The organism is Brenneria sp. hezel4-2-4 (assembly GCF_013155275.1).
Taxonomy (GTDB): Bacteria; Pseudomonadota; Gammaproteobacteria; order Enterobacterales; family Enterobacteriaceae; genus Brenneria.
This window is the reverse complement of record NZ_JABJXS010000002.1, coordinates 1-230686: the sequence shown is the minus strand read 5'-3', so window position 1 is coordinate 230686 and position 230686 is coordinate 1. Positions and strand designations below refer to the sequence as shown.

The window sequence follows — 230686 nt, the reverse complement described above, 5'->3', positions numbered from 1 at the left end:
TAAATCGCCGAAACCGACGCCACCACGACCACATCGCGCCGCTCCAGCATCGCTTTCGTCGCCGAGAGCCGCATCTGTTCGATATGTTCGTTTACCGATGCATCCTTTTCGATAAAGGTATCGGAACTCGGCACGTAGGCTTCCGGCTGATAGTAGTCGTAGTAGGAGACGAAATATTCCACCGCGTTGTCCGGGAAAAAGGCTTTCATTTCGCCATAAAGCTGGGCGGCCAGCGTTTTATTGGGCGCCAGCACCATGGTGGGACGATTCAGATCGGCGATCACATTGGCGATGGTAAACGTTTTTCCCGATCCCGTTACGCCCAACAATGTCTGATGCGCCAATCCATCCTCTAATCCTTCCTTTAAACGACGAATGGCTTCCGGCTGATCGCCCGCCGGTTTAAATTCGGAATTCAGTTTGAATGCTTTACTCATAGTCGAATACGTTTCTCGTGGATGGGGCTACCGGATGGCAAGCAAATGGAACCGGATGGCGATCGTGGACACTCAGGTTATTATGAGAACCAATCACGGACTTTTCCACCGTCATGATACTGGATATAAAAACAGCATCAAGGAAATTATCGCCCGTCAGGATGATTAATCGGCAAATGGGTTAGCTAGCACATCAGGTGCCAATCCACCAGCAAAAATCACGGTTATTTATCCCCAGAATTATGATTTTGGTAACTTACTGGTATGATCAGTGCCGTTAATTTATGCAACGACGCGCAAAGCGTAGTAAAGACACTTGATTTTAAATAACACAATGATTTAAAAGTAATTAATAAAAAAGCAGAGAATAACGCCAACCTGGCGAAAACCCGCGTCAGCTCTCGTCTGGCATGGCTTTTCTATCCCTCATGCACATAGTTATCCACAGAAATAGTGGATAACTCCCACCATCCCGCACCCGCCCTGAGTTGCTGAAATACGCCTGTCATAAAACATCGCTGCCGATATGGATTTTATTCACCCTTTTTCTGCGATTTATTTCATAAGTATTAAACTGAAAAATGCTAAAAACAAAAACGGATAGCCTGATGCGCATTCAAGGCTGACGAGGGCTAAGCGTGGATATCAAGCAGGTTTTTTCTATTAATTAGCAATAAATAATACGCTAACTATTTATATCGAGGATAAAGATAAGTATTGGTTATCAGGGTGGAAGCCTTAATCCAGCAGCGTCAAATCAATATACGGCCCCAAACACCGCCGCCGAGGTTCAGGCAAATGCGGAATTTCACCCAGCATCGGCGCGGGCAAACGTTGCCGTAACGTATCCAGATACGCTTGATGCCGCCTTCCCGGCAATGCAATGTCGTTGGCGATCCAGCCGCATAGCTTCAGCCCGGACTGCGCGACGGCATGGGCGGTCAACAGCGCATGGTTGATGCAGCCCAGCTTAATGCCCACCACCAAAATAACCGGCAGTTGCTCTCGCGCCACCCAATCGGCAAACGTTTCCCGTTCCGACAACGGCGTCAACCAGCCTCCCGCCCCTTCCACCAGCAGCCAGTCAGCCTGCGCCTCCAGCGCTCGCAGTCCGGCGGAAAGCGCCGTCAGCGGGATCGGTCTTTGTTCCGCCGCACTGATAATGTGAGGCGACGTGGGTTCAACAAACGCGAACGGATTGACGGTCTGGTAGTCGAGCGGTACGCTGCTGTTGGCCTGGAGCAGTAATGCATCGCCGTTGCGCGCCCCTTCAGGCGTCATTTCACAACCGGACGCCACCGGCTTATAGCCTGCGGTCCGGTATCCGGCCTGATTCGCCGCTTGCAACAGCGCGCAGCTGGCCACCGTTTTTCCGACCTCGGTGTCCGTGCCGGTGACAAACCAGCGTTTAATCACGATAAATCACTCCATAAACCAGTTGGTAGCTGAGCGGATAGCCATCCTGCCGCCGCGGGTACGCCGCTGACAATGCCGCCAGACGCGCACGGCTGAGCAATCCGGGCGGCCGTTCCTGATGCAGCCGGGTGGCCCCAATGCCTTTCAACGATTTCATCAGCGTCAGCACGTCGGGAAAGCAACAGGTGACGCACTCCTGATGAAGCTGAAAACGATACGGCCGGCAGGCCGCTTCAATCGCCGATACCGGCAGGAAACGGTTGACCCGCTGGCTGCCGTCCAGACGCCGCCAAGCCTGCGCCAGCTCCGTCAGCGACCCGTCCGCCAGCGTGGAAAAGGCTATCGCCCCGCCGGGCCGGGTCACACGATGCCACTCCGCCAACGCGCGGGATAAATCCTCGCACCACTGCACCGCCAGATTGCTATAGCAGAGATCCACGCTGTTATCCGCCAACGGCAGATTTTCGATATCCCCCAGTAAGTAGCAGTCCGCGACCTGTTGCTCGCGGGCATGGGCCAGCATGTCGGCGGACAAATCCAGCGCCGTCACGGTTTTCCCCAGCTGTTGCCAACACCGGCTGAAATAACCGGTGCCGCAGCCCGCATCCAGCACCTGTAAGCCGTGATGAGACGCAATCATACTGAGTAACCGCGTTCCGCTGGCGCGTTGCAGCGCGGCAAAACGATCGTAGTGGTCGGCCGCGCGGCCGAAAGCCCGGGCGATGGCCTGCTTATTATGGGCTTTAGTCAGCATGGAGCAGCACCGTGAGTAAGCGATCGATATCTTCCGGCTGATGCGCCGCCGTCAGCGTAATGCGCAGACGCGCGCTGCCGGGCGGCACCGTGGGCGGACGCATGGCGCTGACCCATAGCCCCTGTGAACGCAGGCGCGCCATCAGCGCCAGCGTTGGCGCATTTTCGCCGACGATCAGCGGCTGGATCGCGCTGCCGGAATTCATCAGTTGAAAAGGGGCTGTCGCCAACCCGGATCGAAACCGGGCGATGTTGCGCTGCAACGCCTCTCGCAGCGCATCCCCCTGCCGGACGCAATTCAGCGCCGCGCTCAACGCGCAGGCCTGGGCGGCGGGCATCGACGTGCTGTAAATCAAATGACGGGCAAACTGGAGCAAATATTCGGCCACCGGCTCGGCGCAGAGTACCGCCGCCCCGCTGACGCCAAAGGCCTTGCCGAAGGTGACGATAAGCAGCTCAGGATGAATGCCCTGCCGCCAGCAGCTTCCCCGCCCTTCATCCCCCAGCACGCCGATGCCGTGGGCATCATCCACCATCAGCCATGCGCCGCGTTCGCGACAGCGCCCATACAACGGTTTCAGCGGCGCGCTATCGCCGTCCATGCTGAATACCCCTTCGGTAACCGCCAGCGTTTGCCCCCCGCCGGGTTTTTCCAGCAGATGCCGTAAGGATGCAGGGTCATTATGGGTGAAACGCCGCAATGTCGCGGGCGAATGAACGGCGGCTTCCAGCAGCGATGCATGGCTCAGCTTATCCGCCAGAATACGATCCCCGTCCTGCATCAGCGCCGCCACCACCGCCTGATTGGCCGCATAGCCGGAAATAAACAGCAGCGCGCGCGGATAGCCCAGCCAGTCGGCCAACTGTTGCTCCAGCGCCGCGTGCGCATCGGTATAACCGGTGACATGGCCGGAGCCGCCGCTGCCGACGCCATACCGCGCCGCGCCCTGCTGCCAGGCATGGATAATCTCCGGATGACGGCTCAACCCCAGATAATCGTTGCTGGAGAAGTTGATGTAACGCTGTCCGTCCTGCGTCAGCCAACGGCTATTGCCTCCCTGATTGGCCTGGCGCGTGCGGTAGGCATCCTCCTGACGACGTTTTTCCAACGCCAGCGCCATGCGCCGTTGCCAGCTCATGTTCCCGTCCGGCTTTTCTTACCCCACCACGACAACGTCCTATACCGCCGCATTGTAGAACTGTTCCGTGTCGGCATGGGTTAACTGCCGGGTCAACCGCTGCTGCTGTTGGTTGTCGCCGTATTCGATCCCGACCTGTTGCGGGTTCAGCCCCAGCTTGCGGAACAACGCCAGATCTTTATCTTCTTTGGGGTTCGGCGTCGTCAGCAGCTTGCAGCCATAGAATATGGAATTGGCGCCGGCCATAAAGCACATCGCCTGCGTCTGCTCGCTCATCTGCTCGCGCCCGGCGGATAACCGCACATAGGAGGAAGGCATCATGATACGGGCGACGGCGATGGTGCGGATAAAATCAAACGGATCGACATCCTCGTTATCGGCCAGCGGCGTCCCCTTTACCTTGACCAGCATATTGATCGGCACGCTTTCCGGCGGCGTTGGCAGATTGGCCAGTTGCACCAGCAACCCGGCGCGGTCGCGCACCGTTTCACCCAGACCGACAATGCCGCCGGAACAGACTTTGATACCCGCGTCACGCACCTTATCCAGCGTATCAAGCCGCTCCTGATAACTACGGGTGGTGATAATGCTGCCGTAAAACTCCGGGGAGGTATCCAGATTATGATTATAAAAATCCAGCCCGGCCGAGGCCAAACGCGCGGCCTGCTCGCCGTTCAGCGTACCCAGCGTCATGCAGGTTTCCATGCCCAGATCTTTGACCCCCTGCACCATCTGCTCCAGATACGGCATGTCGCGCTCATGGGGATTCTTCCAGGCGGCGCCCATGCAGAAGCGGGTCGAACCGGCCGCTTTGGCCTGACGGGCGGATTCCAGCACCTGTTCCACCTGCATCAGCCGTTCGGTTTCGATGCCGGTACGATAGCGGGAACTTTGCGGACAGTATTTGCAATCTTCCGGGCAGGCGCCGGTTTTGATCGACAGCAGCGTACTGACCTGTACCTGACGGGGATCGAAATGCTGACGATGAACCTGTTGCGCCTCGAACATCAGTTCCAGAAAGGGTCTATCGAATAGGTTTTGCGCTTGCTCAAGCGTCCAGTAACGGCGGTCGGCCATATCGGCATCTCCAAAATAAAAACACTTCGTCAGTTTAAATTAACCGCCTATACTGTCAACCAAATAGAAGTTAAATTGGTTTACGTTAACGCATGATGACCCCGGAACAGTTAGCCTTTGATCGACGCCATATCTGGCATCCCTACACCTCAATGACCCAGCCGTTGCCGGTTTATCCGGTGGTATCGGCTTCCGGCGTCGAGCTTCAGCTCAATGACGGCCGCCGTCTGATCGACGGAATGTCTTCCTGGTGGGCGGCGATCCACGGCTATAACCATCCGTATATTAATCAGGCGCTACAGCAGCAGATTTCCCAGATGTCGCATGTGATGTTCGGCGGCATTACGCATCCGGCTGCGGTGTCGCTATGTCGTCGGCTGGTGGATATCACCCCGGCCGGGCTGGAGTGCGTTTTTCTGGCGGACTCCGGCTCGGTCGCCGTCGAGGTGGCGCTAAAAATGGCGCTGCAATACTGGCAGGCGCGCGGCGAACCGCGGCAGCGTTTTCTGACGCTGCGTCACGGCTACCACGGCGACACTTTCGGGGCGATGTCGGTATGCGATCCGCAAAACTCGATGCACAGTCTGTATCAGGGATATCTGCCCGCTCATCTGTTTGTCGACGCGCCGCAGTGCCGATTTGACGACCCGTGGCGGGAGGAGGATATTCTTCCTTTGCGTACCCTGTTGGCCGAGCACGCGAAAGACATCGCCGCCATTATTCTGGAGCCCATCGTGCAGGGCGCCGGCGGCATGCGTTTTTACCATCCGCGTTATCTGCAACGGGTGCGGGCGCTGTGCGATAGCTACGGTATTCTGCTGATTACCGATGAAATCGCCACCGGATTCGGCCGCACCGGCAAACTGTTTGCCTGTGAACATGCCGACATTGCGCCGGACATTATGTGTTTAGGCAAAGCGCTGACCGGCGGTTATCTGACGCTTTCGGCCACGCTCGCCACCCGCCCGGTGGCGGAAACCATCAGCAACGGCGCGGCGGGCTGTTTTATGCACGGCCCGACCTTTATGGGGAATCCGCTGGCCTGCGCGGCGGCCAACGCCAGCCTGACGCTGCTGGCGGAAAACCGCTGGCAGCGGCAGGTTGCCGCCATCGAACAGCAGTTGCGCCAGGCGCTGATGCCGCTTGCCGACGCGCCGGAGGTGGCGGATGTGCGGGTACTGGGGGCCATCGGCGTGGTGGAGACGCGCCGTCCGGTCAATATGGCGCGGCTGCAACGCTTTTTCGTTGAGCGCGGCGTCTGGATCAGGCCGTTTGGTAAACTGATCTACCTTATGCCGCCGTTTATCATTCAGCCCGACGCGTTACGCCAGCTTACCGATGCGGTCGGCAGCGCCGTTTCAGAGAATCATTTGTTCGCTATATAAATACGGCGGCGCAGTAATGCCGCCGTATTTATCCGTTGCCTGCTTGACTATTTTCATCTTATTTTTTGATTGCTTTATCACTATCTAGATTATTATTTCCATGTAAATTATTTAGCCCATAAATTAGTAATATCGCATCCAAAATATGCTGGCGGATGGTTATTTTTTAGCAAAATCCGGCCCCTCCGTTAAGCAACGTCAACCCAACTAATAATAAAAAAGCAGAAAATATAAATATTAACCAGTTCGCATTCTATTTTGCGATTGTTCAGCCGTTTCTCCGCGCAAGGCACCATCGATAAAAATCAATAAAATTCATATGATAATGATTTAATATTGGCGTTTAACCCCTGTATCCATTCACAACATATCAATATAAGTTCCGTAAATACTTATTATTATTCAATATTGTTACATTGATAACAACAATATGATTCCTTATCCTATTTATTATTTACAAATAAACACCAGATTTCACCTAATAATAATTAAATCTAAGTATCTTTTTGTTTAAATAAAATATTATCGTCATAAAAAATTATGGTAAATTATATTTCAGGAATACCCGAGCAGTCGTTTTTATCAAGGAGATAATCTATGTTTATGCTGATTAAAAGCAGCTTTTTATTATTACGCCCGCTGTTGTCCATTCTGATATTTTCAATCTTACTCGCCCCATTGCATGCTTCCGCCGTTACATCGTCAAAAGACGCGGATAAGCTCTATTTTTCGCAAAATAAATATTATTTGTTCAATAATGCGTGGGGCAAAGACAGCGTTAAGGGTTGGAAACAAAGCATCACCTATAACAGCGCTACCAACATGGGTTGGACATGGAACTGGCCGAGCACCACCTCTTCGGTCAAGGGATACCCTTCAATAGTCAGCGGCTGGCACTGGACGGCAGGCTATACCGCCGGCAGCGGCTTTCCGACCAAACTGGCGAGCAATAAAAACATCAATACCAAAGTCACCTATTCAATCAAGGCCAAAGGAACCTATAACGCCGCCTATGACATCTGGTTTCACAACACCGACAAAGCCACCTGGAGTTCCACGCCCACGGACGAATTGATGATCTGGCTGAACAACACCCAGGCCGGCCCGCTGGGAACCTATGTTGAAACGGTCAATATCGGCGGCACCCGTTGGAAAGTCAGTAAAGGCTGGTTGGATGCCGGAAACGGAAAAGGCTGGAACGTATTTTCGTTTGTCCGCACCGCCAACACCAGCAAAGCCTCGCTGAATATCAAAAACTTTACCGACTATCTGGTCAACAACAAAAAATGGATGAACAACGCCAAATACGTGAGCAGCGTTGAGTTCGGCACCGAGATCTACCAAGGCGCCGGTTCTATGACGATTTCAAACTGGAGCGTCAATGTGAAATAACGCGTTAATACGCGGGAAGTTGCCGACAACGTCGCCTGTAGGCCCGAGATCCCCGGGCCTACCTTAATGAACCGGTGATGTACGTTCAAACCATCAAGCCGGCAGCATGCCCTCTTCACTAACCGCCTGAATTTAACCCTGCCACGCCATCCGACGACAAGGAAAACTTGTGATCTATGGCACACCAATTCCATTAGCGTTATGATGATTTCATCCGTTAATCAGGAATGTCTCATGCGTAATACCCTCACTCTTTGCTGGAAATATTTACGCGCTTTCGCATTGATTTACCTCTGCCTGCTGGCAGGCAATGCGATATCCGCGTTACTCCCGCTGGTTATTCCAGGCAGCATCATCGGTATGCTGATCCTCTTCTTCCTTCTCGCTATGCAGATCCTACCGCCGGATTGGGTGAAACCCGGTTGTCACTTGTTTATCCGCCATATGGCGCTGCTGTTTGTGCCGATAGGCGTGGGGGTCATGAACTATTACGACCTGCTTAGCCAACAGTTTGGCCCGATTGTCGTTTCCTGCCTGGTCAGTACTTTCATTGTGATGATCGTCGTCGGTTACAGCACGCAGTTGATGCAACGCGAACAAGCCATTAGCGCGGACAACCCGCTCACTAAGGATAAAGAATAATGCTCGCCTATTTGTGGTGGTCATTGCCACTCACTCTGTTAGTCTTTTTTGCCGCCCGTAAGCTGGCGATAGTGACAAAAATATCGTTGTTGAACCCGTTGCTGATTTCGATGGCAATTATTATTCCCTTGCTGCTGCTGCTGAATATCCCTTACGACCACTACTTTAAGGGAAGCGAGGTGCTTAACGATCTGCTTCAGCCCGCGGTTGTCGCGCTGGCCTTTCCGCTATACGAACAGCTTCACCAGATCCGGGCGCGCTGGAAATCCATCATCAGCGTCTGTTTTATCGGCAGCCTTGCCGCCATTATCTCCGGCACCGCGGTGGCATTGTGGATGGGCGCCTCATCCGAGATTGCGGCCTCCGTGCTGCCGAAGTCCGTTACCACGCCGATTGCCATGGCCGTTGCCAGCTCTATCGGCGGTATTCCCGCCATCAGCGCCGTCTGCGTGATTTTTGTCGGCATTCTGGGCGCCGTGCTAGGGCACAGCCTGTTCGACCGCATTGGCATTAAAACCAAAGCCGCACGCGGTTTATCCATGGGAACGGCCTCACACGCGTTAGGCACCGCGCGCTGCGCCGAAGTCGATTTTCAGGAAGGCGCTTTCAGTTCGCTGGCGTTGGTTATCTGCGGGATCATCACTTCGCTGGTGGCGCCGTTTATTTTCCCCGTACTGGTCGGCCTTTTAGGGTAAATCCGGCTTATTCGCGGATACCGGGTCATGGGTTAAGGGCCTAAGCGCTTAACCCGCTTTTCTGTGCATCGCAGCGATGCAAAAAAAATCGATATACCTCACATATTTGACGGCCATCTTTCAATCCTTTCAAATGTAACGCGATCAAAATCACGTTTTATTGCTAATCTGCTGCTTAACATAACGTTCATTGATTGGTAAAAGAGTAAGCCGATATGCACCCGAGATTTGATGAAGCATTTCAACAACTCCCTGACCGTCTGCGCTTCGCGCTTGCGCCTATTCTCAGCAGGCCGGATTTCGCCGCCATGCTGACCGCGGATGAAGTGAAAACGTTGGGCGATGCCGCCCGGCAGGATACGAATACGCTCGCCTTTACCTTGTTACCGCTGGCTGCCGCCTGTGCGCTGGCGCCGATTTCTCGTTTTCAGGTAGGCGCCATCGCGCAGGGCTCCAGCGGCAATTTTTATTTCGGCGCCAATATGGAGTTTACCGGCGTTCCCCTTCAGCAAACGGTACATGCCGAACAAAGCGCGATCGCCCACGCCTGGTTACGCAATGAACGGGAACTGACGGCCGTCACGGTAAACTACACGCCGTGCGGTCATTGTCGGCAGTTTATGAATGAACTGAACGCCGCCTCTTCTCTGCGTATTCAGTTGCCGGGGCGCCAGCCCGCCGTACTCGGCCATTACCTGCCTGACGCATTCGGCCCCGTCGATCTGAATATCAGCGCCCGATTAATGGACGAGGTAGACCATGCGCATACGCTGGCGAATAAAGACCCGCTTGCCCTTGCCGCGCTGCAAGCGGCCAACCGCAGCTACGCGCCGTACAGCCAGGCGATAAGCGGCGTGGCGCTGGAAACGGTCAATGGAAATGTCTATACCGGCCGTTACGCTGAAAATGCGGCGTTCAATCCCAGCCTTCCGCCGGTGCAGGTTGCGCTTAATCTGATGAACCTGGCGGGCGAGGCGCATACGGCGATACGCAAGGCCGCCGTCGTCGAACGCCGCCACGCCGCCGTTCGTCACTGGGAGAGGGGCGAAACGCTGCTGACCGAACTCGGCTGTAAAAATGTTGCCGTATATTTCGTGGACTAGAGCAATACGTACAGGAAAGGTTGAATCGATACAGCTTTTTTTACGCTCAATTGCAAGTTATCTGTAACTATTTTAATTAACATTTTCTGTACATATTTTATGGGTAATTTAAGATCTGGGGCGACAATAGTCTGATGTTATCCTTTGAATTGACTCCTGTTCCCTCCAAAGAGTAAAAAAAATCATGGAATTAGAATACGAAAGTAAGCGTTCTCTCTATATCCCTTATGCCGGCCCCATACTTCTTGAATTTCCCTTACTGAATAAAGGCAGCGCGTTTACCGAAGAAGAGCGCGCTGATTTTAATTTGCACGGTTTATTGCCGGAAGCGGTTGAAACCATTGAAGAACAGGCCGAACGCGCCTGGCGACAATACCAAGAGTTTAAAAGCGATATTGATAAGCACGTTTACCTGCGCAACATCCAGGATACGAACGAAACGCTGTTCTACCGTTTGCTGGACGCGCACCTCAGCGAAATGATGCCCATTATCTATACGCCGACGGTTGGCGAAGCCTGCGAGCACTTTTCCGATATCTATCGACGGGCGCGCGGTCTGTTTATCGCCTACCCTAACCGCGCCCATATCGACGATATGCTGCAAAACGCCACCAAGCAGAATGTAAAAGTTATCGTGGTGACCGACGGCGAGCGGATTCTGGGGCTGGGCGATCAGGGGATCGGCGGGATGGGCATTCCGATCGGTAAACTGTCTTTGTATACCGCCTGCGGCGGCATCAGCCCGGCGTATACCCTGCCGGTGGTTCTGGATGTCGGCACCAACAACCCGCAGCGGTTGAACGATCCGTTGTATATGGGCTGGCGTCATCCGCGAATAACGGACGACGAATACTATGAATTCGTCGACGAATTTATTCAGGCGGTTAAACGTCGCTGGCCGAACGTGCTGCTACAGTTCGAAGACTTCGCGCAGAAAAACGCCACCCCGCTGCTGAACCGCTACCGTGATGAGATCTGTAGCTTCAACGACGATATACAGGGAACCGCCGCGGTGACGCTGGGCAGTCTGATTGCCGCCAGCCGCGCCGCGGGCAGTCAGCTACGCGACCAGACCGTGGTGTTCCTCGGCGCCGGTTCCGCCGGATGCGGCATCGCCGAACAGATCATCGCGCAGATGAAATCCGAAGGCTTGAGCGAAGAGGAGGCCCGCGCCCGCGTCTTCATGGTCGATCGCTTTGGCCTGTTGACCGACAAATTGCCAAACCTGCTCGATTTCCAAAGCAAGCTGGTGCAGAAAAGCGAACTGCTGACCCACTGGGAAAAGGCCAGCGATGCGATTTCCCTGCTGGAAGTGGTGCGTAACGCCAAACCGACCATCATGATCGGCGTTTCCGGCCAGCCGGGTCTGTTTACGGAAGAGATCATCCGCGAGATGCACCAACACTGCGCCCGTCCCATCGTGATGCCCCTGTCCAACCCGACCTCCCGCGTGGAAGCCCGTCCGGAAGACATTATCCGCTGGACCGACGGCGCCGCGCTGGTGGCGACCGGTAGCCCGTTCAGTCCGGTAATCTATCAGGATAAGGTGTACCCGATCGCCCAGTGCAACAACTCCTTTATCTTCCCGGGTATTGGGTTAGGCGTGCTGGCTGCCGGGGCGAAACGCATTACCGATGGTATGCTGATGGCCGCCAGCCGGGCGCTGGCAGACTGCTCGCCGCTGGCCAATAATGGCGAAGGCGCGTTGCTGCCGGATATTGCGGATATTCAGAGCGTGTCGAAACGCATTGCGCTGGAAGTCGCTAAAGTAGCGCAGTTGCAGGGCGTGGCGATGGTGACCTCCGCCGATGCGCTGGAAAAAGCCATCGCGCAAAACTTTTGGCAGCCGCAGTACCGTAACTACAAACGCACCTCGTTCTAAGCACAGCCCCCGGCTTTCTCAATAGAAAGCCGGGGCATTCGCACTTTTCTCTTCAGCCTTTCAGTTTTGGGTCCAGCGCATCGCGCAAGCCATCTCCCAGCAGATTAAACGCCAATACCGTCAGGAAGATCGCCAGGCTGGGGAAAATCGCCACGTGCGGCGCGATCACCATATCGGAACGCGCCTCGTTGAGCATCGCGCCCCACTCCGGCGTGGGCGGCTGGGCGCCCAGCCCCAGAAACGACAGGCTGGCCGCCGTAATGATCGACATACCGATCCGCATGGAGAAATACACCACGATAGAGGAAACCGTACCGGGCAGGAGATGCCGAAAGACAATCGTCCAGTCAGACGCGCCGATGCTGCGAGCCGATTCAATAAAGGTCTGCTGTTTCAGCACCAGCGTATTCCCTCTGACCAGCCGGGCAAACGCGGGAATACTGAAAATAGCCACCGCCACAATCACGTTCGCCATCCCGCTCCCCATAATCGCCACCACCGCGATCGCCAATAGGATGCCGGGAAAGGCAAACAGCACATCGCAGATACGCATGATAATGCGATCCCACCAACCCTCGTAATAACCGGCCAGCAGCCCCAGCGACGTGCCGATCAGCATCCCCACCAGCACGGAAAAAATACCCGCCGCCAACGAAATTCGCGTGCCCAATAAAATACGGCTGAAAATATCGCGCCCCAACGAATCCACGCCCAACCAATGCATCGCGGACGGCCCTTCATTCAGCCGTTCATAGTCAAAGTAATTTTCCGCGTCATAGGGAATCAAATAAGGCGCCAGTAAGGCAACGATAACCAGCAGCGCCACAAATACGCCAGCCAGCAGGGCGATGCGCTGATGACGGAAACGTCGCCAGAATTCACGCCACGGCGTGCGAATTTGATGCTCGCCAATCGCCGGCAGAGTCGACAATATCGCGTTACGTCGCCAGTTTTTCATACCTCTTCCTTACTTATAACGGATCGCCGGGTTAATCGCGGCATACAACATATCGACGAACAGATTGATAAGAATAAACTCCAGAGAAAACAGCAACACTTCCGCCTGAATCACCGGATAGTCGCGCATCTCCACAGAATCGACCAGCAGCCGGCCCAGTCCCGGCCAGTTAAACACTTTCTCGACCACGATCGAACCGCCCAGCAGAAAACCAAACTGCAATCCCATCATGGTGACGACGGGGATCAGCGCATTGCGTAAGCCGTGTTTCAACACCACCAGCGATTCCCGCACGCCTTTTGCCCGCGCCGTACGCATGTAATCCTCGCGCATTACCTCGACAAACGAGGCGCGGGTAAAGCGGGCCATCACCGCCGCCACCGCCGCTCCCAGCGTAATGGAGGGTAAAATATAGTGCTGCCAGCTGTCTGCGCCGACGGTGGGCAACCACCCCAGCTCAACGGAAAACACCTGCATCAACAACATGCCGAGGGCAAACGCCGGAAAAGAAATACCGGATACCGCCAGCGTCATGCCAATGCGGTCCGGCCAGCCATTGCGCCATACGGCGGAGACGACGCCTATCGCCATGCCGAAGATAACCGCCCACGCCATGCTAGTGACGGTGAGCCAGAATGTGGGCATAAAGCGGCTGGCGATTTCTTCGGTTACCGGCCGTTTGGACACCATCGAGGTCCCCAGATCGCCTTGCAATATATTGGTGAAGAAACGCCAGAACTGCTGCGGCAGCGGTTTGTCCAATCCCAGATCCTGACGAACCAGCTCTATCACCGTGGCGTCCGCTTCCCGTCCGGCGGCCAAGCGCGCCGGATCGCCGGGTAACAGGTGAACGAACAGGAACACCAGCACCATCACAATCAATAAGGTGGGAATCAATCCCAGTAACCGTTTAATAAAATAATTCAGCATGGAAAAGTTTCCACAGACATGCGCTCTGCTCCCCGTTGAGTGGAATTTTGCTGAAATGCGGGACGGCGGCGATCGCCGCCCCGTGCTTGCGGCCGTCCGGCTTATTCTTTCAGATCGGCGTCATCAAAACTGAAAGCCGTATCCGGCATCACATAAAACCCGGTCAGTTTCTTGCTGTTAGCCGAAACCAAACGCTCCGTCGCCAGAAATACCCACGGCGCGTCGGCCCAGATTTTGTCCTGCGCGTCTTTATACAGCTTTTGCTTTTCGGCCCGATCGGTGGTCTTTAACGCGTCCGCCAGATCGGCGTCAACCTGTGGATTGCTGTAAAAAGCCGTGTTAAACAGGGCCGGAGGCCAGGAGGCGGTGGCGAATAACGGCGACAACGCCCAGTCCGCTTCCCCGGTTGAAGCCGACCAGCCGGTGTAGAACATGCGCACGCCGGTTTCGTTCACCCCTTTCCCTTCCACTTCAGCGGCGCGCTGGCCGGCGTCCATGGCGGTGACCTGCACCTTGATGCCGACCTGCGCCAGTTGCTGCTGGGTAAACTGCAACACTTTCTGCGCGGTACTGTGGTTATGCGACGACCACAGCGTGGTGGTGAATCCGTCAGGATAGCCCGCTTCTTTCAATAGCTCGCGGGCTTTAGCCGGATCGTAAGGCCACGGCTGATACTTCACCGCATAATCGATGCTGGCCGGCAGCGGCCCCTCGGCCGGGGTGGCATAGCCGGAAAAAGCGACTTTGATCAAGGCGTCTTTGTTAATGGCGTAATTAATCGCCTGCCGCACCTTGAGGTTGTCAAACGGCTTTTGCGTCACATTCAGACTGATATAACGATGCAGGATCGACGGTGAAGCGACCAGCGCCAGTTGGTCGTTTTTCTCCAGCACTTTGGCCTGTTCAAAGGGGATCGGATACGCAAAGTGCGCTTCCCCGGTTTGCAGCAGCGCCGCGCGGGTGTTGTTGTCCACCACCGGACGCCAGGTAATGCTATCCAGCTTAGGCTGCCCCGATTTCCAGTAGCCGTCAAACTTCTCCACCTTGACGTAATCGGTCTGATTCCAGGTCACAAAGCGGTACGGCCCGGTGCCCACCGGATGGAAACCAATCTCTTTCCCATACTGTTTCAACGCCGCCGGCGAGATGATCACCGCCGCCGGGTGCGCCAGGTTATTGATAAACGCGGAGAACGGTGTTTTCAGGGTGATTTTTACCGTTTGTCCGTCAACCACTTCCGTTTTATCAATCATTTTGAACAGGTTATACCGTTTCAGCCGGTTCTGCGGATCGCTGGCGCGATCCAGATTCGCCTTGACCGCTTCGGCATTAAAGTCCGTGCCATCATGAAACTTCACGCCCGGGTGCAGCTTAACGGTATAAACCAGACCATCCGCGCTGGTTTCATAACTTTCCGCCAGTACGTTGACCAGCCTCATATCCTTGTCGAAACCAAACAGTCCCTGATAGAACGATTTGGCAACGGTCTGTGATAACGAGTCGTTGGCGTCGTAGGGATCCAGCGTCGTGAAGTTGGACGCCACGGCGATAACCGCATCCTTGGCGGCCCAGGCGGGCGCTGCCGCCATCGCGGCGGCGACACCGGCGGCAAGTAACCAGTTACGCTTTAAAGTGATAACATTCATCGTGTTACGTTCTCCTTATGATTCCCTGTCAATAAGCGCCGGCGATCGGGTGATGAGCGACAAAATGACGCTCGCCAACCTGCACCAAGGGCGCGATGGTAGGTTCATCGCCTATTGCCCGAATCGGGCTGGGTATTTCATCAACCAGTAAAACCTGTTCACGATGGCGGCGTGATGGATCGGCAACCGGCACCGCCGCCATCAGCTTACGGGTATAGGGATGCCGGGGATGTTCAAACACCGCGCTACGCGGGCCGATTTCCACGATCTGCCCCATATACATCACCGCCACCCGATGGCTAATCCGCTCCACCACCGCCATATCATGTGAGATAAATAAAAACGCGATGCCGAATTCGCGTTGCAGCTCAAGCATCAGGTTGACGATTTGCGCCTGAATGGACACATCCAGGGCGGAGACCGCCTCATCCGCAATCACCACTTTGGGGTTAAGCGCCAATGCCCTGGCGATGCAAATACGCTGGCGTTGTCCGCCGGAAAACTCATGCGGATAACGCCGGGCGTGTTCCGGCTCCAGCCCAACCCGGGCCAGCAGCCACGCCACCCGCTCTTCCGCCTGCCGACGATTGCCCACGCCGTGCACCAATAAAGGCTCCATAATGGAAAAACCGACCGTCAGACGAGGATCCAACGAAGCATAGGGATCCTGAAAAATAAACTGAATCTCCCGGCGCAAATGTTGTAGCGCCGGGCCGGACAGCCGATCGATCCGCTGTCCGTTGAAAGTAATGGTTCCGCTCTGGCTTGCAACCAGTCTCAGCAACGCGCGTCCGGTGGTCGACTTGCCGCAGCCGGACTCGCCGACCAGCGACAACGTTTCCCCTGGGTAGAGATCAAAACTCACTTTTTCCACCGCGTGCACCTGCCGCGTTATCCTGTTCAGGATGCCGCTGCGGATAGGAAAGCGCGTCACCAGATCGCTAACCTGCAAAATCGGCGCCGTATGGGCCGGTATCGTATTCTGCGGCGCGCTGTCGGCAGCGGGTTGCGCATCCTGATTCAGCAAAGGAAATTTTGCCGGCAGCGGCTGCCCGCGCATCGACCCCAGCTTCGGGACGGCCGCCAGCAGCGCTTTCGTATAGCGATGCCGCGGCGCCCGGAAGATGTCGGTTACGCTGGCCGTCTCAACGTTTTCACCGCGATACATGACCAGCACCCGGTCGGCCACCTCCGCCACCACCCCCATGTCGTGGGTAATGAAGATCACCGCCATCGCCATCTCTCGCTGCAATACCCGGATAAGTTGCAGGATCTGCGCCTGAATGGTGACATCCAATGCGGTGGTCGGCTCGTCGGCGATCAGCAGCGACGGCTTGCAAGAAAGCGCCATCGCAATCATCACCCGCTGACGCATCCCGCCGGAGAGTTGATGGGGATAACGATCCAGTACGTTGCGGGCTTCAGGGATCCTGACCAAATCAAGCATACGCAGCGCTTCACGCCGCGCCGCGCGGTGGTCCATCCCCTGGTGCAAACGGATGGATTCGGCAATCTGCTCGCCGACCGAAAACACCGGATTGAGCGATGTCATCGGTTCCTGAAAAATCATCGCCAGATCGGCGCCGCGCAATTTGCGCATCAGCGACTGGCGGGCCGTGGTTAAATCCAGCACCTGACCATTACGTCGACGAAATACCATATTGCCCTGCGGGATCACGCCGCCATCCTGTTCGATAAGCCGCATTAACGCCAGCGAGGTCACCGATTTCCCCGACCCGGACTCTCCCACTATCGCCAGCGTCTCGCCGCGATCCACCGAAAACGTCAAATCCCGCACGGCATCCGTCCGCTGGCCCTGTTGGTCAAAATAGACGCTCAGATCGCGAACCGCCAGCACCCGGTCATCAGGTAGAAAAATCCCTGGTTCAGGCGTGAGAAGCGGCGCATGAGGATGCCGAGTTTGAGTCATTAACAGTGAATCTCCATATAACAAGGGCCGCGCTGACGGCGGTTCGATCGGGAACCCAGGGTTAACGCCTTCAGGACGCGACGCGTTTTCTCGCGCCTTACAGGCGGAGGCGATAACCTGAAAAATAGCACATGGATGTTAAATACACTTTTTCTGCACAGGAATAATGAATGACGGCATGCAACGGCAAACCGCCCTTTCGTCATCACACTCGTTTTTTGACTATATTTAGCGCAGGGTATGATGTAAAGCAGAAACTTAATCGATAGTTTGATAAAAATTCTTTTTATAACATAACGTTAATATACATAAACAAACAGTCTATATGGCCTTTCCGCAATCAACGCGTTTATTGATTAGGGTCATACACGCCGCGTTCCTTGCGCGGCCACATTCTCCCGCAATGCAATCTCTGACATAATATTGGCATACGATACCTGTTTTCGCCCGCTGACTTGCCCGGCGAAACCAATCATGGAGTGCAGATGGAAAGCGTTACCTCAAGCTTATTGACCCTCGAACAGGCGTTGGAAAAGATGTTTTCCCAGGTAGCGCCGATGGCGGAAGCCGAAAACGTTTCACTGTATGAGGCCGCCGGCCGGATCACCGCCGATACGCTAACCTCCCCAATAAACGTTCCCCCTTTTGCCAATGCCGCGATGGATGGCTATGCCGTTCGCTGCGTGGATCTCCGCGCGTCAGCAGCGCTGCCGGTGGCGGGCAAAGCGTTTGCCGGCGCGCCGTTTGACGGTGAATGGCCTGTCGGAACCTGTATCCGCATCATGACCGGCGCGCCGATCCCTGAAGGCGCCGAGGCGGTTATCATGCAGGAACAGGCGGAAATCAGCGACGCCGGCGTTCGTTTTCCTCATGACGTCAAACCGGGCCAGAATATCCGCCTGCCAGGTGAAGATATTGCTGAAGGCGCGACGGTGCTGCCCGCAGGGAGCAAATTGAGCGTCGCGGAGTTGCCGCTGCTGGCCTCGTTAGGGATCGCCCGACTTAAGGTATATCGCCGTTTGAAAGTGGCGATCTTTTCAACCGGCGATGAGCTTCAGCCGGTAGGCACTCCCCTTCAGGCCGGCCAGATATATGACACCAACCGTTTCGCCGTGCGTTTGATGCTGGAACAGCTTGGCTGTGAGGTGAACGATTTGGGCATTATCGGCGATGATCCGACCGCCCTGCGCGACGCCTTTTATCGGGCGGACAGTAGCGCCGATCTGGTTATCAGCAGCGGCGGCGTTTCCGTGGGCGAAGCGGATTTCACCAAACAGATGCTGGATGAACTGGGCGATATCCGTTTCTGGAAACTGGCGATCAAACCCGGCAAGCCGTTCGCTTTCGGCAAGTTGCAACATGCCTGGTTCTGCGGCCTACCGGGCAACCCGGTTTCCGCGGTGCTGACCTTTTACCAGCTGGTTCAACCGCTGCTGGCCCGCTTATCCGGCCACAGCCGGTGGCATCTGCCTGCGCGTTTGCGGGTAAAAACCACCAGCGCGCTGAAAAAAACCCCCGGCCGCACGGATTTTCAGCGCGGCATCTTCAGCCGTAACGCCGCAGGCGAACTGGAAGTCAGGACTACCGGCCATCAAGGCTCGCATGTCTTCAGTTCCTTTAGCCTCGCTAACTGTTTTATCGTGCTGGAGGCCGAAAGAGGCCGGGTCGCCGCCGGCGAATGGGTCGAAATAGAACCATTCAATTCACTCCTGGGACATTGATCATGCTGCCGGAACTCAGTGATGCCGAAGCACTGCGTTACAATCGTCAGATTGTGCTGCGCGGTTTTGATTTTGACGGACAGGAAAAACTGAAAGCCGCACGCTTGCTGATTGTCGGGCTGGGCGGACTGGGCTGCGCGGCGTCGCAATATCTGGCCGCGGCCGGCGTCGGCCACCTGACGCTGCTGGATTTCGATACGGTTTCGCTGTCCAACCTGCAACGCCAGATATTGCACCGCGACGCGCGTATCGGCATGGCGAAAGTCGAATCAGCGCGGATTGCGCTGGCGGAAATCAATCCGCACCTGTCGCTGGAGACGGTGGACGCCAGTCTGGATGACCGGGCGCTCGGCGCGTTGATGGCAAGCCACGATATCGTGCTGGATTGCACCGACAATGTGACTATCCGCAACAGTCTGAATCGTCTGGGTTTTCAGCTAAAGAAACCGCTGATTTCCGGCGCTGCGATCCGCATGGAAGGCCAGATCGGCGTGTTTACCTATCAGCCGGATGAGCCGTGCTATCACTGCCTCAGCCGGCTGTTCGGCGACAACGCGCTGACCTGTGTGGAAGCAGGGGTAATGGCCCCGCTGGTCGGCACTATCGGCAGCCTGCAAGCCATGGAAGCGATCAAATTGCTGACGGGATACGGCAAGGTCATCACCGGACGCCTGTTGATGTTCGATGCCATGACGCTGCAATTCCGCGACGTCAAACTGCCGAAGAACCCCGCCTGTAGCGTCTGCGGCGGCTGATGCCGACGGCAATCACGGCGAACGGCATTGGTGTCGTTATAGTAAATTCATTCATCATTAGTAAATATAAATATACAAACCAACAGACTATTGTATTGAATACGGCATATATCAGTGCCACAGTATTGAAATAAGCAATCATGTAGAGAGGAACAAGCCATGAGTAATGCTTTTTTGCAATCCATCAATAATCGTCGTTCTATTTATGCCATCGGTAAAACATTGCCGATATCAACCGATCAGGTTGTGTCAATCGTTACCGAAGCCGTTAAGCAAAGCCCCTCCGCCTTTAACTCGCAAAGCTCCCGCGTGGTGATCCTGTTTGGCGAACAGCACGAAAAAGTCTGGGATATCGTTGAGCAGCAGTTGAAAAAGATCGTTCCTGAAGATGCCTTTGCGGCAACGGTCAAAAAACTCGAGTCGTTTGCTGCCGGCGCGGGTACGGTGCTGTTCTTTGAAGACACCAAGGTAATTGAAGAATTACAGCAAAAATTTGCCCTGTACGCGGACAATTTCCCCGTCTGGTCGGAACACTCCACCGGGATTGCCCAGTTTGCCGTGTGGTCTGCTCTGGCGCAGGAAAAAATCGGAGCTTCACTACAGCATTACAATCCGCTGATTGACGATGATGTGAAAAAACAGTGGGCATTGCCGGCAAGCTGGAAATTACGCGCCCAGATGCCGTTTGGGTCTATTGAACAGCCCGCGGGTGAGAAAACCTACATTCCCGATGAAGAGCGTTTTCGTATTTTTAAATGACAGCGATAATCAGGCCGGCCCGATGACTGGCCTGAAGTTTTGACTGCGCTTTATCGACCGAAAATATTCCCGACCTCATCAACCATTCCTATATACTGCGTTTTCAACGCACGTAAACTATAGGCTTTGGTGTAATTCCAATTTTTATCCCAATCATCGCTACTAAAAGTACATACATTCAATTGGCTGAGTTCTTTTCTAATTTCCTCCAGGCTTTCATTGACGCTACGAATAGTGGATAAATTGGTGCTAACCCCTTGTCCAAGCCAGTGCACATTATTTGCCGCCGAAAAGGGAATGGGAGTAAGAATGACATCATCATTTTCCAATATTCGCTTCTCAATATTGGCGTGAAATTTCATTGCCAATTCACCCCCTTTAGTAAAAGTAGACTCATCTTTTTTAACCGTTTTCAAAAACATGGATGATGGACCGAATACATAAATCTCGCCATCGGCGCCTATCATCGGAAGCAGCTTTAGAAATGAACTGAAAGCGCTATAGTTACCATGGCCATAGGAGCAATAACCGTTTTTATAAACGACTTGGCTGTATGGATGAGACTCGACGCGGATCACCTCATCAGAAACAGAATAGTCACCATTGAAAAGTAACCCTAACCCCAATTCCGAACTGCGTAAGAATTTTATCTCATTCCACTTTTTATATATAACTTTGGCTTCATCGCTCAAACGTTCAAATGTTTCTTGTATCACGTTGTCCCGATCAAGATTCTCCTTCAATACGCTCAAACATTGACCAAAAGAGTTTGCAATCTGTAAAGCCGATTTTATTTTGCAAAAGTCAAGATTCATATTACAAGACTCCAGCGCATAATAAAGGTTACTTAACGCCAGCAAGTCTTGCACCATACACTGTTTCTTCAATAATTCCTGAGCCAGGAGGGTGTTTGAAATTTCATTTAGATAACCAGTGGACATCCACGGGAAAATATTTGACCAATTGGCAATCCAAGCCCCTAATACCGTGTAATCATCTTCTATTGACTGGTAAACTTGCTCTCTGAAAGCCGCCGTTTCCGTCTCTGGAATTTGCTCATCCAGGATTGATGTGACAGTGGCTAATACTTTCAGGCGTTGATCGCTCGGGATGAGAACATCAATGTTATTGCTCTTAACCTCGTCTTGTAGCTGTTTCACGTTTTGATCGTCGGCCTTGTTATCCGCTTTTCTTAAAAATTCCTCCAGCGTCAGATCCTTATCCAGCGCTTTCGCTTTGTCATAAGCCGATGCGACAGAAAACATTTTCACATCATCTAATTCATCAATGTCTTTAAGTTTTTCAGTTATCTCTGGCTCACTGGCCGGTTTCTGAAAATCCGGAATTTGAGGCGGGGCTGAGACTGAGCTGATGTTCGGGGCTTTTTCCAGCATCTTGATATCAGCAATTTCATCAAAAGATTTATTGGCAACAATCTCAAACCATTTATCAACCTGCTCGGCCACGCACCCGCCGCTGGACCAGGAAGTACAGCTCACGTTAACGTTAGACTCGCGATCCGATTTACTGCCATCGTAAGAGGCCTGCACAGAAACCGAAGTACCGATTCCGGAATAAGAGAACTCGGCATTACCGCCATATTTCCAATTGTCTTCATATTCCTTGCTGGTCATATTCATCGACACGGTGCCCAAACCGCCCCAAATCACCCCGACCACCACACCATCGCCATACTGTTTCACAAACTCCTGCAAGGCTGTCACCCATTGCTGCAATAATTCATCGGTTTCATCCGGCAAGTCACCTTGTAGATAATCCCTGAGGCTTTTTGCGCCACCCAGTTTATTTCTCACCGCGGTAAATTTATTCAATACGTCTAGCGCAAGCGATTTGGGGCCGAGTTTTAAAGAATTCAACACATCTTCAGCTTTAAGATCGTCAAAATCAATGTATTCCATCCCTGATAGCATGGTGACATTGTAATTAACGTCAATGGATTTACTGCTTGATGCCGTGGAATTGCCAACATAGGTAGATAACGAAGACGTAAGCTTTGAAATGCCGGAAACACCATATGATCCGGACACTCCCGCAGCCCCTTGATTAAGCTGATCGGTATAAACATACTGACTTTTCCCCGTCATAAATTTGACGACCTCTTTCTCGGGGATCATGCGGGTAATATTTGAAATAATAATGGAAGGGCTGAAAACACCATTATTACCCACGATGGTTGACCCTATCCTCACACCAAGCAACGGGTTGTTAAAAGGCTGTCTGCTTTCCACACTCAATTTCCTCAGTTGATAAAAATCACATTAATCAATCATCACCATATGATGTTTTCATACCCACTATGATCTTCTCTATTATTTGACCTTGATGCAGGTAATATAGACATTCCCTATCGCACCCGAATTCAGGCTACCACCTTCAATAGAGGTTTTATAATTAACGCTTGTCGTAGGCGACCAGACTGATTTATTATTTTTAGATCCCCATGGGCAATCCCAATAATATTTACCAACATAATCATTACCGTTATACAATTCGAAGCTTCCTTCCGTCCCTGACGAAGCGTCCGAACGGCCACAGGCACAAATGATCCCCGGGTTATTTGAGGAAATGATCATCCCGTCAATTGAACTCTTTGAGATCTCGTCATCTTTATTACCCTGCCGGTAAAATTTACCCCACTTCAGACTGACATTCCTTACCGTCAGTTTCATATTCTCAGCGTATACCTTTATTTCTACCCATTGTGCATAAGCCATAATTACCTCTTCACATAAAGTTAAAAAAACATTATCCGTTAATATCGCGTACCATTTTCACTAAAAATGCCACCTTACCAATTAAAGCATAAAATGTTTTTTTGTCATTCTGTCATGATAAAAAAAATCAAACACCACCATTATTTTTTAAATTCCATTCAAAAACAAACGCCTATATTTGTAAAAAATCAATTTCCACAATTAAGCTGATAATAAAAAATATAAATAGCAAAATATCTTTCACTCTTATTTATTATAAGTAATAAAATCGTTTATTTAAAATAAATCTCTATTAATTAATACGGTATTATTTATATAACTTCACCGAAAAACGGCCGTACTGACAGCTCCGTTACGATGCGAAATCGCCAACCGGCGATGGAACTCTTGTTGATGTTTTATGCCATCCCTGCTTAACTTCAATAAGAAAATTGACCGGCAGCCATGAGGTTCAACGCCGTTTTTTGTCTGCCACCGCTAGTTGATCACACGGAGAACGCGGCTTTGCTGATAGGCTTGATAACAAACTCACGTTGGCTAAATAAACCGCGGGCAATTATGTTATTTGCAATCATGTTGCTCACGGCATTTCTGGTTATTAGCTGGACCAGCTATGGGGTGGCAAAAAGATCGCTGGAAGCAGAGATAAAAGAAAACACGCTGCCGCTGACCAGCGATAATGTCTACTCTGAAATTCAGCAAGACCTCCTGAAACCTATCTTTATCTCATCGTTGATGGCTCACGATACCTTTGTGCGTGACTGGGTACTCAATAATGAACATGACTCACAGGCCATGATTCGTTATCTGAAAGAGATAGACCGCCGTTTCAATACCTTATTCTCCTTTTTTGCCTCTGATAAAACGAAACGTTTCTACGATCCCCTACGTATTCAGCGGATTATCTCGGAGCAATCGGCTGAAGATCAGTGGTATTTTCAGGCCAAAGATCTGTCGGACGAAACACCCTATTTCGTTGATATCCGCGTCGATCCGGAAGACCGTACCCATATGGATATTTTCATTAATCACAAGGTTATGGATTATGAAGGCAATTTCATTGGCGTGACCGGCATCGGTATTCCCGTCGAGCGGGTAAAACACCTTATCGAAAAATACGAGCAGCGTTATAACCGCACGATTTATTTTGTTGATAAAACCGGCAACGTAACGCTGCATGGCAAGACATACGATCGCCAGCTGAGGATTCAGCAACAGCCCGGACTGTCGGCATTCGCCACCTCAATTCTGACGGTGCCCGGCGGCGCTTATGAATACGACTCACAGGGGAAGCGAATATTTCTTAATACCCGCCTGATCCCCGAATTTGGCTGGTATTTAATGATAGAACAAAGCAATCACCCGCATGAGAGACAGCTTTTCACCATGCTGATAAAAAATCTTGGCGTCAGCATCGTCGTCAGCACGCTGTTTTTGTTGCTGCTGTGGCTGACGATTGGCGGCTATCAGCGTCGTCTGGAGCAAATGGCGACGACCGATAAGCTGACGGGCATAATGAACCGTCAGGCTTTCGACTATTTCTTTATACGCTGGCGCACCAAGCAGTCCGCGCAGCATAACCCTCTATCCGTACTGCTTATTGATATCGACAACTTCAAGCTGGTTAACGATCGCTACGGACATGGCGTGGGGGATTTGGTGTTGCAAAAAATAGCCACGCTGCTACAGCAGGCGACACGCCATAGCGATCAAGTATGCCGCTGGGGCGGCGAAGAATTTGTGGTGTTGCTGGATAACTGCAACCTTGATAATGCGCGCCAACGAGCGGAAACGCTGCGACACGATATTGAAATGGCGGAAGTGATGTATCAGGAGAAGCCTATCCATGTCACCATCAGTTGCGGCGTGGCAGAGTATCAGGCGGATGAAACGCTGGATATGCTGATTAACCGGGCTGATATGGCCCTGTATCAGGCCAAGCAGCAAGGACGTAACCGGGTTGTTCTGGCTGGGAAATAGTTTGGGCAGGAATACAATGTAAAACGGGCAACACCGTGGCGTCGCCCGTTGAGGATATGCATCGCTAAAATGGATATCTGGTTCAGAGCACGACGACTTAGATGCCGTCAGTTTTCGTCTGAACCCAGAACGCATGGATCAATCCCGGGAAATATCCCAGCAGCGTCAAAATAATATTCAGAATAAACGCCCAGCCAAGTCCTTTCCCCAATAACACGCCCAACGGCGGCAGAAGAATAGTAAAAACAATTCGCCAAAATCCCATATCAGCCTCCGTAACGTGATGATTAACTATGAAATTAGTACATAGGGTGCAATCTGACAAATTTACGTCGAAATAAATCATCGGCATAGCGCTATGCCAACGTTCAGATGATAACAAATTTGAAATTTTTCCCGGCGTGGCGATCGTCACAGAAAGAAATGAGTGTAAATGGTTGAATAGTGGCGGAGAGAGAGGGATTTGAACCCTCGGAGGGATTGCTCCCTCAACGGTTTTCGAGACCGTCCCGTTCAGCCGCTCCGGCATCTCTCCATTTAAGCGGTTGCTATGATGCCCGCTTTTGCGGCATTTTAACAGCATTAGCTCTCGCCTTTAAATTCAATTGATGACTTAGCGAGCAATAGCAATGATTAAGTGGCCGTGGAAAACAAATGAACGTCGGGCAGAAGCGCTTGATCGCTGGCAGCCGGCAATGTCTATCCCTCTACTCGCGCCTTTATGCGACGTGGAACAGCAGCAGTTGATTAATATCGCGGGTCAGTTCCTGAAGCTAAAACGCCTGATTCCCCTACAGGGTCTGACGTTGACTGAAATCATGCAGCAGCGTATCGCGCTACTGTTTTCCTTGCCGGTGCTGGAACTGGGTATTGAATGCCTGGATGGCTTCCACGAGGTGCTGATATATCCCGGTCCTTTTATTGTGGATGACGAATGGCAGGATGATTTCGGCCTGGTGCATACCGGTAAGATTGTCCAGTCGGGGCAAAGCTGGGATCAGGGGCCGATTATTCTTAACTGGCAAGAAGTGCAGGATTCATTTGACCTGTCCGGATTTAATCTCGTTATTCATGAAGTCGCTCATAAGCTGGATATCCGCGGCGGCAGCATTGCGACCGGCGTTCCTCTTATTGCTCTGCGCGATATCGCCCTATGGGAACAGCATTTACACGCCGCGATGGAATCGCTACAGGAAGAAATCGACCTGGTGGGTGAAGCCGCAGCCAGCATGGATCCCTATGCCGCCCAGGATCCCGCCGAATGTTTTGCCGTGCTTTCCGAATATTTCTTCAGCGCGCCAGAGCTATTGGTTGAGCGATTCCCGGCGTTATACCAATGTTTTAGCGCCTTCTATCGCCAGGATCCGCTGACCCGCCTCAGAACATGGCAAAACAGCACAAACTATCATACGCCTACTATTTATTGACCGGTGACAAACAGAGAATTGTACACAGCCTAAACAGTCAGCCATAAACCCTGATTTTGCCGTTGACAGTACGGCAGGTGCCGGATATCATGCGCCCCGTTCACACGATTCCTCTGTAGTTCAGTCGGTAGAACGGCGGACTGTTAATCCGTATGTCACTGGTTCGAGTCCAGTCAGAGGAGCCAGATTTTAGTTTCATGACTTCCCTATAAGTCCTGAAGCGTTTAAAAAACAAGAAGTTATCTTTACCCGGTTATCCTGAGAAGGACTACCGGGTTTCTTGACATCCACAGTTTTTGGGGGCTTAATCGGGGGCCTCACGGTTCGTTGAGAAAATGGAGCCCCCCGCTATGGCATTAACCGATACCGCTATCCGCAAGATCAAACCCGCCGATAAATCCTTCAAACTGGCAGACAGTTCAGGACTGTACCTGCTGATCAAACCCAACGGCTCAAAACTCTGGTACATGAAGTACCGCATCTATGGCAAAGAGAAAAAGCTGGCCTTTGGTCCCTACCCGGATGTTTCCCTGTTTAAGGCGCGTCAGCTACGCGATGCCGCACGCGCTAAAGTGCGTGAAGGGGCCGATCCTGCCGCTGATAAGAAGATCGCTCAGCAGAAAAAGAAAAACGGGCAGACATTTCGCCAGATCGCCATGAACTGGCACGCCGATCACAGGCGCTGGTCTGCGCATTACGCAAAAACCATCCAGCGCAGGCTGGAAATGTATGTTTTCCCGGATATCGGGGACAGCCTTATCGATCAGATCACGACGGCGGATTTGTTATTCACGTTACGAAAGGTCGAGAGCAAAGGCTTTCTGGAAATCACTGCACGGCTAAAAAACTACGTAACGGAGATCATGCGCTATGCGGTGAAAAAGCAGCTAATCAAGTCGAACCCGGCGCTGGATTTGGACGGTGAGTTTACGCCGCCGGAAACCAATCATTACCCTGCCCTGCCGCTTGAGAAGCTGCCTGAATTGTTATCCCGGACGGATAGTTACTCCGGCAGGTTGCTGACCCAATATTCCCTTAAGCTGTCGCTGCTGTTTTTCGTGCGCTCCAGCGAACTGCGCTTTGCCCGCTGGCGTGAAATCGACTGGCAGCAGAAATTATGGATAATCCCGGAAATGCGGGAACCGATCGAAAACGTGCGTTTTTCTCATCGTGGCACAAAAATGAAAACGCAGCACATCGTTCCTTTATCCGAACAGGCCATCGAGCTCTTAAAGCAAATTGAACCGCTCTCCGGTCATCTGACGTTTATTTTTCCCGGCGAATACGATCAGGATAAATGCATGAGTGATAATACCGTTAACAAGGCGCTGCGCGTGATGGGCTACAACACCCAAAAAGATGTCTGCGGCCACGGCTTCCGGGCGATGGCATGTGCTGCGCTGAGTGAGTCGGGCTTGTGGACCAAAGAAGCGATTGAAAAGCAAATGAGCCATCAGGAAAGAAACAGCGTCCGCGCTGCCTATATTCATAGGGCTGAGTTTCTGGAAGAGCGGATCAAAATGATGCAGTGGTGGGCGGATTATCTTGATGCGAATCTCGACGGGTATATTTCACCCTATCAGTACGCCGCGCCCCTGAAAAACGCATCGTAATAAAAATAGGGTCCTTTGTTTTCCTGATAATAAATGGGAAACCTGCCCTTTGCCCCTGTATAGGGGCAAAGTTAATTACATGACCCATATCACTGTGGTTTCACAAATACAATTGAGCCGGAATGATTCTTTCTGTACTGGTGATATTGAAGGATCATTGTCGCCAAATCATCATCCACAGCGTAAAAGTAAGCCTCTGGTATATCGAGCACTGCCGCAAATTTACACACTAACCCAAAATCTGGTGCATGAACCTCGTTTTCATAGGAACTGATTCGAGAGCTTGCCGATTCTTCATCAAGACCTGCGCGAACGCCCAATTCTGTTTGAGTCAGACCGGCATTGACTCTGGCAATTTTTAGCCTTTTCCCAATCATGATTGGACACCCGCCGTTTTCCTTAGATATGCGAATTATCGCTCTTATGGGCGAAGGCTATCTTCATGCTTTACCTTAATTAATAATGTAATACTTGAATTTAGTTCTATAAATAATCAATATTAAGGAATTACAGAATTTTTCGCGGTTAAATATGGAGAGAGATATTATGCAACTGAAAGAAAAGGGTCTGGACTGGTACCCGGCAGATATCATCGCCGGATTAAGAAAGAAAGGCACAACGCTTGCCGCTGTTTCCCGTCAGGCGGGGCTGGCGTCATCTACATTGGCAAATGCATTAACAAGACACTGGCCCAAAGGGGAAAAGCTGATTGCCGAAGAGTTGGGCGTTACGCCCGAGCAAATCTGGCCATCCCGTTACCGTAAGCCGGAACATCGCTAAAGCTAAACCGGCTCTCCCGATCTTCCGTCAGCTTTGCTGGCGGAAGATCGGGAGACGACAAGCGAAGCGCGGCAGCGTGATGTTACTTTCTGAGACGTTTTATGCACATATTTAATCCACCCCATCCGGGTGAAGTACTCCGCGATTACCTTGAAGGCGTGAGCATCACACAGGCAGCTTTCGCGCTGCAAATATCACGTTCCCGGTTATCCCGTATCCTCAACGGTCATGCCCCCATTACGGCAGATATGGCGCTGCGTCTGGGCGCGCTGGTGAATACCCGTGTGAAATGTGGGCGGATATGCAGTCTGAATATGCCCTCTGGCAGGCTTTGCAGCAGCCCCGTCCTGCTATCCGTCCACTGCGCCACCGTCGGGATAACATGCAAAGCGAAGAATAGCTGGCTAATGCGGCCGTCTCTCATTCACAAATTCACGATGAATTCAAGGGGAAACTCTTTTTCCAAAAAAACGAGTTTCCCCTTTCTGCGCCATAAATAACGGCGTAATCTCCCTCCTGCAACTTGTTGTCGTAGACAACGCCCAGCTTCACGGTCTGAAAGAAGCGCCTGTTAACAGGATGACCAACCCTTTTACCGGTACGTACCTCTGCAATACCGGGACGCAAAATCCTCTGCGTCTGAGGCTGAAAGATATACACGAGACAAATTCACAGCCACCACCTCACGCCGCCGGCCTTTACTGGCTGATACCTCAACAGTGCCGAAAATATCCGACTAACTCACTCCTGTTGACGATCAGCGCCTTTAACTTTTACGGGCTGCGGCCTGCATTGCCGCCAGGCTTTGCTGCCGCGTGACCGTAAAACTGCGCCAGCGTCGCCGATGCTCCAGAGCACTGTAGCCCGCTGGTGCGTCACTTTCGTCGCGCAAAGCGACAAAGTGACGCACAACCACCACACCGCGCCATGCCCTTATTTTCGCGGCTTCTGCGCCTATTCCCCAATCCGACATGCCTTTTTGGGGCCGCTGTCGGCAAGAAAAAAGGAGAAAAAGATCGATACCGAGGGGGGCATGACGCCCCGGAGAATTCCTGCTTCGGCAGGCAGCCCGTACCGCGTACTGGCTGAAACTCCCTATACCTCAACAAGCCGCCACTCCGGCGTGAAGGTATCGTTCTGGCGCAGCCAAAAAGCATACGCCGGAGACCGTTTGTTTTTTAATCATGGGGGATGTATGAGCAAATTAGGCGGAGAGATGAAGGCATTGGCGAGAAACGGCGGCGGCAGCCACAAAACGGTGAACGATCGCATTCATATCGTGCAGCGTTTCAGCTACCATTTACGGGCGCTAAATATCCAGATCCAGCGGGTGGCGCAGATTAAGGTTCGCCACATTGAAAGCTATATTCATGAAAGGCTGGCGCAAGGGGTCGGCAAACGCACGCTACAGAATGAAATGGCCTCGCTACGCGCCGTGCTGCAACAGGCCGGGCGCAGGCAACTGGCAGAGCATGAGCGGCTAACCAACAACACATTGGGACTGTCCGGCGCATCACGCAACGGCACGCGAGAGGCGATTACCACGGAACACTACCTCCATGTGCTGGAAACTGCCCGAATGAAAGATTCTGGGCTGGCGGCGGTTCTGGAACTGGCGCGAGTAATGGGCCTGCGTTCACAGGAAGCGGTGCAAAGCGTTCAGTCGCTGAAAACGTGGAAACAGGCCGTTGAACGTGGCGACACACGCTTAACCGTAGTTTTCGGCACCAAAGGCGGACGTCCCCGCGACACAGTGATTCTGGATACTGGCGCAGTCAGAAAGGCGCTGGATAATGCATTAGCAGTGGTAGAAAGCCGTAACAACAGGCTGATTGACAAACCGGACCTGAAAAGTGCAATGAACTACTGGCACGGTCAGGCGTCACGAATTGGTTTGACTGGCACATATTCCCCGCATTCTTTGCGGTACGCATGGGCGCAGGATGCCATTCGCCATTATCTGGCGCAGGGGTTTAGCAGGAAAGAGACGCTGGCAATGGTAGCGATGGATCTGGGGCATGGCGACGGGCGCGGGCGGTATGTGGCGCAGGTTTATGGGCTGAAGTGATGCTTTAATGTGTTCTATACTGAGGTACGGTCAAATCTAGCAGTCGACTCAGGGAGCGAAAAACAGACGTTCCTGATATCGTTAGCAAAGGTTATCACATTAACAATGAAGTAATTACCAGCAGCAGATCTTGCTCAACGGGGCTGGATCAATCTCTTTAATAAGTTGCACTGTCAAAGCGAGTGAAGTTTTCCCTGTGTTGAGTTGAGTTGAGTTGAGTAGTAAGGTGACTACGCACACCGGTAATATCTCATTAACGTTCAGTAAACCCGTTGCAATCTGAGCTATGTTGGATTATGTTTCAGCATTTCTGATAACACGCTTGCGCGACGATATAAATAAGCAATATAAACAGGGTAGGTTTCTGCATGTACGCCCAGTACGTCAATAATTTTTTTATTATAATCTCGTTCTTTATCTGTATGACCTGAAATCCTCCAGACGAGTGAACTACTAAGAAAGACCTCAAAAAGCTCATCATATCGACTTTCAATAAGCAATGCTTTCCATAGCAATGCATGACAGCGATTAAAAAGCCCATCTATTCTCTGAATGAAAAGATATTTATAGCACTCGCTAAGATTGATGATGTCTTTAGGAGAGATACGGGTATTTTTAGGATCGGATAGTAAGCCTTCCATCTTTTTCAGAATTGCACGCACACGCGTATAGTCTGATTTTTCAGAACTAAGGACGGTATTTATATACCTATCGGTTGATACTGTGTCCAGAACAGCAAGGTCAAGGGATATATTATTGGCAATGGTGATTTCATCATGGTTTCTGGCTTTTTTCTCAAGCCTGCGCAATTTTTCAACCTTCTCACTTCCGCTGATTTTTTCCACAAGAATACTCTCTGCTAAAAATCTACGATAGCTGTTCTTTTCGGAATTTTTTTTAATTCTTTCTGCCATAATGAAAGCTTTTTCTTGATTGTAGTTTGAATAAGCCAGTAAAAGTGTTGAAGTCATACTTTCATGCACGGACTTATTATAAAATTCATTATTTTCATTGTAATTTTCAAGCGTTTTTTCCAATAATTCAATGGCGTCTTCTTCTCCGTCAAGCATTCGCATGCTTTCTGATAGATATTTAATCATTCTAAAGTAGGATAAATTATTTTCTGTAAACGAAGGAAGTACATCATTTACGAAAGATACTACTTCCTTGTAACGGCACTTACGTTCTAAGAAATATGCATATGAAACAGCAGCGTCACAGTAAACCTTTATTTCCTGCGGGTCAGTGACAGTTTTTAGTGACTCTGAAATTAGCAGATGGGCATTACCCGGCTGGAAATCTATATTGTTAAGAAGAACCCTTGTAGTTCTTGAAACTATAACATGCTTGTTCGACCAGATATCTCCGGAAACCATTCTGATGGCATTCTTCCGGATGGAAGATAGCGTATCTTTGTCAATTTTACTTCTGACGAAATCCTTTATTATCGGGTTGACATGATTTATTTTAAAATCCCTGAGGTCTGCAATTGTAACAGAATGAATAAGTCCATTATTAACGAGTCTCAAGAAATCATCGAGTCTGAATTTATAGTTTCTGAACTGCCTCATGATATTTTCCGGGGTTTCTCCACATTCAATGACGCAGAGAACCTGAAGTAATGCATATACACGTTTATTTTCTTCACTTTCTGCTTTAGAAAGTTCCGTTATTAGATCAACCAGATGTCTGGGGATACTGTCGGTAAGGAGCCCAGATTCACTGTCCATCCCCTGACTTGGTGTGTTTAAAACATGAGATACTGTGGAAACTGAAAAATAATCTTTGAGACTGTCAAGTTTTCCGGGAAGCCCTGACGTTCTGCGTGAAATCCGCTCTAGTTCATCAGTGGTAAGCGTGTAACTAACTTCGCGACGTAGATACTCGTTAATATCGGCAAGGTTAAGGGGGTGAAGTTCAATAGAGTTATTTGAAAGATTGAGCTTACGGTTAGTATAAAATATTCCCTTTAATCCCTTGCCATAGTCTTTCAAAATGCTTATTATCTCATTAAAATAACCCAGCATTTCTGCATTCAGTTCAGTAATGTTATCAAACAGTATCACTGCAATTTTATCAGCCTCATGTGAGGCGACTAGTGCTGTGAAGTCAACACCGATATCAATTAAGAATCTATCCTTTGCCTCTTCCCTGTTATTAATCCTCGAACAGTCCAGTCTGTAAGCTTCGTATTCAGGATAATCATCTCTCAAAAATGAAGATGTGAACTCGAGTTTACCATACCCAAGACCACTGATTATCATCACACTTCCATCAGCCTTTAGGTTTTCGCGTGCACTTTCCTGTTCACTTAGACGGATCATTTCATGTGAAGGCGAAAAAGTAAGGGGGAACGTTTTCAGCTTGATGATGTTAATTTTTTTTGGCGGATTATATATGTCCGCCAAAGTAATTATCTGTGTTCCCTCAACAGAGATGTCTTTCACATTCTGTTCACCCACCATTAAATTAACACCGTGAACTTTTCTATTCACATCTTCAAAAATTCTTCTGCAATCTACATTTTTATACGCATTGAAACGTGAAAGCACCCGAGCGGGTAACAAGCTGTTAAAAAAATCATTGTTTGATTCACAAATCGACTTTTCATCATCAGAATAAAATGCCCAACGAAATTCATACTTCCCTTTTTTTTCGTTTACCATTTCCATAATGGCCTGATTGATGATGTCATCCCATCCGCCGTAGCCTATTATATATAGCTTGTTTTTCGAAAAAATACGTTTCAGACAGGCAATGCTTTCGTCACGATAAGCCGTTAGCTGGTCGGGTGTATGTAATGTATCGCCTTCGTAATAACCGTGAAGATGGATGACATTTATTCGTTCATTATTATGGCTCTTACTACTGTCAAAAGTAAGATCGTCAGTAAGTTCGATTCTGTTGATATCAAATTTACTTTCGCTCAAAGACTCTTCAATTAAAGGATCGAAGTTTGTGGTTAGGATATTTCGTACTCTCAGCGCTTCTGACTCCACCAGGTTTGTAAAGTCCCGTATGGTTTTTGGAATGATCCATTTACCTGCTGTATCCTTGGCACGATCAACAGCTATCTTCATAATTTCCTTAACATCTTCCTGCGTACCTACAGCAAGGAGATATTCAAAAGCAGCCTGATACCTGGACGAACCGCTACAATTTTCAAGGTGTGCTTCCAAGCCATCATCACCGAACTCAGAAAGATAGTTTCTGATGATATCAACCATTTCATCTACAGAAGGCATGCCAATTCCACTGTCGGGAAGGCTAATCGCAGAACCAAATAAAAAGCAAACTTCGTTTCCTTTTCTGATATCCATGCTAAGTGAATTGAGTAGGAGATCATAACTGTGAAGTTTCAATTAATAGGTCCTTATCTCGCGCTTAAAGTATATACTGGCATAAACCGATATAAACTATTGTCATTTTCACATGATGCCACTGTACATTATGTCACTTTCAGAAATCAGATCCAATTCCTAGGCTATATCCCGTAACTGTTTTTTGTACAATTCCTTATCGTTACAGGGGCGCCAAAGCCACTTGGCACGATGAAAGTTGTTCAAAAAACACTCATGATTGAATCCATTTTTGCATGTTATAAGAAATTTTCATTGTTTTCCTAAACATGCAACGAGGTAAAGGACTCGCCCTAAAAACACATCATATTGCGGTTCGATGACATTGTGAATTACACGATATAATGCACTTATTATAACACTTAAGTAGGCTCTGATATCTTTACAGTCTCTTAAATTTTAACCACTAGTCGTCATGTAAGTACCTCGCTCCTGGCCTGTCGTCAGAACTTTCGGCCCAAAACCACCTGTAGCACCTTATTGTCCAGCATGGTTTCGACAAGCAGCTTCTTCAGGCGCGCATTCTCTTCTTTGAGTGACTGAAACCGCTTCACTTCTGGCATTTCTATGCCACCGAACGTCTTACGCCACGTGTAAAGATGATATTAGATATGGTCTACCGGCAAATTTCACGTGCGGAAAAAACGCATCCTCTCAAGGAGAATACCGATAAACCGTTTGTCAGAAAAATGCCTCTTCATGGGAATGCCATTCTGATGTTCATAAAGGCATTACTGACATCGCGGTATGTTAATCAATGGAGACAGGTCGGCATTGCTACCAGTTCTTAATCAGAGATTACTGTCGTGTGAAGACGACAGTTAGTTCACTAGCAATTTTACTCGAAAGTTGACAATTTCAAAAAACAAGAGTTTTATAAAGAGTACTGCACCATTACTGTTTACCCTTAGATTTCCATACATTAGAAAGGAAAATGTGTGTCTACATTACCATATGTCACAGCAACCGGAAATATCGAGCGTGCTTTATCAGGCGTTAAACAAGCCGCAACCCCCATTTCTGTCAGCCAAGACTTCGTGAAAACGATATTAAATATTCCAGGTGGTTCTGGAAATCAAATAACTTCATTCTTGAGGAAAATAGGTTTCGTGGGCCCTGACGGGGCTCCAACAACCATTTACACTCGTTTTCGTAGTACCGATCCAGATACTTCCGGTAAAGCTGCCGCAGAAGCATTAAAAATTGGTTATGCTGCTTTGTATAAACGTAATGAATATATGCATCAGCTATCTGATGATAAACTTAAGGGACTAATAATTGAAGAAACCGGTTTGGGGGGAGATTCTGGAGTCCCTGGGTTAATATTAAGTTGCATTAAGGCAATAAAAAAACATGCAAGTTTTTCTCCAAAACAAGCAGCAGTAAGTGAGAGTTTAGATATAGCTAATTCACACAATGACGAGTCAAATGCCAATGCAAAAAACAGTCTAAGCAGCACTCCTACAGAAAATACTATTTCTCAAGAAAAAAATATCGGGTTAAACTTGTCTTATACTATTAATCTTAATCTTCCTGCCACATCAGATATAGCTGTATTTAATGCAATTTTCAAAAGTTTGAAAGAAAACCTTCTTAAGGGAAATAATGAATAATATTGACGATTTTTTCCGTTCATTTGGTATGTCGGGTTATCTAGCAACCGATGACCTTCGTAATATTGAAAAAAAATTTCACGTCGAACTTGGACATGTTCCTACAATAGAGACACAGACACCTATAGACTATTATCCGCAATTTGAACAAGAGGTCCGTGCTGAGGCGGCAGAAATGGCACGCCATTTTGAAGTTTTTTACTGTTTAGAACGGTCTATAAGAAGTCTAATAACTGAAACTTTCCAAGAGAGCTTAGGAGAAATGTGGTGGGATAGCGGGAAGATACCCCAAGCTATAACTTCTGCTGTTACCGATCGGCAGCGTCGAGAGCTTGATAGTGGTATGACACGTCGTTCAGATCTGGCTATTGATTATACTACTTTTGGTGAGCTATCGGTTATAATTACATCAAATTGGGAGTTGTTTTCTATTGTTCTTAAAAGTACAAAAGCAGTAGAACGTGTCATGAATAATCTTAATATGTTACGAGGTCCTATTGCTCACTGCTGTCCAATAAGTGAGGATGAAGTTCTTCGTCTTCGTATTGCAGTAAAAGACTGGTTTCGGCTTATAGGATAATTTTATATCATACTTATACAAACAATTATTTCATCACACATATACACATGTTCAATATTTAATAAGCATACTACTACAATAGTAAAATCAGAGACTATATTTGTCAGTTATCTATATATTCATCACAAAACGAAACTAGTAAAACTGATTTATGCATCTATGTTTACTGACCAGATGGTAATACTAAAATAATATTACACATTAACACCAATTTTATAAGCAATGTAATATTTATGTATAAAATAATTTTTTGTCCATAAAATAAAAAAGTCTACGTTTATTCAGCTTATCTATATAAAGTCTGATCTGTCCTTGATTTAGCGCCCACCTTGTTTTCAAATCAATCAACGAAAGCGAGGTCACTATGTCAAGACAACAATATACTCCGGAGTTCAAGCGCAGAGCCGTTGCATTGCTGCTCGAAAGCGGCAAGTCTGTTGCCCGTATGGCACAGGTGCTTGATATCAAAGAGAACACGCTCTACAACTGGAAAAAACTCTATCAGGATAAGGCGGGGGCTGCTTTCTCCAACACGCCACAGCTTTCCGAACAGGAACTGGAGATCCGCCGTCTTAAAACCAAAATCACTGAACTGGAAGAGGATAAACTTATTCTGAAAAAAGCGGCGGCGTTCTTTGCGCGGGAAAGCCGCTAAGATACGCCATGGTCACTCAGTTATCGGCTTTCCATGAAGTGAAGCGAATTTGCCTAGCGCCCTCCTCCACTAGAAACGGACACCCATTATGCCGAACGAAACTTCTATCGATAAGCAGTCTTCTGACTATCCTTGGCCTCATCGCTGCTGTCTGGGCAATCGTTCCAGCTGCGACCCGCCTTCGATTCAGGTTGAGCATTACATGGTTCGATTGGCTTATCATAGTCGGCGTATTTCTAACCATTCACTATTTGGTCTTCGTGCCTGCATTACTTTCCATAGGCCTATAGGGCAGGATTATCTACCGTAGCAGGGGCAGATATCAAAGCAGGCCAGGCTTGATGCATTGCCACAAACCGCTGTCTTGCGAAAGCAAACGGTAGAGCATCCGTTTGGGACAATTAAAATGTGGATGGGGTGCGACACTCTTTCTGATGCGACGATTTAAAAATGTCAGCACAGAAATTAGTCTGCATATACTGGGCTATAACCTGAAAAGAATGCTGTCAATCTGGGGTACTGAAGAATTGACTATTAAGTTGCGAGAACAATACGGCTAGCGGTTGCCGCCGCTTTCGCCTTCAATGACAACAAATATTAAGTTATGGCCGGCATTAAAAGCCCTTGAGCCGCCCGAATGAAAATTTATGGGTACTCGGTCAGCTTCTACGACATTCTTACAACGCAGATCAGAAATGTTGCTGAGCGACTTGAAACTATTAGTTTCCACACAGCCTGCGCTCATAGCAGACCTTACAGTCCTTCAACTAGGCCGCTTCATGCCACAAGCCGACTACCTTCATTACAGCCAGTAAACAACATAAAACATGACAAATATCACATTTCAAAACAGCGATTAATGTTTGGGGCTTAAATGAGGGCCTCACTTTAACTTTAAAAATCAAATTTATTTAAATTCAACAAGATAAATGAACTATTGCATCCAGTCAGAGGAGCCATTTTAGAGAAACCAGATGTCTACGGGCGTCTGGTTTTTTGCTTTTTATCAATGGGTTGCCCCCTTCCCAACGTCTACATACATCTGTTAAAAACCACTCGAATCTTAACGGTTCAAATACTGGCAGTTGGGCTATCGCGTTGAAGGCAAACAGAAGGTGTTTTCCATCGGCGTCTATCCTGCCGTTTCTCTGGCTGATGAAGGTGAAACAGTACGCCACTACTATCATGGGTGTTGCTGGGCCAGATCAATGCAGCCCTGACCGGGTGCCCTGGCAAGAGGCGGCATGTGCCACCATGGTGCAACTTTCCCGTTCCCCTACCCCGTAAAACCCGCTTTAGCGCCTTTTCTCCTGTTTTCCCCCGTTTGGCTCGGTTATTGCTTAGGTTTATCCGTGCCCCAAAGATGCGGCCCTCCAATATCCTTTTCTTCTGACAATGGCGTCAGTTGGACTTCAATAATTCCCCTTAATTTATTCCGTCAACCAAGCGATTGGCGGATTTGTCGTGGGGAAAAACCGCCACTTATTTTCCAGGAGTTACTATGGCTATTAGTCGCCGTTCATTTATCACGCATTCCATGTTATCTGCACTCGGCCTGGCTACCGTGGGAATACCCAAATTTCCACTTGCCGCGGAAGGTGGCGAGCCGATTAAAGTCGCTACCATTTTCGATCTTTCCGGCGGACTGGACATTTACGGTAAACCGATGGCGAATGCGATGAACCTTGCCGCAGAAGAGATCAACGCCTCGGGAGGACTGCTTGGCCGCCCTCTACAGATGATTAACTACGATGCGCAATCCAGCATGCAGCTTTACGCGCAATATGCGCAACAGGCGGCGCTGAAGGATAAAGTGGCGGTGGTGCATGCGGGTATTACCTCGGCCTCACGTGAAGTCATCCGCCCGGTGCTGAGCCGTTTCCGTACGCTCTATTTCTACCCGGCTCTGTATGAGGGCGGCGTTTGCGATCGCAACTATTTCTCTTCCGGCTCTACTCCCGCACAAACCGTGGAAAAGATGGTTCCCTATGCGATGAACAAGTGGGGCAAGAAGGTCTACATCCTTGCGGCGGATTACAACTTCGGGCAAATCATTTCCCAGTGGGTGAAGAAATACGTGCGGGATCATGGCGGCGAGAGCGTAGCGGTGGATTTCTTCCCGCTCGACGTTACCGACTTCGGCGCGGCGATTTCCAAGGTACAGTCGGCGAAGCCGGACTTTATTTGGTCGGCGCTGGTAGGCGGGGCCCATCTGTCGTTCTACCGTCAGTGGCATGCGGCAGGGATGACCGGCAAGATCCCGATTGCTTCCACCAATTTCGGCAGCGGCAACGAGCACATCATTCTGTCGCCAGCGGAGAGCAACGGCATTCTAGTCTGCTCCAACTATTTGCAGGAGAGCGCAGAACCCGCCAACGAGGAGTTCATAAAACGCTTTAAGGCCAAATACGGCGCCAATGCTCCCTACATCAGCGATCTGGCGATGGGAGCCTATCAGGGCATGCTGCTGTGGGCGGAAGGGGTGCGTAAAGCCGGGGATATCGATCGCATGAAGGTGATCGAAGCGTTGGAAACCGGTATTACGGTGAACTCACCGAGCGGTAAGGTCACTATCGATCCGGCAACCCACCATTGCACCCTCGATGTACACATTGCCGAAGTGCAGGATCACCGGATGAAAATCCTCGAATCCTTCTCACAGCAGCGTCCGCTCGATACCGCGATGGTGTGCGACCTGAAGAAAAATCCTCGTGATACAAAACAGTATCAAATTCAGCTATAAGGAGACCGCGATGGACTTAATGGTGATTTATGGCATTGAGATTCTCAATGCCATCGCCACGCTGATTGTCATGAGCCTGGGTCTGGCGGTGGTGTTCGGCATGATGAAGATCGTCAATATGGCGCATGGCGAATTCATGATGCTGGGCGGCTACGTGGCGATCCTCGCGACCAACCAGGCCGGTATTCCGATATGGATCTCTATGCTGGTGCTGGCGCCGCTGGCGGTTGGCGTTTTCGGCATCCTGGTGGAGCGCCTGATTATCCGCAACCTGTACGGACGCATGATCGATACCATGCTTGCCACCTGGGGGTTAAGCCTGGCCATGATCGGCACCGCCACCATGGTGTTTGGCAATACGACCCTTGGCATCAGCTCGCCGTTGGGCGGCGTCAGTATCGGGCGTTTTAGTACCAGCGGCTATGCACTATTCACGATCGCTTTCTCGCTGGTACTGATCGCCGCGCTCTGGTGTCTGCTGAAATTCACCGCCATTGGCCTGTGCGCCCGCGCCACCATGCAGAACGCGCGCATGGCGGCGGCGCTTGGCAGCAATCCGGGAAAGATTTATAGCCTGACCTTTGGTCTCGGCGCGGCGCTTTCCGGATTGGGGGGCGCGCTGCTGGCTCCGATCACCGGCGTGATCCCCACCATTGGCATCAGCTTTATCGCCAAAGCGTTCATTACCGTGATTGGCGGCGGTAATGCGATCATTGCCGGAACTCTCAGCGCATCGTCGCTGTTCGGCGCGATCTCTCAGTTGGTCACCTTTCTCTCAACGCCGGTATTCGGCGCGGTGGCGCTGCTGCTATGCGCCATCGTACTGCTGCGCCTGTTGCCGCAGGGCATTACCGGCCGCTTCTTTAGGAGGTCGCTGTAATGAAAAAGTTTGGTGACTTCGCACTGACGCTGGCGGTGGTGATCCCGGCTCTGCTGGCGACCTTCTGGCTTGCCGAAGTCCTGGAGCTCTACGCGCTGCTGTCCGTAACCGTGTTTCTGGTGATGGCGCTCCTCTCGTTGAGCCTCGCTTTTATCTGGGGCTACGGCGGCATTCTCTGCTTCGGTCAGGCGGCATTTTTTGGGCTGGGGGCCTATACCTACGCGGTGTGCGCGATCAACTGGGGCGATTCCACGTGGGCGGTGGCGGCGGCCATCGCACTGCCTACGCTGTTCTCCATGCTACTGGGCTACGTGATTTTTTACGGTGGCGTCAGCGACGTTTATCTGGGGGCGATCACTTTAGCGGTAAGCCTGGTGTTGTTTAACTGGATGAACTCCACCTCCGGCAGCGAATACCACATCGGCGAGGCGCTGCTCGGCGGTTTCAACGGCATGCCTTCGGTGCCGACGCTGAATGTGCCGTTTACCCCGGATGAGATTCTGTCGCCGGAAGCGCTGTTTATGGTGACGGCGGGCTGCCTGATCCTCTGCTACGCCTTGCTGAAACTCGTTCTCGCCAGCCGTTTCGGAAAAACGCTGGTGGCGATCCGTGAGAACGAGCAGCGCGCCGGACTGCTGGGCTACAATGTTCCGGCGCACAAACTTTGGGCATTCGCCATCGGCGGCGCCATTGCCGGAGCCGCGGGCTGTCTGTACGTCAACTGGGGGGCTTTCGTCAGTCCGGGGGTGTTCAGCATCAGCCAGTCGGCGCAGATCATTATTTGGGTGATCGTCGGCGGTCGCGGCACCCTGATGGGGCCGGTGATCAGCTGTATCGCCTTACAGTGGCTGGTGACGCGGCTTGGCGCGCAGCAGACCATCGATACCAATCTGGTGCTCGGCATCATCTTGACGCTGTTCGTACTGCTGCTCCCCGGCGGCCTACTGCCGACGCTGATGCGCCTGTTTAAGCGCCGTCGTTCGTCGGAAGCGAGGAAGGTGACAACGGATGTGCGGGAGGTACGCCAGTGAACGGGAACGTAATTTTGCAAACGCGGAAAATAGGCGTCAGCTTCGGCGGCGTACACGCAGTGAAACAGGTGGATTTTACCCTGCATGAGGGTGAGTTGCGCTGCCTGATTGGACCGAATGGCGCCGGGAAAAGCACCTTCTTCAAGATGCTGAGCGGACAGGTGGCGCCAACGCGCGGTGAATGCCGCTTTCGCGGCCAGGCGATTTCCGGACTGAAGCCATGGCGCATCGCACAGCTTGGCATCGGCATCAAAACCCAGGTGCCAAGCGTATTCGAAGGACTAAGCGTTCGGCGGAATCTGTGGCAGGCGGCGGCGAACCGCATTGAACGCTCACAGATCGAGATAGAAATCACGCGGGTATTGCAGGAGACGGGGCTGGAGGCGCAGGCGGACGATATTCTCTCCGAGCTGTCCCACGGGCAGAGGCAGTGGGTGGAGTTGGGGATGATTCTGATATCCAGACCGCAGCTGGTTCTGCTGGATGAACCGGCCGCAGGAATGACCCACCATGAGGTGCGTAAAACGGCGGAGTTGATCAAAACCATCAACCAGAGCAGCACCGTGGTGGTGGTGGAGCATGATATGGAGTTTATCCGCATGATTGCCCAGCAGGTAACGGTGTTTAACCAGGGCGAAGTGCTGGCAGAAGGCACTTTCGCGGCAGTGACGCAAAATCGGGCGGTGAAAGACGCCTACCTCGGCAATATGGAGATCAAACATGCTTGAGCTGAAAAGCGTGGTTTCCGGCTACGACAAAGTACCGGTGTTGCACCAGGTGGAGCTGTTCGTTGGGGCGAAAGCCTTTACCGGCGTTCTCGGGCGTAACGGTATGGGGAAAACCACCCTGTTGCGTACCATTATGGGGGAACTCCCGGCCTGGCAGGGGCGGCTATTGATGAATGGTATCGATGTCACGCGCTATGAGGCCCATCAGCGCGCGGTGAGCGGCATCGGTTTTGTGCCGCAGGGGCGTCAAATCTTCCCGGCGCTGAGCGTTGAGGAAAATCTGCGCATGGGTTGCGTGAAACATTTTGCTCAATCGGCGCTGATGATTGAACGTATGCTGGAACTGTTCCCGCGCCTGAAGCGCCTGCTGGCGCAGCCGGGCGGCGCGCTGTCGGGCGGGGAGCAGCAATTGCTGGCCCTGGCCCGCTGTTTGTGCGGAGAACCGCAACTGGTGCTGCTCGACGAACCGACGGAAGGGATCCAGCCCAACATCTGCGAGGAGATCATCGAGACGCTGAAAAACCTGCGCCACGAGATGGATATCTCCATTATCCTGGTTGAGCAAGACATTGAGTTTCTCTATGCGCTCTCGGACAGCATCCACGTGATTGAAAAAGGCTGCATCACCAGCGTGATCGACCCCGCTCAAGTCAGTGTGGAGGCGATCGCCGAGGAATACATGGGCTTCCACGTTTGACGCCGTGGCACCGTCCTGTCCCTCCCGACATAACATTCGTCCTTCTTAACACAGCGCCACGCCGGATGGCTGATTACAATTCCTGTGTTCATATCGCCATCGCGCAGGAGGAACCATGGGCCAGTCATTGCTGGGGATGTTTAAGGGTGTCAAGGTGTGCGTGTTGCATCCGGCGTGTCGGGAATATCAGCGGTTGGCGGAGCCGCTGATGCAGATGGGTTGCTGCGTCAGCCGCGTCTGGCCGCTCTCGGAGGAGATCCCAGCCGAAACGGCAGTGGTTGTGGCGCTGGCGGAACCACGCTGGCACTCGACGCTGGAAACCCTTGCCGCACAACTCCATGCTCGGGGCATCATCCTGATGGCGCTGGCGAAAGTGCAGGACGCCACTGTTTTACCACTGTTGCTGAGCCTGCAACCAGCGTCCATCCTATCTTTTCCCCCGCAGCCGGTGGCGCTGGTGGCGCAACTGATGATGGTTCTGCATGCGCACCGCCGGGAGACCGCATTGCGCCATGAGCTTAACAAACTCCAGGCGCGCTTCTTTCTACAGAACAAACTGAACCGGGCCAAGCTGATTCTGATGAACCGGTACGGCCTTAGCGAAAGTGCCGCGCACCGCTTTATACTCAGCGATTCGATGAATCAGCGTTGCAGTCTGGAGCACACCGCCGACAAAGTAATCGGCGGCGGTGTAAACCTGCAATTCATTAGCAGCTAGTTACCCTGTTCTTAGGCAGCAGCGAAGATGGGGAACAGCCGAAAGCTTTACGGAACGCCAGGCTGAAATGAGACATGTCGATAAAACCGTGATCCAGCGCCACTTCGGTAATATTGCGGATGTTGCCCGCTGTTAGCGCCTTGTGACAGGCGATCAATCTTTCATGCCAGAGGGTGTTCATTGGCGTGGTATTGTGAGCGGCAAAGACGCGGGTGACGGTACGTGGTGAGACGTGGTGTGCATTGGCGATCGTAGTAATCGACAGGTCGTGCTTATGCAGATTCTGCTTCAGATATTTAACCATGCGGTTATACAGATCTGGTTTTTGAATCTCGCCGCCTTGTTGCAGGTTGATGCAAACGGTGATGATATCCAACAGCGTACCGGCAAACTGTTCGGTATAAAAACTGTTTTCCTGCTCCTGATTGTACGCGAACGCCTCCTGCATCATCTGTTTCAGGGTGGTGATGCCCGGCCGCACCGGATTGAGGCAGGTGCCGGCCAATGCAGCAATTTTCGGCGTGTTTTTGTCGAACACTGCTCGCGGCAGCCGCACAATATGGATGGCGGCCTTATCCATGGAAAAATTGAACGGATGGGCGGCGTCGTAAATCACCAGTTCGTCCGGGCCCACTTTGGCGGCGTTTCCGTTCTGTTCAAGAGATCCCTTTCCCGATCGAAAATACCCCAGATAGTAATCGTTGCTTGGATGACGGCGAATGCATTCGGTCGTTCGTTGCCACAACAGGGAAGAACTCGACGTGTGGCTGGCAATCCCCACATCCGCCAGCATGCTGTAGGTAAAACTGCCGGAGAATTCGCTGGCGAATGTCTGACGCGCCTGCGCCCTGATGAGGCGGGAACAAACGGCATCACGCCAGGCATCGAACCGATGGCGGTTATCAAGATTATCGGTAGTGAAAATTTCTTTCATACGGCTTCTCGCAACGTCGTCATGGGATAGGTGATCAATGCAAGATAAGGGCCATTTTTCTTGCGTTATCAGAGCGTGGGCATCTTATTAACCAATTGATGTTAAATGTTTTTTTGCCAGCAGTGCGTGAGGTGAAAGCGGAGTGTTCTAAAACAGGGCAAAGAAGCTGTACGGTGGGGCAGAAGGAATGCCACCCTCTGCGGGGTGGCGGCTAAAATGATCGACCGACTTATAGCGCCGGATGCTTACGATGCCAGTCGGTCTTCTGCTGATAAGCCCAGGCGCCCCGAATCGCGCTCGCTTCGTCGAAATGAGCCGCTATCAGTTGGCAGCCGATGGGCGCCCCCGCCGACGTTACGCCGCAGGGCAGCGTGACGGTCGGATGACCGGTGCAATCAAAGGCGCTGGTGTAACGCAGTACGCCCCGGAACAGTTCGGCATCGGTCCCGAATCGCGTCATGGTGTCCCAGGTCAGACCGGCGAAAGCGGTGACCGGTGAAAGGATCAGATCCACCTGTTTGAACAGTGCGCTGACGTTACCGCGCAGTGCGGCGCGACGCAGCCATAGCTTCTGGTACTCCAACGCCGTGACACTGTGCCCCAAATCCAGCAGGCCGGCCAGGCCCGGGCCGTACCGATCGCGCTGCGACGGAAAAGTCTCCTCGTGAGCGACGGCGGTTTCCACCGCACACATGGCGCTCCAATCCTCGGCGGCCTGCTCGGTATCGGGCATGGTGATGGGGACGATCTCCGCGCCCAGCGCCGTCAGTTGTTCAATCACCGAGCGCAGCGCGTGGCGGGTATCCTCATCTACCGGCTCCAGCGCCCAGTCCGCATCGACGCCGATACGCATACCGCTGATGCCGCGGGTCATTAGCGCGAGATAATCCGGCACCGGTTCCGAACTGGAAGTGGGATCTTTTTCATCGCGGCCGGCAATTACCTGCAACATGGCGGCGGCGTCGGCTACAGATCGGGCTATCGGGCCAATATGGTCAAGGGAGGCCGCCAGCTCAAAGGCACCGTGGCGGGTAACGCGGCTCCAGGTCGGCTTGATGCCGGTCAGACCGTTGGCGTTGGAAGGGAAACGGATAGAGCCGCCGGTGTCGGTGCCGATTGCGCCATAGCAGAGGCCCGCGGCGGTGGCGACGCCCGAACCGCTGGAAGATACGCCGGTCCACAAAGCGTTGCCCCAGGGGTTGGACGGCGGAGTGATTTCCGGGTGATGGTCGGCAAAGGCGCTTTCGGTCTGCACCAGCTTACCGATGATCACCGCCCCCGCCGCTTTAAAGCGCGTCACCACCGTAGAGTCCTCCACCGGGTAGTGCCCGCTATAAATACTCATGCCGTGCGTGGTCGGCGCGTCCTTGGTCCAGATCAAATCCTTCAGGGCAATGGGTACGCCGTGCAGCGGACCGCGAAATTCACCGTTGGAGATCTCCTTATCCGCCTGCGCGGCGTCCTTCAGCGCGGTCTCTTTCATCACGTAAATGTAGCCGTGCAACTGTGGATCCAGCGCTGCGATACGGTGCAGGATGGCGGTAGTCACCTCGACGGACGAGATCTCGCGCGACTGAATTCTTCTGCCTATCTCCAGCAGACTTTGGTAGTGCAACTCACTCATGGTTCAGCTTCCTGTTGTCAGTGAATAAGCATCGCCGGCAATCAGTGCCAGCGCATCGACTGCATTCACGCTAAAGGAGTCGCAACCTGGACGCTATGTTCAACAAGCCAGATAGTGTGTCAGAAAGGACGATCTAACCGCCCCGATTCTTGATCACCCCGGCGTACCCATGGCAACGCTTCGACATCTTAGTCTTTGAGGCGCTGAGCAGAGCGATGGATTCCCAGCCGGAGCTGGTGGCGCATTTTCCTATAAGCAACACCGGACTGAAAAAATGGACGGCATTACTTTCGGTTAAGAAAATTATCTTCCGTTTTTGCGCCGCAGCGAAGATGGGAACAACCGAAAACTTTACTGAACCTATGGCTGAAATGAGACATGTCAATAACACCATGGTCCAGCGCAACTTCGGTAATGTTGCGGGCAGGCTCGCTAATAACACGTTGCGCAGACAGTCAGTCTTCCGAGAGTGTTCATTAGCGTGGTATGTGGGCGGCCGGGCGTCTTAATCGGTCACACATCATCAAGCGGAGGAATCCCCACAGGTTAGCGCGAAAAACCTTCCCGATGCGTTTCTAGTTTTCTCTCCGCATCGGGGAAAAATGGTGGTCAGATTTGGGGTCAGGTTATGCTCAATTTTGGGCCTATGTGCCGGCCGCCTCGGGCCGCCGGCACATACTTTCCCCTTAGAGATACACGCGCAAATACTCCGCCATACACAATATCGCCATGGCCTGCCCGTACGGCATCGGCGTCAACGGGATCTGGCGGTAATACTCCAGATCCGGCCCCATTTCCGTACCGAATGAAGACTGCGTCAGTTCGCCTTCATCGCTGATACAGTTAACCACCCCGCGAATAGCCTTCTGCCCGACGTTTGCATAAGATGCATCGATGTAGCGTTTACGTACCGCCTTCAAGATACCATAGGCAAACCCTGCGGTTGCCGAACTCTCCAGATACGAGTCTCTGTCATCCAGCAGCGTATGCCAAAGGCCGCTTTCATCCTGCAACCGCGCCAGTGCGCTGACCTGGCTGTTTAATACTTCCAGTAAAAAACGGCGCGTCGCATCGCGTTCCGGAAGCTCCAGCAGTTCGATAAAATCAGGGATAGCGACAGTTAACCAGCTATTCCCTCTCGCCCAGCGCGCGCGGGAAAAGTTGTGATTGCCTTCAAACGTCCAGCCGTGGAACCACAGGCCGGTTTCCCGATCCATCAGATACTGCACATGGGTAAGGAACTGAAACTTAGCTTCTTCAATGTATTCCTGACGCCCGAGCAGTTTGCCGATCTTAGCCAGCGGCATCACCGTCATCATCAGGGTGTCATCCCAGAGCTGCTGGTTATTTTCTTTGTGGATAACAACATGCTGGATCCCGCCTTTTTCCGTACGCGGCATCTCGTACATCACCCACTCGGCCCAACGTTCAAGCAGCGGCAGCCAGGCGGGATTGCCGGTCTCTTCATAGCGGTAAGCGAGGGTCAGTAACGGGCAGACCGTATTCACATTTTTAGTCGGCGTGCCTTCCGTCAGACGGGCGCTGAACCAGTCGTCGATAACGGTGCGCATAGATTCATCGCCCGTCTGTTGGTAGTACTGGAAAATGCCGTACAGGCCAACGCCGTGGGTCCACTCCCAGCCGGCCGCCCAGCCCTTGGCGTCGATGATGCGCCCATCGTCCAGATGCAGTGCAAATTCGCCCGTTGTGTCTTCAATCGCGACCAGATTACTGGTCACTTTATGGATTAACGTTTTGAGCGCATCGCGGGAGATAAAACGTTCTGGCTGGCGCAATAAGGCGCTGTGTTTTACGGAGTAAATCGTCATAGTGTCATCCTGCGTATTTATCATGTTCAGAAGTGGGTGAAGACATGTGGGCTGCGTTAGCCTTTACGGGGGGCGCTTTCTGGCGATTGAGGTAGCCAATGTTATTGTTACCCCATAGTGATTCGTATTTCAGGCCGGTCAGCATTTCCACCGTCGCCCGAATATCAGGCGAAACGCTTTCCGGCAGCGGGCGATTGGCGCTGCGCATACGCTGATTCTCTTGTTGCAACAACTGATGCGTATGCAAATTAAGTTTAAATTTCAGAGAGATAATAAATCCGACAGCCAGTAAACCCACAGTACCAAAGCTGAGTATTTGTAAGATGGTGTGGCTGACCTGCGGATCCTGCACACTCTTGCCCGACACGAAACCGGACATCTGCAAGATGATCCCCACCAGCATGACCGCCCCTGCCTGCGAGGCTTTTCGCGTCATCGTCATCACTCCGGCAAAAATGCCCTCACGGCGTTGAGCGGTTATCGTCTCATCCACATCTGAAATGTAAGTGTAGATATTCCAGGGAATATAGTTGATCCCGCCGCGGCCCAGACCCGCCACTGCGGAAATAAACAGAAGCAGCGAATAGACATCGCTCATTCCCGCATAGTAAACCAGCGCAAACGAGACGGAGGCCAGGCCGAACAGTATAACCACGACGCGATAGGCGGGCGCTGGCCCAAAGCGGATACAAAGCGGGATCATGCCGACAACCGCAACGAACTGAAGGATTGCCATCACGCCCATTAAGTTTGATGCAGTTTGCGCCGTCTGCATCAGGACAAATACCACGTAATAGGTGAACACGGCATTGAAGACATCCTGCGCGATATAGCCGCCGAGGTATAACCCCAGATGCTGGCGAAAAATCTTGATGCGGAAAGTGGAGGTTAATTCAATGCTCAGGCGTTTGAGACGTTCCCTCAGCGTCAGGTTCTCATCGCCCTGCTCGTGCCGGCGCTCCGCTTCAGATTTCAGCTCCGCAGGCCGTTCCCAGGTAAAGCAATAGACCAGCGTCAGTACAATGGCGCAAATCACCGCAAGAACGAGGCTTGCGTAAAAGAACGACAGCGGATTGTCTTTACCAAAATATGACAGGAAAACGCCCGGCAGAAAGGCCGCCAATATAGCGGAAAGCTGCCCCATGGCGATGCGCGCGCCGGAGAATTTCGACTTGTGTTTAAAGTCATCGGTCATTTCCGGCACCAGTGTTTCGTAAGGCACCAGAATCATGGTGTAGACGATATCGAACAGCAGGTAGGTGAGCAGGTAATACCAAAACGCCATGTCTCCAACCCACATAATGGTGTAACTAAATATGCAAGGAATACCCAGCAAAATAAAGAACTTGCGGCGGCCAAAGCGCCGTCCAAGCCTGGTGCTGCCAAAGTTATCGCTCACATAGCCCATCAGCGGACTTACCACGGCGTCAAGCACGCGTGCGCAGGCGAAGATCAGTGTCGCCTCGATGGGCGTCAGTCCGCAAAAGCTGGTATAGAAATAAAGTAGCCAGGCTGAGGTTAATACTGCCGTGCCGGCTCCAAGGAAATCACCGGAACCGTAGGCCAGATAATGATGTAAACCTATCTTTCGTTGTTTCATTTTTTTGTGCCCCGAAGCATTGTGGATTGGGGTACGGTGCTGGCATGTCATAGGGTTGCCAACACCCGATCGCGGATTTAAAGCGCGTGATTACGCGTGTGGCACCAGCAGCACTTTGATTGCTTTAGCGCTGCCAAACGTCGCGAATGCCATCTCCCAACTGTCGAGCGGGAACTGGTGCGTCACGATGCCTTCTGCCGTCAGCAGCTTGCGGCTAAAGAGATCGATAACCGTCTCATAGCAGCCAGGGCTTAAATGCGCGCCGCGGATATCCAACTCTTTTCTGTCGCCGATGATTGACCAGTCGATGGAGGTCTCGCGACTGAATACGCTGAATTCCACGAAGCGCCCAAGCTTACGGATCATTTGCAGTCCCTGATTGACTGCCGCCGGGTTGCCAGAGGCTTCAATGTAGACATCGCAGCCATAGCCGTCGGTCATCGTTTTCACTTTCGCGATAACGTCTTCCTCAAGCGGATTCATGACCTCATCCGCGCCAAGCTGTTTCGCCAGCGCCAGGCGGTGCGGCATCGTGTCGATAACAATGAGTTTTTTCGGCGTTTTAAGTTTGATGGCTTGCACCATGCCGAGTCCTAAAGTTCCGGCCCCCGCCAGCACCACCACGTCGTTAAACTGAATATCGCCACGATTGACCGCGTGCACCGAACAGGAGAACGGCTCAATCAGCGCGCACTCTTCCAGCGACAGCGACTCAGGGATTTTGTGTACCCGACTGGTGGGCTTAAACAGCATGTATTCGGTCATGCCGCCATCGGCATCTTCTTTCTGGAAACCGTAGATGTCGTGTTTTTCACACATCCAGTACTGCCCGTTGCGACAAAAACGGCACTTATCGCAAGGTACGATCTGTTCCGCAATAACACGGTCGCCCAGCGCGACACCAAAGTGCTCCAGCGCATTCGGGCCTGCCGCATGAACGGTGCCGTAGAACTCATGACCGCTGACTACCGGGGTTTTTACATACGGAGGAAACGTCTCGTTGCCCCAAAACATCGGCGCACCGTGGTAGCAGTGAAAATCAGAGGCGCAGATACCGCAAGCGCCAACTTTCACCAGCAGTTCATTCTCTTTTGGCTCCGGCAGCGGCGCAGAGATCAGGCGATAGTCTTTCGGGCCAAAATTGACCAGTTGTTTGATTACAGTGGGTTTTATGTTCACAGTTGCATTTCCTGTACATATCGAGTGTGAATGCACATTAAAATGTTTTCGTGAACATTTATAACTAGACAGTATGTTTTTGTGATCGCGCTGACAGTTTATTTTTAAAAAATCATAAATATCATACACATATAATTGAAACGTTATTTCACAATAGAATACACCCAACGTGTCATAATTTTATATGTATGATAATATTGCCAAATTATGTTCACATAAACATTGAATACGCGTCAAAACCAGGAGAGTAAAACGGAGTCACAACTAGCGGTAGTTTTTAAGAAAGCCGTTTATTACCGTGCGCTGCTGCCAGGGGCGCTCTTCAATAGCCGCCACCAGATTTTCGGCGACGATGGTCGCCCATTGCTTGTAATCATGAACAACGGAAGGGTAAAAAAATCCAAAATCTTCGGCATTGGGCATGTCGTCTATGGAGAGAAATTCAACTTTATTCAGTGACCATTTTGTCGCGACGCTGCGCGCAGCAAGAGAAATGGCGCCGTTGATCCCAACAATTGCGTCGTAATTCATCACCCCGGAGGAGAAGTGAGCGGTAATTTTCTCTTTCGCTTTGTCATAGCGATAGTCCGCATACAGGCAGGTAACCTGCGTCGTGGCGGGAATGTTTTGACAGATACTGCGCACACGCGCCTGAGTGATACGCGAGTGCTCCTGACCACCAATCACCAGAATATGACGCCAGGCTTTCTCGGTAATGACCGAGGCGATTAGCTCCCCTGCCCGTTCATCGTTAACGAAAACGGCAGGCAGGTTGGTGTCAAACTGACGGTCGAACTGAATAAGCTTCGTCGGCGAATTATGCAGAATTTTAAGGTGGCTTACGTCATAGTCGGGCGTATCGCTGATGACGGACAACACCACACCCGCCGCTTTGTAGCCCACCAGCGTATTGATCGCCTTCACTTCAGACTCGCGGCCGCCGCCGGTGGTAAAAATCATCACCGAATACCCTTTTTCCTCGGCGCGCAGGCATAACTCCTGAATCACGTACGAGTAGCTCTGGTTAAAGGTATCGTCCGTCACAATGCCAATAATGGGGCTTTGGGATGTTTTGATATTCTGTGCAAATACGTTGGGAACGTACTCTACTTCGCTGGCAATCCGCAGGATCTTCTCCCGCGTTTTGGCTTTGACTTTGCCCGGATCGGTAAAGGTTCGGGAAACGGTAATACTGCTGACGCCCGCGAGACGGGCGATATCAGTGATAGTGGGTGATTTATTACCGGACGCTTTCATGTGTTGACAATGACTCAGCCGAAAAAGAGGAAGTATATCATTTCCCCCGTTTCATTCGGAGACATCTTCGCGTCAATACCCTATCGACCGGTTCAAGAAGATAAGCCGTCCTGCGCGAACGTTCTGCTGGTCAATCCGGGCGGTTCACGCCTCTGATATTTCAAATACCGTATCAATGGTAAAGATTGTCTCGGTTCAGGCGCCTGCCTGCATAAAAACAACCCGGGTTTTATGCCCCAAAAAAGCACACAGCGTCTCATTATGGGGCAATTGTTTTCTTTGTCGAACACCCTCTTAATCTTTTTCTCTTATTAATTAACCAATTAATGGTTATTAGCGCAAATAAAATCGCTTGGCATAAAACGTGCATGTTGTACATACAAGACTATACAAGAAAGCCGGTTTGAGCAGTTTGCCAATACGGTTTTATTAATCCATGGATATGGCATTGCCGCAGTTCTGGCGTTGCCCTATCAGCAGATAAGGTCGTGGTGGAATAACAATGATTTCGTTCGATAACGTCACAAAACACTATGAGGATGGAACCCTGGTTGTCGACAGGCTTTCTTTCATCGCCCCAACCGGCAAACTCACCATTCTGGTGGGGCCGTCAGGATGCGGGAAAACCACCTCATTGCGCATGATTAACCGTCTGATCGAGCCGTCCACAGGCAAAATTCTGTTAAACGGTCAGTCCACGGCAGGAATGGACGTGGTCAAGCTACGGCGCAGAATTGGATATGTTATTCAGAACGCAGGGCTTTTTCCCCATAAAACCATCGTCGACAATGTGGCCGTCACCGCCTTGCTCAACGGCGCCACCCGACAAGCGGCACATAAAACCGCGCTTGAACTGCTGGAACGCGTCGGGCTTTCTCCGGCGCTGGCGCAGCGCTATCCCTGGCAATTATCCGGCGGTCAGCAGCAGCGTGTCGGCGTAGCTCGGGCGCTGGCGGCAGATCCTGAATTTATGCTGATGGATGAACCGTTCAGTGCGGTGGATCCGGTGGTGCGCGAGCAGTTACAGGATGAGTTTCTACGCCTACAGCGCGACATCGGCAAAACCATCATTATGGTGACACACGATATTGACGAGGCCATGAAGCTGGGCGATCAGGTAGCGGTGCTGATGCCGGGTGGCCGTCTGGCGCAAATCGCCTCACCGGCGGAACTGCTTACCTCGCCTGACAGCCCCTTTGTCGCTGATTTTATCGGCCGGGATCGGGGCTATCGGCGTTTGGCGTTCAGCGCGCTGCATCCGCAGCTCACGCTACAACCGGAACCCTGCGTCAATGTCGGCGCCAGCGTCGAACAGGCCCGGGCGCAGACTCAGGAACGCTGGATCCTGGTCACCGATCAGCAAAAACCGCTCGGCTGGTTCGATCTGCGCCAGCCCCGGGAAGCCACCGTCACCAACGAAGCCATTAACCTTGGCAGCACATTCGCCCCGTTGTCAGGATCGCTGCGGCAACTTACCGACGCGGTACTCAGTTCTCCCTGTCAGCGGGGGATCGTGGTGGACGATCGGCAATGTCTGTTGGGATCGGTGAATTTCGATAGCGTTCTGTCTGCGCTGCGCGACGGCAATGACCAGGGGGTATCATGAGATTTGACTGGCTATGGCGGCAAAGCGATCAGATTTTGCAGCTCTTTCTCTGGCATGTCTGGCTCTCGGTGGTGCCGGTGCTGCTGGGTCTGGTGCTGGCGATCCCCGTTGGTCAGATGATTCAGAGCCTGCCGCGTCTGAAAAGTCTGATCCTCAACCTGTTCGGTCTGCTGTACACCATTCCTTCCCTGGCGTTGTTTGTGCTGTTACCCGGGATCCTCGGCACCCGCATTCTCGATACCATCAATGTGGTGGCGGCTCTGACCATCTATGCCTTTGCGTTGCTGGTGCGCACCGTGTGTGACGGCCTGGACGCTGTTTCGCCGGATACGCGGCAAGCCGCGCTGGCATTGGGATACAAACCGTTCCAGCAATTTCTCGCCGTGGACTTGCCCATCGCCGTGCCGGTGATTGCCGCCGGACTGCGCGTCGTGGTGGTTTCCAATGTCAGCATCGTCTCAATCGCCGCATTGGTGGGCGCGCCGCAGCTCGGCAGCCTGTTTACCCAAGGTTTCCAGCTCCATTTTCTTACCCCGATTATTGCCGGCATCGTGCTGTGCATCCTGTTGGCATTATTGCTCGATAATCTGTTGCTGCTTCTTACCCGCAGACTGGCAGCCTGGCAACCCAAAAGGAGCTCAACATGATCGATTGGTTTATGGATAGCAGCCGCTGGCTGGGGGATGAAGGGCTGTTGGCGCTGCTTTGCCAGCATCTGTTATACAGCGCCGTCGCTCTGGGCATCGCCATCCTGCTGGCTTTCCCTATTGGGTGCTATGCCGGCCATACCGGCAAAGGGGAACGCCTGTTAATCGGCAGCGCCAACGCATTGCGCGCCCTGCCGTCTTTCGGTCTGATCATTCTGCTGGTGATTGTTTTTGGCCCGGTGTTTGAATCCGATCTGGCTTTTATTGTGCCTTGTCTGATTGTACTCATCATCCTGGCGCTTCCCCCGATCATGCTGGGGGTGTGGTCCGGCATCACCGCCATCGACAGAACCGTTATCGATTCCGCCTGCGGAATGGGCTATTCCCCGTGGCGCCTGCTGTTTTCCGTGGAGCTGCCCTGCGCCCTGCCGCTGATCCTGTCCGGTATCCGCAGCGCCACCCTGCAAATCATCTCCACGGCCACCATCGCCGCCTATGTGTCGATGGGAGGACTGGGACGTTTGATTATCGATGGCCGAGCGCAGAACGACTATCAGCAGATGGTTGCCGGCGCCATTCTGGTGGCGCTGCTGGCGCTAATTATCGATTGTTTGTTCTCATTGTTAACACGCATGATGGTTTCGCCCGGCATTTTGCGGCACGAAGTGCGTCTGAACCCCACCACGAAAACATCCTCTTCACTTGTCAGGAGTCCAGCCAAATGAAACTGAGTCAATTACTCGCTGCATCACTGTTATCCCTTGCTTTGTGTCAGACCGGTCAGGCGGCATCTCAGGATGCGAACGCCAACGATGTGGGCACCATAATTATCGGGTCTGCTGATTTTCCTGAAAGTCAGTTGCTGGCCACCATTTATGCCGGCGCGCTGGCGGCGAACAACATTCGTACGCAGACAAAACTGAATATCGGCAGCCGGGAGGTTTACATGCCGGCCCTGCTCGACGGCTCCATCAATCTGCTCCCCGAATACAGCGGCGCCGCGCTGAGCTATCTGGATGACAAAACCGAGGCGCACAGCCCGGAAGACGTCGCCAAAGCCCTGGCAACCAAACTGCCGCCGCAAATTAAGATGTTGAATATTTCCGAGGCGCAGGACGGCGATATTCTGGCCGTTAGCCAAAAAACCGCCCAGCGTTACAACCTGAAAACCATTGACGATCTGGCGCCGATCGCCAATGGATTAGTGCTGGGCGGCCCGCCGGAGTGGAAAACCCGCCGCGAAGGGGTCATCGGTCTGAAAGAGATTTATGGCCTGGACTTTAAGACATTCAAAGTGTTGGACGTCTCCGGGCCGCTGACTCTGTCCGCGCTGAAAAATAACCAAATACAGGTAGCCAACTTCAACTCCACCACGCCGGCGCTGAAACAGAACCACCTGGTAACGCTACAGGACACCAAGAACCTGTTCCTGGCCCAGAATATCGTTCCGCTGATTGCCGTCGACAAGTCCAACAGCGTGGTGGAAACCACCCTTAATAACGTTTCCGCCAAACTGACCACCGAAGACCTGATAGCCATGAATGAAAAACTGGCGGATTTTGAAAGCCTTGAGAACGTAGCGCGCGAGTGGCTGCTTCAGCACGGCTTACAAAAATAACCCACCGGGATCCAGGACGGTAAGGAAACCGTCCTGAACCTGTCAGGCATTACCCGCTCCGCAACACTCGCGCTTTCAGCGTTCTTCGATCACCACCACGCACTGGCCGGCGCGCACCGCTGAACCGGGCTGCACGCGGATCTCGCGCACAATGCCCTCCAGCGGCGACGCCAGCGGTATCTCCATCTTCATCGACTCCAGCACCACCAGCACGTCGCCTTTGGCGACCGTCGCCCCCAGCGTGGTTTTCACCTGCCAGAGATTACCGGCGATCGGGCTTTCCACCCCCTGCCGCCCCGGCGGCAACGGGGTATCCTCGGCGCTTTCCATCACTGTCTCTTCACTGTCAAAGTGCGCCTGACCGGATGCGATCCAACGCTCGCGTTCGGCATGAAAAGCGGCGCGCTGGCGAGTACGAAAGGCGGCGATGCCCTCGGCCTCGCGGGCAAGAAAGGCCTGATAATCAGCCAGCGCCAATTCGCTTTGCGTGATGCGCAGCGGATAGCGCCCCAGTGGAAAATCGCGCCGGATGCGCAACAGCTCGTCGGCGGATACCGGATAAAAACGGATCTGATCGAAGAAGCGCAGCAGCCAGGGCTTACCGCCAAACGCCGCCACATCGCGGTAGCGATTCCACATCTGCAAGGTTCGGCCGACGAACTGATATCCTCCCGGCCCTTCCATACCGTAGACGCACAGGTAGGCGCCGCCGATACCCACCGAGTTTTCCGCCGTCCAGGTGCGCGCCGGGTTGTATTTGGTGGTGACCAGCCGATGACGCGGATCCAATGGCGTCGCCACCGGCGCGCCGAGATACACATCCCCCAGCCCCATGACCAGATAGCTGGCGTCGAAAACGGTTTTGTAGACCTCGTCAAGATCCGCCACATCGTTGATGCGGCGAATAAACTCCAGATTGCTCGGGCACCAGGGGGCGTCGCGGCGCACGGTGGTCATATATTTCCGAATAGCCAGCTGGCAGGCGGGATCGTCCCAGGAGAGCGGCAGGTGCACAATGCGCGACGGCACCCGGAGATCGCCGCGGGCGCAAACGTCATCCCACAGGCCGCCGATGATTTCCAGCAGTTGCGCCTGCGGCAGCGTTTCAGGCTGATAATGTACCTGTAGCGAGCGGATACCGGGCGTCAGGTCGATGACGCCATCAAGATCGTTGGCCGCCAGCGCCTGCATCAACGCATGTCCGCGAAAACGCAGCACCAGATCCAGCTCGGGATCGCCAATTTCCAGCAACAGATGCGTGTCCCCGGACAGACGAACCACCAGACGCCGATCGCCGCCGCCGATGTCGAGCACCACCGGCGATGTCAGCGGAGCGGGCCGCCAGTGGGTCGTTACCGGCGCAAGCGCGGCGATTTCGGCGCGCCGCGCCTGCGCCAACTCGCGGGCTGTGGCGATATCGACCGGCACGAAACGGACGCGATCGCCGGCCTTGAGCTGGCCTAGCTGATACAGATCGGCGTCGATCACCGTCACCGGACAGACAAAACCGCCCAGACTGGGGCCGTCAGGGCCGAGTATCACCGGCATATCGCCGGTGAAATCCACCGCGCCGATGGCATAGGGATTATCATGGATATTCGACGGATGCAACCCCGCCTCGCCCCCGCTGTCGCGCACCCACTCGGGCTTCGGCCCGATCAGACGCACGCCGGTGCGGCTGGAGTTGAAATGCACCTCCCAGTCGGTGGCGAAAAAAGTGTCCATATAAGCCGGCGTAAAATATTCCGGCGCGCCGTGCGGCCCGTAAATCACTCTCAGTTGCCGTACGGCGGGCAGTTGGGTGCGCAGACCGTCAGGCAGGCTGTCTCCCGCACGGCTGTCGTTGAGAGGGGCAAGATGCAGTACGTCGCCCGCGCGCAAGGCGCGCCCCGCATGGCCGCCAAACTGCCCCAGCGTAAAGGTGCTTTTGCTGCCAAGATAGTCAGGCACCGCGATACCGCCGCGCAGACACAGGTAGCTGCGAACCCCTTGCGCACGCATCGCGCCCAGCCGCAGCGTGGCCCCCGCCGGAATAAAGAAGGCAGTGTCCATCGGCCGGGCTTCGCCATCGATATCGATCGGCAAGGCAGCCCCCGTCACGGCGACCACCGAGTCGGTGTTGAAACGCAGCGTCGGGCCGTTCATGGTGATTTCCAGCGCCGCGTCGCCTTCATCATTCCCCAGCAGTTGATTGCCCAGCCGCAGCGCGCGATCGTCCATCGGGCCGGACGGCGGTACGCCGACCGCCCAATAACCGAGACGTCCGGGGTAATCCTGTACCGTGGTCTGCGTGCCGGCAGCGAGCACCTCGCAGGTCATCGCCTGATAAGTCAGATTATCCAGGCAGCGCGTCCAGGGGGAACCGCTGGAAAATGGCCTGTCCGCCAGGATCTGGCGCAGATAGTTGCGATTGGTTTCAACGCCGTACAGTCGGGTGTCCGCCAGCGCCCGATCCAGCGCCGCGGCGGCCTGTTCGCGGGTCGCCGCGCAGCTAATCAGCTTGGCGATCATCGGGTCGAAAAACGGCGGGATCTCGCACCCCGCCTCTACCCAGGTATCGATCCGTAGCGCCTGACCGTCCGCGTCAGGGAACGAGACATCGGTCAGCAGGCCGGGGGATGGCTGGAAATTGCGGCCCGGATCTTCCGCATACACGCGGGCCTGAATCGCGTGCCCGCGTGGATGCAGATTTGTCGCCAACTCGGCGAGCGGCGGCAGGTCGCCGGCGGCCAGTTCAATCATCCAGCGCACCAGATCGATGCCCCAAACCTGCTCGGTGACGCCGTGCTCAACCTGCAAACGGGTATTCACTTCGAGAAAATAGAATTGCTGTGCGGCGCTGTCATAGACGAACTCCACCGTGCCCGCACTGCGGTAGTTCACCGCGCCGGCAAGCCTGACCGCGGCCTCACATAGCGCCTCCGCCATCCCCGCCGGCAGGTTGGGCGCCGGGGTTTCCTCGATAACCTTTTGATTGCGGCGCTGCACCGAACAATCCCGCACGCCGAGGGCCAACACCTCGCCACGGCCATCGCCAAAAATCTGTACTTCCAGATGCCTGGCCCGCTCGATGTACTTTTCGATAAACACGCCGGCATCGCTGAAGTTATTCTGGCCGAGGCGCTGTACCGTTTCAAACGCCTCGGAAAGCGCCTCCGCGTTGTAACAGACCCGCATACCGATACCGCCGCCGCCCGCCGTGCTCTTGAGCATCACCGGGTAACCGATTTGTGCGCCGGCTTCCAGAGCGGCGTCAAGGTTTTCCAACAGCGCTGTGCCTTCGAGCAACGGCACCGCGTGCTGTTTGGCTAAAGCCCGGGCGGTGTGCTTCAGGCCGAACACCCGCAGTTGTTCAGGCGTCGGGCCGACGAAAGCGATCCCCGCCGCCGCGCACGCCTCGGCAAAGGCGGCGTTCTCCGAGAGAAAACCATATCCCGGATGGATGGCGCGGGCGCCGCTCTGACGGGCGGCGGCAAGTATTTTTTCCACCGCCAGGTAGGTCTGGGCGGCGGGGCCGTCGCCCAGACCTATCGCTTCATCCGCCTGCTGAATATGCAGACTGCTGACATCCGCGTCGGCGTAAACCGCCACGCCCTGTACCCCTAACGTGCGCAGCGTACGAAGAATACGACACGCAATGGCGCCGCGATTGGCAATGAGAAGTTTGTCAAACATTCGCTAGACTCTCACAAGGGCGGGCCGTCCCGCCGGAATCAAGACCGCCTCATGGTCGTCCAGGGCGGTAAATACGGTGGCGGCGGCGCGTTACCGGGCGGTCAGTTCCATACCAATACCTCGGCCGGCGTCGGATCCCAGCCGTTGCAGGGGTTGTTGAGCTGGGGACAGTTGGAAATCAGCACGATGACATCGCATTCCGCCCGCAGCTCGACGTATTTGCCCGGCGCGGAAATACCGTCCTCAAAGGTCAGCCCGCCCTCGGCGGTGACGGGAACATTCATGAAGAAGTTGATGTTGGCGCCGATGTCCCTTTTGTTCAGCCGTCCATCATGCAGGCAGGCGCACAGAAAGTTGTCGCGACAGCTGTGCATATAGCGCCGGTCAAGCGCATAGCGCACCGTGTTGCTCTCCTGCGCGCAGGCGCCGCCCAGCGTGTCATGGCGTCCGCAGGTATCGGCAACGATGGTCAACAGCGGGTTGCCCAGATTGGAATACAGTACGCTGCCCGTCGTCAGATAGACGTTGTTTTGCCGACGCAGCGTACGTTGCGGATCGTAACGTTCACGGGGATTGGCGGCGCGGTAGAACAGCGTGTCGATGGCCTGATTTCCCTCCAGATCGAGCAGACGCAAGATCTGGCCTTGTTTGACCTCGAACAGATAAGGCTCGCCGGCGGGGATCACATGGCGGAAAACCGCATCGTGCGCCGCAAGGTTGCTGGCGGTGAGAGTCATGTTATTTCTCCTTAAAGCTGGAAGCGTTCGGTGTTATGAAAAGCCCGCGCGTTTTCCGGGCGCGATGTGCGACAGCCCACGGTGATGCCGTCGCCGGCGGCCTGGCTCCACGCCAGCCGCACCGGCTGCGGGGCATAACGCGGATTCGGATCCATCGGATGTTGCAACGCGGTCAAGACCACCAGCGTGTCCATCGGGGCGAACAGCTCGATATAATCGCCCGGCCGGGAAGAGTCCGGGTGGAAGCAAAACCGGCCGCTTTCATCGACCGTCACTTTGCTGAACAAATTGACCACCATCAGCAAGTCCTGAAGGTCAAGATTCCACTTGCCCATTTCCACCAGCAGGTTGTCCGTGCCGTTGCGGAAAAAACCGTTGCGCAGTTCCTGATAGCGCCCTGGCCCGTATTTCTGCTGAACTTCGTCCGCATTGAGCACGCCGCCAAAGCTGTCATGCCAGCCGCAGGTATCCGTAATAATCGCCGCCAGCACCCGTCCCATGTCGGAATACAGACAATGGCCCGCCGTCAGTTTGGCGGTATGCTGTCCTTTCAGGGTGTCCGGCAGATTCAGCCGTTCGCTGGGCTGGCGGGCGTTGAGCAGCAATAGGCTAACGTTGGCTCCGCCTTCTATGTCGGTGATGCGCAGCACCTGGCCGCGCTTGAGAATGAACGAGGTATGACCGCCGCCGGGGACGGTTTCTTCATACAGATTGGCGCGTAACGCCAGCGTATCTGTGGTCATAAAAAAGCTCCTTAAAAAGTAACGGGGTCGACGCCGGTGATACGCGGCGGCAAGGCGGTTAGCGCCTCACGGGCGGCGTGACGATTCTGATTGAGCGGAATGTCATAGGTGATGCGCGCGCCGTAAGCGTTAGGGGCCTGCGGATCAATGCGCACCTTGTCGAATACCAGCAGGCGCGTGCCGAGGTTGAACCCTTCCGACAGATCGTGCGTCACCATAAACACCGTCAGCCGGGTTTCATTCCACAGTTCCAGCAGCAGGGTATGCATATCTTTGCGGATACCGGGATCGAGGGCGCCGAACGGTTCGTCGAGCAGCAGAATGCGCGGCTGGACGATAAATGCCTGAGCGATGGCCAGACGCTGTTGCATGCCGCCGGAAAGCTGGCTGGGATAGTGATGCAGCGCCTGTCCGAGACCGACGCGCGCCAGCATGGCCGCCGCTTTTTCTCTGGCCGCGCGTTTACGCCGGCCAAACAGACGCCCGCACCAGGGGGCATGCGGTAACTCCAACCCGATGGTCACGTTTTCCAGCACGCTCAGATGCGGAAAAACCGAGTAACGCTGGAAGACCACACCGCGGCTAACGTCGGGTTCGGCGGGCAATGCGCCGCCCTCCAGCCGGATGCTGCCGCGGCTGGGCTGTTCCTGACCGAGCAGCAGGCGCAGAAACGTCGATTTGCCGCAGCCCGACGCGCCGACCATCGTGCAAAACTCCCCTTCGCCAATATGCAGGTTCAGCCGTTCCAGCACCACATGGTCGCCATACTCCTGCCAGATGTTATCGATTTCGATAAAGCTCATGCTTTTCCTCCCTCTGACCAGGGGAAACAGCGGCGGTTGAGATAACGCAGCGACAGATCCATCAGCCACGCCAGCAGCGTGATCCACGCCACGTAAGGCAGAATCACATCCATCGCCATATAGCGGCGTACCAGAAAGATGCGATACCCCAGCCCGGCGGTGGCCGAAATGGCCTCGGCGGAGATCAGAAACAGCCACGCCGTGCCGAGCAGCAGGCGCAGCGACGTCAACAGGCGCGATAGCAACTGCGGCAGCACCACCCGCAAAACCACGATCCAGCTATTGGCGCCCAGCGTCTGGGCTTTGATCAGGATCTCCGGCGGGATCTCCCGGGCGCGCTGTTCCAGATCGCGCGCCAGCATCGGCGTGATGCCAATGACGATCAGCATGACTTTTGATAGTTCATCCAGTCCGAACACAATAAACAGGATCGGCAGGATGGCGAGCGGCGGGATCATCGACAGTACCGCCATCAATGGCGACAGAGACGCCCGCAACAAAGGAAACACCCCCGCCGCAATGCCGAAGCACAGGCCGAGCAATGAGGCGATCGCCAATCCGCTCGCCAGTCTGCCCAGGCTGACGGCCGTATCCAGCCAAAGCAGGTAATCGCCGCTGCGCCTGTCCGCCGTAAACGCCATACGCTGGATGGCGTCGGCCATCTGCGCGAAACTGGGCAACAGCTTGTCGCTGGGATTGGCCTCCAGCCGCACGGCGGACCCCATCAGATACGCCGCCAACAGCACGACAAAAGGCAACAGTACCAGCAGCATGCGTCCACTCCGTTGCGGGTGGCGATTAATCAGGCGCATGGCATTTTCTCCTGTGAGTCGGGATCAAAGCTGGCCTGCGGCCGCCAGTCGAACGAACTCATCATTGAAGCGCAGCTTCACATTCCCGCTATCGCCCTGGGTGATGCCGCCGGGGAAATTCATGCCGATAAACTCCGCGCTCTGCGCGCCATCCCCCAGCAGCCCTTTGTCAAAAGAGAATTTCGCCACCCGTTGCATGGTGGCGGGCAGTTCCGGGTTGGTGATGAACTGTAGATTGTCCTGCGCGGTGTAAAACAGATGGGTGGTTTTCAACTGTGCCTGATAACCGGCCAGATCGGTGCCGGATGCTTTAGCCATCGACTCAAGCGCCGCCGGGTTGCCCGCCTGCATCAGCGCCATCATTTCGAACCAGGCGCCGGTGAGGGCTTTGCCAAAGTCAGGATTCTCTTGCAGCACGCGGGTATTGACCACCATCATGTCAATCAACTCGCCCGGCACCTGTCCGGAGTGGAAGACCTCGGTGGTGTCCGGGATGGCTTTGATGGCGGAAAGCTGCGGGTTCCAGGCCACGGCGGCCTGTACGCCGCGGGTGGAAAAGGCGGCGACGATATCGGCGTCAGAGGTGTTGACCACCGTTATATCGCGCTCCTGCAACCCGGCGGTTTCCAGCCCGCGCACCAGCAGGTAATGCGATACCGACAGCTCCGGCAAATTGACTCTCATGCCGCGCAGATCGTTGAGCGTTTTGCCCGTGCCTTTCAACACCACGCCATCGTTGCCGTCGGAGAAACTCCCCAACAATAGCGCCGTCGAATCCACGCCGCCCGCCGCCGGGATGGTCAACGCATCCATGTTGGTCATGGTGCAGCCGTCAAACTGTCCGGCGGTATATTGATTGATGGATTCAACATAGTCGTTAAGTTGAGTGACGTTGATTTTGATGCCGTACTTATCGGCCCATTTGTCGATGATGCCTTCGGTGCCGATATACCCCCACGGCATCCATCCCGCGTAGATGGTCCAGCAGACGTTGAACTCTTTTTTGGGCGCGGAGTGAGAAGGAAAGCTTAATACTGCCGAGAGACTGAGGACGCAAACACCCAGTAAGCGAGATAATTTCATGTCAGACCTCCAGTTGGGGTGGGAAAAAAGGGGAGCAGCGCTACACCAGCGGTGTTGCTGTCTCCCGGGCTTTTATCCCGCCGTGTAACCTCAACTGGAGGTCGCCAGCTCTCGGACCAGTCATCCGCATCGCGCGGATCGGAACCCTAGCCAGCTATTCAGGTCATTCAGCACAATGCCGTAGTGCTGCCCCACACAAACCAGAAGCAAAATACATGCCAGCCCTTGGAAGGCCCTGAGCGCCGCATTCCGGCGCCGAAATCGCCCCGCGACGCCCCACGCTGGTGCCACCGGTTGCGTCGCGCTGGTGCATTTTGTCGGCGGCGCTGGCTGAACCCGCCGGGGAAAGAAAATATCAAACTGTGATCGTTATCAATCCCAACCGCTGGATTTTGCCAGCTTTACCCCGCCGGCGTCACTCACCTAAAGGCAGGCCTGTCGTCCGCTCTTTAGAGTCGATGGCTCCGGGGTCGTAGGCCGTCGCCCTGTCCATTCAATAAAAATGAGGGATAGAGAATGAATAACGACATTACTATGGGGATTTTCTGGCACTTGATCGGCGCAGCCAGCGCCGCCTGCTTTTATGCGCCGTTCAAGAAAGTACGACACTGGTCGTGGGAAAGCATGTGGTCGGTGGGCGGCATGGTGTCATGGCTGCTCCTGCCCTGGGCGGTGAGCGCGTTATTGTTGCCGGATTTCTGGGGATATTACGCTTCGTTCAGCGCCGCGACCTTATTACCGGTGTTCCTGTTCGGCGCCATGTGGGGCATAGGCAACATCAATTACGGCCTCACCATGCGCTATCTTGGCATGTCGATGGGTATCGGCATCGCCATTGGCATCACGCTGATAGTCGGCACCCTGATGACGCCGATCCTGAACGGTAAATTCGGCGTGCTGATTGGCACAGCCGGCGGCCGGATGACGCTGCTGGGCGTACTGGTCGCGGTGATTGGCGTGGCGATCGTCACCTATGCCGGCCGGTTAAAAGAACGCCAGATGGGCATTCAGGCCGAAGAGTTCAACCTGAAAAAAGGACTGATGCTGGCCGTCATGTGCGGCATCTTCTCTGCCGGGATGTCCTTTGCGATGGACGCGGCGAAACCGATGCACGAAACCGCGGCGACCCTCGGCGTGGATCCGTTATATGTGGCGCTGCCAAGTTACGTGGTCATTATGGGCGGAGGCGCGCTGATTAACCTGGGCTTCTGTTTCATTCGCCTGGCGACAGTGAAAGATCTGTCGGTCAAAGCGGACTTCTCTGTGGCGAAACCTCTGCTGATCAGTAACCTACTGCTTTCCGCGCTCGGGGGGCTGATGTGGTATCTCCAGTTCTTTTTCTATGCCTGGGGCCACGCCAAAATTCCGCCGCAGTATGACTATATGAGCTGGATGCTGCATATGAGCTTCTATGTGCTGTGCGGCGGCTTGGTCGGTCTGATCCTGAAAGAGTGGACATCGGCCGGCCGCCGGCCGGTCGGCGTATTAAGCGTGGGTTGCGTGGTGATTATTCTGGCGGCCAACATCGTTGGTTTGGGGATGGCCAGCTGATTGCGCTTATACCGCCGCCACATACCGTTGACGCCACAGACGTGGCGTCATTCCGGTCTCTTTGGCGAACACCACCGAAAAATAGTTGCTGTCTTCAAAACCGCAGTGCGCGGCGATATCGCTGATCAGCATTTCACTGTGCCGCAGCAGGTACTGCGCCTGACAGATACGCAGTTGGCGCAAATACTGGTTGATGGTCATCCCGGTTTGCGAACGGAATAGCTGACGCAGCGGACGCTCCGCCACCTGGTGATGACGACAGAAATGCGCTAAATCGAACGGCGACGCCAGGCTGTTTCCCAGGGCGGCGATTAATAAATCAAGCTTTTCTCCTTCGCACACGCCATCGGCGCTCACCGACTGATAGCGATGGCGGCGCAGCGTAATAATGAGCTGTAAAAACAGGCTTTCCGATAAGCAACGGGACAGCGCATCCCCTTTGTGGCTTTCATATTCAAGTTGACCGATAACCTGCCGCGCCTGCGCCATGCCGTGGCTGCTGAGTCGCCAATGCCGATCGTCGCCTGGCGCGTGACCGCTTTGCAACAGCCCCTGCCAGTCGACATTCAGTTGCAGCCGCTCCGGACAATAGATGATGTTATGCAATACCAGATCGTTCACCGCTTCATAGCTATGGCGATCTTCAGCCCGAATATAAAACAGATCGCCGCAGGTAATGCGGTAAGGACGGTCATTAAGCACATGCAGACCGTTACCGCGCCATACCAGCACCAGCTCGCAAAACTCATGGGTATGTTCGGCAAACACATTTTGCGGATAACGATCCGCCACCGCCACCGATTGCGTATCGAAAGCGAAGAAGTCGCTTTTTTTCAGGATTAACCGACCAGACACCGCGCCCTCCGCCTCAACCAGGATAGTCAGAAAGTATTGCGCTTTTTGATCTAAAAAACGGTGACTGATTTCGCGTTACTGCCGTTCCCTGTCCTGCCCGTGGCGAATGGCGCTCGGCGAATACGAAAACTCGCGCTTAAACAGGGTGGAAAAATGGTTGCTGTCGACAAAACCGCAGCGAAAGGCGATATCCGTGACGCTCGCGTCAGTCTGACGCAGTAAATGCCGCGCCTTGAGCAACCGGAAACGATTGAGATAGCGTTGCGGCGTCAACCCCGTTTGCTGTTTTAACTGGCGGTGCAATGTGCGTAATGACAGCATGAACCGCTCCGCCAGCCGTTCCCAACAGATCTCGTCGGCGTAGTGCTCTTCCAGCCAGGCGATTAAATGGTTGAGCCGTCCGTCGGCGTCATTAATGTTATCCGCCAGGCTGCTTTTGCGTAACAGCACTAATAGCTGCATAAACAAAATTTCGCGGTTGGCAATCACGTGCGGGTCAACCTCATCACCCAGCAATTCCAGTTGATCAATCAACTCGCCAATCTGCTTCAACACGCCCTGATTCACGCGCCAGTGCGACAGGTAATTCCCCTCTCGTTCCTGCGGCAATAACCGCTCCAGCCCGCTCAGAAAGCTGAACGCGTCCGGCGCGCGGTACAGTACATTGGTCAGGCACAGGTTTTCCGTATGTTCATACAGATGCCGATCGCGATCGCGGACAAAGCAGATGGAACCGCTGCTCAGCGTATAAGGCTGATCGTTAAAAATATGGGTGCCATTACCCTGCTCGACAATCACAATTTCGAAGAAATCATGGTAATGCTCAGGGAACGCCGACTGGGGGAGACGCGGCTCAATCGTAATCGACGCTTTTCCCGAAGGGAAAAAATCAACGCTCTGTAATAGCATGCTTGTCGTCTCCGCCCTGGTTGAATGTCGCCTTGATGGTAGAGAACTATTCTCAATCGCACCATGAATTTTCAACGCGAAAACGCGTAAATCCTGCACGTTTTTTAAGAAAGCCAGGAAATTACTCGGAAATGCGGCCAACGTCACAGGATGTGACGATGACCGATAAATGACATTTTGTGATGTCGCTCACATTCATCTTTGCCTCTTTGCCACCGCGATCTGCGGGATGTCCGTAATACTAAGGTGAGCAGGCAAGGATCTTTTTAGACTGATGGCAATGATTCATAGACAAGGATCTCCATCATGACTCTCCGCCATTGTGTAGCCGTCGACCTGGGCGCGTCCAACGGCCGCGTTATGTTGGCGCGTTACGACAGCGCCGATAACAAACTGACATTGCGGGAAATTCACCGTTTCATAAACAGCCTGAAACGCGTCGATGACCATGACATCTGGGATGTGGACGCGCTTGAGCGCGAAATCCGTTTCGGGCTGCAAAAAGCCTGCGATGAAGGCGTCGCCCTCGACAGCATCGGCATCGATACCTGGGGCGTCGATTACGTGCTGATCGATAAACAGGGTAACCGCGTCGGCCTGCCGATCTCTTATCGCGACAACCGCACCGATGGCATCATGGCCCGCGCCCAGCAGGAGCTGGGCTGCGACGAGATCTACCGCCGCAGCGGCATTCAGTTTCTGCCCTTTAACACGCTGTATCAGTTGCGGGCGCTGGTCGAGCAGCAGCCGGCGTTGCTGGATAAGGTCGCCCACGCGCTGTTAATGCCGGACTACCTCTATTACCGCTTAACCGGCGCGCTGAACTGGGAATACACCAACGCCACCACCACGCAGTTGGTCAACATCAACACCGACGACTGGGACGACCGGTTGCTCGACTGGGCGGGGGTGCCGCCAGGCTGGTTCGGGAGCCCGACGCATCCGGGCCGGATATTGGGTCAGTGGCGATGCCAGGCAGGCAGGCCGATCGCGGTAATATCGGTCGCCACCCATGATACCGCCAGCGCCGTCATTGCCGCGCCGCTGGCGGACCAGGACGCGGCCTATCTTGTTTCCGGCACCTGGTCGCTGATGGGATTCGAGAGCAAAACGCCTTATACCAGCGAAAAAGCCCTGGCGGCCAATATCACCAACGAAGGCGGCGCGGAAGGCCGTTACCGCGTGCTGAAAAACATTATGGGCCTGTGGTTGTTGCAGCGGATCGCCAAAGAAATGGCGGTAAGCGACCTGCCGGATCTGATCCGGCGCGCCCGGCACCTTCCCGCCTGCCGTTTTGTCATCAATCCGAACGATGCGCGTTTTATCAATCCGCCCAGCATGAGCCGGGAAATTCAGGCCGCCTGCCGCGAAAGCCGGCAGCCGGTTCCGACAACCGACAGCGACGTCGCTCGCTGCATTTTCGACAGTCTGGCGCTGCTCTATGCCGAGGCGCTGAGCGAACTGGCCGAGCTACGCGGCCGTCCGTTCACCGGGTTGCACATTGTCGGCGGCGGCAGCCAGAACCATTTCCTCAACCAGCTTTGCGCCGACGCCTGCGGCATTCCGGTCAGCGTCGGGCCGGTCGAAGCGTCCACCCTCGGCAATATCGGTTGCCAGCTCATGGCGCTGAACGACATCGCCGATGTGGATGCGTTCCGCACGCTGGTCGCTCAAAATAGCGAACTCACGCATTTCCAGCCCGATCCAGAGAGCGATATTGCGCGCTTTGTCGCTCGCCGCCATCAAAATCGTCAAACACGTAAGGAGCTTTGCGCATGACTACTTCTATTCATCAAGCCTGGGAACTGGCAAAACAGCGTTTTGCCGCCGTCGGCGTCAATGCCGAGGAGGCGCTGCGCCAGCTCGATCGTCTGCCCGTTTCCATGCATTGCTGGCAGGGAGACGACGTCGCCGGATTTGAAAACCCGGAAGGCGCCCTGAGCGGCGGTATTCAGGCGACCGGCAACTACCCGGGGAAAGCGCGCAACGCGACCGAACTGCGGGCCGATCTCGATCGGGCCATGAGCCTGATCCCCGGCCCGAAACGCCTGAATCTGCACGCCATCTATCTGGAAGCCGAGCCGCCGGTGGATCGCAACGAAATCAAACCCGAACATTTCAAAAACTGGGTGAGCTGGGCGAAAAGCAACCACATCGGGCTGGACTTTAACCCGACCTGTTTTTCCCATCCGCTGAGCGCCGACGGCTTCACCCTTTCTCACCGCAACGACGAAATCCGTCAGTTCTGGATCGACCACTGTAAAGCCAGCCGTCACGTATCCGCTTACTTCGGCCAACAGCTTGGCACGCCGTCGGTGATGAATATCTGGGTTCCGGACGGCATGAAAGATATCACCGTTGACCGCCTCGCTCCGCGTCAACGCCTGCTGGCCGCGCTGGATGAAATCATCGCCGAAAAACTTGACCCCGCTCATCATATTGATGCGGTTGAAAGCAAACTGTTCGGCATCGGCACGGAAAGCTATACCGTTGGCTCCAATGAGTTCTACTTCGGCTATGCCGCCACCCGCCAGACCGCCCTGTGTCTGGATGCCGGCCACTTCCACCCGACGGAAACCATCGCCGACAAGATCTCCAGCGCCATGCTTTATGTGCCGCGTCTGCTGCTGCACGTCAGCCGGCCGGTACGCTGGGATAGCGACCACGTGGTGCTGCTGGATGACGAAACCCAGGCCATTGCCAGCGAAATTGTGCGTCACGATCTGTTTGAGCGGGTGCACATCGGTCTGGACTTCTTCGACGCCTCCATCAACCGTATCGCCGCATGGGTGATCGGCACCCGCAACATGAAAAAAGCCCTGCTGCGCGCCCTGCTGGAACCGACCGCGCAACTGCGCCAACTGGAGCAGGAAGGCGATTACACCGCCCGCCTGGCCCTGCTGGAAGAACAGAAATCCCTGCCGTGGCAAGCGGTGTGGGAAATGTATTGTCAACGTCACGACACGCCGGTGGATGCCTCCTGGCTCACCACCATCCGTCATTATGAACAACAGATTTTAACCCAGCGTTAAGGAGCACTCATGCAACGTATTCTTTCTTCATGGTTTATTCAGGGCATGGTGAAAGCCACCGGCGATATGTGGCTGAAAGGCTGGGACGAACGCAACGGCGGCAATATCAGTCTGCGTCTGGATGCCGCCGACGTGGAACCGTATCGCGACGAGTTTTACTCCTCGCCTCGCGGCGTGGAACTGAGTCAGCCCGCCGCCGCGCTGGCGGGTTGCTGGTTTCTGGTAACCGGCTCCGGCAAGTTTTTCCGCAACGTCCAGCTTGACCCGGCGGATAATCTGGTACTGCTGCGCGTCACCGATGACGGCATGGCCTACCACATTCACTGGGGGCTGACCCACGGCGGGCTGCCGACCTCCGAGCTGGCGGCGCACTTCCAGTCTCATGCGGTGCGCAAACAGGTTTCCGGGGATAAAGACCGCGTGATCATGCACTGTCACGCCACCAATCTGATCGCCCTGAGCTATGTGCTGGAACTTGATGCCGTCAGCTTTACGCGGAAATTATGGGAAGGCAGCACCGAATGTCTGGTGGTATTCCCGGATGGGATCGGCATTGTGCCGTGGATGGTGCCGGGCACCGACGGCATCGGCTCCGCCACCGCCGAACAGATGCGTTGCCACAGCCTGGTGCTGTGGCCGCACCACGGTATTTTTGGCAGCGGCCCGACGCTGGATGAAACATTTGGCCTGATCGACACCGCTGAAAAATCATCTGAAATTCTGGTGAAAGTGCTGTCGATGGGCGGCATGAAGCAGACCATCACCCGCGAACAACTGATTGCCCTCGGCGAACGTTTCGACGTGACGCCGATGGCGCAAGCGCTTAAGGATTAACACCATGATTGTTATGTTGCCGCAACCCAACGTTAGCCCGCGCCGTAGCGGTGTTGCGCGCGCGGGGGATATCGGGAGGCGTGATGATTCGTAAAGCCTTTGTGATGCAGGTCAATGCCGATGCCCATGAGGAGTATCAACGCCGTCATACGCCGATTTAGCCTGAGCTGGAAACCGTGCTTAAACAGCACGGCGCCCATCACTACGCCATTTATCTCGATGCCGGGCGTAATCTGCTTTTCGCCACGCTGGAGATTGAGTCCGAAGCGCGCTGGAATGCGGTCGCGCAGACCGATGTCTGCCAGCGTTGGTGGAAGCATATGCGCGACATTATGCCCAGCAATCCGGACAACAGCCCGGTCAGTCAGGAACTGAAAAACGTGTTTTATCTGGCGTAAACCCCTGTTTGCGGTGAAGGCCGCCGTCCCGTTGGCAGGGCGGCGGCGCTTGAACGTCGGGCGCGTGCTACGGCATGACTGGCACGGCGCCGCCTACCCCCTCGCTAATCCGATCATAACCACAGCCTGATATGATGATCGCCCTCCACTAAGGCAATGCTTACCTTGCCTTCCTCGATAGAGATCGCCGCCTCATCCAGCACCGCCAGTGAAATACCCCGGCATCGGTGATGTTCATTCACCACGCTAATCTGATAATGACATTCCCCCAGCGTGATTTCCGCGGCGAAATCAGTCCAGTCATCCGGGATACACGGGTTGAGCAACAACCGATCGCCTTCCCGGCGAATCCCCAGAATACCCTCGACGCCCGATCGGTACATCCATCCTGCCGAGCCGGTATACCAGGTCCAGCCGCCGCGTCCGACATGCGGAGCCACCGAATAAACGTCCGCCGCGATAACGTAAGGTTCGACCCGGTAGCGGGCAACCTGCGCCGGCGTCGAGCCATGATTAATCGGGTTGAGCAGCGCAAACAGTTCCGCGGCCTTATTGCCCTCCCCCAACTGGGCAAACGCCAGCACCGACCACATGGCGGCATGCGTATATTGCCCGCCGTTTTCCCGTAGTCCGGGCGGATAGCCCTTGATATAACCGGGATCGTGCGCGGTGCGATCAAACGGCGGGGTAAACAGCAGGGCCAGAGCGTCCTGGCGGCGGATCAAATGCTCCTCCAGAGAAGCCATCGCCGTCGCCGCGCGTTGCGGATCGGCGACGCCGGACAACACCGCCCATGACTGGGCAATCGAATCGATGGCGCACTCATCGTTGTGGCGACTGCCAAGCCAACTGCCGTCATCAAAGGTCGCACGACGATACCAGGCGCCGTCCCATGCCGAATTTTCAATGGCCAGCCGCACCGACTCGGCGTGACGACGCCAGCGCAGGGCGCGTTCCGCATCGCGGGTATCGGCCAGCGGCGCGAAGATGGCGATAGTGCGAATAAGCAGCCAGCCAAGCCAGACGCTCTCCCCTTTTCCGCCTTCCCCGACGCGGTTCATGCCGTCGTTCCAGTCTCCCCCGCCGATAAGCGGCAGCCCGTTGGCGCCCGTCAGCAGCAGGCACTGATCCAGACCGCGGGCACAGTGTTCAAACAACGTCGCCGACTCGGCCGAAGGCATCGGCTGGAAGAAGGCATCGTGTTCACCCGGCGCCACCGGCGGCCCTTCCAGAAAACCGACCTGTTCGGCAAGCACGCCGTGATCCTGACTGACCTGAATATAGGTCGCCGTCGCAAAAGCCAGCCAGACTCGATCGTCGGAGATATGCGTTCTCACCCCGGCGCCGGAATGGGGCAGCCACCAGTGCTGGACATCCCCCTCGGCAAACTGGCGGCCGGCGGCCCGCAGCAGGTGGCTGCGCGTATCCTGAGGGCGGGAAAAGGTTAATGCCATGCCATCCTGTAACTGATCGCGGAAGCCGTACGCTCCGCTGGCCTGATAAAAACCGCAGCGCGCCTGAATACGGCATGACAGGGTCTGATAGAGCAACCATCCATTGAGCATAATATCCATCGCGCGATCCGGCGTTTTCACCTGCACCGCGCCGGTTACCGCTTGCCAATGCGCTTCAACTTCGCTTAAAACCTGCTCCAGGTCGATCTCCCGATATTTCTCAATCAGGTTTCGGGCCGGTTCCACCGCCGCGCTCTGACCGAGAAGCCAGACGATCTCCACCTGCTCGCCGGGGGCGATGCTGATGTGCGTCTGCAAGGCGCTGCAAGGATCGTACCCCGCCGCCGTATTTCCCGACAGCTTGCTTCCGTCGATCAACGCGGCCGGCGCGCGCATGTGCCCGTTACGCCCCAGAAACTCCGTTCTGTCGGCGGTGAACGACGACTGCCAGCCGGATAAATCGGCAAACCCGACGCGCCCGGGGAAAGCGCCGGACCACGGGTTATTGACCAGCATCGCGCCGGTCTGCGGATCCACCTGACTTAACAGATAGGGGGCGCTGCCGCTGCGAGACGATCCCAAAACCCATTCGGCATAGCCGGTGACGGTCAGTTGGCGTGTTTGCATTGAGGTATTATGCAGGCTCAGCCGGGATATTTTTATCGGATCGGCCAGCGGGACGAACTGTAATAACGCCAGCTCGATGCCATTGGCATGGTGAGTAAACCGGCTATAGCCAAAACCGTGTCGGGCAACGTAGCGCCCGCCGTCGTTGATCGGCCATGCCGTCGGCGTCCACAGCACGCCGCTGACATCATCATGCACATACAGCGCCTCGCCGCCGGGATCGATCACCGCATCATTTCCCCAGGGGGTCAGCTGATTTTCACGGCTGTTCTCCGCCCAGGTGTAACCGCTGCCCTGCGCCGACACCTGAAAGCCGAACGTCGGGTTGGCGATAACGTTAATCCACGGCGCCGGCGTGGCGTGTTCCGCGTCCAGCACCGTGACATACTCGCGTCCCTGACGGGCAAACCCGCCCAATCCGTTGAAGAACTCAAGCGCCTCAGGCTGCGGCGTCTTGTCCGGCACGCTGACTTTCGGCGTGTGCGGCGGACGCGGTCTGGGCGGCACATAAGGGATAAGCGCCAGTTGATGAGAGAGCGGTCCCCGACGGGCGATCAACGATACCCGGGCGACCGATAACAGCAGGGCGCGTGATTCCGTCGACATTAAATCGGCCCGTAGCGCAAACACCTCGCCGCGCGTTGACGCGACGCCCAGACGCGGCCCCGACTGGCTGCTGCGGATCGCCGTCTCGATGGCGATCTGCAAATCCTGAATATAGGAGGATGAGCGTTCGTTGACGATGACCAGATCCACATTCAGCAGTTTCAGGCGCCAGTATTCATGCGCCCTCAACAGTTGATGAACCTGCGCCATGTCGTCGATATCATCAATGCGCAGCAGCACGATCGGCAGATCGCCCGAAATGGACATCGACCACAGGCCGGATTGCTCGCCCGCGCCATTGACTATCGATTCGGACGGCGCCCGGAAACGCGGATCGGCATAGAGCACCGGCGCCGCCAGCCGCTGGAAATCCGCGGCCTCTTCGGCTTTGACGCCAAGATGGCGCAACTGCACCTGAGCCTGAGTCCAGGCAAAGGTTTTATCGCGTTCAAAGGCGCTGCGATCGTGATGTTTATCAATCACATCAATCAGTTCATCCCGGGAAGCGGCGACCACGGTCCAAAACGCCAGACGAATGGTTTTCCCCGCCGGGATACGCACCCGCTGTCGCAGTGAAAAGATCGGGTCAAGCACCGTGCCGGTGGTATTGGACAACGCCTGATGACCCAAAATCGCGTCCGCCGTCATCACCGACTTGCCATGACCGATAAAACGGGCCCGATCCGACTCATACTGCATTTTGCTGCCGATAGCCCCTTCCAGCACCACAAAATGCGCCGCCCACACCGGCGGTTCATCCGGCGTGCGCGGTCGGCGGGTGGCGATCAATGCGGAAAATTCGTCCAGATATTCCGTCTGCACAAACATACGGGAAAACGCGGTATGCGCGCTATCGGCGGCCGGCGGCGCCAGCACGATTTCCGCGTAGGAGGTCAGTTCAATATCCCGCCGCCGCCGCCCGCTGTTGGTCAGGGTGATCCGCCGCACTTCGCCATCGCTTTCTCCCGACACCAGGACATCCAGTGTGGTCGTCAGCGTGCGTTCATGGCGGATAAACGAGGCGTGATCTTCTCCGAAAATCACATCGTAGCGATGCGCCGGCGCGCCGATAGCGCTGCTGATGATACCGGACGGCACGGGGAGATTTCCCGCCGATTCGCTTAACTGACGTTGCTCGCCGGCCGACCAGATCCGGCCGCTGCGCATATCGCGCAGCAGAACAAAACTGCCCCAGCTATCCCGGGTGGTGTCTTCCTGCCAGCGCGTCACCGCCAGCTCGCGCCAGCGGCTATAGCCCGATCCGCTGGTCGTCAGCATCACCGCATAGCGGCCGTTGGAGAGTAAATGGGTGATCGGCGCCCCTGTCGGCATGGCGGAAAAACGCCGCAAGGTGGCGGTTTCATTGCGGCTTTCGCCTCCGCTGACCTTGACATCGTCAGGCTGCGGTTCAGCGATAGCCACATGCGCCGGCAGGCTTTCCTGCAACAGTAATTCACATGACTGAATCACCGGCTCGCGGTGGAACCGGCTGCGCATATTGCCGTCATGCAGGGTGTTGGCGATGGCAACCAGCGTCATGCCCTGATGGTGCGCCATAAAGCTGTAAACAATGGCGACCTTTTTATTATCCGGCAGACGCGAAGGGGTAAAGTCGAGCGCTTCATAAAACCCATAACGGCCCGACGCCCCCATTTCGGCTAAACGCGCGTAGTTTTGGCAGGCGGCCAGCGGATCGACCATCGTCGCCAATCCGGTTGCATAAGGCGCCACCACCAGATTGTCCGCCAGCCCGCGCTTCAATCCCAAGCCTGGCACGCCAAAATTGGAATACTGATAGGTAAAATCTATATCACGGGCATTATAGGCCGACTCGGAAATGCCCCAGGGAACCGATAAGGCGCGCCCGTAGGCCTGTTGATGGGCAACGATCAGACGCGTCGTCTGCTCCAGTAAACTCCCCATCGGCGCACGCATCACCAACGACGGCATCAGGTATTCAAACATCGAACCAGACCACGACATCAGCGCCGCCCCCCGACCGGTAAGCACCGCCGCGCGTCCCAGACGGAACCAGTGGCGGGTGCCGACGTCGCCTTTGGCGATGGCGAACAGGCTCGCCAGCCGGGCTTCGGAGGCCAGCAGGTCATAGCAGCTGACATCAAGCTGATTTTCCGTCATTAAATAGCCGATCGACAACAGCTTGCGTTCCGGATCGATAAGAAACGCAAAATCCATCTCCATCGCCATCCGGCGCGAGCGAACGGCCAGATCCTGCAAGCGCGCGGTCAGCGCTTCGCGCTCGACGGCGGAACAGCGATGTTCCATTTCATGCGCCGCCAACATCGACCGGGCGGCGTTTATCCAAAAAAGCGGCTCGGCGATAGGCTCATCAGCCTCTTCATCATCGCCGCGCGGCAACAACGTGTCGGCCCGCTGTAACAGCTGATCCAGTTGCAGAATCGCTTCCGATAACAGACGTTCAGGCGGCAACGAACTGTTCAGCAGCGCGTCAATTTTCCCCAACCGCTGGAGTAACGAGAGTTCCCCCTGCGTTTCCCGGTGCAGAAACAGCGAGTCCCGAATCAACTGGAGGTGGTCGGCTAAGGGCTGACGACAATCCTGCGCCCAATGCGCTTCCTGCCATAACTCGCAGGTATTCGCCAGTACGATCAGGTTGCCCGCCAGATTGCCGCTATCGACGGAAGAGACATAAGCCGGAAGCAGCGTTTGCAAATCCCGGGTGTCGTACCAGTTAAGAAAATGGCCTTTAAAGCGCTGTAAACGATCCAGTGTCGTGAATGTCGCTTCCAGGCGTTCGATCGCCTGGGCAATGCCGATCCAGCCGAAATCTCGCGCCGCCACCGTGGAGAGTAAATACAGGCCGATATTGGTCGGCGACGTTCGGTGAGCGATCACCGGTTTAGGCTGTTCCTGGAAATTATCCGGCGGCAGATGGTGTTCCCGCGCGGTGACAAAGGTTTCAAAAAAACGCCAGGTTCGGCGCGCGATTAAGCGCAGCGATCGCTTGTCGGACTCGCCGATATTTTCCTGCCGCGTAATGGAACGCTCCCGGCTGACCCACAATGCCAATGCCGGCGCCGCGAACCACAACAACGCCAGCGGCAGCCACAGCGGCCAATTCCACGGCGCGACCGCCAGCGATCCCCCGACCACCGCCATGCTCAGCAGCAGGCCGCCGACCATCTGATAATAAAAACCCGCCAGCGTCAGCCGCGGGCGACGCCCCGACTGCGCGGCGGTCGTCCACTCCAGCAGATGCCGTCGGGTGATGGTCAGTCGGATCAGGGTGCGAAACAAGGCATCCAGCGCCCGCCAGCTATGATCGGCAAGAAACGCCAGCGAGAGCAAGACCTGCATAGCCGCCAGTTTCAGATCGCCGAACAGATGCCGAAAAGGATGGCTTTGAGTAAACGACTGCCGTCCGGTCAGCCCCCGCCAGCAGCGGGAAACCACATCCCATATCGCCGGCAGGCAGGCTGGAAACGCCAGCACCAGCAGCACCATGACAAACCCCTTCCATGCCAGCGACAGCGGCAGGACGCCGCAGAAAAATAGCATCAACAACAGGCTGGGCGCCAACAGCGAGCGGCGCAGATTGTCGACCATTTTCCAGCGCCCCAGCGCGGATAACCGCTCCGCCCTGCCGGCGTTCGTCCGCGCCTGTCCCAGGATCCACGGCAGCAGTTGCCAGTCGCCGCGCGTCCAGCGATGTTGCCGTTTCACGATCACGTCGTAACGGGTGGGAAACGCCTCCACCAACTCGACGTCCGACGCCAGTCCCGAGCGGGCGTAAACGCCTTCAAACAGGTCATGGCTCAGCAGGCTGTTTTCAGGAATGCGATCCTGCAATGCCCGTTCAAAGGCATCGACATCGTAGATCCCTTTTCCGGTGTAGGAACCTTCGCCGAACAGATCCTGATAAACATCCGACACCGACGCCTCATAAGGGTTGATGCCGCCCGGGGCGGAGAAAATACGCTGATACAGCGATCCCTCATGTCCGGCAGGCAGAGAGGGCGTAATGCGAGGTTGCAGAATGGCATAGCCGGCGACGATACGTCGCCCGCCGGCATCCCAGCGCGGCTGGTTAAGCGGATGCGCCATTTTGCCAATCAGTTTTAAGGCCGCGTCTCTGGGTAAACGGGTATCCGCGTCCAGCGTAATGACATAGCGGACATCGGCCGGCACGTTAATGGGGAGCGAGTCAACCGGGATAAAACTGGTATCGGCGGCGCCGCGTAACAGGCGGTTAAGCTCATGCAGTTTTCCCCGTTTGCGCTCCCAGCCCATCCAGATCTTTTCACTGGTATTGAACAGTCTTCGGCGATGCAGCAATAAAAAGCGATCGCCGGCCGGCCCGGGGCCATAATGGCGATTCAGTCGCTGTATCGCCTGAGAGGCCTGCGTCAACAGATGCCGATCGCCCGCCACGCGTTCGGTTTCGGCATCCACGCCATCCGTCAGCAAGGCGAAAGTAATATCCCCCAGGCCGCCGGACAAATAGTGGACTTCCAACTGTTCGACCTGTTGCAGAATATCCTGCTCGCTGGTGAGCAAGGTGGGTATCACCACCATCGTCCGGCAGTGCGTCGGCACGCCTTTCAGCAGTTCCAGCCCGGCCAGCGGCGCGGCGCCGAACAGACAGGCCACCAGCCGGTTAACCCAGGCCGTCGCCACTTCGGAAAACGGGATCAGGCAGATCAAGCCGATAAATATCAGCCAGGCGCTCGCCACGGCAGGCGATGACAGCACGAATAACGCCGCGGCGAGCAATAGCGCGGTGAAAAATCCGATGGCCCCGGCGTAGCCCGCCATGCCGACGCGCAGCGTAAAGCGGTTGAAACGCAGTAACAGTTCCGGTCGAAATCCGATGACCGCTTCAAGCTGCGGGCGTCCTTCCGCAATCAGGTAATACCCGGGTTCGCGCTTGCGGTCGTCAAGATCGCCGGCGGACGACGCATCAGGCCCCTGCTGCGCCAGCAACAGCGCTTTTTCGGCGATATCCAGTTCCGTGCACGGGGCTTGCCGCGCCAGTTGTTCGATGGCGCTGCGGTACAGGTTCCGGGTGGTAAAATCCATCTCCGCAAACGCGCTGCCGGCCCGCAAACGCGCATCCACCAGACTGACGCTTTCAAAAAACGTCGCCCAGTCGATATCGGAAATCAATCGCATGCTGGTAATGATGTTGCGCACGGTGACGTTAGACACGCCCAGACGCTGCTGCGCGTTTTGCACTACATCATCCATCGAGCGCCCCTGCTGCCGCAGACGATGTTCCAGCCACCCCAGCGCCGGGGTGGTGCGCGGATCCTGATCGCGTAACCGCTTCACCAGTTGAGCCGCGAACGTCTCGGATAGCGGCTCATCGTTATGACGGGCAATCTCTTTCGCCAGCGCGGCTTGTCCATCCTCGGCGCTCAAAAGATTATTCGCGGCCTGCTCGGCCTCGGCGCGCGCCAGACGCCCTGCCGTCATCTGGTCGGCCAGACGGCGCAGATTTTCTATCAACACGATGCGCAGGGTAATGGCGACAGCCCACAACTCGCCGATCGTCAGCGGCTGCACGCCTTGATAAGCGGTGATGAAACGGCGTAACGCCTCCGGATCGACATGACTGTCGGTATGGGCGATAAACGCCCATACCAGACCAAAGACTCGGGGATATCCCGCAAACGGCCCCTGCGATAATTTAGGCAACTGTTGGTAATAGCGCGGCGGAAGATCCTCGCGGATTTCACGGATCTGCGCGGCCACCAGATGGTAATTATCCAACAGCCACTCCGCCGCCGGCACTACGCTGCCGCCTTTTTCCAGTTCGGCGGCGCTGGCGCGGTAGGCGGCCAATAACACGTTGGCATTGTCATTCAGGCGATGATGTAAAGATAAAACGGCGGGCGGCGAAGAGGTTACCGGTTGAGCGGCGGCAAGCGTGCGTCCGTGCTGTTCCAGACGCTCCATGCCAAACAGCTCGCCTCTCACCGGCCGGATATCATGCCAGGGCGGCGAGGGTTTATGCAGAAAAATAAGCGCTCGGGTGAATATGTTCATAATCGCCTTTTAGCCTGAACGCAAAATCCGCGCAGGCGGTATTGAAGGTAACGTCCAGAAAGCTGGCAGACCGTATTGGCGCAGGAATGTCGGCACTTATATATGTATATGCAATGTGACCCGCTCATGTCAGTCGCGGGCCATAAGAAAGGCAAAGAGAATTAAGTGTAGTCGATAAATGCCATACCGCTGAACATTTATGCCGCGGCAGGATCACTTTCAGATCAGGATTGGCCCGCGCACTGCATCTTTACGCATCGATTAAAGCGGAAAAACCACTGGCTAGAACGGTAAAGATTAAATATATTGCATGACATTCGAATTAATATTTCTATGGTAAGGCTGGATTAGAGTATGGGGAAAATATGGTCTGTGTTCACCCTGTTTTTACTCTTCACCACGCTCGTTTCAGCCAAGGCGGATCCATCCAAACTAAGAGATGAAATGTCGCGGGTATCAGCCGATCAACTCTATCAGACAGTGGCGGGTATTATTAGTTATTCACACTGGCCGACGCAGAATAAGCTTCCTACTCTGTGCATATTTTCTTCCGCCTATTTCCTGTCCACGCTGACAGCGCCGCCACTCTCGCAAAAGAAGCCGACCTTTCATTCCGTCATATTGAATAAAATTCATGATTTCTCTCCATCACGCTGTGATGCTGTCTACTTCGGACAGGAATCCGTTTCAGAACAGATAAAAATAATCAATACAGCTCCGGCGCATCCGTTATTGACGATTACTGAACAGAATCAGGAATGTATTTATGGTAGTGCATTTTGCCTGATATTCTTCAATAAAAAAGTGAGTTTTTCCGTCAATTTAGACTCTCTATCCAGAACCGGCATCAGGGTTAACCCTGAGGTTTTAATCCTCGCACGTCCACAGAATGGATATCATGAATAAACAAGGGATTTTTTCTTCTGATTTAGCAAAAAAAATAACTTTCAGGTCGGCGTTGACCCGTATCAGCACAATAAGTCTAATTATTACGATGACCGCTTCATGGATGTTGATCACTACCGCTTCGCTGATTGCCTTTAAGCAATATTCTGGAAAAAACCTGCAATTGATGGCCTATACGCTCAGTCAAAGCGTCGAAGCCGCGGTGGTATTTCAGGATGGAGTAGCAGCTAAAGAAATATTGACCAGCCTGGGTAAAAAGGAGCAATTTACTACTGCCATCGTAACGGATAAGCAAGGAAAAATATTAACCGAATGGCGGGCCAATGACAGCATTTCAATGGATCATGTCGATAAAATGATTATTCATTGGTTATTTCCGAATTCGGTAATCCAACCCATTTATCACCGGGGCGAATTCGTCGGGAAAATCGAGATTTCAGGCGCGGACGCCACAATTAAACAGTTTGTTTACTTCTCATTAACCGCGCTCACGCTGTGCGTTATATTAGCTTCTATTCTGTCTATTTTTATATCCCGACGTTTGCACCGCGGGCTGATTTTCGCCCTGCACAATATTGCCGACGTGGTGCATGACATCAGGAAAAATCGTAATTTTTCTCGCCGCATACCGGCGGGTAAAATCGTGGAAATCGATCTGTTAAGTAAAGATATTAATAGCTTGCTTAGTGAAATCGAACATTGGCAACACAAACTATTGAAAGAAAACGACTCTCTGCTGAAGCGTTCGCTGAGCGATCCCCTGACGGGATTAGCCAACCGCGCGGCCTTTTGCAGCGCGCTGGAAGGATTGCTCAGTGATAAAGAAAGAAAATCACAACTCGCATTACTGTTTATCGATGGCAATCGATTCAAAGATATTAACGATACCTATGGACATGCCGTCGGGGATGAAGTTTTAATCACCCTGGCCAATCGCCTGTTGTCTTGCGTCGGTAAAGAATCGCTGCCCGCGCGACTGGGCGGCGACGAATTCGCGCTGATCCTGCTTTCTGAATCACAAAACAGGGACAATATTGATCGCGTCATACGGAATATATATAAAAAAACCAGTGAACCAATCTGTTTACCCGGCGGAATTAATATTACAATGACGCTAAGCATCGGTGTGGCAATTGCAGACAATGACTCAACGCTGAAATCAGTGATGGAGCAAGCAGATAAAAACATGTATCTGGAAAAACAAAAGCATCATAATGCTCTAATTACATAGAACATAAAAACAGGAGGTTTTATGAAAACAGGTTTTATATCAACCCTGGCGATAATAACGGCTTTTGGAATAACAGGATGTCAATCACCACCGAATAAAAAATTTACCCCAGAGCAAATTTCCGCACTACAATCCCAGGGCTTCAAAAATACCGCAACCGGCTGGACATTAGGCTTCCCCGAAGCAATATTATTTGCCAATAATAAGTCAACGCTAACGGCGAAAAGTAAAGCGTCCATTCATCATATCGCCGCGGCTTTATGTTCGGTGGGGTTACTGCATGCCAGGATGGATGGTCATGCGGACAGCACCGGCGAGAGCAGTTATAACCTGGCATTGTCGCTCAGACGGGCAAATACCGTTGCGGATGCCTATGCCAAAAGCGGCAATATACCGCGCAGTCATTTAACCACCCGGGGATTTGGCGATAAATATCCTGTCGCCAGCAATAATCATGCTAAAGGACGTGCGGAGAACCGGCGGGTAGCGATTATTATCACCGCACCTCGATGATTTTAATTATTGACGCCGCCGGAAAAAACTATCGCTAATATTAAACAGCTGTTGAGCTGCCTCATAATATTAACCTCTGTTTATTATTAGCAATAGCTGATATAAATAACCGCCGAAATAACCCGTGCGGTTATTTTACCCTGAATAAAGTCATTGCATCATATATAGGACTATGACTCATGATTTACACTCATCGACTCAATACGGACAACGCTCCCCCATTCATCATGCCAGACGCGCTGTATATGGTTACGGTTAAGCGTATGAATATGATTAGTCTGGATAGCAAAACTCTGGGCGACTTCTTCAGAGTTTAACCCGTCGTCTCGGGTACGGCGTTCAATCCGAAATCGGTACTGATTGTATTTTGCCCAGCCAATCAGCAGCAGCGCATTGAAAATACCAATGGCAAAATACAGGGAAAATGTATTCAGCTCGATCGGCAAAACGCGTGACTCCACCCACGGGGAGCGCTGTACTATTTCCAGCACGCCCTCCGTCATTAACCCAATAAATCCGCACCAGCCGCATAACGACATCAAGAAATCGATCAACCTCGGAAACAGACGTTGCTCGGTAAAAATCAACGAAGAATTCATCAATTATCCCTCCTTTTCAATACCGCGATCGGGGCTTTCCCAGCGAGCACGCTGGCGTCGCGCTTTCAACATCACTTTCGGGAAACTCACCAGGCTGGTAAATAAACTCAGCATCCAATAAACCATCGGATACCAGATTATCCAAAAAAGCGAGCGTCCCATGTTTTTCTCGTAACGCCTCTCAATCAGCAGGCTAACCGTAAATTGCAATAAACAGGCGGCGGCAAGCACCATGCCGGTAAAGGCCGGCGGAAACAGATTTTGCACCTGAATTCTGCCCGGCAGGTCAATCATCAGCCCGAGTAAAAACAGCACGATGCTGATTGCATAGGTGAAAGCCCAAATCGTCGAAATGCTGTATTCAAAAAACAGCGGCCAGATGCGGCGATAACGCCAGGACCATAAATTACGCAGGTTCTTCAAAAACACTTCCGCCCCGCCCTGCGCCCAGCGTAAGCGCTGTTTCCACAGCCCCTCCAGCGTTTCCGGCATCAGGATCCAGCACAGCGCCCTCGGCTCAAAAAATATCGACCAGTGACGTAACTGCAATTTCCAACTGATGTCGATATCTTCGGTGATCATATCCGGACTCCAGTAGCCGACGTCAGCCAAAGCCCGGCGACGGAATGCCGCCACCACCCCCGAAACGGTGAAAATCATGCCGTAAATGCGCTGCGTGCGCTTGATCAGGCCGATAATCGATGAAAACTCACCGACCTGAACGCGCCCGATCAGCGTCGATCGGGTACGAACGCGCGGGTTGCCGGTCACGGCGCCCACCCGCGGATTATCAATCAACGGCGCGACCAGATAAGCCACCGCATCGCGATCCAGAAGCGCATCGCCGTCAATGCACACCAGCAAATCGCTTCTGGCCGCGGCGGCCCCCGTCTGCAAAGCCACCGCTTTACCCTGATTATTCGCCAGATGTATGACGCGCAATTTGTCATACTCATTCGCGAGTTGATTCAACACCTCCGCCGTATCGTCTTTCGAACCGTCGTTGATGGCGATCACTTCAATATTCCGATAGCGCTGAAACAACGCCGCCTCAAGGGTTTCTCGTGCATTAGGCCCCTCGTTGTAGCAAGGGATCAAAATAGACACCAGCGGTTCGCCTTTAAGCTCCGGCGGAGCGACATCCTTGCCCCATCGCCAGTGGCGCTCGTAGTGAAACCAGAAATACAGGCCGCCGGACATCCACAGCCCCGACATAAACAGCGGCCAGAGAAAAATGAAGTACAGCAAGACTTCGCCGGTGAAAGTGAAGGTGATCCCCAGCGGGATGCTCAGCACCAGGCATAAGATAAAGAAAGCGACAATACGGTCTATCATGGCTGCGGATACCATCCTGCTGAAAATACCGGGCGAATCATCTTCAGCTCCGGCTTATTGTTTAAGAAATCATCGGGGTAATAGCCATAACTCTGCGCGCCGTTAAGCTGTAGGCACTTCATCCACTGGGCCACCAGCGCGCCGTTTAACCAGTGTTCTTTCCGGGTACGCCAATCTTTGGCCTGAAGCTCGAATACCGTTTTATTCAACGCGCCCGGTCGCTGGGCGACGGCATGCACCAGTTTTTCCAGCCAGGCGTTACTGTTTTTTAACGACACGTTCTCCATCAGCGGCATGGCCATGGGCGCCGTCCAGTCATAAGCCGCCAGAAAATCATCCAGATTTTGCGCAAACCACTCTTCGCTTTCAGGCTCCAGGATCGGCATCGCATAGATATTGCGGGCCGTTTTAATCTGCGGCCCACGGACGGCGCGCACATGCGCCGCCAGCGTCTGGGTGAATTCAATCAATGCGGTACTTTTAAAGCGTGTCCACCGGGATAAAAGCTGCGGATCGTGTTGAATGGCGGCGATGGAATCTGGAAATCCCGCGGCCTGATAGGCTTTTAGCGCATCGGCGCTGGCATCTTCATCTTCGGCGAGTACCGCATCGTCGTGGAAAAGAATGCCGTTAAACGACGCGTGCGATGCCAGATCTTCATAGATATCAATGATTCGCTGTTTATTCTCGCTGTTCCAGGGCGACAGGCGTTTATACTGCTGCGCGTCTATACTGCGTTCGCCGCTCTTGAGATCGATTTTTTCAACCCGCGGCATCGTCTTATCGTTAAAGTCAAACGCCAGCACCGGCATCCAGGCATAGACAGAAACATTGGCGCGCGTGGAGAGTTGCCAGGCGACATGATTAAACAAGTCGGCTCTGACCGGCAACCAGCGATTGGGAAAATAGAGCTCCTGCACATTCCCATCGCCGTTGGGATCGGCAAATGCCTGCAAGAAAACCGTATTGATGCCGAGATCGGCGACGCGTTGCACCAGTTCGTCCAGATTTTGCGTTTGCTGTGCCGGGTCGGGATCGTAAACATAGTCCAGATCGATATGCGCCACCCGCATAATCTCCTGCGCCCGTTCATCAACCACCATCTGCGCAAACTGTTTGATATCCGGGTTATTGGCGACAAGCAGACGCGGCACATTATCCGTCGCTTGTACTGACGACATCCCTTGCTCAAGCGTCAAAGCCATCTGATAGCCGCGCTGCTTGACAATCTTCAGCGCCTCGCCCCCTGCGGCGCCATAAGGCCAGACCCAAACCCGGGGCGCTTTACCGGTTGCCTCGGTAATTCGCCGGGTGATCAGATCGATATCATCGCCGATGCGCCGACGATATTCCGCCAGCGTTTCATACCGATTTTGATGCGGGTAATAGAGGCGGTTAACCGCATGCGGCTCCAGATTGCCCTGCGGATTCGCCACATCCCCCTTATGTTGCGCATAGGTGTGCGCACCGACTTCCACCAGGCCGGATTGCGACATTTCACGCACCTGCCGCCAGAAGAGGAAACGCTCGCGCGGCACCTTTTGTCCGCCGAAATCCACCGGTTGATCCGCCGGGGTATCCAGCCAGTCCCCCACCGGGGCCAGCACCGCCGGCCAGCGATACGCCTGCAACAAGGGATACACGCGGTGATAAAAACTGCTGTAGCCGTCATCAAAGGTAAGCAACACCGCTTTCTCGGGCAGCGGCCGGCCGCCGGCCTGCGCGCGGAGAATATCGTCAACCGATATCGGCTGATAGCCATTTTCCCGCAGCCAGACAAACTGTTCATTCAGCGCGCTGGTTCGCACCGACATAAAGCGCTGATCCGCGGCATCGTCCTCAACATCATGGTAAGCCAGCACAATGTAATGATTGGCGGGCCATACCTGCTCTTTATCCGAAAGGGGGCGCTCAGACGGCGCGACAAATGCCGGACGGTCGGCCTGCGAGCAGGCGGCGATCATCAGCATACCAAGAGTAATCAATAAATAACGTAAACGTATCAAAAGCATCATCAGCCCTTCAAAACCGGTAATTAACATCGAAAGACACCGATAAATTCTTTTCCCGTACACCGTCGTAGGGACGTTTGTCCCAATTCACCATGATGCCGGCATCAAGAACATCGTTCCAAAGCACGCGTTGACCGTATCCCAGCGCGGTAATGGCGCCGCGAGGTTCACTCCGCTGCCAATACCCCCCCGCTCCGGCGACCGCTTCCTGATGCCATTCCGTCTGATAATGACGATAAATCATATGATCGAGCGTCACGGCGGGCAGCACCGCCACGTCGCTGCGCGGACTGTAGTAAGCGACCTCGGATTTGCTGTTATGGCTGCCGCTTATCGACGGAGTGAAATCCACCGTCAGAAAAGGCGCGCTGTAGAGCCGCTCTTTAACATCAAGGGTATATTCAACGTGCCGGTTACCGTCGGAAAACCGCGCCGGCGAGACACTCAGTTGCCATTCCCGCCTCTCGCTCTTCCTCCAGCGAACATAGGCATCCGCGCCATTGGCCGTCACGCGGTTGGTCAGCGCCCGTAACGGCGTGCGGCGCATCAGTCGCTCTGCGCCGGCGCCGATGCGCCAGCTATCGTCAACGTCATGCCAGCCGGAAAGACGGGCGCCTATTTTTTGTCCGTGACCGTAGTTCTGCCCCGAGATTTCCGCTTCCAGCCAGTTATCCCGGTTAGTGAACTCCGCGCCGCCGCGAACATTGCGGTTAATCCCCCGCCCTTCCTCAAAGTTTCCCTCGTCGAACGCAAACCCGGAGAACAATCGCCAGTTGTCGGCGATCGGCGAGCCGTAGAGCGCGGCATCGACGCCGGTATCATGCGAGCCGGCGACAGGACTGTCGGATTTTATGCCCTGGGAACCGCTGATACGCAGCTCAGACAGGTGATGAACCCGCCGCAGGCGATCGAGCCGCTGCGCGCCGCTATTTTCCGGATAACGGGAGATCACATCGTCGGCGAGTTGATCGGCCTGACGCCAGGCTTGCAGATCCAATGCGGTCAACCCTTGTTGCGTCTCCAGTTCTATGTTGCGAGGATCCAATCCTTCGGTTCGCTTCAACTCCGTTTCCGCCCGTCGCGGCCAGCCCCGTACCAGATAAACGTCGGCGAGACCGATGCGCAGCCCCTGGTTTCCCGGCGCGGTATCAGCCAGATGCTCCGCTTTCTGCTGCGCCTGCGGCAGTTCGCCGCGAAACAACATTGACTGAACAAGCAGTTGCTGGACCTCCAGCCAATCATCATTCGGTACCGGCAGAGATAATCCATAGCTATGAAGATAATAGGGGGTACGGCTACTGAGTTGACTGACCTGCTGATGCGCCTGGGTTATGTGTTCATTTTCCGCCAGGCTATAAAAAAGAGAGCTTTGTTCCTCAGGCTCGCGCATTTCCTGTGGCGCGTCGCGCGCCGCCGAAAGATAGAGCTGTTCCGCTTTATCCGGCTGCTGCAAATAAAGATAGGCGGAAGCCGCCCAGAGCCGGGCATAAGTGGGAATATCATCGTTTTCGCGGCGTAAGTCCTCGTATTCCGACGTTACTTCGACCATGCGGGAGCGCGCCAATAACGCCCCCAACCGATCGATGCGGGCGCGGCGGTAGTCCGCCTGCGCATCGGGATCGGCATGCCAGCGGGTCAGCAATGTCTCATAATTCGCCAGCGCGCGATCCGCCACGACAAAACGCTCGCGCTCGGTAACGCTGGGGAGGAAGGCCATACGCACCAACTCAGCGGCAGCCCCGGACTCACGCTGACGCAATTCGGCGGGCGGCAACGTTCCCGGCTTCCCAACCGTTAAGGCCGGTACGCTGATGCGGTTGCTCGCCAGAATGGCGCTATAGTCACGCAACAGATGATTATCCTGCGGCGAGCGCCGCACCGCCTGAGAGATGGACGCCAGCGCCGCCCAATTGAGTCCCGCCGCGCGCTGCACCCATGCCAGCTCCTGCCAGTGCGCCGCCGTAGGCTCACGCTGTACGCGCTGCGTCGCCAGCAGCAATGCCTCTTTCACCTGTCCAGCATCCGTGAGCGTCATAATCAGCCCGCTTAGCGCATCGCTGTTGTTCGGCGAACGCGCCGCAACCGTACGCCACAATTCAAGCGACTGCGGCCATTGATGCAAATTGCGGTAGGCTCTGGCCGCCGCCGTCAGGGCGCGATCGGGTAATAACGTCACATGGCGATAACGCTGCCAGATTTTAATGACCTCATTGTCATTACCTGCCCAACTGGTAATTTGCAGCCAGTCCGCCACTTCATTCGCCGTTAATAGCCGTTGGGATGATTGTCGGGAAAGCCATGTCGCCGCCCCGGCGGTATTTCCCTGCCGGGCTTGAATAATCAATGCATCATAATCCGATACCGCTGCCTGCACATATCCGACGCATCCCAGCGAAGCAAAAGTTATTAACCATTTCTTCCACTGAAGATAAAAATGATGCGGCCATGCACTAAAAATGGGCGTCACAATAGCTCCCGATATTTATAGGATGAATAAAATTTCCAAACCAATGGCTCAGCGAATCACTGAACTCAACGAAAATAGCGTCGCGTTAACCGCGAAAGATGATGATCTTTATGGCGTACAGCGGCCTCTCGTAGACGAAAAAGGGGTTTTAGCGTATAATTATGATACGACTACTTTTTATATCCGTCTAGTATTTATACGCATATGCCTGAACATTCTACCGCAAATTCAGAGCGCCCTCCCAAAGGGCGAAGCTGGGGACTGGAGCGCCGCCTCCAGTTCATCGACTTTCGTCTTCGTTGGGAAGGAAATATCAACCGCACGGATCTGACGACTTTTTTTGGGCTGTCGATTCCACAGGCGTCGCTCGACATTTCCAAATACATGGAAATCGCGCCCGATAATCTGATCTACGACCGCAGCGCCAAAACATACACCGCAACCCCTAATTTCGCGCCGATCTATCCGCAAAGTTCCGCGCAGCGTTATCTGGAAGAATTATTGGCGACGGAGACCGGCATACTGGAGCCGGACGCCAGCTTTATCGGCTCGGCGCCCGAGGTTGACTGGGCGCACTATCCCACGCGTGCGGTCGATGAGCAGACGGTGGAAACCGTGGTCAAGGCCATCCGGAAAAAGATGGCGATTTGGGTCAGCTATCAGTCAACATCATCGCTGGATGAATCGTTAAGGCTACTGTCTCCCCACGCCCTGGGACATAATGGGTTTCGCTGGCATGTCCGCGCTTTCTGCAACACAAAGCAGCAATTCTGCGACTTTGTTCTGACGCGGATTTTACGTATCGACGGCGTTCAACCGTCAACGATCGATCCTGCTTCCGATAAGCCGTGGCATACCATTCTGACGCTGGTGTTGGCGCCGCATCAGGATCTCCCCCCCACGCACAAGCGCATTCTGGAGCTGGACTACGGAATGAAAGACGGGGAAGTTTCGCTATGCTGTCGGCAGGCGTTACTGTGCCACACGTTAAGGCGCCTCGGCCTGCCGACCAGCGCGACGGATCGGCCGGTCAATCAGCAGATTATTTTGAAAAACAGAGAGGAAATTCAGCCCTATATCGACGCGCTGCCCAAGTGTGTCTGATGGTCTCAGGCGCGGCGCGGCACATCCAATCCCTGCCTGATAAGCGGGTCTAAGCGCATCGGCACGATGCGCATTCTTCAAAAGCGATTATTGATCCACCACGGAGCCATCAATATGCAGCCGGGTTTTCAATCCCCGACGGCGATAGGGAAAGTGTTCCGCCACATTATCGGCAAGCTCAATGCCGATACCCGCCGCCGTCGGAATTTCCATAAATCCGTCGACGCATCGGAATGTGCTTTTCACCATATCTTTTTTCAGTACGCCATTCTCCACGCCGGTGGCGCCGAATTTTTCCGACAGCGCCGGCCGATCGTCACCCGGATATTCCAACAGGGCAAAGTTCGGAATACTCACGGCTATCTGCAAACAGGCCGCGGTGGAAACCGGGCTGAGCGGGTTATGAGGCACCACCATCAGATCGTGCGCTTCCGCCAGCGCCGCGATTTTTTTCGCGCCGGTAATGCCGCCGCACATGCAAACATCGGGACGCACATAGGACACCGCATTACGTTTAATCAGCATCGCGAATTCCTGCGGATTATTTAACCGCTCGCCGGTGGCAATGGGAATATTGATTTTATCCGCCACTTCGGCCATGGAATCAAAATTGTCGGCGCCAATCGGATCTTCAATGAAATAAGGATAAAAAGCCTCGATTCCTCTGGCTAATACCACCGCATCCGCAGGCTTCAAACGCCGGTGTATTTCAATGCATAAATCCACCGAATTTCCCACCGCCTCGCGATAGGCGCCGATCCGTTCAATCGCCTCCCCGATTTCCCTGGCGTGGGTGGTGAAGTAAGGGGTATCGCGCGATTCGTCAAGAAACGGCGACAGATGACCGATGGCGGTAAACCCTTCGGCTTTCGCCTGTTTGAGATTTTCAATCGTTTCTTCGGTGGTTCTGCCGCCGGCGTGGGCGTAAACGCGCGCCTTATCCCGACAGCGACCGCCCAGCAAATTATACACCGGCGCGCCATAGAACTTACCGGCGATATCCCACAGCGCAATATCAATCGCGCTGATTGCCCCCATGATCGCTGCTCCGCGAAAATGCCAGCAGCGATACATATATTGCCAATGGTGCTCTATACGCAACGGATCCTGACCGATAAGGTAAGTACGAAGCGCGTCAACCGCCCCCTTTGATGCGTCAAGAAATCCCCAGGCTCCGGATTCGCCGATGCCCTTAAGCCCTTCATCGGTGGTAATTTCGACAAACATATATCGATTGGCCAGAATGGTTCGTACATCAGTTATTTTCATTGGTAATTTCTTTCCTCACCGCTAAGCCGCTATTTCACATCAGATAGTGCGGTACATTATTAAGCGATGACGGAACGTTTCACAAGTTTGGCGGCATAATGCCCGTCCAGCCTAAAGGGAGATGAGCGTTACGCGTGCGAGGGAATTGAAGGAACCCGACTTTTCGCCGGCGGAAAGTCGGGGCGGCGGGAAAGTCCGAGCGGTCAGCCGTTCCCCATGGCGTACGCCTCATACAAGGTAATCCGGCGGCAGGCGGCCCGCAGAACGCCGCCTGCCGTATACAGCGTTAGTACCTTTCCAGCCAGTGGGCATAAGGCGCGGGCAGCGTCCATGACGCGCGATCGATACCCAGTTCGCGCGCGGCCTGATAACTCCAGTGCGGGTTAGCCAAATGAGCTTTACCCACCATGACCAGATCCAACTGACCCGATTTTACCGCCTGCTCCGCCAGTTCCGGCGTACCAAAGCCCCAGGCCGACGACACCGGAATATCCGCCTGCCGGCGAACCTGTTCGGCAATCGGCCCCATAAAGGCCGGCGCCCAGGGAATATCGGCGTCCGGGGTGGAAAAGCCGATGCTGACGCTGAGCATATCCAGCCCCTGCTGCTTGAAGCGCCGTGTCAGTTCGATCGATTCCTGTAGCGTTTCTTCATCCCGACCATCGAATTCAATCACGCCGAAACGCGCGGTCAGCGGTAAATGTTCCGGCCACACCTCACGTACCGCGGCCAGCGTTTCCAGCAGAAAACGGCTGCGATTATCGAAACTGCCGCCATATTGATCGCTGCGCTGATTGGAATGCGTGGAGAAGAAACTCTGCCCCAGATAGCCATGGGCAAAATGCAGTTCCAGCCATTCAAACCCCGCTTCTCTTGCCCGGCGGGCCGCCGCCACAAAATCATTACGCACTCTGGCGATATCATCCAGCGTCATTTCCCGCGGCTGTTTGGGCAGATTCGCGCCATACGCAATGGCGGACGGGGCGATAGTCTGCCAGCCGCGCGGATCGCCCTCGGCGATATGGTCGTCGCCTTCCCACGGAATATTGGCGCTGGCTTTACGCCCGGCGTGGCCGATCTGGATCCCCGGAACCGATCCGGCGGCTTTAATCGCCTTAACCACCGGCACGAACGCCTGCGCCAAACCATCGCTCCACAGACCGGCACAGTGAGGCGTGATACGGCCTTCCGGCGCCACGGCGGTTGCCTCGACGATCACCAAGCCGGCTCCGCCGCGCGCCATCGAGGCGTAATTCACCTGGTGCCAGTCGTTGATCAGGCCATCATTGGCGGAATACATACACATGGGCGGCACCGCGATACGGTTGCGCAGCGTGATATCTTTCAGTTTAAACGGTTGAAATAGTGCTGACATGGACATTTCCTTTTTGTGGCTTAAGGGATAGTTCTATATTTCGATATTATTCGAATAATGGATTTTAAACAACCCTGCCGCTATAATTCCCTCATGAGAGCATTTAAACACCCTACACCCGATGAATTTATCCTTGAGCGCGTGCTTTACGCCTTAAGCGATCCGGTACGCCTGGACATCGTCCGCCTGCTGGCGCGGTTAGGCGAAGCCAATTGCAGCGAGCTGGACGGCGGCCGCCCCAAGTCCAGCGTTTCTCACCATTTCCGGGTATTGCGCGATGCAGGTCTTATCCACACCACCAATATCGGCACCACCCATATGAACAGATTACGCCACGACGAACTGCAAACGCGTTTCCCGGGGCTGCTGGATGCGATTTTGTCGCAACAGATTTAACCCGTTGGCAGCGGCGTCTTTATCGTGCCGAATAACGATAGCGTTTTCCGGCACTCAAGTCGGGCGCTCTTCGCCCAAACATAAAAATTCATCGTCAAGGCTGAGATCCTTGCGGCAGATCGCTTTATACTACCCGGCCATAACGGTTATAAATGGCGGGAACAGTCCGTAATGATAAATAACGATGTATTACGTAGCGTGCGCTACACGCTGAATTTGAATAACGAGCAATTGATTGGGATCCTGGCGTTGATGGACGTCAGCATAACGCCCCAGAAAATCGCCGGTTTTGTTAAAAAAGAAGAGGAAGAAGGCTACCAGCCGTGCCCGGATATTCTGATGGGCGCCTTTCTTGATGGCCTGATTATCCACAAACGCGGAAAGGACGACAGCCGTCCGGCGCCTAAAGTGGAACGTAAAATCACCAACAATATTATCCTGAAAAAGCTGCGCGTCGCGTTTGCGCTGAAAACCACAGACATTCAGGAGATACTCCAGTCGCAGGATTTCCGCCTCTCGCAACCGGAACTGACCGCCATGCTGCGTGCGCCCGAACATAAAAACTACCGGCCGTGCGGCGATCAGGTGCTGCGCTATTTCCTCAAGGGATTGGCAGTTCGTCTGCGCCAAAGCTGAAATCACCCCGCCGCCGGTTGCCCGTTCTGAGATGCGCGCGCGCCAAATCGGGGTGGCTGACGTCCGGCCCGCACGGAAAACGCGATCCTCTCCCTGGCATGCCGCAAATAAACGTGACCAGTAACTCATACGGTTTAGGAGTCAGGGATTAGACTGTTTTCATTCAATGATTCGATTCATTGCATGATTCAGTTGAAAGAGGGAACTATCTATGGGAATTCTGTCGTCTTTCCGTGCAGGAGCAAGTATTTTCGGCCATAAATCCCCCGCCAGCGGCGTGTTTGACTGCAAGTCATCGCCCCCCTCGCTAAACGCCCTCGGACTTTCCGACAAAACAGGGTTGCTGCTGGTGTTTATTCCTCCTGATGTTGATTTCGCCCAGGTCAGTAGCGCCTGGCAGCGTTTCACCGACGCCAATTTAACGGTGCTCACCCTCTCCTCCACCGGCGCGTTGTGCAGCCGCCGGCAAACATCGACCTATTGCGATATGGCGAGTAACCAGGGCAGTTGGTTATGGTTGCCGCAGACGCTGATATCCCGCCATGAGGTGCATCTTGTGGATTTGCATGTGCGAGAAAATGCCGGCCCCGGTCAGCGGGTGGCCGCCATCCGTCAGGAACTGGAGCGGATTAAGGTCAGGATGCCGCTTTCCGCCGATCGCACGTTCGCCATGATCTACTGCGACGGCCTATCGGCCTCCGAGGGGTTTCTGATGCAGGCCTGGTACGCCAGCGGGCGTTTCCCCTGCATGACCATCGGCGGTTCAGCCGGTGGAAAACTCGATTTCAGCGCCACCTATATCGGTGCGAATCACGACGTATTGCAGGGCAAAGCGGTGCTGATTTTTTGCCAGATGGCCGACGGAAAATCCTTTGCGCCGTTCAAAAGCCAGAACTTTGAGCCAACCAAACAAAGCTGGCTGGTGGCGGAGGCCGATCCCGTGGCGCGTACGGTAAAATCGGTGTTCGACGCCAACGGCAAGCCGCAGCCCATTATTCAGGCGTTGGCGGAATATCTGCGCTGCCGACCGGATCACATCGGAAAACAGCTCGACGGAAAAACCTTCGGCGTAAAGGTTGATAATGAATACTTTATTCGCTCCATCGCCACCATTCAGTCGGACAGCATCACCTTTTTCTGCGATCTGGAATTCGGCGATCGTCTGTATCTGCTTCAGGCGACGGACTTCGTTACCGCCACCCGCCATGACTGGCGGCAGTTTCTGACCGACAAGGGCAAACCCTGCGGGTTGTTGCTGAACGACTGCGTACTGCGCAGGATGAATAACGCCGACAGCCTGGAGCAGGCCAATTTCTTTGATAACGTGCCGGCCGCCGGTTTCTCCAGCTTTGGGGAGATTTTCGGTGTTCCCATCAACCAAACCTTATCCGCACTGGCCTTTTTCGATCACGATGTTAAAGCCATGACCCGCTTTCCCATCGAATACGCCGCTTATGCGGGACATTACGCGCAGCGAGCGCTGCGCCGTTGGGAAGCCATGCATAACATTCAGTCCGGCGTTATTCAGCGGGTGGTGGGGTATCAGGAAGAACTCACTCCGCTGCTGACCGCTCTGCCACAGCTTGAACACGCCACTTCACGCCAGACTGAAACGCTGGATCTGGCGGAATCCCGCATTCGCGCCATCAGCGAAGCCGCCACGCAGACCCGCGAGGCGCAAGACAATCTGGAGCATGAGCTTAACCAACTGGAACAGATTTCCCTCGGCATCACTCAAATTACCGTCGGTATCAGCGCAATTGCCGATCAGACCAACCTGCTGGCGCTCAACGCCGCCGTGGAAGCGGCGCGGGCCGGCGAGGCGGGACGCGGTTTTGCCGTGGTGGCGGATGAAGTGCGCCGTCTGGCCCGCTCGTCAAAAGATCAGGCCGATGCCACCCGCAGCAATATCCGCTCCGCCGTCGAGACCATTGAGCGTATCCGCAGCGTTGCCGCACAAACGGTCAGCACCACGCAGAATATGGCCGACCAAAGCATCTCAGCCGCCGATCGGATCGCCGCCATGAGCACGGAAACCAGTCAGGAACGCCGTAATATGACCACTAACCTGGCCCGCATGAAAGAAGCGGCCAAAGGCATGGACGCCATGCATGACGCGGTCGATCAACTGACCACTCTGCAACGGCTGACCTCGGCTTAGGCGCGGCGCCAGGGATGGGCGCCGTCATGGTAATTATTCCGGTCTTTAAATAAAGCACACCGAGATATAGCGGAGAAATAAGGCTGATAGTTATCATTGTTTAACAACACGAATAATTCGCGTTTAATTATTCAATTTATTCAACCTAATCAACAACCATGCCAATTAATAACATTAATTGGCATGGTTGTTTAATTAACGTTACCTCGATCGCTATTTTTGAATATTTATTGATTTTAATAAAAAAATGACCGGACATGCCGATACTCTCAATGATATTGGGGAAAAAACGTGTTCTTTGTTATGTAATGCCTTTACGCAAATAAATCCATTAGCAATAACAATATACCCTAAATAACCTACCTATAACTAATCAGGATACCATTATGCACTGGCTAAGAAATATAAGTATTCGTAAAGTATTATTAACAACCTTGGCCCTTTTCTTACTGCTTTGGGGAGGCGTTTCCTGGCTGGCCATTTCTTCGCTCAGCCAGGTCAGCCAATTGCTGGAAACCAGCCAGATTCAGAAGAAAAACAGCAATATCATGAGTCATGGCGTGGAATCCTATTTCCGTACCGCGGTGCGTCTCTTTATGGCGGCGGATTTACATCAAAGCGGGGATATAGAAAAAACCCAGGGTATGTTGAAAGGCGCGACAGAGGCAATCAACGTCAGCCAAAACGATCTTGAGCTGTTTAAAAGCCAACCGCAAAGCGGCGTATTACCGGAACAGGTCGATGATATTGTTCGCCACTGGACAAATATTATTACTGAAATGCGAAATATGACGGCATTACTTGAATCCGGGAATATTGATCAATACCGCAATGCGGTCAGAAGTACGCTGCCGCCAATCAGCATCGAATTTGGCAAAGCCACGGAAAAATATACCGAACAGCTGTCGGCCAATGATGAAACCAATAGCCAACAGATCCACCAACTGGTAAAAACCTGCCAGCGCGTCCTGATCGCCGCATTAATTATTGGTCTGATGATGTTGCTGATGACCGACCGCTATCTGGTGTCCTGCCTGCTGATCCCGCTGGAAAACATCAAGAAACAGTTTCAGACGCTCTCCGCAGGGCAACTGCATCATGCGATTGCCGATTTTGGCCGTAACAATATCGGTCAACTCATTCCCTACCTGCGCGAAATGCAGGAAAGCCTGATCCGCACCGTCAGTACCATTCGCGACAGCGCCAGCTCCATCTATCAGGGAGCCGGTGAAATCAGCAGCGGCAACAGCGACCTGTCCTCGCGTACCGAGCAACAGGCCTCGGCGTTGGAAGAAACCGCCGCCAGTATGGAGCAGTTGGGCGCGACGGTAAAACTCAACACCGATAACGTCAAGCAGGCCAACACGCTGGCGCAGGAAGCCTCGGGGATGGCCCACAAGGGGGGAAATATTGTTGATGACGTGGTGACCACCATGCAAGACATTACCGCCAGTTCCCAAAAAATCGCCGATATTACCAGCGTCATTAACGGCATTGCCTTTCAGACCAATATTCTGGCGCTGAATGCAGCCGTTGAAGCCGCACGGGCGGGCGAACAAGGCCGCGGTTTCGCCGTCGTGGCCGGTGAAGTCAGGAGCCTGGCCCAGCGCAGCGCGCAGGCGGCCAAAGAGATCGAAGAGTTGATTACCGAATCCGTCAGCCGGATTAATACCGGTTCCGGGCAGGTGGCGTTGGCCGGCGAAACCATGCATAACATTGTCCGCTCGGTTACCCGGGTGACCGACCTGATGGGGGAAATTTCCTCGGCATCCGAGGAGCAAAGCCGTGGCATCAGTCAGGTGGCGCAGGCCGTTACCGAGATGGATGGCGTCACCCAGCAAAACGCCTCATTGGTGCAGGAATCCGCCGCCGCCGCGGCATCGCTGGAAGATCAGGCGCGTCAGTTAACCGAAGCCGTGGCGGTATTCCAACTGACGGAAAGCGGTGCGACCGGCGATCATCGTCCCTCCCCGGCCAGCCCCATGCCTTTGCCGCAAAGATTACCCGCCGGCGGAGCGCTTCCCCCGTCAAAGAAAGGTGAAAATAACTGGGAAACTTTTTAATTCATCCCCGCCCCCGCGCTGGCGGCGGCCAGCGCATCAACGTCTCTGAAATAAGCTGAAAACGCAAATCAGGTCTTTATCCGCTGCGTCCCTCAATATTGCGAACGCGGATACAAATCATTATCATTAACTAAAAATATCCAATAAATTAGTATTAAAATTTTCAAAAAAAGCATTTATCGAAAGATAAAACCAATCAAGATCACATTACTCTCTTTTTGCCGCCTTTCTCTCCGCATAGATTGATCGCTATCAACTCCCAATAAATAACCAGGTTTACTGTTACCGGAACAAGCAATGTGGAAAAAAAATTCTATGAAAAAAATAATCGATGAACTGTTACACAGGGATATTTCCCGAAGAGAAGCGGTAAAAGATGTCGCCAGGTTCAGTGCGGCGGTCGCCTTATCCAGCAGTATTACGTTGCCTTTTACCGCCAGTGCGCGGTCAGTCCTGACACCCGGCGCCGCCAATCAACCCGAGGTGGTTAACGACGGCGAAACCGTGCGTCACAGCGCCTGCCTGGTGAACTGCGGCAGCCGTTGTCCGTTAAAAGTTATCGTTAAAGACGACCGTATCGTGCGTATCGAACCCGAAGACAGCAAAGACGACAACGTATTTGGCGAGCATCAAATTCGGCCATGTCTGCGCGGACGCTCCAACCGCTGGCGCGTATACAGCCCCGACCGGCTGAAATACCCGATGAAACGAGTCGGAAAACGCGGTGAAGGCAAATTCAAACGCATAAGCTGGGAAGAAGCCACCGCGCTGGTTGCCTCGGAATTAAAGCGGGTTGCCGAGAAATATGGCAACGAGGCCATTTATTACAACTACCAGTCAGGCGCTTACTACCACAATCAGGGCACGCCGGCCTGGAAACGGCTGCTGAATCTGAACGGCGGCTACCTCAATTATCACAACACCTATTCCACCGCGCAGATCGCAACGGCGACACCTTATACCCACGGGACTTATGTCGGCAGTCATTTCACCCAGATTCGCCATTCCGATCTGGTGGTGTTTTTCGGAATGAATTTATCGGAAACCCGTATGTCGGGCGGTGGTCAGGTGGAAGAACTGCGTCGGGCGCTGGAAGCCTCACATGCCCGCGTGGTGATTATCGACCCGCGCTATACCGACTCGGTGATTACCGAACATGCCGAGTGGCTGGCCATCAGGCCGACCACCGACGCCGCGCTGGTTGCCGGTCTGGCGCATACGCTGATTAGCGAACGGCTGATTGACGAAGCGTTGGTCAATCGCTACAGCGTCGGCTATGACCGCGCCACCCTGCCCGCTTCCGCCGCGCCGAATGCCAGCTATAAGGATTATATTCTGGGCTTGGGCGAAGACGGCGTGGAAAAAACGCCGGAATGGGCGGCCGATATAACGGGGATCCCGGCGGCGCGCATTCGTCAACTGGCGCGAGACATCGCCGGCGCCAAAGCCTGCTATATCGGCCAGGGCTGGGGGCCGCAGCGCCATGCCAACGGCGAACAGTCGGTGCGGGCGATCCAGACCCTGCCTTTACTGACCGGACATTTCGGACTGCCCGGCACCAACAACGGCAACTGGCCGTACTCGACGAAATACGACGTTCCCACGCTGCCGACCGGCGCCAATCCGCTGAAAATCTCTATTCCCTGCTATCTGTGGACCGACGCCATTCTTAACCCTGAAAAAATGACCGCCACCACCATGGGCGTCAAAGGCGCCGACAAGCTTAATGTCGGTATCAAGCTGATTGTGAATCAGGCGGGAAATACGCTGGTCAACCAGCATGGTCAAATCAATCGCACGCGGGAAATACTGGCCGACGACAGCCTGTGCGAAACCATTATCGTCATCGATAACCACATGACGGCCAGTGCGAAATTCGCCGACATTCTGCTGCCGGAAACCAGCTATCTGGAAGCCGAGGATCTGGTGGATAACTCTTACGCCTCCGGCTCTAACCACTACATGATCGCCATGCAAAAAACGATTACGCCAATGTGGGAAGTGCGTAGCACCTATGATATTTGCGCCGATATTGCCGAACACCTCGGCATGCGGGAAAAATTCACCGAAGGCAGAACGCAGGCGCAGTGGGTTGAAAAACACTATCAGCAGGTAAAAGAGCAACGCACCTACCTTCCCGAGTGGGCGGTCGCCAGAAATAAAGGGATTATCGATCAGCAGATCGCCACGGATAAACAAAGTATCGCGTTTGCCGATTTCCGTCTTGATCCACAGGCCAATCCGCTGAAAACGCCCTCGGGCAAAGCGGAGATCTATTCAGAAGCGCTGGCGAAACTGGCCGGCGAATGGATACTGCCCGCCGGCGATAAAATTTCACCCATTCCTGAATTCTGCCCGGCGCGCGAGTCGCATCTGAATAAAACCCTGACGGCGAAGTATCCGTTGCAACTCAGCGGTTTTCACACCAAGGGCCATACCCACTCCACCTATAGCAATGTCTCTCAGTTGCATGAGGCGGCGCCGGATGAAGTGTGGATTAACCCGCTAGATGCCGCACCGCGTAATCTGAAGTCAGGCGATCGGGTACGGATATTTAACGACCGCGGCATTGTGGAAATCGCCTGCAAGGTGACCGATCGCATATTGCCCGGCGTGGCCGCCATGCCGCAGGGCGCATGGACTCGCATCAACAGTGAAGGCGTGGATATCGGCGGCTGCATCAACACGCTGACCACGCATGAGGTTTCGCCGCTGGCAAAAGGCAATCCGCAACACACCAATCTGGTTGAAATACAACGCGTCTGAAGAGGTGATTAACGATGACACAATATGGCTTTTTTGTTGACTCCTCACGCTGCTCCGGTTGTAAAACCTGCCAGGTAAGCTGTAAGGATAATAAAGATCTTGATGTCGGCCCGAAATTTCGCCGGGTCTATGAATACGGCGGCGGAAGCTGGATCAAGGAGGGCAATGCCTGGCGCAATCAAACGTTCAGCTATTATCTCTCCATCGCCTGCAACCACTGCGACGATCCTACTTGTGTGACCGGCTGTCCCACCGGCGCCATGCACAAACGGGAAGAGGATGGTCTGGTGTTGGTGAATGACCAACTGTGCGTAGGCTGTCGCTACTGTGAAATGCGCTGCCCCTATGGCGCGCCGCAGTTCGATCATCAGGCCAAAATCATGCGCAAGTGCGATGGCTGTCTGGATCGCCTGCAACATGATATGCAACCGATTTGCGTGGAGTCCTGCCCGCAACGCGCGCTGGATTTCGGCCCTATCGACGAGCTGCGCGCCAAATACGGCACGGAAAGCGAAATTGCGCCGTTGCCTTCGGCAGCCTTGACCAAACCCAACCTGATCATTAAACCGCATCCCGACTCTCGCCCTACCGGCGATAAAGAAGGATCGATCCAGAACCTGCGGGAGGTTCGCCATGCATGAGTTGCCACTGGTATTCTTTACCGTCTTCACCCAAAGCGCGGTAGGCGCCTTTATTTTGTTGCTGGTTGCCGCACAGTTGCAGCAGATTGACCGCCGGCGTTTGGCTGTCGGATTGTTCGCCGTCATGTGCCTGTTCGGCGCGGCGCTGCTCGTGGGGACGTTCCACGTCGGTCAGCCGCTGCGGGCCATCAATATGCTGTTCAGGGCCGGCAGTTCCCCGATGAGTAACGAAATAGCGCTTTCCGGCATTTTTTCCGCTATCGGCGGACTGGCGGCGCTGGGCCTGTTGCTGAACCGTGGCGCCGACAGACTGTTTTTAGCGCTGGCCTGGCTGGCGGCGGTTGTCGGTATCTTCTTTCTGGCGGCGATCCCGCGTGTTTATCAGTTGCCAACGGTTGTCACCTGGGATAATCACTACACCACGGCGATGATGATCCTTACCGCCCTGATTGGCGGCGGCGCGCTGGCGGCGGCGTTCGGCGCGCGTCGCCTCGGTTTATCCGTCAGCCTGCTGGCGATACTGGTCAGCTTTTGCCTGCGCCCCGGCTATCTGTCAACGCTGATGACGGCGGACGGCGCGTTGACCAGCGCGCAGTTTTCCTGGTTTAGCGCCCAACTGATCCTGTTGGCGGTCGGCCTGATCGGCGGTGTCCTCCATCTGCGCTATCGGACGGGGCAAAGCCTGCTGGCCGTCTGCGCGGCGGTGGTGATTGTCGGCGAACTGGCCGGTCGGGTGGCCTTTTACAACCTGTGGACGCTACCCATGTAACCTACCCGGTAGACAGGCCGGCGAACGCCGGTCTGTCGCTGTTTACTGTGGAGATCACTGATGTCATCCGTTGCCGTATTACCCCGTCTGCTGGGGGCGCTGTTCTACTATCCGCCCGACTCGCCGGAAATCAGCCGTCTGATCGACAGTCTCGATCAGATCCCCGACCTTTACCCGTGGCACAACCGCGCGTCGGCGCTTGAAACCTGTCAACAGTGTCGGCCTCCCGCTGCCGATGAGTTCATCTGGCAGTTTTCAGCGCTGTTTGAAGGGCAAGGTGAAATGCAGGCTCCGCCCTGGGGTTCGGTTTACCTCGATCGGGATAATCTGCTGATGGGCGATTCCACCGCGCGCTACCGTGAATTTCTGCGACAGCATCAGTTGGCATTCGCCCGTCCGCATCATGAACCGGAAGATCAGTTTGGATTAATGCTGCTGGCGCTGGCCTGCTTGCTCGAACAGGAAAATGAAAAGGCGGCGCTGGCGTTGTTGGAAGAACATCTGCTGCCGTGGAGCGATCGTTATCTGGCGCTATTAGCGCGCAATACGCAGAGCGTTTTCTACGCGCGGCTGGCGCGAATTGCCGCGCTGTTTTTACAGGATATCCAACGCCGCTATCGGTTAACGCCCCGTGAATACCGGATATACCGCTGATGAATAAAACCGACGGCTTTTACCGCGCATACCTTACCCATCGGCATATCAGCCGTCGGGGACTGTTCCGCGCCCTGCTGACCGCATCGCGGAAGAGCGCGCGGACGGAGGAAGACGGCCTGCCGCTGCTCCCCCGACCGCCCGGCGCACTTCCCCCGGCGTTGTTCCGCCGGCAGTGCGATCGGTGTCAGCAGTGTATTGAACATTGCCCGATGGGCGTCATCATCAAAGACGATGACGGCTATCCACAGTTATCGATTGAATATGCCAGTTGCGACGGCTGCAATCAGTGTATTCAGCACTGCGCCGCCGGGGCGTTGCTGCCGCAAACGCGCTTCGATACCGGCTTACGGCCCGCCATCAATCCCGCCGGCTGCATTAACCGACGGCGACGCTGCGGACAGTGTATCGCCGGTTGCCCGACACGGGCGCTTACCGCCGACGCCGCCGGTGTGCCGGCCGTCGATTCACAAACCTGCAACGGCTGCGGCGAGTGCCTGACCCGGTGCGATGAACGGGCAATTACGTTGGTTATGCCGGCAACAGCCCGACAAGACTAGCTTTCCGCCACCAGCACCTGTACCCCCAGCGCTTCAAACTCGTCGATAGATCCCTGAGAGATCCCGCTGTCGGTAATCAGATAGTGAATATCACGCCAGTCGCACGGCAGCGCAAACATCGATACCTTATCAATCTTGCTGGAGTCGGCGACCACGTAAACCGTGCGCGCCGACTTCATCATCGCGCTTTTCACCTTGATATCGGTTTCACTGGGAAAGCTCAATCCCAGGCGCGGCGAAATGCAGGCGGTGGCCAAAAACAATTTCTCCGCCAGGACGTTTTCAAAAAAGCTGGCGGCTTTCTCGCCCGACATCGACAGGGTGGGAAATTTAAAGGTGCCGCCGGTCAGCAGAATGTTTATTCCCGGTTCGGCCCCGAGCTTCAGGGCGATATTCACCGCCGTGGTGATCACCGACAGCTTGCGGATATGGCTAAGATGGTTGGCGATAGCCGTTGTCGTCGTACCGGAGTCCAGAATCACCGTATCGCCATTGTTGATATACTGCGCCGCCACCCGGCCAATCGCATCTTTCTCATGCAGGTTGATCTGCCGCTCAAGCAGTAACGCATGGGTATTTTGCCTGCCGGTCACCAGCGTTGCACCGCCGTGATAGCGCTGCACCAACCCCTCTTTCTGCAACATCCGCAGGTCGGTTCTGATGGTGGCTTCCGTCAGATCGAAGGCTTCCGTGAGCATTTTCACTGTGACGGTGCCATCTTCACGAATCATCTCAAGGATCTTCTCACGTCGCTGCTGCATATCCGCTAATTGCTCACTTTTGCTTTTCAATCGAAACACTCCCTTTGACAGACCACGAACGCCAACCCTGTTGTTACGTCAAATATTACCGCCGCGGCATCGGTAATGCGAGCGCAGTGATGACGCACGGTAATTTTCATTCGAAAATGATAATCCTAAAACGATAGCTGATTTTTAACGCTTTTCATTGCGCCATGTCTCCATAAAGTCGGATCAAAAAAACAACAATCAAGATAAATCAATGCATTACTCATTATTACTTATTTTTGTTTGAAATTTGACCTGTGCCACAATACCGTATAAAACGATAGTCTATATTTTTATTTGAAAATGAATGACCGCCAGTGACGTTATTAAGCGCGTTATCCGACAGCGGCTCCGTTGATGAAGAGGTAATGATGGACTTTCAGACAATTAAACAGACAGCGCGTCAGGCCCGGCGTTATGTCCTGCAAATGAATCATCGGGCAGGTAAAGGCCATACCGGAGCGGATCTTTCCGAAGTCGACATTATCTGTACGCTGTTTATGGCGGTAATGGACAGAAAGCAGCCTCGGCCGGATCAGGATCGCTTCATCTTATCGAAAGGACACGGCGCTGGCGGGTTGTATTGTAGCGCGGCCGCCATGGGGCTGATTGATCCCGCCATACTCGATCAGTTTATGGGCGACGATACCCTGCTGGCGGGGCATCCCATCCGTCAGAAATTGCCGGATCTGGTGGAGATCAACTCCGGCGCCCTGGGCCACGGCTTATCCATCGCCGTCGGTCTGGCGCTGGGCAACAAACTGGCGGGACGCGGCCATCGTCGGGCGTTCGTGCTGCTCGGCGACGGCGAACTGGCCGAAGGCTCCAACTGGGAGGCCGCCATGTCCGCCAGCAAGTTTCAGCTCGATAATCTGATCGTGATTGTCGATCGCAACCGGCTACAGCTGGCGGGCAAAACGGAAGACATCATGCCGCTGGAGCCGCTGGCCGATAAGTGGCGCGCATTCGGTTTCGACGTCCATGAGTGTGACGGCCACGATCCGCAGGCGATTATCACGGCGGTGAACCACCCGGGCCACGGCAAACCGCGGGTGATCCTGGCGAACACGGAAAAAGGCCACGGCATTTCATTTATGGCCAACGTTCCGGCCTGGCACCACGCCGTACCGAACGATGAACAGTTAGCCCTTGGGCTGGCAGAGCTGGAGGAACAATGATGCAAGACTTACGCGACGCGGTGATTGCCGCACTGGTAGAGGAACAACAAAACGGCGCCAACCTTAGCGTGATGGTGGCGGATTCGACCTCCACCTCCAAAATCGCCCCCTTTGAAAAAGCCTTTCCCGAGCGGGTGATCAATGTCGGCATCGCCGAACAGAATATGGTGGGCATCGCCGCGGGAGTAGCGCTCAGCGGCCGTACGGTATTCACCGCCAATGCGGCCCCGTTCCTGTTTGCCCGTTCGAATGAACAGGTAAAGAACGATATCTGCTATTCCGAAAGCAACGTCAAAATGCTGGGTCTCAACGCGGGCTTCGCCTATGGCCCGCTGGGGGCGACGCACCATTGCACCAACGACATCGCCATCGCCCGCTCCATGGGCAATTTGCAGATCTTCGCGCCGGCGGACGCCGCGCAGGCCAGCGCCATCGCCCGTTACGCCATTGCCCATCCGGGGCCGGTGTATATCCGCATGGACAGCGACAAACTGCCGGTACTGCATGACGCCGGCTATCAGTTCCAGCCCGGCAAACCGGAGGTGCTCCAGCACGGCGCCGACACCGTGGTGTTCTGTCTGGGCACGCTGGCGCATGAAGCGCTGGCGGCAAAAGACCGCAGCATCACCATCGTCTCCCTGCCGTCGCTCTGGCCGTTGGATGAGCAGGCGATCGTCAAACTGATCGCGGAACACCAGCAGGTCATTACCATGGAAGAGCATGTGCTCAGCGGCGGCCTGAGCAGCATTATTGGCGAACTGATGCTCAGGCACGCCTGTCGCCAGCGCTTTATTCCGCTTGGCATTCCGCCGTATGAATTTACCCATAGCAGCAGCCGGGGCGCCTTACGGCATCAATTCCGTATTGACGCCGACGGCCTGCTCGCCACGCTGCGCCACACCGCTTTACACGCCGTTTCATAAGGAGAACGCGGCCATGAGCAACGAATATGACGTCAATCTGCGCTACGGCGTGGATACCGATTTAACCCTTGAGGGCAAAGTCGCCGTGGTTACCGGCGGTCTCGGCGGCATCGCCATGGCGAGCAACGAGATGCTGCTGAAAAAGGGCGCTCGTCTGGCGCTGCTTTATCCGGCATTCGAACAGGTGAAGGCGGCGGAGATCGCCGGACGGTTCGACGCTGCACGCGTACAGTTTGTGCAGTGCGACGTGACCGAACCGGCATCGGTGGAGCAGGCGTTCGGCGACGTGGAAGCACGTTTCGGCCGGATAGATATTCTGGTGAATTGCGCGGGCTACGTAATGTTGCAGCCGGTGCTGGACACCTCGTTTTCCGAATGGCAAAAGCAGATTGCCGTCAATCTGACCGGGCCGTTCCTCTGCTCGCAGGCCGCGGCGAAACGGATGATCAACGCCGGCAACGGGGGAAAAATCGTCAATATCGCCTCACAGGCCGCTTCCATCGCCATCGATAACCATGTGGCCTACACCTCCGCCAAAGCCGGTCTGTTGGGGATGACCAAAGTGATGGCGAAAGAGTTCGCTCCGTACAAGATTAACGTCAATACCCTCTCCCCCACCGTAGTACTCACGCCAATGGGCGAAAAAGCCTGGCGCGGGGAAAAAGGAGACGCGATGAAGAAACTGATCCCGTTGGGGCGTTTCGCCTATACCGACGAAATTGCCGCCGCCGTGCTGTTTTTCGCCAGCAACGGCAGCGACATGATTACCGGCGCCGACCTGATGATCGACGGCGGTTTCACGATTTGCTAGTACCACGTCAACACCAGTAACGCCGTCATTCTGTACCTACCTACACATAACAATGACATAGAGAGAACATCACCATGAAAATGCGTTTAATGCTGTTAGCTATTACCGCCGCCTGCACATTTTCGCACGCCGTCTGGTCTGCGGAAAAAGGCACCATCATGATTATGGTTAACTCGTTGGATAATCCCTATTACGCCGCCGAAGCCAAAGGCGCCAATTTAAAAGCGCAGTCGCTGGGGTATAAAACCACGGTGCTGTCGCACAGTGAGGACGTAAAGAAACAAAGTGAGCTGATTGATGCGGCCATCGGTCAAAAAGTACAGGGCATCGTGCTGGACAACGCCGACTCCACCGCCAGCGTGGCGGCCATCAGAAAGGCCAGCGACGCCGGGATCCCGGTAGTGTTGATCAACCGCGAAATACCGGTCGATGATGTCGCGCTGGTGCAAATTACTCACAACAACTTTCAGGCCGGTTCGGAAGTGGCGAACCGTTTTGTCGAACTGATGGGCGAAACCGGTAAATATGCGGAGCTGACCTGCAACCTGGCGGATAATAACTGCGTCACCCGATCCAAATCCTTCCATCAGGTGATCGACCAGTACACCGACATGCAAAGCGTCGCGCGTCAGGACGCCAAAGGCACGCTGCTCGACGGCAAACGCATTATGGATAGCATTTTGCAGGCGCATCCCGACGTCAAGGGGGTGATCTGCGGTAACGGCCCGGTGGCGCTGGGCGCCATCGCCGCGCTAAAGGCCGCGGGGCGTAATGATGTGGTGGTGGTGGGCATTGACGGCAGCAACGACGAACGCAACGCGGTGAATGCCGGCTCGCTGAAAGCCACGGTAATGCTACAGGCGCAGGCCATCGCAGCACAGGGCGTCAGCGATCTGGATAACTTCCTTCAGAACGGCGTCAAACCGGCACAGCAACGCGTGATGTTTCGCGGCATTTTGATCGACCAAAGTAACGCCAACAACGTTCAGGATTTCAATTACAAATCCTAATCCCCGAATGATAGTGCCCCGCAAGGGGCACAAAGGAGAGAACCATGTCCAGGCGAATTTGGCTGGCCGTTGCCGCATTAACCCTAGGCGGCTGTCGGATCGTGTCGCAGCAGGAGCTGGCCGATCTGAAAAACCCGGCCGCCCCCCACGTCAATCAGGTGGCGCAAACCTGGCAACAGAACATCGTTCCCCAGGTGGTGTCCGAGGCAAAACCGGTTGCAGAGTTAATGCAGCAGTTCGCCGCGTCAACGGATTTCGCCGCCACCTGTCGGCAGTATGGCTATCGCGCCCAGGCAGAGAACCCCTGCGTTTTCCCGGTTCACGTCAGCGGCAGCGTCACCGAAGTCAATACCACCTCGAAAAGCGGAAAGATGACGGTGCAGGACGTCAGCGGCGCCCGCGTGGTGGTGCAGATTGGGCCGATTATTCGCGGCACGGCGTTGCGCGATGCCTACAAAGGGCTGAGCTATCAGGATTTTAACGATCAGGTGCTGTTCGGCGACTACGGTCGGGCGATTAACGATCTGGCTTCCGCCGGGATACAAGAAATGCAGCTCAAAGCGGGCGACCGCCTGGACGTGTACGGCGTATTCAGCGCCTGGGACGTGCCGAAAACGCTGCCGGATATCACCCCCGCGCGCGTCACGCGACAGTAAGGATCGAATGATGGCACAGAGGCAATCCCCTGTTGCGGCGACCCCGTCGCCCCTTTCCCCGGTGATTATTGAAACCCGTGAGGTTTCGCGTATCTACCCCGGCGTGACGGCGCTCGAACAGGTCAACTACCGGGTTTACCGCAACAAGGTCAATGTGTTGATTGGCGAAAACGGCGCGGGTAAATCCACCATGATGAAACTGCTGGCCGGGGTGGAAGCGCCGTCATCCGGTCAGATCCTGCTCGACGGAGAGCCGGTGACGTTCGGTTCCACCCAGCAGGCGGAAAAACACGGCATCAGCATCATTTTTCAGGAACTGAACCTGTTTCCCAATATGAACGTGATGGACAACATCTTTATCGGCAACGAGTTCTTTCAGCGCGGGCGAATTAATGAAGCCTATCAGTATCAGTTGGCGAAAGCGTTGCTGGAGCGTCTGGAGCTGGATGTCGATCCGCTGACGCCGCTGGTTGAACTGGGTATCGGCCATCAGCAACTGGTGGAAATCGCGCGCGCGCTGTCGAAAGACACCCGCGTGCTGATCATGGATGAGCCTACGTCGGCGCTCAGCCAATCGGAAGTCAAAGTGCTGTTCAACGTTATCGCCCAGCTCAAACGTCGCGGCGTCACCATTATCTATATTTCCCACCGCCTCGAAGAGCTGCTGGAAATCGGCGATCACATCACCATTTTTCGCGACGGGCGTTTTATCAGCGAACGTGAAGTCCAGGAGGCCACTGTGCCCTGGATCATTGAACAGATGGTGGGCGACAAGAAAAAACATTTCGATTATTCCCCTGCCGCGCAAGGAGACACCGTACTGGAGGTCGCCGGCTTAACCGCCCTGCACCAAAACGGCGGCTATAAGCTCAATGACGTGAGTTTTTCGCTGCGTAAAGGGGAAGTGGTGGGGGTTTACGGTCTGCTGGGGGCCGGACGCACCGAATTATTTAAGGGGGTGATCGGGCTAATGCCCTGCCAGCGCGGCAGCGTCGTGCTGAACGGCGAGCGCCTCGACAAACGCCACTTCCAGTATCGGCTGAAAAAAGGCATTGCGCTGGTGCCGGAGGATCGGCAAGGCGAAGGCGTGGTGCAACTGATGTCGGTCAAAACCAATATGACGTTGTCGCGCCTCAGCCTGCGCGGTTTTCGCAGCGCCATCGCCTGGCTGAAGCCGCGACAGGAGACGCATAGCGTCAACGACATGATCCAACGACTGGCGATTAAAGTGAGCGACGCGGAACTGCCGATCGCCTCGCTCAGCGGCGGCAATCAGCAGAAAGTTGTGTTGGGCAAAGCGCTGATGACCGAGCCTGAAGTGGTGCTGCTGGATGAGCCGACGCGCGGCATCGACGTCGGCGCCAAAACCGACGTCTACCACCTGATTGGCGCGATGGCGAAAGAAGGATTGGCCGTGATGTTCTCTTCCTCCGAACTGGATGAAGTGGTCGCCCTGGCCGATCGGGTACTGGTGATGGCCAACGGCAAAATCACCGCCGATATCCCGCGCGCCGGCGTCGATCGTGAAACGCTGATCCGCGCCTCCACGCCGCATGAGTAGATCCTGCTTTGAGGACAACGACATGAATCAAAAATATCTTTTCTATATGTATCTGCTCAAGGCGCGAACGTTTATCGCCTTACTGATTGTCATCGGCTTTTTCAGCGTGATGGTGCCCAATTTTCTCACCACCTCCAACCTGCTGATCATGACGCAGCACGTGGCGATCACCGGCCTGCTGGCGATCGGGATGACGCTGGTGATCCTCACCGGCGGCATTGACCTGTCGGTGGGGGCCGTGGCCGGCATTTGCGGCATGGTGGCCGGCGCGCTACTGACCAGCGGCATTCCGTTGTGGGGCGGGCGGATTCTGTTCCTTAACGTACCGGAAGTGATTGTGGTCGTCGCGCTGTTCGGGGTGCTCGTCGGCCTGATTAATGGCGCGGTCATTACCCGTCTGGGCGTCGCGCCGTTTATCTGTACGCTGGGCGTGATGTACATCGCCCGCGGCGCGGCGTTGCTGTTCAACGACGGTAGCACCTACGCCAATCTGGTGGGGATGCCGGAACTGGGCAACACCGGGTTTTCACTGTTAGGCTCCGGCACCGTGCTGGGGGTTTACCTGCCTATCTGGCTGATGCTCGGCATCCTGCTGCTTGGCCTGTATATCACCACGAAAACCCCGTTAGGGCGCTACATCTACGCCATCGGCGGCAATGAATCCGCCGCCCGTCTGGCCGGCGTGCCGATCATCAAAGTGAAAGTGTTTGTCTACGCGTTCTCCGGCCTGTGCGCGGCGCTGGTGGGGCTGGTGGTGGCTTCACAACTGCAAACCGCGCACCCCATGACCGGCAACATGTTCGAGATGGACGCCATCGGCGCCACGGTGCTTGGCGGCACCGCGCTGGCGGGCGGCCGGGGCCGCGTGTCCGGATCAATTATCGGCGCCTTTGTGATCGTCTTTCTGGCCGACGGCATGGTGATGATGGGCGTGAGCGACTTCTGGCAAATGGTCATTAAAGGGCTGGTCATTATTACCGCGGTGGTGATCGACCAGTTCCAACAGCGCTTACAGAGCAAAGTCGTGCTGATGCGGCGTCATGAAAAAAAACAGGCGGCCGCGCCGTTCTCCGGGGTAAGCCATGGCTAGGGATCTGATCATCGCGCTGGACGAAGGCACCAGCAACGTTAAGGCCGTCGCCATTGACGCCTGTGGTCGGGTAGCGGCAAAAGCGTCGCGGCCTTTGTCGGTGGCGACGCCGCGGGCGGGCTGGGTGGAACAGGACGGCAGGACGTTGATCGCCGCGTCGCTGACGGTGATGCGCGAGGTGATCAACCAGGTTGGCGAAAACCAGGTGGCCGCGTTGGCCATCAGCAATCAGCGGGAAACGGCCATCGGCTGGCAACGCGCCAATGGTCAGCCGTTGCACCCCGCGCTGACCTGGCAGTGTTCGCGCTCGGCGGCTTTTTGCGAACAACTGAGACGCGATCATCGGGAAGCCGCGATCCGCGCCATAACCGGTCTACCCGTGGCGCCGCTGTTCTCCGGCTCAAAAATGCGCTGGCTGCTGGACAACATCCCGGATGGCGCGGCCCGCGCCGCCGCCGGCGATATTTGTCTCGGCACGATTGATGCCTGGTTGCTGTGGCATTTTACCGGCGGCAAACAGTTTCGCTGTGACCTGTCGAACGCGGCGCGCACGCAGTTGCTCAATTTGCACACCGGCGACTGGGATGACGACATGCTGGCCCTGTTCGGCGTGCCGCGCGCGGCGTTGCCGGATATTTATCCGTCCAGCGGGTTGTTCGGCGTCACCGCCGGGCTGGATGGCATCCCCGACGGGTTGCCGATCCTGGCGATGATCGGCGATTCGCATGCCGCGCTGTACGGCCACGGGCTGGGCGCGCCGGGCGGCGTAAAAGCCACCTACGGCACCGGTTCATCGGTGATGGCGCCGCTGACGACGCCGGATACCGCCATCACGCAGTTGGCGACCACCGTCGCCTGGCATGACGGCGAACGACGGGTCTACGGGCTGGAAGGCAATATCCCCCACACCGGCGACGGCGTGGCGTGGATGGCGCAGGCCACCGGTCTGACGGATGGTAAAGGCGCCGTGCTCAGCCGCGCGCTGCATGAGTTGCCCGGCGGCATCGACTCCACGCTGGGCGTCTATTTTGTTCCCGCGTTAACCGGTACGGGCGCGCCCTGGTGGAACGATCGGGCGCGCGGCGTGATATGCGGTCTGAGTCGCGGCGTCACCCCCGCCCATCTTATTCGCGCCGCGCTGGAGGCCATCGCCTATCAGATTGCCGATGTGATTGAGGCGATGCGCCGGCACCCGGATTTCAAATTGACAACGCTGATGGTGGACGGCGGCCCCACGCAAAACCCGTGGCTGATGCAATTTCAGGCCGATCTGCTCGGCTGTCCGGTGGCGAGAAGCGTCACTCCGGAGCTGTCGGCGTTGGGCGCGGGTTTGCTGGCGCGGCGGGCGTTGGGGCAGTTATCCGACGAACGGCTGACGGCGCTGTTGCCTGAACACGACAGCTGGCTGCCGGATGAGCATCGCCATACGGCGTACCAACGCCGCTGGGCGGAGTGGCGCGAGGCCGTACAGCGTACGCTGTGGCAGCCCGACGCATGAGTTGATTTTACATCCCGAAGGCGTTGCGCCCTGCCCGGTCGTCGGGTTGCCACGATGATGACCGGCGGCGCAGCCCATCGGCTATGCCAATCAAGGAGTACACAATAATGAATCGTAACTTTACGGGGAAAACGGTGGTGATTACCGGCGCCTGTCGCGGCATCGGCGCCGGCATCGCCGAGCGTTTCGCGAGCGAGGGCGCCAATCTGGTCATGGTTTCCAACGCTGAGCGCGTCTTTGACACCGCGGAAAAACTCACCGCCCAATACGCCGGCGACATTCTGGCGCTCCAGGTCGACGTCACCGATGAAGAGCAGGTGCAGTCGCTGTATCAGCAGGCGCTCGCGCGTTTTGGCCGGGTTGATGTCTCAATCCAGAATGCCGGGGTGATCACCATCGACACCTTCGACAGCATGCCCAAAGCCGATTTTGACAAGGTGCTGGCCGTCAATACCACCGGCGTCTGGCTGTGCTGCCGGGAGGCGGCAAAGATCATGGTGCGGCAAAACGGCGGCAGCCTGATCAACACCTCGTCCGGTCAGGGGCGCCAGGGCTTTATCTATACGCCGCATTACGCCGCCAGCAAAATGGGCGTCATCGGCATCACCCAAAGCCTGGCGCACGAACTGGCGCCGTGGAACATCACGGTGAACGCGTTCTGCCCCGGCATCATCGAAAGTGAAATGTGGGACTATAACGATCGCGTCTGGGGCGAGATCCTCAGCAGCGAAAAGAAACGTTACGGCAAAGGGGAACTGATGGCGGAGTGGGTGCGGGGTATTCCCCTCAAGCGCGCCGGCCAGCCTCGGGATGTGGCCGGGCTGGTGGCTTTCCTGGCCTCCGACGATGCGCGCTACATCACCGGACAAACCATTAACGTTGACGGCGGGCTGATTATGTCCTGATACGCCGCTTCCCCACGACGCATTCCGGGGATTACGGATTCCCCGGCATCATATTGCCGGGCCGCGGCAAAAAAACGCGCCGGGAGGGAGCAAGTCGGCTCCTCCCCCTGACAGCTGACTCTTAGCCACATATTTACCGATAACGGTATATGTAAACTCAGTGTTATTTCGTGCGCGAAAAGAAAGGTATTTTTATGCTACGTCGTAGCACGCGCCCGACAAGGAGCGCTCAGTCGCCGCAGCTCCTTGACCTCTGGCTTCCGGCTGAAATTATGCCGCTGACGCGGTTCCCTCGGCGCCCATGACCGCTATTCGAGCCACCAGTGACGCGTTCCCGACGCGGCACTGGTTTTCGCAGCATCCATGCTGCTCACTCGGCGGTCAAGTTCACCTCAGCAAAATTTCTTACGCCGGGTAACGGCAAAACCCGTCATGACTCCCTGCATTTGTGTATAAGAGACAGCCCTGACAGGGGGGAGGTTGGGAGGGGGTCATAGCGCACTACTGCGCCGCCACCCCGCCGCCCAGCGCGTTATATAACGTCACCAGATTGTTCAGCCGGGTTTGCTCGATACTAATCAGCGTCTGCCGCGCGCTGTACAGCGTGCGCTGCGCATCCAGCACGTTCAGATAGGTATCGGCCCCTTCCCGATAGCGCGAGTCCGCCAGTTGGTAGCTGCGCTCGGCCGCCGCGACGTAATCACGCTGCGCCGCAATCTGCTCATCAATCGTGGCCTTACGGGCCAGCGCGTCCGCCACCTCTTTGAACGCCGACTGAATGGCCTTCTCATAGCTGGCGATATAGCCTTTTTTCTGCGCTTCAGCGTACTGCAACGCCGCCCGGTTGGCGCCGCCGTCAAATATGGGCAACGTCAGACTGGGAGCGAGCGACCATACCCCGGCGCCGTGACTGAACAGGGTGGAGAGCGCGCTGCTGCTGACGCCGCCGCTGGCGGTCAACGTCAGGCTGGGGAAAAACGCCGCCCGCGCCGCGCCAATGTCGGCATTCGCCGATTTCAGCGTATGCTCCGCCGCCAGCACATCCGGACGCTGCAACAGAACCGCCGAGGAAATACCGGCCGACACCGGGGCAACCGCCTGCGCCAGCGTAGTCAGTTCGCCTGGCAGCAGGGCCTCCGCTATCGGCTGTCCCGCCAGCAGATCCAGCGCGTTCTTGCTCTGCGCCAGCGCCGTCGTGTTGCTGGCCACATCGGCCCGCGCCTGTTGATACACGGTTTCCGCCTGCGCCACGTCCACGCCGGAGGCCACGCCGTTGCGCTGCCGGTTGCGGGTGACTTCCAGCGAGTGCTGCGCGCTTTGCATGGTTTGCTGCGACAACAGCAGATCGCTGCGCGCCGTCGCCAGCGCGATATAGGCCGTGGCGGTATCGGCAATCAACGTCAGACGGGTGCTTTTCGCCGCCGCCTCCGTGGACAGATAACTCTGCAACGCGGCTTCGCTGAGGCTGCGCGTTTTACCGAACAGATCCAGCTCGAAAGCGCTGACCGCCAGATTGGCGCTGTAGCTCTGGCTTATCGCCGTGGAATTGTTACTCGACGACGCATCGCTGGTCAGCGCCCGGCTGCGGGTGCCTTCCACGCCCGCGTTGACGGTGGGAAACTGTCCGGCCCGCTGAATGCCGTATTGCGCCCGCGCCGCCTCGATATCGGCCAACGCTTTGCGTAAATCCCGGTTATCGCTGAGCGCGATATCGATGACCCGCTGTAATTTCGCATCGACAATAGCCGAACGCCACGGAATGGCGGCCGCATCCGACGCGGCCGGGGCCGTGTCGCTCTGCGGCCAGACGGCCGGCACCGGCGCATCCGGACGCTGGTACGCCGGGTCCAGAGACATACATCCCCCTAGCAGCAGCGGTAACAGCGCGATGATAAATTGACGACTACGCATTATTCTTCCCTCGATGAGTCAGCAACAGGCAGCGCTTTGTCGGCACGCTTGGGAAATACGCGTCTCACCAGAACAAAGAACATGGGCACCAGAAAAACGGTCAGCACGGTCGCCGTTAGCGTACCGCCGACAATGCCGGAACCGATGGAAATACGGCTGTTTGCCCCCGCGCCGCTGGATATCGCCAGCGGGAATACCCCGACGATAAAGGCCAGCGAGGTCATCAGCACCGGTCGTAAACGGGTCGTCGCCCCTTCCAGCGCGGCGGCATAGAGCGTCGCCCCGCGCTGATAGGCGGCTTCCGCAAACTCGACGATCAGGATGGCGTTTTTCGCCGATAGCCCGATGGTGGTCAACAACGCCACCTGAAAATAAACGTCATTTTCCAGCCCGCGCAGCGTGGCGGCCAGTACCGCGCCGACCACGCCGAGCGGGATCACCATCATCACGGAAAACGGAATGCTCCAGCTTTCATACAACGCCGCCAGGCACAGGAACACCACCAAAATCGACATCGCATACAGCGATAATGCCTGTCCGCTGGCAAGCCGTTCCTGATAGGACAATCCGCTCCATGCGGAGGTCGTGCCTTGCGGCAATGCGCCGGCCAGCGCCTGCATCTCATCCATCGCCGCACCGGAGCTGACGCCCGACGCGCCGGTGCCCTGAATTTCATAGGACGCCAGACCGTTGTAGCGCGACAGACTTTCCGGCCCGTAGATCCAGCGCGTGGAGGCAAACGAGGAGAATGGCGTCATTACGCTGTCGCCGTCGCTGTTGCTGCCGCGCACAAACCATTTGTTCAGATCCTCCGGCTTACTGCGTGAATCCTCATCACCCTGGATATAGACTTTTTTCACCCGCCCGCGGTCGATGAAATCATTCACATACGAACCGCCCCAGGCGCTGCTCAGCGTCTCGGTGATATCGCTCATCGACAGTCCCAGCGCGCTGGCCTTGTCATTATCAATGTCCACCTGTAACTGGGGCATCTGCGTCAGATCGTTTGGGCGAACGTCTGCCAGCCGGCTGCTTTTATTGGCTGACGCCAGCAGCTCATCCCGCAGTTGCAGCAACTTTTCGCGATCGGTGGTGCCGGTGGCTTGTAGTTCAAAAGTAAACCCGCTGGACTGTCCCAGTCCATCCACCGACGGGGGCGTCAGGGTAAACACCTGCGCATCGCGCAGGCGGGACAGCGCCTGCGTCGCCCGCGCCGAAATCGCATCAGCGCTGTTTTCCGCCCCGCTGCGCTGCGCCCAGTTTTTCAGCGCGACAAACGCCATCCCGGCATTTTGTCCGCTGCCGCTGAAGTTAAACCCGGAAATAATGAAAATGGCTTCGGTATTGTCTTTTTCTTCCGTCAGGAAATAGTGCTCGATGGCTTTGCCCACCTTGCTGGTGCGCGATTCGGTGGCGCCGGCGGGCAAGGTGAACTGCACCATCACCGTTCCCTGATCCTCCGTCGGCAGGAAACCGGACGGCAGGCGGACAAACATTAACGCCATACCCGCAATCAGCAGCGCGTACAGGATGATGTAACGCATCGGACTGCGCAGCACATGGGCGACCTTGCCGGAATAACGATCCTGCATCCCCTGATAGCCGCGGTTAAAGGCGGCGAAAAAACCGCTTTTCGCCTCACGGTGCGCCGCCGGCTTCAGCAGCGAAGCGCACAGCGCGGGCGTCAGCGTCAGGGCGACCAGCACCGACAGCAGCATGGAAGACACAATGGTGATAGAGAACTGGCGGTAAATAACGCCGGTCGATCCGCCGAAGAACGCCATCGGCAAAAACACCGCGCTCAATACCAGCGCGACGCCCACCAACGCGGCGGATATCTCCCGCATCGACTTTTCGGTCGCTTCTTTCGGCGGCAACCCCTCGTCGCGCATCACGCGCTCGACGTTTTCCACCACCACAATGGCGTCATCCACCAGCAGCCCTATCGCCAGCACCATGCCAAACAGCGTAAGGGTGTTGATGGAATAACCAAACAGCGCCAGCACGCCAAAGGTGCCCAGCAATACCACCGGTACGGCGATGGTCGGGATCAGCGTGGCGCGCAGATTTTGCAGGAACAGGAACATGACGATAACCACCAGCAGGATGGCCTCAAACAGCGTTTTGACCACCTCTTCCACCGAGATCTTGATGAAGTCCGTGCTGTCTTTCGGATAAGCAATCTGATACCCCTGCGGCATGGTGCTTTCAAACTCCGCCACTTTGGCTTTTACCCGCTCGGCGGTGGACAGCGCGTTGGCGCCCGGCGCCAGCATCACCGCAATCCCTGCCGCCGGATGGCCGTTCAGGCGGGTTGTCGTACTGTAATTCTCATCGCCCAGCTCCACCCGCGCCACATCCCCCAGCCGCACCACCGCGCCGGTGGCGTCGCTTTTGACAATAATGTTATTGAACTGGGCCGGCGTTTTCAGCCGCGACTGCGCCATCACCGTGGCCGTAAGCTGCCGATCGGCGCGGGAAGGCAACGCGCCGATTTTACCCGCGGACACCTGCGTATTCTGCGCTTCGATCGCCGAGGAAATATCCGACGGCATCAGGTCATAGGCGGCCAGCCGGGTAGGATCCAGCCAGATGCGCATCGCATACTGCGAACCGAAAACCTGAACATCCCCCACGCCGTCGACGCGCGCCAGCGGATCTTGCAAATTGCTGACCATGTAGTCGGCAATGTCCGCCGCGCTGGCCTTATCGGTACTGTCGTACAGCGACATAATCAGCAGAAAGCTGGTTTGCGATTTGGTGACCGTCACCCCTTGCTGTTGCACTTCCGTCGGCAAACGGCTTAACGCCTGCTGCACCTTATTCTGCACCTGAACCTGCGCCGTATCGGCATTGGTTCCCTGCTTAAAGGTGGCGATGATCCTGGCTTCGCCGCTGGAACTACTGGACGACGAAAAATAGAGCAGGCCATCCAGCCCGGTGAGCTGTTGTTCGATGATCTGGGTTACGCTGTTTTCCAGCGTCTCCGCCGAGGCGCCGGTATAGGTTGCGGTTATCGACACCGAGGGCGGCGCGACGTCCGGATACTGTGCGATGGGCAGCGACTGAATCGCCAATGCGCCGGCCAGCATGATCACAATCGAAATCACCCAGGCGAACACCGGCCGGTGAATAAAGAAACGAGAAAACATTACGCTTTCACCTCTGTCTGGTCGGTATCCGCATCGGCGGTGGAGGATGTTGCTTCCGTTGCTTGCACCTTATCGCCGACATTCACCTTATCCGTGCCTTCGATAATCAGCCGGTCGCCCGCCTTTAAGCCTGAGGAAATCAGCCAGCGGTTGCCAATCACCCGTTCGGTAACAACCTGACGCAGTTCCACCTGCTGCTGGTCGTTGACCACCAGCGCGGTGGCGTTCCCTTTGGCATCCCGGGTAATGCCCTGCTGCGGCGCCAGAATCGCCGCCGGATCGGTGCCGTTCTCCACGCTGGCGCGCACATACATGCCGGGCAGCAATATATGCTCGGCGTTGGGAAACGCGGCGCGCAGGGTGACCGAACCGGTTGAAGCATCCACCGCCACCTCGGCCAGCTGTAGCTGACCGCGGAAAGGATAGCGTTCGCCATTTTCCAGCGTCAGCGATACCGCCGGTTGCTCGCTTTGCTGCAACCGGCGTAGCGCCAGACGCTCACGGCTCGACTGGGTGAGATCAACATATATCGGGTCGAGCTGGCGAATGGTTGCCAGGGCGGTGGTTTGGCTGGCGGTCACCAGCGCCCCCGGCGTAACGGAAGAAATGCCGATACGACCGGAAATCGGCGCCTTAATCTGCGTGTAGGCCAAATTGATGCGTGCGGTTTTCAGCGCGGCCTGTTTTTCCGCCACCGACGCCAGACTCTCTTCATAGCTGGTTTGCGCGTCATCCGCATCCTGCTGTGAAACCCCCTCTTCTTTTGCCAGACGGGCGTAGCGCTGTGCTTTCAGCTTTGCCGCACGTACGCCGGCCTGCGCATTTTTCAACGCGGCCGCCGCTTCGTCATACGCCGCCTGATAGCCGGCCGGGTCAATCTGATACAGTACCTGACCGGCCTTTACGTCACTGCCTTCGGTGAACAGACGTTGCTGAATAATACCGTCCACCTGTGGGCGAACCTCGGACACCATGGCGGCGGCGGTTCTGCCGTTAAGGTCGCTGTCCAGCACCACGGATTGCGGCTGCAATGTCTGTACCGTGACCTCCACGGCCGCGTTGACCGTTGTCGGTTCTGAAGCGCGTTCACAACCCGAAAGTAAGAACACCAATAAGAAAATAAAGCGTTTACCTTGCATGAAATCATGCCCTATAATTGAGAATGAACGTTCATTCTCAATGTTAAGGAAGATAGATAAATTCTTCTGACAAGATTATGCAAGGATCTTGTAAAGGTGAGCGTCTTAACGTTAGGAGGGGAACGTGCAAAAAACCATCACTAAATCGGAACGAATAAACATGCGACGTGACCAAATCATCGCGGCGGCACGCCTTTGTTTTCGCCGCTCGGGGTTCCACGGCGCAGGCATGGCGGAAATCGCCAAGCACGCGCAGCTTAGCGTAGGGCAAATATACCGTTACTTCGCCAACAAGGACGCCATTATTGAAGAAATCGTCAGCCGGATTGTCAGCAACAAACTGCTGTTTTTAACATTGGGGGAAAATCGCACATCGCAGATGGCGAAAATGCTGTCAGAACGCAGGTTGTCTGGTGATGAAAGCTCCCGTGAAGAAGACCAGGCGTTGATGCTGGAAGTCACCGCGGAGGCGACCCGCAATCCCCGCATAGCGGCGATCCTGCAAGAGTCCGACGCCAGACTGTTTCAGCAGGCAACCGTGATGCTGCAACAACGCTATCCGCATCTGACGCCGCCGCAAATCGCCGCTCGCGTCGAGTTTATGGCCGCGTTGTCCGAAGGAACGGCATTTCGCATGGTCATCGACCAGAAAGCCTCGCCGGCGATGCTGAACCAACTCTATCAACATATTTTCCAACACACGTTTCCTGAAATCATCAATGAGTAATGTTATGCGATCATCTCGTTTGGGTTATGCACTAATCCTGGGGCTGCTGGCGGCGCTTGGCCCGCTATGTACCGACCTTTATCTTCCCGCCTTGCCGCAATTAACCTCGGATCTGTCCACCACCACCGCCGCCGCTCAGTTAAGCCTGACGGCGGGGTTGCTGGGCCTGGGAGCCGGCCAGCTGATTCTTGGCCCCCTGAGCGACAAAGTAGGACGGCGGCGTCCATTGCTGTTTTCACTGCTGATTTTTCTGGCGGCCTCGGTCTGGTGCGCGCAGGCGCAGGATATCAACCACCTGATCGCCGCGCGTTTTATCCAGGGAATGGCCGGCGCCGGCGGTGCCGTATTATCACGGGCGGTGGCGCGCGATCTTTATTCCGGCCATGAGTTAACCCGCTTTTTTGCCCTGCTGATGCTGATCAACGGCCTTGCGCCGGCTCTGGCGCCGGTGATGGGGGGAGCCATGCTGAGTATCATGGACTGGCGAGGCATTTTTATTGCGCTGGCGATTATCGCCGCCCTGCTGCTGGCGCTTTCCGCGCTGCGCCTGCCCGAAACCCTGCCGCCGCAGCGCCGGGTTACCGGCGGCGTCGGTTCATTGGTTGCCTCGTTGGGAAGCCTGCTGGCGCAACGTCATTTTATGGGGCTGTGTCTGGCTCAGGGGTTCGCTGGTGCGGGCATGTTTGCTTATATCGGCGCGTCCCCCTTTGTCTTACAGGAAATTTACCAGCTCAGCCCGCAGATGTTCAGCCTGTGTTTCGCCATCAATAGCGTGGGACTGATCTTCGCGGCGCAGATTTCCACGCGATTCAGCCGCCACTGGGGAGAAATGCGGATACTTAAACTGGGGTTGCTGATCGCGGCCGTCTCGTCATTACTTTTGCTGCTGGCCTCCGCTCTGCAAGCGACATTGATATGGTTGCTGATCCCCCTGTTCTTTTCCATCATCATTATCGGTATCGTCGGCCCCAGCGCATCGGCATTGGCAATGCAGAGTCAGGGGGATAAGGCGGGCAGCGCATCCGCCTTGATTGGCGTCAGCATGTTCGCGCTGGGCGCATTAAGCGTACCCTTTACCGGATTAAACGGCACGTCGGCACTCTCCATGGCGCTGGTGATCGTGGTGTGTTATGCACTGGCAATCGCCTCGTTTGCGCTGCTGGTGCGCCGGAGCGGCAAATCGCCGGCCGGATGATCTTATCACCGCCATAGGGGCGGTATTCGTCACAGAGAACGCTTCTGCCTGTCTCTTTCCGCGACAGACAGAAGCCGGTTGGCTCCGCGTTTACTGCGGCCATCCGATCAGCGGATTTCGCTTTCCGGGAACAGAAAGGGGTTGATGCTGCTGCGGGAAAAGCCCTCTTCTTCCATCTTCACATCCAGCACCAGCGAGGCCAGATCGTCGGCGACCGCTTCAACGCGATGATCCTTTTCCTGATACAGAATTTTCAGGTAGGTGCCGCAGTGGCCGCAGCTCTCCGCTTTGATCGCCGCGTTTTCGCTGTCCAGCGACCAATAGTTCAGATCGCCGGATTCCTCACAGTTACTGCATTTCACCCGCACCATATGCCACTCGCTTTCGCACAGGTTGCAGTGCAGGTAACGCAGTCCGCTGCTGGCGCCCAGTTGCACGACGCCGGATACCGGCATACTGCCGCACACCGGGCAAAACTGGCGGTGCTCGCCCGGTTCCGCCCGCGCTTTGCCGGGGATCTGGCTGGCCATCTGCGCCCAATACAGCGACAGCGCCGCCCAGACAAACGGGGCTTTATCGTTATTTTCCGCGCTGAACTCGTGCCTGAACAGCGCGCTCGCCAGCGTTTCCCGTTCCTGCTCCGACGATTTTTCCAGATTTTCCAGCGTCGCCAGCACCGGCCCCTCGGCCTCGGGCTTAAGTTCTTCAATCAATGCGCGCAGCAAAGTGTGCCAGTGCGCATCACGGGGAAACACCTCGATATCCAGCGGCGGGCGATTGCCGGCCTGCGCTAATATGCCCGTCAAATCAAGCTGCAACGGATGGTCGTGCAGCACTTTCCGCTGCGCCTCCACCACGCTCGCGGCAAAGGTCAGATAATCGCCCAACGGATGATCTTGCGCCAATTGACGCAGCCGCTCCGCGCGGCTGCTGTACAAACTTTTCAGATTAGCAAAAAGCAGCGGCGGGATATTTCCCACCGATGTTGATTTCTCATTACTTTCTAACTGTTCCCGGGGAACAATACGGATACTCATCAGGGTTACTTTTCCTGTTGTTTACGTTGTAGCTCACGATACCAGCGCGGATGATGCTTCTTCGCCCATGACGTCGACACCCAGCCTTCCACCATGGCGGTAATGGTTCCCTTCACCCATAAGGCCGCATAGATATGCACCATGATCACGATGATCAGCCCCACCGCCGCCAGCGAATGCACCAGCAGGGCCAGACGAATAATCGGAATGGGGAACGCATCGGCAAAGTACGGCCGCCACATGACGATACCGCTCGCCAACAGCAGTATCAGGCTGATAATCGCCAGCCAGAACACACATTTCTGGCCGAAATTATACCGGCCCGTGTCGCCGACTTCCTGATTTCTGGCAATCTTATGAATGTTTTTCGCCCATTCGACATCATCGCGGTTAATCAGGTTGTGTTTCCAGTAGCGGAAAAACATTAACAGAAAAGCGATAAACATCACCACCCCCACAAAGGGGTGCAGAATTCTCGCCAGTTGCGGCGTGCCCAGAATGTGCATCATCCAGTTCAGCGAGGGAAATAAAAAACCCAGACCACTGATGGCGGCAAACACGAAACAGAATGCCACAATCCAGTGATTAATGCGCTCCGGCGCGCTATAACGCTGGATACGATTACTCTTTTTCATGCTGTTTATCCTCGTGTTGCGCCTCATCCGCGCCCTCTTCGTCGTCTTCTACGCGATTCGGGCCGACGCCGACATAGTGGAATACGCTGGCGGCAAAGGTGGCGGCGAAACCAATCGCCGCCAGAGGTTTCCAGATGCCTTTCCAGAACGTCACCGTCGGACTGATCGTCGGGTTGTCCGGCAGGCCGTGATAAAGCTGCGGCTTATCCGCATGATGCAGCACGTACATCACGTGGGTGCCGCCGACGCCCGCCGGATCGTACAGTCCTGCCTTGTCATAGCCGCGACTATTGAGATCGATCACCCGTTCCGCCGCCAGATCCTTCATCGCTTGCTTGGTGCCGAAATGGATAGCCCCCGTCGGACAGGTTTTGACGCAGGCCGGTTCCTGACCCACCGCCACCCGATCGACGCACAGCGTACATTTGTAGACCCGGTTATCCTCTTTATTCAGCCGCGGCACATCGAACGGACAACCGGCGATGCAGTAGCCGCAACCGATGCAGTGTTCGGACTGAAAATCGACGATGCCGTTGGCATACTGGATAATCGCGCCTTCCGCCGGACAGGCTTTCAGACAGCCCGGATCGGCGCAGTGCATACAGCCGTCTTTGCGGATCAGCCATTCCAGCCTGCCTTGCTCTTCCACTTCCGAGAAGCGCATCACCGTCCAGGATTTGGCGGTCAGGTCGGTCGGATTATCGTAAACCCCGACGTTGTGCCCCACCTCGTCGCGAATATCGTTCCATTCCGAACACGCCACCTGGCAGGCTTTGCAGCCGATACAGGTGGTAACGTCGATAAGTTTGGCGACGGGTTCCTGATGATCGCGAACCTGCGGCGGCGGCGTGAGCGAGTTGGTCGCCGAGCGACGGATAATATCTTGTGATTGCATGGCCATAATCGTTCTCCGCTACGCCTTTTCCAAATTAACCAGGAACGCCTTATATTCCGGCGTTTGGGTATTGGCATCGCCGACGTGTGGCGTCAGGATGTTCGCCAGAAACCCTTTCTGCGTGGTGCCTTCAAAACCCCAATGACAGGGCACGCCGATGGTTTCCACCGGCTTGCCTTCAATCATCAGCGTGCGGATACGCTTGGTGACCACGGCTTTGGCCTTGATATAGCCGCGTTTACTGCTGAGTTTGACCATATCCCCGGCGCGGATCCCCTTTTGCTCGGCCAGCGCTTCGCCAATTTCCACAAACTGTTCCGGCTGCACGATGGCATTCAGCCGCGCATGTTTCGTCCAGTGGCGGAACAGCTCGGTGATCGAATAGGTCGTGGCGACATACGGATATTCCGTCGCGTTGCCCATGCGCTGTTTATCAAACTCATATAGCCGGGCGACCGGATTAAAGCGCGTATTTTCATGCAGCGGACTCTTTTCCAACGGCGATTCGACCGGTTCGTAGTGTTCGGGGAACGGGCCGTCGGTCAGCTTGTCGATGGCGAACAGGCGTCCCATGCCTTCGGCCTGCAAAATGAACGGCCCGACGCCGCTGCCCGGCGCCGCATTGCCGTAGTCCGGGGTATCAATCCCCAGCCAGCGCTGTCCGTCCCAGCGGATCAGTACGCGCTGCGGATCCCACGGATTGCCCTGCTCATCGGCAGAGGCGCGGTTATACAAAATGCGGCGGTTTTGCGGCCAGGCCCAGGCCCAGCCCAACGTGCTGCCCAGTCCGGACGGATCGGCGTTATCCCGCCGGGCCATCTGGTTGCCCTGCTCAGTCCAGCAGCCGGTATAGACCCAGCAGAAACTGGCGGTGGTGCCATCGTCGCGCAGTTGCGAAAAGTCAGACAGCAACTGGCCTTTCTTCAGCACCAGGTTGCCCTGTTCGTCATGAATATCCGCCAGCGCATAGCCATTGCCCTCTTTCGCCACTTCTTCCGGCGACGGATCCAGCGGATTCAGGTAATTCCACGCCATATTGAGCACCGGTTCAGGATTCGCGCCGCCCTCTTTGGCGTACATTTCCCGCAGGCGCAGGAAAATCTCCGCCAGAATCACCCCGTCATGCAGGGCTTCGGCCGGCGGTTCGGCGCCTTTAAAGTGCCATTGCAGCCAACGGCCGGAGTTCACAATCGAGCCGTTTTCTTCCGCAAAACAGCTGGACGGCAGACGAAACACTTCCGTCTGGATTTGTGACGGATCCACCTCGTTCAGCTCGCCGTGGTTTTGCCAGAAGTTGGAGGTTTCGGTCGCCAGCGGATCGATAATCACCAGAAATTTCAGCGTCTTCAGTGCGTCGCGGGCTTTATTGGAGTCGGCAAAGGCGGCTATCGGGTTAAACCCCTGCGCGATATAGCCGTTGACCTTGCCTTCAATCATTCTCTGGGTGTAGTTCAGCGCGTCGTAGCTCTGATCCCACTTGGGCAGCCAGTCAAAACCCCAATCGTTTTCCGGTTGCGCATGCTCGCCGTAAAGGCTTTTCATCAGGCTAATGAAAAATTTCGGCGTGTTTTTCCAGTAATTCACCTGATCGGGCAGCAGCGCTTTCGGGGTAATTTGTTCCAGGTAAGTCTGCAACGTGGTTTGATTTTCCGAGGGCAGATCCATATAACCCGGCAGGCGCAGGGACAGCAACCCCAGATCGGTGTAGCCCTGGATATTGGAGTGGCCGCGCAGCGCGTTAATGCCGCCGCCGATCATACCGATATTGCCCAGCAGCAGTTGGATCATGCCCGCCGTGCGGATCATCTGAGAACCGGTGGTGTGCTGCGTCCAGCCCAGCGCATACAGAATGGTCGCCGTTTTATCCGGCACGCAGGTGGAAGCCAGAATGTCGCAGATGGTCAGAAATTCGTCTTGCGGCGTCCCGCAGATGCGGGTCACCACCTCCGGCGTGTAGCGGCTAACGTGTTGTTTAAGCAGATTCCAGACGCAGCGCGGATCGGTCAGGGTGAGATCCCGTTTGGCAAAACCGTTTTCATCCAGCTCGTAGTGCCACGAGGTGCGATCGTACTTGCGCGCTTGCGCATCGTAACCGCTGAAAATACCGTCCTCAAAATGATAATCCTCGCGCACCAGCAGGCTGGCGTTGGTGTAGGACTTCACATACTCCATCTGAACTTTATTATTGCTCAGCAGGTAATGCACCACGCCCAGCAGGAAGGTGATGTCGGAACCGGCGCGGATCGGCGCGTAAAGATCGGCCACCGATGCCGAGCGGTTGAAACGGGGATCGACCACAATCAGCTTGGCGCCGTTTTTGACTTTGGCCTCAACCGCCCACTTGAACCCGACCGGGTGCGCTTCCGCCGGGTTGCCGCCCATGACCAGCACCACATTGGCGTTCTTGATATCCACCCAGTTGTTGGTCATGGCGCCGCGCCCGAACGTCGGGGCGAGCGCCGACACGCTGGGGGCATGGCACAGCCGCGCCTGGGTATCAATCCCCAGCATGCCCAGCGCGCGGGTAAAGCGAAAATCCAGCATGCCGGTCTCATTACTGGCCGCCGACGAACACAGCATACCGGTGGTCAGCCAACGGTTGACTGTCACCCCGGCGCTGTTTTTCTCAATAAAGTTGGCATCCCGGTCGGCTTTCATCAGGCGGGCAATACGATCAAAGGCGTCATTCCAGCTGATACGCTGCCATTTGTCCGAACCGGGGGCGCGATATTCCGGATATTTAAGGCGCTGATCGCTATGAATATAGTCAATCAACCCCGCCCCTTTCGGACATAACGAACCGCGACTGACCGGATGATCCGGGTCGCCTTCGATATGAAAAATGGACGGTTTGGCGTTTTTGGCTCCGTCGCCAAGGCTATACATTAAAATCCCGCACCCGACGGAACAGTAAGTGCAGTTATTGCGCGTTTCTTTGGCGCGTAAAAGCTTATATTGCCGGGTTTCAGCCAACGCGACAGCGGGAGAAAAACCCAATGCTGTCACCGTTGTTCCGGCCATGCCCCCCGCGCATATTTTAAAGAACTGTCGTCTGCTGACCTGCATGGAAAACTCCTCACACCACATCGCTCACAGTAAAAGTCGGGATAAAACGTTTATTTCTTTTTATAGGAAAGAATAAAGCGGTCATGAGACCGCTAAAGACCTTATTAACAATAAGTATTATGCTCCGAAATAATAAAACCTCAAATATTTATCCAAATAACAACATTCACGTCACAAAATCAGCGCAGCCTAGTCGATGCATCGCCAATAATTGAATTGATAATAAAAATAATAATCATTTGTATTATTTTATATATCCAACTAATTCAGATGACTGGCAAACCCGCCGGAAGCGGCCCCTGCGGACTGAGGCCCACGCACATACAACCTTAAGTATGGCGGGTAAAACACCCGTATGTTATTTTTTATCCAATGCTTGAGGGGCTGATTTATTTGCCTGCACCAATAAATAAGCCCCGGTTAATAATATGACCGGGGCTTAATTTTTCTTATTTAGTGAGAGGTTTGAAGGGTATGTCGTAAATAGCCGAAACAAATTTATCGGCTAAGGAATGCACTATCGCGCGCCATAGCGCTGAACAAAATCCAGTAGAATCCGGCGCGACCAAACCGGCTCCTGCGCAATGTCCATTAGTCGCCCGACATCATAACCCGCCTGCCGCAATGCGGCGTCGTTATAGCGTAAACATGCCTGCATGATCGCCACGTTAAATTCCGGGTGAAACTGTAGCGTCAGCACCCGATCGCTATAGCGGATAATCTGACAACGATCGGCCTGCGACCCCGCCAATACCTGCGCCCCGGCAGGTGGAACCAGCACCGACTGCTGATGGGAGAGATAGGCGGTAAACTGCCGGGGATGATGTTGTAGCCAGACGTCGTTTTCCGCTCCGTCATTGACGGTCACAAGCTGCACGCCGATTTCTTTGCCATTCGGGTTATTTCCCACCGTGCCGCCCAGCGCGTCAGCCAGCAACTGGTGTCCATAACAAACGCCCAGCATCGGCATATCGGCATAAAATGCCTCACGCAGCCAACCCGCCGTATACTCGCTCCATTCCAGCCGGTCGGTCACCATCGCCCACGAACCGGAAATAATCACCGCCGACACACCATCAAACGGAGGCAGGGCGTCTCCCCGATCGGGGCGCACCACATGCAGATTTTCTGTTCCGTCCGGCAGCGCATCGCTAAACCATTTTCCCTGTTGCCCAACCTGCGAGGAAATGCCCTGCGGCGGCTCCCCCATCTGAATAACCAGCACTCTCTTTTTGCTCATGGTTCTGTTCTACCCGCCGTCTCTGGAATCAACGAAAATCTTACGCCATCCGGCGCGTCAACGCAGCATAAAAGCAAAACGCGCCGCCTCTGCCGATCACTCTGGAGACGGTTGACGATAGGCCAACGAAAAGACGTCGTAAAAATCCACTTCACCTTTGGTCGACAGGATTTTTTCTATTCCTGTTTTCACCGAAGCCGGGACATTTTCATTACCCAAGAGCTTATCCAACGCGTCTTGCGGCACATGCCGAATGGTGAACCATTCGCCGTTGTAGCCGACGCGCAGATCCAACACATCAATGTCCTCGAAGCGATATCGAGGACGAATGTCCAATGAGAGAGACAGTGTCATCACCAGCACGAACAGCGTAAAGCCGACGAAATAAGGCCAGCCAAAATAAGAGACGTAGATCAGAATAGCAGCGACCGGAACATAGCTGACCAGCATCCCGGTAACAAGATAAGGATGAGTCTGTATGAATTTTCGACTAAACCTTATTTTATTATCGCGTTTTTCTTTGCGGTTAATTTTCTCGATTTCCTCGGTCAGAATGCGTTTCACCTCATCCATCACCACCACCCGTTACGCTCATGGATACATTTATGCCATTAACAAAATAACAACATTGTCTGCCGTCGATTAGAGTATAGACATAAGATAACGGATGTCGTTTGGGAGAAGTGGGGATTGATGGCGACGCCGGCCGATGCCCCGCTTTCGCGGAGCGGTATCGGCACGCGTCAGACGCCCATCGGATTACGGCATGGCGGGTAGTTCAAGTTCAGGATCGATGAGGTTATAAATCTGATTACCGAAGAGCGGCTGTTGCAAAAGCCGATCGACGGCCAGCGCCACATCCTGACGCGACACCAGCCCCAATACGGCATTCCCCTGCGTTAGCCGCGCGTTATGCGTGGCGACAACATCCAACAGCCCGCCCGGACGGACGATACAATAGTCCAGCGAACTGGTCTGTAACCAGCTTTCCGCCAGCGATTTTTCCCGTACGGCCTGTCCAAACGCGGCTTTAGCCCGCGTTGACAACAACGGCCAACCGTCGCCGCAACCCAGGGACGTCACCAGCAACATGCGCGTGATGCCCGCCTGCTCCACGCCGTCGATCACCACGCGATGGCCGTGATAGTTCACTGCGCCGCCGCCCATCGTCGACACCACGATCGCCGACTCGCCCGCCGCTCGGCAGGCTTTCGCCACCACCTCGGCATCACAGGCATCCCCCTGCACCACGGTTATCCCCTGGGCGCGCCACTGGGAGGCCTGTTCAGGATCGCGTAGCACGACCACCACCGATTGCTTACACTCAATGGCCCGCTGTAATAAACAGGCCCCCACGCCCTGACCTGCTCCAAATAGTAGCCACGTCATACCTGCTCCGGTTGTAACTCAATCGCTAATGTATGGAACGCATCGACCTGCGAGGTTAACAGTTGACGATGGCTATCCCGTCCAAGAAAGATCTTAAACATAGCAGCGCCGTCGGCATTAAAAAACACCACGGACGCGGTGTCCATTCCCATAAACTTCCGTTCAATAAAGGCAATATGCCGGCAGTTAACCGCGCGAATATGTCCGCTCAATCCATTGTTGCCGCGCAGATTAAAATAACCGTGACGGTGCGTTCCCGTTGGCAATGCGCTTTTGAATTCCAGAATGGCGTCTGCCGTATGGCTGATTAACGTCACTTCCCCCCAACCGGCGATGCTCTCCCACACGCGGTCGAACCGATCGCCCGGCACAATGACGCACTGCGCCGCCGGCAGCGCCTTGACCACCTTGAACAGCGAGGTGTTGTACTGGCTGGCGATATCTTCCAGCGTGCCGTCGGGATTGGTAGCAAGTAAATCATGCAATGTCATGAGCAAGTTCCCCTTAATAAGCGTGTTCTTTGGCATTTAGCTGCGGAATAATTTGCTGCAATGCCTGCATCAGATTGTTTGCCCAGAAGCGGCCGTCATCGGTTAAACGCAGGCAGGTCGAGTCGTCGCGGGTGAGTCCCGCCTGGTGCCACTGGCTGAGCAACGGCTGTAGCTCATTGGCCCGGTCTGTCAGCTGCGGCAGTACGATGCGTCCCACTTCAATGCCCGCCTGAAGCTGGTGCTGCCAGAGACCGGCCGGACTGGCGGGGGTCATCATCATGATCGGTTTTTGCCCCTGATCCACAAGCTGGTAATAGCGTTCCAGACTGCGCTCCATCATATAGGACTGACCATTCAGATTACCGCCCGCGCCGCTGCCCATCGCCAGACAATCCGCGCCTTGTTTGATCAACAGGTTATACAGATTGCGCTCCCGGGTCGTTCTGGCCCAGTGGCTGTTGCTCAATTGATGCCAACCCGCCTGCGCCAGAAATGCCGCGCCGGTGCGGTAAAAATCACGCCGCGCGGTGACATCCGGCAGGTCGACCCGCTGGTTTTCCGCCGCCCTGGCTAATGGCGTGGTGGGCAGCAGATTCAGCGCATAAAGATCAACGCCATCCAGCGGCAGATCGCTGACAATCGCCAAATCTTCACGCCAGATTTCCGGCGTCTGCCCCGGCAGGCCGAAAATCAGGTCACACACCACCGCCGCGCGATCGCGCTGGCACAGCCGTTGCAGAAAGCGGATCGACTGCTGTTTATCGGACGTGCGCGCCATGCGCTGGCGAATACGGCTATCAAAGGTTTGAATACCGATGGAAAAACGGTTGGCTCCCGCGTCCAGACAGGCATCAATCCGCTCATCGTCAAAATCCATCGCCCGCCCTTCGATGGTAATCTCGCAGTCCGGGGCCAACGGCAGCGAGGCGCGAATGGCGCGGATAATCTGTTCAAGCTCATTAGCGGCCAGCGCCGTCGGCGTGCCCCCGCCAAAATAAACCGCGTGAATCGGAGCCGACTGATGCAGCGCGCTGTCTGCCTCCATCGCCAGTTCCTGCAACAGATAACGGGTGTAGGTTTCGGTGCTGTCCGCACGCAGTTTATTTTGATAAAAGCCGCAGAAGGTACAGTGCGTCGCGCAGAAAGGAATATGCAAATACAGCAGGCGCTTGCGGGCTGGCAAAACCTGCTGTTTCAATGCCTGCCAACTGGCGGGGATCTGTTCAGGAGAAAGCGGCACATGATTGCGCCAGGGCATAGCCATACGTCGCGAATCAAACGGCTGTTCGCCTGGCCGGGCATAATAGGGCGTCAAATCTATGTTCATTCATATCCATCCCGTCAGAAGCAATGGAATGATTAAATGATAATTATTTTTATTTATCAATAAGGCTGGCTGAATAGCGAACGCCCTTATTCGGTTATTTCAGTAATGACGCGATTTATTAACCAAATCATTAACCAGATGAAGAAAATAAAATAAATATTTATTTTGTTTTTCAATACATTAAAAATAAAAAAGCCTTTTAGTTGTTATCAGAATGATACCAAAGAGCGCTTTATTAAAATTTATTAATTTTCAGGAAATAAAGAGGATTAACCGAAAGCGGCGGCATGAGAAAATACTATTTATAAACAATGTATTAAAAATAAAGAGCGCTACCCTCAACGGGAGGATAATTAATTATTCTTCATTAAGATAATCTCTCCGCCGCGATCAGCGCCTGCCCCAGCGACAGGCCGCCGTCGCCGGCGGGTAGCCGTTGCGGTTGCAGTATCGTGAATCCATGCAACTGCTGATGCAGCAGTTCGGACAGCAATCGGTTGTGCATAACGCCGCCGCACAGCACAACCGTATTGACGCCATGCTGTTCCGCCGCCCGTCGGGCCAGCGCGGCAAAGCCCTGCGCCAGCGCCAGATGAAACGCATAGGCTCTGTCGGCCGGCGCCGCGCGATAGGCTAGCCACTGCCGCCAGAAGGTCGCCAAATCCAGGCGGTTATCCGCCAGCAGCGGCAGCGTGACCGGAGGCTGCCATTGCCGGCTCCTCCGCGCCAGCGACTCCAGCCAGCAGGCCGCTTCCCCTTCCCAGCTTTGGCTCAGGGCGGCGAACCCCGTCGCGGCGGCGACCGCATCAAACAAGCGCCCGGTGGACGACGCCAACGGCGCATTGATCCCCCGCTCAATCGCCTTACTGAGCAGCGCGGAGGGATCGGCCGGGATCGCCGCCGCTTCCGGCAACGATGCCCAGTCAGGCACAAAGCGCAGCCACTGCGCCAGCAGATTGCGCCACGGCTGACGGGCGGCCAGATCGCCGCCGGGTAACGCGACGGCCGGTAATCCGCCGCTATGCCGGCAGCGGGCATAGTCCGCCAGCAAACATTCTCCGCCCCACCACTGGCCGTCGGCGCCATAACCAATGCCGTCCAGCGCCAACCCAATCACCGGGCCGGCGTCGCGCGGCCAGCGGTGTTCCGCCAGACAAGAAACGATATGGGCGTGATGATGCAATACCTCAATGCAGGGGATTTGCCGCTGTTCGGCCAGATCTTTTCCCAGACGATGACTGATATAGCCGGGATGCGCATCAACCACCACCGCATTGGGCGCAAAACGGTAAATATTCTCAAACAGCGTGATGGACTGGCGATATTGCCGCTCGATATCGCCGTCCGCCAGATCGCCAAGATGCTGGCTGACAATCGCGTTTTCCTCGCGCAGTAAACAAAACGTGTTTTTTAAATCGGCGCCCATCGCCAGCAGCGCAGGCTGCCCGACGAAACCCGGCGGCAGCGGTAACGCATCCGGCACATAGCCACGCGCCCGACGCAGCATTTCCGCCCTATTGTTAAATAAATCGTGGTCGAGCAGCCTCACCAGCGAGTCATCGGCCCGTTGCACAATATCCCGATTGTGCATTAACCACAGATCGGCAATGCCGCTCAGTTGCTCCAACGCCTGCGCATTGGTCAACGCCGGGGGCTTACCGCCGGCATTACCGGAGGTCATCACCAGCGGGCGATTAACCTGCGCCAGCAACAGATGCTGCAACGGATTGGCGGGCAACATCAGCCCGACTTCACACAGACCGGGGGCGATTGCCTCAGACAGCGGGCCGTCCCGGCGCAACGGCAACAGAACAATCGGCGCCGCCGTACTTTCCAGCAACCTCAACGCCGCCGGCATATCGGCCACGTCGGCGCATCTCTCAAGCCATGCCGCATCCGGCGACATCACCGCCAGCGGCTTGCCGGGGCGATGTTTACGCTGGCGCAGGCGTTGAACAGCCGGTGTATTGGTGGCGTCGCAGGCCAGATGAAAGCCGCCAATGCCCTTGATTGCCACAATTTTCCCCGTTAGCAGGGCGGCGGCGGCCTGAAGAATGGCCTCATCCCCTTCAACCTGTCGCTGCGCCGCCCCTGCCGCCGACCATACCTGCGGGCCGCACTGCGCACAGGCGTTCGGCTGAGCATGAAAACGGCGATCCGCCGGGTGCTGATATTCCGCCAGACAGCGCGGACACAGCGGGAAATCCGCCATTGCGGTAAATGGGCGGTCGTAGGGCATCCGACGAATAATGGTAAAACGCGGGCCGCAGTGGGTGCAGTTGATAAACGGATAGCGATAACGGCGATTAGCCGGGTCGTTCATTTCGCGCCGGCAGGCTTCACAGGTGGCCGCATCCGGCACCACCTGCGTATCCATCTGCCCGGCGCCGCTGTGTTCAATCTCGAATGCCGTAGGTATTGTCGTCCACTGCCACGGCTGGCTGGCAATGCTGTCGATATGCGCCAGCGGCGGGCACCCGGCCGAGAGTTCGCTAATAAAGCGTTCAATATTTTCCGACGGATAAAGATGAATCAGTACCCCGGCGCCGTCATTGCTGACGCTGCCGCACAGCTTCAGCCGATGCGCCAACTGCCAGACATAAGGCCGGAATCCCACCCCCTGCACTTTGCCTTTTACCCGGATTTGAATACCGTTGTTGTTCATGCTTACGTGGGGATATATTCCTTTTCTGTTTATACAGGTTTCTATGTAAGTTCAGTGCTATTTCGTGCGCGAAAAGAAAGGTATTTTTATGCTACGTCGAAGCACGCGCCCGACTCAGGGCGCTCAGTCGCCGCAGCCCTGAGAACCCTGGCTTCCGGCTGAAATTATGCCTGCTGCGCAGGTGCCTTCGTCGGTATCAGGCTTAACGGACCGCTTGCGACACGTTCCCGACGTGACGCAAGCTTTCGCCGCGTCCATGCGGCTCATCCTAAGCCTGCTATCTCCTCAGCATAATTTCTGAAGCCGGGTAAGGGCAAAACCCCTCATGAGTCCCTACATTTGAGTATAAAAAGCAGCCCTTGTCAGGGGCAGAAGCTTTCTCCCTGCAAGGGGAAATGTCGTCAGCAAATCCTCGGCATCGGCTCATTATGCGGCAGATCCAGCAGCCGCGAAGCGCCGAACACCCCGCACAGGCGTACCTGCCGCTTCTCCGTCACCGAACCGATGGTTGCCGCATCCCGCCCCAGCGGGTGGGCGCGTAATGCCGACAGCACCGCGGCTTCCGCCGCCGCCGACACCACCAGCACCAGCTTGCCCTCATTGGCGAAATTCAATGCCTCCAACCCGAGGATCTCGCAGATGCCGCGTACCGCCTGCTTCAGCGGCAATGCGCTTTCGTTGATTTCCATCCCGTAGCCGCTGGCCTGCGCGTACTCATGCAGGATCGCCGTCACCCCGCCGCGCGTGGCGTCGCGCAATGCGCGCACGCCGTCGATGTCACGCAGCGGCGCGATCAGCGGCGCCAGCACCGCGCAGTCGCTGGCGAGTTGCGCTTCCAGCCCCAGTTGTTCACGCAGGTTAAGAATGGTGGCGCCATGATCGCCCAGCGTACCGCTGACGATAATTTTATCGCCGGGACGAATTTCCCCGGTTCCCCAGTGAATGTCCGTCGGTATCACGCCGATCCCCGCCGTATTGATAAAAATCTTATCGGCGGCGCCGCGCGGCACCACTTTGGTATCGCCGGTCACAATCTGTATCCCGGCGTCACGCGCGGTTTGCGCCATGGATTCAACTATCCGCAGCAGGTCGGCGCCGGCAAAGCCCTCTTCGATAATAAAACCGCAGGAGAGGTAAAGCGGCGTCGCCCCGCTGACGGCGATATCATTGGCCGTGCCGCACACCGCCAGTTTGCCGATATCCCCGCCGGGGAAAAATATTGGATCGATCACGTAGCTGTCGGTGGTGAACGCCAGCCGATCGCCCTGCTGCGCCAGCGGGGCCAACGGCAGTCTGGCCTGATCTTCCCGCTGCCCCAGCAGCGGATTATCAAATGCCTGTAAAAAAAGCTGTTCGATCAACTGTTGCATCGCCCGGCCGCCGCTGCCATGCGCCAGGGTAATTTCTTTTAGCGCCGTCTTTTGCGGCTGTATTGAAGTCGTCATCAGGCACACTCCCGCCGATACTGATAATAAGCGGCACACGCCCCTTCCGAGGACACCATCAGCGCCCCAATCGCCTTCTCCGGGGTGCAACGTTGACCAAACAGCGGGCAATCCGCCGGCTTGCAGCGCCCGGTCAACACCTCGCCGCAGCGCGAGTCGGGTTCATCCGCAATACGTTGATGCCGCGGGTTGAAGCGACGTTCGGCGTCAAAATCGGCATACGCTTCGCGCAGTTGCATACCGGAATCGGCGATCTCCCCCAAGCCGCGCCATTCACTGCTGGACCGGGTTTCAAACACCTCGTCCATCGCCTGTTGCGCCAGGTGGTTGCCGCCGTCGGGAACAATGCGCCGATACTGATTTTCCACCTCACAGCGCGCGTCGTGGATCTGACTGACCAGCATCAGCAACGCCTGCAAAATATCCAACGGTTCGAATCCGGTCACCACAAACGGCTTATTGAAACGATCGCATAACGCCTGATACGGATAAGCGCCGATAACCATGCTGACATGCCCCGGCGCCAGAAAACCGTCGATACGCAGATCGGGCTGCATCAGCAAACTGCGCAGCGTCGGAACAATGGTGATGTGCTGACAGAACAGGGTGAAGTTGGCGATATTGCGGCGTTTGGCCTGTTGCAGCGTCAGCGCCGTACTGGGCATGGTGGTTTCAAATCCCAGACCGAAAAACACCACTTGCCGCTGCGGATTTTTTTCCGCCAGCAGCAGCGCATCCAGCGGCGAATAGACGATGCGGACATCCGCGCCATGACGGCGCGCGTCCTGCAACGAACCGTGACGTCCCGGCACGCGCATGGCGTCGCCGAAGGTACAGAAGATCACCTCAGGATGGGCGGCGATTTCCAGACAGGCGTCAATACGTCCCATCGGCAGGACACACACCGGGCAGCCCGGGCCGTGCACAAACTCAATTTCCGGCGGCAGCAGCCGATCCAGCCCGAACTTGAAAATCGCATGGGTATGACCGCCGCACACTTCCATCAGTTGCAGCGGACGTTCGCGCAATTGGGGCATCTCCGCCACCAGCGCCCGGATGCGCCGCAACAACGCTTTCGCCAGCTCAGGATCGCGGAACTCATCAACGTACTGCATAGTCAGCCCCGGTCTGTCGCATGTCATCCAACTCCAGTCCAATGGCTCGCATCGACTGCAACGCCGCCAGCGTATCCTGCGCTTCCCGCTCATCCAGCAGGCTCATGGCGAAGCCGACGTGCACCAGCACCCATTGCCCCACCAGTTCGGCAGGCGAGCCTTCGCAGACCAGCGCGATATTCACCGACCGCTGTACGCCGCAGACGTCGACATACGCGGGTTGGTGAATATCCTCGCCGACTGAAACCACCCTGCCCGGAATGCCTAGGCACATAGCTGTGCCTCCAGCCAGCCAAGCCACTCATCCATGCCTTCGCCGCTCTGGGCGGACAAGGCGATAATCTGAATGGCCGGATTAATCCGTCTGGCATTGGCGACGCAGGCGTCCAGATTGAAATCCAGATAAGGCAGCAGATCGATTTTATTAATCACCATCAATGACGCGGCGGCAAACATATGCGGATATTTTAATGGCTTATCTTCGCCTTCCGTCACCGACAGCACCGCGACCTTGGCGCGTTCGCCCAGATCGAACCCGGCGGGACACACCAAATTGCCCACATTCTCGATAAACAACAGGCTGTTGTCCGGCAGTTGCAAGCGATGAGCGGCGTCATGCACCATCTGCGCATCCAGATGACAGCCCTTTCCGGTGTTCACCTGAATCGCGCTCACTCCCGTCGCACGGATGCGCTCCGCATCATTGGCGGTTTGCTGATCGCCTTCAATCACCGCGCACGGCACCTGCTGGCTGATATGATTCAGCGTGGCGGTTAATAGCGTGGTTTTGCCTGAGCCCGGGCTGGAAACCAGATTCAGCGCCAGAATGTTCTGCGCCTTGAAATGCGCCCGGTTATGCTTAGCCAACTGGTTATTCTTGCTCAGCACGTCCATTTCAATCTGCAATAAACGCTGTTGCCCGACGCCCGGCGCGTGTGTTCCGGCCGCGCCCAGGCCGTAATGCAGATCCTGCTCATCGACTTCAGGCTGGAAGGCCGTTTCGCCCTGTTCGGCGGCGGCCTGCTTGTTTACCGGCTTCGCCCCCTTTCCGCCTTTCGGCGGCAGCGCGTAGTAATAGTTATGAACATCGCCATGGTAGTGGTGGTGATGGATAATCACGCAGCGACTCTTTATTTTGCCGCCGTGATGGTGGTCATGGCTGTGGTGATGATCGTGGCCGCGATCGTGATGGTGGTCATGATGGTGGTCGTGGTGGTGGTCATGTTCATGAGAATGTTCGTCACCCTCAATTTTGCTTTCCCCTTCACCGCAACCGCATGTGGTACACATAGGGCTTTCCTCCCGCTATCTTTAGGCCTTAACTGTCCGTTACTCCACTGCTAACTGCTTTAATTGCAGGCTATCGCCGTCATCCAGGCGTAAATTGTAGCTGCCGCACCGCGGGCATCCGCCGCCGTGCTCAACCACCGCCACCATGGCGCTGCATTCCCAGCACCATGCCTGCGCCGGCCGAACCGCAACGTGCAGTTGACACCCCTCCGCCAGCGTTTGCCGACAAACCGATTCAAAACAAAAACGTAAGGCGCTTTCCTCGATACAGGAAAGCGCGCCTATCTCCAGCCAGACGGCGGTCACCCGCCGGGCATGATGTTGACGAGCCTGCTGTTCGATCAGTTCCAGTGCGCTATAGCACATGGAAATTTCATGCATGGTTCTCACTCCGATTTCGGCTAAACAGCGCGCGTCGGCTGATATTCAATGGCGCATCCGCGTCTTTTACCGGCAACGACAACGCCATTTTGGCGCTCTGCTCCGCCAGTAAAATGGCCTGTTCCCCGCTGATGCCGTGCTCAAGCGGCGACATCAGCGAGCAGGACAAATATTGCTTGCCGGCCATCTCGCCGACCACAAAGGTCACATTGCCGCAGGGCAATGCCAGCGCCAGACGATCGGCCGGCGTCCTGAGCGGCCAAACCTGCCGCGGCCCCGGCAATACCAGCAGACTGATCATCCACGGCGTCAGCAGACAGCCGACCCACTGCTGTTCAAACAGGGTAAATCCGCAGGCCTTGACCGGAATGCCCGGCCGAAAAAAAGGCAGCATCTGCATTTTTTCCCGCGCAATCCGCGTAAACATCGGCTCCAGCCAGGTCGCCGGATGGTAATCATCGCCGATAATCAATGAAGATTCCTTGCGCTCACCCGGTATCATGTTTAAATCGCGGACGTCAGGTTGATTACTCACCATAAACCTCGCATCGCTTACGTTCGCTGACGGTGACGCCGCTTTGCCGCAAGGCGATAATCACCTGCTGCAACGCCGGCTCCAGCGCCTGCGTTATCGTTTCCGACAGGCCGATACGCACCGCCAGCGACGCGGGTTCAACCCCCACCAGCGTTAGCCGGCGCGGGAATTCGCCCGTCAGTTGCAACGCCATCAGCACATCCGATAAACCCAACTGGTGCGGGGAAATCTTACGGGTGAACAAGGCGGGCACTTCGCTATCGCGCAGCACCACTACGCTACCCGGCGCCTGCCCGGTCAGCACAGCGTCGGCCACGATCAGATGATCGCGCCCGGCCATCGCATCCATCAACTCCATCCCGGATGTGCCGCCGTCGAGGATGTCTATCTGCGGGGAAAACGTGTAGCACCGCGCTAACGCTTCCACCATGCGCACGCCGACGGCTTCATCGCTCAGCAGCAGATTACCAATCCCCAGCACCAGTATGTTCATCACAGCACCTTGACCCGGGTCACTTCGCTACCGCTCACCGTATCCACAATATGCACCGCGCAGGACATGCATGGATCAAACGAGTGGATGGTGCGCACCACTTCCAGCGGCTTATGCGGATCGGCTATCGGCGTGCCGACCAGCGACTGCTCGTAAGGGCCGGGGACGCCGTCGAAATTACGCGGCCCGGAAGTCCAGGTTGACGGCACCACCGCCTGATAGTTGGTGATTTTGCCGTTTTTGAATACGATCCAGTGCGACAGCATGCCGCGCGGCATTTCACCAAAACCGACGCCGCGAAACTCGGTATCCGGCGACAGATCGGGCTTGATAAAGGTTTGATGGTCGCCGGCGCCGATGTTGGTCACCAGCGCCTGCCATTGCTGCGCCAGCGTATCTTTCAGCACGCAGCAGTGCACCGTGCGGCCAATCACCCGGCCCAGCGTGGAGTGCAGATGCGCGACTTCCAGCGTCTGACCGGTCAATTTGTGGTAGGCCGCCCCAACCTGCGCGTAGTGCGCTTCGGTATCTTTATGCTTCGCCGCCAGGCTACACAGCAGCCACGCCAGCGGCCCTACCTCAACGGTTTTGCCGTAGAAGGTCGGCGCCTTCACCCAGGAATATTTGCCCTCATCCTGCCAACCAGTATAGTTCGGACGCGTCAACCCTTCCCACGGCGCCAGCGGTTCATCATCCTGATACCAGGCGTGTTTGCCGCTTTCCTTAATGCCATCAATCAGGAAGGCGTCGCTATGGCTGGTAATCGGGCGATAGTTGGCAAAATCGCCGTTTTCCAGGTAGCCGCCCGCCAGCAGGAAGCTACCGCCCTGATTATCGGTCGGCAGCTCAGGGACGCTGAGATAGTGATCGGCGCCTTTGCCCAGACTCAGCCAGTCGGGATAGTGCGCGGCAATCACCGCGCAATCCACTTTGTAAACCTGCTCGATAAAGTCGCTCAGACGATCGATAAACGACTTCACATACATCAGGCGTTCAAGATTCAGCACGCTGGGCGCATCCAGATTAATCGGGTTGGCGACGCCCCCTACCGCCAGATTCTGGATATGCGGCGTCTTGCCGCCGAGAATCGCCACGATACGGTTGGCATCGCGCTGACACTCCAGCGCTTGTAGGTAGTGCGCAACCGCAATCAGATTGACTTCCGGCGGCAGGGCCATGGCCGGGTGCCCCCAATAACCGTTGGCGAAAATGCCCAATTGGCCGCTGGCAACCAGGTCTTTCAGCTTCTGTTGCACCCGGGTAAATTCCGCCGCATTGTTCAAAGGCCAGTCGGACAGCCCTTTCAGCAAGGCTTCCGCCCGTTGCGGATCGGCTTTCAGCGCGGAGGTGACGTCAACCCAGTCCAGCGCGGAGAGCTGGTAGAAGTGAACGATATGATCATGGATGCTGTGCGCCGCCAGGATCAGGTTACGGATATACTGCGCATTCACCGGAACATTCAGTTGCAAGGCATTCTCAACCGCCCGAACGGAAGCGATGGCATGCACCGTGGTGCACACGCCGCAGATACGTTGCACAATCATCCAGGCGTCGCGCGGATCCTGACCTTTAACAATCTCTTCCATCCCGCGCCACATGGTGCCGGACGACCAGGCTTTGGTGACTTTCCCCTGTTCAATTTCGCAATCGATGCGCAGATGTCCCTCAATGCGGGTAATAGGATCAATGGTGATGCGTTGGCTCATGTTTTACCTCGGCCTGATAATTCTTATGAACGCCTTCCAGCGCGGGAAGTACCGGCAGCAGCCGGATTAACCAGATGTATGCGCAGACTTCAATCGCCACAAACCCGATGGAGATCAGCACTTCCGATGCGGCCGGGAAATAGTGATAGCCACCGCCGGGATTGAACGCCAGCAGGGAATAGCTCAGCCGCCACAGCGCGGCGCCGAACAACAGGCTCAGCGCGCCGACAAACAGCAGACGCGCGTCATCGCGGCAGCGTTTGAAGCGGTACATCGCCAGCGGGAAAATCATCAGCGCCGCCTCGCACCAGAAGGTAATGGCATAGCGATCGCCGCGCAGCAGATAGCCCGTTTTGTCGTGCCAGATGATTTCGCCAAAGCGCAGCACGATAAACAGCAGCAGCAGTACCTGAATGATTTGCGTCAGACGGGCGAACAGGCGCTTTTCATCCGGCCCGCGCCCTTTTAGCCCGGCCTGCACCAGCGAACCTTCAAACATCACGATCGAAAAACCCATGATGAAAGCGGTCAGCAGCGAGAATAACGGCAACAGCTCATAGCTCTGCCACAGCGGATGCACTTTATATCCGGCGGAAATCATCAGCGATCCCATCGACGACTGGTGCATGGTCGGCAGCAGCGCGCCCAGCGCGATAATAAAGAACATCACTTTATTTAATCGCTTGAGCGACACTTTCCAGCCCATGCGCTCGCACACCACCGGCGCAAACTCCAGCGCCATCACGCCGATGTAGATCGTCATACACACCGCGGTCTCAAACAGCACCGACGAGGTATTAAAAAAGCCCGGAATAAAAAAGTACGGCAGATTCCAGTAACGCCCGACGTCAATGGTGATCGACAGCCCGCCGAGCGAATAGCCGAACAGGCTGGCCAACAGCGCCGGACGAACCAGCGGATGGTATTCCCCGCGATTAAAGACGTAAACCGCCCAGGCCAACGCCCAGCCGCCGCAGGCGAAACCGGTGCCCACCAGCAGGTCGAACGCGATCCAGATCCCCCAGGGATAACCGCCGTTGAGCGCGGCGACGTCACCGATGCCGAACACCAGACGTTTTACGATCAGCACCGCGCATAGCACGATGAACGGCGCCAGCAACATGATCGGCCAACTGACCAGCCGCCCGCCGAGTGGACTCGCTTTATGCGCCGTCATGATCGTCCTCCTGTTTCCGGTTCGTATCCGCGTGGGTGTCGTCATGATCCAACCGGTCGGCCCGGGTATTTCGATGCACCAGCACCGACAAACCCGCCAACACCGCCAGCGGCAGCACCATGCCTTTATACAACGTATGCTGAATATGCTCGGAGCGCGCGCCGGTGGACAGTTCGGCCAACTCCGGCAGATCCAGGTTCTGATAAGGTACGCCCGCCAGCACCAGAACCTGCGTACCGCCCGCTTCCTTCTCGCCATAAACGTGGCGATCGTATTTCGGCACGGTGTGGAGATAGGTATCCTTTTTCGCCAGCGTCTGACGCGGATAGCGATATTCATCGCCGGCCTGCAACGACAAACGATGTTTCGCTTCAGACAACAGCTCTTCGCGAGTACCGAAAATCACCGCCCCGGTAGGGCAGACGTCAACGCAGCCCGGCAGGCCGCCTTTGTCTAATCGTTCCAGCCCCGGCTGATTGCACAACTCGCATTTATGCAGCTTGCCAAACGGGTTCTCGTAATCGTATTTGGGAATGTTGAACGGACAGGCCACCATGCAATAACGACAGCCGGTGCAGATGTCGGCGTCATAGTGGACCACGCCGGTTTTGGGATCTTTCTTCAGCGCCGAAACCGGACAAACCGATACGCAGTTGGGATCGACGCAGTGCATGCACTGCTTCTTGATATAGGCATAGCCGTTATCGACCTGATCCTTGTTTTTGCCGTCGCCGGCGCTCCACACCTGAATGATATTGTTGGTGTAGGGGCTTAGCTTGTCGTTGTTGGACCAGGTGGCGTCGCCGCCGGCGTAAATCTTGCTGTCCGGCTTATAGGCCAGCTTATTGAGCTGCTGGCATTCGCTGACGCACGCCTGACAGCCGACGCACAGCGTAGAATCGTAAAGCATTCCCAGCGAGCCGGGGATCGGCGGTTTGTTGACGGCCGCGGCACGTCCGGCCAACGGGGTGCCGGCCAGCAACGCGCCGGCAGAGGCCAGCTTGAAAAAATTGCGTCTGTTCACGGCTTAATCCTCCCGGGATGCGTTTCCAGCGTCCTGCTGACTCGGTTTTTGTGGAGACGGTTTTTTCTGACGCCCCAGTTCGCGTACCGTCATCAGGCTGACGCCGCCAACCACGCCGAGTACCCCGCTAATCAACCCCACTGCCGTCGTGGATATCTGTCCGCCTTCCGGGCTATGGATCGCCGGTTTTTCCACCCGTGGCGTCGGATTTTCCACGTTGGCCAGTTGGAAGATGCCCTTGGTAAACCCGATGCCTTTCTCATTACAGCCGTAGCAGGGGTGCCCGATGCCCACCGGCCAGATGCCGCCGCCGACGTCGCAAAACTCCAGCGTCGGGCAGTTGCCATAGGTTTCAGGCCCTTTACAGCCCAGATGGTAGAGACACCAGCCCTGACGATGCCCCTCATCGCCAAACTCTTTCGCAAAACGCCCGGCGTCAAAATGCGGACGACGCTCGCAGTTTTCGTGGATCAGTCGGCCATAGGCGAACGTCGGCCGGCCCTGACTATCCAGCGCGGGCGGACGTTGATAGGTGATGATGTGAGCGACGGTGGCGAGAAAATTGTGCGGATTCGGCGGACAGCCAGGGATATTAATCACCGTTTTCCCCGGTAATACATCCTGCAAGCTCACCGCGCCGGTCGGGTTGCTGCCCGCCGCCGGGACGCCGCCCCAGGCCGAGCACGAACCGATGGCGATAATGGCGGCGGCATGTTCGGCCGTTTCGCGGATATGCTCCACGATCGGTTTGCCGGCCACCATACAGTAGATGCCGCCGTCTTTAATGGGTATCGACCCATCGACAACCAGTACGAATTTCCCTTTATATTGCTCAATGGCGCGATGCTTGTTCTCTTCGGCCTGTTCGCCAAAAGCCGCAGAGAGCACTTCGTGATATTCCAGCGAGATGGTGTTTAACAGCAGGTTCTCAATGGTTGGATGCGTTGCCCGCAGCAGGGACTCCGTACATCCGGTACATTCCTGCGCGCCAATCCAGATAACCGGCGGACGTTGTGTGGAACCCATCGACCGGGCAATCTCCGCCACGGCGGAATCCGCCAATCCCATTGATGCCGCAAGTGCCGCACATAACTTCATAAAATCACGGCGATTAACGCCGTGATGGGAAAGCATTAAATTTTCCCCACTCATTTTTTATTATTCTCCTGTAACTCAAACGGAGGAACACACAATATGTGTATGGTTATGGTAATGAGAAATTTAATTTAACAGACTTGATCTTCATCAATCGCCGGGACAATAGACTTCTTATTTCTGTTATAACTGTGACTTTATGCGCAATGAATCCATTTAAAACCGCAATGGCATTGTTTAGATGAGAAATAATCGCAACAACCGCTACATATTATTGCAATGATAATTTACCTCTGAGCTAAAACGATTAATCACCAGACATAACCACATTATTTATATATGTTAATATATTGAAATTAAAAATAAAAAATACTCATATCATTATTTATGCAAGTTGATTCATTAATGTAGCAAATCATCATTTGCTTCTATTGCTCATACCACTCAAAATAATTACTTTAGATTTTTTAGTTTAAAAACCATGTATCCGGTTAGTTTTTTTCGAAAAAAGAAAAATGAAATATATTATCCCTCGATATTCAGAGCAAAGAATAAATATCGGCTATGTTATTTTGTAGCAAAGCGTTTCTCGGGATGAATTTCATTTATAGCAAGGATAGTGATCGGCTATCGGCGGAAAAAATAAAAAAGGCAGCAACGGCCTTCGCCGAGCTGCCCTGAGCAGGAAATAATGTTTTGAAAACCGGTTACTGAATACCCTGACTGCGCAGGTAATCCTCATAGTTTCCGGTAAAATCAATCACTTTATTCGGCGTCATTTCCAGAACGCGGGTTGCCAGAGAACTGACGAACTCGCGGTCATGAGAGACGAATAGCAGCGTTCCTTCATACATTTCCAGCGCCATATTCAGCGATTCAATCGATTCCATATCCAGGTGGTTGGTCGGCTCATCCATAATCAGGATGTTGGGACGCTGCATCATCAGTTTGCCAAACAGCATCCGGCCCTTCTCGCCACCGGACAACACTTTGACTTTCTTCTTGATGTCGTCCTGACTGAACAGCAGACGCCCCAGCACGCTGCGCACCGCCTGCTCGTCGTCTCGCTCCTGCTTCCACTGGCTCATCCACTCGAACACGGTCAGAGAATCATCAAACTCGTATTCATGATCCTGCGCGTAGTATCCGATTTTGGCGTTTTCGGACCATTTAACCGTACCGCCGTCCGGCTGAATATCGCCCACCAGGGTTTTCAACAGCGTCGATTTACCGATGCCGTTGGTTCCTAAAATGGCGACCTTCTCACCTACTTCCACCATCAGATTCAGCTTGCTGAACAGCGGGCCATTATCAAACCCTTTCGCCAGCGCCTCCACTTCCAACGCATTGCGGAACAGCTTCTTATCCTGTTCAAAGCGAATAAATGGATTCTGACGGCTGGAGGCTTTTACCTCTTCCAACTGGATTTTATCAATCTGGCGGGCGCGAGATGTCGCCTGTTTAGATTTGGACGCATTGGCGCTGAAGCGGCTGACGAAAGACTGCAATTCGGAAATTTGCGCTTTCTTCTTGGCGTTATCCGCCAGCAGACGCTCGCGCGCCTGCGTGGCCGCCGTCATATAGTCATCATAGTTGCCGGGATAAATTCGCAGTTCGCCGTAGTCCAGATCCGCCATATGTGTACACACCATATTCAGAAAGTGACGGTCATGGGAAATAATGATCATGGTGCTGTTACGCTCGTTCAGCACCTGCTCCAGCCAGCGAATGGTGTCGATATCCAGGTTGTTGGTCGGTTCATCGAGCAGCAGAATATCCGGATCGGCAAACAGCGCCTGCGCCAGCAGCACACGCAGCTTCCAGCCGGGGGCCACTTCGCTCATCGGGCCGTAGTGCTGTTCCACTGGAATGCCGACGCCCAGCAACAGCTCACCCGCGCGCGCTTCGGCGCTGTAACCATCCATCTCACCGTATTGCACTTCCAGATCGGCAACTTTGTAGCCATCCGCTTCACTCATTTCAGCCAGCGCATAGATGCGGTCGCGTTCTTCTTTTACCGCCCACAGTTCGGCATGACCCATGATGACGGTATCCAGCACGCTGTATTTTTCAAAAGCGAACTGATCCTGACGCAATTTACCCAGACGCTCATTCGGATCGAGAAAAACGTTACCGGAACTCGGCGCCAGATCGTTGCCAAGTATTTTCATGAACGTTGATTTGCCGCAGCCATTTGCGCCAATCAACCCGTAACGGTTGCCGCCGCCGAATTTAACCGAAATGTTCTCAAACAACGGCTTGCTGCCGAACTGCATGGTGATATTGTTGGTACTTAACACAGCACTTACTCAAGTCAGAATGTGATTTGGCGCGCATTATGCCACAAGCGCGCCTCATAATCGCGGTTAGTTTTGAGCAATATTTAATCAATTACGGTCATGGCGGGGTTATTCCCCGCCACAGGAGAAGATTGCTTATGGTTATACGCGACGCTAAGCAACGGAGTTAATCCAGATAAGGAGCCTATATGGAAACGCTTTATGAATTACATCATCATCCACATCTGCATTTACGCATACAGGATGAAAACGATACGGCCGCGCTGTTTGCGCTGGTTCAGCAAGAAAAACCGCGCCTGCGCCGTACCTTACCCTGGCCGGATTCGGTAAAACATCCCGACGACACTCTCGGCGCCATAAAAACTAACCGGGAGGCGTTTGCGGCCGGCACCGCCGCGGTCTATATCATTCGCTGGCAAGGCGTCATCGCCGGCGTCGTCTCATTTAATAGCATAAGGGACGAAGTGGGGGAAATCGGTTACTGGATTGCTGAACGGTTTGAAGGCAAAGGTATCGTTTCTCAATCCGTCAGTACCCTGATACAGGGCTATATGCGCGCCGGGATCGTCAACCGGTGCGTCATAAAAGCGTCAGTGGAAAACGCGCGCAGCAATGCGCTGGCGCAACGGCTGGGATTCCGTTTTTATCAGCAGGCAAAAGGAGGAGAGAAACTAGGCGATCGCTGTATCGATCAGAATATTTATCATTATCAGCTCTGATTTCGTCGCGCTTGCTTATCGTTGCAAGAAACTCAGGTTTTCCGCTCAGTACACGCATAAACCCCCGGCGTCCGGCAAACCAGACGCCGGGGATAAAAATGCAGGGATCAGGCTATCCGCCAATTCCCGTACGTCTATCGTTTGGCTAACAACAGACCCAGCACCAGCCCAAGCGTCGTACCGATGCCGATACCATGCCAGGGTTTGTCATGTACGTAGACATCCGCCTTATCGGCGACGTGTTTGGCTTTGGCATAGTAACTGTTGTTTGCGCCAATTCTCGCTTTGACCTCAAGCAAGGCTTTCTCCGCGTTTTTCTTCAGATCAACATAGGCCTTGTCAGCCTGATCGCCAGAGTAGCGTAAAACCTCATCCAGCGTTTCAGATAAGAGCTTCAGATCATCGTCGATACGAATCTCGTCAGGTTGTTTTTTTTCTACTGCCATAAAATGCGCCCTTTCTTAATGAAAAATGGATTGTCTGATTAACTATAGACAATTCTGCGCGGCAGCAACGGCTCATCAGCCCGGATCATTCCTAAAAGCGCGGTTTATCGCGCATGGCGGATAAAAAAACGCCGCTGACTCTCATCAGCGGCGTTTTTCAAGCGTAATCCAACCTATTGACTACATCATTGGCTGCGCCAGTTGAACCAATGAAATCAGCGGCTGTGGATAAACACCCAGGATCAGCACCGCGATGGCTGAAATCAGCACCACCACGCCGCCGGCCGTTAAGGCCCAGTTGCTCGGCGTATCGCGATTCAGCACCTGCGGCGCACTCAGATACAGGCTGACCATCACCCGCAGATAGTAGTAGAGACCGATGGCGCTACCTAAAACCACCGCGCCGGTCAACCACCAAAGTTCGGCATTGACGCCGACGGCCAGCACATAGAACTTACCGAAGAAGCCCAGCGTCATCGGGATACCGGCCAGCGACAGCATCATCACCGTCATGACCGCCGACAAAATCGGCTTATGCCAGAACAAACCACGGTAGGAGAACAGCGAGTCGGCATCCGGGCCGCTGTACGGACTGGACATCAGGCTGACCACGCCAAAGGCGCCGAGGCTGCTGAACAGATACCCCACCAGATAAACGCCGACGGTTTCCAACGCCAGTTGGTGGCTTTGCACCGCAATCAGCGCAACCAGCAGATAACCCAGGTGGGCTATGGACGAGTACCCCAGCAAGCGCTTGATATTACTTTGCGATACCGCCATCACGTTGCCAAACAGGATGGACGCCACCGCAATAAAGCCAAGCACCGTTCTGACCGCATCGCTATCCACCATCGGCGCATAGAGGAACAACCGCATGACCGCGCCAAAAATGGCGATCTTGCTGGCGGTAGCCAGAAACGTCGACACCGGCGCCGGCGCGCCCTGATACACATCCGGCGTCCACAGTTGGAACGGCACCAGCGACAGCTTAAAGCCCACGCCGACGACCATCATCCCCAACCCCACCAGCAACAGCGGTTCATGGATGCGAAGATCGCTCAGGCTTTGTCCCAGGCTGGAGAAGCTCAGATTACCCGAATCGGCATAGACCAGCGCCATACCGAACAGCAGAAAGGAAGAGGCGGCGGCCGATAGCAGCATGTACTTGATACCGGCTTCCAGCGAGCGTTTCTGACGGAAAGCATAGCTGACCAGCCCGAACAGCGGCAGTGAAATCAATTCAATACCGATGAACAGCGCCGCAAGGTGGTTGGCGCTTGCCAGCAAGATGCCGCCCAGGGCGGCGATCAGCACCAGCAAATAGAACTCATCGCGGTTATCCGGAAAACCTTCCAGCCACGGATAGGCGAAAGTGCTGGTCGCCAGACTGGCCAATAAAACCAGCGCGGTATAAAACATGGAAAAACCATCAACCCGCAGCAGCGGCGTGACGTCCGTCGGCCCTACCTGGCCTACAAAGTACAGCGACAGCAGCGCAATGTTCAGGCCGATAACCGTCAGTGTTGCGTTGACAAAATGGTTGCGTCGCCACGCAATGCACAGCATCACAACCACTACCGTCAATCCGACGATCAACAGCGGCGACAGCGCGATTAGTTGTTGAAGAGTTATTGTCATGGCGAATTACGGCCTTGTTGTTGAAAGTATTGAATCCGGAGCAGACGACATAAACCACTGCTGAATATTTGACATCGCAGCGCTGGAGGTATCCAGAATCGGTTGCGGGAACACCCCTAATAACACCAACAGCACTACCAGCAGCATAACGATGGACAACTCACGCAGCGACATACTCTGCAACGGCTGTTCCGATCGGGGGGCGCCATAATAGGCTCGCTGCATCATGATCAGCGAATAAACCGAAGCAAACACCAGCCCGAACGTCGAGATCACCGTAATCATCGGCACAACCTGATAGCTGCCGAACAGAATCATAAATTCACCGACAAAGTTACCGGTTCCCGGCATCCCCAATGTCGCGACGGCAAAGAACAGCGAAAGCGCCGGCAGATATTTCATCCGCGCCCACAGCCCTCCCATTTGACGCATATCGCGGGTATGCAATCGCTCATACAGTTGGCCGCACAGAATAAACAGACCCGCGGCGGACAGACCGTGCGCAATCATCTGGATAACCGCCCCCTGGTAGGCCAATTGGCTGCCGGAGTAAATGGCGATCATCACAAAACCCATATGCGAAACCGAGGTATAGGCGATTAAGCGCTTGATATCCGTCTGATTAAACGCCATCCAGGCGCCGTAGAAGATACCGATCACCCCGAGCCACATGGCGATAGGCGCAAATTCATGGGAAGCATTCGGAAACAGCGGCAGACTAAAGCGCAACAGGCCGTAAGCGGCGGTTTTCAGCAGAATGCCCGCCAGGTCGACGGAACCTGCCGTCGGCGCCTGACTATGGGCGTCCGGCAGCCAACCGTGCAACGGCACCACCGGCATTTTTACCGCGAAGGCGATAAAGAAGCCAAGCATTAGCAGATATTCGACGCCACGGGACATTGGCGTATTCAGCAGCTCTTCATAGTTGAAAGTCCAAATCCCGGTCGCCTTATAGTGCACAAACACCAGCGCCAGAATGGCAATCAACATCACCAGACCGCTGGCCTGGGTATAGATGAAAAACTTGGTTGCGGCCGTAATACGGGTTTTGCCGTCGGAGCCTTTATGTCCCCACAGTGCGATTAGGAAGTACATCGGCACCAGCATCATCTCCCAGAAGAAGAAGAACAGGAACATATCGATAGCGACGAATACCCCGATCACCGCCCCCAGGATCCACAACAGATTCAGGTGGAAAAAACCCTGATAGCGGTGAATTTCATTCCATGAGCAAAGGATCGCCAGCACCCCGAGCAATCCCGTCAACACCACCATCAGAATCGACAGGCCATCCAGAGCAAGATGGATGGCGATGCCAAAGCGCGGGATCCACGGAACATTGAACTCGGACTGCCAGTTCGGCAGGCCATTGGGTATTGCCAGAGAATAACCACCTTGCAACCACAGTTGCAGAGATAGCACCAGAGTCAGCCCCATCGCAATCAACGCGATCCAGCGCGGCACTTTCGTACTAAAGCGCTCGAACTGCCAGCACAGCAGACCGCCGATAAAGGGGATAAGAATTAGCCAAGGTAATAGCATGGCGCTTTGTGTCCCTAAAATTAAAGAAATCTGAAAACTTGCCGTGGCGGGCATTCACACCAGGAATGCCCTGCCCTTCTATGTTCCGGGGCGTATTAAACCAGCAATAACAACGCCAGCACCATCACCGCGCCCAACCCCATGGAAGCGGCGTACCAGCGCACCTGACCATTTTCACTGACCGCCAGCCCGCGATTACTCCAGCGGATAATCACCGCCGGAATGCCCATCAGCGCATCCAGCGGGTCACGCTGCAACAGCTTGGCGATGGCCAGATAGGGCCTGACGAAAACCTTGTTGTACAGCCAGTCGAAACCCCAGGCATGGAACCACCAGGTCGAGAAGAAACGCCCCGGCGCGCTTTGCGCGATACTGCTCACCCACTGCCGTTTTCCCAACCACAGCACGGCGGCCAGTAAAATACCGGCAATGGCGACCACGCCTGAAGCAACCTCCAGCGTGATCATCCGACTGTGCTCCAGCGCCGTCGTCTCCGGCAGCACACCGTGTAAAGGCGGAACAATCATCGCGCCGATAAAGGTGGACAGCACCATAAGCACGATAAGCGGCAAATGATGGGCAATCCCCTTACCCGCATGTGCTTTGGTCTTCGCTTCGCCATGGAACACGATGAAGATCATACGGAAGGTATACAGCGAGGTCATAAAGGCGCCGGCCAGGCCCGCCAGCATCAAATTGATGTGGCCGTTGGCCCAGGCGCCGGCCAGGATCTCGTCTTTACTGAAGAAGCCGGCGGTAATCAGCGGCAGCGCGGCCAGCGCCGCGCCCCCGACCAGGAAGCAGACATACACCAGCGGGATCGTCTTACGCAGACCGCCCATTTTGAAAATATTCTGCTCGTGATGACAGGCCAAAATGACCGAACCGGAAGAGAGGAACAGCAGCGCTTTGAAAAACGCATGGGTCATCAGATGGAAAATCGCCGCATCCCATGCCTGAACGCCCAGCGCCAGGAACATATAGCCAATCTGACTCATGGTCGAGTAGGCCAGAACACGTTTGATATCCGTCTGAACCAGCGCGGCGAATCCCGCCAGTACCAGCGTCACCGCACCGATAATCCCCACCAGATGCAATATTTCCGGCGCCATCAGGAACAGGCCGTGGGTTCGGGCGATCAGATAGACCCCCGCGGTCACCATGGTGGCCGCATGGATCAGCGCGGATACCGGCGTCGGGCCGGCCATCGCATCCGCCAGCCAGGTTTGCAGCGGCAACTGAGCGGACTTACCGACCGCGCCGCCCAGCAGCATCAGGGTCGCCCAGGTAATCGCTGGCGAGCCTTCCGCCAATTGCTGCGGCGCCAGCACCATCAGTTCGCGGAAGTTTAATGTGCCTAATTCGTTGTAAAGGATGAACAGCGCAAAGGCCAGAAACACATCCCCCACGCGGGTGACCACAAAAGCCTTCATGGCCGCCGCGCCGTTTTTCGGATTGGTATAGTAGAAGCCAATCAGCAGGTAGCTGCACAGCCCCACCCCTTCCCAGCCGAGATACATCAACAACAGGTTATCGGCCAGAACGAGCACCACCATGCTGGCGATAAACAGGTTGGTATAGGCAAAGAAACGCGAATATCCCTCTTCACCGCGCATATACCAGGAGGCAAACAGGTGAATGAAGAAACCAACCCCGGTGACGACGGACAGCATGGTGACGGACAGGCCGTCAAGGGTCAGCGTTACGCTGATATCAAAGTTGCCGACCGCCATCCATGTCCACAGATGCTGGTTAAACACGCTCACGCCAGTATGCTGCTGACCGAGAAAATCGACCGCCACCCAGGCGGTCACCAACGCCGCCAGACCGATGGCGCCTACGCCGACCGTCGCCGACGTATTCTCCGACCAGCGGCCGCGGGAAAATGCCAGCAGCAGGAAGCCAAGCAGCGGGAATAGTATGGTTAAATAGAGTAAGTTCATCCGCGCATCTCACTGACTGTATCAATATTCAGGGTCTGACGACGACGATACAACTGCAACAGCAGCGCCAGGCCAATGCTGGCTTCAGCCGCCGCCAGCGTAATCGCCAGAATATACATCACCTGACCGTCCGGCTGCTGCCAGTAGCTGCCCGCCACCACAAACGCCAGCGCGGCGGCATTGATCATAATTTCAAGACTTATCAACATAAACAGCAAGTTGCGGCGAATAAGCAGCCCGGTCAGCCCCAAAACGAACAAAATAGCGGCTAACAGCAAGCCATGTTGTAACGGAATCATGCGCGTTCCCCTGTTATTTTATTATCAACATCCTGGTTCGCGGTTTCTTTGCTGACCCCCTCTCCCCGCTTGTCTTCACGACCGACATGGAAAGCGACGACCAGACCGGCCAACAACAGCATTGAAGCTAACTCAACGGCGAGAACGTAAGGGCCGAACAGACTGATCCCCACCGACTTGGCGTCCACCATGTCCCCGGTGATGCCCTGCTCGCCCAGGCTGAAGATCCCCTTGACGAGCGCCGCCAGCAAAGCCAGCGACAACAGCCCCGGGCCAATCCAGACGCCGGGTTTAAGCCATGCCCGTTCCTGCTCGACCACGGAATTGCCGAGGTTGAGCATCATCACCACGAACACGAACAGCACCATAATGGCGCCGGCGTAGACGATGATCTCCAGCGCGCCGGCAAAGTAAGCCCCCAGCGAGAAAAATACGCAGGCGACGGCCAACAGGGAGACAATCAGGTATAACAACGCATGCACAGGGTTGGTGTGGGTGATGACGCGCAACGTCGCCACCACCGCCACCAAACCTGCAAGATAAAAAGCGAATTCCATGCTAGCTCCTTAGGGCAATAGACCTTTGACGTTAATGGGTTTGGCTTCGTTTTCGGCTTCGCCTTTATCTTTCCCATCGATCGCCATGCCGGCCATCCGGTAGAAGTTGTATTCCGGATACTTACCCGGCCCCGAGATCAGCAGATCTTCTTTTTCGTAAACCAGATCCTGACGTTTGTAATCCCCCATTTCAAAATCGGGCGTCAACTGAATCGCCGTGGTCGGGCAAGCCTCTTCGCAGAAACCACAGAAAATGCAACGCGAGAAGTTGATACGGAAAAATTCGGGATACCAACGACCATCTTTGGTCTCTGCTTTCTGCAAGGAGATGCAGCCGACCGGACAAGCCACCGCACACAGATTGCAGGCCACGCAACGCTCCGCGCCGTCCGGATCGCGCGTCAGCACGATGCGTCCGCGATAGCGCGGCGGCGGGTTCACCGGCTCTTCAGGATACATTTTGGTTTCGCGCTTTTTAAAAGCGTTCGACCCCACCATACAGATACTGCGTACCTGGGTGCCGAAACCAACCACTAAATCTTTTAATGTCATGGTTTATTCACCCCTTATTGAGCGTTGTACAAAATGACCGCGGCAGTCGCCAGCAGGTTCAGTAAGGTTATCGGCAGACACACTTTCCAGCCGAACGCCATCACCTGGTCATAACGCGGACGCGGCAGCGCGGCGCGGATCAGAATAAACATCATCATGAAGAAGGCCGTTTTCAGCGCAAACCAGATGAATGGCGGCAGCAACGGGCCATGCCAGCCCCCAAAGAACAGGGTGACGATCAGCGCGGAAACGGTGACGATGCCGATATATTCCCCCACGAAGAACAACCCGAATTTCATACCGGAATATTCAATGTGGTAACCGTCCGCCAGTTCCTGCTCTGCTTCAGGCTGGTCGAACGGATGCCGGTGACACACGGCCACGCCGGCAATGGCAAAGGTGATGAAACCGAAGAATTGCGGGATCACGTTCCACAAATGTTCCTGAGAATCCACAATGTCGCGCATATTAAAGGAGCCGGCCTGAGCGACGACCCCCATCAGCGACAACCCGAGAAACACTTCATAGCTCAGCGTCTGGGCGGAGGCGCGCACCGCCCCCAGCAGTGAATATTTGTTGTTGCTCGCCCAGCCGGCAAACAGCACCGCATAAACCGCCAGCCCCGCCATCATCAGGAAAAACAGCAGACCGATATTCAGGTCCGACACACCCCAGGTCGGCGTGACGGGCACAATGGCAAAGGCCAGCAACAATGAGGTGAACGCGATCATCGGCGCCAGAGTGAAAATCACTTTGTCAGTAAACTTCGGCACCCAGTCTTCTTTGAAGAACATTTTGATCATGTCGGCGACAAGCTGCAACGAACCGCCCCAACCTACCCGGTTCGGCCCGTAACGCCCCTGGAACAACCCCAACAGCTTACGCTCGCCCATACTCATAAATGCCCCGCAGGTCACGACGACCAACAGGATAACGACCGCCTTGCCGACAGAACTCAGTATCTCCAGGAGATCCGGTGTTAACCAACTCATTGTGCAGCCTCCCGCAGATTCTCAACGGTTGCGCCCGCCAGCACCGGCGCGATGCCCGGCAAACCTAACGGTAGACCAACCTGTCCCTGACTCAGCCCGTCGCTCAAGCGCAGCGGCAGACGCAGCGTCTGACCGCCACAGCTCAGTTCGATCAGCGCTCCCGGATTAACCCCCAACGCGGCCGCATCGGCCGGATTGACCATCACATACGGTTCCGGCATGCGGCTTTGAATCACCGCCGAGCGTTGCGACATCTCATCGCTGCCGAACAAGTGATAGTAAGGGGCGACACGCCAGTTGCCTGACTGGGCGGTAAACGCGGCCGGGATATCCACGAAATAATCCAGCGTGTTTTCGCCGGCTTCAATCATGCGCATCCCCGGATCGCCGTGGCGCAGATGGCCGCCGACCTCATCCTGGAACTTGTTCCACGCCTGCGGCGAGTTCCAGCCTGGCGCCCAGGCAAAGGGGATCTGCTGACGATCGGCCGTCGGGCTGTTGTTCCCTTCCATTGAGAAGGCGAACATGGTGTCTTTATCCTGCGGCTGACGCGGTTCATGCACGCTGATATTGGCGCGCATCGCGGTACGTCCGCTGGAGCGGTTCGGCGAGCGGGCCAGCTTTTGCCCGCGGATGCGGAATGAAGCATCCGGCGCGGCCTGCTTGATCGCCGACAGTTGCGGCAACGCAACGACGCAGGCATCAATCACATGATCGAGCAACGTCCAGTCAACCTGGCGACTGTTGTAGGTAATAAACAGGGAGTGCAGCCAGCGCCAGCTTTCCAGCATCACCACCTTATTGTCATAGTAAGTGGGATCGTACACCTGGAAGAAACGCTGAGCGCGGCCTTCCTGGTTGATCAACGTACCGTCGCTTTCGGCGAAACTTGCCGATGACAAAATAAGGCTGGCCTTATCCATGATGCGGGTGCGCTGATGATCCAGCACAATCAGGTTATTGGCTTTCTCCAGCGCGGCATCGATACGCGCGGCGGGCGCATGACGATAGAGATCGTTTTCCAACACCACCACGCTGTCGGCGTCGCCGTTTTCCAACTGCGCCAGCGCCTCATCCAGCGAACCGCCGCCGATCATCGACAGCCCGATGCTGTTGGCGGCGGAAGCGACAAAGGTGATCCCCACATCGGAGCCGCGCGTCTTAAGCGCTTTCGCTACGTTGGCGGCCGCCGCGATGATATCGCTGCTGCCGGCATTGGTGCCGGAGATAATCAGCGGTTTCTTCGCTCCGGCCAGCGCCTGAACGATGATATCCACTTTCTGATCCAGACCGGGTGCCAAATCCGCTACGGCAGGCGCGTTTTCATCCAACGCATGGGCAATGGCAAAACCAAGGCGGGCCTGATCGGCGACCGGCGCACGATAATTCCAGGCGGCGATATCATCCAGACGGGTGTTATCGACGTTGGTGACGAACAGCGGGTGCTTGGCATGCTGACCGATATTCATGATGGCGGCGATCTGCCAGTCCGCCACTTTCTGCGCGGCGGCCATTTCACGCGCTTTGCCTTTCACGGCCTGGCGTACGGCCAGCGCGATACGGGCGCCGGTTTGGGTCAGGTCTTCACCCAGCACCAGCACGGCATCGTAACGTTCTATCTCACGCAGCGCGGGCGTATGTATGCCGCCCTCGCGCAAAACCTTCAGCATCAGTTGCAGACGGTTTTGTTCGTCATGGGCGATGCCGGTATAAAAGTTTTCCGCCCCGACCAGTTCACGCAGCGCAAAGTTACTTTCGATGCTGGCGCGCGGCGAACCAATACCAATGGTTTTCTTAGCCTGACGCAGCACATCGGCCGCCCCTTGCAACGCCTGATCGGCATTCAGCGCGATCCAGTCATCGCCACGCCGCTGAAGCGGCTGTTTGGGACGATCTTTCAGATTGACGTAACCGTAACCAAAACGGCCGCGGTCGCACAGGAAGTAGTGGTTTACGCTGCCGTTGAAGCGGTTTTCAATACGACGCAACTCGCCATAGCGCTCGCCGGGGCTGGTGTTGCAGCCGACGCTGCACTGCTGGCAGATGCTTGGCGCAAACTGCATATCCCATTTACGGTTGTAACGCTCGGAATGCGTTTTGTCGGTAAATACGCCGGTAGGACAGACTTCCACCAGATTACCGGAGAATTCGCTTTCCAACGTGCCATCTTCCGGGCGGCCGAAATAGACATTGTCGTGCGCGCCGTAAACACCGAGGTCGGCGCCGTCCGCGTAATCTTTGTAGTAGCGAACGCAGCGGTAACAGGCGATACAGCGGTTCATTTCGTGGGAAATGAACGGCCCGAGATCCTGATTGCGGTGGGTACGTTTGGTAAAACGATAGCGACGGAAATTATGCCCCGTCATTACCGTCATATCCTGCAAGTGACAGTTTCCGCCTTCCTCACACACCGGGCAGTCGTGTGGGTGATTGGTCATCAGAAACTCAACTATCGTTTTACGGAATAGCTTCGCCTCGTCGTCCTCAATCGCGATAAACGTCCCCTCGGCGGCCGGTGTCATACAGGACATCACCAGACGACCGCGGGTATCCTCCGCGTTTTGGTATTGCTTTACCGCGCACAGGCGGCAGGATCCAACGCTGCCCAGCGCCGGGTGCCAGCAAAAATAAGGAATATCAAGTCCCAGAGACAGGCAAGCTTCGAGAAGATTGTTCGCTCCGTTTACTTCATACTCTTTGCCGTCTACATGAATAGTAGCCATAGTCAGCATGCTTCCATAATGGCCTGTGTCGCCACAGGCGCTAATCAAAAATTCTATTATAGGGACGGCTTATTCGCGCCGCCCGGCGGATACATTGGCTGCATCTCACGCTTATCCGGTGATGATTTACCAGCGCTCTTTCAACAGGTTCGGCTGAATGCCGCCAATCGCTTTGACGTTGCCCAAATACTGTTGCGAAATACCTGCTTCAAACTCTTCCCGGAAGTATTTAATCGCGCTTTGCAACGGTTCCACCGCCCCCGGCGCATGAGCGCAGAAGGTGTTGCCCGGCCCCAGAAAACGGCAAAGCTGCTCCAGCGTTTCAATATCTCCCGGTTGACCTTCTCCCTGCTCCAGCGCGCGCAGCAGTTTTACGCTCCACGGCAGGCCGTCGCGGCAAGGGGTGCACCAGCCGCAGGATTCGCGAGCAAAAAACTCTTCCAAATTGCGGGTGAGCGACACCATATTGATTTCGTGATCGACGGCCATCGCCAGCGCGGTGCCCAAACGGCTGCCCGCTTTGGCGATGTGTTCGAAATCCATCGGCAGGTCGAGATGATCGTTCGTCAGGAAGTCCGTGCCCGCGCCGCCCGGCTGCCAGGCTTTCAGCTTCAGCCCGTCGCGCATCCCGCCGGCATAATCTTCCAGGATCTCGCGCGCCGTGGTGCCGAACGGCAGTTCCCACAGCCCGGGATTTTTAACCCGGCCGGAAAAACCCATCAGCTTGGTGCCGGCATCCTTGCTTTTACCGGCGGACAGCCCCTGATACCAGGCCGCGCCGTGTTCAATGATGGCCGGTACGTTGCACAGCGTTTCCACGTTATTGACGCAGGTCGGCTTGCCCCAGGCGCCCGCGGACGCGGGAAAAGGCGGCTTCGAACGCGGGTTGGCGCGACGGCCTTCCAGCGAGTTAATCAGCGCCGTTTCTTCGCCGCAGATATAGCGGCCCGCGCCGGTATGCACAAACAGCTCGAAATCAAATCCGCTGCCTAAAATATTTTTACCCAGCAATCCGGCGGCTTTCGCTTCTTCAATGGCGCGGCGTAAATTCACCGCCGCCTCGATATACTCGCCACGTAGGAAGATGTAACCGCGATAGGCTTTCAGAGCGAAAGCGCTGATCAGCATCCCTTCCACCAGCAGGTGCGGAAGCTGTTCCATCAACAGACGGTCTTTATAGGTTCCCGGCTCCATTTCATCCGCGTTGCACAGCAGATAACGGATATTCATGCTTTCGTCTTTCGGCATCAGGCTCCACTTAAGCCCGGTCGAAAAGCCCGCGCCGCCGCGCCCTTTCAGGCCGGCGTCCTTAACCAGGGAAACCACCTCATCCTGCGCCATGCCGCTTAACGTTTTTTGAGCGGCGACATAACCATTTTTACTGCGGTACTCATCCAGCCAGACGGGCTGTTTATCGTCACGTAAACGCCAGGTCAGCGGATGCTGTTCAGCAGTCAACACAATGTTTTTACTCATTGATACTGCTCCAATAACGATTCAATATCTTCAGGCTTCACGTGGCTGTGGGTATCGTCGTCAATCATCATCGACGGCCCCTTGTCGCAGTTCCCCAGACAGCAGGTCGGCAGTAACGTGAAGCGTCCGTCAAAGGTTGTCTGGCCAGGCTTGATGCTGAGCTTACGCTCCAACGCGGCCTGCACGCCCTGGTAGCCGTTGATGTGGCACACCACGCTGTCGCAATAGCGAATAATGTGGCGCCCCACCGGCTGACGGAAAATCTGGCTGTAAAATGTCGCCACGCCTTCAACGTCGCTGGCCGGGATACCCAGCACGTCGGCAATCGCCTTGATGGCGCCATCCGGCACCCAGCCACGCTGCTTCTGTACGATTTTCAGCGCTTCGATAGATGCCGCGCGGGCATCCTCATAATGGTGTTTTTCGTGTTCGATCGCGTCACGCTCCGCGTCGCTCAGCACAAAAACAGTGTCTTTCGTCAGTGAATCGGCGCCGGGTTGACCCGCGTCGATATGATCGTGAGTGTTGTTATGATCGTGCATAATTAGCGGTCCACATCTGACATGACAAAATCAATACTGCCGAGGTAAACGATCAGGTCAGATACCAGACATCCTCGGATTACCGATGGGATCTGTTGCAGATGCGGATAGCTCGGCGTGCGAATACGGGTGCGATAGCTCATGGTGCCGCCATCGCTGGTCAGGTAATAACTGTTGATGCCTTTGGTCGCCTCGATCATCTGGAACGATTCATTGGCTGGCATCACCGGCCCCCAGGAAACCTGAAGGAAATGGTTAATCATGGTTTCAATATGCTGTAACGTGCGCTCTTTCGGCGGCGGCGTGGTCAGCGGGTGGTCCGCTTTGAACGGCCCTTCCGGCATATTATTCAAACACTGTTCCAAAATGCGCAGGCTCTGGCGCAACTCTTCGACTTTCAGCATCACACGGCTATAGCAGTCGCTGATGCCGTCGCCAACCGGCACTTCAAAATCGAAGTTTTCATAACCGGAATACGGACGGCGTTTGCGCACGTCAAAATCAATACCGGTGGCGCGCAGACCCGCTCCGGTGACGCCCCATTCCAATGCCTCTTTGGCATTGTAGGCGGCAACGCCCTGAGTACGGCCTTTCAGAATGGTATTCTGCAAGGCGGCTTTGACATAGGTATCCAGACGGGATGGCATCCAATCAAGGAATTCACGCAGCAGGCGCTCCCAGCCGCGCGGCAGATCGTGCGCCACCCCGCCGATGCGGAACCACGCCGGATGCATACGGAATCCGGTGATGGCTTCAACCAGATCGTAAATTTTCTGACGATCGGTGAAAGCAAAGAACACCGGCGTCATCGCCCCGACGTCCTGAATAAAGGTGCTGATGTAGAGCAGATGGCTATTGATGCGGAACAGTTCCGACAGCATGACGCGAATGGTTTTAACGCGATCCGGCACCTCAATGCCCGCCAGCTTTTCAACGGCCAGGACATACGGCATCTCATTGACGCAGCCGCCCAGGTATTCAATACGATCGGTGTAGGGAATGTAGCTGTGCCAGGACTGACGTTCACCCATTTTTTCCGCGCCGCGATGGTGATAACCCACATCCGGCACACAGTCGAGCACCTCTTCGCCATCCAGTTGCAGAATGATGCGGAATGCGCCGTGTGACGACGGGTGGTTCGGTCCCATGTTGAGGAACATGAAGTCCTCATTTTCGGTGCCGCGCTTCATGCCCCAGTCTTCCGGCTTAAAAGTCAACGACTCCATTTCCAAATCCTCTTTCTGCTTGGTCAGCACGAAAGGATCGAATTCGGTGGCGCGGGCCGGGTAGTCTTTACGCAGCGGATGACCTTCCCAGGTATGCGGCATCATGATGCGCGTCAAATGCGGATGCCCGTCAAAGGTCATGCCGAACATTTCCCAGGTTTCCCGCTCATACCAGTTGGCATTAGGGAACAGTTTAGTCATCGTCGGCAAGTGCATGTCGCTTTCGACCAGCGCGACTTTCAGCATGATGTCGCGATTGCGCTCAATGGATATCAGATGATAGAAAACGGAGAAATCCGCGGCCGGCAAACCTTCGCGATGGGTACGCAAACGTTCGTCCATACCGTGTAAATCAAACAGCATCACATACGGCTTCGGCTGTTTTTTCAGGAAAGAAACAACTTCCAACAATTGCTCACGCTTAACCCACACCACGGGAACGCCCGTGCGAGTGGCCTGTACGGTAAATGCGTCTGGTCCAAAACGGTTACACAGTTCGCCAATGACCGGATCATCAAGATGATCGCGAGTTTGCCAGGCAGGCAGAGCGAGATCGTGCGTCGTTAAATCTGTCATAAATATGTCACCACATTAAATGTGCTATTTCTGTATTCGATGGCGGCCGCATACTCTTATCGTGATATTACGCGACCGGCGTATTCATCATTTACAGGTCAAATCTCATCGGGCGAACGCAGGTTGGTCACTGCGATGCGCTCAGCGCGTTTGCGTTCCCGCTCGGATTGCATGTTGGCGCGGTAGACGCCCTGTTCTCCCACCACCCATGACAGAGGGCGACGCTCTTTACCAATGGATTCTTTTAATAGTAACAGCGCTTGCATATAGGCTTCAGGACGCGGCGGACAACCCGGGATATAGACGTCGACGGGCAGGAATTTATCTACGCCCTGAACAACGGAGTAAATGTCGTACATACCGCCGGAGTTGGCGCAGGCGCCCATGGAGATAACCCATTTGGGTTCCAGCATCTGCTCGTACAAACGTTGGATAACCGGCGCCATTTTGGTAAAGCAGGTTCCCGCCACCACCATAAAGTCGGCCTGGCGCGGAGACGCGCGCAATACTTCAGAACCGAAACGCGCAACGTCATGCACCGCGGTAAACGACGTCACCATTTCAACATAGCAACAGGAAAGACCGAAGTTATAGGGCCAAAGGGAGTTTTTGCGCCCCCAGTTCACCGTATCGTGAAGCGCATGCTCCAGCTTGCCCATATAGACACTGCGGTGAACATGCTGCTCCAGAGGGTCGGAAACGATCTCCTGCCGTTGCAGGGGATAACGGTCATTCTCACCGTCCGGCTCTATGCGGGTGAGCGTATAGTCCATCTTAAATGCCTCGCTGTTACTGCTGATGATTGTTGGTGATGTTTACGATGTCTGATTTAACGACCTGTCTCTTGGAACGCGCGGGAGTCCAGTCCAACGCCCCGATTCGCACTAGATAGATCAAACCAGCCAACAGCACCAAAATGAAAATGCTTGCTTCGATGAAGCCAATCCAGCCGCTTTCTCTGATGGAAACGGCCCAGGCATAGAGGTATAAGGCTTCAACATCGAAAATAACGAAAAACATGGCGACCAGGTAAAATTTGGCAGACAGGCGCAAACGCGCTGAACCGACGGCGTCGATCCCGGATTCGTAAGGGGTGTTTTTCGCTCTGGCCTTTGCTCTACCACCGAGCAAAAATCCCCCCGCCAGCATAAAGCCGCACAGGCCCACGGCGATGATAAGGAATAGCGCAAATGCCCAATGATGGGCGAGGACTTCAGTAGTTGTTGACATACTCTTTGCTTACTCATCAAAAGTGGTTAGTAACATCTGCTCTTCTTCGGCAGCTATGCACCACATCGATTAAAAGGAAGGATTAATAACCACATAAAAAGCACGGAAACGTGTCAGGTAACCAGCGTTCATATGGTTGAGCCCCTAATTTTGTAACCTTTTTTCAACCTTACTAAAAATAACAGTATATCAGTTTACATGCACACGATTTTGTTAACATTCACTGCCCTATCGCCGGCTAAATCGAGTCAGTGTTCACTCTGGATTAACAAACTGTGAGCATCGGCAACTCAGGTTAACGCGGCTACTATACCATTTTCACAACGGATGCCTGTTCCCCCCATAAGGTTATTAGGGTTATTTTTTGATCCAGCACACATTTTTAAGCATTTAGTTAGTAAAAAAATTGGCGCTTCCGGCCCGATGTCCGACGGTTGTTTTTACACGGCGAGTTTAAAAAAAAAGAACTGTCATTTCATAAAATTGGCAAAGCTACGACGATTTGCAGGCGGCTTACTGAACTTGCAGAGGAAGAGGAACTAACCAGAGGGAAGTGCGTTTGCTTAAACGCAATAAAATAAATCATTATGCGGGCCGCATCCTTCAGCCCGAATAATGTTTCACTTATCGCTCAATTACACTGCATCCTTCAGAGAAGGATCCGGCGGCGTGGCATCATCACCATGGCGACTCAAGGCGGCGCCCTTTGTCGGCACGTATGCGTTATTGCCTGACCCAATCACATTAAAAATCGCTGTTACCAGTTCATTTTCATGATTTGGGTTCTTGCACAGAAAATAGCGAGTTTCCGGCAGTCTTGGCAAGCCATCCTCCTCGCCCAGAACCCTTAGCTCCGGGCTCATCATCTCAACCGAACGAACGGTCACGCCCAGGCCCGCCTTAACGGCCGCACGGACGGCCGACAGCGTTGAAGCCACGTAAGAAATCCGCCAGGGGATCCCCGCCGCAGTGAGATGCTCCAGCGCCAGCGAGCGGAAAGGACTGGGCTCGTCCAATACCACCAGCGAGACGGGTTCTTCCGGCCTGAATTGATAATCCGCGGCGCAATACCATAGCGTTGGCGACGTTCTTAATAGCACATGAGGAAATTCCATACTGTTCATCGTGGTAATCACCAGATCAATATTCCCTTGATGTAGCATCTCCAACATTTCCGCACTACGCTTCACGCTAACGGCTATCGATAATTTAGGAAACACCGATGTTGCCCGGTGCAAAATATAAGGAAGAATGGTGTCAGCGGTATCATCGGAGGCGCCAATGGTGAGCGTCCCCTGAATATCGCTATATATTAATGACGTACATGCTTCATCATTGAATTGTAATATTTTCCTGGCGTATCCCAAAAACTGGATACCATGTTCAGTCAGCAGCTTGTTGCGCCCGTGGCGGGCAAACAGCTCCTTTCCGATGAGTTGCTCTAAACGTTGCATTTGTTGGCTGACGGCCGATTGTGTCCGACGTACAGCAACAGCAGCGGCTGCAAAAGTGTTCAAATCTGCAACGGCGACAAACGTTCTTAATAGGTCAAGATCGAGATTAAGTACTGGTCGATTTGCGTTGGTCATACGATTCATCACTTATCTATTTTAATTTTTAACAAAAACATTCCTGGTGTTTTATTACATGTATCGGTTACAACCCATACACTTTAAAGACACTATCGCAGACGCACGATAAGGGCAAAAAAATACTTATGTTTCGTTACCACAATCGCCTTTTCAATTGATGAGCCACCGTTATTTTAAGCGATTACCCCCCTTGATTTTTAAATTCTTAATCCGGTGAAAATCAGCGTATCTTTTTTTATTCTGCAAAATAAACCACTTTCGCTTATTTCAAATAACAAGGAATCTATTTTCATAGGTAAAAAGTTTACTGCGTGACCAAAAATCAGAACTTCCATCTACCCTATCTCTCCCCGATTAACACCTCTTCATCATAGTGTATCAGCGTAATAATTTGCAGAGAAAGCGATAATCATTCTTCAAAAGGTATCACAGGAGGAGTACATTAAGCCGGTTATGCTATTCCACACAGGAATACGCTTTTCCCGCAAAAGGTTTGTGATATTTATGTCTCCGATTGAAAAATCCCAAAAGCTGGAGAACGTCTGTTACGACATCCGTGGTCCGGTCCTCAAGGAAGCCAAACGTCTTGAAGAAGAAGGTAATAAAGTTCTTAAGCTGAACATCGGCAACCCAGCGCCTTTTGGTTTCGATGCCCCTGATGAAATTCTGGTCGATGTGATCCGCAACTTACCGACGGCGCAGGGCTATTGCGATTCAAAGGGTCTCTATTCCGCGCGTAAAGCCATCGTACAGCACTATCAGGCCAGAGATATGCGCGATATGACCGTCGAAGACGTGTATATCGGCAACGGTGTTTCTGAATTGATCGTGCAATCCATGCAGGCGTTGCTGAATACGGGCGACGAGATGCTGGTTCCCGCCCCGGACTATCCGCTATGGACGGCGGCCGTCTCGCTATCCAACGGCAATGCCGTACATTACCTGTGCGATGAAGCCGCAGGCTGGTTTCCCGATCTGGATGACATTCGTAATAAAATCACGCCGCGCACCCGCGGGATTGTCATTATCAATCCCAATAACCCGACAGGCGCGGTGTACAGCAAGGAGTTGCTGCTGGAAATCGTGGCGATTGCCCGTGAACACGGCCTGATCATTTTCGCCGACGAAATCTACGATAAAATCCTGTACGACGATGCCCAACACCACTCGATCGCCGCGCTGGCGCCGGATCTGCTTACCGTGACGTTTAACGGATTATCGAAAACCTATCGTGTCGCCGGTTTCCGTCAGGGGTGGATGGTGCTGAACGGGCCGAAAAAACACGCCAAAGGCTATATCGAAGGATTGGAAATGCTGGCATCGATGCGCCTGTGCGCCAACGTGCCGATGCAGCATGCCATTCAGACCGCGATTGGCGGTTATCAAAGCATCAGCGAGTTCATTCAACCCGGCGGACGTTTGTATGAACAGCGTAATCGCGCCTGGGAATTGCTCAACCAGATCCCGGGGGTGTCCTGCGTCAAACCCAGCGGCGCGCTCTATATGTTCCCGCGTATTGATGCCAAACGCTTCAATATTCATGACGACCAGAAATTGGTTCTGGATCTTCTTTTACAGGAAAAAGTATTGCTGGTTCAGGGCACGGCATTCAACTGGCCTTACCCGGATCACGTTCGCATCGTCACCCTGCCCCGCGTTGATGAGTTGGATATGGCAGTGCACAAACTGGGCCGTTTTCTTGAAGGCTACCGTCAATAAATAAGCCGTCTGGTCGTCGGGCGTAGCAGCCCGACGACGCCATTTCATGATGTTTGCATAATCCCCGCCATGTGACCACAATGGATCCCCATCGTGCTGTAGTCTGAGAGATTGTCATGAATCAGAGTCACTTTTTTGCCCATTTATCCCGCCTGAAACTCATCAGCCGCTGGCCGCTGATGCGTAACGTCCGCACAGAAAACGTATCCGAGCACAGTCTTCAGGTCGCTTTTGTCGCTCACGCGCTGGCGGTGATTAAAAACCGTAAGTTCAACGGCAACATGAACGCCGAGCGAATCGCGCTGCTGGCGATGTACCACGACGCCAGCGAAGTCCTGACGGGAGACATGCCGACCCCCATCAAGTATTACAATGCGCAGATCGCCCATGAATATAAGAAAATCGAAAAGATAGCCCGCCAGAAACTGATCGATATGCTGCCGCCCGAATTACGCCCGGATTATCAATCTCTATTGGACGAGCAACACATGAGCGAAGATGAGCGGGCGATCGTCAAGCAGGCCGACGCGCTGTGCGCCTATCTGAAATGTCTGGAAGAACTGTCGGCGGGCAACACGGAATTCACCTTGGCCAAAGCCCGGCTGGAAAAAACATTACGGCAGCGCCAAAGCCCGGAGATGGATTACTTTATGACCGTATTCATCCCCAGTTTCAGTTTATCGCTGGACGAAATCAGCCAGGACTCGCCGCTGTAACGCTTATCGAAAGCTGACATTGTTTGTGCGGATCAGGTCTGTGCGGATCAGAATGGATAAATCCACGGCACCATCACCACGCTGACGATCATCACCAATACCGTAAATGGCACGCCGATACGCACAAAGTCGCCGAACTTATATCCTCCCGGCCCCAACACCAGCGTATTCACCGGTGACGACACCGGCGTCATAAAAGCCGCGGAAGCCGCAATCGCAATGATCATGGCGAAAGGATAAGGCGAAACGCCCATCTGTTTCGCCGCGGCAATCGCAATCGGCGCCATCAGCACCGCTGTCGCGGTGTTCGAGATAAACAGGCCGATAACGGCGCACAGGATAAACAGGCACACCAACATGACATGCGGCCCGGAGCCGCCCGCCACATCCATAAGCCCATTGACGATCAACGCTACGCCGCCGGTTTGCTGCAATGCCAGCGCGAACGGCATCATCCCCACAATCAGGATGATGCTGGGCCAGTGAATGGCGCGGTAAGCCCCTTCCATATCGATGCAGCGGAATTTGCCCATTAATAAGCATGCAATCAGCGCCGCAACGGCATTGGGAATTTCATCAGTCAGCATCATCGCCACCATCAACGTCAGGCAGAATAACGCATGGGGGGCCTGACTGACGGCCGGCGCCACGTCGTCCACTTCAGCGGGCAAATTAAGCAGCAGAAAGTCATTTTTTTGCGTATGCAACTGCCGAATCATTCGCCAGTCGCCGATAACCAGCAGAATATCCCCCAGTTGAAGCTGTTCGTCAGCCAGGATCCCGTCCATCGCCTCACCGTTACGCCGGATGCCCACCACGGAAAGACCATAGCGGCTGCGAAAGCCGACATCGTAAAGGGTTTTCCCCAAAAGCTCGGAGTCGGGGATCAGGGAAACTTCGGCCATCCCCACGTCCCGCGCCTGCTCGGAAAAATACTCGCCGCGCAGCACCATCGGCTCCAGACGCTGCGAGGCGCAGAACTCGCGTAAATCCACGTCTGAGGTGGACATATCAATCAGCAGGACATCATTCAGCCGCAGCTCCGTATTTCCCGCCACGCTGACCATCACGCGCCGGAATTTGCGCCAGCGCTCAATCCCGACGATATTCGCGCCATAGCGCTGACGCAGCCGAAGGTCATCAAGCCGGTGACCAATAAAAGGAGAACCGGGGCGGATCGCCAAACGACGAGCCCTGCCCGTCAGTTTGTAATCGCGGATAAGATCGCGGAAGGTTCTTCTTTTCCAGGTATCTTTGGTTGTCTCCGTTCCGGCGTCGCTAAGCCAATAGCGCGCCACCATCATATAAGCCACGCCGATCAACAGCACCACGGCGCCAATCGGCGTCATACTGAAAAAACCAAACCCGTCGATACCTTCCCGCACCAGTTCGCTGCTCACCACCATGTTGGGCGGCGTGGCAACCAACGTCATCATCCCGCTAATCAACCCGGCGAAACTCAGCGGCATCATCAGTCGGGCCGGAGAGGTCTTCATGCGGGCCGACACGCTGAGCACCACCGGAATAAAGATAGCCACCACGCCGGTTGAACTCATGAATGCACCCAACAGCGCGACAGTGACCATCAGCAGCACCAGCATTTTTATTTCGCTGCTGCCGGCGGCCCGCACCAGCCAGTCGCCGACCTGGTAAGCCACGCCGGTACGCACCAGACCTTCGCCAATAACAAACAGGGCCGCGATCAGAATAACATTAGGATCGCTGAAACCGACCAGCGCCTCAGGCAACGTCAATGTCCCGCTCAGCACAAAAGCGATAATGACCAGGAGTGCCACAACATCCATGCGTAATTTATTGGTGGTAAACAACACAATGGCGATCAGCAACAGGGATAAAACCCAGAGAAGTTCGCTATTCAAAACGGTTCCCCTGATGGAAAAGTAGTCATGATAGGTGTAATACAGGCCGCAGCAAAAATGCGGAACATGTTTAACGCTGCGCAGCGGCGGCCTGAAGTCGTGATGGACTAAGACAGTCTGCCATAAAAAAACCTCGCAGATGCGAGGTTTGATCATATTTAGTCATACTTTTATCAATCAGTTATAGCGATCTATCGGGTAAGGATAATCCGGGCGCCGTCAGGCGACGGGGCTATCCGCAATTGCGTCAGCGAATCTAAAATCAGATCGACCTGATCCAGCTTCGGCGTATCAGCCGGCGCCTTTACCGCGATAACCTGACAGCCAGCCGACAGTCCCGATAACACCCCGGCGGGCGCATCCTCGACGACGACGCACTCCCCGGGTTTGAGGCCTAACTGCTGCGCCCCTAATAAATAGGCGTCAGGACATGGTTTACCCTTGGCGACCTGCTCCGCTGTAATAAAGGCTTTCGGCGCGGGCAATCCGCCGGCCCGATGACGGGCGCTGGCGATAGGCACCGTGCCGGAGGTGACGATCGCCCAGGGAATACCCAGTTCATCCAGCCGTTCCAGCAGCGCTTTCGCTCCGGGCATGGCGACAATGCCCTGGGTATCCGTCGCCTCTATTTTTTCCAGCGCATCGAATTCTCGCTGGATAAATTCCTCTGTTTGCCCTTTGAGGAAGTGGCGCAGAGAGGTAATGGCCTGCTTGCCATGAATAAAATCGAGAACCTCTTGCGGTTCGATACCGTGCGCTTTCGCCCAGTCAATCCACGATCGCTCCACGGCAGGCAATGAATCGACCAGCGTACCATCCAAATCGAACAGAAAACCTTTGCACTCCACAAACAGCTCCTCGGCGATGAATCAGGCGTTGATAATTTGTGCGATTTCGACCGCGCTCAAATGATACTGACGCGGACAAGACTGCCAGATAGTCAGCATCCTGCCATATTTATCCCACATTTTAGTCTGGGCATTAAAACCGTGCGTGCCTGAATCGAAATGCGGGTAACGCCCTTCCACATGCACCATAAAGCGCACGAACCCGAGGTAACGCGCTTCCGTCGCGGCATCGAAGCCCAGAAAGGTCAGACGGCGTTCATCCAGATCCTGCTTGTCTTTCAGATTTCCCCAGGACACCTGCAAGGCATGGTGCATTTCCATGATATTGATAATCGTGCGGCAAACCTCTTCACTCAGATCGCCGAATTCACGATCCAACTCACGCATTTGTAAACCATACCCGCGCTCAATAATGGTTTGCAGCCGGCGATAACGCTCAGCGTTGTCCGGATCCAGCATCGTCATCATTTTATATTGATTCGAAAGGATCAATCTCTGGGCATTCGTCATTTCCATGGTGCTCTCCTGAACCTTATTCCGGCATACTGCCGATCGCTATTATATTGAAAGCAGAGTCGCATACTGAATCGTATCACGGTAGCAGCAGCGCTCGATTTTTTGATTTAAAACAGCAGGAAAGGCAAAATAGCATTTCACCTTTCATTCGTCTGATGAAGATCACAGATCGTCCAGAAATGTTTTGTCGAGCTGTTTAAAAGCGCGCTTCAGCACATCCGCCAACGTCTGATAAGTCGGCGTTTCCTCCAGCGGAGCAAGCGCCAGACCGGACTCAAGCAGCTTATGACGAATATCATGAAACCACTGCAATAACGTGGGAGGTAAAGGAGTAACGGAACGACGCCCCAGCCACCATAAGCCCTGCATCGGCAGGCTACAGGCAAAGAGCGCGGTGGCGATGGCGGGCCCCAACTGCCCGCCGAGCGCGATCTGCCACGTCAGGGTAAACACCGCCAGCGGAGGCATAATCCTGACCCCAAACTGAGTCGCGCGCGCCACCCGGTTTTCAGGGAACACCGGGGCCAGACGCTTATCCGTGGGCCAGGTTTTCATATAGTGCTGCCCACGCTGGAGTAACTGTAGCCAACTGATTCGACCGCTAGGTTTCGTTGCCATAGTCACACCTCAACTTTACAGATAAAAAATAAAACTTTTGCACAAATCAACAACTCAATTTGAGAGGATTAAAATATATTTTGTGTTTGCCGAACGCTATCGGTATCCTAGTTCGGCCTTTTAGCCGCCTCATACTCACGCAGTATGACTATACCCAGGGATATATTTCCCACGACCAAACAAGCGCTGTCAACAAGCCATTAACGTTGATGCATTGCTTTAATTAAATCGCGAGCTTCATAAGGCCAGTGTCGTGTCATTATACTGCGTATGCGGTATAACAATACTTGATAAAATCGGCACTTTTTCACCGTCATGTCAGGTGTATCACACCAGGGTATGATGTTAATCATAAATGCCAACGGCGATATGCGATACGCTACGTTCTGTTCGGCGTTTTTTTAACCATGCATAACAAATGTATAACAAGTAGGTACTTCCATGTCGAGTAAGTTAGTACTGGTTCTTAACTGTGGTAGTTCATCCCTGAAGTTCGCCATCATCGATGCTGTTAACGGGGAAGAATACCTGTCTGGTCTGGCCGAGTGTTTCCACCTTCCTGAAGCGCGTATCAAATGGAAAATGGATGGTGCTAAACAGGAAGCCGCTCTGGGTGCTGGCGCAGCTCACAGCGAGGCGCTGAACTTCATCGTTAATACCATTCTTGCCCAAAAACCCGAGCTGTCCGCTCAGTTGGTTGCTATTGGCCATCGTATTGTCCACGGCGGTGAGAAATTCACTCAATCAGCCGTCATCAATGACGAAGTCCTCCAGGGTATCAAAGATTCCGTACCTTTTGCACCTCTGCATAACCCGGCGCACCTGATCGGCATTGCAGAAGCATTGAAATCATTCCCGAACCTGGCCGATAAAAACGTGGCTGTATTCGATACCGCGTTCCATCAGACCATGCCGGAAGAGTCTTATCTTTATGCCCTGCCGTACAAATTGTATAAAGACCACCATGTTCGCCGTTACGGCGCGCACGGCACCAGCCACTACTTTGTGACCCAACAGGCTGCTGAAGTGCTGAACAAGCCGGTAGATGAGCTGAACATTATCACCTGCCATCTGGGCAACGGCGGTTCCGTTACCGCGGTACGCAACGGTAAGTGCGTTGATACGTCCATGGGGCTGACCCCGCTGGAAGGCCTGGTGATGGGCACCCGCAGCGGCGATATCGATCCGGCGATCGTCTTCCACCTGCATGACTCGCTGGGCATGAGCGTGGCGCAAATCAATACCCTGCTGACCAAAGAGTCCGGCCTGCTGGGTTTGACCGAAGTCACCAGCGACTGCCGCTATGTTGAAGACAACTATGCGACCAAAGCCGATGCCAAGCGGGCAATGGACGTTTATTGCCATCGTCTGGCCAAGTACATCGGCGCATACAGCGCGCTGATGGAAGGTCGTCTGGATGCGGTAATCTTTACCGGCGGTATCGGTGAAAACGCCGCGATGGTGCGTGAACTGACGCTGAACAAGTTGGGTCTGCTGGGCTTTGACGTCGATCATGAACGCAATCTGGCCGCTCGCTTTGGTAAAGGCGGCAACATCGCTAAAGACGGCAGCCGCCCGGCGCTGGTAATTCCAACCAATGAAGAATTGGTGATCGCGCAAGACGCCCTCCGTCTGACCGCGTAAACAACTCCCAACTCCGTCAGCTCAGGCTGGCGGAGTTGCTTTTGACTAACGAGCAACCGTGAAGAGGTTCAGCCGTGTCCCGTACAATCATGTTGATCCCAACCGGCACCAGCGTCGGCTTGACTAGCGTCAGCCTGGGTGTCATTCGTTCCATGGAACAAAAAGGCGTACGCCTGAGCGTGTTCAAACCCATCGCTCAGCCTCGCGCCGGCGACAATACGCCCGACCAGACCACCACCATTATCCGTGCCAATTCATCCATCACCGCGGCTGAACCGCTGGCCATGAGCCACGTGGAAGCCTTGCTGAGTTCCAATCAGCAAGACGTGTTGATGGAAGAGATCATTGCCCGCTACCATGAAAATACCAAAGATGCGGAAGTGGTTCTGGTTGAAGGTTTGGTTCCAACCCGCAAACATCAGTTCGCCAATTCGCTGAACTATGAAATCGCCAAAACCCTGAATGCCGAAATCGTCTTCGTGATCTCGCTGGGCAACGATTCCCCGGATCAGTTGAAAGAGCGTATCGAACTGGCCCGTTCCAGCTTCGGCGGCAGCAAAAATAAAAATATCACCGGCGTAATCATCAACAAGCTGAATGCGCCTGTCGATGAGCAAGGCCGCACCCGCCCGGACTTGTCCGAAATCTTTGATGACTCCTCCAAAGCCAGCGTGGCGAATATCGATCCTAAGCAACTGTTCGCCAACAGCCCGTTGCCGGTGCTGGGCAGCATTCCATGGAGCTTCGATCTGATCGCCACCCGCGCCATTGATATGGCGAAGCATCTGGATGCCCGCATTATCAACGCGGGCGACATCCAGACGCGCCGTGTTAAATCGGTTACTTTCTGCGCGCGCAGTATTCCTCACATGCTGGAACATTTCCGCCCCGGCTCTCTGCTGGTCACCTCCGCCGACCGTCCGGACGTGCTGGTCGCCGCCTGTCTGGCCGCCATGAACGGCGTGGAAATCGGCGCCCTGCTGTTGACCGGCGGCTATGAAATGGATCCCAGTATCAGCAAGCTGTGCGAACGGGCATTCCAGACCGGTCTGCCGGTGTTTATGGTCAAGACCAACACCTGGCAGACCTCTCTCAGCCTGCAAAGCTTCAATCTTGAAGTGCCGGCGGATGACCACCAACGGGTGGAAAAAGTGCAGGAATACGTGGCGCGCCACATTGATCCCCAGTGGATTGAATCACTGAGCGCTGAATCCGAACGCTCACGCCGTCTGTCTCCACCGGCATTCCGTTATCAGTTGACGGAACTGGCGCGTAAGGCGGGCAAGCGTATTGTTCTGCCGGAAGGCGATGAGCCGCGTACGGTGAAAGCCGCGTCTATCTGCGCCGAGCGGGGTATTGCCCACTGTGTGCTGCTGGGCGACCCGGAAGAAATCCAGCGTGTTGCCGCCGCTCAGGGCGTAGAACTGGGTAAAGGCATTGAGATCGTTGATCCGATAGCGGTGCGTGAACGTTATGTTCCGCGTCTGGTTGAACTGCGTAAGAACAAAGGCATGACCGAAGTGGTTGCCCGCGAACAACTGGAAGACAACGTTGTGCTGGGCACGCTGATGCTGGAACAAGGCGAAGTTGACGGCCTGGTTTCGGGCGCGGTTCACACCACCGCCAATACCATCCGTCCGCCGCTACAGTTGATTAAAACCGCGCCGGGCAGTTCGCTGGTCTCTTCCGTATTCTTTATGCTGCTGCCTGAACAGGTTCTGGTTTACGGCGACTGCGCCATCAATCCGGATCCGACCGCCGAGCAGTTGGCGGAAATCGCCATCCAGTCCGCCGACTCGGCCACCGCTTTCGGCATCGATCCGCGCGTGGCGATGATCTCTTACTCCACGGGGAACTCCGGCGCCGGCAGCGATGTGGAAAAAGTGCGTGAAGCAACCCGTTTGGCACAGGAAAAACGTCCCGATCTGGTCATTGATGGCCCACTGCAATACGACGCGGCGATCATGGCTGACGTGGCGCTCTCCAAAGCGCCGAATTCGCCGGTTGCGGGTAAAGCGACGGTGTTCATCTTCCCTGATCTGAACACCGGCAACACCACCTACAAAGCGGTGCAGCGTTCAGCCAACCTGATCTCCATCGGGCCAATGCTGCAAGGTATGCGCAAGCCGGTTAACGATCTGTCTCGCGGCGCGCTGGTGGACGATATCGTTTACACCGTCGCGCTGACGGCGATTCAGGCTACCCAGCTTTAATGGTTGCCCCCAGCCTCCCTGGTTTCGACCGCGGAGGCTGGAAGAATGGCGCCCTGCCTTAACTGCTGGCGCCAGGTTCGAATCGATAACCGAACAGACGACTGACCGGCTCTTTTACGCCTTCACTCAGCGCGGCTGTCAGCAGTTTCCCCGTCTCCCGGCCCATTTTTTCATAATCCACCCGTACCGACGTCAATACCGGATAGGTTTGATCGCAGTTTTCGCTGCCGTCCAGACAGGCTATCGCCAGATTTCCGGGCACTTTGATCAATCGGCGCTGACACTCGAACAATAACCCGAGCGCAATATCTTCATGGCTGCAAACCAGCGCATCCAGCTCCGGCTGCCTGAGCAGCAGTTCCGTCAGGGCATGACGGCCAAACTGCATGCTGGAGGCGTCAGGCGTCGCCACCACCAGATCGGCATTCTGATAGCCTTGCAACATGGCTTTATGCCAGCCGTTCAACTGTTGTCGTTGCAGGCGGTTATCCATATGCGCACAGACGTAACCGATATTCTTATATCCCCGCGCCAGCAAATGCCGGGTTAACTCTCCCGCGGCGGCAGAGAAATCAACGCTGAGGGTCAGGCTGGCGTTCTGGTTACCGGCGCCGGCGATATTCAAGGTCGGCACCGATGCCCGTTCAATGGACTGCCAGGTGCCGTCGGTAAGCTGTGATCCAAAAACCACCAGCGCGTCGGGATTATTCTGTAGCAAGGTGCCAAGAATGCTGGCTTCGTGCTGCTGGTTGTAATCATGACAGCCCAGCAACAGTTGGTAATTGTTACGGTTAAGCACCAGTTGCAATGATTGCATAAACGTCGAGCTGGCCTGGTCGGCCAGCGAAGGGAGCAGCACGGCGACAGTGTTGCTGTAGCCGGAAGCCAGCGCCCCCGCCGCGCGATTGGGAATGTAGCCCAAAGACTCCACGGCCTGCTCTATTTTCTCACGCAGCTTATCCGACACCTGTTCCGGTGTTCTCAGCGCGCGGGAGACGGTCATCATGCCAACGCCGGCGTAATTTGCCACATCCTGAAGAGTAACCCGCCCGGTGGTGCGGCGTTTACGCAATTTTTCCATTCTGGTATTCCCTGTTTCCGACATCGTACTCCGCCGCGCCTTCATCGTTGGATAACCTATATTATTCCTATTGTAACCGCCAACGTCCAAGATCATCACGCCGTTAATGATAGTGCTATCACATAATTTGGTAGCGCTATCAGTTAGCGCTACCAAGTGAGAAGTAGCTCACATTAATCGGCCGATAAAGCCACTACGCTCTGCGGCATGACGTAAAGAGAGAGAAACATAAATGTTAAAAGATCTGTTAACGCCAGATGTGATCCAACTGATTGATCGCGTGGAGGATTGGCGCAGCGCCGTGGCCGTTTCCTGTCAACCGCTCATCGATAATCATGCCATCGAACCTCGTTACCTGGAGGCTATCTACCGCTCGCACCAGGCGATCGGCCCGTATTACGTGATTGGCCCCGGCATCGCCATGCCGCACGCGCGGCCGGAAGAAGGGGTGAACCGCCAGGCATTGAGTCTGACGGTGATCCGCAATGGGGTTGATTTTGCCGCGGGCGAGAACGATCCCGTCAGGCTGCTGGTGGTGTTGGCCGCGGCCGACAGTCACAGCCATATCGACACGATTTCACAACTGGCGGCGTTATTCGACAACAGCGCCGATACCGCCGCCATCATGCAAGCCAACAGCCCGCAAGAAATTCTTGCGATCGTCGCACGCTATTAATTACCTGCTCCGGAGTAAATAAAATGAAAATCACCGTCGTTTGCGGTAACGGTTTAGGCACCAGCCTGATGATGGAAATGAGCATTAAAACCATCCTGCGGGATTTGGGGGTCAGCGCCGAGGTTGACCATGTGGATCTGGGCTCGGCCAAAGGCACGCCAAGCGACATCTTTGTCGGCACCAAAGACATTGCGGAACAGCTGGCTGCCCAATCCGTCAGCGGAAAAATCGTCTCGCTTGACAACATGATCGACAAAAACGCCATGAAAGCACGTTTGTCCGTGGCGCTTAGCGAATTGGGCGCCCTGTAACCGGAGGTCAGTATGGATTTCTTTCGTTTTTTGATGAGCGACGTGCTGTCCGAGCCGTCGATTCTGGTCGGTCTGATCGCGCTGATTGGTCTTATTGCCCAGAAAAAACCCGTTACCGAATGTATTAAAGGTACGGTCAAAACCGTTATGGGCTTTCTTATCCTCGGGGCGGGCGCCGGTCTGGTCGTGGCCTCGCTGGGCGACTTTGCCGCTATCTTCCAGCACGCGTTTGGCATTCAGGGCGTAGTGCCGAACAACGAGGCGATCGTCTCGGTCGCGCAGAAAAGCTTTGGCAAAGAGATGGCCATGATCATGTTCTTCGCCATGGTGATTAACATTCTGATCGCCCGTTTCACGCCGTGGAAGTTCATCTTCCTGACCGGACACCATACGCTGTTCATGTCGATGATGGTGGCGGTTATCCTGGCTACCGCGGGTATATCCGGCGTGACGCTTATTGCCATCGGATCGGTGGTGGTTGGCGCAGCGATGGTGTTCTTTCCGGCGATTGCGCACCCGTACATGAAAAAAGTCACCGGTTCCGACGAGGTGGCGATCGGCCATTTTTCGACGCTATCCTACGTTCTGTCTGGCTTTATCGGCAGCAAGTTCGGCAACAAAGCGCATTCGACTGAAGATATGAACGTACCGAAAAGCCTGCTGTTCCTGCGGGATACGCCGGTCGCCATCGCCTTCACCATGAGCATTATCTTCATTGTGACCTGCCTGTTCGCCGGGCCGGAATTCGTCAGGAGCATCAGCGGCGGCAAAAACTGGCTGATGTTCTCGCTTATCCAGTCGATTACCTTTGCGGCGGGCGTCTATATCATTTTGCAGGGTGTGCGCATGGTGATTGCCGAAATCGTACCGGCATTTAAAGGCATTTCCGACCGGCTGGTGCCCAATGCCAAACCGGCGCTTGATTGCCCGGTGGTGTTTCCCTATGCGCCAAACGCGGTGCTGGTCGGTTTTCTCAGCAGCTTTGCCGCCGGCATTCTCGGCATGTTCGCGCTGTACCTGCTCGACATGACGGTTATTATTCCCGGCGTCGTTCCGCACTTCTTTGTCGGCGCCGCCGCGGGCGTATTCGGTAATGCCACCGGCGGACGCCGCGGGGCGATTCTCGGCGCCTTTGCTCAAGGTCTGCTGATTACCTTTCTGCCGGTATTCCTGCTGCCGGTACTGGGAGAAATCGGTTTCGCCAACACCACGTTCAGCGATGCGGACTTCGGCGCGCTGGGGATCCTGCTGGGTATCATTGTACGTTAAGCATACGCGCTGCCGACGGCAGCGCGTTTTTTGCGACGACTATAAGGGGCGGCCAGGGATGGTCACCTTACGGCCTTACTTCTCCAGTTCAATAAAGCCGCCATCTTCGGCGCGGCTCTGCGTATCCTTGCCGACGCTCTCTTCCCGCGCCAGCGGTTTGCCGTGGTTTTGGTCGTTGTAGCGCGTTAACCACAGCGATAAAGCCTTAAGCGAATCAGGGGTAAACTCGTCACAGCGGGCGGTGATCTCTTCCGGCGTCAGCCAGCTCACTTCATCGATTTCTGATTCTTGTAGCGCAAACGGCCCGTGCGTGACACAGCTGAACAACGCGCCCCATACCCGGCAGTTTTCCCCTTCATAGTAAAACAAACCATGCTCGGCCAAGGGGATACCGGCAATGCCGAGCTCTTCCTCCGCTTCACGGCGGGCGGACTCAAGCATATTCTCGCCGCTTTGCACCACGCCGCCGGCGGTCGCATCCAGCCATCCCGGGTAGAAGTCTTTGCTTTCAGTCCTGCGCTGAACCAGAATCTTCCCCATGCCGTCATGCACAACAATATAAGTAGCACGGTGGCGAAGACACTGAGCACGCATCTGCTGACGACTGGATTGAGCGATTACCTCATTGTTTTCATCGACGATATCTACCCACTCTGTGCCTGCTGCCTGACTTTGTTCCACCATCCTCTGAAGCCCTTTAGTATTGGCGCGTTGCAACGCGCGTCTATTTTCAAAAACCGATGTTGTGCCGCCTGCCCAATCAATTTCAAGATGACGGGTATAGGCTAAATTAGTGCCTAATGCTCACCTGCGCAATAGGCTCCCCGCCGGCCAGGGGGAGAACCTGCAAAATGCCTTGATCCAACATGCCGTAACTGGCGGGATAGCCGCCTTTAGGCAGACTGACCGAACCGGGATTGAAGTAGTAGAGATCTTCCCGTTTTTCCGCTAGCGGAATATGCGTATGGCCGTAAACCAGCACATCCCCCGCATTCAATGGCGGATGATTGTCAGGATGATAGAGATGACCATGCGTAAGGAAAAGGCGATTTTGCGGCAATAGCACATGTTGCCAAGGCGCCGTCACCGGAAAGTTAAGCAGCATCTGATCCACTTCACTATCGCAGTTTCCCCGCACCGCGACGATACGTTGCGCATAAGCATTCAACCGGGCCGCGACGTCCGCCGGATGATAGCGTTCAGGTAAGGGATTACGCGGGCCGTGGTTAAGGAAATCACCCAGCAGAATCAGCCATTGGGCGCCGCTTTGTTCAAAAATATCCAGTACCCGATTGGTGGCGGTCAATGAGCCGTGTATATCCGATGCAAACATCAATTTCATCATTTATGCCCTTATTACTTGAAGTTGCAATTCAGACATAGTTTAACAAAGTTGCAGCGCCAGACTTAGGATAAATCGCATCGTCACCGGCAGGGCATGACGTTCGGCCGGCAGGAAAAAGCCGCTAGCCGGATAACAACCCGCAAGACGGCGGCGCGATCCGCCCATGCAGTGCGGGATTGTCGCTTTCATCTTTAAGCTGAATCCCCGACAAGCGGCGCTGAAAGCACTGTTCCAGCAGCCAGGCCAGCTTAAAAGCCGCCTGGGGATAATCCAGCCCTTCAGGGCGGATATTGGAAATACAGTTGCGCTCCGACTCCAGCCGCCGGGTAGTGGGTCCCCAGGTCATATAAACGCTCAGGCTATCCGGTGAAGAGAGTCCGGGACGCTCACCGATCAGAATGGCAACCGCTTTCGCCTGCATACACTCGCCGATATCATCGCCCAGCGCCACCCGCGCCTGATGGGCCAGCACCACCGGCGCCAGCGAAAGCCCTAACTGGGAAAGGTAGGGCCGCAGTGCGGCGATCAACGGCACAGCCTGCCGATGCACCGCTTTAGACGATAAGCCGTCGCCGACCACCAGCAACAGATCGGCTGGCTTACCCGGTAAGCTCCGCAGCAACGCGCGGCTCGAATCAGCCAGCCGGCGGCCTAAATCCGGTCGACAGAGATACTGTTCCCGGTTTTCCGCGGCGCTATGCACAGTGAGGGTTTCCAGGCCTTCGCGCGCCAGTCGCCGGGCCAGCGTTTCACTGTCAAACGCCTGATGAACGGCATCCCGCGCCTGAGCATGCGCCATCCCGAACTTCAACAGTTCGCGGGTCGGCAGACTGGCCCCTGCCCGGCCCAGCGCAATACGGGCGGCGGTAAACTCACGCAGCGCTTCCCAGGGATTAGCATGGATCACCTTACTCATGGGCGCTTCTCCAGATAGGGTTGATGCTGTAATAACGGGTGCTGACTGCCGGTATCGCACAGGCGGCCGAGTGGATCGATAATCCGCATCTGCTCCAGCCAGGCGCCGAATTCCGGCGCATGTTTCAACCCCAGCAGTTCGCGGATATAGAGCGCATCATGGAAAGATGTGCTCTGATAGTTGAGCATAATATCGTCCGCCCCAGGAACCCCCATCAGAAACGTCAGTCCGGCGTTAGCCAGCAAGGTTAGCAGCGTGTCCATGTCGTCCTGATCGGCTTCGGCATGGTTGGTGTAACACACATCGCAACCGAGCGGCACTCCCAGCAGCTTGCCGCAGAAATGATCCTCCAGACCGGCGCGGATAATCTGTTTGCCGTCATACAGATATTCAGGACCGATAAACCCCACCACCGTATTCACCAGCAAAGGAGAGAAGCGCCGGGCAACCGCATAGGCCCGCGCCTCACAGGTTTGCTGATCGACGCCATGATTGGCGTTGGCCGACAGGCAGCTTCCCTGACCGGTTTCAAAATACATGACATTGTTCCCCACCGTACCGCGCTTCAGACTTAATGCAGCCTGGTGCGCTTCTTCCAGCGTCGCCAGATTAAAACCGAAACTGGTATTAGTGGCCTCCGTACCCGCGATCGACTGGAATACCAGATCGATCGGGGCTCCCCGCTCCATCAGTTGCAGCGTATTGGTAACGTGGGTCAACACGCAGGACTGCGTCGGGATCGCAAAACGACCGATCACATCGTCCAGCATATAATTCAGCTTTTCCAGCAGCGGCAAGCTGTCGCTGGCGGGATTGATGCCGACCACCGCATCACCGCTGCCATATAACAAGCCATCCAGCATACTGGCGGCGATGCCTCTCAGATCGTCGGTCGGATGGTTGGGCTGTAATCTCACGCTGATGTGGCCGGGCAAACCGATGGTGTTGCGAAATTTGGTGGTGATCCGACATTTTTTTGCCGCCAGGATCAAATCCTGATTACGCATGATTTTACTCACCGCCGCCGCCATTTCCGGGGTGATCCCCGGCGCGACCTGAGACAGCATAGCGCTATCCGTACTTTCGCTAAGCAGCCAGTTGCGAAAATCCCCCACCGTCAGATGAGAGATGGAGGCAAAAGCCGCCCGATCATGACTGTCGATAATCAGCCGCGTCACTTCATCCTGCTCGTAAGGGATCAGTGCCTGCTGCAAAAAAGTCTCCAGCGGCAAATCGGCCAGCGCCATGCGGGCGGCCATCCGTTCTTCCGCGCTTTCCGCCGCGATGCCCGCCAAAAAATCGCCGGATCGCGCCGGCGATGCCTTTGCCATCAGCTCACGCAAATCATTAAAACGATAACTGCGGTGACTCAGCGTCGTCTGATACATCCTTTCGCCTCGTTCATCTTGCCGGCGGCCCGTAATCTGTATAACGGGCCGTTTTTATGTCATCAATCCAATCTGTTATTTGGAAGCCGTCAGTTGCGGATCAAATGCCGCGCTATCGCGCGAGCCGCGGGTCAAACGGAACCAGCCATAGCCCAGCAGCATCATACCGGCAAAAATCGTTGCCAATAACGTATTGTAATAAACCATAGCAGCCAGACAGACGACCGCCATCACCAGCGCAAAAGCCGGGGCGAACGGATACCAGGGAGCGCGAAACGGACGGTTCAACTCGGGTTCGCTGCGGCGCAGTTTGAAGAGGGAAGCCATTGACGTGATATACATCACGATAGCGCCGAATACCGACATGGTGACAATATTGGCCGTCAACGGCTGCCCGCCGATGGTCACCAGCGAATCAGAGAAAATGGCGGCGATACCGACAACGCCGCCGGCCAGAATGGCCCGGTGCGGCGTACGGAAACGCGTGTGAATACGCGCCAGCGGCTTAGGTAGATACCCCGCGCGCGCCAGGGCGAATATCTGGCGTGAATAGCCCATGATGATGCCGTGAAACGACGCAATCAGACCGAATAACCCCAGCCACACCAGCATATGCAGCCAACCGCTGTTGCTGCCGACAACCAGCTTCATGGCCTGGGGCAGCGGATCGTTGATATTCGACAGTTGCCGCCAGTCGCCCACGCCGCCGGCAAACAGCATCACGCCGACGGCCAACAGGGTTAAGGTCAGAATACCGCAGATAAAGGCGCGTGGAATGGTACGGCGCGGATCTTTCGCCTCCTCGGCCGCCATTGCCGCGCCTTCGATCGCCAGAAAGAACCAGATGGCAAACGGGATGGCGGCAAAAATACCGGACAACGCCACCGGACTGAACTCATCCGACCCCGCCCACCCCAGACTGGTGAAATTGCTCCATTCAAAACCCGGCGCCACCACGCCCATAAACACGAATAATTCAAAAATCGCCAGCAATGTGACCAGCAGCTCAAACGTTGCGGCGATGCCGACGCCAAGAATGTTGAGACCCATAAAAATAAGGTAGGCGCTGACGGCCACCCATTTGGGATCCAACGCAGGAAACTGCACATTCAGATAAGCGCCGATAGCCATTGAAATCGCCGGCGGGGCGAACACAAACTCGATCAGCGTCGCGAACCCGGCGATAAAACCGCCGGTCGGACCAAAGGCGCGATAGGCATAGGCAAACGGCCCGCCGGCATGGGGTATCGATGTTGTCAGCTCGGTAAAGCTGAAGATAAAAGCGCAATACATGGCGGCGATCGCTAACGCGGTGATCAGGAAACCCAACGTACCGGCCTGCGCCCAGCCATAACTCCAGCCGAAATATTCGCCGGAAATAACCAACCCAACGGCAATTCCCCATAGGTGGAAACTGCTCAACGTCCGTTTTAATCCTGGTTCCGCCTGGCTATTTTTCATACTTCCATCCCCTGATATCAATATAATATCAAGGGATATTGCAAGGACTGTACCAGATAGAAAGAGGAGATAAACACCGGCCGGATTCTCTGTTGCAAAACGCGGATGACAGCGCCATGCCCCTTTTTGAGACAGTTCGCTCCGTAATGCGGCAGCGGTTGCCTGCTTTAAGGGCAATCTCAATTATCACGGCGGCAGCTTATTTTCTATGCAGGTAAATGATAGGGTAGTGTTCCGGCTTTTCTAAAGTGAAACGGAGATGCTATCCATGATCGACCTCTATTACGCCCCTACCCCCAACGGACATAAAATTACGCTTTTTCTTGAAGAGGCAACGCTTCCTTATCAGCTTCATCGTGTGAACATCAGCACCGGCGAACAGTTTAAGTCTGAGTTTCTGGCTATCTCCCCTAACAACAAAATCCCGGCGATTGTCGATCGGCAGCCCGCTGATGGCGGCGACGCCATCAGCCTGTTCGAATCCGGGGCAATCCTGCTGTATCTGGCTGAAAAACACGGCGTCCTGCTCAGCAACGATCTGCGTGAGCGCACCGCAACCCTGCAATGGCTGTTCTGGCAGGTAGCGGGATTCGGCCCCATGCTGGGACAAAACCATCACTTCAATCACTATGCTCCGCAGCCGGTTCCCTACGCCATTGAGCGCTATCAGCAGGAAACGCAACGTCTATACCGGGTGTTGAACAAGCAGCTACAGAACAGCCCCTGGCTGGCGGGTGAGCATTATAGTATCGCCGATATTGCGACCTATCCGTGGGTTGTCTCCTATGCGCGTCAACGCATCGATCTTGCAGACTATCCGGCGGTGAAAAACTGGTATGAACGGATTAGCGCCCGTCCGGCGACCGAGCGGGCATATAAATTAGCGGAGCAGTAATCAATCCCATTCGGCCTTCGGTTATCTTCTGGTATGGTTACAACAACATATACTCACCGAGGGCTGATGGATGTCACACCGTAATACCGATGCCGTTATTCGTATAAAGAATCTGCGGTTACGCACGTTCATTGGCATCAAAGAAGAAGAGATCAACAACAAACAGGATATTGTCATCAACGTTGTGATCCACTACCCGGCGGTGCGGGCGCGCAACAGCGAGAATATCGATGATGCATTGAATTACCGCACCATCACCAAAAATATTATTCGTCACGTTGAAGAAAACCGTTTCGCGCTGCTGGAAAAATTAACGCAGGATGTACTCAATATCGCCAGCGATCATGACTGGATCACCTATGCTGAAGTAGAAGTGGATAAATTGTTTGCCCTGCGGTATGCCGACTCGGTGTCCATGACCATGAGCTATCGCAAAGCATAGCCTGTCAATCCGTTCCGAGCGCGGTCGGAACAGCGGCGGTTTGGCGAGTAACGTTTTCCTCAGACAGAAAACGAAGCGGCACGGCCAGGGGCCAAAGGGTAAATAAACCCCCTTATGGAATAGGTTCTAAGCGAGGCCAGACATGCAATTACTTGTTACCGGCGGAACCGGTCTTATCGGACGTCATTTGATTCAACGATTACTGCTGCTTTCTCATCATGTAACCGTATTGACCCGCGATCCCCAGCGCGCCAGAAAGGTATTGGGCGATCGGGTTGAATACTGGTCGACACTCAACAACAAAACCGCCTTGAACGGATTCGACGGCGTCATTAATCTGGCGGGCGAGCCGATTGCCGGCAAACGCTGGACCCCACAGCAGAAACAGCGCCTGAGCCAAAGCCGCTGGAGCATTACCGAGCAGCTCGCCAAACTGATTAACGCCAGCAGCGAACCGCCCGCCGTTTTTATTTCCGGTTCCGCCGTGGGGTATTACGGCGATCAGGGCGCCGCGCTGGTGACGGAAGATGAAACCCCGGCCAACGAATTTACTCACCATCTGTGCGCCCGCTGGGAAGCGCTGGCGCAATCCGCCGAGAGCGACAAGACCCGCGTCTGCCTGTTGCGCACCGGCATCGTGCTTTCCGCCGAGGGCGGCGCGCTGGCAAAAATGCTGCCGCTGTTCCGTTTAGGTCTGGGCGGCCCGATGGGATCAGGCAAACAGTACATGCCCTGGATCCATATCGACGACATGGTGAACGGCATTATTTATCTGTTGGATAACCAGGTACTCAGCGGGCCGTTTAACATGGTTTCCCCTTATCCGGTGCGTAACGAACAATTCTCCGCCATGCTGGCTGACGAGCTGGATCGGCCGGGTTTTATGCGCGCGCCGGCTTTCGCCATCAAACTGCTGCTGGGCGAAGCCTCAACGCTGGTGCTGGGCGGGCAGCGCGCTATTCCGCAGAGGCTGGAGGCGGCGGGTTTCGGGTTTCGTTTCTTTGAACTGGAAGAGGCGCTGAAAGATGTGATGAAAAAATCCGGCTGACGTCACGCCAGCCAGACTGAATTCACTTCAATGTTCCCGACAGAAACTGCTGTAACCGGGGACTTTGGGGGTTGCCGAAAACGCTGGCCGGCGGCCCTTCTTCTTCAATCACGCCCTGATGCAGAAAAATCACATGGCTGGAAACGTGGCGCGCGAACTCCATTTCGTGCGTCACCACCACCATGGTTTTCCCCTCTTCAGCCAGTTGCTGCATAATGCGCAGCACCTCGCCGACCAGTTCGGGATCCAGCGCGGATGTCGGTTCATCAAACAGCAGCACTTCCGGTTCCATCGCCAGCGCACGGGCGATGGATACGCGTTGCTGCTGCCCGCCGGACAGATTGGCCGGGTATTTATCCTGCGCCTCGCCGGTGATGCCGACTTTATTCAGATAGAACACCGCTCGCTCACGCGCTTCGGCCTTACTCAGGCCCAATACCTGAACCGGCGCTTCCATCACATTTTCCAGCGCGGTCATAAAGCTCCACAGATTAAAATGCTGGAACACCATCGTCAGCCGGGTGCGCAACATCTGAAGCTGTTTTTTATCAAAAATCTTCAATTGACCGTCGCCGTCACGCACCATGCGGATTTCCTGGCCGTTGACGTAAATGGCCCCTTCACAGGGTTTTTCCAGAAAATTGATACAGCGCAGCAAGGTACTTTTGCCGGAACCGGACGATCCGATAATCGAAATCACGTCCCCGGCGTTAGCCTTAAGCGAAATGCCTTTCAGTACCTCGTGCCGATCATAACGTTTATGCAGATCCGTCACCATCAGCTTATTATTCGACATACTCTATTCCTGCTTTTAATGGGATGAACGGGTATCAAGATGGCGTAACCAACGCTGTTCCGCTTTTCTGAACAGGCCGATTAACGCAAAAGAAATCACCAGATAGATCGCCGCGGCAATGCCGAACGCGTAAAACGGCTGGTAGGTTGCGGCGTTGATATCGCGGGCGATTTTCAGAATATCCGGCACGGTGACGGTAAACGCCAGCGCCGTGGAATGCAGCATCAGGATCACTTCATTGCTGTAGGCCGGCAGCGCGATACGCAACGCGCCCGGTAAAATAATGCAGCGATACTGCTTAAAACGTGAAAAACCATAGGCCCGGGCCGCTTCAATTTCGCCATGCGGAACGGAACGAATCGCACCGGCGAAAATCTCCGTGGTATAAGCGCAGGTATTCAACGCCAGCGCCAGAACGGCGCAATTCAGCCCGCTGCGGAAAAAAGCGTTCAGTAGATCGGTGCCGCGCACGATTTCCAGACTGTAAACGCCAGAGTAAAAAACCAGTAGCTGAACATAAAGCGGCGTACCGCGAAAAACATAGGTAAATAGCCAAACCGGCAGGCTGAATCGTCGTCGCGGGGAAACCCGGGCAACCGCCAACGGCAGCGCCAGCGCGCCGCCGATGGTGACCGAAGAAATCAACAGCCACATCGTCATCGCCAGCCCGGTGAGACGGTAGCCGTCACTCCACAGCAAGGCTTGCCAGTATTGTTGCAGGATCTCACTCATAGTTTATTTTTTTGACTCCTGCCGAATAATGTCTTTCCAACCACCACAGCACTCCGTTGGAGATGGTGGTAAAAATCAGGTACATCGCGCCGGCAACCAGCGCAAAGAAAAACGGCTCGTGCGCCCCTTTCCCCGCCAACTGCGTCGCTTTAATCACATCATTCAGGCCCAGCAGCGAAACCAGCGCCGTCGCTTTCAAGATAACCTGCCAGTTATTGCCGATGCCCGGTAGCGCAAAACGCATCATAGAGGGGAACAATATCCGGCGAAATACCTTCAGCGGCGAAAAACCGAACGCCACCGCCGCCTCAATCTGACCGGGAGAGACCGCCAGATAAGCGCCGCGGAATGTTTCGGTAAAATAGGCGCCGTAGATAAATCCCAGGGTGATGATCCCCGCGGTAAGCGGATCGATATCGATCTGACCGACCCCCAGCGTCTCGGTTACGCTATTCAGCGTTATCTGTAGGCCATAGAAAATCAGCAGCATCAGCACCAAATCCGGCACGCCGCGGATCAGCGTGGTATAGCAGGAGAAAAGCCCCGACAACAAGGCGTTCTTCGATAGCTTGGCCCCGGCGCCGATCAACCCAATACCCAGCGCCAGCAAGAGCGAACTCACCGCCAGCTCCAGCGTCATCGCCGCGCCGTCCAGAATTAATGGGGAATAGCCATAAAGCATTGCGCATATCCGTTCAGAGTAAAAATAGCGATGAGTGACAAGACTTTCTTCCCCATCCGCTCTCCCCCGCGCAAAAGCATGCCCGATGTTTTGTGCGGGGGAGGACGCTATCTTAGAGGGTTATCGACACGCCAGGAGACTTAACCGCCGTAGACGTCAAAATCGAAGTATTTTTTCGCCAGAGTATCGTAGGTGCCGTCTGCGCGCATTTCCGCAAACGCTTTATCCAGCGCGGCTTTCAGTTCGGTATCCGCTTTACGCAGCCCCATGCCGGTGCCCACGCCGAAATATTTATCGTCTTTCACCGCCGGCCCCGCAAAATCATAGCCTTTGCCCATGTCCAGCTTCAGAAAGCCTTCGCTGCCGGCGACTTCATCCTGAAAGGCGGCGTCAATACGGCCGGCCGTCAAATCGGCATAGACCAGATCCTGATTTTGATAGGCGACGACATCAATACCTTTCGGCTGCCAGTAGGCATTTGCGTAAGATTCTTGAGTGGTGCCCTGCAATACGCCGACGCGTTTGCCGCCCAAAGAGGCCAGCGTCGGTTCAATGCCCGCGCCGTGCTTGGCAATCAGACGAGAATTGGCCGCATAAAGTTTTTCAGTAAAAGCGATTTCCTGCTGACGTTTTTCGGTAATGGAGAGCGAGGAGATAATGGCGTCGATTTTTTTGGCCTTCAGCGACGGGATAAGCGCGTCAAAGTCGCTTTCGACAAAGGTACAATTGGCTTCAATACGTTTACACAATTCTTTCGCCAGATCGATATCAAACCCAATCAGTTCGCCACTGCTGTTTTTAGATTCGAACGGCGCATAGGTGGGATCGGTGCCTATTTTAATATTTTCAGGAATAGCTGCCATGGCGCTTCCTGCGGCCAGAATTAACGCCAGCGGTAAAACCTTTATCATTTTTTTCATATTGCTACCTTTACCAATGAGTGATTGAAGGTCAAAAGTTATCTGTCAACGCCAGAACGGATTGTCGATTTCAGGAACGATCTATGGCTTTAAAAACGACTAATGTCATTGCTGTGTCCGCCACTGCGGAACATTGCAGTTTTCATGCCAGAATAAGAAATTTACCTCAACAAAGCCACATGATGCGAGCTTTGTATAATGAGCATACTAATCACTTGATTCATGCCGCTTTTATGCGGCGGCGGCTGAGCCGATATGACAGAATTGGGGAGCCGCCTGCGCATGACGCCAGTATCAATGCGCTATTTTAGTGCGTTATCGCATTACCGTAGTGCGATAGGATAAAAAAGCCCCAAAATGGGGCGCGAGACTTATCGGCCCCAACGCGCGGTTTTCGCACCTGCGCCAAAAAAACCAGCGTTTACGCCCCTTGCCAGCGAGTAAACAAATCTTCCGGCAGCGTGATGTCAAACTGATCGAGCACGCGGTTCACCGTCTGATCGATAATATCCTGCACAGTTTGCGGGCGATGATAAAAAGCCGGCACCGGCGGCATAATAATCGCGCCCAGTTCCACCGCCGCCGTCATCAGGCGTAAATGCCCCAGATGCAGCGGCGTTTCACGCACGCAAAGCACCAACGGACGGCGCTCTTTCAGCACCACATCCGCGGCGCGCGTCAACAGGTTATCGCTATAGCTGTGCACAATCCCGGACAGGGTTTTTATCGAGCAGGGCAATATCACCATCCCGGCGGTTTTAAATGAGCCGGAGGAGATGCTGGCGGCAATGTCGCGCGTATCATGCACCACGTCCGCCAGCATCTGTACATCGCGCAGGTTGAAGTCAGACTCCAGCGACAGCGTCTGGCGCGCCGCCTGACTCATGATCAGGTGCGTTTCTATGCCTTCTATCGCCTGCAAAACCTGCAACAGACGTACGCCATACACCACGCCGCTGGCGCCGGAAATACCAATAATGAGTCGCTTCATCAAGACTGCCTCTGACTGACCGCGCCGGTGCTCAACGCGTAAAACGGATCTGCGCTGACTTTGCCGGATCGGTTGGCGATAAGCAAGAATAAGAAAAGGGAGCGCGCCAAGCGCACTCCCTTTCCGTTACACCGCGACAAGGTTTTCAACACTCAGCCTTCGTTGTGTAACTCCAGATCTTCCACTTCATTCTGGCTGCGCAACGCTTTGGCATCGTCATTACGCAGCATTTCCAGATAGTCCAGATAGCCCTGATCGACATCCTTCGTCACATACACCCCGTTGAATACCGAACACTCAAACTGGGTGATATCCGGGTTATCTTCACGGGCGGCGGCGATCAGATCGTCCAAATCCTGGAAAATCAGCGCATCCGCGCCGATAAGCTGGCGGATCTCCTCCACTTCGCGACCGTGGGCAATCAGCTCGTTAACGCTCGGCATATCGATACCGTAAACGTTAGGGAAACGAATTTCCGGCGCCGCCGAAGCCAGATACACGCGCTTGGCGCCCGCCTCGCGCGCCATTTCCACAATCTGCTCGGAGGTGGTTCCGCGTACGATGGAGTCATCGACCAGCAGAACGTTTTTATCGCGGAACTCGGCACGGTTGGCATTCAGCTTACGTCGAACCGACTGACGGCGCGCCTGCTGGCCCGGCATGATAAAAGTACGACCGACATAGCGGTTTTTTACAAACCCCTGACGATACGGCTTATCGATGATGCGCGCGATTTCCAGTGCGATATCACAGGAGGTTTCAGGAATGGGGATCACCACGTCAATGTCGAGATCTTCCCATTGGCGTGCAATCTTCTCGCCCAGCTTCTGACCCATACGCACACGAGCGCTGTACACGGAAATTTTATCGATGAACGAATCCGGGCGCGCAAAGTAAACATACTCGAACAGGCAGGGATTGCTTTTCGGATTCTCGGCGCACTGACAGGTAAACAACTGCCCTTTTTCGGTGATGTAAATCGCCTCGCCCGGCGCGACATCACGCAGGAATTCAAAACCCAGCGTATCCAGCGCCACGCTTTCCGACGCCACCATATATTCGCTGCGGCCGTCTTCCAGATCGCGTTTACCGATAACCAGCGGACGGATGCCGTTGGGATCGCGGAAAGCCACCATGCCATGACCGATAATCATGCTCACGCAGGCATAGGCGCCGCGAATTTGCTGGTGCGTCGCCGCAACGGCGGCAAAAATATTGTCGGCTTCCAGAGGATAGTGCTGAAAACGATCCAGCTCTCTGGCAAAAATGTTCAACAGAATTTCAGAATCAGAGGTGGTGTTAACATGACGACGCTCTTGCTCAAACAGCTTTTTACGCAGTTCGTGAGCGTTGGTCAGGTTACCGTTATGCGCCAGGGTGATGCCAAACGGCGAATTAACGTAGAAAGGCTGCGCTTCCGAGGCGCTGGAACTGCCCGCGGTGGGATAACGCACATGCCCGATGCCCATATTGCCTTGTAAACGTTGCATGTGCCGTGCTTCAAACACATCTTTCACCAGGCCGTTGGCCTTGCGCAGGCGAAAGCAGTTCAAGGCGTCAATGGTGATGATGCCTGCGGCATCCTGCCCACGGTGTTGCAACACCGTTAACGCGTCATAAATCGACTGGTTGACCGGCGTAAAACCGGCGATACCGACAATACCGCACATGGTGTCTTTTCCTCATCAGCGCTACCGCAGCTATATATGTTGCGGCAAGAAACTTGACGTGCTTTGCAGGTAGTCAAAAAACCACCTGATAATATAACTGAACTGCGGAATTAACTGGGACTGCTTCCAGTCGGCGCTCTGTGAAAAACCGGTGAAGGTATCCAGAAAGAACAACAGGGCGGAGACGATCAACACACCGCGCAGCGCGCCGAAACAGATGCCCAATACGCGATCGGTGCCCGATAATCCGGTGCGTTCAACCAATGAACCAATCACATAGTTGACAATAGCACCCACAATTAACGTCGCAATAAACAGAATGGCAATAGCGATACCATTACGTACCAGTTCATCGTCAAAACGGGTGAAATACACGGCCAGATAAGCATAGTAATGGCTGGCGACAAAAAACGCACATCCCCAGGTTACCAGCGACAATGCCTCGCGTATAAACCCCCGGATCAGGCTGACCAGAGCCGAAAATCCGATGATGCCAATAATGACGTAATCAACCCAAACCATGAGCTACCCTAATAATGAACGATGCCAACCGCTAAGCCGCCACGTCATCCTGTTCGCGGCGCATTCTAACAGAAAAAGAAAACGTTTGCGTAGCGTATTTCCGTCGATTTCATCAATAGACAATCAAACGAAAAAAGCCGAATCCCCTTAACGCACGCTGTGCGATCTGACCTGACCGCTCAGCCCGCTGAGCCGCTGCAATTCCGCCAGCGAAGACTGCAATTTCTCTTTTGACGCGTCCGGCCCGATATAAATACGGGTAATCTGCCCCGCCACCGGCGTCGCCGGCACGGTATACGCCCGATAGCCGGAAAGGCGCAGCTTGGCGACGATCTCATTAACCTTATCCGCATTCTTCAGCGCGCCGAGCTGTACGATGTAAGCTTGCCCGGCGGGCGCCTGTTCTGCGGTCTGCTTATCCGGCCGGACGTCGGATTTCGGCTCCGGTTTGGGTTTCGGTTCAGGCTTCGGCTTAACCTCCGGTCTTACTTCCGGCTTCGGCTGCGGTTCAGGCCGCGTCTGAACCGGCGGCCGTTCAACCACGGCCGGCGGCGCAGCGACGACGGGCGCATTGGCCGCAGGAGGCGGGCTTTCCGGCGGTTCGGGACTTTCGGCCGCAGGCAACGCGCTCTTATCCTGAATGATGACCTCCTCCCCTTCCGTCGGCTGGTTGGGTAAAGGCTGATTCAGCGCGGGCAACGCGTCCATCTCGTTGCTTTCGCCCGCTTTAGGCACCAACGGGATCGCCGCAAACTCATCTTCATAATGTTTTTTCTTACCGTCCAGCAGGCCAGGCAGCACAATGACGCCCAGCGCAACCAGAATAATCGTGCCGACTAAACGATTCTGAAATTTACTCGCCATACGTTTTCCCCTCATCCCGCGCATCCATAACCTGCGCTACCGTATGAAAAGATCCACACACAATGACGATATCCTGCGCGGCCGCGTCAGACATCGCCTGTCGCCAGGCGGTCACGACATCCGGAAATGACTGACAGCGTTCCAGATGCTCGGCCAGTTGCGCCGCAGAAGCGCCGCGCGGGCCTTCCAGCGGCGCACAGTACCAATCGTCCACCAGCGGCTTCAAATGATTCAGGGTGCCGCCAATGTCCTTATCCGCCAGCATACCGATCACCGCGCGAACTTTCCCGGTTTTCGGCAATGCCGACAGCCGGCCGGCCAGATAAGCGGCGGCGTGAGGATTATGCGCCACGTCCAGAATCAGCAGCGGGTTTGCGCCGACGATCTGGAAGCGCCCGGGCAGCTCGGCCTGTCGCACCCCCTGGCGGATCGCCTCTTCGCTCACGTTTAAAGGGGAAGCGTTTAGCGCCGTCAACGCCGTCGCGGCATTGGCCAGAGGCACATTCGGCATCGGCAATCCTGACAGTTCACGTTGCTTGTTTTGCCAACTCCAGCCATCGCGCTGAATGGAAAAATCCCAGTCCCGGCCGCGCCGTAATAGCCGCGCGCCTGTTTCCGCGGCAACCTCCGCAATCGCGCCCGGCATATCCGGCTCGCCGACCACCGCGGGCTTGCCCGGCCGGAAAACGCCGGCTTTTTCTCTGCCGATGCTGTCCCGATCGTTACCCAGCCAGTCGGTGTGATCCAACGCAATGCAGGTTACCACCGCGACGTCGGCATCGACGATATTCGTGGCGTCAAGGCGCCCGCCTAACCCCACTTCCAGAATCACCACATCCAGCGTCGCCTGCTTGAACATTTGCAACGCGGCCAGGGTTCCGAACTCAAAATAGGTAAGCGACACCGCGCCTCTTCCGGCTTCGATATCGGCAAACGCCCGACAATGTAGCGATTCCGGCAACTCTTTACCCTGAATTCTTACCCGTTCGGTATAACGCTGCAAATGGGGAGAACTGTATACGCCCACCCGCAGTCCGGCGGCCAGCAGTATCGATTCCAGGGTACAGCAGGTCGTGCCCTTGCCATTGGTTCCTGCGACGGTAAATATCACCTTGGCGGGCTGCAATAATTGAAGATTCTCAGCAACCTGCTTTACGCGATCCAGTCCCAAATCGATGGCCTGGCCGTGCAGGTGCTCAAGATAATGAAGCCACGTGACCAAAGGCGACGTGGCTTGGGGTATGTGAAGATTATCCATGAGTCCCGTTCACTGGCTTACGGTTCATTTTATACAGGAAGCATAAATTCCGCTCGGCGCGGTATTAATGCTTCCTGTTCATTAGTTCAACTACGCTTCATCCTGCGATTCAGCGGCGGCGTCGTGATGAAGTTCCGCCACATCGTTGCTCGGTTCCGGATGATTGGTCAACTTGGCAAGAATCGTCGCCAGTTTATAGCGCATCTCCGGGCGGCGCACGATCATGTCGATAGCGCCCTTCTCAATCAGGAATTCACTGCGCTGGAAGCCCGGCGGCAGTTTTTCACGCACCGTTTGCTCAATTACCCGCGGGCCGGCAAAGCCGATCAGCGCTTTGGGTTCGGCGATATTCAGATCGCCCAGCATCGCCAGACTGGCGGACACGCCGCCCATCGTCGGGTCGGTCAGCACGGAAATGTAGGGCAAACCGCGGTCGCGCATTTTTGCCAACGCCGCACTGGTTTTCGCCATCTGCATCAGCGACATCAGCGCTTCCTGCATCCGGGCGCCGCCGCTGGCGGAGAAACACACCAGCGGGCAACCCTCTTCCAGCGCCTGCTCGACGGCACGAACGAAACGCGCGCCGACCACAGAGGCCATCGAACCGCCCATGAAAGCGAACTCAAACGACGCGGCCACCACGGGCATACCGTATAACGTTCCTTTCATCACCACCAGAGCGTCTTTCTCGTCAGACTGCTTTTGCGCGGCGGCCAGACGATCTTTATATTTTTTAGAGTCGCGGAATTTTAGGATATCCTTCGGCTCCAGTTCGCTACCCAGCTCCACTGTCCCTTCTTTATCCAGGAAAGCTTGCAGGCGCGCTCGCGCGGAAAGACGCATGTGATGATCGCACTTGGGGCAAACTTCCAGATTACGTTCCAGCTCCGCGCGATAAAGCACCTGACCGCAGCTATCGCATTTCGTCCACACCCCTTCAGGAATGTTCGCTTTACGGGTTGGCGTAATATTGCTTTTGTTAAGAATTCGTTCAATCCAGCTCATTGATAACCTTTCTGCTTGAACCTGGCACACGCCAGTCCGCTGTTCATGTGTTCCCCGACGGCATCGCCGATTAAAAAACACCTGAGGCGCGCGTCGATCGCGCCGCCAAAGCGTTGGCGCCAGGGATTATTCCCAGGAACAGACCATAAATGCTGCCCATTAAACCATAACGATCCGGTACTGTGGATAAAAAACTGGTCAAACCGGATGTTAAAATACGTTTCGCTTATTTTACATCGCCGCGCGCGGCGGCTCTGCGGTGTCGGGCAATTTCAATGATGCCCGGCAGAATAGAGACAAAGATAATCCCGACAATCAGTAATTTCAGGTTTTCCTGCACCACCGGCAAATCGCCGAACAGATAACCCGCATAGGTGAAAGACACCACCCATAACAACGCGCCGATCACATTGTAAGCGGCAAAATGCCGGTAACTCATATGTCCCATTCCCGCAACAAACGGCGCAAATGTTCTCACAATAGGGACAAAGCGCGCCAGAATTATTGTTTTACCACCGTGACGGGCATAAAACTGATGCGTTTTATCCAGATAGCTGCGCCGGAAAATTTTTGAGTCCGGATTACTGAACAGCTTTTCCCCGAACAGCCGGCCAATGGTGTAATTCACCGCGTCGCCGAGGATCGCCGCCGCAATCATCAAGAAAACCATCAGATGAACATCCAGCGCGTTGGATGGCAGGGCCGCCAGCGCGCCGGCGACAAACAGCAAAGAATCGCCCGGCAAAAACGGCGTCACCACCAGCCCGGTTTCACAGAACAAAATCAAAAATAAAATGGCATAAATCCAGACACCATATTGCGCCACCAGTTCCGCCAGATGCACGTCAATATGCAGAATAAAATCAATAATAAACCGTATAAATTCCATAAAAATTTCTCTTTCTCGATGTCGCCGCCGCCAGCGTCATCAGTTTAGCCGGACAAAACACCGCCACTTAGTTCTCATCGTTCAAGAACAAAGGTCCCATCGCCGGCCGCGGCAGAGCAAAACGCGCGGGATAGTCCACGGCGACCAGATACAACCCCTCGGCCCGGGCAGTGGCGGCGGCCAATGAACGATCTTTCGCCGCCAGCAGTTCGGCAATCCATCCTTCCGGCTGATTGCCGCAGCCCACTTCCATCAGGCTGCCGACGATATTGCGAACCATATGATGTACAAACGCATTGGCCTTAATATCTACCACGATATAGGCGCCATGACGCGTAACCTTTAAATGATTTACATAGCGCCAGGGGGTGCGGGACTGGCATTGCACGGCGCGAAACGAGGTAAAATCGTTCTCCCCCAGCAGACATTGTCCCGCGCGCGCCATCCGTTCGGCATCGAGCGGCAGATAACAATGGGTGACGCCTCTGGCCAGCACCGCCGGACGATAGCGATGATTATAGATGACATAACGATAACGGCGCGCCGTGGCGCTGAAACGGGCGTGAAAATCATCGTCAACCGTTTTGACCCAGCGCACGGCGATGTCCGGCGGTAAATTGGCGTTCACCCCCATCGTCCAGGCCGCGTCCTTGCGCGCCGCCTGCGTCAGAAAATGCACCACTTGCCCGGTCGCGTGCACGCCGGCATCGGTGCGCCCGGCGCAAAATACGCTTATCGGCTCATTGGCGACTTTGCTCAGCGCCTGTTCGAGACATCCCTGTACGCTGCCGACTTCGGCCTGGCGCTGCCAGCCATAATAGCGGCTGCCGTCATACTCAATCCCCAGCGCAATTTTCAGCGGAGCCGGTTCCGCCGCCAGTATCGGCTCAGACATTACCCCAGATACTCCCGTACCAGACGCTCTGCGGTTTCCACCGCCATCAGCGCGCCGCCGAAACGGACGTTATCCGCCACCGACCAGAACTGCAACAGTTCGGGAATACCGTAATCATTACGCAAACAGCCAATGCTCAGCAGCACATTGCCGGAGGCGTCGCCAACCTGCGTTGGGTAATCCTGCTCTTCGCTGACCTGAATGTCGCCGGCCTGCAACAGTTCATCCCGCGCTTCCTCGGCGGAGAGCGGACGCAGCGCCTCAAGGTGAACCACCTGGGCATGGCCGTAGAAAACCGGCGACTGGATGCAGGTAACGGAAATCGGCAATCCCTCATCCTGTAAGACTTTACGCACCTGATCCACCAGACGACGCTCTTCACGCACGCTGCCCTCGCCATCGGGCAACAGCGGCAACAGGTTGAACGCCAGTTGTTTGGGGAATAATCCCGCCTCAGGCGGAATGCCGTTCAGCAAGCGGGCGCTTTGCCCGGCCAAATCATCCACCGCCGCTTTGCCATGGGCGGAAACCGACAGCATAGTGGTGACGTGCAGACGGGATAAACCGGCGGCTTCCGTCAGCGGTTTGATCGCCGTCAGCAGTTGGCTGGTCAGGCTATCCGCGACCGCCACGATATTACGGTTGCGATAATCGGCCAGCGCATGGGCGTTCACCCCCGGCACCACCAACGGCACGTCCGGTTCCAGCGCAAACAAACCGCTGCTGTCGATGACCAGACACCCGGCATTACCCGCCTCTTCCGCATAACGCTCGCTGGCTTCCTGACCGGCGACGAAAAACGCCAGTTGGGCCTGCGACCAGTCAAAATCCGCCGCATCTTCCACCGGACAGGACTTACCGTTAAAGCGGATGATTTCCCCCACGCTGCGTTCGCTGGCCAGGGGATACAATTCACCCACCGGAAATTCGCGCTCCTGCAATAATTCCAGTAACGCCGCGCCTACTGCGCCCGTAGCGCCCAGCAGAGCAATATTCCAGCCGTCGGACATGTGGTTTTCTCCCCAAACTTATGAATGAAACATTCCCGGGCGATAGATACCGCCGGGTTTTTAACAACAAATCAGGCTACAGAGTGATTAACGATCGGCCATCGCCGTGGCATTAAAGCCCAGCTTACGCAGACATTCCGCGCTGGCGCCGTCGGTACAGATAACACGGAGCGACGCCCACTCGCGTCGTTCCTGATAATGTTTGCGCAGGCGATCAAATCCGCCCTGCTGATGCGCGCAATGGCGCAATAGAGCATCATCCCGGCGCACATCATACACCAGATGAACCAGACGCTTTAATAACGCTTCATTGAGCGGCGACGTTAAGGTCACTTCAGCAAATTCCGGCTCCGGCAGCAAAGAAGACAGCGCCACCGGCTGCGGATCGCCGATAAACCGGCTCAAGGCTTCAAAAACCTGCGTGGTGCCGCGGGCTTTGCCTTCCAGCGTATAGCCGGCGATATGCGCCGTTCCCACGTCCACCAACGCCAACAGTTCGGTGGACAACGCCGGTTCAGGCTCCCATACGTCAAGAATGACGCTGAGGTTTTTCCCCTGTTTCAGCGCGTTGAGCAGCGCGGTATTATCCACCACCGGGCCGCGACAGGCGTTAATCAGAATACGTCCGTCGGCGAAGGCGTTCAGCACCGCCTCATCGACCAGATGATGAGTCCGGTACGGGCCGTCAAGGTATAACGGCGTATGCAGCGTCAGGATATCCGCCTCGCGCACCAGCGCGTCCAGCGGCAGGAAATCGCCCTCGTCCCCGCGATCTTTTCGGGGCGGGTCGCACAACAAGGTTTTTACCCCCCAGGCCTTCAGGCGTTCGTTCAGGCGGCCGCCCACATTACCGACGCCGACGATGCCCACGGTTTTATTACCCAGTTGGAATCCATCGCGTTCGGCGAGCAGCAACAGGGAAGAAAAGACGTATTCGACAACCGCGATCGCATTGCAGCCCGGCGCGGCTGAAAAGCCAATGCCGTTAGCCTCAAGCCAGCGCTGATCCACATGGTCGGTGCCGGCCGTGGCGCTGCCGACAAACTTCACCGCGGCGCCGGCCAGCAGTTCGGCATTCACCTTGGTCACCGAACGCACCATCAATGCGTCGGCATCCTTCAGCGCGTCAAGCGGCAGCGGACGCCCCGGCACGGCCTGAACCTCGCCCAGACGGCTAAACAACTCGCGCGCGTACGGCATATTTTCATCAACCACAATCTTCATTGTCTTCCCCGGTAGCCTGTTGCCCTGCAAAAAAGAGGGGGGTTATTTTGCCACTGAATGATCAGGAAGCCCAATGCTATCGGCCGGCCGATACGGCCTTGATGACCGGCGGCGGCGATGTCGCAGCGACGTACTGCCGATGATCGGCGGCAATCCGTCCGCCAGATATCCGGCGTTGGCTATGGCTAATGGCAGCGACAGCGGTAAACTAGCGCCTTTCTTGCATTATGGATGAGAGTCACCGCTTTGAATTCTCTGTTTCCCATTATCGCCGTACTGATTTGGTCGGTGAATGTCATCGTCAATAAACTCTCCTCCGCCGTGATCGACCCGGCAGCCATTTCTTTTTATCGCTGGCTGCTGGCTTGGGTGGTGATGACGCCGTTTATGTTGCCGGGTATGCGACAACATCTGGCGGTGATTCGTCAATATAGCTGGAAACTGCTGACGCTCGGATTGCTGGGCATGGTGCTGTATCAGAGTCTGGCTTACTACGCGGCGCACACCATCAGCGCAGTCATGATGGGGATCATGGGATCGCTGGTTCCGCTATTAACCGTGTTAATCAGCATTCCGCTGCTGCGCATCGCGCCCACGGTCGGCATGCTGGCCGGCGGATTGCTTTCCTTCGGCGGCATTGTCTGGCTTATCAGCGCGGGCCACCCGGAACAGATTCTGTCGCAGGGTATCGGCGCCGGCGAAATAATGATGTTTTGCGCCGCCAGCGCCTATGCGCTGTATGGCGTCTTAACCAAACGCTGGAGTATCCCACTGCCCAACTGGCTGTCGCTGTACGTGCAAATCACCTTTGGCGTGGTACTGCTGCTGCCTAATTTTTTGTTGACGGACGACGTGCGGCTCACCAGCCAGAATATCCCCTTAGTGGCCTTTGCCGGCATCATGGCGTCGATTATCGCCCCTTTCCTGTGGATCCAGGGCCTGTTGCGACTGGGGGCCGGCACCGCGTCCATATTTATGAACCTGACGCCGGTGTTTACCGCCGTCATCGCGATTGTGTTCCTGCATGAGCCGCTGCACGGTTATCACCTGATCGGCGGCGGAATTACCTTGCTGGGCGTGGTGTTGGCGCAACGATGGCGATTCCCCTTAATCAAACCGCATCGCCGTGATTAGCCCCTGTTCGTGGCGGTTATAGGGCTATCGAACCCAGAAAGAGCTTGCTATGATTCTTTTCTCTTTCAGCCAGCGGTGAGGAAAACGGTATGCAACCTGTAAGCGGCCCAGGTGCCCCACTGCCGGGTGAGCGATCGGTCGCTCCCGCGACCACGTCGCCGACGACCAACGCGGCTGGCGGCGACGGCGATCTGCCGCTGACGCCGGCGCAACGCGCAACGCTTGAAAACCTGATCGTGAAAATCGTGGCGCTCAGCACCGCAAAAGCGACGGAAGTCTGGTCGGGCGTCAAACAGGGACTGGGACTCGGCGAAAACGCCGAACTGATGTCGCGCCATTACCAGCCGGCGGAGCAGATACTGCAAACGCGCTTAACGCAGGCGCAAGGTCAGGATAATGGCGCCCGCCAGCAGCTTATGCAACAGCTCGGCGACCTGCTGCCGCAGGGGAACAACCGTCAGGCGGTCAGTGACTTTATCCGCCAGCAATTCGGTCACGCCACATTAAGCTCACTGAGCAACACACAACTGCAACAGGTGGTCACGCTACTGCAAGGGCAAAGCGCTCAATCCACGTCCCAGGCGGCCGTCAGTTCGCCCGATCGCCCACTGCTGCCTGCCGAACAACGTAGCCTGAATCAACTGGTCACTCGTCTGGCGGCCCAGAGCGGGGAGCAGCCGGCAAAAATCTGGACCACGTTGATGACGATGCAGAATCTCAACGGCGGGGATGCCATTCCCGTCAGATCGCTGCCGTTACTGACTCAGTTCCTGCAAACACAACTGGTGCTGCAACAGGCGCAGACAGCGTTGCCGACCTCATCTCAACCGGCGGCGCAGCAGCAAAGCGCTCCAGACGCCAATATCGCGCCCGGTCAGACGGTATCGGCGGCCAATAACGCCAACGCGGCGTCCCCCTTGACGTCATTTGCCAACGCCCAGACTAGCGTGCCCGCCGCCCCGAATCTTGCAACGTTGCAGGCGGCATTACAGCAGCCGCTGAATGCGCAGGAACAGCAAATGCTGCTGGATTATGCCCAGAACCGGTTTAACGCCGGATTCCAGACGCCGCTCACGCCGATGCAGCTTAGCGATGCGCTCGCTTTCTTGTTTACCCAACGCATACAACGCGCACAGGAAACCGACTGGGCGGCGGCGAGCGTATTCCCGCAACCGTTGCTCAACCCGCTGATTGCCTCGTTACCGCTTAGCTGGCAGTCTCTGTTCCATAAGCCGATGTTTGTGATCATTGCCAGCGTCTGCGTCGCGGTATTCCTGCTTTGGGTATTGTTCTGAGCAGCATTCAGCGCTGTTGCGCATCAAGAGAGGCGGGGTAAAGAAAGGCGATCATAGCGGGGTTATCATACCCGCCATGATCGTGTAGCAACGCGGGCGATTACTTCTCGAATTTGCTCATCACCAGCGTGGCGTTGGTGCCGCCGAAGCCGAAACCATTCGACATCACGGTGGTCAGCTTACGCTCCGTCGGTTCGGTGATGATGTTCATGCCAACGCCATGTTCATCCAGCGTTTCAACGTTGATGCTCGGCGCGATAAAGCCGTGTTCCAGCATCAGCAGCGTATAAATCGCTTCCTGAACGCCCGCCGCGCCCAGTGAGTGACCGGTCATGGCTTTGGTGGCGGAAATGGCCGGAATGTTATCGCCGAACACTTCACGGATCGCTCCCAGCTCTTTCACATCACCGACCGGCGTGGACGTGCCGTGCGTATTGATGTAGTCGATAGGCGCATCTACGCCCTGCAACGCCATCTTCATGCAACGCATCGCCCCTTCGCCTGACGGGGCAACCATATCCGCGCCGTCGGACGTCGCGCCGTAGCCGATGATTTCACCGTAGATATGCGCGCCACGCGCCAGCGCATGCTCCAGCTCTTCCACCACCACGATGCCGCCGCCGCCGGCGATAACGAAACCATCGCGGTCGGCATCATAAGTACGGGACGCTTTTTCCGGCGTGTCGTTATATTTGGTAGACAGCGCGCCCATGGCATCGAACTCGCAGGCCATTTCCCAGCACAGCTCTTCGCCGCCGCCGGCAAATACCACGTCCTGTTTACCCAGTTGGATCATCTCTACCGCGTTACCGATACAGTGAGCGGAGGTGGCGCAGGCGGAACTGATGGAGTAGTTAACGCCGCGGATTTTGAACGGCGTCGCCAGACAGGCGGAAACACCGGAAGCCATGGATTTGGTGACCATATACGGACCCACGCCGCGCAGGCCTTTCGCCCGCATACCGTCGGTGCCGGCAACCTGGTTGCGCGGAGAACCGCCGCCAGACCCCACGATCAGGCCGGTACGATCGTTGGACACCTGATCGTCGCTCAGCCCGGAATCTTTAATCGCCTGTTCCATGGACAGATAGGCATAAATCGATGCATCACTCATAAAGCGCACAATTTTACGATCGATGAGGCCGGTGGTGTCCAGTTTAACGTTACCCCAGACGTGACTACGCATGCCGGAATCTTTCAGCTCTTGAGAGAAAGTAATACCCGAGCGGCCTTCCCGCAATGACGCCAGAACTTCCTGCTGGTTATTACCTATGCTTGATACGATCCCCAGACCAGTAATCACTGCACGTTTCATTCAATACCTCTTCCACTTATAAAGTTTGGGATTTCGCCTCGCACTTTAGCGTACACTTGTAAGCTGAACAAGTCCGATCAGCCGAACTTTTGCTAAATTTGCGCCAGGGCATTCAGCTCGTTAAAATCGCCCCACCGCTTGAATAATGAGTCATTTGCCGTGAATAGCCTTCCCATCCAGCATGCGTCGTTGAGCTGGAACGAACAGGGTACACCTGTATCGCAACAGTTTGATGACGTCTATTTTTCCAATCAGGATGGGCTGTTGGAAACCCGTTATGTGTTTTTAACCGGCAATCAGTTTCCCGCACGCTTTACCCCCCATACGCGTGAAAACTGCGTGGTGGCGGAAACCGGTTTCGGCACCGGGCTCAATTTTCTGACGCTGTGGCAGGCCTTTGATGATTTCCGCGCCCGGTCGCCGCAAGCGCCGTTGCGCCGCCTGCACTTCATCAGCTTCGAGAGGTTTCCGCTGCGCCGGCGCGATCTGGCCGCCGCTCACGCCCAATGGCCTGAACTGGAAAAATATGCGCAAGAATTACGCCGGCAGTGGCCGATGCCGTTAGCCGGCTGCCATCGTTTACTTCTGGCTCAGGGCCGCGTCACGCTCGATCTGTGGTTCGGCGATGTCAATACGCTGCTGCCGACCCTGGATGAGTCGCTGAATCATCAGGTCGACGCCTGGTTTCTCGACGGCTTCGCGCCGGCGAAAAATCCGGATATGTGGACGGAGAATCTGTTTCGATCCATGGCCAGACTGTGCCGGCAGGACGGAACTTTCGCCACCTTTACCGCCGCCGGGTTCGTGCGCCGGGGATTACAGCAGGCGGGGTTTACCGTCAGCAAGGTCAAGGGATTTGGGCAGAAACGCGAAATGTTGAGCGGCTATCTGCCCGCATGCCTTTCCGCCCCCTCGGTCGCGCCCTGGTATGCCCGACCTCCGGCCACCGCAACCCACGATATAGCGATTATCGGCGGCGGCATTGCCGGTGTTTTAACCGCGCTGGCGCTGCAAAGACGCGGCGCGTCAGTCACGCTGTACTGTGCCGATCCACAACCGGCGCAGGGCGCGTCGGGCAACCGGCAAGGCGCGCTGTATCCTTTACTGAATAATAAGCATGATGCGCTTTCGCGTTTCTTTGCCGCCGCGTTCACTTTTGCGCGTCGCCACTATGCCGAACTGGCGGCGCAGGGCGTCGGTTTTGAACATCAGTGGTGCGGCGTTAGCCAATTGGCCTATGACCAGAAAAGCGCCGGTAAAATCGAACACATTTTACAAGGTGAATGGCCGCCGGAACTGGTTTTCGCCGTGACGGAGGAGCAGCTTGAAGACGTGAACGGTCTGATGCTGGGTGTCGGCGGCATTACCTACCCCGATGGCGGCTGGCTTTGCCCGGCGGAGCTAACCGCCTCCGCGCTGGAACTGGCCCGCCGGCAAGGATTGATCGTCCATATGAACACGGCAGTTTCCTCGCTTGAGCAAACCCGCGCCGGCTGGCGCTTGACGCTGAATAACCATCGACAGGCGGAACATGCCGCGCTCATCCTGGCGAATGGTCATCAACTGTCGGACTGGACTCAGACTCAACATCTTCCATGCTATACGGTGCGCGGTCAGGTAAGCCATATCCCGACGACACCGGCGTTGCAGCGGCTGAAACAGGTGCTTTGCTACGACGGTTATCTGACGCCGGTCAGCCCGCGGCATCAGGAACACTGCATCGGCGCCAGCTACCAGCGCGGCGATGCCGCCACCGACTACCGGGAAGAAGAACAACAGGAAAATCGCCGGCGTCTGCTGAACTGTCTGCCGCAGGCGGAATGGGCGCAGCAAATCGATGTGCGCGACCGCCAGGCGCGTCAGGGCGTGCGCTGTGCGCTGCGCGACCATTTGCCGCTGGTCGGCGCGGTAGCGGATTATCAACAAACGCTTGAGAGCTATCAGGATTTATTGCAACACCACCATCACGCGGAACATCTTCCCTCCGCGCCGGTCTACCCGAATCTGTTCCTTATCGGCGCGCTGGGTTCCCGGGGGCTGTGTTCGGCGCCGTTGGCGGCCGAGATTCTGGCCGCGCAAATTTACGGCGAGCCATTGCCGTTGGATAGCGAAACGCTGGCGGCGCTGAACCCGAATCGTTTCTGGATCAGGAAACTGCTGAAAGGCCGGCCGGTATCGTCTCAGGGATAAGAACGGGCGTTAAAAAAGCATGGTGCCGGAAACACCGGCACCATATTGAAATGGATTAATCGAAAAGAATTAATGGGTTTGCGGGTTCTGCGCCTGCTGGAATAAACGCTCCCACATGCGGTTTACCAGAATCTGATCCGGCGGGGAAAGCTCACCGTTTTTGATGGCCTTATCAATACTGTCGCTGACGCGCGCATACAGCGCTTCCGGCGTATGTTCGCCGTTTTCCTCCGCTTCAGCCACCGATACCGTCAAATGACCGCGCAGATAGCCGCCGGCAAAAAGTTCATCGTCGCTGGCATGTTCCACCATGTCATCAATCAGCGCCAGAATACGCGTCTCAAATTCTGCGATCATTTATTATCCTCAGTTAATCTGTCTCGCTTAATAGTCAGCAGAGATCGGCCGGGTACGGAAAGCTCGCTGCCGTCAGCGGCGGCGTATTGTAAAACGATTGTAACGCATTAATAAAGCGCGCCGGCCGCGGCGGGATCCCCTGCTGCAAATACACCCTCACCTGCGCATGAACCCGGCGTTGGAAATCGATGCGATCCGGCTCGCTGTCGCCATTCAGGTTGTCGCAGCTCACGTTAAAGGGAAAACCCGCCGCCACGCAAAACAGCCAGTCGAGCGCCTGCGGTTTGATCTCAACGGACTCAAACTGAGACTGCGTCGTAGCATCACGCCCGTCCGGGCAATACCAGTAGCCGAAGTCAACCTGTAAACGCCGCTGCGCGCCCGCGATGCACCAGTGAGAAATCTCATGCAGCGCGCTGGCATAAAAGCCGTGAGCGAAGATAATCCGGTGATAAGACACCTGCTCGTCCGCGGGCAGATAGATTGGCTCGTCGTCGCCTTTAATTAAGCGCGTGTTGTATTCGCCGCTAAAGCAGCCATCAAAAATATCAATCAGTTGCTGATAGTGATGGGAATCCATCTCGTTATTTACCATCATCAGAAAAACCGCCCCAGCCAATGCGCGATCTCGGCGCCATGACTGTCATAAATCAGTTTGCCGCTCATCACCGCGGAAACGATCACCAGCATAGGGCGGATCAGTTTCTGCCCTTTGTTCAGCACCATTCTGGCGCCGATACGGGCGCCGATAAACTGCCCCAGCAACATTACAGCTCCCAGGCCCCACACCACTTTACCGCCGAGCATAAAGAACAGCAGCCCGCCGAAATTCGAGGTGAAGTTGAGGATTTTGGCATGCGCCGTGGCCTTCGCCAGATTAAAACCGCTCAGCGTGACAAATGCCAGCGCATAAAACGACCCGGCGCCCGGCCCGAAGAAACCGTCATAAAATCCAATGCCGCAACCGGCGACAATCGCGAACGGCACGGCGGACAGACGGCGCTGCCGGTCGTCGTCGCCGATCTTGGGCGACAGTAGAAAATAGAGGCCGATGCCAATGATCAGCAACGGTAATAGCTGCCGCAGAAAGTCAGCATGGATCTGCTGAATAAGCCAGGCGCCGAACGTCGATCCGACAAAGGTCAAGGCGATAGCCAGCTTCTGCTCGCTTAAATCGACGGCGCGGCGGCGGATAAAGTACAGGCTGGCGGAAAACGAACCGCCGACCGCCTGAAGCTTATTGGTTGCCAAAGCCTGCGCGGGCGATAGCCCGACGGCCATCAGCGCCGGTACGCACAATAAACCGCCGCCCCCGGCGATGGAGTCGATAAACCCCGCCAATATCGCGACGAAGAATAAAATGCCCAGAACTTCAGGCCCGACGACAAACCAATCCATGATTTATTCCACTGCAAAATGTCTGTCGACCAAAGCCTGACAAGACGGAGGTAAAGGAGGAGGCGATGTTTTCACCGGCGGCTCGCCGCCCGGTTGTTTTGGCTGGAACCAACTGGTTAGCTCGGCGCCGCAGCCGTCGCCGGCGGGCGGCGCTGGCTGATCCTGACACTCCAGACTATCGGCGGGGCACCGCAGGCGAACATGCATGTGCGCGCGATGTCCAAACCAGGGACGAACCTTATGCAACCAGTCACGATCCTGACCTGCATCGGCGCACAGCTGTTTTTTTATCGCTGGATTAACGAAAATGCGGGTCACGCCGCTATCTTGCGCCGCCAGCTTCACCAGCGTCGTTACTTCGGGCTGCCAGACGCGCGGGTTAACCCTGCGGCCGTTGGCCGCCACCAGATCGAGGGGTTGCGGATTAAGCAATTGCTGCTGACTCCAGCGCTGTTTCGGCAATTGCAGCCAGATATCCACATCCAGACCCGACTGATGGCTGGCATGACCGCTGTTGAAGCGCCCGCCGACCGGCATGCCCAAATCCCCAATAAGCATATTGGCCGCCGTGCGCCGCTTAACCGTTGCGCTTAGCCGTGTAATAAACGCCAGCAGATCGGGATGTCCGTAATAGCGGCGTTGATCGACGCGCATCACCTGATAATCCGGCGACTGTAGCGGCAGAGGTTGCGCGCCGATGATACATCCATTGGCAAAACTGCCGATGGCCTGAGGCGCTCCCGCCACCGGGTGCGTCATTTCCTGCCAGGGGGTTTTCGCCCATAGCGGCGCACTGAATGCCAGTGCGATAAAACCCATTAACCCTTTTTTCATCGTTTATTACCAGCGGGGAACCTGACTGACCACATCCCCACACTGCGCACGCTGGCGCAGCAGGTGATCCATTAACACAATCGCCATCATTGCTTCGGCAATCGGCACCGCTCGGATCCCCACGCAGGGATCGTGCCGGCCGCGCGTCACCATTTCCGTCGCTTCCCCCTGCCGGTTGATGGTCTGCCCCGGCACCATAATGCTGGAGGTCGGTTTGAGCGCCAGATGAGCGACAATATGCTGTCCGCTGCTGATGCCGCCTAAAATGCCGCCGGCGTGATTGCTCTGGAAACCCTGCGGCGTGATTTCATCGCGGTTTTCACTGCCGCGTTTCGTCACCACGGCGAAGCCGTCGCCGATTTCGACCCCTTTCACCGCATTGATGCTCATTAAGGCGTGCGCCAGATCGGCGTCCAGACGGTCAAACACCGGCTCGCCCAGGCCGGCGGGCACCGACTCCGCCACCACGCTGACTTTGGCGCCGATCGAATCGCCCTCTTTTTTCAGCGCCCGCATCAGTTCGTCCAGCGCTTCCAGCTTATCGGCGTCCGGGCAGAAAAAAGGATTCTGCTCGACCAAATCCCAGTCTTTTAATTCACAGCTCACATCGCCGATCTGCGCCAGATAGCCACGGATCTTCACGCCGTGTTGCTGTTGCAGATATTTTTTCGCTATCGCGCCGGCCGCGACGCGCATTGCGGTTTCACGGGCGGAAGAACGGCCGCCGCCGCGATAATCACGCAGGCCATATTTTTGTTCATAGGTGTAATCGGCGTGACCGGGACGGAAAACGTCTTTGATCGCGCTGTAATCCTGCGAACGCTGATCGGTGTTTTCAATCAGTAAACCAATGCTGGTTCCCGTGGTAACCCCTTCAAAAACGCCCGACAGAATGCGCACCCGATCGGGTTCACGGCGCTGCGTCGTGTAGCGGGACGTCCCCGGCCGACGGCGATCCAAATCGTGTTGCAGATCCGCTTCGGTCAATGGGATCCCCGGCGGAACCCCGTCAACCACACATCCCAGAGCGATACCGTGGGACTCACCAAATGTGGTGACGCGGAAAAACTGCCCAATACTGTTTCCTGCCATCACAACTCCTTAGCGTATACGTAATAGTTTTGGCTATGCCCATGATCTTTCAACGCGTGGCCCATGAACGCTTGCAAGAGGATGGATAGCGATACTCATCAATCAGGGTTAGTCGCGATAGATGCTGAAATGGGTTTTACAATCGATCAGTTGATCTTTGGTCAGCATAAATACGCCATCCCCGCCGTTGTCAAACTCCAGCCAGGTGAACGGAATATCGGGATATTGCGCAATCAGGTGCACCATGCTGTTGCCCACCTCGCAAATCAACACGCCGTCATCGCTGAGGTAGTCGGGCGCACAGGCCAGAATACGGCGCACCAGCTTCAGGCCGTCGCTGCCGGCGGCCAGCCCCAGCTCGGGTTCAAAACGGAACTCCTGCGGCAAATCAGACATGTCCTCTTCATCCACGTAAGGCGGATTGGTCACAATCAGGTCATAGCGGATTGCCGGCAAATCGCGGAACAGATCGGAACGGATCGGCGTCACGCAATATTCCATGCCGTGCTGCTGAATGTTCTGCTCGGTCACCGCCAGTACGTCATTGGAAATGTCCACCGCGTCCACTTCGGCTTCGGGAAAAGCCTGCGCGCAGGCAATCGCAATGCAGCCGCTGCCGGTACACATGTCCAGAATATGGCGAGGCGCTTTCGGCAACAGATCGCCGAAGCAGTCGCTGATTAATTCGCCGATCGGCGAACGCGGCACCAGCACCCGTTCATCGACATAAAATTCAAGCCCGCAAAACCAGGCTTTGTTGGTCAGATAGGCCACCGGGATGCGTTCGTTTACCCGACGGATAACCCGTTCGACAATGCGGTGCCGCTCGCTGGAGGTTAAACGGGACGCGTACATATCCTCCGGAATATCGAGCGGTAAAAACAGGCTGGGCAGCACCAGCTGTACGGCCTCATCCCACGGATTATCCGTACCGTGACCATAATAGATATTGGCTGCGTTAAACCGACTGACGCTCCAGCGCAACATATCCTGAATGGTATGGAGATCGCTGACCGCCTCATCGACGAAAATTTTGTCCAAGGTTGTCCTCCGCAGACATATCTGAATGACAAATTGGCGCTTATTTTGCCATGAAGCCGGTGACAAAGCAGCAGATATAACCCGTAGAGCGTAAGGTTACGCCGACTTTTATTTAGCGACCGGCGAGAGACAGGGTAAACTGAACGGATGTTGATGTAGGGTGAACGACCGATGAATAATAAATATTCGCTGAGTGACGACGAATTGCAGCTTTTTCGCGCATCCGTTTCCGGCGCCAAGAAGCTGCGCCAGGATACCTATACCCACAAGCCCGCTCGTCGCAAGCTGAGTGAATTGCCGCCAAGACGAGCCTTGCAGGAACAGATCGACGCCAGCTTTTACTTTTCGGACGAATTTCAGCCGCAGTTGGAAAGCGAAGGACCGATGCGCTACGTGCGTTCCGGGGCCAGCCATTATGAATTAAAGAAATTGCGGCGCGGTGATTACGCCCCTGAATTGTTTCTCGATCTGCACGGTTTGACGCAGTTGCAGGCGAAGCAGGAATTGGGGGCGTTGCTGGCCGCCTGCCGCAGGGAGCATGTTTACTGCGCCTGTGTGATGCACGGCCACGGCAAACATATTCTGAAACAGAAAACGCCGCTCTGGCTGGCGCAGCACCCCGATGTGCTGGCTTTCCATCAGGCGCCCAAGGAGTTCGGCGGCGATGCCGCGTTGCTGGTGCTTATGGCGCTGGAAGCGCCCTCGCTTGAGTAAAACCGCATTGGCGCAGGCTGCCTGATAAAAAGCACGGCGGCTATGAAGCTTTCAGCGCCAACTGAGCCGGACTCATCTGCCAGTCAACTACGCCGTTGCCCGACTGCGCATCGACGCTCACGCAGGCAATGGCCGATGTCGCAAACATCGGAGCGGTTTCATCAGGGCATAATTCCGCGACCAGATAACCGACCAAGGGCAGATGAGAGATAACCAGCACCGCTTTCACCCCTTCTCCCGCTAGCGTTTGCAGATAGCCGCTGACCAATCCGGCATCTCCGCCGGGGGTAAGCTCAGGCAAACATTCGTCGCTCTCCGGCATGGGCAACAGCCCCCGAATCGCTTCCAGCGTTTGCCGGGCGCGTAGGTAAGGGCTTACCAGAATACGGTCGATATCAACCGCCCGGCTATCCAGCCAACGCGCCATTTTCCGCGACTCATCATAACCACGCTCGCTCAAAGGGCGCTGCGCATCGCTGGCGGCAGCAGGTACTGCATCACCATGACGCATAATCAAAACTTGCATATGACACCGCTATGTTGACGTTAATACTGTAATTAACAGGCTGATCTCGCAGCTTGAATGTTGGAAATGTTTCAAACCCGCCCGATTTTCAGCTGATGAAGAAAAGCGATTATCGCAGGTTTTCGCTGTAAGTTTAACCGCTAAAATCGAGATCGTATCCCAGGCCGCCTATGCAAAACAGCAACGCCTGATAACCACCCGGACGACCGTTGGAAAAATAAACAATAGCGCTGGATTTATCTGGTTATGTGCCGATAAATTCAAACAGTGAAACAGCGGATATCAAGATAATTAATGGAATAATTAAAAAATGAACTTAAAGAAACGCGTTAAATACTTAGTAAAAGACCTGCTTACTATTTGTATAATAATATCTTTTATTTTTGTCTTATGGGGATTATATCTATTCTTTATACCCGAACATGGTGTAAATCTAATACTTATTTCCGTTGCCATTATTATATATGTTGATATAAGGTTTTTCCCAAAAAAAATAAGGCCGAAATACATCCGGCCTTATTTACTTTACTATTACTATCAAAAAAGATCACCGCTGCTCAGGATCGCTTAGCGCCGGGTAAAACGTTTGCTGATTTTCATTCATGCTCAGCAAACGTTCACAGGGCGCAAACCTGTCGCCGTACTGCTGCTGCAATACCTGTAAGGTTTTCACCACGGTTTCCACCCCCAGACGATCCATATAGTGGAACGGCCCGCCCAGAAAAGGGGGAAAACCGATGCCGAACACCGCGCCGATATCCCCGTCGCGGGCGCAGCGGATGACCTTTTCATCCAGACAGCGCGCCGCTTCATTCAGCATCATCATAACGCAGCGCTGGCCGATCAACGCCGGATCAAGATGGGCTTTCGGCGTGACATCCAGCAGCGGATAAATGGTGCCGTCCACTTCTCTGGCCGACCGCCAGAAGCGGTGTTTATCGTTATAGCAATAAAATCCTTTGCCGTTTTTACGTCCTTTACGACCATCCTTCAGAATGGCGTCAAAGGTGGGCGGCGATTTGAAACGTTCTCCAAGTTGCTGAATGAGCACCGGTACAATTTTGGTGGCGACATCAATGCCCACTTCATCAAGCAGGGTTAACGGGCCGACAGGAAAGCCAAAGCGCACCAGAGCATAATCAATCGACTCGACTGGCTCGCCTTCCAGCAAACAGTAAGCGGCTTCGTTAATGTAGGGCGCCAATATGCGGTTAACGTAAAAACCCGCGCGATCGGCCACCACAATCGCCGTTTTACCCTGCTTTCTCGCCAGCGCCACCGTGGTGGCAATGGTTTCGTCGCTGGTATGCGCATGAGGGATCACCTCAACCAACGGCATTTTATCCACCGGACTAAAATAGTGCAGACCGATCACCTGTTGCGGGCGGCCGGCGCCGTCCGCAATCTGATGAATCGGCAATGACGAGGTATTCGATGCAAAGATGGTATGCAGCGCGGCATGGTGTTCCACCTCGGCCACCATTTGCCGCTTCAACGCCAGATCTTCAAATACCGCTTCAATCACGATGTCGGTATGTTCGAATCCCCGGTAGTCGGTGCTGCCGGAAATCAAGGTCATCAGGCGCTGCCGCTGCGCCGGCGTCATCCGCCGGCGTTCGACCCGTTTCGTCAGCAACTGCCAGCTATATTTCAGTGCATGGTTAATCCCCTGCTCATTAATGTCTTTAATTCGCACCGGTAAGCCCGCGCGCACGGCGGTCACGCCGGCAATACCGCCCCCCATTAATCCGCCGCCCAAAATGCCGACCCGGCGGATCGGTTTGGCCTCGGCACAGGCGCCAGCCTCTTTTTTCAATGTGGTAGAGGCAAAAAACAGGCTGCGCAACGCCGCGGACTCCGGCGTCATCACCAGTTTGCCGAACGCCCGGGCCTCCTGCCGATACCCCTCATCAATGCCCTGCTCCAGCCCGCGGCGGATCACCTGGATGATCCGTTCCGTCGCCGGGTAATTCCCGTGCGTTTTGGCCCGCGTTTTACGCTTCACGATCTTGAACAACACGCGTCTGATCCCCGGGCTTGCCAGCAGGCGGGAACGCCAGCCCAGCGGCGATGCTTTGCGTTTGCCCTGTTTGATCATCGCCGCCGCCGTTTCCAGCAAAATACTGTGCGGCACCGCATCGTCGACCAACCCCAGTTTCAGCGCCTGACGGGGGCGGAGGTGTCGCCCGGAGAGAATGATATCCAGCGCATTGTCCACCCCAATCAGCCGGGGTAACCGCTGCGTGCCGCCGGAACCGGGCAATAAACCCAGTTGGACTTCCGGTAGCCCCAGGACGGTTTTATCCTCCAGTGAGCAAATCCGATAGTCGCACGCCAACGCCAGCTCCAGCCCGCCGCCCAGACAGGCGCCGTGAATCGCTGCGACCACCGGAAAAGGCAAGGCGGCGATAGAGGCGAAAGTCTCCTGCCCTTGCCTGGCCAGCGCCTCCGCCTGCTCGGCGCTGACGCACTGGTTGAGCATGGCGATATCCGCCCCGGCGATAAAGGATCCCGGCTTGGCGGAAAGCAGTACGATGCCCCTGAGCGCCGCATGCTGCTGGGCCTGTGCCAAGACTTTCATGATCTGTTCGGCAAACTCGCTTTTCAGCGTATTCACCTTTTCTCCGGGCACATCAATGGTGATGATGCCAATGTTGTCCGGGCGGATAGTCAGAGAAAAAGCCGACGTCTGCGCAGGCGATGCGAATAAGGATTGCCGATCGATCATAGCGTCACCTCCAGTACCATTGCCGCGCCCAGTCCCCCTGCGGCGCAGGCGGTGGTTAACCCTAGCCCGCCGCCGCGTCGGCGCAGTTCATTCAATGTCTGGGTAATCATCCGGGCGCCGGTGGCGGCAAACGGGTGTCCGTATGCGATGGAGCCGCCAAGCACATTGAATTTTTCCATATCCACCTCACCCAGCGCTGAATGTCTCCCGAGTTTATTTCGGGCGAAATCTTCACTGGCGAACATTTTCAGGTTGGCTAGCGTCTGAGCGGCAAACGCTTCATGCATATCAATCAACGTCAGATCGGCAAGGGTGATGCCCGCCCTTTCCAACGCCACAGGCGAGGCGTAAGCCGGGCCGAGCAACATATCTTCCTGGACGCCAATCGCGCTGAACGCGTAGCTGCGCAGATAGCCCAGCGGCGTGATGCCCAAACTTTTGGCTTTGGACTCGCTCATCATCAGAATAGCCGCCGCTCCGTCAGTCAGCGGCGTGCTATTGGCCGCCGTCACGCTGCCGTGCTTACGATCGAAAGCCGGCCGCAACCGGGCATAATGCTCCGGAGCGGAATCCCGACGCACATTATTATCTTCGCTGAGCGCCTGCCGGTAAGGAGGGACATACGCGGTCATCACCTCATCACGCAGGCTCCCCGCCTCCCAGGCGCGGGCGGCGAAACGGTGCGATCGATACGCCAGCGCGTCCTGTTCTTCACGGCTAATGCCGTACGTTTTCGCCATTTGTTCAGCCGTGTCGCCCATGCGCAGGCCGGTGGAATACTCAGCGACCGGGGGAGCGACCGGCAGCAGATCCTTGGGACGTAACCGGGCCAACAGCTTGAGCCGCTGACCCAGCGTTCGGGCTTTGCTCATATCGACCAGCGCTCTGGCGAGCGGCTTGCTCACGCCAATCGGCAGCACGGAAGAGGAATCCGCGCCGCCCGCAATGCCCACCGCAATGGTTCCCGCCATGATGCTTTCCGCCACGTTGGCAACCGCCTGAAAACTGGTGGCGCAAGCGCGGGATACGCTGTAAGCGTCCGTATGCACGCTCATGCCCGTTCCCAGCACAATTTCTCTGGCGATATTGGGCGCTTCCGGCATTTGCACCACCTGACCGAATACCAACAGTTCGATCAGTTCGGGGTCGATCCCGCTGCGAATAAGTAGTTCACTCACCACAATTTTTCCCAATTCCATGGCCGGCACGCCGTGATAGGCGGTTGCCTGACGGGCAAACGGAGTACGCAGCCCGCTAACAATCGCCACGCGATCGCCACGACGGGTTATCAGTGGTAACACCTCGCTCATAAACGCTCCTGTTAACCGAGAACATTAGCCTGCGCACAACAGGTCAGACCTGATCTCATTGTTAACCAGATAGTTACATTACGCAAACGAGCAAAGAACAAAAGTGTGAACGCCGACGTGAGAGAAGCGGGTGTAATTCGGGGAGATAAATGTTATTGCCGTAACGGCCTGACAGGATAAAAGCAGGGGCCGTACGGCCCCGAAACAAGGCGAAACTTAACGCAGCCCAAGCTGGAAAATCAGCGTTTCCGCCTGACAGCAGAAAGTGAAGTCAATATCCAGCTTCACGCCGCCGTCCACCGTGGCCAGCTTACTGTCGATCTGGCAAGGATCGGATTCCACCGACCGGGCTTTCTCCGTCAGCGCTTTCAGCGTAGCTTCAGCCTCAGCCCGATCGGTAAAGATTTTACTGTAAGACGCGGTGCAATCCGTATTATCCATCACCGTGCCAACATCGACGCAGCAGCAGGCGGCGGTTTCTTCAGCAGAACATTTGTTTATTGCGTTTGTCATCATTCTTTCCTCTACGGCAGAGACCAGTACAACAGATATGATCCAGTTCAAAAAACCTTATATTCCCGCCTATTCTACTCACCGGGTCGGCACAGCACTAGAACTTACTGTCCGTGGGGGAATTTAGTGAGATCTATCACATTTAATTGTTATCGTAGAGTAAAACCCTCGTAATTCCTTATCACGCAAATTAACCAAAACGTTAAGTAGATCTAACTTCTGTATCATTTTGGTCATATTTTTAATACACATTTGCAACATTAACATATTCCCAACTTATACTTTGCCAACTGGTCTGATTTGTCAGACCGAATGCGCCCCCTACAATGCGCGTCCCTTGTTACTTGGTGTAACAAAGTCGAATAACGACCACATAAAGAGGTTTTGGTCATGAGCCAGAAAAACCTGTTAAAACAATCCGCAATTGCTGTTGCAGTGGCACTGGTTTCAACAAATGCATCCGCTGCCGGCTTCCAGCTCAACGAGTATTCTTCCTCTGGTTTGGGGCGTGCGTTTTCCGGTGAAGGCGCCGTGGCGGACAATGCCGCATCCGGTAGCCGTAACCCCGCCACCATGACCCTATTTGACCGTCCCTCTTTTTCCGGCGGCGTGACCTACATTAATCCCGATATTGATGTGCAGGGGAAAAACTCTTTCACCGGTCAGGATACCAGCGCCAAGAATATCGCGCCGCATGCCTGGGTGCCGAACCTGCACTTTATTATGCCGCTGAACGATCAATGGGCCATCGGGGCGTCCGCCGTGACCAACTACGGCCTGGCTACCGATTTCAATGATAATTACGCGGCCGGCTCCATCGGCGGGCAAACGGATCTGGTGACCTCGAACCTGAACCTGAGCGCCGCCTATCGTCTGAATCAGCACTTCAGCTTTGGTCTGGGCGTCAACGCCGTTTACGCCGATGCCAAGATCGTGCGCCGGGCGGGTGAGTTAGCCAACATTCCAGTGGCAGCAGGCGGATTGCAAGGCGTTGTGGCAAATTCCTCCTCAGAGTTGGCTCACCTGGAAGGTAAAGAGTGGGGTTACGGTTGGAACGCCGGCATTCTGTATGAAGTGGATGAAAACAACCGCTTCGGCCTGACCTATCGTTCCAAAGTCGATATCGATTTTAAAGGCGATTATCGCAACGATATTCCTGTTGCGGCGGGCGGCACCGGGGGCGCAACCATCCCCGGCGAACTGACGCTGAATCTGCCGGAAATGTGGGAAGCCTCGGCCTATCACCGCGTAGCGCCCCAGTGGGCGGTGCACTACAGCCTGACTTACACCAGTTGGAGCCAATTTCAGGAGTTAAGGGCGACCGGCAGCAACGGCCAGACGCTGTTCAGTAAAGACGAAGGCTTCCGCGACGCCTACCGTATCGCGCTGGGCACCACCTATTATCATGATGATCACTGGACTTTCCGTACCGGCATCGCTTTTGACGACAGCCCGGTTCCGGCCGACAAACGTTCTATTTCCATTCCGGATCAGGATCGTTTCTGGCTAAGCGCAGGAACGACCTATGCATTCAATAAAGACGCTTCGGTTGATGTCGGCGTTTCCTATATGCACGGTAAAAAAGTCAATATCAGCGAACCTATCTCTGATAGCGCCGGGTCGCCGCGCTATGAGTTCAGTTCAAAAGGCAAAGCCTGGCTGTACGGCGTAAACTTTAACTACGCATTCTGATCTCCCGCTTCACCATGTAAAAAGGCCGCTCAAGCGGCCTCAGACCATTGACAAAGTCCGTTATTAGGGAGAGCGTGGCGAGGGGCCGTAGCGGCGTAAGCCGCCGACAAATTTGTCAGGAGCAAATTTGAACAGCATTTATGCTGGCCCGCAGGGTGGGACACAAGGATGTGTCCCATAATGGCCCCTCGGTACGGTAGGCCCGGGTATCTCAGGCTTACAGACGACTTTGTCAGCAATCTAAGGCCGCGCAAGCGGCCTGATAGCGCGTAAGCGTGCCGTTCCCCGCGACTATCCATTGATCAACCTGACGATATCCCTTATTTGAAATCATGCGCCAAATAAAACAAGCGTTGATTACCGCTATAATTCGCCACGGAATAAGACGTTTATTTATTAAGATGCGATCGCTATCACACTTAATAACCAGAAAAATGTGATCCAGCCGAAATTAATCCCCCTCCGCCGCTGACGTTTTAATGTTGTCCTATTCAAGGGACAGTTTTTAGTATTGTCGTTATTTACGCTGACTTCTATATTCAGATCAGCAAAAAGTGATTAAAGCCTACCGGCAAACAACAGTGAATAGGTTATATTAGCGGATTTTATCAATAATAATTAACATTATGTTTAGCGCAGAATAAAAGGGGTATCTTATGCAACCACTTACCTCGCGACAAAACAGATTATTGAAATACTTGCTACAGCGCCAAACGCATGTGCCGGTTAAAAATATTGCACAGTATTTGGATGTTTCTGAAAAGACAATTCAACGCGACCTGCAATTTATTGAAGATTTTTTATCCGCCTGGAATATTTATCCGGATAAAAAAATTGGCGCGGGGATTTTGTTAATTTCCGACGACGTTAAAAACCTTATTCAACTAGAGCGGCAAATTGCCACGGACGACGGCTATTCAGATGCGCTGACCAACAATGCGCGCCGGGTAAAAATCGCCTCTCAATTGCTCAGCGATGCGCCGCTGGAAACCTCAATCAGCAAACTTTCCGAACGCTACTTCATCAGCAATGCCTCGATCGTCAATGATTTAAAGATTATCGAACACTGGATCCAGCCGTTGGGGTTAACCTTGATACGCAGCCAGAGCGGCACGCATATCGAAGGGAGCGAAAACCATGTCCGCCAGGCGATGGTCTCCCTGATCAATGATGTCATGAACCACAAAGAGCCGGGCAATCTCAACCACTCGCGTCTCGATCCCGGCAGCTACAAAGCATTAATCGATTATTTTGGCGAACAGGAGGTGAACTTTGTCCAGCAGCTATTGCAGGACATGGAACAGCAGCTCTCTTATCCGTTGGGGGAACCTTATTATATTAATATTTTTACCCATATATTAATTATGATGCACCGCATGGCGCTGGGTAATTCAATGCCGTTGGGTGAAGAGACGCATCGGCGACAGATTGACCGTAATATACTCGGCATCGCGGAAAATATGGTCGATAAAATAGAACAGCGCATTGATAATCGCCTGCCTGCCGATGAGGTATGGTTTATTTATCAATATATTATTTCCTCCGGCATTGTTATTGAAGAACGGGGAGACAACCTGTATTCCCGACACCAATTATCCAACGGTGAATCACGCCGGATAGCGCTGAATTTAATTGATATCTTCTCAGACTTTATCAATATCGACCTGCGCGCGGACTCATTATTATATGACGGCCTGCTGATTCATATTAAGCCCCTGCTCAACCGCCTGAAATACCGTATCCGTATCCGCAACCCGTTACTTGAGGATATAAAAGACGAGCTACGGGATATTTATCAAATTACCGAACGCGTAACGCAACAACTCTGCCGGCGCTTTCAATTACAGCCGATCGCAGAAGATGAGGTGGGCTACCTGACGGTGCATTTTCAGGCCGCGCTGGAGCGGCAAATCGCCCGCCGACGCATTCTGGTGGTGTGCTCCAGCGGCGTTGGCACCTCGCATCTGCTGAAGAGCCGCATTCTGCGGGCCTTTCCAGACTGGAGCATTGTTGGCGTGGTTTCCGCCAGCAACATGGCGGCGTTTTGCCGGCAGGAAGAGGTGGATCTGGTGATCTCCACCATTCATCTGGAAGAACAGCATATCCCGATCGTCTACGTCTCGGCATTTTTTAATGACGATGATATCAAGCGCGTCACGGAAAAGTTGATCGCCAGTCAATTGCATCAGGCGGTGAATTTATTATCGACGGCTGAGCATTAATCGGGAGCAGGTCAGAAGAACGTTCAAACGCAATTGCGCTTGTGCGAACACGGCCCAGGTTCAAAGCGGCAAGTCAGGTCGTCCTAATGGGATAGGCTGTTAATTTTTTGAGGTGAAGTGGATGAACATTAATAAGATTCTCAATGCCAATCGCGTCAAGTTAGCCATGACGGCGAGGAATAAAGAAGAAGTTATTCAGGAACTGACCGAGTTGCTGTATCAGGACGGCGCCATTACCTGCAAAGAAGCCTTTATCCGCGACGTATGGCTGCGCGAGGCCGAAGGCTCCACCGGCTTTGAAAATCATATCGCCATCCCGCATGGGAAATCCGCAGCGGTGACCCAAACCTCGCTGGCCATCGGCCGCACCCGGCAGGACATCCCCTGGGAAACGCTGGACGGCAGTCATGTCCGCTGCATCATTCTTTTCGCCGTGCGGCTGGAAGACCAGAACACCACGCATATCCGCCTGTTGTCTCAGGTTGCCAGCGCGCTGGCCGACGATGAGATCATTGCCCAACTGTTAGACGAGCCCGACCCGGAAAAAATTATCCAACTGTTCAGCCAGTACGCGGAAACAGACCTCTGCTAACCCGGAAAAAGACGAGGCATAACATGAAAATAGTTTGTGTAGCCGCCTGCACGGCAGGCATCGCGCATACCTACATCGCGCGGGAAAAACTCATTAAAGGCGCCAGGGCGCTGAACCACGACATCAGGGTGGAAACCCAGGGCACCATCGGAACGGAAAACGAATTATCCGCGGAGGATATCGCCGCGGCCGACGTGGTGATCTTGGCCGTCGATATCAAGATCAAAGGAGAAGAAAGGTTCAAAGACAAACCGGTTGTCCGGGTAAAAACCGACGTGGTGATTAAGTCCCCGGTGAAGTTTCTGGAAAAAGTGGCCGGCTCGCTGGAACGAGCCTGAAGATTAACTTTTCGGGAATAACATTATGAACGGCAGCAAAAATAAACTTGGCCAGGAAATAAAGGGGCACCTGCTTACCGGTATCTCCTGGATGATCCCGCTGATCGTCGCCGCCGGTATCTGTATTGCGCTTGGGCAGGTGATTGGCGGCACCAACGTAGCGGAAAAAACCGGCAGCTTCGCCTGGATGCTGAACCAGATTGGCGGCTGGGGCATGGTGCTGATTGTCCCGCTAATCAGCGCGGCAATCGCCTACTCCATTGCCGATCGCCCCGGTTTTGCCCCGGGGCTTATCGTCGGCTTTATCTGCGGGCAGATCCAGACAGGTTTTATCGGCGGCATTCTCGGCGGCTTTCTGGTCGGCTACACCGTATTGTTGCTGCGGCGGAGCATCAAACTACCAGCCTCCATGCAGGGGCTGATGCCGGTGATGATCCTGCCGGTGCTCAGCACCGTTATCGCCGGCGTGCTGATGATGACGTTTATCGGTCAGCCGATCGTCTGGCTGCAAAAAGCGTTGATCCACCTGTTGGAATCCATGCAGGGCGGTTCAAAGTTCCTGATGGGCGCGATCCTGGGCGCCATGGCTACCTTCGATTTTGGCGGCCCGGTAAACAAAACCATGTCGCTATTCGCCGACGGTATGTTGGTTGACGGTATCTACGGCCCGGAAGCGGTGAAGTTTGTCGGTTCGATCATTCCCCCGTTCGGTATCACGCTCTCTTTCCTGCTGACGCGTCATAAATACACCAAAGCGGAGAAAGAAGCGCTGAAGGCCGCCTTCCCGATGGGGATCTGCATGATCACCGAAGGCGTAATCCCTATCGCCGCCCGCGATCTGCTGCGCGTGGTTGCCAGTTGTGTGGTCGCCTCGGCGGTGGCCGGCGGCCTGGTCATGGTCTGGGGGGTGGAAGCGCCGGTGCCCCACGGCGGCATGTTTGTGGTGCCTTTGTTCACCAAACCGCTGATGTTCTGTCTGGCGTTGGGCATCGGCACGGCAATCTGCGGCGTGATGCTGTCGCTGCTGAAAAAACGCGTCACGCCGGCAGATGAAGAATTCGATGACATTGATGACAGCAATGTGCGCGACGAAGACATCAAATTCACCCTCGAATAAACAGGAGTGGTTATGTATGCCCCAATGAAATCCATTATTGATGATGCCTATCAACGACAGTATGCCGTACTGGCAATCAACTGTTTCAATCTGGAAACCGCCCGGGCCGCCATCATCGCCGCCGAACAACAGCGGGCGCCGCTAATCCTGAACGTTTATCAGGGACACTGCGGGCACTTTCCGCCCCAGGCCGCCGTTGCGCTGGTGAGCGCGCTGGCGCACCGAGCCACCGTGCCGGTGGCGCTCAGTCTGGATCACGGCACCACGTTCGATCTGATCGGCCAGGCTTTCCGCGCCGGCTTCAGCGGCCTGATGATCGATGCCTCCAGCCATCCGCTGGCAGAAAACATCCGCCAGACCCGCCAGGTGGTGCAAATCGCGGCGACGGCGGAAGTGTGTGTTGAGGGCGAACTCGGACACATCGCCGATGCGCCCGTTTACGATCTGGACGATGCCGCCGTGAAGATGACGCAGGTGGAAGACGTGCGGCCTTTTATCAACCAGACCGGCATCGATCTGCTGGCAGTATCGGTCGGCACCGCGCACGGACTTTATCCACCGAACGTCACGCCGCAGATTAACTTTGAACGCCTGGCCGCACTGCACCATGAATCGCCGCTGCCGCTGGCGCTGCACGGCGGCAGCGGCACCCACGCCGATGATATCCGCCGCGTCAGCCAGTACGGCGTAGCAAAGATCAATGTCGGCGCGGCGGTATTTGAGGCCGGTAAAACCGCGTTGCGACAGGCTCTGAAGCAGCACCCGGACAGCGAGCTGCCAGATCTGATGGCGATAATGGAATCCGCCTGCCGCGACGTGGTGTTTGAGTATCTGAGCTGGTCCGGCTCCGCGCAAAAAGCCTAGACGGCACTCCCTACCTTGGCGCACGACCACCGGCGATTTTGCACCGGTGTGGGAAAGTTTTACCCCTAACCTTACCCTGAAGGAGAGTAACATGTTGATTTCAATGCATGAAATGCTAAAACCCACCCGCGAGCACCGCTTCGCCATAGGGGCTTTCAACGTGGCGGATAGCTGCTTTATCCGTGCGGTGGTGGAAGAAGCCGAATCCACTCAGACCCCGGCGATTATTTCGATCCACCCCAGCGAGCTGGAGTTTGTGACCGACGAATTCTTTGCCTACGTGCGGGAACGCACGCTGCGCAGCCCGGCGCCGTTTGTTATCCATCTGGATCACGGCGCCTCGATTGCCCATGTACTGCGCGCCATCCAGTGCGGCTTCACCTCGGTGATGATCGACGGTTCGCTGTTGCCGTATGAGGAAAATGTGGCGCTGACCCGTGAAGTGGTGGAACTGGCGCATGCGGTGGGCGTTTCCGTTGAGGGCGAACTGGGCACCATTGGCGATACCGGCACCACGATAGAAGGCGGCGTCACCAAGGTGATCTATACCGAGCCGGCGCAGGCGGAAGACTTCGTCAAACGCACCGGCGTGGACACGCTGGCGGTGGCGATCGGCACGGCGCACGGCATTTATCCGAAGAATATGAAGCCGGAACTGCAAATGCATATTCTGCGAGAAATATCCGAGCGGGTGTCGATCCCACTGGTGCTGCACGGCGGTTCCGCCAACCCGGACGCCGAGATTGCCGAGGCGGTGACGCTGGGAGTAGGCAAAATCAATATTTCCAGCGATATGAAGTACGCCTACTTCCAAAAAGCCCGCGAGATCCTGACACGGGAAACCTGGTGGGATCCTAACGCCATCTATCCGGAACCCATTCAGGCGGCCAAAGCCGTGATCCGCCACAAAATGGCGCTATTTGGCTCTACCGGCAAAGCCGGCCTGTACTGAGTTACCCCAGGGCGGGAACTGCCCGCCCTGCCAGTCTTCAAAACCCACGGGGAGGGAAAATGCGCCATTTAGGCTTGGATATCGGCGGCACCAAAATCGCCGCCGCCGTGCTGACCGGGGATGGAACGACACTGTACCAACAGCGGACGGCGACCCGCAAAGCCAGCTATGAACACTTCCTGCAACACGTTTGCCGGATAGTCACCGCGATTCAAGACCAGGTTGGCGCCCCTTTGTCGATCGGCATTGCCCTGCCGGGCAACATTTCGCCGCTCAGCGGCCTGATAAAGAATTCCAATATTCTGCCGCTCAACGGCCGGCCGCTACAGCAGGATTTGCAACAGCGACTGAATCAGCGTGTAGCCATCGGTAACGACGCCAACTGCTTTGCCCTGTCCGAAGCAATGGACGGCGCCGGTAAAACCCACCGCATGGTGTTTGGCGTGACGCTCGGCACCGGCTGCGGCGGCGGACTGGCGATCGATAAACAGGTGATTGCCGGCGGCCACGGCAATGCGGCGGAGTGTGGACATAATCCCCTCCCGGGCTATGATCCCGCCAAAGATGGCCCGGCGGCGAACTGTTATTGCGGGCAACGCAACTGCGTGGAGTCTTTTGTCTCCGGCACCGGGCTGGCTAACCGCTACCTGTTGGTTACCGGCCGCAAGGCGACGGCTCGGGAAATTATGACGCAGGCAGAAAACGGCGAGGCCGCCGCCGCATACCAGTGCGATCTGTTCCTCGATCAGTTAGCCAGAATGCTGGCAACGATAGTGAACCTGATCGATCCCGACGTGATCGTCCTCGGCGGCGGGCTATCCAATGCGCCCGCACTGTACCGGGATATGGCATCCCGCGTAGCGGCCTATACGTTTACCGATCGCTTCTGTACCCCCATCGTGCAGGCGATACACGGCGACAGCAGCGGTGTGCGGGGCGCGGCGTGGATGGGAAAAGAAGAACCAGGACGCTAGCTCTGCGGGGATAGTAAAAAGGCCGCTTACGCGGCCTCAGACCGTTGACAAACCTATCACCCTTTATCGAACGGTGATAATGGAATGGAAGAGTAAAGCGTCCGCGCCAGGGATGGCGCGGTTCGAGCTTACAGGGACGTACTTGCAGCGTCTTTACGATCCATCCATTATCGCCGCTCACCAGACTTTGTCAGCAAACTCAAGGCCGCTTACGCGGCCTCAGACCATTGACAAAGCCTGTTATTAGGGAGAGCGTGGCGAGGGGCCGTAGCGGCGTAAGCCGCCGACAAATTTGTCAGGAGCAAATTTGAACAGCATTTATGCTGGCCCGCAGGGTGGGACACAAGGATGTGTCCCATAATGGCCCCTCGGTACGGTAGGCCCGGGTAATCTCAGGCTGACAGACGACTTTGTCAGCAACCTCAGGCCGCTTGCGCGGCCTATCGTCTCTACCGTTATTCCGGTTTCACTTCAATATAGTTTAATTGCAAGGTGCTGCTGGTATAGCGACGGATTTTATTGGTCATTTCAATATTGCCGTCCAGCTTCTGACCGTATGAAGGAATGATTTCTTTCAGCTTGGCCTGCCATTCCGGCGTCGCGACCCGATCTTTAAACACTTTTTCCAACAGGCTCAGCATGATCGGCGCTGCTGTAGAAGCCCCCGGGGACGCCCCTAACAGAGCGGCGATCGAACCATCCTGCGCGCTGACAATTTCGGTGCCCAGCTTCAGTACGCCGCCTTTATCCGCGTCTTTCTTGATAACCTGCACCCGCTGGCCCGCAATAATCAGCTTCCAGTCCTCTTTCTTCGCGTCCGGGAAATACTCCTGCAACGCGGCAAAGCGGTCATCGTCGTTCATCATCACCTGGCTAATCAGATATTTAACCAGATCGAAATTATCCAGACCAACGTGGGTCATCGGCATCACATTGGACAGCGTCACGGAACCAATCAGATCCCACAGTGAACCATTTTTCAGGAACTTACTGGAAAAGGTGGCAAATGGCCCAAACAGCACCACCGGCTTACCGTCAAAAATACGGGTATCCAGGTGTGGAACAGACATCGGCGGCGCGCCCACCGAGGCTTTACCGTAGACTTTCGCCATATGACGTTTCACCACTTCCGGGTTATCCGTCACCAGGAATTCGCCTCCGACCGGGAAACCGCCGTAAGCATCAGCTTCAGGAATGCCGGATTTCTGTAACAACGGCAACGCGGCGCCGCCCGCGCCGATAAAGACGAATTTCGTCTTGATAACGCTTTCTTTGTCACCGTTTTTCAGATCGGCGTAAGTCACGCTCCAGGTGTTGTCCGCGTTACGTTTGATCTCTCTGACCTCAGCATTCAGGTGCAACGAAAAATTCTGCTTTGTCTTCAGGGAATCAACCATCTGGCGGGTGATCTCGCCATAGTTTACGTCCGTACCGATCGGCATACGGGTCGCGGCGATTTTCTGCGCCGGATCGCGGCCTTCAATAATCAACGGCGCCCATCCTTTGATGGTGTCGGCCTCTTCAGAAAATTCCATCCCGCGGAACAACGTACTGTGCTGTAGCGCCTGATAACGTTTATTCAGGAAACGGGTGTTCTCATCACCCCAGACAAAACTGATATGCGGAACGCTGTTGATAAAGGAGTTGGGATCGTGAAGAACACCGTTCTGCACCTGATACGACCAGAACTGGCGCGAAACTTCGAATGCTTCGCTGATTTCCACCGCTTTGCTGATATCGATAGGCCCGTTTTCATTCTCAGGCGTGTAGTTCAATTCCATAAAGGCGGAGTGGCCGGTTCCGGCGTTGTTCCAGCCGTTGGAACTCTCTTCGGCCACATTATCCAGACGTTCAATCATCGCGATCGACCAGTTAGGCTGAAGCTCTTGTAAATAGACGCCCAGCGTCGAGCTCATAATGCCGCCGCCAATCAGCACCACGTCGGTGGTTTTATCCGTCGCACTGTTTTCTTCCGCCGTCGCCAGTGGGGCCATCCCAACCATGCTCAGGCATAACATCATCGTGAGTAGTTTTTTCATGCTTATATCTCTATTCATTGAATTTTTATAATTGCAGGCAAATAGACTTTCCAGGCATCCCTTACCGCCAACAAGGCTATCCTCCTCAATGGCGAAAACAGTCATTTTATGACCTTTTTGTTAAGAATATCTTTAACAAAAAAATCAGTTTGCTGACTCTTTTCAGCACCAAAGGAGCATCAGTTCTGGCTGGCGACGTGACATTATTGTTAGCTGAGGGGAGAAAAGAAATTTTTGTAAGTAAATAAATGAACAACAATGTAATAACCTTTACGAAACAAACCGAATGACACCCCAACAGAAAATAAGCTTAGCAGCATTTTATAAAAGCTAAAGGCACCCGAGGGTGCCTTTGTTCAAAACGAAAATATGCGTTGCTACTCGGCGGCGTCAATCTCACCAAGCGAGTCTTCAATGGATGCCGCATTAGGGTTGAGCTGCGGGGTAATCTGCCCGTCGCTGGCCAGGAAGTCATGGCGCTGGAAATAGGCTTCCCGAATCATTAGATAAGGATCGGAAGAGTTACGCAACAGACCGTCGGAATCGAGTAACTGAGCCCGGGTTTCCAACCCCTCCAGCACCCACTTGCCTGCCGACATCCAGAATGTCATATAGCTCATTACCGGATAAAGCGTATCCACTACGCCACCGCCATCTTCACGTACCGTCGCGCTGCCATAGCCCGGTAACACCACATAAGGCCCATAGCCTATACCGTAATTGCCCAACGTGCTGCCAAACCGACGCGACTCTTCTTTTGCCAGTTTAGGATTGGCCATAGAGGCTACGTCAATCAAACCGCCCATACCCAACAAGGTATTCAGGAAGAAACGGTTAAAATGGATCATCGCTTTATACGGCTTACCTTCAACAAAATAGTTCACCATAGAAGCAGGTTCTTCCAGATTACTGAAAAAGTTACTCAGGCCGTTACGCGCCGGTGTCGGCACATAATCACGCCAGGCGACGGCCGCTGGCCGCACCAGATAAGGATCCAATACATCGTAGTTAAAACTGAACATGGTACGGTTAAATCCTTCAAGCGGGTCCGATCGCCCTTCTTGGGACCGATCCGCGGAGCTGGCGCAGCCAACAAGTAACACACTGGCAAACACCACCCCACTCAGGCGGTAATTCATATCTGTTCTCCCTGATTATGTTGCGTTATACCCGCAGTTGATAATGGGGCATTCCCAGAACCTGCTCAGCCCATCAGGATGGGAAGCAAAGGAGGAATAGCGGTCAACAGTGTAACATTTTATTGCCCCGCTTCTACTTTGGCATGCGCATTCCTATTTTTTCAGACGCTTACCAGACTATTCTCACTGCATGCCCCACTGACAGGAATACGGGCGGCACCCGCAATATGGCGGCCCGCCTCACCGCCCGCACCCCTGTCGGTATGACGAAATCATAGCATAACAGCCTCCAAAACCGGCGACGCCACAGATGTTATCGCATGTTTTGAAAACAGCTACGCTTAAACAATAAAAGAAGATAAAGAGAACAGCCATGAACGCCACATCAACCAAGAATCACGACGGAAAAAACATCACGCCGCACGATGATAAACAGCAAATCGAAGTAGAAAGCGAGGAAAATAGCCAGGGCAAGAACATCGACATTGATGAAGCGACATTGCCCTCGCCTGCGGCCGCGATACACGAAGAGATTCGTCAGGAAGGACAGAAAGAGCTGGAACGCGACGCCATGGCGCTGTTCTGGTCGGCTATCGCCGCGGGCCTGTCCATGGGAACCTCATTTATGGCTATCGGTATGCTGCATATCAATCTGGTTGGCGTACCCGGCGGCTTTTTACTGCAAAGCTTCGGCTACACCATTGGCTTTGTGATCGTCATTATGGCCCGTCAACAACTGTTTACCGAAAATACCGTGACGGCCGTGCTACCTATCATGCAAAAGCCGGTACGTCATAATTTCTATCTGCTATCCCGGTTATGGGGGCTGGTATTGGCAGGCAATCTGGTGGGTACGGCATTTGCCGCGCTGGCATTCACCTATATGCCGGTGTTTGACGGCGCCACCCGCGACGCGCTGATCGAGCTTTCCATGAAGGTAATGAAAAATTCGCCGTCAGAAATGTTTGCCAACGCCGTGCTCTCCGGCTGGATTATCGCCACCATGGTGTGGATGTTGCCGCACGCCGGTTCAGCCAAAATATGGGTCATCATCATCATGACCTGGATGATCGCCTTCAGTAACCTCACCCATATTGTCGCCGGCGCCTCGGAAATTTTTTATCTGGTGTTTATCGGTAAAATAGCCTGGCAGGATTTCATCTGGCCCTTCGCCCTGCCGACGCTGGCGGGCAATATCATTGGCGGCACGTTTATTTTCGCGTTGATGAGCCATGCGCAAATTCGTAACGATATGAGCAACAAAACCAGAGCGGAATCGGAAGGACGCCAAACGAAAGCACAGCAGAAAAAGCAGAAAAAAGACGCCTGATTGCCGACAGTTTAAGCAAACGCGCCGTTAAGTGCTTATTCTCGGGGCTAAAATGAGTATAATAGCCCCGCTTTGCGTCCCCATAGTTAAATGGATATAACGAGCCCCTCCTAAGGGCTAGTTGTAGGTTCGATTCCTGCTGGGGACGCCAGAATTTCGCCCACGAACGTCCATCGAAGTCTATTTTTTCCATTCTATTCAACAAGTTAATACAACTGACTCGCCTACTGCAATCTACTTAGTTTTACTGACATTCACGCTGTTTTGTTGGTATAAATGTTGGCATAGTCAGTTCGATAATGCAGATACCATCACTGTGGGAGATTTTCTATGGCACTCACTGAGGTAAAGGTTAGAAATGCAAAACCTGCTGAAAAGCTGATCTCTTCCCATTAAACAGGACCAGGCTAAACTGGAGTTTTCTGCCCTTCTTTTCCTTAAAAAAGAGGCAATCCGGCCATGAAAAAGATCCGCTGTACTGAAGAGCAAATTGCTTTTGCCCTGAA

General features: G+C 55.1%; 194 protein-coding genes, 3 tRNA genes, 7 pseudogenes and 1 riboswitch (1 of these 205 cut by a window edge). Of the genes and pseudogenes, 87 read left to right on the top strand and 117 right to left on the bottom strand.

The window, feature by feature from the left end; genetic code table 11:
* Positions 1-437 carry the 5' portion of an excinuclease ABC subunit UvrB gene (gene uvrB / locus HOY33_RS05020; protein ID WP_172289116.1) on the bottom strand. It extends 1573 nt beyond the left edge of the window, so 437 of the gene's 2010 nt are visible here — the first part of the coding sequence; the start codon lies at positions 435-437; its stop codon lies off the left edge, out of view.
* 34 nt (positions 438-471) lie between these two features.
* On the opposite strand from uvrB, the gene HOY33_RS20735 reads away from it, so the two are divergent.
* Complete coding sequence (locus HOY33_RS20735; protein ID WP_256380197.1) at positions 472-606, top strand: hypothetical protein; 135 nt, start codon at positions 472-474, stop codon at positions 604-606.
* A gap of 569 nt (positions 607-1175) precedes the next feature.
* Here HOY33_RS20735 and bioD read toward each other — a convergent pair.
* The 4 genes from bioD to bioB are packed head-to-tail and all read right to left on the bottom strand — an operon-like array spanning position 1176 to position 4822.
* A complete protein-coding gene (gene bioD / locus HOY33_RS05015; RefSeq protein WP_172289115.1) occupies positions 1176-1853 on the bottom strand; it encodes a dethiobiotin synthase in 678 nt (225 codons plus the stop codon).
* Positions 1846-2607 carry a malonyl-ACP O-methyltransferase BioC gene (gene bioC, locus HOY33_RS05010; RefSeq protein ID WP_172289114.1) on the bottom strand — a complete coding sequence of 254 codons (762 nt, stop codon included), beginning with the start codon at positions 2605-2607 and terminating at the stop codon, positions 1846-1848. Before bioC ends, bioD begins: the two co-directional genes overlap by 8 nt.
* Positions 2597-3745, bottom strand: a complete 1149-nt coding sequence (gene bioF / locus HOY33_RS05005) for an 8-amino-7-oxononanoate synthase (RefSeq protein WP_172289113.1) — start codon at positions 3743-3745, stop codon at positions 2597-2599. The genes bioC and bioF overlap by 11 nt, the downstream gene beginning before the upstream one ends.
* A 39-nt stretch (positions 3746-3784) precedes the next feature.
* Complete coding sequence (gene bioB / locus HOY33_RS05000; protein ID WP_172289112.1) at positions 3785-4822, bottom strand: biotin synthase BioB; 1038 nt, start codon at positions 4820-4822, stop codon at positions 3785-3787.
* 95 nt (positions 4823-4917) lie between these two features.
* Here bioB and bioA point away from each other — a divergent pair, with 95 nt between their 5' ends.
* The 6 genes from bioA to HOY33_RS04970 all read left to right on the top strand — a co-directional run bounded on the left by bioA (position 4918) and on the right by HOY33_RS04970 (position 11921).
* A complete protein-coding gene (gene bioA / locus HOY33_RS04995; protein WP_172289453.1) occupies positions 4918-6207 on the top strand; it encodes an adenosylmethionine--8-amino-7-oxononanoate transaminase in 1290 nt (429 codons plus the stop codon).
* Between the two features lie 597 nt (positions 6208-6804).
* Positions 6805-7599: a glycoside hydrolase gene (locus HOY33_RS04990; RefSeq protein WP_172289111.1), complete on the top strand. Its 795-nt coding sequence runs from the start codon at positions 6805-6807 to the stop codon at positions 7597-7599.
* 234 nt (positions 7600-7833) lie between these two features.
* Positions 7834-8241, top strand: coding sequence for a CidA/LrgA family protein (locus tag HOY33_RS04985; protein ID WP_172289110.1), 408 nt, complete (start codon positions 7834-7836; stop codon positions 8239-8241).
* Complete coding sequence (locus HOY33_RS04980) at positions 8241-8936, top strand: CidB/LrgB family autolysis modulator (RefSeq protein WP_172289109.1); 696 nt, start codon at positions 8241-8243, stop codon at positions 8934-8936. The genes HOY33_RS04985 and HOY33_RS04980 overlap by 1 nt, the downstream gene beginning before the upstream one ends.
* 215 nt (positions 8937-9151) lie before the next feature.
* Complete coding sequence (cdd, locus tag HOY33_RS04975; RefSeq protein WP_172289108.1) at positions 9152-10039, top strand: cytidine deaminase; 888 nt, start codon at positions 9152-9154, stop codon at positions 10037-10039.
* Positions 10040-10223: 184 nt separating this feature from the next.
* Entirely contained in the window at positions 10224-11921 is a 1698-nt protein-coding gene (locus HOY33_RS04970; protein WP_172289107.1) for an NAD-dependent malic enzyme, read from the top strand.
* Between the two features lie 52 nt (positions 11922-11973).
* On the opposite strand, the gene gsiD is transcribed toward HOY33_RS04970, so the two are convergent.
* The 4 genes from gsiD to gsiA all read right to left on the bottom strand — a co-directional run bounded on the left by gsiD (position 11974) and on the right by gsiA (position 17385).
* Entirely contained in the window at positions 11974-12879 is a 906-nt protein-coding gene (gene gsiD / locus HOY33_RS04965; RefSeq protein WP_172289106.1) for a glutathione ABC transporter permease GsiD, read from the bottom strand.
* Between the two features lie 9 nt (positions 12880-12888).
* Positions 12889-13809 (bottom strand): glutathione ABC transporter permease GsiC, encoded by a 921-nt coding sequence (gsiC, locus tag HOY33_RS04960; protein WP_172289105.1) that lies wholly within the window; start codon positions 13807-13809, stop codon positions 12889-12891.
* Between the two features lie 101 nt (positions 13810-13910).
* Entirely contained in the window at positions 13911-15455 is a 1545-nt protein-coding gene (gsiB, locus tag HOY33_RS04955) for a glutathione ABC transporter substrate-binding protein GsiB (RefSeq protein ID WP_172289104.1), read from the bottom strand.
* Between the two features lie 28 nt (positions 15456-15483).
* Positions 15484-17385, bottom strand: coding sequence for a glutathione ABC transporter ATP-binding protein GsiA (gene gsiA / locus HOY33_RS04950; protein WP_172289103.1), 1902 nt, complete (start codon positions 17383-17385; stop codon positions 15484-15486).
* A 485-nt stretch (positions 17386-17870) separates the two neighbouring features.
* Here gsiA and moeA point away from each other — a divergent pair, with 485 nt between their 5' ends.
* The 3 genes from moeA to HOY33_RS04935 all read left to right on the top strand — a co-directional run bounded on the left by moeA (position 17871) and on the right by HOY33_RS04935 (position 20620).
* Positions 17871-19106, top strand: a complete 1236-nt coding sequence (gene moeA, locus HOY33_RS04945; protein WP_172289102.1) for a molybdopterin molybdotransferase MoeA — start codon at positions 17871-17873, stop codon at positions 19104-19106.
* Between the two features lie 2 nt (positions 19107-19108).
* On the top strand, positions 19109-19861 hold the full coding sequence (gene moeB, locus HOY33_RS04940) for a molybdopterin-synthase adenylyltransferase MoeB (protein ID WP_172289101.1): 753 nt from the start codon (positions 19109-19111) through the stop codon (positions 19859-19861).
* A 159-nt stretch (positions 19862-20020) separates the two neighbouring features.
* Positions 20021-20620 (top strand): nitroreductase family protein, encoded by a 600-nt coding sequence (locus tag HOY33_RS04935; protein WP_172289100.1) that lies wholly within the window; start codon positions 20021-20023, stop codon positions 20618-20620.
* Positions 20621-20670: 50 nt separating this feature from the next.
* On the opposite strand, the gene HOY33_RS04930 is transcribed toward HOY33_RS04935, so the two are convergent.
* Together HOY33_RS04930 and HOY33_RS04925 are read right to left on the bottom strand one after the other, a co-directional pair.
* On the bottom strand, positions 20671-22869 hold the full coding sequence (locus tag HOY33_RS04930; protein WP_172289099.1) for a hypothetical protein: 2199 nt from the start codon (positions 22867-22869) through the stop codon (positions 20671-20673).
* A gap of 81 nt (positions 22870-22950) precedes the next feature.
* Positions 22951-23355, bottom strand: a complete 405-nt coding sequence (locus HOY33_RS04925; protein ID WP_172289098.1) for an aegerolysin family protein — start codon at positions 23353-23355, stop codon at positions 22951-22953.
* Positions 23356-23913: 558 nt separating this feature from the next.
* Here HOY33_RS04925 and HOY33_RS04920 point away from each other — a divergent pair.
* Positions 23914-25335: a diguanylate cyclase gene (locus tag HOY33_RS04920; protein ID WP_371734378.1), complete on the top strand. Its 1422-nt coding sequence runs from the start codon at positions 23914-23916 to the stop codon at positions 25333-25335.
* 97 nt (positions 25336-25432) lie between these two features.
* Here the strand turns inward: HOY33_RS04920 and HOY33_RS04915 are convergent, their stop codons facing one another.
* Positions 25433-25600, bottom strand: coding sequence for a YqaE/Pmp3 family membrane protein (locus tag HOY33_RS04915; RefSeq protein ID WP_172289096.1), 168 nt, complete (start codon positions 25598-25600; stop codon positions 25433-25435).
* A gap of 180 nt (positions 25601-25780) precedes the next feature.
* Positions 25781-25870, bottom strand: a tRNA-Ser gene (locus HOY33_RS04910).
* A 94-nt stretch (positions 25871-25964) separates the two neighbouring features.
* On the opposite strand from HOY33_RS04910, the gene mtfA reads away from it, so the two are divergent.
* From mtfA to HOY33_RS04895, 3 genes are all read left to right on the top strand, one after another.
* Entirely contained in the window at positions 25965-26762 is a 798-nt protein-coding gene (gene mtfA, locus HOY33_RS04905) for a DgsA anti-repressor MtfA (protein ID WP_172289095.1), read from the top strand.
* Between the two features lie 109 nt (positions 26763-26871).
* Positions 26872-26947: transfer RNA gene (locus HOY33_RS04900), tRNA-Asn, on the top strand.
* 165 nt (positions 26948-27112) lie between these two features.
* Complete coding sequence (locus tag HOY33_RS04895) at positions 27113-28375, top strand: integrase arm-type DNA-binding domain-containing protein (RefSeq protein WP_172289094.1); 1263 nt, start codon at positions 27113-27115, stop codon at positions 28373-28375.
* Positions 28376-28464: 89 nt separating this feature from the next.
* On the opposite strand, the gene HOY33_RS04890 is transcribed toward HOY33_RS04895, so the two are convergent.
* Positions 28465-28752, bottom strand: coding sequence for a helix-turn-helix domain-containing protein (locus HOY33_RS04890; protein ID WP_049776295.1), 288 nt, complete (start codon positions 28750-28752; stop codon positions 28465-28467).
* A 169-nt stretch (positions 28753-28921) separates the two neighbouring features.
* Between HOY33_RS04890 and HOY33_RS04885 the strand changes: the two genes are divergently transcribed.
* The 3 genes and pseudogenes from HOY33_RS04885 to HOY33_RS04875 all read left to right on the top strand — a co-directional run bounded on the left by HOY33_RS04885 (position 28922) and on the right by HOY33_RS04875 (position 31223).
* Complete coding sequence (locus tag HOY33_RS04885; RefSeq protein ID WP_172289093.1) at positions 28922-29155, top strand: helix-turn-helix transcriptional regulator; 234 nt, start codon at positions 28922-28924, stop codon at positions 29153-29155.
* A 101-nt stretch (positions 29156-29256) separates the two neighbouring features.
* Positions 29257-29555, top strand: a pseudogene (locus HOY33_RS04880) (HigA family addiction module antitoxin).
* A 795-nt stretch (positions 29556-30350) separates the two neighbouring features.
* Positions 30351-31223, top strand: coding sequence for an integrase domain-containing protein (locus tag HOY33_RS04875; RefSeq protein ID WP_172289452.1), 873 nt, complete (start codon positions 30351-30353; stop codon positions 31221-31223).
* Between the two features lie 284 nt (positions 31224-31507).
* On the opposite strand, the gene HOY33_RS04870 is transcribed toward HOY33_RS04875, so the two are convergent.
* On the bottom strand, positions 31508-34585 hold the full coding sequence (locus HOY33_RS04870; protein ID WP_172289092.1) for an SIR2 family protein: 3078 nt from the start codon (positions 34583-34585) through the stop codon (positions 31508-31510).
* Between the two features lie 440 nt (positions 34586-35025).
* Positions 35026-35172, bottom strand: a pseudogene (locus HOY33_RS20790) (IS3 family transposase); the annotation flags it as partial.
* A 348-nt stretch (positions 35173-35520) separates the two neighbouring features.
* Between HOY33_RS20790 and HOY33_RS04865 the strand changes: the two are divergent.
* The 11 genes and pseudogenes from HOY33_RS04865 to HOY33_RS04820 all read left to right on the top strand — a co-directional run bounded on the left by HOY33_RS04865 (position 35521) and on the right by HOY33_RS04820 (position 44227).
* The gene (locus HOY33_RS04865; protein WP_172289091.1) at positions 35521-36195 is read left to right on the top strand and encodes a DUF5343 domain-containing protein; all 675 of its coding nucleotides are present in this window, start codon (positions 35521-35523) and stop codon (positions 36193-36195) included.
* Complete coding sequence (locus tag HOY33_RS04860) at positions 36188-36775, top strand: Swt1 family HEPN domain-containing protein (RefSeq protein ID WP_172289090.1); 588 nt, start codon at positions 36188-36190, stop codon at positions 36773-36775. Before HOY33_RS04865 ends, HOY33_RS04860 begins: the two co-directional genes overlap by 8 nt.
* A gap of 364 nt (positions 36776-37139) precedes the next feature.
* A complete protein-coding gene (locus HOY33_RS04855) occupies positions 37140-37430 on the top strand; it encodes a transposase (RefSeq protein WP_172289089.1) in 291 nt (96 codons plus the stop codon).
* Between the two features lie 334 nt (positions 37431-37764).
* Positions 37765-37990, top strand: a pseudogene (locus HOY33_RS20600) (IS5/IS1182 family transposase); the annotation flags it as partial.
* A 513-nt stretch (positions 37991-38503) separates the two neighbouring features.
* Positions 38504-38587 (top strand): annotated as a pseudogene (locus HOY33_RS04850) (Arm DNA-binding domain-containing protein); the annotation flags it as partial.
* Between the two features lie 344 nt (positions 38588-38931).
* Positions 38932-40173: an ABC transporter substrate-binding protein gene (locus tag HOY33_RS04845; protein WP_172289088.1), complete on the top strand. Its 1242-nt coding sequence runs from the start codon at positions 38932-38934 to the stop codon at positions 40171-40173.
* Positions 40174-40183: 10 nt separating this feature from the next.
* Entirely contained in the window at positions 40184-41053 is an 870-nt protein-coding gene (locus tag HOY33_RS04840) for a branched-chain amino acid ABC transporter permease (protein WP_172289087.1), read from the top strand.
* Positions 41053-42084 carry a branched-chain amino acid ABC transporter permease gene (locus HOY33_RS04835; protein ID WP_172289086.1) on the top strand — a complete coding sequence of 344 codons (1032 nt, stop codon included), beginning with the start codon at positions 41053-41055 and terminating at the stop codon, positions 42082-42084. The genes HOY33_RS04840 and HOY33_RS04835 overlap by 1 nt, the downstream gene beginning before the upstream one ends.
* Complete coding sequence (locus tag HOY33_RS04830) at positions 42081-42812, top strand: ATP-binding cassette domain-containing protein (protein WP_172289085.1); 732 nt, start codon at positions 42081-42083, stop codon at positions 42810-42812. The genes HOY33_RS04835 and HOY33_RS04830 overlap by 4 nt, the downstream gene beginning before the upstream one ends.
* Positions 42805-43509, top strand: coding sequence for an ABC transporter ATP-binding protein (locus HOY33_RS04825; RefSeq protein WP_172289084.1), 705 nt, complete (start codon positions 42805-42807; stop codon positions 43507-43509). The genes HOY33_RS04830 and HOY33_RS04825 overlap by 8 nt, the downstream gene beginning before the upstream one ends.
* A gap of 115 nt (positions 43510-43624) precedes the next feature.
* Complete coding sequence (locus HOY33_RS04820) at positions 43625-44227, top strand: ANTAR domain-containing response regulator (RefSeq protein ID WP_172289083.1); 603 nt, start codon at positions 43625-43627, stop codon at positions 44225-44227.
* Here the strand turns inward: HOY33_RS04820 and HOY33_RS04815 are convergent.
* Positions 44217-45161 (bottom strand): AraC family transcriptional regulator, encoded by a 945-nt coding sequence (locus HOY33_RS04815; RefSeq protein ID WP_172289082.1) that lies wholly within the window; start codon positions 45159-45161, stop codon positions 44217-44219. The genes HOY33_RS04820 and HOY33_RS04815 overlap by 11 nt on opposite strands.
* A gap of 229 nt (positions 45162-45390) precedes the next feature.
* Complete coding sequence (locus tag HOY33_RS04810) at positions 45391-46785, bottom strand: amidase (protein WP_172289081.1); 1395 nt, start codon at positions 46783-46785, stop codon at positions 45391-45393.
* A 215-nt stretch (positions 46786-47000) separates the two neighbouring features.
* On the opposite strand from HOY33_RS04810, the gene HOY33_RS04805 reads away from it, so the two are divergent.
* Positions 47001-47294: a hypothetical protein gene (locus tag HOY33_RS04805; RefSeq protein ID WP_172289080.1), complete on the top strand. Its 294-nt coding sequence runs from the start codon at positions 47001-47003 to the stop codon at positions 47292-47294.
* Positions 47295-47471: 177 nt separating this feature from the next.
* On the opposite strand, the gene HOY33_RS04800 is transcribed toward HOY33_RS04805, so the two are convergent.
* From HOY33_RS04800 to HOY33_RS04785, 4 genes are all read right to left on the bottom strand, one after another.
* Entirely contained in the window at positions 47472-48614 is a 1143-nt protein-coding gene (locus HOY33_RS04800) for a glycoside hydrolase family 105 protein (protein WP_172289079.1), read from the bottom strand.
* A 4-nt stretch (positions 48615-48618) separates the two neighbouring features.
* On the bottom strand, positions 48619-50214 hold the full coding sequence (locus HOY33_RS04795) for an MFS transporter (RefSeq protein ID WP_172289078.1): 1596 nt from the start codon (positions 50212-50214) through the stop codon (positions 48619-48621).
* 90 nt (positions 50215-50304) lie between these two features.
* Positions 50305-51393, bottom strand: a complete 1089-nt coding sequence (locus HOY33_RS04790) for an alcohol dehydrogenase catalytic domain-containing protein (RefSeq protein WP_172289077.1) — start codon at positions 51391-51393, stop codon at positions 50305-50307.
* 264 nt (positions 51394-51657) lie between these two features.
* Positions 51658-52650 carry a LacI family DNA-binding transcriptional regulator gene (locus HOY33_RS04785; RefSeq protein ID WP_172289076.1) on the bottom strand — a complete coding sequence of 331 codons (993 nt, stop codon included), beginning with the start codon at positions 52648-52650 and terminating at the stop codon, positions 51658-51660.
* A gap of 502 nt (positions 52651-53152) precedes the next feature.
* Here HOY33_RS04785 and HOY33_RS04780 point away from each other — a divergent pair.
* Genes HOY33_RS04780 through HOY33_RS04765 form a run of 4 tightly spaced genes read left to right on the top strand, consistent with a single transcriptional unit; the run spans position 53153 to position 56521 of the window.
* The gene (locus tag HOY33_RS04780) at positions 53153-54256 is read left to right on the top strand and encodes an ABC transporter ATP-binding protein (protein ID WP_172289075.1); all 1104 of its coding nucleotides are present in this window, start codon (positions 53153-53155) and stop codon (positions 54254-54256) included.
* Entirely contained in the window at positions 54253-54903 is a 651-nt protein-coding gene (locus HOY33_RS04775; protein ID WP_172289074.1) for an ABC transporter permease, read from the top strand. Before HOY33_RS04780 ends, HOY33_RS04775 begins: the two co-directional genes overlap by 4 nt.
* Positions 54900-55628: an ABC transporter permease gene (locus HOY33_RS04770; RefSeq protein ID WP_172289073.1), complete on the top strand. Its 729-nt coding sequence runs from the start codon at positions 54900-54902 to the stop codon at positions 55626-55628. The genes HOY33_RS04775 and HOY33_RS04770 overlap by 4 nt, the downstream gene beginning before the upstream one ends.
* Complete coding sequence (locus HOY33_RS04765; RefSeq protein WP_172289072.1) at positions 55625-56521, top strand: ABC transporter substrate-binding protein; 897 nt, start codon at positions 55625-55627, stop codon at positions 56519-56521. The genes HOY33_RS04770 and HOY33_RS04765 overlap by 4 nt, the downstream gene beginning before the upstream one ends.
* Before the next feature lie 75 nt (positions 56522-56596).
* Here HOY33_RS04765 and uca read toward each other — a convergent pair whose 3' ends face one another.
* The 6 genes from uca to HOY33_RS04735 form a co-directional block, all read right to left on the bottom strand.
* Positions 56597-60196 (bottom strand): urea carboxylase, encoded by a 3600-nt coding sequence (gene uca / locus HOY33_RS04760; RefSeq protein ID WP_172289071.1) that lies wholly within the window; start codon positions 60194-60196, stop codon positions 56597-56599.
* A gap of 101 nt (positions 60197-60297) precedes the next feature.
* Positions 60298-60933 carry an urea amidolyase associated protein UAAP2 gene (locus HOY33_RS04755; protein WP_172289070.1) on the bottom strand — a complete coding sequence of 212 codons (636 nt, stop codon included), beginning with the start codon at positions 60931-60933 and terminating at the stop codon, positions 60298-60300.
* A gap of 11 nt (positions 60934-60944) precedes the next feature.
* Positions 60945-61676 carry an urea amidolyase associated protein UAAP1 gene (locus HOY33_RS04750; protein ID WP_172289069.1) on the bottom strand — a complete coding sequence of 244 codons (732 nt, stop codon included), beginning with the start codon at positions 61674-61676 and terminating at the stop codon, positions 60945-60947.
* Positions 61677-61687: 11 nt separating this feature from the next.
* On the bottom strand, positions 61688-62479 hold the full coding sequence (locus HOY33_RS04745; protein ID WP_172289068.1) for an ATP-binding cassette domain-containing protein: 792 nt from the start codon (positions 62477-62479) through the stop codon (positions 61688-61690).
* Complete coding sequence (locus HOY33_RS04740; protein WP_172289067.1) at positions 62476-63291, bottom strand: ABC transporter permease; 816 nt, start codon at positions 63289-63291, stop codon at positions 62476-62478. Before HOY33_RS04740 ends, HOY33_RS04745 begins: the two co-directional genes overlap by 4 nt.
* Positions 63292-63315: 24 nt before the next feature.
* Complete coding sequence (locus tag HOY33_RS04735; RefSeq protein WP_172289066.1) at positions 63316-64374, bottom strand: putative urea ABC transporter substrate-binding protein; 1059 nt, start codon at positions 64372-64374, stop codon at positions 63316-63318.
* 59 nt (positions 64375-64433) lie between these two features.
* Positions 64434-64535, bottom strand: a riboswitch (guanidine-I (ykkC/yxkD leader).
* Positions 64536-64890: 355 nt separating this feature from the next.
* Here HOY33_RS04735 and rhaT point away from each other — a divergent pair.
* The gene (rhaT, locus tag HOY33_RS04730) at positions 64891-65925 is read left to right on the top strand and encodes an L-rhamnose/proton symporter RhaT (RefSeq protein ID WP_172289065.1); all 1035 of its coding nucleotides are present in this window, start codon (positions 64891-64893) and stop codon (positions 65923-65925) included.
* 6 nt (positions 65926-65931) lie between these two features.
* Here the strand turns inward: rhaT and rhaR are convergent, their stop codons facing one another.
* Positions 65932-66780 carry an HTH-type transcriptional activator RhaR gene (gene rhaR, locus HOY33_RS04725; protein WP_330527373.1) on the bottom strand — a complete coding sequence of 283 codons (849 nt, stop codon included), beginning with the start codon at positions 66778-66780 and terminating at the stop codon, positions 65932-65934.
* 75 nt (positions 66781-66855) lie between these two features.
* Positions 66856-67689: an HTH-type transcriptional activator RhaS gene (rhaS, locus tag HOY33_RS04720; protein ID WP_172289064.1), complete on the bottom strand. Its 834-nt coding sequence runs from the start codon at positions 67687-67689 to the stop codon at positions 66856-66858.
* 306 nt (positions 67690-67995) lie between these two features.
* On the opposite strand from rhaS, the gene rhaB reads away from it, so the two are divergent.
* From rhaB to rhaM, 4 genes and pseudogenes are all read left to right on the top strand, one after another.
* Positions 67996-69468, top strand: a complete 1473-nt coding sequence (gene rhaB / locus HOY33_RS04715; protein ID WP_172289063.1) for a rhamnulokinase — start codon at positions 67996-67998, stop codon at positions 69466-69468.
* Positions 69465-70721: an L-rhamnose isomerase gene (locus tag HOY33_RS04710; RefSeq protein ID WP_172289062.1), complete on the top strand. Its 1257-nt coding sequence runs from the start codon at positions 69465-69467 to the stop codon at positions 70719-70721. Before rhaB ends, HOY33_RS04710 begins: the two co-directional genes overlap by 4 nt.
* A 9-nt stretch (positions 70722-70730) precedes the next feature.
* Positions 70731-71555 carry a rhamnulose-1-phosphate aldolase gene (gene rhaD / locus HOY33_RS04705; RefSeq protein ID WP_172289061.1) on the top strand — a complete coding sequence of 275 codons (825 nt, stop codon included), beginning with the start codon at positions 70731-70733 and terminating at the stop codon, positions 71553-71555.
* Between the two features lie 83 nt (positions 71556-71638).
* Positions 71639-71953 (top strand): annotated as a pseudogene (rhaM, locus tag HOY33_RS04700) (L-rhamnose mutarotase).
* A 113-nt stretch (positions 71954-72066) separates the two neighbouring features.
* On the opposite strand, the pseudogene HOY33_RS20785 reads toward rhaM, so the two are convergent.
* The 3 genes and pseudogenes from HOY33_RS20785 to HOY33_RS20775 all read right to left on the bottom strand — a co-directional run.
* A pseudogene (locus HOY33_RS20785) lies at positions 72067-74376 on the bottom strand (GH36-type glycosyl hydrolase domain-containing protein); the annotation flags it as partial.
* A gap of 449 nt (positions 74377-74825) precedes the next feature.
* Positions 74826-74939: a hypothetical protein gene (locus HOY33_RS20780; RefSeq protein ID WP_370541604.1), complete on the bottom strand. Its 114-nt coding sequence runs from the start codon at positions 74937-74939 to the stop codon at positions 74826-74828.
* Positions 74940-75168: 229 nt separating this feature from the next.
* Positions 75169-76779, bottom strand: a pseudogene (locus HOY33_RS20775) (glucoamylase family protein); the annotation flags it as partial.
* 4245 nt (positions 76780-81024) lie between these two features.
* On the opposite strand from HOY33_RS20775, the gene HOY33_RS04690 reads away from it, so the two are divergent.
* Genes HOY33_RS04690 through HOY33_RS04680 form a run of 3 tightly spaced genes read left to right on the top strand, consistent with a single transcriptional unit; the run spans position 81025 to position 83320 of the window.
* Positions 81025-81576 (top strand): YfiR family protein, encoded by a 552-nt coding sequence (locus HOY33_RS04690; protein WP_172289059.1) that lies wholly within the window; start codon positions 81025-81027, stop codon positions 81574-81576.
* On the top strand, positions 81569-82807 hold the full coding sequence (locus tag HOY33_RS04685) for a diguanylate cyclase domain-containing protein (RefSeq protein ID WP_233356301.1): 1239 nt from the start codon (positions 81569-81571) through the stop codon (positions 82805-82807). The genes HOY33_RS04690 and HOY33_RS04685 overlap by 8 nt, the downstream gene beginning before the upstream one ends.
* Before the next feature lie 21 nt (positions 82808-82828).
* Positions 82829-83320, top strand: a complete 492-nt coding sequence (locus HOY33_RS04680; RefSeq protein WP_172289057.1) for an OmpA family protein — start codon at positions 82829-82831, stop codon at positions 83318-83320.
* A gap of 170 nt (positions 83321-83490) precedes the next feature.
* Here the strand turns inward: HOY33_RS04680 and pgaD are convergent, their stop codons facing one another.
* Genes pgaD through pgaA form a run of 4 tightly spaced genes read right to left on the bottom strand, consistent with a single transcriptional unit; the run spans position 83491 to position 89733 of the window.
* A complete protein-coding gene (gene pgaD / locus HOY33_RS04675; protein ID WP_172289056.1) occupies positions 83491-83919 on the bottom strand; it encodes a poly-beta-1,6-N-acetyl-D-glucosamine biosynthesis protein PgaD in 429 nt (142 codons plus the stop codon).
* A gap of 3 nt (positions 83920-83922) precedes the next feature.
* Positions 83923-85254, bottom strand: a complete 1332-nt coding sequence (pgaC, locus tag HOY33_RS04670; protein ID WP_172289055.1) for a poly-beta-1,6-N-acetyl-D-glucosamine synthase — start codon at positions 85252-85254, stop codon at positions 83923-83925.
* Complete coding sequence (gene pgaB, locus HOY33_RS04665) at positions 85251-87266, bottom strand: poly-beta-1,6-N-acetyl-D-glucosamine N-deacetylase PgaB (protein WP_172289450.1); 2016 nt, start codon at positions 87264-87266, stop codon at positions 85251-85253. Before pgaB ends, pgaC begins: the two co-directional genes overlap by 4 nt.
* Positions 87267-87276: 10 nt before the next feature.
* Entirely contained in the window at positions 87277-89733 is a 2457-nt protein-coding gene (pgaA, locus tag HOY33_RS04660) for a poly-beta-1,6 N-acetyl-D-glucosamine export porin PgaA (protein ID WP_216660408.1), read from the bottom strand.
* 204 nt (positions 89734-89937) lie between these two features.
* Between pgaA and HOY33_RS04655 the strand changes: the two genes are divergently transcribed.
* Positions 89938-90837, top strand: coding sequence for a WYL domain-containing protein (locus HOY33_RS04655; protein ID WP_172289054.1), 900 nt, complete (start codon positions 89938-89940; stop codon positions 90835-90837).
* An 87-nt stretch (positions 90838-90924) separates the two neighbouring features.
* Here HOY33_RS04655 and dgoD read toward each other — a convergent pair whose 3' ends face one another.
* A complete protein-coding gene (gene dgoD / locus HOY33_RS04650) occupies positions 90925-92106 on the bottom strand; it encodes a galactonate dehydratase (RefSeq protein ID WP_172289053.1) in 1182 nt (393 codons plus the stop codon).
* A gap of 286 nt (positions 92107-92392) precedes the next feature.
* Positions 92393-93481 (bottom strand): NADH:flavin oxidoreductase/NADH oxidase, encoded by a 1089-nt coding sequence (locus tag HOY33_RS04645; RefSeq protein ID WP_172289052.1) that lies wholly within the window; start codon positions 93479-93481, stop codon positions 92393-92395.
* Positions 93482-93574: 93 nt separating this feature from the next.
* Between HOY33_RS04645 and HOY33_RS04640 the strand changes: the two genes are divergently transcribed.
* The 9 genes from HOY33_RS04640 (at position 93575) to HOY33_RS04600 (ending at position 104127) form a co-directional block, all read left to right on the top strand.
* The gene (locus HOY33_RS04640) at positions 93575-93877 is read left to right on the top strand and encodes a helix-turn-helix transcriptional regulator (protein ID WP_172289051.1); all 303 of its coding nucleotides are present in this window, start codon (positions 93575-93577) and stop codon (positions 93875-93877) included.
* A gap of 171 nt (positions 93878-94048) precedes the next feature.
* Positions 94049-94513: a DUF1456 family protein gene (locus HOY33_RS04635; protein WP_172289050.1), complete on the top strand. Its 465-nt coding sequence runs from the start codon at positions 94049-94051 to the stop codon at positions 94511-94513.
* Positions 94514-94724: 211 nt separating this feature from the next.
* Positions 94725-96674 carry a methyl-accepting chemotaxis protein gene (locus HOY33_RS04630; RefSeq protein WP_172289049.1) on the top strand — a complete coding sequence of 650 codons (1950 nt, stop codon included), beginning with the start codon at positions 94725-94727 and terminating at the stop codon, positions 96672-96674.
* 386 nt (positions 96675-97060) lie between these two features.
* The gene (locus HOY33_RS04625) at positions 97061-98737 is read left to right on the top strand and encodes a methyl-accepting chemotaxis protein (protein ID WP_172289048.1); all 1677 of its coding nucleotides are present in this window, start codon (positions 97061-97063) and stop codon (positions 98735-98737) included.
* 315 nt (positions 98738-99052) lie between these two features.
* Positions 99053-101503: a DMSO/selenate family reductase complex A subunit gene (locus tag HOY33_RS04620; RefSeq protein WP_172289047.1), complete on the top strand. Its 2451-nt coding sequence runs from the start codon at positions 99053-99055 to the stop codon at positions 101501-101503.
* Positions 101504-101517: 14 nt separating this feature from the next.
* Entirely contained in the window at positions 101518-102144 is a 627-nt protein-coding gene (locus tag HOY33_RS04615; protein WP_172289046.1) for a DMSO/selenate family reductase complex B subunit, read from the top strand.
* Complete coding sequence (locus HOY33_RS04610; protein ID WP_172289045.1) at positions 102137-102913, top strand: DmsC/YnfH family molybdoenzyme membrane anchor subunit; 777 nt, start codon at positions 102137-102139, stop codon at positions 102911-102913. Before HOY33_RS04615 ends, HOY33_RS04610 begins: the two co-directional genes overlap by 8 nt.
* A 60-nt stretch (positions 102914-102973) precedes the next feature.
* Positions 102974-103567 carry a Tat proofreading chaperone DmsD gene (gene dmsD, locus HOY33_RS04605; protein WP_172289044.1) on the top strand — a complete coding sequence of 198 codons (594 nt, stop codon included), beginning with the start codon at positions 102974-102976 and terminating at the stop codon, positions 103565-103567.
* Positions 103567-104127, top strand: coding sequence for a 4Fe-4S dicluster domain-containing protein (locus HOY33_RS04600; RefSeq protein ID WP_172289043.1), 561 nt, complete (start codon positions 103567-103569; stop codon positions 104125-104127). Before dmsD ends, HOY33_RS04600 begins: the two co-directional genes overlap by 1 nt.
* Here HOY33_RS04600 and HOY33_RS04595 read toward each other — a convergent pair.
* Positions 104124-104918 carry a DeoR/GlpR family DNA-binding transcription regulator gene (locus tag HOY33_RS04595; protein ID WP_172289042.1) on the bottom strand — a complete coding sequence of 265 codons (795 nt, stop codon included), beginning with the start codon at positions 104916-104918 and terminating at the stop codon, positions 104124-104126. The genes HOY33_RS04600 and HOY33_RS04595 overlap by 4 nt on opposite strands.
* 368 nt (positions 104919-105286) lie before the next feature.
* Here HOY33_RS04595 and HOY33_RS04590 point away from each other — a divergent pair, with 368 nt between their 5' ends.
* The 9 genes from HOY33_RS04590 (at position 105287) to HOY33_RS04550 (ending at position 114547) form a co-directional block, all read left to right on the top strand.
* Positions 105287-106093: a transketolase gene (locus tag HOY33_RS04590; protein WP_172289448.1), complete on the top strand. Its 807-nt coding sequence runs from the start codon at positions 105287-105289 to the stop codon at positions 106091-106093.
* Complete coding sequence (locus HOY33_RS04585; RefSeq protein ID WP_172289041.1) at positions 106090-107016, top strand: transketolase family protein; 927 nt, start codon at positions 106090-106092, stop codon at positions 107014-107016. The genes HOY33_RS04590 and HOY33_RS04585 overlap by 4 nt, the downstream gene beginning before the upstream one ends.
* Positions 107017-107029: 13 nt before the next feature.
* Positions 107030-107827, top strand: a complete 798-nt coding sequence (locus HOY33_RS04580) for a GolD/DthD family dehydrogenase (RefSeq protein ID WP_172289040.1) — start codon at positions 107030-107032, stop codon at positions 107825-107827.
* Positions 107828-107901: 74 nt separating this feature from the next.
* The gene (locus tag HOY33_RS04575; RefSeq protein WP_172289039.1) at positions 107902-108837 is read left to right on the top strand and encodes a D-ribose ABC transporter substrate-binding protein; all 936 of its coding nucleotides are present in this window, start codon (positions 107902-107904) and stop codon (positions 108835-108837) included.
* A 44-nt stretch (positions 108838-108881) separates the two neighbouring features.
* Positions 108882-109493: a DUF2291 family protein gene (locus HOY33_RS04570; RefSeq protein WP_172289038.1), complete on the top strand. Its 612-nt coding sequence runs from the start codon at positions 108882-108884 to the stop codon at positions 109491-109493.
* A 10-nt stretch (positions 109494-109503) separates the two neighbouring features.
* Positions 109504-111054 carry a sugar ABC transporter ATP-binding protein gene (locus tag HOY33_RS04565; protein WP_172289037.1) on the top strand — a complete coding sequence of 517 codons (1551 nt, stop codon included), beginning with the start codon at positions 109504-109506 and terminating at the stop codon, positions 111052-111054.
* A 22-nt stretch (positions 111055-111076) separates the two neighbouring features.
* Complete coding sequence (locus HOY33_RS04560; protein ID WP_172289036.1) at positions 111077-112144, top strand: ABC transporter permease; 1068 nt, start codon at positions 111077-111079, stop codon at positions 112142-112144.
* The gene (locus HOY33_RS04555) at positions 112137-113642 is read left to right on the top strand and encodes an FGGY family carbohydrate kinase (protein ID WP_172289035.1); all 1506 of its coding nucleotides are present in this window, start codon (positions 112137-112139) and stop codon (positions 113640-113642) included. The genes HOY33_RS04560 and HOY33_RS04555 overlap by 8 nt, the downstream gene beginning before the upstream one ends.
* A 107-nt stretch (positions 113643-113749) precedes the next feature.
* Positions 113750-114547: a glucose 1-dehydrogenase gene (locus HOY33_RS04550; protein ID WP_172289034.1), complete on the top strand. Its 798-nt coding sequence runs from the start codon at positions 113750-113752 to the stop codon at positions 114545-114547.
* A gap of 501 nt (positions 114548-115048) precedes the next feature.
* Here HOY33_RS04550 and HOY33_RS04545 read toward each other — a convergent pair.
* The 3 genes from HOY33_RS04545 to HOY33_RS04535 are packed head-to-tail and all read right to left on the bottom strand — an operon-like array spanning position 115049 to position 120749.
* Positions 115049-116458, bottom strand: coding sequence for an efflux transporter outer membrane subunit (locus tag HOY33_RS04545; protein WP_172289033.1), 1410 nt, complete (start codon positions 116456-116458; stop codon positions 115049-115051).
* The gene (locus HOY33_RS04540; protein ID WP_172289032.1) at positions 116458-119610 is read right to left on the bottom strand and encodes an efflux RND transporter permease subunit; all 3153 of its coding nucleotides are present in this window, start codon (positions 119608-119610) and stop codon (positions 116458-116460) included. The genes HOY33_RS04545 and HOY33_RS04540 overlap by 1 nt, the downstream gene beginning before the upstream one ends.
* Positions 119610-120749, bottom strand: a complete 1140-nt coding sequence (locus HOY33_RS04535) for an efflux RND transporter periplasmic adaptor subunit (RefSeq protein ID WP_172289031.1) — start codon at positions 120747-120749, stop codon at positions 119610-119612. Before HOY33_RS04535 ends, HOY33_RS04540 begins: the two co-directional genes overlap by 1 nt.
* Positions 120750-120909: 160 nt before the next feature.
* Between HOY33_RS04535 and HOY33_RS04530 the strand changes: the two genes are divergently transcribed.
* Positions 120910-121476: a TetR/AcrR family transcriptional regulator gene (locus HOY33_RS04530; RefSeq protein ID WP_172289030.1), complete on the top strand. Its 567-nt coding sequence runs from the start codon at positions 120910-120912 to the stop codon at positions 121474-121476.
* Positions 121469-122671 (top strand): multidrug effflux MFS transporter, encoded by a 1203-nt coding sequence (locus HOY33_RS04525; RefSeq protein WP_172289029.1) that lies wholly within the window; start codon positions 121469-121471, stop codon positions 122669-122671. Before HOY33_RS04530 ends, HOY33_RS04525 begins: the two co-directional genes overlap by 8 nt.
* Before the next feature lie 107 nt (positions 122672-122778).
* Here HOY33_RS04525 and fdhE read toward each other — a convergent pair whose 3' ends face one another.
* The 22 genes from fdhE to HOY33_RS04415 all read right to left on the bottom strand — a co-directional run bounded on the left by fdhE (position 122779) and on the right by HOY33_RS04415 (position 147977).
* Positions 122779-123708, bottom strand: coding sequence for a formate dehydrogenase accessory protein FdhE (fdhE, locus tag HOY33_RS04520; protein ID WP_172289028.1), 930 nt, complete (start codon positions 123706-123708; stop codon positions 122779-122781).
* 5 nt (positions 123709-123713) lie between these two features.
* Positions 123714-124343 (bottom strand): formate dehydrogenase cytochrome b556 subunit, encoded by a 630-nt coding sequence (fdoI, locus tag HOY33_RS04515; protein WP_172289027.1) that lies wholly within the window; start codon positions 124341-124343, stop codon positions 123714-123716.
* Positions 124330-125244, bottom strand: a complete 915-nt coding sequence (gene fdxH / locus HOY33_RS04510; protein WP_172289026.1) for a formate dehydrogenase subunit beta — start codon at positions 125242-125244, stop codon at positions 124330-124332. Before fdxH ends, fdoI begins: the two co-directional genes overlap by 14 nt.
* Positions 125245-125256: 12 nt before the next feature.
* Positions 125257-128304 (bottom strand): formate dehydrogenase-N subunit alpha, encoded by a 3048-nt coding sequence (gene fdnG / locus HOY33_RS04505; RefSeq protein WP_172289025.1) that lies wholly within the window; start codon positions 128302-128304, stop codon positions 125257-125259.
* Between the two features lie 517 nt (positions 128305-128821).
* Positions 128822-129544 (bottom strand): glutamine amidotransferase, encoded by a 723-nt coding sequence (locus tag HOY33_RS04500; RefSeq protein WP_172289024.1) that lies wholly within the window; start codon positions 129542-129544, stop codon positions 128822-128824.
* Between the two features lie 96 nt (positions 129545-129640).
* Positions 129641-130117, bottom strand: coding sequence for a YlaC family protein (locus HOY33_RS04495; protein WP_172289023.1), 477 nt, complete (start codon positions 130115-130117; stop codon positions 129641-129643).
* A 186-nt stretch (positions 130118-130303) separates the two neighbouring features.
* Positions 130304-130933 (bottom strand): NAD(P)H-binding protein, encoded by a 630-nt coding sequence (locus HOY33_RS04490; RefSeq protein WP_172289022.1) that lies wholly within the window; start codon positions 130931-130933, stop codon positions 130304-130306.
* Positions 130930-131424: a heme utilization cystosolic carrier protein HutX gene (gene hutX, locus HOY33_RS04485; protein ID WP_233356303.1), complete on the bottom strand. Its 495-nt coding sequence runs from the start codon at positions 131422-131424 to the stop codon at positions 130930-130932. The genes HOY33_RS04490 and hutX overlap by 4 nt, the downstream gene beginning before the upstream one ends.
* Before the next feature lie 13 nt (positions 131425-131437).
* Positions 131438-132751, bottom strand: a complete 1314-nt coding sequence (gene hutW, locus HOY33_RS04480) for a heme anaerobic degradation radical SAM methyltransferase ChuW/HutW (protein WP_172289020.1) — start codon at positions 132749-132751, stop codon at positions 131438-131440.
* 367 nt (positions 132752-133118) lie between these two features.
* The gene (gene hypF / locus HOY33_RS04475; RefSeq protein WP_172289019.1) at positions 133119-135416 is read right to left on the bottom strand and encodes a carbamoyltransferase HypF; all 2298 of its coding nucleotides are present in this window, start codon (positions 135414-135416) and stop codon (positions 133119-133121) included.
* 401 nt (positions 135417-135817) lie between these two features.
* The gene (gene hypE, locus HOY33_RS04470) at positions 135818-136861 is read right to left on the bottom strand and encodes a hydrogenase expression/formation protein HypE (protein ID WP_172289018.1); all 1044 of its coding nucleotides are present in this window, start codon (positions 136859-136861) and stop codon (positions 135818-135820) included.
* Positions 136861-137976, bottom strand: coding sequence for a hydrogenase formation protein HypD (hypD, locus tag HOY33_RS04465; protein WP_172289017.1), 1116 nt, complete (start codon positions 137974-137976; stop codon positions 136861-136863). The genes hypE and hypD overlap by 1 nt, the downstream gene beginning before the upstream one ends.
* The gene (gene hybG, locus HOY33_RS04460; RefSeq protein WP_172289016.1) at positions 137963-138250 is read right to left on the bottom strand and encodes a hydrogenase maturation factor HybG; all 288 of its coding nucleotides are present in this window, start codon (positions 138248-138250) and stop codon (positions 137963-137965) included. Before hybG ends, hypD begins: the two co-directional genes overlap by 14 nt.
* The gene (hypB, locus tag HOY33_RS04455) at positions 138241-139266 is read right to left on the bottom strand and encodes a hydrogenase nickel incorporation protein HypB (RefSeq protein WP_172289015.1); all 1026 of its coding nucleotides are present in this window, start codon (positions 139264-139266) and stop codon (positions 138241-138243) included. Before hypB ends, hybG begins: the two co-directional genes overlap by 10 nt.
* 39 nt (positions 139267-139305) lie before the next feature.
* Positions 139306-139647, bottom strand: coding sequence for a hydrogenase maturation nickel metallochaperone HypA (gene hypA / locus HOY33_RS04450; RefSeq protein WP_172289014.1), 342 nt, complete (start codon positions 139645-139647; stop codon positions 139306-139308).
* Entirely contained in the window at positions 139640-140149 is a 510-nt protein-coding gene (hybE, locus tag HOY33_RS04445; protein WP_330527577.1) for a hydrogenase-2 assembly chaperone, read from the bottom strand. Before hybE ends, hypA begins: the two co-directional genes overlap by 8 nt.
* A 25-nt stretch (positions 140150-140174) precedes the next feature.
* Positions 140175-140675: a HyaD/HybD family hydrogenase maturation endopeptidase gene (locus tag HOY33_RS04440; protein ID WP_172289012.1), complete on the bottom strand. Its 501-nt coding sequence runs from the start codon at positions 140673-140675 to the stop codon at positions 140175-140177.
* A complete protein-coding gene (gene hybC / locus HOY33_RS04435; protein ID WP_172289011.1) occupies positions 140675-142381 on the bottom strand; it encodes a hydrogenase 2 large subunit in 1707 nt (568 codons plus the stop codon). Before hybC ends, HOY33_RS04440 begins: the two co-directional genes overlap by 1 nt.
* The gene (gene hybB / locus HOY33_RS04430) at positions 142359-143558 is read right to left on the bottom strand and encodes a Ni/Fe-hydrogenase cytochrome b subunit (RefSeq protein ID WP_172289010.1); all 1200 of its coding nucleotides are present in this window, start codon (positions 143556-143558) and stop codon (positions 142359-142361) included. The genes hybC and hybB overlap by 23 nt, the downstream gene beginning before the upstream one ends.
* The gene (gene hybA, locus HOY33_RS04425) at positions 143545-144582 is read right to left on the bottom strand and encodes a hydrogenase 2 operon protein HybA (protein ID WP_172289009.1); all 1038 of its coding nucleotides are present in this window, start codon (positions 144580-144582) and stop codon (positions 143545-143547) included. Before hybA ends, hybB begins: the two co-directional genes overlap by 14 nt.
* Positions 144583-144585: 3 nt before the next feature.
* Positions 144586-145734 carry a hydrogenase 2 small subunit gene (gene hybO / locus HOY33_RS04420; RefSeq protein ID WP_172289008.1) on the bottom strand — a complete coding sequence of 383 codons (1149 nt, stop codon included), beginning with the start codon at positions 145732-145734 and terminating at the stop codon, positions 144586-144588.
* A gap of 650 nt (positions 145735-146384) precedes the next feature.
* Positions 146385-147977, bottom strand: coding sequence for an ABC-F family ATPase (locus HOY33_RS04415; protein WP_172289007.1), 1593 nt, complete (start codon positions 147975-147977; stop codon positions 146385-146387).
* A 188-nt stretch (positions 147978-148165) separates the two neighbouring features.
* Between HOY33_RS04415 and HOY33_RS04410 the strand changes: the two genes are divergently transcribed.
* Positions 148166-148696, top strand: coding sequence for a GNAT family N-acetyltransferase (locus HOY33_RS04410; RefSeq protein WP_172289006.1), 531 nt, complete (start codon positions 148166-148168; stop codon positions 148694-148696).
* 134 nt (positions 148697-148830) lie between these two features.
* On the opposite strand, the gene elaB is transcribed toward HOY33_RS04410, so the two are convergent.
* The 15 genes from elaB to lrhA form a co-directional block, all read right to left on the bottom strand.
* The gene (elaB, locus tag HOY33_RS04405) at positions 148831-149142 is read right to left on the bottom strand and encodes a stress response protein ElaB (RefSeq protein ID WP_172289004.1); all 312 of its coding nucleotides are present in this window, start codon (positions 149140-149142) and stop codon (positions 148831-148833) included.
* A gap of 180 nt (positions 149143-149322) precedes the next feature.
* Complete coding sequence (nuoN, locus tag HOY33_RS04400) at positions 149323-150780, bottom strand: NADH-quinone oxidoreductase subunit NuoN (protein WP_172289002.1); 1458 nt, start codon at positions 150778-150780, stop codon at positions 149323-149325.
* A 6-nt stretch (positions 150781-150786) separates the two neighbouring features.
* On the bottom strand, positions 150787-152322 hold the full coding sequence (nuoM, locus tag HOY33_RS04395; protein ID WP_172289000.1) for an NADH-quinone oxidoreductase subunit M: 1536 nt from the start codon (positions 152320-152322) through the stop codon (positions 150787-150789).
* A gap of 95 nt (positions 152323-152417) precedes the next feature.
* Entirely contained in the window at positions 152418-154265 is a 1848-nt protein-coding gene (gene nuoL, locus HOY33_RS04390) for an NADH-quinone oxidoreductase subunit L (protein ID WP_172288998.1), read from the bottom strand.
* On the bottom strand, positions 154262-154564 hold the full coding sequence (gene nuoK, locus HOY33_RS04385; RefSeq protein ID WP_172288996.1) for an NADH-quinone oxidoreductase subunit NuoK: 303 nt from the start codon (positions 154562-154564) through the stop codon (positions 154262-154264). Before nuoK ends, nuoL begins: the two co-directional genes overlap by 4 nt.
* On the bottom strand, positions 154561-155121 hold the full coding sequence (nuoJ, locus tag HOY33_RS04380; protein WP_172288994.1) for an NADH-quinone oxidoreductase subunit J: 561 nt from the start codon (positions 155119-155121) through the stop codon (positions 154561-154563). Before nuoJ ends, nuoK begins: the two co-directional genes overlap by 4 nt.
* Before the next feature lie 9 nt (positions 155122-155130).
* Positions 155131-155673, bottom strand: a complete 543-nt coding sequence (nuoI, locus tag HOY33_RS04375; protein WP_172288992.1) for an NADH-quinone oxidoreductase subunit NuoI — start codon at positions 155671-155673, stop codon at positions 155131-155133.
* 14 nt (positions 155674-155687) lie between these two features.
* Positions 155688-156665 carry an NADH-quinone oxidoreductase subunit NuoH gene (gene nuoH, locus HOY33_RS04370; RefSeq protein ID WP_172288990.1) on the bottom strand — a complete coding sequence of 326 codons (978 nt, stop codon included), beginning with the start codon at positions 156663-156665 and terminating at the stop codon, positions 155688-155690.
* Positions 156662-159388, bottom strand: coding sequence for an NADH-quinone oxidoreductase subunit NuoG (nuoG, locus tag HOY33_RS04365; RefSeq protein WP_172288988.1), 2727 nt, complete (start codon positions 159386-159388; stop codon positions 156662-156664). Before nuoG ends, nuoH begins: the two co-directional genes overlap by 4 nt.
* Before the next feature lie 126 nt (positions 159389-159514).
* Complete coding sequence (nuoF, locus tag HOY33_RS04360) at positions 159515-160864, bottom strand: NADH-quinone oxidoreductase subunit NuoF (protein ID WP_172288986.1); 1350 nt, start codon at positions 160862-160864, stop codon at positions 159515-159517.
* Positions 160861-161406 (bottom strand): NADH-quinone oxidoreductase subunit NuoE, encoded by a 546-nt coding sequence (gene nuoE, locus HOY33_RS04355; protein WP_172288984.1) that lies wholly within the window; start codon positions 161404-161406, stop codon positions 160861-160863. The genes nuoF and nuoE overlap by 4 nt, the downstream gene beginning before the upstream one ends.
* Before the next feature lie 2 nt (positions 161407-161408).
* Positions 161409-163208 (bottom strand): NADH-quinone oxidoreductase subunit C/D, encoded by a 1800-nt coding sequence (gene nuoC / locus HOY33_RS04350; protein WP_172288982.1) that lies wholly within the window; start codon positions 163206-163208, stop codon positions 161409-161411.
* Between the two features lie 98 nt (positions 163209-163306).
* On the bottom strand, positions 163307-163981 hold the full coding sequence (locus HOY33_RS04345; protein ID WP_172288980.1) for an NADH-quinone oxidoreductase subunit B family protein: 675 nt from the start codon (positions 163979-163981) through the stop codon (positions 163307-163309).
* A gap of 16 nt (positions 163982-163997) precedes the next feature.
* Positions 163998-164438: an NADH-quinone oxidoreductase subunit A gene (locus tag HOY33_RS04340; RefSeq protein WP_172288978.1), complete on the bottom strand. Its 441-nt coding sequence runs from the start codon at positions 164436-164438 to the stop codon at positions 163998-164000.
* Positions 164439-165073: 635 nt separating this feature from the next.
* Entirely contained in the window at positions 165074-166027 is a 954-nt protein-coding gene (gene lrhA / locus HOY33_RS04335; RefSeq protein WP_172288976.1) for a transcriptional regulator LrhA, read from the bottom strand.
* 507 nt (positions 166028-166534) lie between these two features.
* Here lrhA and HOY33_RS04330 point away from each other — a divergent pair.
* Both HOY33_RS04330 and yfbR read left to right on the top strand, forming a co-directional pair.
* Positions 166535-167749, top strand: coding sequence for a pyridoxal phosphate-dependent aminotransferase (locus HOY33_RS04330; protein ID WP_172288974.1), 1215 nt, complete (start codon positions 166535-166537; stop codon positions 167747-167749).
* A gap of 116 nt (positions 167750-167865) precedes the next feature.
* The gene (gene yfbR, locus HOY33_RS04325; protein ID WP_172288972.1) at positions 167866-168465 is read left to right on the top strand and encodes a 5'-deoxynucleotidase; all 600 of its coding nucleotides are present in this window, start codon (positions 167866-167868) and stop codon (positions 168463-168465) included.
* 47 nt (positions 168466-168512) lie between these two features.
* On the opposite strand, the gene HOY33_RS04320 is transcribed toward yfbR, so the two are convergent.
* From HOY33_RS04320 to yfbV, 4 genes are all read right to left on the bottom strand, one after another.
* Positions 168513-170345, bottom strand: coding sequence for an SLC13 family permease (locus tag HOY33_RS04320; RefSeq protein ID WP_172288970.1), 1833 nt, complete (start codon positions 170343-170345; stop codon positions 168513-168515).
* Positions 170346-170536: 191 nt separating this feature from the next.
* Positions 170537-171193: a sugar phosphatase gene (locus HOY33_RS04315; protein WP_172288968.1), complete on the bottom strand. Its 657-nt coding sequence runs from the start codon at positions 171191-171193 to the stop codon at positions 170537-170539.
* A 21-nt stretch (positions 171194-171214) separates the two neighbouring features.
* Positions 171215-171709, bottom strand: a complete 495-nt coding sequence (locus tag HOY33_RS04310; protein WP_172288966.1) for a YfbU family protein — start codon at positions 171707-171709, stop codon at positions 171215-171217.
* Positions 171710-171871: 162 nt separating this feature from the next.
* Positions 171872-172327: a terminus macrodomain insulation protein YfbV gene (yfbV, locus tag HOY33_RS04305; protein ID WP_172288964.1), complete on the bottom strand. Its 456-nt coding sequence runs from the start codon at positions 172325-172327 to the stop codon at positions 171872-171874.
* Positions 172328-172768: 441 nt separating this feature from the next.
* Here yfbV and ackA point away from each other — a divergent pair, with 441 nt between their 5' ends.
* A complete protein-coding gene (ackA, locus tag HOY33_RS04300; RefSeq protein ID WP_172288962.1) occupies positions 172769-173971 on the top strand; it encodes an acetate kinase in 1203 nt (400 codons plus the stop codon).
* A gap of 74 nt (positions 173972-174045) precedes the next feature.
* On the top strand, positions 174046-176184 hold the full coding sequence (pta, locus tag HOY33_RS04295; protein WP_172288960.1) for a phosphate acetyltransferase: 2139 nt from the start codon (positions 174046-174048) through the stop codon (positions 176182-176184).
* 58 nt (positions 176185-176242) lie between these two features.
* Here the strand turns inward: pta and HOY33_RS04290 are convergent, their stop codons facing one another.
* The gene (locus tag HOY33_RS04290; protein ID WP_371734377.1) at positions 176243-177310 is read right to left on the bottom strand and encodes a LacI family DNA-binding transcriptional regulator; all 1068 of its coding nucleotides are present in this window, start codon (positions 177308-177310) and stop codon (positions 176243-176245) included.
* A gap of 187 nt (positions 177311-177497) precedes the next feature.
* On the opposite strand from HOY33_RS04290, the gene HOY33_RS04285 reads away from it, so the two are divergent.
* From HOY33_RS04285 to HOY33_RS04275, 3 genes are read left to right on the top strand one after another with little or no spacing between them, the layout of a single operon-like run.
* Positions 177498-177941: a PTS sugar transporter subunit IIA gene (locus HOY33_RS04285; protein ID WP_172288956.1), complete on the top strand. Its 444-nt coding sequence runs from the start codon at positions 177498-177500 to the stop codon at positions 177939-177941.
* Positions 177942-177964: 23 nt separating this feature from the next.
* Positions 177965-178252: a PTS sugar transporter subunit IIB gene (locus HOY33_RS04280; protein ID WP_172288954.1), complete on the top strand. Its 288-nt coding sequence runs from the start codon at positions 177965-177967 to the stop codon at positions 178250-178252.
* A 12-nt stretch (positions 178253-178264) separates the two neighbouring features.
* Positions 178265-179521, top strand: coding sequence for a PTS ascorbate transporter subunit IIC (locus tag HOY33_RS04275; protein WP_172288952.1), 1257 nt, complete (start codon positions 178265-178267; stop codon positions 179519-179521).
* Between the two features lie 75 nt (positions 179522-179596).
* Here the strand turns inward: HOY33_RS04275 and yfcD are convergent, their stop codons facing one another.
* The 5 genes from yfcD to eat form a co-directional block, all read right to left on the bottom strand.
* Positions 179597-180205: an NUDIX hydrolase YfcD gene (gene yfcD, locus HOY33_RS04270; protein ID WP_172288950.1), complete on the bottom strand. Its 609-nt coding sequence runs from the start codon at positions 180203-180205 to the stop codon at positions 179597-179599.
* A 106-nt stretch (positions 180206-180311) separates the two neighbouring features.
* A complete protein-coding gene (yfcE, locus tag HOY33_RS04265; RefSeq protein WP_172289447.1) occupies positions 180312-180863 on the bottom strand; it encodes a phosphodiesterase in 552 nt (183 codons plus the stop codon).
* A gap of 124 nt (positions 180864-180987) precedes the next feature.
* On the bottom strand, positions 180988-181782 hold the full coding sequence (gene eutC, locus HOY33_RS04260; protein ID WP_172288948.1) for an ethanolamine ammonia-lyase subunit EutC: 795 nt from the start codon (positions 181780-181782) through the stop codon (positions 180988-180990).
* Entirely contained in the window at positions 181779-183170 is a 1392-nt protein-coding gene (locus HOY33_RS04255) for an ethanolamine ammonia-lyase subunit EutB (RefSeq protein ID WP_172288946.1), read from the bottom strand. The genes eutC and HOY33_RS04255 overlap by 4 nt, the downstream gene beginning before the upstream one ends.
* Positions 183171-183245: 75 nt before the next feature.
* Entirely contained in the window at positions 183246-184631 is a 1386-nt protein-coding gene (gene eat, locus HOY33_RS04250; protein ID WP_172288944.1) for an ethanolamine permease, read from the bottom strand.
* A 268-nt stretch (positions 184632-184899) separates the two neighbouring features.
* Here eat and yfcG point away from each other — a divergent pair, with 268 nt between their 5' ends.
* The 3 genes from yfcG (at position 184900) to HOY33_RS04235 (ending at position 187016) form a co-directional block, all read left to right on the top strand.
* Complete coding sequence (gene yfcG / locus HOY33_RS04245; protein ID WP_172288942.1) at positions 184900-185526, top strand: GSH-dependent disulfide bond oxidoreductase; 627 nt, start codon at positions 184900-184902, stop codon at positions 185524-185526.
* Between the two features lie 70 nt (positions 185527-185596).
* Entirely contained in the window at positions 185597-185968 is a 372-nt protein-coding gene (folX, locus tag HOY33_RS04240) for a dihydroneopterin triphosphate 2'-epimerase (protein WP_172288940.1), read from the top strand.
* 142 nt (positions 185969-186110) lie between these two features.
* Positions 186111-187016: a TIGR01777 family oxidoreductase gene (locus tag HOY33_RS04235; protein ID WP_172288938.1), complete on the top strand. Its 906-nt coding sequence runs from the start codon at positions 186111-186113 to the stop codon at positions 187014-187016.
* Positions 187017-187038: 22 nt separating this feature from the next.
* Here the strand turns inward: HOY33_RS04235 and hisP are convergent, their stop codons facing one another.
* From hisP to pdxB, 14 genes are all read right to left on the bottom strand, one after another.
* Positions 187039-187812, bottom strand: a complete 774-nt coding sequence (gene hisP, locus HOY33_RS04230; RefSeq protein ID WP_172288936.1) for a histidine ABC transporter ATP-binding protein HisP — start codon at positions 187810-187812, stop codon at positions 187039-187041.
* A gap of 15 nt (positions 187813-187827) precedes the next feature.
* Positions 187828-188544, bottom strand: a complete 717-nt coding sequence (locus tag HOY33_RS04225) for an ABC transporter permease (protein ID WP_172288934.1) — start codon at positions 188542-188544, stop codon at positions 187828-187830.
* Complete coding sequence (gene hisQ / locus HOY33_RS04220) at positions 188537-189226, bottom strand: histidine ABC transporter permease HisQ (protein ID WP_172288932.1); 690 nt, start codon at positions 189224-189226, stop codon at positions 188537-188539. Before hisQ ends, HOY33_RS04225 begins: the two co-directional genes overlap by 8 nt.
* A gap of 140 nt (positions 189227-189366) precedes the next feature.
* Positions 189367-190146: a lysine/arginine/ornithine ABC transporter substrate-binding protein gene (locus tag HOY33_RS04215; RefSeq protein WP_172288930.1), complete on the bottom strand. Its 780-nt coding sequence runs from the start codon at positions 190144-190146 to the stop codon at positions 189367-189369.
* Positions 190147-190567: 421 nt separating this feature from the next.
* Positions 190568-191137 carry a UbiX family flavin prenyltransferase gene (locus tag HOY33_RS04210; protein ID WP_172288928.1) on the bottom strand — a complete coding sequence of 190 codons (570 nt, stop codon included), beginning with the start codon at positions 191135-191137 and terminating at the stop codon, positions 190568-190570.
* 152 nt (positions 191138-191289) lie between these two features.
* Complete coding sequence (gene purF / locus HOY33_RS04205; RefSeq protein ID WP_172288926.1) at positions 191290-192807, bottom strand: amidophosphoribosyltransferase; 1518 nt, start codon at positions 192805-192807, stop codon at positions 191290-191292.
* A gap of 30 nt (positions 192808-192837) precedes the next feature.
* Positions 192838-193329: a colicin V production protein gene (gene cvpA, locus HOY33_RS04200; RefSeq protein WP_172288924.1), complete on the bottom strand. Its 492-nt coding sequence runs from the start codon at positions 193327-193329 to the stop codon at positions 192838-192840.
* A 147-nt stretch (positions 193330-193476) separates the two neighbouring features.
* A complete protein-coding gene (dedD, locus tag HOY33_RS04195; RefSeq protein ID WP_172288922.1) occupies positions 193477-194193 on the bottom strand; it encodes a cell division protein DedD in 717 nt (238 codons plus the stop codon).
* Positions 194183-195451, bottom strand: a complete 1269-nt coding sequence (gene folC / locus HOY33_RS04190; protein ID WP_172288920.1) for a bifunctional tetrahydrofolate synthase/dihydrofolate synthase — start codon at positions 195449-195451, stop codon at positions 194183-194185. The genes dedD and folC overlap by 11 nt, the downstream gene beginning before the upstream one ends.
* A 90-nt stretch (positions 195452-195541) precedes the next feature.
* Complete coding sequence (accD, locus tag HOY33_RS04185) at positions 195542-196456, bottom strand: acetyl-CoA carboxylase, carboxyltransferase subunit beta (protein ID WP_172288918.1); 915 nt, start codon at positions 196454-196456, stop codon at positions 195542-195544.
* Positions 196457-196682: 226 nt separating this feature from the next.
* Positions 196683-197345 (bottom strand): DedA family protein, encoded by a 663-nt coding sequence (locus HOY33_RS04180; protein ID WP_172288916.1) that lies wholly within the window; start codon positions 197343-197345, stop codon positions 196683-196685.
* Positions 197346-197412: 67 nt separating this feature from the next.
* Positions 197413-198240: a tRNA pseudouridine(38-40) synthase TruA gene (gene truA, locus HOY33_RS04175; protein ID WP_172288914.1), complete on the bottom strand. Its 828-nt coding sequence runs from the start codon at positions 198238-198240 to the stop codon at positions 197413-197415.
* Entirely contained in the window at positions 198240-199250 is a 1011-nt protein-coding gene (locus tag HOY33_RS04170) for an aspartate-semialdehyde dehydrogenase (RefSeq protein ID WP_172288912.1), read from the bottom strand. The genes truA and HOY33_RS04170 overlap by 1 nt, the downstream gene beginning before the upstream one ends.
* An 87-nt stretch (positions 199251-199337) precedes the next feature.
* Positions 199338-200474: a 4-phosphoerythronate dehydrogenase PdxB gene (gene pdxB, locus HOY33_RS04165; RefSeq protein WP_172288910.1), complete on the bottom strand. Its 1137-nt coding sequence runs from the start codon at positions 200472-200474 to the stop codon at positions 199338-199340.
* Between the two features lie 231 nt (positions 200475-200705).
* On the opposite strand from pdxB, the gene HOY33_RS04160 reads away from it, so the two are divergent.
* A complete protein-coding gene (locus tag HOY33_RS04160) occupies positions 200706-201608 on the top strand; it encodes a DMT family transporter (protein WP_172288908.1) in 903 nt (300 codons plus the stop codon).
* Between the two features lie 89 nt (positions 201609-201697).
* Positions 201698-202903, top strand: coding sequence for a flagella biosynthesis regulator Flk (gene flk / locus HOY33_RS04155; RefSeq protein ID WP_172288906.1), 1206 nt, complete (start codon positions 201698-201700; stop codon positions 202901-202903).
* Between the two features lie 100 nt (positions 202904-203003).
* On the opposite strand, the gene fabB is transcribed toward flk, so the two are convergent.
* Positions 203004-204218 carry a beta-ketoacyl-ACP synthase I gene (fabB, locus tag HOY33_RS04150; RefSeq protein WP_172288904.1) on the bottom strand — a complete coding sequence of 405 codons (1215 nt, stop codon included), beginning with the start codon at positions 204216-204218 and terminating at the stop codon, positions 203004-203006.
* A gap of 159 nt (positions 204219-204377) precedes the next feature.
* Between fabB and mnmC the strand changes: the two genes are divergently transcribed.
* Complete coding sequence (gene mnmC / locus HOY33_RS04145) at positions 204378-206408, top strand: bifunctional tRNA (5-methylaminomethyl-2-thiouridine)(34)-methyltransferase MnmD/FAD-dependent 5-carboxymethylaminomethyl-2-thiouridine(34) oxidoreductase MnmC (protein ID WP_172288902.1); 2031 nt, start codon at positions 204378-204380, stop codon at positions 206406-206408.
* 69 nt (positions 206409-206477) lie between these two features.
* On the opposite strand, the gene HOY33_RS04140 is transcribed toward mnmC, so the two are convergent.
* From HOY33_RS04140 to prmB, 6 genes are all read right to left on the bottom strand, one after another.
* A complete protein-coding gene (locus tag HOY33_RS04140) occupies positions 206478-206765 on the bottom strand; it encodes a YfcL family protein (RefSeq protein WP_172288900.1) in 288 nt (95 codons plus the stop codon).
* Positions 206766-206799: 34 nt separating this feature from the next.
* The gene (locus HOY33_RS04135) at positions 206800-207345 is read right to left on the bottom strand and encodes an elongation factor P hydroxylase (RefSeq protein ID WP_172289446.1); all 546 of its coding nucleotides are present in this window, start codon (positions 207343-207345) and stop codon (positions 206800-206802) included.
* Positions 207346-207362: 17 nt separating this feature from the next.
* Positions 207363-208163 carry a sulfite exporter TauE/SafE family protein gene (locus HOY33_RS04130; protein WP_172288898.1) on the bottom strand — a complete coding sequence of 267 codons (801 nt, stop codon included), beginning with the start codon at positions 208161-208163 and terminating at the stop codon, positions 207363-207365.
* Between the two features lie 3 nt (positions 208164-208166).
* Entirely contained in the window at positions 208167-208997 is an 831-nt protein-coding gene (gene mepA, locus HOY33_RS04125) for a penicillin-insensitive murein endopeptidase (protein WP_172288896.1), read from the bottom strand.
* A gap of 6 nt (positions 208998-209003) precedes the next feature.
* On the bottom strand, positions 209004-210089 hold the full coding sequence (gene aroC, locus HOY33_RS04120; protein ID WP_172288894.1) for a chorismate synthase: 1086 nt from the start codon (positions 210087-210089) through the stop codon (positions 209004-209006).
* A gap of 108 nt (positions 210090-210197) precedes the next feature.
* A complete protein-coding gene (prmB, locus tag HOY33_RS04115; RefSeq protein ID WP_172288892.1) occupies positions 210198-211130 on the bottom strand; it encodes a 50S ribosomal protein L3 N(5)-glutamine methyltransferase in 933 nt (310 codons plus the stop codon).
* 171 nt (positions 211131-211301) lie between these two features.
* Between prmB and smrB the strand changes: the two genes are divergently transcribed.
* The gene (gene smrB / locus HOY33_RS04110; protein ID WP_172288890.1) at positions 211302-211844 is read left to right on the top strand and encodes an endonuclease SmrB; all 543 of its coding nucleotides are present in this window, start codon (positions 211302-211304) and stop codon (positions 211842-211844) included.
* Positions 211845-211884: 40 nt separating this feature from the next.
* Here the strand turns inward: smrB and sixA are convergent, their stop codons facing one another.
* The 4 genes from sixA to HOY33_RS04090 all read right to left on the bottom strand — a co-directional run bounded on the left by sixA (position 211885) and on the right by HOY33_RS04090 (position 216921).
* A complete protein-coding gene (gene sixA / locus HOY33_RS04105) occupies positions 211885-212370 on the bottom strand; it encodes a phosphohistidine phosphatase SixA (protein WP_172288888.1) in 486 nt (161 codons plus the stop codon).
* Between the two features lie 547 nt (positions 212371-212917).
* Positions 212918-215098 carry a fatty acid oxidation complex subunit alpha FadJ gene (fadJ, locus tag HOY33_RS04100; RefSeq protein WP_172288886.1) on the bottom strand — a complete coding sequence of 727 codons (2181 nt, stop codon included), beginning with the start codon at positions 215096-215098 and terminating at the stop codon, positions 212918-212920.
* Positions 215095-216408, bottom strand: coding sequence for an acetyl-CoA C-acyltransferase FadI (gene fadI / locus HOY33_RS04095; protein WP_172288884.1), 1314 nt, complete (start codon positions 216406-216408; stop codon positions 215095-215097). Before fadI ends, fadJ begins: the two co-directional genes overlap by 4 nt.
* Positions 216409-216624: 216 nt before the next feature.
* Complete coding sequence (locus tag HOY33_RS04090; RefSeq protein ID WP_172288882.1) at positions 216625-216921, bottom strand: YfcZ/YiiS family protein; 297 nt, start codon at positions 216919-216921, stop codon at positions 216625-216627.
* A 390-nt stretch (positions 216922-217311) separates the two neighbouring features.
* On the opposite strand from HOY33_RS04090, the gene fadL reads away from it, so the two are divergent.
* The 8 genes from fadL to HOY33_RS04050 all read left to right on the top strand — a co-directional run bounded on the left by fadL (position 217312) and on the right by HOY33_RS04050 (position 225672).
* The gene (gene fadL / locus HOY33_RS04085; RefSeq protein WP_172288880.1) at positions 217312-218613 is read left to right on the top strand and encodes a long-chain fatty acid transporter FadL; all 1302 of its coding nucleotides are present in this window, start codon (positions 217312-217314) and stop codon (positions 218611-218613) included.
* A gap of 656 nt (positions 218614-219269) precedes the next feature.
* A complete protein-coding gene (locus HOY33_RS04080; RefSeq protein ID WP_172288878.1) occupies positions 219270-220835 on the top strand; it encodes a transcription antiterminator in 1566 nt (521 codons plus the stop codon).
* A gap of 121 nt (positions 220836-220956) precedes the next feature.
* Positions 220957-221427, top strand: coding sequence for a PTS sugar transporter subunit IIA (locus HOY33_RS04075; RefSeq protein WP_172288876.1), 471 nt, complete (start codon positions 220957-220959; stop codon positions 221425-221427).
* Between the two features lie 23 nt (positions 221428-221450).
* Positions 221451-221765, top strand: coding sequence for a PTS fructose transporter subunit IIB (locus HOY33_RS04070; RefSeq protein WP_172288874.1), 315 nt, complete (start codon positions 221451-221453; stop codon positions 221763-221765).
* A 25-nt stretch (positions 221766-221790) separates the two neighbouring features.
* The gene (locus HOY33_RS04065) at positions 221791-222882 is read left to right on the top strand and encodes a PTS fructose transporter subunit IIC (RefSeq protein WP_172288872.1); all 1092 of its coding nucleotides are present in this window, start codon (positions 221791-221793) and stop codon (positions 222880-222882) included.
* A gap of 12 nt (positions 222883-222894) precedes the next feature.
* On the top strand, positions 222895-223746 hold the full coding sequence (locus HOY33_RS04060; RefSeq protein WP_172288870.1) for a class II fructose-bisphosphate aldolase: 852 nt from the start codon (positions 222895-222897) through the stop codon (positions 223744-223746).
* A gap of 91 nt (positions 223747-223837) precedes the next feature.
* Positions 223838-224698: a ketose-bisphosphate aldolase gene (locus HOY33_RS04055; protein WP_172288868.1), complete on the top strand. Its 861-nt coding sequence runs from the start codon at positions 223838-223840 to the stop codon at positions 224696-224698.
* 59 nt (positions 224699-224757) lie between these two features.
* On the top strand, positions 224758-225672 hold the full coding sequence (locus tag HOY33_RS04050; protein WP_172288866.1) for an ROK family protein: 915 nt from the start codon (positions 224758-224760) through the stop codon (positions 225670-225672).
* A 455-nt stretch (positions 225673-226127) separates the two neighbouring features.
* Here HOY33_RS04050 and mqo read toward each other — a convergent pair whose 3' ends face one another.
* Entirely contained in the window at positions 226128-227711 is a 1584-nt protein-coding gene (gene mqo / locus HOY33_RS04045; RefSeq protein ID WP_172288864.1) for a malate dehydrogenase (quinone), read from the bottom strand.
* 377 nt (positions 227712-228088) lie between these two features.
* Positions 228089-228850, bottom strand: coding sequence for a phospholipid-binding lipoprotein MlaA (mlaA, locus tag HOY33_RS04040; protein WP_172288862.1), 762 nt, complete (start codon positions 228848-228850; stop codon positions 228089-228091).
* A 373-nt stretch (positions 228851-229223) separates the two neighbouring features.
* Between mlaA and HOY33_RS04035 the strand changes: the two genes are divergently transcribed.
* The gene (locus HOY33_RS04035; protein WP_216660406.1) at positions 229224-230180 is read left to right on the top strand and encodes a formate/nitrite transporter family protein; all 957 of its coding nucleotides are present in this window, start codon (positions 229224-229226) and stop codon (positions 230178-230180) included.
* A 76-nt stretch (positions 230181-230256) separates the two neighbouring features.
* Positions 230257-230331, top strand: a tRNA-Arg gene (locus HOY33_RS04030).
* The last annotated feature ends 355 nt before the right edge of the window (positions 230332-230686 follow it).

Excerpts from the sequence above, each read along its gene's own strand:
- HOY33_RS20735 (WP_256380197.1), top strand. The coding sequence starts at position 472 with ATGGCAAGCAAATGGAACCGGATGGCGATCGTGGACACTCAGGTTATT.
- bioC (WP_172289114.1), bottom strand. The coding sequence starts at position 2,607 with ATGCTGACTAAAGCCCATAATAAGCAGGCCATCGCCCGGGCTTTCGGC.
- bioF (WP_172289113.1), bottom strand. The coding sequence starts at position 3,745 with ATGAGCTGGCAACGGCGCATGGCGCTGGCGTTGGAAAAACGTCGTCAG.
- bioB (WP_172289112.1), bottom strand. The coding sequence starts at position 4,822 with ATGGCCGACCGCCGTTACTGGACGCTTGAGCAAGCGCAAAACCTATTC.
- bioA (WP_172289453.1), top strand. The coding sequence starts at position 4,918 with ATGACCCCGGAACAGTTAGCCTTTGATCGACGCCATATCTGGCATCCC.
- HOY33_RS04990 (WP_172289111.1), top strand. The coding sequence starts at position 6,805 with ATGTTTATGCTGATTAAAAGCAGCTTTTTATTATTACGCCCGCTGTTG.
- HOY33_RS04985 (WP_172289110.1), top strand. The coding sequence starts at position 7,834 with ATGCGTAATACCCTCACTCTTTGCTGGAAATATTTACGCGCTTTCGCA.
- HOY33_RS04980 (WP_172289109.1), top strand. The coding sequence starts at position 8,241 with ATGCTCGCCTATTTGTGGTGGTCATTGCCACTCACTCTGTTAGTCTTT.
- cdd (WP_172289108.1), top strand. The coding sequence starts at position 9,152 with ATGCACCCGAGATTTGATGAAGCATTTCAACAACTCCCTGACCGTCTG.
- HOY33_RS04970 (WP_172289107.1), top strand. The coding sequence starts at position 10,224 with ATGGAATTAGAATACGAAAGTAAGCGTTCTCTCTATATCCCTTATGCC.
- gsiD (WP_172289106.1), bottom strand. The coding sequence starts at position 12,879 with ATGAAAAACTGGCGACGTAACGCGATATTGTCGACTCTGCCGGCGATT.
- gsiC (WP_172289105.1), bottom strand. The coding sequence starts at position 13,809 with ATGCTGAATTATTTTATTAAACGGTTACTGGGATTGATTCCCACCTTA.
- gsiB (WP_172289104.1), bottom strand. The coding sequence starts at position 15,455 with ATGAATGTTATCACTTTAAAGCGTAACTGGTTACTTGCCGCCGGTGTC.
- gsiA (WP_172289103.1), bottom strand. The coding sequence starts at position 17,385 with ATGACTCAAACTCGGCATCCTCATGCGCCGCTTCTCACGCCTGAACCA.
- moeA (WP_172289102.1), top strand. The coding sequence starts at position 17,871 with ATGGAAAGCGTTACCTCAAGCTTATTGACCCTCGAACAGGCGTTGGAA.
- moeB (WP_172289101.1), top strand. The coding sequence starts at position 19,109 with ATGCTGCCGGAACTCAGTGATGCCGAAGCACTGCGTTACAATCGTCAG.
- HOY33_RS04935 (WP_172289100.1), top strand. The coding sequence starts at position 20,021 with ATGAGTAATGCTTTTTTGCAATCCATCAATAATCGTCGTTCTATTTAT.
- HOY33_RS04925 (WP_172289098.1), bottom strand. The coding sequence starts at position 23,355 with ATGGCTTATGCACAATGGGTAGAAATAAAGGTATACGCTGAGAATATG.
- HOY33_RS04920 (WP_371734378.1), top strand. The coding sequence starts at position 23,914 with ATGTTATTTGCAATCATGTTGCTCACGGCATTTCTGGTTATTAGCTGG.
- HOY33_RS04915 (WP_172289096.1), bottom strand. The coding sequence starts at position 25,600 with ATGGGATTTTGGCGAATTGTTTTTACTATTCTTCTGCCGCCGTTGGGC.
- mtfA (WP_172289095.1), top strand. The coding sequence starts at position 25,965 with ATGATTAAGTGGCCGTGGAAAACAAATGAACGTCGGGCAGAAGCGCTT.
- HOY33_RS04895 (WP_172289094.1), top strand. The coding sequence starts at position 27,113 with ATGGCATTAACCGATACCGCTATCCGCAAGATCAAACCCGCCGATAAA.
- HOY33_RS04890 (WP_049776295.1), bottom strand. The coding sequence starts at position 28,752 with ATGATTGGGAAAAGGCTAAAAATTGCCAGAGTCAATGCCGGTCTGACT.
- HOY33_RS04885 (WP_172289093.1), top strand. The coding sequence starts at position 28,922 with ATGCAACTGAAAGAAAAGGGTCTGGACTGGTACCCGGCAGATATCATC.
- HOY33_RS04875 (WP_172289452.1), top strand. The coding sequence starts at position 30,351 with ATGAGCAAATTAGGCGGAGAGATGAAGGCATTGGCGAGAAACGGCGGC.
- HOY33_RS04860 (WP_172289090.1), top strand. The coding sequence starts at position 36,188 with ATGAATAATATTGACGATTTTTTCCGTTCATTTGGTATGTCGGGTTAT.
- HOY33_RS04855 (WP_172289089.1), top strand. The coding sequence starts at position 37,140 with ATGTCAAGACAACAATATACTCCGGAGTTCAAGCGCAGAGCCGTTGCA.
- HOY33_RS04845 (WP_172289088.1), top strand. The coding sequence starts at position 38,932 with ATGGCTATTAGTCGCCGTTCATTTATCACGCATTCCATGTTATCTGCA.
- HOY33_RS04840 (WP_172289087.1), top strand. The coding sequence starts at position 40,184 with ATGGACTTAATGGTGATTTATGGCATTGAGATTCTCAATGCCATCGCC.
- HOY33_RS04835 (WP_172289086.1), top strand. The coding sequence starts at position 41,053 with ATGAAAAAGTTTGGTGACTTCGCACTGACGCTGGCGGTGGTGATCCCG.
- HOY33_RS04825 (WP_172289084.1), top strand. The coding sequence starts at position 42,805 with ATGCTTGAGCTGAAAAGCGTGGTTTCCGGCTACGACAAAGTACCGGTG.
- HOY33_RS04820 (WP_172289083.1), top strand. The coding sequence starts at position 43,625 with ATGGGCCAGTCATTGCTGGGGATGTTTAAGGGTGTCAAGGTGTGCGTG.
- HOY33_RS04815 (WP_172289082.1), bottom strand. The coding sequence starts at position 45,161 with ATGAAAGAAATTTTCACTACCGATAATCTTGATAACCGCCATCGGTTC.
- HOY33_RS04810 (WP_172289081.1), bottom strand. The coding sequence starts at position 46,785 with ATGAGTGAGTTGCACTACCAAAGTCTGCTGGAGATAGGCAGAAGAATT.
- HOY33_RS04805 (WP_172289080.1), top strand. The coding sequence starts at position 47,001 with ATGGATTCCCAGCCGGAGCTGGTGGCGCATTTTCCTATAAGCAACACC.
- HOY33_RS04800 (WP_172289079.1), bottom strand. The coding sequence starts at position 48,614 with ATGACGATTTACTCCGTAAAACACAGCGCCTTATTGCGCCAGCCAGAA.
- HOY33_RS04795 (WP_172289078.1), bottom strand. The coding sequence starts at position 50,214 with ATGAAACAACGAAAGATAGGTTTACATCATTATCTGGCCTACGGTTCC.
- HOY33_RS04785 (WP_172289076.1), bottom strand. The coding sequence starts at position 52,650 with ATGAAAGCGTCCGGTAATAAATCACCCACTATCACTGATATCGCCCGT.
- HOY33_RS04780 (WP_172289075.1), top strand. The coding sequence starts at position 53,153 with ATGATTTCGTTCGATAACGTCACAAAACACTATGAGGATGGAACCCTG.
- HOY33_RS04775 (WP_172289074.1), top strand. The coding sequence starts at position 54,253 with ATGAGATTTGACTGGCTATGGCGGCAAAGCGATCAGATTTTGCAGCTC.
- HOY33_RS04770 (WP_172289073.1), top strand. The coding sequence starts at position 54,900 with ATGATCGATTGGTTTATGGATAGCAGCCGCTGGCTGGGGGATGAAGGG.
- HOY33_RS04765 (WP_172289072.1), top strand. The coding sequence starts at position 55,625 with ATGAAACTGAGTCAATTACTCGCTGCATCACTGTTATCCCTTGCTTTG.
- uca (WP_172289071.1), bottom strand. The coding sequence starts at position 60,196 with ATGTTTGACAAACTTCTCATTGCCAATCGCGGCGCCATTGCGTGTCGT.
- HOY33_RS04755 (WP_172289070.1), bottom strand. The coding sequence starts at position 60,933 with ATGACTCTCACCGCCAGCAACCTTGCGGCGCACGATGCGGTTTTCCGC.
- HOY33_RS04750 (WP_172289069.1), bottom strand. The coding sequence starts at position 61,676 with ATGACCACAGATACGCTGGCGTTACGCGCCAATCTGTATGAAGAAACC.
- HOY33_RS04745 (WP_172289068.1), bottom strand. The coding sequence starts at position 62,479 with ATGAGCTTTATCGAAATCGATAACATCTGGCAGGAGTATGGCGACCAT.
- HOY33_RS04740 (WP_172289067.1), bottom strand. The coding sequence starts at position 63,291 with ATGCGCCTGATTAATCGCCACCCGCAACGGAGTGGACGCATGCTGCTG.
- HOY33_RS04735 (WP_172289066.1), bottom strand. The coding sequence starts at position 64,374 with ATGAAATTATCTCGCTTACTGGGTGTTTGCGTCCTCAGTCTCTCGGCA.
- rhaT (WP_172289065.1), top strand. The coding sequence starts at position 64,891 with ATGAATAACGACATTACTATGGGGATTTTCTGGCACTTGATCGGCGCA.
- rhaS (WP_172289064.1), bottom strand. The coding sequence starts at position 67,689 with ATGCTATTACAGAGCGTTGATTTTTTCCCTTCGGGAAAAGCGTCGATT.
- rhaB (WP_172289063.1), top strand. The coding sequence starts at position 67,996 with ATGACTCTCCGCCATTGTGTAGCCGTCGACCTGGGCGCGTCCAACGGC.
- HOY33_RS04710 (WP_172289062.1), top strand. The coding sequence starts at position 69,465 with ATGACTACTTCTATTCATCAAGCCTGGGAACTGGCAAAACAGCGTTTT.
- rhaD (WP_172289061.1), top strand. The coding sequence starts at position 70,731 with ATGCAACGTATTCTTTCTTCATGGTTTATTCAGGGCATGGTGAAAGCC.
- HOY33_RS20780 (WP_370541604.1), bottom strand. The coding sequence starts at position 74,939 with ATGGCGCGGGCGAGCAATCCGGCCTGTGGTCGATGTCCATTTCGGGCG.
- HOY33_RS04690 (WP_172289059.1), top strand. The coding sequence starts at position 81,025 with ATGGGGAAAATATGGTCTGTGTTCACCCTGTTTTTACTCTTCACCACG.
- HOY33_RS04685 (WP_233356301.1), top strand. The coding sequence starts at position 81,569 with ATGAATAAACAAGGGATTTTTTCTTCTGATTTAGCAAAAAAAATAACT.
- HOY33_RS04680 (WP_172289057.1), top strand. The coding sequence starts at position 82,829 with ATGAAAACAGGTTTTATATCAACCCTGGCGATAATAACGGCTTTTGGA.
- pgaD (WP_172289056.1), bottom strand. The coding sequence starts at position 83,919 with ATGAATTCTTCGTTGATTTTTACCGAGCAACGTCTGTTTCCGAGGTTG.
- pgaC (WP_172289055.1), bottom strand. The coding sequence starts at position 85,254 with ATGATAGACCGTATTGTCGCTTTCTTTATCTTATGCCTGGTGCTGAGC.
- pgaB (WP_172289450.1), bottom strand. The coding sequence starts at position 87,266 with ATGCTTTTGATACGTTTACGTTATTTATTGATTACTCTTGGTATGCTG.
- HOY33_RS04655 (WP_172289054.1), top strand. The coding sequence starts at position 89,938 with ATGCCTGAACATTCTACCGCAAATTCAGAGCGCCCTCCCAAAGGGCGA.
- dgoD (WP_172289053.1), bottom strand. The coding sequence starts at position 92,106 with ATGAAAATAACTGATGTACGAACCATTCTGGCCAATCGATATATGTTT.
- HOY33_RS04645 (WP_172289052.1), bottom strand. The coding sequence starts at position 93,481 with ATGTCAGCACTATTTCAACCGTTTAAACTGAAAGATATCACGCTGCGC.
- HOY33_RS04640 (WP_172289051.1), top strand. The coding sequence starts at position 93,575 with ATGAGAGCATTTAAACACCCTACACCCGATGAATTTATCCTTGAGCGC.
- HOY33_RS04635 (WP_172289050.1), top strand. The coding sequence starts at position 94,049 with ATGATAAATAACGATGTATTACGTAGCGTGCGCTACACGCTGAATTTG.
- HOY33_RS04630 (WP_172289049.1), top strand. The coding sequence starts at position 94,725 with ATGGGAATTCTGTCGTCTTTCCGTGCAGGAGCAAGTATTTTCGGCCAT.
- HOY33_RS04625 (WP_172289048.1), top strand. The coding sequence starts at position 97,061 with ATGCACTGGCTAAGAAATATAAGTATTCGTAAAGTATTATTAACAACC.
- HOY33_RS04620 (WP_172289047.1), top strand. The coding sequence starts at position 99,053 with ATGAAAAAAATAATCGATGAACTGTTACACAGGGATATTTCCCGAAGA.
- HOY33_RS04615 (WP_172289046.1), top strand. The coding sequence starts at position 101,518 with ATGACACAATATGGCTTTTTTGTTGACTCCTCACGCTGCTCCGGTTGT.
- HOY33_RS04610 (WP_172289045.1), top strand. The coding sequence starts at position 102,137 with ATGCATGAGTTGCCACTGGTATTCTTTACCGTCTTCACCCAAAGCGCG.
- dmsD (WP_172289044.1), top strand. The coding sequence starts at position 102,974 with ATGTCATCCGTTGCCGTATTACCCCGTCTGCTGGGGGCGCTGTTCTAC.
- HOY33_RS04600 (WP_172289043.1), top strand. The coding sequence starts at position 103,567 with ATGAATAAAACCGACGGCTTTTACCGCGCATACCTTACCCATCGGCAT.
- HOY33_RS04590 (WP_172289448.1), top strand. The coding sequence starts at position 105,287 with ATGGACTTTCAGACAATTAAACAGACAGCGCGTCAGGCCCGGCGTTAT.
- HOY33_RS04585 (WP_172289041.1), top strand. The coding sequence starts at position 106,090 with ATGATGCAAGACTTACGCGACGCGGTGATTGCCGCACTGGTAGAGGAA.
- HOY33_RS04580 (WP_172289040.1), top strand. The coding sequence starts at position 107,030 with ATGAGCAACGAATATGACGTCAATCTGCGCTACGGCGTGGATACCGAT.
- HOY33_RS04575 (WP_172289039.1), top strand. The coding sequence starts at position 107,902 with ATGAAAATGCGTTTAATGCTGTTAGCTATTACCGCCGCCTGCACATTT.
- HOY33_RS04570 (WP_172289038.1), top strand. The coding sequence starts at position 108,882 with ATGTCCAGGCGAATTTGGCTGGCCGTTGCCGCATTAACCCTAGGCGGC.
- HOY33_RS04565 (WP_172289037.1), top strand. The coding sequence starts at position 109,504 with ATGGCACAGAGGCAATCCCCTGTTGCGGCGACCCCGTCGCCCCTTTCC.
- HOY33_RS04560 (WP_172289036.1), top strand. The coding sequence starts at position 111,077 with ATGAATCAAAAATATCTTTTCTATATGTATCTGCTCAAGGCGCGAACG.
- HOY33_RS04555 (WP_172289035.1), top strand. The coding sequence starts at position 112,137 with ATGGCTAGGGATCTGATCATCGCGCTGGACGAAGGCACCAGCAACGTT.
- HOY33_RS04550 (WP_172289034.1), top strand. The coding sequence starts at position 113,750 with ATGAATCGTAACTTTACGGGGAAAACGGTGGTGATTACCGGCGCCTGT.
- HOY33_RS04545 (WP_172289033.1), bottom strand. The coding sequence starts at position 116,458 with ATGCGTAGTCGTCAATTTATCATCGCGCTGTTACCGCTGCTGCTAGGG.
- HOY33_RS04540 (WP_172289032.1), bottom strand. The coding sequence starts at position 119,610 with ATGTTTTCTCGTTTCTTTATTCACCGGCCGGTGTTCGCCTGGGTGATT.
- HOY33_RS04535 (WP_172289031.1), bottom strand. The coding sequence starts at position 120,749 with ATGCAAGGTAAACGCTTTATTTTCTTATTGGTGTTCTTACTTTCGGGT.
- HOY33_RS04530 (WP_172289030.1), top strand. The coding sequence starts at position 120,910 with ATGCGACGTGACCAAATCATCGCGGCGGCACGCCTTTGTTTTCGCCGC.
- HOY33_RS04525 (WP_172289029.1), top strand. The coding sequence starts at position 121,469 with ATGAGTAATGTTATGCGATCATCTCGTTTGGGTTATGCACTAATCCTG.
- fdhE (WP_172289028.1), bottom strand. The coding sequence starts at position 123,708 with ATGAGTATCCGTATTGTTCCCCGGGAACAGTTAGAAAGTAATGAGAAA.
- fdoI (WP_172289027.1), bottom strand. The coding sequence starts at position 124,343 with ATGAAAAAGAGTAATCGTATCCAGCGTTATAGCGCGCCGGAGCGCATT.
- fdxH (WP_172289026.1), bottom strand. The coding sequence starts at position 125,244 with ATGGCCATGCAATCACAAGATATTATCCGTCGCTCGGCGACCAACTCG.
- fdnG (WP_172289025.1), bottom strand. The coding sequence starts at position 128,304 with ATGCAGGTCAGCAGACGACAGTTCTTTAAAATATGCGCGGGGGGCATG.
- HOY33_RS04500 (WP_172289024.1), bottom strand. The coding sequence starts at position 129,544 with ATGAGCAAAAAGAGAGTGCTGGTTATTCAGATGGGGGAGCCGCCGCAG.
- HOY33_RS04495 (WP_172289023.1), bottom strand. The coding sequence starts at position 130,117 with ATGGATGAGGTGAAACGCATTCTGACCGAGGAAATCGAGAAAATTAAC.
- HOY33_RS04490 (WP_172289022.1), bottom strand. The coding sequence starts at position 130,933 with ATGACGTGGCTACTATTTGGAGCAGGTCAGGGCGTGGGGGCCTGTTTA.
- hutX (WP_233356303.1), bottom strand. The coding sequence starts at position 131,424 with ATGACATTGCATGATTTACTTGCTACCAATCCCGACGGCACGCTGGAA.
- hutW (WP_172289020.1), bottom strand. The coding sequence starts at position 132,751 with ATGAACATAGATTTGACGCCCTATTATGCCCGGCCAGGCGAACAGCCG.
- hypF (WP_172289019.1), bottom strand. The coding sequence starts at position 135,416 with ATGAACAACAACGGTATTCAAATCCGGGTAAAAGGCAAAGTGCAGGGG.
- hypE (WP_172289018.1), bottom strand. The coding sequence starts at position 136,861 with ATGACGACTTCAATACAGCCGCAAAAGACGGCGCTAAAAGAAATTACC.
- hypD (WP_172289017.1), bottom strand. The coding sequence starts at position 137,976 with ATGCAGTACGTTGATGAGTTCCGCGATCCTGAGCTGGCGAAAGCGTTG.
- hybG (WP_172289016.1), bottom strand. The coding sequence starts at position 138,250 with ATGTGCCTAGGCATTCCGGGCAGGGTGGTTTCAGTCGGCGAGGATATT.
- hypB (WP_172289015.1), bottom strand. The coding sequence starts at position 139,266 with ATGTGTACCACATGCGGTTGCGGTGAAGGGGAAAGCAAAATTGAGGGT.
- hypA (WP_172289014.1), bottom strand. The coding sequence starts at position 139,647 with ATGCATGAAATTTCCATGTGCTATAGCGCACTGGAACTGATCGAACAG.
- hybE (WP_330527577.1), bottom strand. The coding sequence starts at position 140,149 with ATGATACCGGGTGAGCGCAAGGAATCTTCATTGATTATCGGCGATGAT.
- HOY33_RS04440 (WP_172289012.1), bottom strand. The coding sequence starts at position 140,675 with ATGAACATACTGGTGCTGGGGATTGGTAATCTGCTGCTGAGCGATGAA.
- hybC (WP_172289011.1), bottom strand. The coding sequence starts at position 142,381 with ATGAGCCAACGCATCACCATTGATCCTATTACCCGCATTGAGGGACAT.
- hybB (WP_172289010.1), bottom strand. The coding sequence starts at position 143,558 with ATGACGGCGCATAAAGCGAGTCCACTCGGCGGGCGGCTGGTCAGTTGG.
- hybO (WP_172289008.1), bottom strand. The coding sequence starts at position 145,734 with ATGAGTGGGGAAAATTTAATGCTTTCCCATCACGGCGTTAATCGCCGT.
- HOY33_RS04410 (WP_172289006.1), top strand. The coding sequence starts at position 148,166 with ATGGAAACGCTTTATGAATTACATCATCATCCACATCTGCATTTACGC.
- elaB (WP_172289004.1), bottom strand. The coding sequence starts at position 149,142 with ATGGCAGTAGAAAAAAAACAACCTGACGAGATTCGTATCGACGATGAT.
- nuoN (WP_172289002.1), bottom strand. The coding sequence starts at position 150,780 with ATGACAATAACTCTTCAACAACTAATCGCGCTGTCGCCGCTGTTGATC.
- nuoM (WP_172289000.1), bottom strand. The coding sequence starts at position 152,322 with ATGCTATTACCTTGGCTAATTCTTATCCCCTTTATCGGCGGTCTGCTG.
- nuoL (WP_172288998.1), bottom strand. The coding sequence starts at position 154,265 with ATGAACTTACTCTATTTAACCATACTATTCCCGCTGCTTGGCTTCCTG.
- nuoK (WP_172288996.1), bottom strand. The coding sequence starts at position 154,564 with ATGATTCCGTTACAACATGGCTTGCTGTTAGCCGCTATTTTGTTCGTT.
- nuoJ (WP_172288994.1), bottom strand. The coding sequence starts at position 155,121 with ATGGAATTCGCTTTTTATCTTGCAGGTTTGGTGGCGGTGGTGGCGACG.
- nuoI (WP_172288992.1), bottom strand. The coding sequence starts at position 155,673 with ATGACATTAAAAGATTTAGTGGTTGGTTTCGGCACCCAGGTACGCAGT.
- nuoH (WP_172288990.1), bottom strand. The coding sequence starts at position 156,665 with ATGAGTTGGTTAACACCGGATCTCCTGGAGATACTGAGTTCTGTCGGC.
- nuoG (WP_172288988.1), bottom strand. The coding sequence starts at position 159,388 with ATGGCTACTATTCATGTAGACGGCAAAGAGTATGAAGTAAACGGAGCG.
- nuoF (WP_172288986.1), bottom strand. The coding sequence starts at position 160,864 with ATGAGTAAAAACATTGTGTTGACTGCTGAACAGCATCCGCTGACCTGG.
- nuoE (WP_172288984.1), bottom strand. The coding sequence starts at position 161,406 with ATGCACGATCATAACAACACTCACGATCATATCGACGCGGGTCAACCC.
- nuoC (WP_172288982.1), bottom strand. The coding sequence starts at position 163,208 with ATGACAGATTTAACGACGCACGATCTCGCTCTGCCTGCCTGGCAAACT.
- HOY33_RS04345 (WP_172288980.1), bottom strand. The coding sequence starts at position 163,981 with ATGGACTATACGCTCACCCGCATAGAGCCGGACGGTGAGAATGACCGT.
- HOY33_RS04340 (WP_172288978.1), bottom strand. The coding sequence starts at position 164,438 with ATGTCAACAACTACTGAAGTCCTCGCCCATCATTGGGCATTTGCGCTA.
- lrhA (WP_172288976.1), bottom strand. The coding sequence starts at position 166,027 with ATGACCAACGCAAATCGACCAGTACTTAATCTCGATCTTGACCTATTA.
- HOY33_RS04330 (WP_172288974.1), top strand. The coding sequence starts at position 166,535 with ATGTCTCCGATTGAAAAATCCCAAAAGCTGGAGAACGTCTGTTACGAC.
- yfbR (WP_172288972.1), top strand. The coding sequence starts at position 167,866 with ATGAATCAGAGTCACTTTTTTGCCCATTTATCCCGCCTGAAACTCATC.
- HOY33_RS04310 (WP_172288966.1), bottom strand. The coding sequence starts at position 171,709 with ATGGAAATGACGAATGCCCAGAGATTGATCCTTTCGAATCAATATAAA.
- yfbV (WP_172288964.1), bottom strand. The coding sequence starts at position 172,327 with ATGGCAACGAAACCTAGCGGTCGAATCAGTTGGCTACAGTTACTCCAG.
- ackA (WP_172288962.1), top strand. The coding sequence starts at position 172,769 with ATGTCGAGTAAGTTAGTACTGGTTCTTAACTGTGGTAGTTCATCCCTG.
- HOY33_RS04290 (WP_371734377.1), bottom strand. The coding sequence starts at position 177,310 with ATGAAGGCGCGGCGGAGTACGATGTCGGAAACAGGGAATACCAGAATG.
- HOY33_RS04285 (WP_172288956.1), top strand. The coding sequence starts at position 177,498 with ATGTTAAAAGATCTGTTAACGCCAGATGTGATCCAACTGATTGATCGC.
- HOY33_RS04280 (WP_172288954.1), top strand. The coding sequence starts at position 177,965 with ATGAAAATCACCGTCGTTTGCGGTAACGGTTTAGGCACCAGCCTGATG.
- HOY33_RS04275 (WP_172288952.1), top strand. The coding sequence starts at position 178,265 with ATGGATTTCTTTCGTTTTTTGATGAGCGACGTGCTGTCCGAGCCGTCG.
- yfcD (WP_172288950.1), bottom strand. The coding sequence starts at position 180,205 with ATGGTGGAACAAAGTCAGGCAGCAGGCACAGAGTGGGTAGATATCGTC.
- yfcE (WP_172289447.1), bottom strand. The coding sequence starts at position 180,863 with ATGAAATTGATGTTTGCATCGGATATACACGGCTCATTGACCGCCACC.
- eutC (WP_172288948.1), bottom strand. The coding sequence starts at position 181,782 with ATGAGTAAGGTGATCCATGCTAATCCCTGGGAAGCGCTGCGTGAGTTT.
- HOY33_RS04255 (WP_172288946.1), bottom strand. The coding sequence starts at position 183,170 with ATGTATCAGACGACGCTGAGTCACCGCAGTTATCGTTTTAATGATTTG.
- eat (WP_172288944.1), bottom strand. The coding sequence starts at position 184,631 with ATGAAAAATAGCCAGGCGGAACCAGGATTAAAACGGACGTTGAGCAGT.
- yfcG (WP_172288942.1), top strand. The coding sequence starts at position 184,900 with ATGATCGACCTCTATTACGCCCCTACCCCCAACGGACATAAAATTACG.
- folX (WP_172288940.1), top strand. The coding sequence starts at position 185,597 with ATGTCACACCGTAATACCGATGCCGTTATTCGTATAAAGAATCTGCGG.
- HOY33_RS04235 (WP_172288938.1), top strand. The coding sequence starts at position 186,111 with ATGCAATTACTTGTTACCGGCGGAACCGGTCTTATCGGACGTCATTTG.
- hisP (WP_172288936.1), bottom strand. The coding sequence starts at position 187,812 with ATGTCGAATAATAAGCTGATGGTGACGGATCTGCATAAACGTTATGAT.
- HOY33_RS04225 (WP_172288934.1), bottom strand. The coding sequence starts at position 188,544 with ATGAGTGAGATCCTGCAACAATACTGGCAAGCCTTGCTGTGGAGTGAC.
- hisQ (WP_172288932.1), bottom strand. The coding sequence starts at position 189,226 with ATGCTTTATGGCTATTCCCCATTAATTCTGGACGGCGCGGCGATGACG.
- HOY33_RS04215 (WP_172288930.1), bottom strand. The coding sequence starts at position 190,146 with ATGAAAAAAATGATAAAGGTTTTACCGCTGGCGTTAATTCTGGCCGCA.
- HOY33_RS04210 (WP_172288928.1), bottom strand. The coding sequence starts at position 191,137 with ATGAAGCGACTCATTATTGGTATTTCCGGCGCCAGCGGCGTGGTGTAT.
- purF (WP_172288926.1), bottom strand. The coding sequence starts at position 192,807 with ATGTGCGGTATTGTCGGTATCGCCGGTTTTACGCCGGTCAACCAGTCG.
- cvpA (WP_172288924.1), bottom strand. The coding sequence starts at position 193,329 with ATGGTTTGGGTTGATTACGTCATTATTGGCATCATCGGATTTTCGGCT.
- dedD (WP_172288922.1), bottom strand. The coding sequence starts at position 194,193 with ATGGCGAGTAAATTTCAGAATCGTTTAGTCGGCACGATTATTCTGGTT.
- folC (WP_172288920.1), bottom strand. The coding sequence starts at position 195,451 with ATGGATAATCTTCACATACCCCAAGCCACGTCGCCTTTGGTCACGTGG.
- accD (WP_172288918.1), bottom strand. The coding sequence starts at position 196,456 with ATGAGCTGGATTGAACGAATTCTTAACAAAAGCAATATTACGCCAACC.
- HOY33_RS04180 (WP_172288916.1), bottom strand. The coding sequence starts at position 197,345 with ATGGAATTTATACGGTTTATTATTGATTTTATTCTGCATATTGACGTG.
- truA (WP_172288914.1), bottom strand. The coding sequence starts at position 198,240 with ATGTCTGAGCCGATACTGGCGGCGGAACCGGCTCCGCTGAAAATTGCG.
- HOY33_RS04170 (WP_172288912.1), bottom strand. The coding sequence starts at position 199,250 with ATGTCCGACGGCTGGAATATTGCTCTGCTGGGCGCTACGGGCGCAGTA.
- pdxB (WP_172288910.1), bottom strand. The coding sequence starts at position 200,474 with ATGAAGATTGTGGTTGATGAAAATATGCCGTACGCGCGCGAGTTGTTT.
- HOY33_RS04160 (WP_172288908.1), top strand. The coding sequence starts at position 200,706 with ATGAGAGTCACCGCTTTGAATTCTCTGTTTCCCATTATCGCCGTACTG.
- flk (WP_172288906.1), top strand. The coding sequence starts at position 201,698 with ATGCAACCTGTAAGCGGCCCAGGTGCCCCACTGCCGGGTGAGCGATCG.
- fabB (WP_172288904.1), bottom strand. The coding sequence starts at position 204,218 with ATGAAACGTGCAGTGATTACTGGTCTGGGGATCGTATCAAGCATAGGT.
- HOY33_RS04140 (WP_172288900.1), bottom strand. The coding sequence starts at position 206,765 with ATGATCGCAGAATTTGAGACGCGTATTCTGGCGCTGATTGATGACATG.
- HOY33_RS04135 (WP_172289446.1), bottom strand. The coding sequence starts at position 207,345 with ATGGATTCCCATCACTATCAGCAACTGATTGATATTTTTGATGGCTGC.
- HOY33_RS04130 (WP_172288898.1), bottom strand. The coding sequence starts at position 208,163 with ATGGATTGGTTTGTCGTCGGGCCTGAAGTTCTGGGCATTTTATTCTTC.
- mepA (WP_172288896.1), bottom strand. The coding sequence starts at position 208,997 with ATGAAAAAAGGGTTAATGGGTTTTATCGCACTGGCATTCAGTGCGCCG.
- aroC (WP_172288894.1), bottom strand. The coding sequence starts at position 210,089 with ATGGCAGGAAACAGTATTGGGCAGTTTTTCCGCGTCACCACATTTGGT.
- smrB (WP_172288890.1), top strand. The coding sequence starts at position 211,302 with ATGAATAATAAATATTCGCTGAGTGACGACGAATTGCAGCTTTTTCGC.
- sixA (WP_172288888.1), bottom strand. The coding sequence starts at position 212,370 with ATGCAAGTTTTGATTATGCGTCATGGTGATGCAGTACCTGCTGCCGCC.
- fadJ (WP_172288886.1), bottom strand. The coding sequence starts at position 215,098 with ATGATCGATCGGCAATCCTTATTCGCATCGCCTGCGCAGACGTCGGCT.
- fadI (WP_172288884.1), bottom strand. The coding sequence starts at position 216,408 with ATGAGCGAGGTGTTACCACTGATAACCCGTCGTGGCGATCGCGTGGCG.
- HOY33_RS04090 (WP_172288882.1), bottom strand. The coding sequence starts at position 216,921 with ATGACAAACGCAATAAACAAATGTTCTGCTGAAGAAACCGCCGCCTGC.
- fadL (WP_172288880.1), top strand. The coding sequence starts at position 217,312 with ATGAGCCAGAAAAACCTGTTAAAACAATCCGCAATTGCTGTTGCAGTG.
- HOY33_RS04080 (WP_172288878.1), top strand. The coding sequence starts at position 219,270 with ATGCAACCACTTACCTCGCGACAAAACAGATTATTGAAATACTTGCTA.
- HOY33_RS04075 (WP_172288876.1), top strand. The coding sequence starts at position 220,957 with ATGAACATTAATAAGATTCTCAATGCCAATCGCGTCAAGTTAGCCATG.
- HOY33_RS04070 (WP_172288874.1), top strand. The coding sequence starts at position 221,451 with ATGAAAATAGTTTGTGTAGCCGCCTGCACGGCAGGCATCGCGCATACC.
- HOY33_RS04065 (WP_172288872.1), top strand. The coding sequence starts at position 221,791 with ATGAACGGCAGCAAAAATAAACTTGGCCAGGAAATAAAGGGGCACCTG.
- HOY33_RS04060 (WP_172288870.1), top strand. The coding sequence starts at position 222,895 with ATGTATGCCCCAATGAAATCCATTATTGATGATGCCTATCAACGACAG.
- HOY33_RS04055 (WP_172288868.1), top strand. The coding sequence starts at position 223,838 with ATGTTGATTTCAATGCATGAAATGCTAAAACCCACCCGCGAGCACCGC.
- HOY33_RS04050 (WP_172288866.1), top strand. The coding sequence starts at position 224,758 with ATGCGCCATTTAGGCTTGGATATCGGCGGCACCAAAATCGCCGCCGCC.
- mqo (WP_172288864.1), bottom strand. The coding sequence starts at position 227,711 with ATGAAAAAACTACTCACGATGATGTTATGCCTGAGCATGGTTGGGATG.
- mlaA (WP_172288862.1), bottom strand. The coding sequence starts at position 228,850 with ATGAATTACCGCCTGAGTGGGGTGGTGTTTGCCAGTGTGTTACTTGTT.
- HOY33_RS04035 (WP_216660406.1), top strand. The coding sequence starts at position 229,224 with ATGAACGCCACATCAACCAAGAATCACGACGGAAAAAACATCACGCCG.